Origin of the sequence: Agrobacterium sp. ICMP 6402 (genome assembly GCF_009498615.1) — a bacterium.
GTDB lineage: Bacteria > Pseudomonadota > Alphaproteobacteria > Rhizobiales > Rhizobiaceae > Agrobacterium > Agrobacterium burrii.
Window position 1 is genome coordinate 57672 of record NZ_QSNV01000007.1, and the last position, 216318, is coordinate 273989.

Consider the following 216318-nt stretch of genomic DNA (forward strand, 5'->3'; position numbering starts at 1 on the left):
GATCGAGGATATCCGCTCGCTGCTTTCGCCATGCTGCGCGGAACTCGACGTTCCGGAAAAACCATCCCTCATCAATACGGCCGCGCTCTGGCATCTTTCCACGCGCATAGAAGGCCGTCTTGCCGATCCCGAAACCAACGCGCTGCAACTGGCGTGCCTGCTGCACCCGACACCGGCCGTTTGCGGTTTCCCGACCGAGCGCGCCCATCGCCTCATCCGTTTCGTCGAACCTTTCGAGCGTGGCCTGTTCACCGGCATGGTCGGCTGGACGGATGCGCAGGGTAACGGCGAATGGGTAGTGACGATCCGCTGCGGCACCGTGCAGCGCCAGACCGTGCGGCTTTTCGCCGGTGCCGGCATCGTGGAGGCCTCGGAACCCGAATCCGAATGGGCAGAAGTGCAGACCAAGCTCAAAACCATGCTGAACGCCTGCGGTCTTTCCGCCTGAGCGCGACCGAATTTTTCCAGGGACAAACCATGACAATCGAATTTGAACGCTGGCCTGACGATCTGGCGCGCCGATACCGCGAGCGCGGCTATTGGATCGACAGGCCATTGAGCCGCATCCTCACCGAACAGGTGCAGCGCCAGCCGGATGCGACGGCGCTGATCTGCGGTGAGCGCCGCTTCACCTATGCCGAACTCGACCGGCAATCCTCCAATCTCGCCGGCCATCTTGCGGCGGCAGGCATCGGCAAGGGCGATACCGCGCTGGTGCAATTGCCTAACATCGCCGAGTTTTATCTCGTCTTTTTCGCATTGATGAAAATCGGCGCGGCACCCGTCAACGCACTCTTCAGCCACCGCCGGCTGGAAATGACCTCCTATGCCGAGCAGATCGCGCCGAAGCTGGTGATCGCCTCGCGCAGCCATGAGCTTTTCGCCAATGACGCGTTTCTGGACGGGCTTAAGGCTACCTCTCCGCAGCTCTCCCTGACCCTGTTGCTGGGCGAAAAGGAGCCGCAGCGCAGCCTTGAACGGATGCTTGCCGCGCCTGCGGATAATCCGCCGGCCTACGCCCCTTCGGCGGCAGACGAGGTTGCGCTGTTCCAACTCTCCGGCGGCAGCACCGGGACGCCGAAACTGATCCCCCGAACGCATAATGACTATGATTACAGCGCCAGGGCCAGTGCGGAGATTTGCGAACTCTCGCCGCAGACCCGTTTTCTTTGCGCCATTCCGGTGGCTCATAATTACCCGATGAGTTCACCCGGCGCGCTCGGCGTCTTTCACGCCGGCGGCACGGTGGTCATGGCGGCCAATCCGGAACCGCTTGCCTGCTTCGATCTCATCGAAAAACACGGCATCGACATGGTGCCGCTGGTACCGCCGGCCGTGGCGTTGTGGTTGCAGGCAGCACCCGCACATCGCCAAAGGCTGAAATCCCTCAGGCTGTTGCAGGTTGGCGGCGCAAGCTTCGCCGAAGCGCTGGCCCGCCAGGTGCCGGAAGTGCTGGGTTGCGCGCTGCAGCAAGTCTTCGGCATGGCGGAAGGTCTGGTGAACTATACCCGCGCCGGTGATCCCGACCATCTCGTCTTCACCACGCAAGGGCGGCCGATCAGCCCGGATGACGAAATCCGCATTGTCGACGAGGATGGCAACGATGTGCCCGAAGGCGAAGCCGGCATGCTGGCAACCCGCGGCCCCTATACGTTCCAGGGTTATTACCGCGCCGCCGAGCACAGTGCCCGGGTCTTCGACAAACAGGGCTTCTATTACTCCGGCGATGTCGTGCAGCGCACGCCCGAAGGTTATCTGCGGGTCGTCGGCCGGGTGAAGGACCAGATCAACCGCGGCGGCGAAAAAGTTGCCTCGGAAGAGGTGGAAAACCTGATCCTGCGGCACCCTGATGTGACGCATGCCGCGCTGGTGGCGATGCAGGACGAACTTCTCGGTGAGAAAAGCTGCGTCTTCGTCGTCTCGCGCAATCCCACGCTGAAAGCGCCGGCCATCCGCCAGCATCTCGCCGCTCTCGGCGTCGCGGATTACAAGCTGCCGGACCGGGTGCGTTTCATCGACGCGATGCCGCTCACCGCCGTCGGCAAGATCGACAAGAAACACCTGCGCGACCTGCTTGCGGCACCCGTCGCCGTCAGTGCCTGACACGCGCTCATATCGAAAGGGACGTTCAACAGGGCGTCCCCAAAACACGAGATTACGCGCCGCCCGGCGCGCCAAACCACCGAGGTCTTCATGACGATCCCTACTATTTCCGATTATCCGATGCCGGTTGCCACGAGCTTTCCGACCAACAAGACAAAATGGCAGCCCGATGCCAAGCGTGCCGTGCTGCTCATTCACGACATGCAGCGTTATTTCCTGCGGTTTTACGAGGCCGACGGCAAGCTGATGACGACCCTCATAGACAATCTCGCGAAGGTGAAGGCCTGGGCGGTTCAGAACGGCGTACCGGTCATCTACACGGCTCAACCGCATGACCAGCCGCCGGGCGACCGGGCGCTGCTGAACGACATGTGGGGACCGGGCCTCACCGTCGTTGACCCGGAACTGCAGAAGGTAGTGGATAAGCTCGCCCCGACACCTGATGACGTGGTGCTGACCAAGTGGCGCTACAGCGCCTTCCAGCGTTCCGATCTTACTGAGCGCATGAAAGGCTGGGGCCGCGACCAGATCATCGTCGGCGGCGTTTACGCCCATATCGGCTGCATGATGACGGCGGTGGAAGCTTTCATGAAGGATATCCAGCCCTTTATGATCGGCGACGGGGTTGCCGATTTTTCGGAAGCCGAACATCGCATGGCGCTGCAATATGTAGCGACACGTTGCGGCGTGGTGATCGACACCGCACGCCTCACCGGCACCGAGCAGGCCACAGACACCCGCGATTGGCTGAAAGCCCGCGTTCTGCAAATGGTGGAGGACGAAAGCGAGATCGACCCGGATGAGAACCTGATCTTCTACGGGCTGGACTCGCTGCAGGTCATGAAGCTTGCCGGCGAGTTGAAGGAACGCGGCGTCACCGTCGGCTTTGATGAGCTTGCGCGTGTGCCCACACTTTCCGCCTGGTGGGCGCTGATCGAAGAAAAGCGGCTTGCAGCCTGAGCGGACGGAAAAAATGACGCAACAGAGATTTACCGGGCGGCGTGTGCTGGTGACAGGCACGGCCCAAGGCATCGGCCGCCGCATCGCCGAACGTTTCATCGAGGAAGGGGCCGAGGTTATCGGCCTCGATCTTCTGGCCGACACAACGGAAGCCTCCTTCCGCCAGATTGTCCTCGATATCACCGACGCTGCGGCGGTGGAGAGAGTATGCAAGGCAATCGAAAGCGAATGGGGCGGTCTTGATATTCTCGTCAATGCCGCAGGCATTTTGCGGCTCGGCGACAGCGAAAGCCTGACGCCGGAAGACTGGAAAGCCTGCATGGATGTCAATGCCGCAGGCCCGTTCTATCTGCTGCGGCAATGGAGCGGTGTCTTTAAACGGCAGCGGCGTGGCGCGATCGTCAATGTCGGCTCCAATGCCGCCGTGGTACCGCGCATCGGCATGCTGGCCTATTGCGCTTCCAAAGCGGCGCTGGTCAGCCTGAGCCATTGCGCCGCCCTTGAGCTTGCACCCTATGGCGTGCGCTGCAACGTGGTCTCACCCGGCTCCACCGATACGCCGATGCTGGCCGGTATGCTGAACGATCCCGACGGCAAGGAGCGGCTGGTTGCCGGCTTGCCGAAGCAGTTCAAGCTTGGCATTCCACTCGGCAAGATCGCAAGGCCGGACGATATTGCCGATACGGTGCTGTTTCTCGCCTCCGATCAGGCTGGCCACGTGACGATGCAGCAGATCGTGGTCGACGGCGGCGCAACGCTCGCCGCCTGACCTCGGCCGCTGGATGAGGGTGACGGACATGGCCATCGCAACAGCGTTTCATCGCAAAGCCGCCTCCGGCGATCCACCCGAGGCCATCTGGCCTTGGCCGGGCGACAGATGCGATTGCCATTGCCTCACCCTTCGTTACAGCGACGGCGAAGGTTGCGGCGGCGAGGTCCCTCCCTTGCCGCCGCAGCTTTTGCTCGCTACGGCCCGACGCAGGGCGGAATTCATCGCCGGGCGCAGATGCGCGGCGGAAGCCATACGCCATCTCACCGGCCGGCCCATTTTTCCAGGCATGGGAGAGGACCGCGCGCCGATTTGGCCCGAAGGCGTGGTCGGCGCGATTTCCCACAGCCGCGACCGGGCGATTGCCCTTGCTGGCTCCGACAGCCGCTTCTGTGGCATCGGCATCGATATCGAAAAGCTTTTGACCGAAGAGGAAGCCCGCGATATTGCCCCACAGGCTTTGACGGCGAATGAGCGTCACAAGCTAGGAAAAGACATTGATCCCTTCATGACCGGGCTGATTTTTTCAGCCAAGGAAAGCCTGTTCAAGGCGCTTTATCCAACTGTGAAACGGCTTTTCTTTTTTGAGGCGGCCGAATTATCCGCTTACGATGCGGATGGCTCGGGCTCACTTCGACTAACCGCCGACCTCACCGGCAATTGGCGTGAGGGAACTGAGATTTCCTTCCGCTTTGGCCATTTCGACGGCCTCGTGCTTACGCGCGTCCTTCTCCCGCAATGAGGGAAAAATGGCAAATTCTGTTCTCATAATCTCATATTTAAAGCCACTCCTCCCGTCATCCGTGTGAAATACTCAAGCGGTACGCAGCTTGTTGGAATGATTCCAAACATGGTGGAGATACGACATGACCGACATCGATACGAGCAAGCTGTCCTGGGACGAATGGGATGAACTGCAAAACCCGCCGCCGGCCGAAACCGATTTCGACCGCGTGGTCGAGACCGCAATTTCCCGCCGCGGTTTCCTCGGTGGCGTGCTGGCCTTCGGCTCGGCCGCAGCTGCCATGGGCACGCTCGGCAACCTGATGACCAGCACTTCGGCCGAAGCGCAGGAAGCCGCCGCCGGCCGCTTCCCCTTCAAGCCGGTAGCCGCCGCCACCGACCACACCATTCACGTGCCGGAAGGCTATAGCTGGAAGCCGGTTGCCAAGTGGGGCCAGCCGCTGTTCTCCAACGTTCCCGATCTCGACCCGGCCAAGGCTGTCAGCGTTGAAAACTCCGACAAGGTTTTCGGTGAAAACACCGACGGCATGGAACTCTTCATGGTCGGCGCCCATCAGCTGATCGCCGTCAACCATGAATACGTAAACCCGGAAATCAACCTGCCGCACACGGACAAGGGCAACCCGAAGACGGCCGACGACGTGAAGATTCTGCAGAACATGCAGGGCGTCACCGTCATGGAAGTCGCGGAAGGCAACGAAGGCTGGGAAATCGTTCTCGACAGCCCGTTCAACCGCCGTATCCACCACAATACACCAATGAAGCTTTCCGGCCCGGCCGCCGGCTCCGATCTCGTCAAGACAGCAGCCGATCCTGATGGTATCGACTGTCTCGGGACCTTCAACAATTGCGGTGCCGGCCGCACGCCCTGGGGCACCTACCTCACCTGCGAGGAAAACTTCAACGGCTATTTCGGCACTGCCGATACCGCCTTCAAGTTGCCCGATGACTACAAGCGTTATGGCATCGTCGCCGAGACGCGCTACGCCTATGAGAAATTTGACGCACGTTTCGACGTTGCCAAGAACCCGAACGAACCACGCCGCGCCGGTTACGTGGTCGAGATCGATCCTTCGGACGCCTCCTCCACCCCGATCAAGCGCACCGCGCTTGGCCGCATCAAGCACGAAAACGCCGCCGTGGTGATTGCCCGTGACGGCCGCGTCGTCGTTTACATGGGTGACGACGAGCGTGGCGAATTCCTCTACAAATTCGTCTCCAACGGCATCTATGTTCCGGGCGGCGATACCTCCAAACTGCTCGACGAAGGCACGCTCTACGTCGCCAAGTTCTCCGACGACGGCGCTGGCGAGTGGATGGCTCTCACGCCTGAAACCACCGGCATGAAGATCGACGAAATCTGCGTCTTCACCCGTCAGGCCGCCTCCAAGGTGGGTGCGACCACCATGGACCGCCCGGAATGGGTCGCCATCAACCCGGTCGCCATCGAAGCCTATTGCGCGCTGACCAACAACAGCCGCCGCGGCGAAATGAAGGACGGCAAGCTGCGTGCGAATGCCGGCGGCGACGCCATGGCAATCAATGCCGCCAACCCGCGCGAGAAGAACGAATATGGCCAGATCGTGCGCTGGTATCCGGAAAATGACGACCATGCCGATGCAAAGTTCAAGTGGGACCTGTTCTGCATGGCCGGCAACCCTTCCGTTCACAAGGACGCCTTTGCCGGCTCCTCGAACATCAACGAAGGCAACATGTTCAACTCGCCCGACGGCATGATGTTCGACAGTACCGGCCTGCTCTGGATCCAGACAGACGGTGAAGACAGCAACGAAGGCAACTTCGCCGGCCAGGGCAACAACCAGATGCTGGCGGGCGACCCGGCCACCGGCCGCATCGAGCGCTTCCTGACCGCGCCAAAGGGTTCCGAAGTCACCGGCCAGACATGGTCCGGCGACAAGCGCACCCACTTCGTCGGCATCCAGCACCCCGACGCCCCCTTCCCGGACGGCGAAGGCAAGCTGCCGCGCTCTGCCGTCATCGCCATCAAGCGTGACGACAACGCGCAGATCGGCTGACGCATAAGCACAAAAGAACCGGCTGCCCGTACAATGGAAAGCCGGTTCTATGATAAAAAACGCCGTGCGCCTGAAGGATGCACGGCGTTTTTCTTGAGGGTAATATCGACGCTTCGTTTTTTCGGAATCCTGTGTGGCCGGCTTTTCGTCACAAGCCGCATCGTTTTCAGAAAGAAATGCCGGTTAGGTCGGCACTGAGCTTCTGCTCACCCTCATCCCAACCGTTTACGGGAAGGATGGGCAAGACCTCTGCTGGCCGCCTGTCCTTCCCGTCACGGCGCTTCTGCCGGCCGATAACCCGACGCACAAACCGTCAGACCTCGCGGAACGTCCGGTTAGCCTGATCGAGCAGAGGCTTGAGAAAATACGACAAAACGCTTCTCTCACCGGTAGTGATAAAGGCTTCCACCGGCATGCCGGGCATCAGGCTGAATTCCCCAAGCCGCTTTATCTGCTCCGGAGAGGTTGCGACACGCACCACGTAGTGGCTGGCACCTGTTCTCTGGTCCACCGTCACATCCGCGGAAATGCGCTCCACCGTTCCGGTGATTTCCGGCGTGGTCTTCTGGTTGAAGGCGGAGAAACGCAGGTTCGTCAGCTGACCATAATAGATCTGGTCGATATCCTGCGGCGCAACCTTGGCCTCAACCACCAGCTTGTCGACCTCCGGTACGATCATCATGATCGGCTCACCGGGCGCCACAACACCGCCGACGGTGTGCACCGAAAGCTGATGCACGACGCCATCCTGCGGCGCGATGATATCGACACGTTTCAACTGGTCTTCAGCCGCCACGCGCCGCTCGACATATTCGCCGATGCGGGCTTCCATTTCACGCAGGTCCGAGCCGACCTCTTCCGACCATTGCTCATCAACCTGAAGGATTTGCAGTGCCGTTTCACTGATCTTCGCCTCGACGCCGGCAATGCCCGCCATCAGCCGACCGATATCGCCTTCGATATCCGTCGCCTGACGCTCCAGCGTGCTGAGCCGGCTTCTTTCCATCAGGCCCCTTTCGTGCAGGGAGCGAAAGCGGTTCAATTCCTCATCGACCATCCCTTGCTCGCGGAAATTTGCTGCCCGCTCAGCCTCCATGCCGGTTATCTCATCACGAAGCTGCCGCACACGCTGTTCGAGCTGGCTTTTTTTGCTTTCACGGACGGCCTTGCGGGTTTCATAAAGACGCTGCTCCGCGTTCATCGCCGCGGCAATCTCGGCATCATCGGCCCGAACGAGCAAAGCCTGCGGAAACACCACGCTACCGGCTCGGTCGCGCTCAGTTTCAAGCCGCGCCTTGCGAGCGGTAAATTGATCGAGGCTTTTGACGACGATGGCCAGATTGGCCTTCGTCATTGTCGCATCAATGCGCATCACCACATCGCCAGCCTTTACCCGGTCGCCGTCGCGCACCATCAGCTCGCTGACGACGCCGCCCGCCGGATGCTGGACTTTCTTGAGGCTGGTTTCAACCACCAGCGATCCCTGTGCAATTACCGCGCCGACAATCTCCGTGCCAACCGCCCAACCGCCGAACAGGCCCGTCAGGGTCAGAAATCCGAGACCTCCGACAACAAGGTGATTGCGGATCGAGCGCCTGAGTGTCTGCCATTCATCCATTTTCAAGCCTTTCCTGTTTCCGCCGCCTGCACGACCTTGAGCGCGCCTGCCGTGCCGCCAACCGGGCGCAGCACCTTGGCAAGCACTTCCTCCTTCGGACCGAAAGCCTGCTGGCGGCCGTCGGCAAGCATCAACACCTTGTCCACGGCAAAAAGCGCGCTTGGACGATGGGCGATGATGACGGCCACGCCGCCACGTTCGCGAACCCCGAGAATGGCCGCGGTCAGCGCATCCTCACCCTCTGAATCGAGATTGGAATTCGGCTCGTCGAGCACGACCAGAAACGGTTCACCATAAAGCGCTCGCGCAAGGGCGATCCGTTGTTTCTGCCCCGCCGACAATTGCCGTCCGGTTTCTCCGACCTCGGTGGAATACCCATCCGGCAGGCTGACAACGAGATCGTGAATTCGCGCCGCACGCGCCGCCGTGATGATCTTTTCCGAACTCGCTTCCGGATCGAAGGAGGCGATATTTTCGGCGATTGTGCCGTCCAGCAGTTCGACAGATTGCGGCATGTAGCCGATATGGCGGGCCAACGCCTCGGCCGGCCACTGGTCCAGCGTCGCACCATCCAGCCGAATGGCGCCTTTGAGCGGCCGCCAGAGGCCGACGAGAAGCCGCGCCAGCGAACTCTTGCCGGAGCCGCTCGCACCGATCACACCGAGGCCGCTTCCGGCGGCGAGCGTAAAGACAATGTCCTGCAATACCGGCTCGGCCGCTTCCGGCGGAACTGCACCGACCCGCTCGACCGACAGAAGGGCGTGCGGCGCGGGCAGATCCATGCGCGCGTTCCCTTCCGGCAACAGCGCCAGCGTTTTTTCGAGACGTCGGCGGCTTTGCCGGGCGGCAATGAAACCTTTCCAGTTGGCGATGGCGAGATCGACCGGCGCCAGCGCCCTCGCCGACAGGATGGAACCGGCAATGATGATGCCCGGCGTCGCCTGCTCATTAATGACGAGCCAGGCACCGACCGCCAGGATGCCGGATTGCAGCAGCATACGCAGTACCTTGCTCGCCACGCCGAAACCGGATGCAACGTCGCTTGCCGATCTCTGCTCGCGGACATAGGCGCGGTTATCCGCCTGCCAGCGTTCGCGTAGTGGCGAAGCCATTCCCATGACAGAAATAATATCAGCATTGCGGCGGCTGGTTTCGGCCAGTCGGTTACGTTTGGCGGAGTGGCGCGCCGCCTCCTCCACCGGACGCCGTGACACCAGCTCCGTCATCAGCGTGAAAATCGTCAGAATGGCCGCACCGGCAAGTGCGGTGACACCGAGCCAGAAATGAAAAGCGAAACAGATGGCTATGTAAAATGGCAGCCAGGGCAGGTCGAACAACGCAAGCGGCCCGCTGCCAGACAGGAACGAGCGGATCGTATCAAGATCGCGAAGCGGCTGCGCCTGACGGCCGCTGACGGGCAGGCGCAGCTGAAGGCCGATAACCGCATCGTAGATCTTCGATGACAGCGCCTGATCGAGGCGATCGGAAAGCCGCACCAGCAAACGGCCACGCAGGGCATCAAACAGGCCTTGAAACGCGTAAAGAACCACGACGATGCCGAACAGGGCGACCAGCGTCGGCAGGCTGCGGCTCGGCAGGACGCGGTCATAGACCTCCATCATGAACAGCGAGCCGGTGAGATAAAGAATATTGACCAGAGCGCTCATCAGCCCAATGCCGATGAAAGCGCCGGCACAGCCGGCGAACACACCCTTGATCTGGCGAACATTATTATTGGCAGAGTGAAAACGCATTTTTACTATCCGTTGAGATCGCGATGGCGATATCAGCCGGCGATAACGTACCGGTGACAGGCGCCTGCGAGCGAAAAAAGGCGCATCCGATCGGATGCGCCTTTCATGGTTCAGGCGAAGCGGAAGTCGTCGATGGCGAATTGTTCTGTCTTCACATTGGCGAAGGTGATGGAAGAGCCATCGTTGAAGGCAATCTCAGCGCCGTTTTCCCCATTTGTGAAGGAACCGGACGCGATGAGCGTCTGGTAGTCCGCGAAGACATCCTTCGAGAGCTGAACGACATCCTTGCCCTCCGCACCGGCCTCGAAGTCGGTGACGACATCGCGACCATTAACGGCGGCGAAAACAAAGGTGTCGGCACCGCTGCCACCCGTCAGGGTATCATTGCCGGTGCCACCGCTCAGCGTATCATCACCTGCGCCGCCATTCAGCGTGTCGTTTCCAGCTCCACCGCTTATAACGTCATTACCGGATCCGCCCATCAGCACGTCATTGCCCGCGCCGCCGTCGATCACATCATTGCCCTCGCCGGCGAGAACACGGTCGTTACCGGCTCCGGCATCCACCATGTCGTTGCCTTCACCGGCAACCATCGTGTCGTCACCATCGCCGCCTTCGAGCATGTCCTTGCGGCTGGTCCCGATCAGCATGTCGTCGCCATTACCGCCTTCAACGATGTTGTATTCGGTATAGCCGTCCACGGTGACCGTCGTGGTGCCCTTGGCTTCGCCGCCATTTGCATCACGAACCGTGTAGCTGAGCGTCACGGTCGCCAGCTGCCCATCCTCCAGCGCCGCAAAGGCGGAGGAAGGATCGACAACCAGCTTGCCGTCCACCGTCGAGAAGGCGGCAGCCGCCTGCTGATTGGTTATGGCAAGGCCCGCAACCGCCGTCACGGCGATGCTGACGAGTGCAAGACGGTCGCCTTCCACGTCGGTGTCGTTGGCGACGAGATCGAAAGCGGCCTTGTCCCTTTCCGCCAGCGCAATCTTGTCCGCAACAGCAACAGGCGCATCGTTGACGGGAGCTATCGTCAGGGTCACCACGCTCTCGACGCTGCCGCCCTTGCCATCCGAAACGACAACCGTGAAACTGTCGGTTCCGTTGACATTTGTGTTCGGCGTATAGGCCCATTCACCGGTTGCGGCATCCATCGCGACAGTGCCCTTCGAGGCATTTGCGCCCGTCTTGATGGCATAGGAAAGTGTGTCGCCATCGACGTCGGAGGCGACGACATTGCCTTTAAGGGCGATATCCTCGTTGGTAGTCACGGCGATGGAGGCGGCGACAGGCGCGTCATTGACCGGCTTGATGGTGAAGGCGGCGGCAGCTTCATTGGAACCGCCGCGACCGTCGGCGATCTTGTAGCTGAAAGATGCCTTGCCGTTAAAATTGGCGACCGCGGTAAAGCGGATGCCGGTTTCTTCCAGAGCCGCCGTTCCGCCAACGACACGGAAAACGCTGGCCACTGTCAATATGTCCAGATCGGCGTCCTTGTCATTCGCAAGCAGGGCGCTGAACGGAATGAGGAAGGATGCGGCATCCTCATCGATCGCGGCAAGCGTTTCAGACACCGCGACCGGACGCCGGTTCACGAGACCCTTGGCGATGGCCTCGCGGCTGAGGTTTGTACCATCAGCGAAACGCAGCATTTCGATACTGCCATCCGCCAGCTGGTTGTGCAGCGACAGTTTTTCGCCGCCCGCCAGTTCGATTTCGACGGACTGGCCATATTTGCGCAGAACGGCTTCATTTCTGGCAATATCGTGCAGGTAAAGAATGTCGGTCGCCCGAGATGCCGGCGCAGCCTCGAAGATGGTGTCGGAACCATCGCCGCGTCCGTAACGATAGAGGTCCGATCCATCGCCACCGATCAGCAGGTCGTTGCCACGGCCACCCTCGATGAAATCATCGCCAAGACCACCCGAAATCATGTCGTCGCCGGCATCGCCCCAGAGCTTGTCATTGCCGGCACCGCCGGAAAGCGCATCGCGGCCCGCGCCGCCAATCAGCGCATCATCACCATTGCCACCGTCCAGACGATCATCGCCTGTTGAGCCGAGGAGCGTATCATTGCCGTCACGGCCGAGGATCGTCGTGTCGGCAGTTTTGGCTTCAAGGAAGTCGTGCCCATCGGTACCGTTGACGATATTGCCTGCATCAAGCCCGAGTTTCAGGTCGACGACAGTCAGATTGTCGAAGGTCAGACCGGCATTGCCCCAGGAATAAAGGCCGAAGGTACCAGCATCGAGTTCGCGGTCGCCGATCGGATAGGCGAACAGGGCCTCGTCATTGAGGAAGGCGGTGATCTTGTCGGCGACGACCTCGACGCGCAGTTTCATCGCCTGGCCGGGTTCGTATTTACCCGGAACCTGGGCCAGAATTTCCTCGATGCCGTTCTTCATGCGCACGAGGTTGAAGATGCTGCCGGCGCCGTTTCTTGGACTGCGGTCGAGAATGCCGTCAGCATCCAATTCCAGCTTGTAGTAATTCTTGCTGTCCTTGTAGCGGAACAGGAAGCCGAGACCGTCTTTGTCTGGCGTCTGGATTGTCGCCTCGATGGCGTAGTCGGTCCATGCAAGCGCCGCCGGGTCATTGAACAGGGCGTAGGTGCCGAGACGAAGGACGTTAACGCCATCGCCAAGCGGGCTCCAGCCGCGCTGCCAGTAGTCTGTCGCCGTTGCTCCAGTCCACGTCAGTTCGCGGCTGGCAAGTCCGGTCGTCTGAAGCAGTTTGCCATCGGAGACCAGCCATTCGGACGCTTTGCCGTCCGGTCCGATACCGCCGAGTTCGCCCTCGTCGACAACCTTGAAACGCGCCATTGCCTCGGCCGAGGAGAAATCCTCGGCGACCAGGATTTTCGTCCGGTCGACGATCGTGACATCGATGCGATCCGTCGAAACGGAACCATTGGCGGAGGTCACTTTCAGAAGCAGCTTGTTGACGCCCGCATCGAGGGCGACATCGGCCTTCTTGCCGGTTGCGACGACATTGCCCTTGAGGTCCGTCCAGACGAATCCGGTGAGTTGCTCAGGTCCAAAGGAACCCGACGCATCGAGCGTGACGGAAGCCTTGCCGTCGCCATCGATGTCATAGGCTCTTTGGTCGATACCCGCTTTTGCGGTCGTAACGGCCCTGGTGACAACGATATCGTCAAAGACCGAAGCGCGCTGGCCACTGGAATAGACGCCGATAGTGCCGCCGGAAAGCGGTGCGGTCGCGTCCATGAGGGGGCCGCCGAACACGTTCTTGTCACCGAGGAAAATGTTGATGGCACCGCCAACTACGGCAACCGTCAGCGGGATTTCCATGTTATAAGGCGTGCCTTCTTTGACCTCGGCAAGCAGGACCGCCTTGCCATCGGCGACCTTTACCAGCTGGCGACGGTTTGTTTCACCGTCCATGGCGAAGCGATAATAATTATTCGCATCCTTGTAGTAGAAATAGACGCCCATCGCATCGTTATCAAGCTGAGTGAGCGTCGCCTCCAGCACGTAGTCGCTCCAGCCAGCCGATTGAGCGCCGATATAAACGAGCTTGTTGCCCACCGCATCGCTCTGGTCGAAAAGCGCTGCCTCCGGCGCGGCGAGATTGGCGCTGCCGGTCGGCCGGGAAAATACCGTTCCCTTTAGCAGGAAAGCTCCGGTATTGCCGTCGGCGCCGCCGAAATCGGTGGCCCAGCCGTCGGCCTTGCCGTCGTTGAAGTTTTCAACAAGCAGAGTGCGGTCGCCGCGCACCAGAACATCGACCGTGTCTCTGGTCTTGACGCCGTTCACATCCGTTGCCGTCAGGGTCAGCTTGTGCTTGCCGAGAGCGAGATCGGCCACCGCTTCCTTGCCTTCGGCGACGATATCGCCATTTTTGTCGGTCCAGACGAAGCTCTGAACCTCACCCGCGAGCAGCGACTTTGCACCGGATAACGCGACGCTTGCGGAAGACGCGCCAGCAGTGGCGTTGGCGACGATGTCGTCCCCGGCCTCGGCCATGGCGCGCGCCGTGCCCTTGCCGACATAGACATTCTCAAACACTTCCTGATGGCCGCGATAATAACCGGTCAGGCCGTCGCGATCGAGTTCCGGCTTGGTGCGATAACCGTCGAGATAGTCGTCGAAGGCGGTGAAATAGGTTTCGGTGGTGATGCGGTTATTGTCGGGATCGATTGTGATCAGGCGCATCGCGCCGTTACCGCCATTATCACCCTTGTCCTGATCGCCATTGCCGGTAATTTCGCGCGACACGCCGTTCTGGTAGTTGACGAGGAACTGGAAGACCGGTTCGCCATACTGGTTGTAGGTGATGTCCGTTTCCGCGCCGTCGCCGAAAATATGGCCGGAGAAGGTCATGACGATGTTGGGATAACGCGACAGCAATATGCGGGCGACATATTCGCCGTCGTTTGCGCCGCGCTGGTCGGTGCGCATGCCATAGTCGTAACCGGCGCCTTCGTCATAAAGCGGCAGGGCCAGATTGTCCTGGCGCGTCGCATAGCTTGTCAGCGAATGCGTCGCCAGCATGACGCGATGGTCGGGATATTTCTCGATCACGTCGCCCGCCCAGCGGATCACGTCGTCGCGCGGGCCGAATTCGAGCGAGATCGACAGCCACTTGGTGCCGTCAGGCGCGGTGAAGGTGCTATAGGTATTGCGCCCGGCAGCCTGCTCCTGATCGTAAGCACCACCGAAGACGCCGGGATTGGCGGCGGCCTGCTTTTCCGCCGAGAAACGGCGATCCAGTTCGTTGGAAGAATGGTCGGCGGCACTTCCGCCATTCGCCTGATCGTGGTTTCCGGGCAGGATCGCGTAAGGAAGCTTGCCGTCGAGCTTGCGCAGCGCCGCCTCGGCGATGTCCCATTCGCCGCTCTGATTGTTCTGGGTGACGTCACCCACATGGCTCATGAAGACGATCTTGTGGTTCTGGCGGTTGTCGATCAGCCACTGTGTCATCTCGCCGAATACATGCTTGATGCCGTCATTGGACGTATAGTCCTGCGTATCGGGAAAAACGGCGATGGTGTAGGCATTGGGGCCTGCCACACGCACGCGGAAGTCGTCCGTCACGCTTGTGCCCGCGGCGTCGGTGGCCGTCACGCGGATGTCGGAGTGGCCGAGAGCCGAAAAGTCAAGCACCAGCTTGTTTCCGTCCGTCACCGCCGCGGTGAGGATCTCGTTCTTGCTGTTCTGCACGGTAAAGGTGAGGTTTTCACCGGAGAAATGCTTGGAAAGGTCAAGCGTGACATTCTGCGCATCGGGCGTCACCATCATGTCCTTGATGGCGGCGGTCTTGGCGGCGGCGGCCGGATCGACCGGCGCAGGCTGTTCGCCGACAGCCGGAATTCCAGCGTCCTTTGCCGTCGTGGTCGAAAGCTCTACATTCTTGCCGCCGATGGCGCCCTCGCCAATGGCCGGTGCGGTGGAACCCTCTGTAAACCGGAATTCAAGCGGGGCGGAGGCGAGAACCGCCTCTCTCATCGTATCCGGCAGAATACCGCCCGCCTTGACGCCGCCAAGGACCGCCATCTCGTCCTGCGTCAGCGGGCCTTTCAAGAAGAGAAGATTGCTGAGGTAACCGGCAGAGGTCTGCCCGTTATCATCGGAGAAGATCAGGAAGCCCTTGGCGAGGTCGATTGCGAAACGTCCCGCGCCGGAGGCGGCAATCTTCTGTTCCGAGATGAAATCGCCGTTAATGTATTTCTTCATCGATACGCCGCCGCTGGCGTCTTTTTCGATCGTAAGACCGATACGGTTCCAGGCGTCCAGCCTGGCCGTGCCGCGGAAATCGCCGCTTGTGCCGAGGCCGTAGCGTTCCATGCCGACGGTCTTGCCGAAAATATCGTTGTCGCTGGCATTGGTGGGATCTGTCTGTAGAAAGGGTATCCACTTGGCGCCGTTCGCCGCAAAACCGCCTGTCGGGAAGTAGGCGTCGTAAACGAGGCTGTAGGAGGTCGCGAGGCCAATGCCGTTCGGCGAAATGAGAATGCCCTGCTCGCGCGACAGGCGAGGAATGGCCAGCAGCCAATCAGAAGAGGATTCGATGGGATTGGCGATCGAGTTTTGAGGTGTCGTCATCTCATTGACCTTTTTGCGTGAAACGGGTTGGCCCTTTGGCCATGCCGGCACGATTAAGGACAGCGACTAACGCGCCGATGACGAATTCCTAACAAATCGTAAACGCGCCATAGCGATTTCCCATGCCCGCCATCGGTTTCGCAGTGAGGTTAATAAAGTCATCCCGCAGGCGTCATGGAGTTGTCAGCGTTTTCACCGATAATTACTCCGCATCAGCGCCAGTCGTGTCGACCGGCGGCAGAACAGGACCCCATGTCGACCACGCAGCTGAAGGCCTTTCATATCGTCGCGCAATCGGGCGGTTTTTCCCAGGCTGCACGGGACATGGCGATAAGCCAGTCCACCCTTTCGGCCCATGTGCGGGAACTGGAGGCGATCAGCGGCGTGAACCTTCTGGAGAGAAAACCGCGGGGGGTAAGCCTTAGCCCGCAGGGCGAACGCCTGTTCGAAATCACCGCGCGCCTGTTCCAGGCGGAAAATGAGGCGAAAGCCCTCCTTCGCGGTGGGGAAAGTGCCGCAGGCGGGCACTTACGCGTTGCAGCCGATGGCCCAATTCTGCCGCTTCCCATTCTTTCGCGGCTGAAGGCCGAGCGGCCGCAGCTGACCTTTTCCCTTTCGGTCGACAATTCGGCACGGGTGGTGGAGCAGATCATCGATTACCGGGCCGATGTCGCCATCACCGCCCGCGCGCCCGACGATCCGCGCCTTTACGGCGTCAAGTTTCTCAGCATGCGGCTTGGTCTATGCGTCCCCGTCTCGCATCCGCTGGCTGCGCGGCAGAACGTTCTTATGGCCGAACTGGAAGGCCTGTCCTTCGTCATGCGAGAGCGCGGATCGCGCACGCGTGAAATCTTCGAAAAAAACCTTGCCGATCACGGCATCACCATCCAGCCGGTGATCGAAATCTCCTCCAGAGAAGGCGTGCGGGAAGCGATTGCCAACGGGGTGGGATGCGGCGTGGTCGCCGATCTGGAATTCGGCCACGATGCGCGGCTTTCCTTCGTTCCTCTGGGCGATGCCCGCGAACTGATCGACGAATACGCCGTCTGCCTTGCCGAAAGACGGCATCTGCCGCTATTGCGCCGGTTCATCGAGGAAGCCGGACGGGCCTGACCCGGCTTCCCATGCCCGCATCTGATGCTCAGAAAACGTTCCTGTGCACATCGCTCATGGCGCGGCGCAGATCATCGACCGCAGACGCCGTCTGTCCCGGTTCATCGTTGAGCGCCGGCGGCATTTTCCAGCCGGGATCGATGCCTTCCATATTCGGCAATTCATGGGCGATGCCCTTGTGGCAATCGATGCAGGTTGCCTTGCCCGTCAGCAGATATTTAGAATGGATGTCTGCGGCACGCTGCGTCTGTTTGGTAAAGTCCATGGCGGCGGAGGAGTGGCAGTTGCGGCATTCAAGGCTGTCATTTGCTTTCAGGCGCGACCACTCATGCTGTGCAAGCTCCAGGCGATGGTCGAGAAACTTCTTGCGCGTATCGATGGTGCCAAAAATCTTGCCCCAGACCTCCTTGGAAGCCTGCATCTTGCGGGCAATCTTGTCGGTCCATTCATGCGGCACATGACAATCCGGGCAGGAGGCGCGCACGCCGGAACGGTTGGAGAAATGCACCGTCCGGGTCAGCTCCTCATAAACATTTGCTCTCATCTCATGACAGGAAATGCAGAAGGCTTCCTTGTTGGTCATTTCGAGCGCCGTGTTGAAGGCGCCCCAGAACATGACGCCGCCGACGAAACCGCCGAGCGTGAGGAAGGCGAGGCTGAGCGTGGCGGCCGGCGTCGTCAGGACCGCCCATAGCCAGGCGAGGAGCTTTTTCACTCGGGCGATCATCATTCGCTACCCGCCGGTTTGACGCCCATCGTGCTCATGTCTTCGAACGTGTTGGGCACGAGCGGCCGGGTATCGGCCTGCGGCACATGACAGGCGGTGCAGAAATAACGCCGTGGCGAAACATCCGCCAGCATCTGGCCTTCCCGCGTCATGTAATGGGTGACGCTGATCATCGGTGCGCCGGAATCCTGCGTAAATTCGCGCTTGTGACAGGACAGACAGCGATTGGCATTGACCGACAGCTGATAGCCGTCGATTGAATGCGGGATGACCGGCGGCTGTTCGGGATAGGCGCGCATGCGCCTGATATCGTCGATCACCCATTTCGGCAGGGGTTTGGCGGGTTCGGTGCGCATGGCGTCGCCACGCGGGCCAGACAATTCCGGCACCATCTGCGCAACAGCCCCCGTCGCCACGGCCACGACCAAAAGCGTGGCGGCGATCCATCCGTGCTTCCCGATCATGCGACTGGCTCTATCTTGACTGCGCATTTCTTGTAATCCGTCTGCTTGGAGATGGGATCGGTTGCGTCGAGCGTCACCTTGTTGATCAACTGGCTGGCATCGAACCAGGGAACGAAGATGACGCCGGGCGGCATGCGGTTGCGGCCGCGCGTTTCCACGCGGGAACGAATTTCGCCACGGCGCGAAACGATGCGGATTTCAGCGCCCTGATTGAGCCCGCGCTTGCGCGCATCATCGGCATTCATGAAACAACGCGCGCCGGGAAAGGCCTTGTAGAGCTCCGGCACGCGCATGGTCATGGAGCCGGAATGCCAATGCTCCAGCACGCGGCCCGTCACCAGCCAGGTATCGAATTCCTCATCGGGGGATTCGGCCGGCGGCTCGTAGGGCACGGCGATGATGACCGCCTTGCCGTCCTTGTTGCCGTAGAACTTCACGCCCTCGCCCGGCTTGACGTAGGGGTCGTAACCCTCGCGGTAACGCCACAGCGTTTCCTTGCCGTCCACCACCGGCCAACGCATGCCGCGCACTTCGTGATAAGCATCGTAAGGTGCCAGATCGTGGCCGTGACCGCGCCCGAAGGCGGCATATTCCTCAAACAGACCCTTTTGCAGGTAGAAGCCAAAATCCGTGGATTCCTGGTTCTTATAATCCGCATTGATTTCGCTCAGCGGGAATTTGCCGACATCGCTGTCCTTGTAGAGAACCTCAAACAGCGTCTTGCCGCGATAAGCGGGATTGGCGTCCAGCAGTTCCGCCGGCCAGACCTCATCCGTGGTGAAGCGTTTGGAAAACTCCACCAGCTGCCAGAGATCAGAGCGCGCCTCACCTGTCGCCTCCACCAGCTGGTGCCAGACATGGGTGCGCCGCTCCGCATTGCCGTAGGCTCCTTCCTTCTCCACCCACATGGCGGCGGGCAGGATAAGGTCGGCGCTCATGGCGGTGATGGTCGGATAGGCATCCGAGACCACGATGAAGTTTTCGGGATTGCGATAACCCAGATAGGTCTCGTTCTTGGTGTTGGGACCGGCCTGAACGTTGTTGTTGACCTGCACCCAGTAGAAATTCAGCTTGCCGTCATGCAGCATGCGATCCTGCTGCACGGCGTGGTAACCCGGCTTTTCCGGGATGATACCGTGCGGGATGCGCCAGATTTCCTCGGCATGTTTGCGGTGTTCCGGGTTGGTCACCGTCATGTCCGCCGGCAGGCGGTGGGCGAAGGTTCCCACCTCGCGCGCCGTGCCGCAGGCAGACGGCTGGCCAGTGAGTGAGAACGGGCTGTTGCCCGGCTCGGAGATTTTGCCCGTCAGAAGATGGATGTTATAGACCATCTGGTTGGCCCAGACGCCGCGGACATGCTGGTTGAAACCCATGGTCCAGAGCGACATGACCTTACGTTTCGGGTCGGCGTAAAGTTCGGCCAGTTCTTCCAGAAACCCGGCTTCCACTCCGGTCATGGCCGCGGCCTTTTCCAGCGTATAGTCCGACACGAAGGCCTTGAAGGTCTCGAAATCGATCGCTTCCGTCTTCGTCGGATCGGCGGAATTGGCGGCATTCACCTCCACCGGATTGTCGGGACGCAGGCCATAACCGATATCGGTGACGCCGCGCACGAATTTCGTGTGGTTCTTCACGAAGTCTTCGTTGACCCGCCCGGTCTTGATGATGTGGTTGGCGATGTAATTGAGGATGACGAGGTCCGTACCCGGTTTGAAGATGATCGGAACATCGGCCAAGTCCATGCTGCGATGAGTGAAGGTCGAAAGCACCGCCACCTTCACATGGTTGAAGCCCAGACGCCGGTCGGCGATGCGGGTCCACAGAATGGGATGCATCTCCGCCATGTTCGAACCCCAGAGCACGAAGGCATCGGCATGTTCGAAGTCGTCATAACAGCCCATCGGCTCGTCCATGCCGAAGGTGCGCATGAAGGCATAGGCCGCAGAGGCCATGCAGTGGCGGGCATTGGGATCAAGATTGTTGGAGCGGAAACCGGCCCGCATCAGCTTGGTCGCGGCATAACCTTCGAAGATCGTCCACTGGCCCGAGCCGAACATGCCGACGGCGGTCGGCCCCTTCTCCTTCAACACCCGCTTGCACTGCTGCGCCATCACGTCAAAGGCCTCGTCCCAGCTCACCGACTCGAACTCGCCGTCCTTGGCATAGACGCCGTTTCTCTTGCGCAAAAGCGGGGTCTGCAGCCGGTCCTTGCCGTACATGATCTTGGAGAGGAAATAGCCCTTGATGCAGTTGAGGCCGCGATTGACCTCCGCCTGCATGTCGCCATGGGTGGCGACAACCTTGCCTTCCTTGACACCAACCATGACGCCGCAGCCCGTGCCACAGAAGCGACAGGGCGCCTTCGACCATTTGATCTGCAATGCGGACACACCGCCCGGCACCGGCTGGGCGGCGGCCGGCAATGCAATGCCCGCCGTTGCCGCCGCAATGCCGGCGGCATGGGCCTTCAATAGATCACGCCGCGTCAGTTCGCTGCTCATCGCCGCCTGTCTCCTCTGTGTCGACGTGTTCGAAAACCATGTTGGCGGCAATCACACCGTCGAGTGTCGAAATATAAGTGAGCGTATCGCCCAGCATGCCGGTGCTCGTGCCGTCTATGACGATGACGATCTTGCCGTTGCCCTCGGCATGCACCTCGACATTGTCGAGGGTTAATAGCGTTGCGAACACGGCGTCCCGCATCTGCGGCATCACCGCCACGACAGCACTTGAAACATGATACCGGCCTGTATTTTCAGGCATATTGCATCTCCGTGGCTGTTTCCTTGATCTTGATCACACCCGTTGGGCAGACGGACACACAAGCCCCGCAGCCGGTGCAGGCATCCTCGACAAGCTCGGGCACGAAGGGGCCGCCACGGCGCGGACGAAACCGGATGGCTTCGGTCGGACAGGCATCGCGGCAGGCCTGACAATCAATATTACCGAAGGCGAGACACCCATCATCAATCGCCATGACATGATCGAAGCGCTGCGCCTGAGATATGCTAAAAACCGGCTCGGCACAGGCTTCCGCGCATTTGCCGCAAAAGGTGCACTCCCCGGCCGAGAAATCGACCGAGGGCAAGCCACCCGACATGGTGATGATGCCGGCGGGGCAGACTTCCGCGCATTTTGCGCAACCGCTGCAGGCGGCGAGGTCGCTCAACGCGACCCCGGGGGGACAGATACGTGTTTCCCGTTTTTGTCCGCCGCGCAGAAAGTCACGACGGCTGAGAGAGACTTCCATCGTCATTTCGCCCTCAATGGCCGGGTGGTCCCGGCGGCCCGTAAATGATCTGGAACATCCAGACGATAAAACCATAGGCTCCGACAAATCCGACCGCCAGCACAGGCCAAATCCCAAAAGCCAGAACGGCGAAGGTAATAAGCTCCCTCGTCCGGCTCGGCTTTCCATCTGCGTGCAGAGGCGCGACTATTTTGGGCATATTCGCGTTTCCCTGTTCGGTTCGAGTTATCATCGGCCAAAAGGCAGAAATATTCAACCACTTGATTTTATTGATTATTTATTAGAAATAACATTCATCAATAGGGCCGGCCTAAGTCACTGATTTCATATTGCGCTTTTGCCAAAAAAATAATCAGGCGACACGAAGGCGTGGAAGGTGAGAGGAACACGTTGCACCTCAGCCACAAGCTCCCCCTGCATCAACACCGGGCGCACGCATGAAGGGCAGGAAGCCCTGAAGCCAGACGCCGAAACTTGCCGCCCACAGGATAGCACTGAGGCCGTGATGATAGGGTGACACGAACGCTGCGAAATCGAATTCCGGCAGGATGCGGATCAGCCCGGCCGCCACCATCAGGGCGGCGGCCATATGCGCCTGCCACGGCAGATATATGAGGTTGCGTCCGGTATGCCGCAGCCCGGCGATGATGAACACAGCCATGATGGCGCAGCCAAGTGCGCCCACCGACAACAGGTGCAGGCCAGCGGCGGGCGTGACGGAAAAACCGAGCCGCCCCGCCCCGAGCGCCAGAAAACCCGCACCTGCAAAGGCATTGCCAAGACCGAGCAGCAGGACTTCGGTCATGAAAGTGGCACGCCCGATGAACCATTCCGCCAGCCGGTCAAAAAATGCCGCACCGGCCGCAAGCGCCAGCCAGGCGCAAACATCGCTTTCCGGAAAGAAGAGTTTTGCCACCATGTATAACGTCACCATGGCGCCCGCCATGTGCTGGCGGCCGGGATGTGGCCGGTAAGGCGTGGTCTCGCCGCTCGGATCGAGCGCCAGATTGATGACGACCACATTGATGCGGGCGGCCGAGAGCGAAAACAGCACGGTGAAGATGCACAGCGCCGCCTCCAGAAAGCGAGCTGCAAGTTCCAGATCACCGATCCACCAAGCGTAGCGCACGCCCGTCTCCATCGCCGCAAACAGAATGAGCCAGACGAGGAACGCCAGATGTTTCGTCGTTCGCCGCACCAGCATCGCCTTGCCGATAAGCACGGAGAGCGCGAGCAGAAATGCCAGATCAAAAAAGCCCGCCAGCAGGCTCCACGCATCGGCCCCGACGAAGCCGATCAGGCGACCCGGCAGCCAGAGGCCGGCGAGACAAAGCAGCGTACGGCCCGCTGCCGCTTTCGTATCGGTCCATTCAGGCACTGCCGAACCGAGAAAACCGGCGAGCGCCATGCCATAGGTGCCGAAAATCATTTCATGGGCATGCCATTGCGATGGGGGAACGACATTGGCGAAAGGCAGGGCATAGCCGCCGATGACGATCCACAAAAACGGCCAGACCGCGCCGTGCAGGGCGGCCAGAGGGAAAAACAGCCGTAGGGCTTCCGAAAGGATCGGTGGTTGCCTCATCGCATCCGCTCCTTTGCCGAAAACAATTCGGCGAAAGCCGGGCTCTCGGACAGGAATTCCACCTCGTCGAACACCGCGCGTGCCATACGCCGCCCCGGTGAACCGGCCGGAGTATGGGCGGCAACAATGCGGCCATCGACACCTGAGAGCACGATCAGCCTGTCGGCCACCAACAGCGCTTCATGAAGATCGTGAGTGACGAGAAGCGTGGAGAAACCACGCCTGCGAGCGGCATCCACCAGAAGCTCCTGCAAATGCCGGCGCAGGCCGACATCAACGGCACTGAAGGGTTCGTCCAGAAACAGCATGTCCGGTTCCACCGCAAGCGCCCGCGCCACCCCGGCACGCTGGCGCATGCCGCCGGAAAGCTCGACCGGATATTTGTGAAAATCCGTCTCTTCCAGACCGACTTCCAGGGCAAACTGCCCGGCGGTCTCCCGCCGTTGCCGTTTCGGCATGCCCGCCGCAGCGAGACCATAGGCGATATTGTCGATCAACGTCATCCATGGCAGCAACCGCGGCTCCTGAAAAACCAGACCTTGCCGGTGGTAATTGCGCCGCACACGGCCGCGAACGGGATCGATGATGCCGGCCGCGATCTGCAAAATCGTTGTCTTGCCGCTGCCGGAGGGACCAAGCAGGGCGACTGTTTCACCGGGCGCTATACGGAGATCGAAATTCTCGAACAGGCTGCGGCCGAGAAAGGCGTGGCCGACATGCTCGAAACTCAAGACGGAATGGTCGCTCATCGTTTGACACCCCATGGCAATCCGGCGGCACGCCAGCGTTCCAGCGCTTCGCGCAGCAGATGCAGCAGGCCGTAATCGGTGATGAGCGCCAGCGCGACGGTGATGGTGAGCCAGGCGCTGACCTGCGCGATATCGAACAGCGCCCGTGCTGTTGCCAATTCACCGCCGATGCCGCCGGAATTCGACAGAAGCTCGGCCATGACGGTCACTTTCCAGGCGCTTCCGGCCGTGGTCGTCCATGCCGGGAAGAGATAGGAAAGCACATGCGGCATGGTGACGGTGCGCAGCCGGTAAAACCACGGAGCGCCAAAGGCCTGCGCCATCACCTCCAGCTGACGGTCCCGCTTGGCCACCCCTTCCAGCGCGCCTGCGAAAGAAACGGGGGCCGAGGCGATGACAACGGTCATGACGGCAGTACCGCCCGACGAACCGAACCAGATGAGCGCCAGCACGATCCAGCCGATGGGCGGCACGCCGAGAAGGACGGTGACAACAGGCTTCATCAGCCGCATGGCAGCGAATGAATAGCCCGCCGCCACACCCGCCACCGTGCCGATGCCGGCGGCGATGGCAAAACCGGTCAACGCCCTGACAGCACTCTGCGACAGGATGGCGAAGAAATCCGGCCGCGCCGCCAGAAGCCCGATTGCCGCGAAAGTCTCACCCGGCGAGGGCAGGATGAAGGAGCCGTAAATCTCATGTCCGGCCTGCCAGGCGGCGAGAAAACAGAAAATGCCGGAAAGCCCGGCCCAGCCCGCCCAGAGATAGCGACCCGTCCAGCCAAGACTTTCAAGAATGCGGTCCATGCCTGCTACACCAGATAAAAGCCGTCATCCGGCCGCCGCCCCCCGATGATTGCCGGGTCGGCCTTGGCGAGCTCGTCGTAAAATGCCTCGAGATCGGCGCGCGCCGCACTCGCCTTCAGTGCCGACAAATGACTTGTGGGGAAGGAGGCAGCGATGATTTCCGGCGGGAAACCGAGAGCATCGGCCGCGGCGGCGGCCGCCGTTTGCGGGTCAGCGGCGGCACTGGCAAGTGCCGTTTCCATGCCGGCCTGCAAAGCCTCTATACCCGCCTTGCCGAGCTTTTGCTGAACCTGCGACGTCAGGGCGAGACCCGCCTGCGGGATTTCCGGCTTGCCCGCCACCTTTGCCCATTCCTTCTGGATATCGATGGTGCGGTGAACGGTCATGAAAAACGACTTTGCCTTGATCAACACAGCGGTCGCAGCCGGTTCACTGAGCAGGGCCGCATCCACCCGGCCCGTCAGCAGCAATTGCACGGCTTCCGGTGGCGAAGCCGCATATTCCAGCGTGATATCGCCGGGCTTCAAGCCGTTTTCGGCAACAAGGCGGCGCAGCACGAAATCGGGCATATCGTTCTTGAAAGGCAAAGCCAGCGTCTTGCCGGAAAGGCTTTCCAGCGACGTCAGCGTCTCGCCCTTCGACACGACGTAAAGCAGACCGGTGGTCAGCACGTTCAGAAGCCCAAGGTCAAGGCCGCGATTATGGAGATTGGCGGCACCATAACTTGGCATCACTACCGCCCCCATGGAGCCGGAGGCGACAGCGGCGCGCATTTCATCTGGGGTTTTCCAGGCCTTGAAGACGGCCCCAGGTGCGACATCCTTCAGGAACCCGCCTTTTACAGCATGGGCCAGCACGGCTGAGGGCGCGGCAGGAGGGCCATAGAAGGTGAGTGGCGTTTCCGCCTTCAGAAGATGCGGCGCGGCAAGTGTCGCCACCGTCAATCCCGAAAAGGCCGAAAGCGCCTGACGACGGGTGAGATAAGCCATGGTCCTGATCCTTGTTCGCGCCGAACGCGCCTTAATGCGTGTGACGCCCACTCGGGTCGATCTTCCGGCCACAGGTGCGTCACCCATCTGGAAGTGACATTTTGCAAGCGGTCGCTCTTTGCGCAGGATCAAACAGCGTCGGAAAGCAGGCCTATTCGCCTGTCTTGAGAGACAGGGCGTCACGCAGAATTCGCGATCCTTCCTGAGCGGAGGCGGCGATATCGAGAAACATCAGGCTCGCCGTTTCGACGACACCTTCATCGACCGTATCGTCCTCGGCAAAATCCGCCAGCATCTCGATCAGAAGCCCGATCTTGCGCCGCTCCTCGCGGGCGGCAGCCAGAAGCTTGACTATATTGCGCTGGCGCTCAAAATCCTCAAGTTCGCGCAGCGCCTCATGCACCTTGTCGCGGCAACCGCAATCGAGTGCGCTCTGCAAAACGACATTGCGCACCAGATGGATCGCCGCCGCAATATCCGCCCCGCCCGGTGCTACGGCCGCTTGCTGGTTTTGTCCGCTCATCATCATAGGTTCGCTCCATGCGCCGTGTTGCGGGCACGGGCGATCCAGGCCACCCCTTCCTGCCCGTGGTGAAAACCATTGGAAAAAGGCACGTCGGGATAGGCTTTTCGCAGAAGGTGGAGACCGTTTTCCACATCCACCCTGCCGGCGAGAACATCGTCGTGAATCTGCGCCACGGCCACCATGTCGCAATCCTGCGGCGACAGCCGGAAGCGGGCGATGCCGGCAACGGCCAGATCCTGCAATTCGCCAAGCAGCGACTGGCAGGTGTGCGACACCGTCTGCACGCCGTTCAGCGCCAGAAACGACTGCCGGTCGAGGGTGCGGACCGGTAGTCCGTCCGGATCGTCACCGCAGACGAACTGGCAATTATCCTTGATATTGCCCTTGGCGCGGGCATGGGCGCAGCGCGCCGAAATGGCGAGCGGCAGGCGGCCGAAAGCGAAGATTTCGAACTCCACATCAGGCGTTTCCGCTACGATACGTTCCACCGAAGTTACCGGCAGTTCCGGCGGCAGGCATATAGCGGTCGCGCCGCGAGACGAAAGCAGCCGCGCGGTGGCGGCATTATAGACATTCACCATTGGCCCGACGACATGAGGCGTGCCGTGCAACAGGCCGAGCGCCGAAAGGTCGTTCGCCTCGACGGGATAGGGACTGTCGGCGATCAGGCCGCGCAGCTGGCGGCTTTCCCGCTCCATAGTCACCAGTGAAAGCGTCGAGAGGATCACCTGTTTTCCGGCACTCTCCAGCCGCTCGATCACCTCGGCCAGATGCGGCTCGGTGAAATGAAACCGTTTGGAACAGACGGTTTCGCCGAGATAGACATGGCTGACAGGAGCCTCATCGGCGATGCGGAAATAGAAATCGCGCCATTTCTCGCCCTGCCAGAGATAAAGGACCGGGCCGAGCGCCAATGTGGCCTTTGCGGTTTTTGCCATCGCCATCACCTCCAGCGTTTCTCGTAAGCACCGACAGTTGTGCGCTGGCCTTCGCTTAAGAGCCGCAGGCGTGAGAGCAGCCGTCCCCGCTCTTCGGCGCTGGCGGCCAGCGCCCGGTGCAGGGTGGACACCACCTCCGCCACATAGGCCTTGCCGCGCTGGCGGCCCTCGATCTTCAGCGCGCTCACACCCGCGTCGCGCAAGGCATCGATCTGGTCCATCACGTCAAGCGATACCGGGTCCTCGAAGGCATAGGACTTGTCGTCGGCAATCTCGAAACGCCCCTTGCACAGCGTTGGGTAACCCGCCGCCTCTCCATCTGGAAAGCGGTTGATGGTGTAATCGCCGAGTTCCGACACCAGTTCCTGCCCATCCTGCCGGTAACGAACATGGCTCGCCGGCGAGCAGACGCCGTTAATGTTGGGTGATTTTCCGGTGGCGTAGGATGAAAGCGAGCAACGCCCCTCCGCCATGACGCAGAGGCCGCCAAACACGAAGATTTCGATCTCGCAGCGGATTTGCCGCGCCAGCCGGGCGATGTCGGCAATCGTCAGCGTGCGCGGCAGCACCACGCGTTTTGCGCCGAAGGCATCGACGAGAAAATTCACCGCATCGGCATTGGAGGCAGAAGCCTGCACGGAGACATGGATGCGCTGCTGCGGATGGTGTTCCGCCACATGCGCCATCAGGCCGAAATCGGCAAGGATCAACGCATCCGCTCCCGCCTTCACGGCATCGGCCGCGCCGCGATACCAGATATCCTCATTGCCAGCACGCATGAAGGTGTTGAGCGCCACGAAGGTCTGCACACCGCGTTTCTTCGCGTAAGCGATGGCTTGGGCAAGCTCCTCGCGGGAGAAATTGAGGCCGGGGAAATTGCGGGCATTGGTCTCATCGCGAAACCCGCAATAGACGGCGTCTGCGCCGGCATCCACGGCCTCGCGGAACGCGGCGGGCGTTCCCGCCGGACAGATCAGTTCCATGCCTCACCTCCCCGCGTTTCGGATAGAACATGGCCACGCAAGCGGTTCGCGAGGCCCGTTACCACCGGTGCAAAGGGTCCGGCAAATGAACCGAGATCACGCGGCAGGTCGATGCCGCTGTCATCGAGCGCATTGCGCAGCGCCAGCATCGCCTCCATGTCGCCGGTCACACTCAGATCACGCGAGAAGAATAGCGCATCGGCATCCTGCCGCCCCTCCATCAGTGCAAGCAGCATGAAGAGCGGCCCCTCGACCGCCGCATCCGCCTTCGGCAGACGGCCCTTGCGGCTGACGGTGATGGCGGGACGCGCCGGTTCCACCATGAAGGCGAAGGGCAGATCGACGGGAAGAAAGGTAAAACGCTTGTTGCAATGTTCTCCCAGCCGACCGAACAGATCGGGATGTCGTTTCATGATCTGCGCCAGCATCGCCGCCGTCGCTCGCTGCACCACGGCAAGGGGCAGAAAATTCATGGGGCGGGCGATGGCGGCGGGAAACGGTCTCATAGATGGTCCTGTCAGGTCAGTTGCGGGCAGGAACCTAACCGCAGCGCGCCAGCACCGGTTTGAGCGAACGCAAAGACAGGGAGATTTTCGGGTGCAGTTTCACAAAAGCCGCTATAAATCATTCACTTGCGAAGCGAAGGAGGCCGCCCATGTCCGAGATAAGGATCAAACGGATTTACGACGCCGCCAGCGATGATGACGGCGCACGCATTCTGGTGGACCGGCTGTGGCCACGCGGCATGCGCAAGGAAACCGCACAGCTTTCCCTGTGGATGAAGGAAATCGCGCCCAGCAACGAATTGCGCAAGAATTTCTCGCATATGCCGTCACGCTTCGCGGAATTCACCCGGCACTATCATGAGGAACTGGCGGCCAATCCCGAAGCCGTGGCACACATGAAGGAGCTGATGGCGAAGGGCCGCGTCACGCTGCTTTATGCCGCCCATGATACCGAACACAACCACGCCCTCGTTCTCGCCGACTATCTTCGTTCGCACTGAAGCCGCATTTGCGGCAGCGCAAGGACATGTCGCATCGCCGCCGGCAAACAGGCGGCATGAGAGACGAACCGACAGATAAAAAGACAGAAGCGAAACCTGCCCGCGCCGCCGATCTGCGCGGTTTCGTCCGGTTGCTGGAAGAACGCGGGCAGCTGCGGCGAATCCGCCAGCCGGTTTCGCTGGTGCACGAAATCACCGAAATCCACCGCCGTGTGCTCGCCGATGGTGGGCCGGCCCTGCTTTTCGAGCAACCCGTTGACCATGAGGGCAAGGTGCGGGACATGCCGCTGCTTGCCAATCTCTTCGGCACGCGGCAGCGCATCGAATGGGGGCTCGGGCTTGAGACCGGCGGGCTGCCCGCGCTTGGGAAAATGCTCGCCGAATTGCGCGAGCCACAACCGCCGAAATCCATGGCCGAGGTATGGGGTAAACTGCCTTTGCTGAAGGCCGCACTGTCCATGCGGCCAAGCAACGTCTCGCGCGCGCCGGTGCAGGAAAAGATACTGACGGGTGATGTGGTCGATCTTGCCCGCCTGCCGGTGCAATGGTGTTGGCCGGGCGAGCCGGCCCCGCTCATCACATGGCCGCTGGTCATCACCCGTTCGCCCGATGATCCCGACGATATCAATGTCGGCATCTATCGCATGCAGGTGCTGGGGCCGGACAGGGTGATCATGCGCTGGCTGGCGCATCGCGGCGGCGCGCAGCACCACCGGCTGTGGCAGGCACGCGGGCTGGATATGCCAGTTACCGTCGCCATCGGCACTGATCCCGCCACCATTCTTTCCGCCGTCATGCCGCTTCCCGAACATATCAGCGAGCTTGGTTTTTCTGGCCTGCTGCGCGGCTCGAAAAGTCGCATCGCGAAAGCTTTGACGGTGCCGATGCCGGTACCAGCCAACGCTGAGATTGTGCTGGAAGGTACTGTTTCGGCCACGGAAACGGCAATGGAAGGCCCCTATGGCGACCACACCGGCTATTATAATTCCGTCGAGCCTTTCCCGGTCATGACGCTGTCGGCGATCACCATGCGCCGCGATCCGATCTATCTTTCCACCTATACCGGCCGGCCGCCGGATGAACCCTCGGTTCTAGGGGAAGCCATGCTCGAGATCTTCCTGCCGCTCGTCAAAAGACAGTTTGCGGAAATCGTCGATCTGTGGATGCCACCGGAGGCCTGTTCCTATCGCGTCATGGTCGCGTCCATCGACAAGCGTTATCCCGGTCAGGCAAAGCGGGTGATGATGGGCCTGTGGTCGATGCTGCCGCAGTTCAGCTATGTGAAGCTCATCATTCTGGTCGATCCAGACATTGATGTGCGCAGCTGGGCGGATGTCATCTGGGCGGTCTCCACCCGTTTCGATGCCTCGCGCGATACGACGATCATCGACGAAACGCCGATCGATTATCTCGACTTCGCCTCTCCGAAAGCCGGCCTCGGCGGCAAGATGGGGCTGGACGCCACCCGCAAGCTGCCGCCGGAAACGGAGCGCGAATGGGGCCGCGTGCTGTCCATGACGCCTGACGTGATCGCGAAAGTCGATCTGATGTGGCGTGATCTCGGCCTTGGAGAACGGCCATGACCCCGTGCCGCGTCGTGGTCGGCGTTACCGGCGCCTCTGGTGCCGGCATTGCGCTGCGCATCATCGAGCGTCTCGCCGACATGAAAAACGTCGAAATCCATCTGGTCCTGTCGCAATCTGCCAAGCGTACGGTGTTGCATGAGGAAGGTGCTGAAGCCATGGGGCGGATGTTCTCGCTCGCCAGCGTCAATCATGCCGTCGATGATATCGGCGCGGCGATCGCCAGCGGTTCTTTCCCGACCACTGGCATGATCATTGCGCCCTGCTCGATGCGGACGCTCGCGGCCATCGCAACCGGGCTTTCGGACAATCTTCTCACCCGCGCCGCCGACGTGCATTTGAAGGAACGCCGGAAGCTGGTGCTGATGACCCGCGAAACACCGCTGCATCTCATCCATCTGCGCAATATGTGCGCGGTGACGGAAGCAGGCGCCGTCGTGATGCCGCCGGTACCGGCCTTTTACAACAGGCCGCAAAGCGTAGATGATATTGTCGATCAGCTCGCCGCCCGCGCCATTGATCAGCTTGGCATCGCTTCCGCACCGCAGGCGGCGATATGGCAGCCGCATGTGGTGAAGGCACCCTAAGCGATCAGAGATAGGCCATCGGGTCCGCGCCGAAGAGCGCGGCATGGCCACCTGCCAGCAGCCACCAGACCGTCAATCCCGTCAGCGCCGCGGCTAACAGCATCGGCTCATCCACGGCGATGCGGGTTTTACCGGTGAGAATCGCTGCGAAAGGAACCGTGGAGCTTTCGCCGGCCGTAGCGCTCCATGCACCGCCCAGTCTTTTGCGGGCGCGTTTTTCGGTCATCGCCATTCCGCCAAGCGAAAACAGCGCAAAGCCGCCGAAGAGGATAACGGAGCGCAGATCGCCATTCGGCACGACATGCCCCAGAGACCAAAACAGAAAACCGACAAGCACAGGGTGCCGCGTGATGTGCACGATTGCCCCCCGCTTCTCTCCCTGTCGCACGGAAATGGAGAGCGGATTGACACTGAGAAGACCGGCCAGCACGAAAAACAGCCCAATCGGCGCTGCCAGAAAGGTGACATGCGCCTGCCAGGGCGCGACATCCCAGAGCGGAACGTATTCGACTGAGAGCGCGGCATAAAACACCCAGCCCAGCGCCAGAAGCGAGACAACGGAATAGAGACCGAAATAGGTGGGCCTGCCGATGGCCGCAATCAGCCGGCCGCGCACGGCAGGTACGGCGGGAATGGAATGCAGCGCCACGAAAAGCGAAAGAGCGGCGACAAGTTCAAGCATCCGACTGCCTTCTCACTGGTTCAGGAACAGCACCGAAGCAATGGCCACGGAGGCAAGCACGGCGGAAACCGCGCCCATGCGCTGCAACACTCCCATACGGTACAACAGCACCGCAAAGCCAATGATAATAGGGGTTGCGACAATCAGCCCGACCTGCGCGTCGTTCATGGGAAGCTCCATTTTCCAGAGTTGCGCTTTGTCATGACAATAGGGCTTTGCGCGCTCCCTTCTTTGACCGACCGCAAAGAAGCGGGGTTTGAGGACGCCTAAGCGTGGCTTGCTGTTTTACAATTACGGGCGAGGCCATGGCGATAAATACGGAAGAGGAAAGCGGAAATCTGCTCCTGTGGATTCTGGTATGGAGCGAACTTGCAGCCTTCGGCGCGCTGACCGGGGCGTTCATCATCGCCTTCGCGCTCAACCCTGATGCGTTCGCCGCCGCTCGCCAGCATCTTCAGCCGCAGCTTGCCGGTCTCAACACGCTGATTTTGCTGGCAAGCGGCTGGCAGGCGGCCTTGGCGGCCAGCCGCCACACCGCGTTTCCTGCAAAAAGGCGGGCGCTGGTTCTCGCCGGCCTGCTGGGTTTCGCTTTCGTCGGTGTGAAACTCCATGAATATTCCACCGAAATCGCCTTCGCGTCCGATCCCGCCTATGGCGCGTTCTTCGAGCTCTATTTCCTGCTCACCGGCTTCCACCTGCTGCATGTCGTCTTCGTGGCGATCCTGCTGTTCATCGTCGCCTGCTGGCCCAAAAACGAGAATATCACGCTGGTGACGACGCTGTGGCATGTCATCGATCTGGTCTGGATCGTCATCTTTCCCGTCGTCTATCTGGTTTGACAATCATGATCCACCGCACCTCCCGCCAGCTTGCAAGAAGTTTTGCAGTGCTCGCCATTCTCGTTCTCGCGGGCACGGCCGTCGTCACCTCATGGAAGGCGGCGCTTCTGCCGCCGGTCGCCGCCGCCTGCCTGATGCTGCTTTTCGCGCTTATGAAATCCAGACGCGTCATCGACGATTTTCTGGGCTTTCGCGAAGAGCGCGGGCTGCTGCGCACAGCACTTCTGGCATGGCCCGCAATCTTCGCCGCCGCAGCCCTTTTGCGGGCGTTCCTGCAGGGCATTTTGTCGCTCTGAAAAGGCGGACCGCACCACCTCTCCCGTTGTTTGCCAAATGGCAAAGAACGCCGGCGGCCAGCCGCTAGAAAGGCTTCAGACCCCACCGCATTCCGCCAGCCTGCTGGCAAATCCCGGCAAGAGGGTTCGATCAAGCCAGTCCGCATAAGCGGTCTTCCGGATGGAAAGGACCATTGGCATGGCAGAACGCCTGACCAAAACAGGAGCGCGAAACGTCTTTTACGGCGGCTCCATCTTCTTCTTCGCCATATTCGTCGGGCTGACCGCCCATAGCCATTATTACATGCGCACCACCTCGACGGATGAAAGCACGCTGACGGAAAGCGTCGCGCGCGGCAAACACGTGTGGGAGAAAAATTCCTGCATCAACTGTCACACGCTGCTCGGCGAAGGCGCCTATTTCGCACCCGAACTCGGCAATGTCTGGAAGCGCTATGGCGGCGTGGAAGACAAGGAGACGGCGCGCGATTCCATCAAGGCCTGGATGGCCGCCCAGCCCACCGGCATCGAAGGCCGCCGCCAGATGCCGCAGTTCAATCTCACCGAACAGGAACTCGATGATCTCGTCGACTTCCTCGAATGGACGAGCCGGATCAAGACGCAGAACTGGCCGCCGAACGATGCGGGTTGAGGTTGACGGCAAGGAGATGACGAGATGAAATACCAGACGCAAAAAGTCGCCATGCTGTATTTTTACGGCGCAATCGGGCTGTTCGTGGCGCAGATCCTGTTCGGCGTCATCGCCGCAACGATCTACGTGCTGCCCAACACCCTTTCCGAGCTTCTGCCCTTCAACATCGTGCGCATGATCCACACCAATGCGCTGGTCGTGTGGCTGTTGATGGGCTTCATGGGCTCAACCTTCTATCTTCTGCCGGAAGAAACAGAAACGGAGCTTTACAGTCCCAAGCTCGCCATCGCGCAGTTCTGGATCTTCCTGGTGGCCGCCGCGGTTGCCGTGGTCGGTTATATGTTCCGCATCCATGAAGGCCGCGAATTCCTCGAACAGCCCTTCGCCATCAAGGTCGGCATCGTCCTTGTCGTGCTGATGTTCCTGTTCAACATCACCATGACAGCGCTGAAGGGCCGCAAAACCACCGTCATCAACATCCTGCTGTTCGGGCTGTGGGGTCTCGCGGTCTTCTTCCTCTTCGCCTTTTACAATCCCATCAATCTGGCACTCGACAAGATGTACTGGTGGTACGTCATCCATCTGTGGGTGGAAGGCGTGTGGGAACTGATCATGGCCTCGATCCTCGCCTTCCTGATGATCAAGCTCAACGGCATCGACCGCGAAGTGGTGGAAAAATGGCTCTATGTCATCGTCGGTCTTGCGCTCTTCTCGGGCATTCTCGGCACCGGCCACCATTATTACTGGATAGGCGCGCCGGGTTACTGGCAGTGGATCGGCTCGCTGTTCTCGACGCTGGAAGTGGCCCCCTTCTTCACCATGGTCATCTTCACCTTCGTGATGACCTGGAAGGCCGGCCGCAAGCATGAGAACCGCGCAGCCCTCCTCTGGTCGATCGGCTGCTCGGTCATGGCCTTCTTCGGCGCCGGCGTCTGGGGCTTCCTGCACACGCTGTCGTCGGTGAATTACTACACCCACGGCACGCAGCTCACCGCCGCCCACGGCCATCTCGCCTTCTTCGGCGCCTATGTGATGCTGAACCTTGCGATGATGGCCTATGCCATCCCCGAAATGAAGAAGCGTGCGCCCTACAATCAGTGGCTTTCGATGACGAGCTTCTGGGTCATGTGCACGGCCATGTCGGTCATGACCTTCGCGCTGACCTTTGCCGGTGTGGTGCAGATCCAGCTTCAGCGGGTCATGGGTGAAAGCTTCATGGATGTGCAGGACCAGCTGGCGATCTTCTACTGGATCCGTCTCGGTTCTGGTCTCGCGGTTCTCATTTCGGCGGTCATGTTCATCTGGGCAATCCTGGTACCGGGCAAGCAGAAACAGGGCGACGTTGCCCGCCTCGTGCAGCCCGCCGAATGAGAAACGGACCGGCTCTCCTTTTCCCCGGAGAGCCGGTTCCTTACCACCAACCATGGAGATGACCATGAATACGATTTTCCGCCCCGCGCCGCAGCCTTTGCCGGACGCACCTTTTTACACACCGCTCGGCAATGAATGCACGCTGTTCGAAAGCGCCTGGGTGCGGCAATTGCCGCTGCTGCTGAAAGGTCCGACCGGTTGCGGCAAGACCCGTTTCGTCAGCCATATGGCAGCGAAACTCGGCCTGCCGCTTTCCACCGTTTCGTGCCACGACGATCTTGCTGCCGCTGATCTGACCGGCCGTTACCTGCTGAAAGGCGGTGAAACCGTGTGGATGGACGGCCCGCTGACGCGATCCGTGCGGCAGGGCGGCATATGTTACCTCGACGAGATCGTCGAGGCGCGCAAGGATGTCGCGGTTGTTCTACATCCGCTCACCGATGACCGCCGCATCCTGCCGCTGGAGCGTACCGGCGAGGTGCTGGAAGCGCCCTCCGGCTTCATGCTCGTCGTTTCCTATAATCCCGGATACCAGAACCTTTTGAAGAGCCTGAAACCCAGCACCCGCCAGCGCTTCGTCGCCATCGAATTCGATTTTCTGCCGAAAGAACAGGAAATCGCCGTGGTCTCGCATGAGAGCGGGCTGGATGCGCGCGATGTCGAACCGCTTGTCGATCTCGCCCATCGGCTGCGCGGCCTGAAGGGCCACGATCTGGAAGAAGGCGTCTCCACCCGGCTGCTCGTTTATTGCGCCAGCCTCATCGATACCGGCCTTCCCGCCCGTCAGGCCGTGCGTGCGACCATGATCGAACCGCTGACCGACGAGCCTGATGTGAAGGCCGCGCTGCATGAAGTCGCGGATGCGATCATCCGATAGCGCGCTTTGATATCCACACCGGGTTGCGCGGTTGCCCCGCGCATTCCGGTCCGATGCCATGAAGGATAAACCATGCTGGACTTTCTGGAACTGGAAGAAACCGTCGGCCGCGCCTGGCACAGGCTGATCGGCGAAACCGGCACATGGCTGCGCTTCCCGGATCACGCCGTGAAGCTGGAGGATATGCAGGCCGTGCTGGCCATCTGTTTCCGCGGTTTTGGTGGTGAACATGCGGTGCAGATCGCGCCGGCCCGCGCCCGTACCTCCACGCACCGACTAAGGCTTCGTCAGCGCATGGGCCTTGGGGAAGAAAAGCTGGCCCAGCCGGGCCGCGATCACGCCACGCTGATGTTGCCGCCCGTACTCGATCTGTTTCCCGACCGCTGCCTCAACCGCGATCTCTATCTCTGGCTCGCCGCCGCCATGGCGATGATGCCGCTTGAACCAGTCATGGCCGCCGACCCGTTGGGCAACGATCTTGCCCGGCTCGACCGCGCCACAGAGCTGGCAAAAGCCGTCACCCATGCGTTTCCCGGCATGAAGACCCGTTATCGCCGGCTTTGCGCCGCGATGCTCGCGGTGCGCCAGAAGCGGCCGCTGCCCCAGACGGAGCAGCAGGTGGAACAACGGGTGCTTTCCATGCTGGCCGATGCAGCAGGGATCGAGGGCCATACGCCGCCCGCCGGCTTCCCGGAAAAGGCCCCGCCGCGTTATCTACCGATGCTGCCGGTGCCGCTGTGGCCGGATACGCTGCTGCGAGAAACATCCGAGGCCCGGCAAGGCGAGGACCAGCCGGCCTCCAATGCAGCGCCGCAGAGTGCGGAAGCGGCCCGCCATATCGCTGTGCGCGAAAAGGCCGAGAATCGCCAGACCGAACGCAGCCCCTTCATTCTCAACCGTTTCGAAAAAATCCTCGCCATGGCCGAGATGGTCAATGTCGACCGGCCGGGTGACGACAGCGACGATGCCGACGGCAGTGCGGCGGATGAGCTTGACGATATGACGCTGGGTGAAAGAAAGGGAAGGCCTTCCGCCCGCTTCCGTTTCGATCTCGACCTGCCGCCTGAAGCACTGAACCATACGCCGCTGACGGCAGAACTGACCTATCCAGAGTGGGATTATCGCAGCGGCGCCTATCTCGCCGATCATTGCCGGGTCATTGCCGGACCGGCGAAGGACGCCGAGACGGCACCGGAACCCGACCCGGACACCAAAAGCCTCATCCGCCGCGTCAGGCGGCAATTCGAGGTGCTGAGGCCACGCCACGAAATGCTGCGAGCCCAGCTCGACGGCAACGATCTCGATCTTGACGCCGTGGTTCGCGCCAGAAGCGATATCGCCGCCGGAGGACAGGGCAGCGACCGCATTCATATGGCAAGCCGCCCGCAGGCGCATGATCTTGCCGTAACGATCCTCGTCGATGTATCCCTGTCCACCGATGCCTGGTTCGACAATCGCCGGGTGCTCGATGTGGAGAAGGAAGCCCTGCTGGTGCTTGCCCACGGGCTTTCCGCCTGCGGCGACAGTCACTCGATCCTGACCTTCACCTCCCGCCGTCGTTCGTGGGTGCGGGTGGAAACGGTGAAGGATTTCGATGAGCCGATGGGCCACACTATCGAGCGTCGCATTGCGGCGCTAAAGCCCGGTTTCTACACCCGCATCGGCCCCGCCATCCGTCATGCCAGCGCCAAGCTGCGTGAAAGACCGGAACGCCGCAAGCTGCTTCTGCTGCTGACGGATGGCAAGCCGAACGATGTCGACCATTATGAGGGCCGCTTCGCCATCGAGGACAGCCGCCGCGCGGTTTCCGAGGCGCGACGCTCGGGCGTCAGCGTTTTCGGCGTGACTGTCGATAGCAAGGCGCAATCCTATATTCCGGCCATGTTCGGCCAGAACGGCTATGCCATCGTCAACAGAATAGCGAAGCTGCCATCGGCGCTGCCGGCGATCTATCGCAACCTCGCCGGCTGAGACCTTGAGCGTTTCCGCTTTTCTTTGAAACGCGAAAACGTTCTAACTCTTTGTTTTTACGCATTTTCCGGACGCAAAACCGCTCCGCACTTTTGCTGGAAATGCTCTAATCTGACGAATCTCAGGTTTATTTGCGCGGCAACAATGTCGCCAGACGGCACGGCGGATAGGTTTTTCCAGTCCGCCGGCCGGCCGCACCGCCGGACATCATTCCATCCGCGGCCATGGAGCCAGCCTATGTCCGAAGCCCAGACCGCAACCAATATAGATGTGCGCATCATTCCGCCTCGCGAACGCCATCCGCGCATTTTCGGCGCGCTTGGCGCATTGACCGAAGGTCAATCGCTGCAGATCACCAGCGATCATGATCCCCGTCCGCTGCTCTACCAGCTGGCCACCAATTTCCCCGGCCAGTTCGGTTGGGAATATCTCGAACAGGGTCCGGAAGTCTGGCGTCTCGATATCGGCCGGCTGGAAGAACAGGCCGAAGGTTCCGAGGACGATATGTCCGGCTGCGAATGCTGCTGCGGATCCGAACATTGACCCCTGCCCCGGCGATGTGGTGAAAAGACCTCTGGCGGACGGCCCTTGCCGCCGCCAGCCGACAGATGAGGTGAAGCAATGACGGAAATGATCAGGGAACTCGATGTCCGGCCGCTTTTGCGGAGCGGCGGCGAGCCCTTTCCGGCCATCATGGAAGCCGTGGCCGGGCTTGCTCCCGGTGAGGCGCTGCGCTTATACGCCACCTTCCGGCCCGTTCCGCTGTTCAAGGTAATGGCCGAGCGCGGTTTCGACCATCAGGTGAGAGAAATCGGCGGCGGTGACTGGGAAGTGCTGTTTACGCCGCAATCCACTGAGACCGAACAGATTTCCGTTTCGCCGGCGCTTGCTGGCAATGCCGAGGAGCCGCAGATATGGCCCGATCCGGCCATCTATCTCGATCTGAGCGATGAGACGGCGGAAGGCCAGGCGAGCCGCACGCTTGCCGCACTCGGCCGTCTTCCGCCGGGCGCCGTGATCTTCGTGTTGATGCCGCAGGAGCCGACCTTTCTTTATCCGGAACTTCTGGCCCGGGGCCATCAATGGGCCGGCAATTTCGACGAGGCGCGCACGGCGTTTCGCATCTTTATCCGTGCCGGTGTGGGCGCGCATTAGGCGGGATATCAAGTCCCTCGAAAACGAAACGCCCTGGAAATTGCTTCCGGGGCGTTTTGTTTTGGCGGTGTCGCGATAAAGCCTTCTATGCTTTCAGCGGTTTGCGTTCCCGCATCAGGATCGGCCCATATTCGATGCAGAAGAGACCGAAGCCCACGATCCAGAGAAGCGCGGAGCAGGCGTAAAGATGCATCATCGCACCGGGGAAGAACTCGGCTGCCGGTCTCAGCAGCGCGCAGGCGATCAGCGCCACATAAGCGGCAATGGTAACCCTGCTGGCCGCAAGCTTGCGCCCGGTATGACCAAGGCTTGCTCTCGTCATGACAGCAAGCATCATGCAGCCGATGACCCCGACGGTGAAGATATGCAGGACGGAGCGTGTGTCCATGACGTCAAGAGCCGCCAGCGCTATGGTGATGAAACCGACGGGAATGAAGGCATAGGCCACATGCAGCACCACCAGCACCTGCTCCGGCCATGTCGTCCAGCCGCGCCAGCGGATCAGACGCACGGCGTGCATGAATGCCGCCAGAAGTGCCGTGGGTACGGCCAAGATGCTCTCGGGTTCTATTGTCCAGACGGCCAGCGCTGCGATGCCAGTCAGAATGGCGGCGGTATCGAAACCGTTATAAGGAACGGGGAAATCCGTGCGACCGAAACGGTTCAGCCAGTTGCGGGTAAAACTCGGCACGATACGGCCGCCGACGATGATGACGAGCACGGTATAGGCCGAGACCGCCAGGCGGGTCGCGATCAGGCTATGATCGCCCCCAATCGCAGCAACGTGGAATATGATATTGGCGACGGAAAGCGCCAGAAGCCCGCCCAGCACCTTCAGGTCCTTCCATTTGCGCCCGGCAATGACCTCGCGCGCGCAGATCGTTAGAAGTGCCGGCAGGAAAAGCCCGTCCACGGCTGCGGCGGTGACCACGCCCACCGTGTCCGGCACGAGCAGGAAAAGCCGGCCGGCACACCAGAGCGCAAACAGCCACACCAAAGGTTTGCCCGATACCGGCAGCCGCCCCGTCCAGTTCGGCACAGCCGTCAGAAGAAAGCCCGCCAGCACCGCCGAAGCGAAACCGAACAGCATCTCATGGGCATGCCAGTTCGGTGCACCATAATCCCCGCCAAGGTCGACGAAGCCGGAAAGGGCTGCGATCCACAACACCATCGCCACGATCGCCCAGATGGCGCCGCCGAGGAAAAACGGCCGGAAGCCGTAAGAAAAGATAACCGGGCCGGTGCGCGCCAGCCCTCTTGGAATGCCGCCCTTGGGCCGGGGCCGCCCTTGGGTGAGAACGGTTTCGCTGCCACTCATTATAATGCTCCTTGCTTGGTCTTGACATATGTCTAGACCCAAGCCCGTCCAGCTTCTTTGCGAACAGGCAAAGAGGAGGTGCAACGCTTCCGCACCGGTCCTCAATCGACTGCCAAAATGTCGCAGGTCGCCGCCAGGGTAGTTTGTTCCATCTCAAATTGTATTTCTGCATCTCCGCTACAAATGTTGTGACAGAGCGAAAGATGCTCTGCCCTAAGAGGGACAGGAGAAATATGATGACGGACGGGTTCCACATCACACGGCGTAATATTCTCGCAGGCGCAGCATTTGCAGGGGCTGTAGCACCCATGATCATGCCTTCGGCAGCAAGCGCGGCAGAGGAAAAGAAGGCCGCAGCCAAGCCATTGACGAGCGCGGAGATTGCAGCGCTACCTCGCGTAAAGGTTGATCTCGTCAAACCGCCCTTCGTACACGCCCATACGCAAAAAGCCGAAGGCGGACCGAAGATCGTCGAGTTCACGCTGACGATCAAAGAGCAGAAGATGGTCCTCGACGACAAGGGTACCGAAGTTCACGCCATGACGTTCAACGGTTCGGTTCCCGGCCCCTTGATGGTCGTGCATCAGGACGACTATGTCGAACTGACCCTCATCAACCCCGATACCAACGAGCTACAGCACAATATAGATTTCCATTCGGCCACCGGGGCGCTCGGCGGCGGCGGGCTGACCATCGTCAACCCCGGTGAAAAAGCGATCCTGCGCTTCAAGGCGACCAAGGCCGGCGTCTTCGTCTATCACTGCGCACCTCCCGGCATGGTGCCGTGGCACGTCACCTCGGGCATGAACGGCGCGATCATGGTGCTGCCGCGTGAGGGCCTGACCGACGGCCACGGCAAGGAGCTTGTTTATGACAAGGTCTATTATGTCGGCGAGCAGGACTTCTACATCCCGCGCGACGAGAACGGCAATTTCAAGAAATATGAAAGCGCCGGCGACGCCATGGCGGATACGCTGGAGGTGATGCGCACGCTGACGCCAACCCACATCGTCTTTAACGGCGCAGTCGGCGCCCTGACCGGGGAACACGCCCTTCAGGCCGCAGTCGGTGAAAAGGTGCTGATCGTCCATTCGCAGGCCAACCGTGATACCCGCCCCCATCTTATCGGCGGCCATGGCGATTATGTCTGGGCGACAGGCAAGTTCCGCAACCCGCCTGATCTCGACCAGGAAACCTGGTTCATTCCCGGCGGCACGGCGGGTGCGGCCTTCTACACCTTCGAGCAGCCCGGCATCTATGCCTATGTCAACCACAACCTCATCGAGGCCTTCGAACTGGGCGCGGCCGGCCATTTCAAGGTAACGGGTGAGTGGAACAACAGCCTGATGCAGGCGGTGCTCGCCCCGTCGAGCATCTGACACGACCAGAGGCGCGCCGCCAGCATGAGGTGCGGTGCGCTTCCCCTCCGGCTTTATCCGGCCTGAACGCAGGCCTGAACTTTAGCGTTCCCGCAACGCAGGCAGGTTCCCATGGGCATTCCCGGCAACAGCCTTTTCCCAAATACAGTCTCGCTTCTTTTGCCGCTCTCGCTTGCCACGCTGCTGGCGGCGGCCATCGGCTTCCAGTCAGGGATCATCCACAGCGGCACCGATCCACGCGCAGTCATGACCCCGCCGCAGGTCGTCACCGTTCCGCCGGGCAGTTTCAGATACCGGGCGGAGGGCGAATATTTTCGCAATGGTTATGCCGTCGATGGCCCGATGGTCGAGGTGGCGATGCGGCAAAATTTGACGATCATGAAATATCAGGTGTCGAGCGCGGATTATGCCCGCTGCGTGGCGGAAGGCGGCTGCCAGCAGCCGGAACCCGGCTTTGCCGCTCCGGTCGGCGGCGAGATACCGGCAACCGGCATCAGCCAGGATGATGCCGGCGCTTATGCCAAATGGCTGAGCGAGCGGACAGGCGCTGTCTGGCGTCTGCCGAGCGACGCCGAACTTGCCTTTGCCGCCGGGTCGCTTTTCCCGGATGAGACGCTCGGTGTCGCCGCGGACAGTGAGAACCCGGCTTTGCGCTGGCTGGCCGATTACGAGCGGCAGACCAGCCGCAAGGCCTCCGGCAATCCTGTTCCGCAATCCTATGGCAGTTTCGGCGAAAACGAATATGGCCTTGCCGATTTTGGCGGCAATGTCTGGGAATGGACATCGAGCTGCAGCCACCGTGTGACGCTCGGCAAGGATGGTGAGGCGATCGATAGCGTCGCCTCCTGCGGTATCCCGGTCGCTTCGGGAAAACATCGGGCGGCGATGAGCGCCTTCGTCAAAAACCCGAAAAGCGGCGGCTGCGCCGTCGGCGTACCGCCTGATAATCTCGGTTTCCGGCTGGTAAAGGACACACGGTGGTATGCGCCGCTTCTCGAAAAGCTCCGTGCCACCACCCTGTTTTCTTGACATTCATCAATTAAAACAAGCGCTTGATTCATATCATTTGATCTTCTGCCGCCGGTGATAGTGCTGTATGCTGACAATACAGAAAAGGCCGATCTCCGATTGCCAATGCAATCATCCTGAGGATCGTCCAATCACCGGAGAGGGTGCAAGTGAAGATTGACCGAAGCGTCATCCGGTCGCTGGCCTTGTTTGCCAAGATGGCCGACGATGAGCTGGACGGACTGCTGACCCACGCCACATCCCGGCTGGTGCCGCCGGGCGAAGCCATTTTCGAGCAGGGCCAATCGGCAACACATTTCTTCCTGCTGATCCACGGCCGCCTGAAGGTGACGCAGGTGACGCATGACGGTCAGCAGATCATCGTGCGCATGGTGCATCCCGGTGATCTCTTCGGTTTCGCGCGAGCACTGCAACGGTCCGATTATCCCGGCACAGCCACGACAGCTGCCGAAAGCGTCATCCTGTCGTGGCAGACGGACCTCTGGCCGCAATTCGTCGAGCAGAACCCGCATCTCGCCGTCTCCGCCATGCAGACCATCGGTCAGCGTCTTGAAGAAGCCCATACGCGCATCCGCGAAATGTCGACACAGGAAGTGGAGCGCCGGGTGGCCCATGCCGTGCTGCGTCTTTCGCAGCAGGCGGGACGCAAGGAGGAGGACGGCATCCGTATCGATTTCCCGATCTCGCGTCAGGACATCGCCGAGATGACCGGCACGACCCTGCACACGGTCTCGCGCATCCTTTCCAGCTGGGAGTCCAAGGGACTGGTGCAGGGAGGGCGGCAGAAGCTGCTGGTCTGCAATCTGCCGGGCCTTGCTCAATTGGCAGAGGGCGAAACCAGCCAAGTGTAGGGCGTATCCCAGACCTCCGTACACTCCGCTTTTTCGCTGTCACTCAGCCGGTTTCGAAGCCGCGCTTTCGATATAGGCGATGAGGTTGTCCAGATCTTCCGGCTTGCTGACGCCGGCCAGCGCCATCTTGTTTCCAGGTATTTTCTTTTTCGGCGCGCTCAGGAAATCCCGCAATTCCTCCGGTGTCCAGACGAGACCGTCCTCGCCCGCTTTTTTCATCGCACTCGAATAATTATAGTCAGATACGCCACCGGCAGCGCGGCCAATGATGCCGTTAAGCTGTGGGCCAACCCGGTTTTTGGCGCCCTCGCCAATGGCGTGGCAGGCGGAACAGCGCTTGAACACCGCCTCCCCCTTGGCGACATCGCCTTCCGAAAGAGCGGGAATGGCGCTTGCAGTCAGCATTGCCGCCGCGATGATTGTTGTATTGCGCATCGTGTCATCCTTGTCTTGCCGCATAAATACGGCCCGCCCGCAAAAGCGGACGGGCCGGAGGTTGCTCTTTTCAGGTCGTGCCCCACGCGGGCGTGCCCTTGTTATAGGGAACGCGGTCTTCGAAACCGCCGGGGATCTCGTCGTAAACGAGAACTTCCGTCGCGCCGATCTTCGAGGTGAAGAAACCGAGCAGCGTCAATTGCTTGACGAGTGTGAAGGCGTGCGGAGCGGTCGGCGTCTGTTCCGCCTTGGCCTGTTTGTCCAGCGCCGCAAGCAGCGTCTGCCGCTGCTGATCCGTCAACTCCAGAAATGCCTTTTTGTGCTCGGCCTGACTGCGCTTCTCGATTTCGGGGATTGCCGAGAGGAAGAGTGTCCGCTGCTCCTCGGTATAACAATCGGCCGCGTAAACCGCCATGAATGCGCCGACAGCGGCATCCTTTGCACCCGGCGTGGACGTGCGGGGAATAATGGTCTCCGCAACCTCGTCCAGAAACCGGATATCCTCCGGGCTGAACACATGGCCGCCGGCGGGCTTGGCGGCGTTTTCCGCAGCGGTGAGGATATCCGCGCCGATCAGCGGAAGGCCGGTGGCAATGGCTATCAGTTTCAGCAGTTCGCGTCTGTTCATCACAGGTTCCCCTTCTTGCGTTCGGAAACGGCAAAATCGGCCGCACGCGCCGTCAACGCCATATAGGTGAGCGACGGGTTGACGCAGGACGCCGAGGTCATGCAGGCGCCGTCGGTCACGAAGACATTCGGCGCATCCCAGACCTGATTGTTGCCGTTGAGCACGGAGCTTTTCGGGTCGCGTCCCATGCGGGCCGTTCCCATTTCATGAATGCCCATGCCGGGGGCGTAGGTGCCCCGCGAGGGCTTGACGTTCTTGATGCCGACCGCCTCGAACATCTCGACGGCGTCATTGACCATGTCCTCGCGCATATCGAGTTCGTTCTGCTTCATCTCGACATTCATCGACAGGACGGGAAGGCCCCATTTGTCCTTCTTGTCCTGATCCAGCTTCACGCGGTTCTCATGATACGGCAGCATTTCGCCGAAGGCGGTCATGCCGATGGTCCAGCCGCCCGGCTCGGTCAGCGCCTCCTTGTAGTCGGCACCGATATTGAGTTCGGCGATTTCCCGCTCCCAGCGCGACCGGCTGGCGGATCCCTGATAACCGAACCCGCGCAGATATTTGCGCTTGTCGTCGCCGGTGTTGCGGAAGCGGGGAATATAGAAGCCCGCCGGGCGGCGGCCCTTGAAATAGAAATCATCGAAACCCTCAACCTGGCCGGTGGCCCCCATGCGGAAATGGTGGTCCATCACGTTATGGCCGAGTTCGCCGGAGCTGCTTCCAAGCCCGCCCTCCCAAACGTCGGTGGCGGAATTCATCAATACCCATGTCGAGTTCAGCGTCGAGGCGTTGAGGAAGATGATGTCGGCGGTATATTCATAGGTCAGGTTCGTCTCGGCATCGATGATCTCGACGCCACGCGCCTTCTTCTTGTCCTTGTCGTAGAGGATTTCCTTGACGATGGAAAAAGGCCGCAAAGTGAGATTGCCGGTAGCGACCGCCGCAGGCAGGGTCGATGCCTGCGTGCTGAAATAACCGCCGAAGGGACAGCCCAACCGACACTTGTTGCGGAACTGACAGCGGGTGCGTTCCTGATCAGGAAGTTCCTGGGTGATGTTGGCGCAACGCGAATTAATGAGGTGGCGCGTGCCCTTGAAAGCTTTCTTCAGCCGGCTGGCAACATCCTGCTCTACGAAGTTGAGCGGAATGGGCGGCAGGAATTCGCCATCGGGAAGAATATCCAGCCCTTCCCGGCTGCCGGAAATGCCGGCAAAACGCTCGACATAATCATACCACGGAGAGACGTCCTCATAGCGGATGGGCCAGTCGACGGCGATGCCGTCTTTCGCATTGGCCTCGAAATCGGTCTGCGACCAGCGATAAGTCTGGCGTCCCCAGAGCAGCGAACGACCACCGACGTGATAACCGCGGAACCAGTCGAAGCGTTTTTCTTCGACATAGGGCGTTTCCTGCTCATCGGCCCACATGCCGAGCGTGGCTTCTTCCAGCAGATAATCGCGGCTGAGAACGGGGTATTTCGCCTTCATCTCCTGCGTGGCGCGGTTGCGATGGGGATAATCCCAAGCTTCCTTGTCCGCATTCTGATAGTCGGTGATGTGCTCGATGTTCCGGCCGCGCTCCAGCATCAGGACCTTCAGGCCCTTTTGCGTGAGTTCCTTCGCGGCCCAGCCTCCACTGATGCCCGAGCCGACAACAATCGCGTCATAATGATTGTTCGCCATGATAACTCCTCCGATGTGACTTGGAAAAAACGACGAGACGAAGCGCTTCCCGTCGCGGTGCGGCGGAAACTGGTCATGCGTCTGTCGAACCTCATGCGCCCCGGCGAAACCGGCCGCCGGGGAGCGGTTCTGGTTTTACTGGCAGTGATTACTGAAGGGTCGGCAGGCGTTCGTTAAGGAACGCATTGCCCTTGGTCACGACAGCTTCGGCATCGAGCGGAAGGTCGTGTTCAAGGATGAACCACTTGACGCCGGCCTGCTTGGCCGCCGGCAGAATTGCCTTCCAGTCTAGAACGCCGGTGCCCAGCGTGGCAAAGCCGCGCTCATTTTCCGCCGTGCCCGCAGGCGCATTGTCCTTGGCATGGATGGCAAATACCCGGCCCTTCAACGTGCCGAGGAACTCAGCCGGATCATTGCCGCTGCGCGCCACCCAGGCGACGTCGAGTTCGCTCTGCAGCTTCGGGCCAGCGGCATTGAGCAGCAACTCAAGCGCTGTCTTGCCGTCGAACTTGACCATTTCAAAGTCGTGGTTGTGGTAAGCCATGGAGAGGCCTGCCGCAGACAGCTTGTCGGCATATCCACCAAGCTCCTTGCCGAAGGCGGTCCAGCCAGCGGCGTCCTTCGGGCGATCTTCGGGTTTCAGGAAAGGCACGGTCACGACCGGATTGCCGACGGCCTTCTGCTCGGTGATGACCTCATCGAGGTTGCCGCGCAGTTTGTCGATCGGTACATGCGAGGAAATGACCTTGATCTTGTGCTTTTCCAGAAGCGCGTTCAGCTCGCTGGCGCTGACCTTCTGCATGTCCACCGTTTCCACGGCGGAAACGCCGGCGCGGTTGAGGATGGCAAGCTGCTCCTCAAGTGTTCCCGCATTGCGCAATGTGTACATCTGCGCGGCGATCGGCAGTGTCTTGCTGTCTTCAGCAAAAACCGGGTTTGCGATACCGGCCGCCAATGCGACGACGACTGCCATGCTTGCGAATTTTGACTTGAACGTTTTCAAACGCGTAACTCCCTTTCCGTTTGATCAATGTGACGACACGTGTGCCCACGCCTTTCCCGGCCTTCTGACCGGGTCATGCCGGGCACCGCCTCCTGTGCCCTGCGTCGTCCGTTCTCGGTATGCGATGATCTAGATGTCTATCCCTACCCAGGACGAGGTCCGGCTGGACCGAACGGCCGCATCGATGAATGCGAGACCCGCAAGGCCGTCCTCTATGCCGGGATAAATCACATCCCCGGCGGCTGTCTTTCCCTCCCTTTTTGCGATGATTGCGTCTGCGGCTTCGCGGTAAATCGTCGCAAAACCCTCGAGATATCCCTCCGGGTGCCCGGATGGCACGCGGCTGACACGGTTGGCGGCAGCACCTGCCCCCGCGCCGTTACGGGTGATAAGCCGTTTCGGCTCTCCATAAGGCGTAAACCACAGCTCGTCTGGTATCCGGTGGTGCCACTCAAGTCCGCCCCTGTCGCCATAGACCCTGAGCGACAGCGCATTTTCATTGCCGACCGCGATCTGGCTCGCCCAGAGCATCCCCTTCGCGCCGCTGCCGTAACGCAACAGAATATTGCCGCTGTCATCCAGCTGCCGGCCCGGCACGAAGGAGGTCAGATCGGCATAAAGGCTCGTCGGGATTTCACCCGTCACGAAGGCGGCGGCATTGAAGGCATGGGTGCCGATATCGCCGATTGCCCCGCCCGCGCCGGAGCGGCTGGGGTCGGTGCGCCATTCCGCACCCTTTGCGCCGGTCTTTTCCACCGCTTCGGTCAGCCAGTCCTGCGCATATTCCGCCTGAACATGGCGCAGCTTGCCGATATCGCCATTCGCCACCATCTCCCGCATCTGCCGCAGCATGGCATAGCCGGTGTAATTATGCGTGAGAATGAACAGCCGGTCGGATGCGCCGACGATCTTGGCAAGCGCCCTCGCCTCTTCCATCGTCGCGGTGACGGGCTTATCGCAGATGACGTGGATGCCAGCTTCGAGAAACGCCTTGGCCGGGGCGAAATGCAGATGGTTCGGCGTGACGATGGCGACTGCCTCAATGCCGTCTTCACGTCCGGCTTCGGCCGCCGCCATGTCCTCAAACGACGCATAAGAGCGCTCCGGCCCAATGCCAAGCAGGGTCGCAGAAGCGCTAGCGCGGGCCGCATCAGAGGAAAGCGCGCCGGCCACCAGTTCATAACGGTCGTCCAGCCTTGCGGCGATGCGATGCACAGCGCCGATAAAAGCGCCCTGACCGCCACCCACCATACCGAGACGGATACGGCGGCTATCGAATTTTTTTGTGCCGGAAGACATGGCTATCCCTTTCAAAGTCCAAGAAGGCGACGATTGGCGGCGTCATCGACGCCGCTTTTGGCGAAATCGTCGAAAGCTCGCTCGGTCACGCGAATGATGTGGTTTTCAATGAAGCCCGCACCTTCACGCGCCCCGTCTTCCGGGTGTTTCAGCGCGCATTCCCATTCCAGCACCGCCCAGCCGTCGAAGTCATATTGGGTGAGTTTGGAGAACACCGCGCCGAAATCGACATGCCCGTCGCCGAGCGAACGGAAACGCCCCGGCCGGTCGACCCAGCTCTGATAGCCGCCATAAACGCCGGAACGGCCGGTCGGATTGAACTCCGCATCCTTGACGTGAAAGGCGCGGATGCGCTCGTGGTAGATATCGATGAACTCAAGATAATCCATCGCCTGAAGCACGAAATGCGACGGATCATAGAGAATGTTGGCGCGTGAATGATTGCCGGTGGCCTCGAGAAAACGCTCGAAGGTGACGCCGTCATGCAGGTCCTCACCCGGATGCAGCTCGTAGCAGAGATCGACACCATTCTCCTCGAAGACATCGAGAATCGGTGTCCAGCGCTTGCCCAATTCCGCAAAGGCCATTTCGACAAGACCAGCCGGACGCTGCGGCCACGGATAAACGAAAGGCCAGGCAAGCGCGCCAGAGAAAGTTGCGTGGCTTTTGAGGCCAAGATGCTGCGAGGCTTTCGCCGCACACTTCAGCTGGTTGACCGCCCATTCCTGCCGCGCCTGCGGTTTGCCGCGCAGCTCGGCCGGCGCAAAACCATCGAACATTTCATCATAGGTGGGATGAACAGCAACAAGCTGGCCCTGAATATGGGTGGAAAGCTCGGTGATCTCGACGCCTTTCTCGGCCAGACAACCCTTGATATCATCGCAGTACGTCTTGGAGGAGGCAGCTTTTTCGAGATCGAAGAGTTTTGGATCGGTCGGCAGCTGGATGCCCTTGTAACCGAGCGAAGCCGCCCATTGGCCGAGATTGTCGAGCGTGTCGAAGGGGGCTTCGTCCCCGACAAATTGCGCGAGGAAAATCGCGGGGCCTTTGATCGTCTTCATGTCCTTACACTCCTTGCATTCACAATTTCGGCGTAGCCGCTACCGATGCGGCGGGCGGCGGCAGGGCGCGACCGAGCCGCGCACCACCAATTCCGTATCCAGCACGATGGTTTCAGCCGTGCGCTTGCCGTTCAGCCGGTCAACCATCAGCGCCATGGCCCTGCGGCCCATTTCCTGCCGGGGCTGGCGTACCGTTGTCAGTGGCGGCTCAAAGGCGTTGGCAAAGATGATATCGTCGAAGCCAATGACCGAGACATCGGTCGGAACCGAAACGCCACGCGCCCGCAACTCACTGATCGCGCCAATCGCCATCTGGTCGCTCGATGCGAAGATCGCAGTAAAGGCAATGCCGTTTTCGAGAAGGCCGGTTATCGCCTGACGACCGGCTTCGATACTGTAATCGCCCGTCACCACCAGCTTGTCGGAGTAGCCAATACCGGCTTCAACCAGCCCATCCCGATAGCCTTCGAAACGCTCATTCGCCAGACTCTCCGGGAACGGACCGGTAAGATGCACGATCTCCCTATGCCCCGCCTCGATCAGATGCCGCACGGCGTTTCTGGAAGCGGCGCGGTTATCCACCTTGACCGTGGGCAGCGCGATGCCGGGCACAGTTTCCGACGCGATGACGATCGGCGGCAGCGTGTCGGCCTGATCGAGAAACTCTGAAGGAAACTGACCGGTCATCAGGATCAGGCCATCGGCATGTTTCTGGCGCACCATATCGATATGGGTCGCCACGCGGTTCTCGTCATTGCGGGCATCGCCCATCAGTACCTTGAAACCCGCTTCGCCGGCGGCCTCCTCCACACCCTTGTAGATTTCGAGATAAAACGGGTTGCCGATATCGCGAACGAGAAGGATGACGGTGTTGTTGGATTGACGCCTGAAGCTCGCGGCCTGGGCGTTGGGAACAAAATTCGCCAGCCGGACGGCGTCGAAAACCTTTTTCCGGGTTTCCGGGCGAACCTTGTCGGGTTGTTGCAGCGCCCTTGAAACGGTCGCGATGGAAACACCCGCGAGAGCTGCAACTTCCCTGATATTCGAACCTTGGTCTTTGCTCATCTGTCACACACGCAACTGCTTTTGGCGGCCATAAAGCAGCATCAGCGCTAGCAACGTGACACCGAATATGATCTGCCGTGCCCATACATCGAGGTTGAGCGTTATCAGTACGCTTTGCAGAATGGTGAGCGCAACCGCCCCGGCCATGGTTCCGACATATCCGCCCGCGCCGCCGGCAAGCGAGGTGCCGCCGATGACGACCGCGATGATCGACGGAAGGACATATTGGTCGCCGACGGAAATGAAGGAGGTGCCGGTGTAACCGATCACGCAGACCCCGGTCAGCCCGGCAAACAGGCCGGACAGGCCGTAAAGCAGCGTGCGGATCAGGGAAACGGGCAATCCGGTAAGCGTCGCCGCCCGCTCGTTCGAGCCGATGGCGTAAACCGCGAAACCGAAGGCCGTGCGGCGCAGCACGAACAACATGATTGCGGCAATGCCGAGCCAGACGAAGAGCACGCCGGGAATGCCGAAAACCAGCGGCCGGTTGATGAAGCCCGCGAGCAGCGGGGCAGCCGCACCCGATGGAACACCCTGCGAATAGACCACCAGCCCGCCCTGTATCACCGCCGTCATGCCCAGTGTCATGACAAGCGGCGGAATGCGCACGAAGGTGATGCCGAGGCCGTTGATGAGGCCGATGAGGAAGGGAACGCCGCCCGCGACGAGAATGGCGAGCGGAATGCCGGCATTCTGGCCGTTCATCATATTGCCGGCAAGGACCGCGCCGAGCGAAATCATCGCGCCGACGGAGAGATCGATGCCTTCGCGTCCGCCGAGGATCACGAGGTTCTGTCCCGCCGCGACGATGCCGAGAATGGCGGCGATCGTCAGCAGCCGCACGATCTGCGACCCCTGCGCAAAGCCGGGCGACAGCAATTCGCCGACCAGCAGCAGGAAGACCGACGCGCCAATGGCGATGGTCAGGGGATCGGTGATGATGGATTTGATTTGCAAGCCGGGATTGGTCATATCAACGCCTCGTCACCAGAACACCGCCGGCCAGCGCCGTCAGCACGATCAAACCCTGCACCAATGTCTGGTACTCGAAGGGTAAGCCCGCAAAGAAAATCACATTACCGATCATGCCGAGCACCAGTGCTCCCGCAATCGACCCTGTCGAGCTGCCGAAGCCACCGGAAAGCGCGGTGCCGCCCAAAACTACGGCCGAAATGGAGGACAACGCCAAGCTCGCACCGAGCAATGGATCGCCCGAGGCCGTCTCGCCCGTCAGGCACAGCGCCGCCAGCGCCGAAAACAGTCCAGAGATCATGTATGCGCCGATGCGGATGCCCGAAAGGCGCAGGCCCGTCTGGAAGGCGCCGGTACGATTGCCGCCAACCGCCAACAAATGGGCGTGAAACGGAATGCGCGACACGATCAGCGTGAAGGCGATGCCGGCCAGCAGCACCCACAACACGAAGGGCAGGCCGATGAAGCTGCCGGAATAGGTCTGCCAATAGGCTTCCGGCACCGGAAGGCCAGCCTGCGGCAGGACCCAGATCGCCAGTCCGGCGAAGATGATGCCCGTCGCGAAGGTGGTGACGATCGGCTGGAAGCGTAAGCCCGATATGAACAGGCCATTGACCAGACCACAAAGCAGCCCGACCGCAGCCCCTGCCGCCATGCCGGCGAAGACGGCACCCGTCGTGCCGCCAAGCGCAGCGATGACGCTGACGGTGACGACATTGGCCAGCGCAACAATGCTGCCGACCGACAGATCGATATCACCCGCCAGAATGACATAGGTCTGGCCGATGGCGACGAGGATCAGGGGCAGAAACGTCGTCAGGTTCGACTGCAGCACGGAAGGCTGCACGAAGGACGGCTGCAGAAACGTGTTCACAGCAATGAGAACCGTGAGAACGAAGAGGGTTATGATCCAGGGTTGCTTGCGCAGAAAACCGGAGGAACTCATGCGGCGTCTCCGTAGGCGGCGCGGGTCATGTTGACGGATGTCATGTCGGCTCCGGTCAGTTCGGCGGAAATTTGTCCGCCGTTGAACACGAGAATGCGGTCGGCATATTCGAGGATTTCCGCATCTTCCGAGGAATAGAGAAGAATGGTCGCGCCGGCATCGGCCTGCTGTCGCATCAGCGCGAACAGGTCGGCCTTTGCGCCAAGATCGATGCCCTTGGTCGGGTCATCGAGCAAAAGCAGTTTCGGCGATGTGGCAAGCCAGCGGGAGATGAAGATCTTCTGCTGGTTGCCGCCCGAAAGCGTGCCGATGGCCATATCCATGCCGGCAAACTTCGTCTTCATATCATCCGCGACCTTTTGCATACGCGGTTTCAGCGCCGCTGGCCGGATCAGCCGCATCTTTTCGCGCACCATCAGCGCCGCGACGAGATTTTCGAAGATCGACCGTCCCTGAAGGGAGGCGTCGCGCCCACGATCACCCGAGACATAGGCAAAACCGTTGTGAACCGCCTGCGAAGGCTTGCCGATGGTGATTACACGGCCCTCGAACCGGACTTGGCCGGCGGCAAAGGGGCTGGCGCCGAAAAGGCCCTTCAGCAAGGCCGACTGCCCCTGTCCCTGCAGGCCGGCGAGACCGATAATTTCACCCGGATAGGCTTCCAGACTGACGCCGCGAATGCCCTCGCCCGCAACATCCGTCACCTTCAGGCTGGGCGCTGCAGCAGCGCGTCCCTGCTGGCGGGCGGGTGCGGCGCGGACATCGCCGACCATATCGTGCACGACGGCTTCGCGGGTGGTGGCTGCCGTATCGAGTTCAGAAATCGTCGCGCCGTTGCGCATCACGGTGATGCGATCGCAGACGGCGAAAACTTCGTCGAGACGGTGGGAAATCATGATGGTGGAGATACCGTCCGCCTTCTTGGCCCTCAATATCTCGAAAAAGCGCTGCGACTGGCGGCCATCAAGCGCCGCTGTCGCCTCGTCCATGATCATCAGGCTGGCATTCTGGGCAAAAACCTTGAGGATTTCGACAAGCTGGCGCTGATCCGGCGGCAGGCTGCCGACGATGGCATCCGGCTCCAGCCCTTTGCCTGCAACCCCGTCGAACAGCGCGATCAGCCTGGCCGCTTCAGCTTTCAGGGCTTTGCCGTCGACAAAAACGCCGCGCTTCGGTTCGCGCCCGAGAAAAATATTGTCGGCGACGGAAAGTTGCGGAATGAGACTAAGCTCCTGATAAAACAGGGCGATACCGGCATTTTCGGCGTCACGCGGGCTTTTGAAGCGCACTTCCGCGCCGTTGAAGCTGATCGTGCCGCTGGTTGGCGAGACCGCGCCCGCAACGATCTTGCAGAGCGTGCTCTTGCCGCAACCATTGGCGCCCAGCAGCGCGTGAATTTCGCCGCGACCAACCGTCAGCCTGCCGTCAGAAAGCGCGCGCACGGCGCCAAAATTCTTCGTTATGCCGGCCGCTTCCAAAGCGTTCGCCATCGCATGTCCCCGAATTGTAACTGTCATTGTTCTTGTCATGGGCGGACACGGAAAAGAACACATGGTCCTGCACCTGAAGTCCGCACTCGAATTGGAAGATTCGGGCTGGCAATTGCCGCCAGCCCGAAGCCGTTCTTACTTGAAGAACTCGCCAGCCTGCTCCGGCGTTACGGTTGCCGTGACGGACCAGTAGCCAGGCTTGCCATCGGCGGCCTTGATATTGTCGGCAAGGTTGTCGTTGCTGACGAAGGGGATCGGAATATAGATGGCGTTACCATAGGTGCCGCCAAAAATACCGTCCTTGAATTCCTTGCCCTGCAGCTTCAGCACAGCGACGTTGAGCGCGCTTGCCATGACGCCGGGAGGATTGACCGACGCGCCGGAATTGAACTTTTCCTTCTCCCAGCGGGTCATGAAGTCCTTGCGGATTTCACCGGTGGCCGCAATGTCCTTGGTCTTGCCGGCAGCTTCGATTGCGCGCCATGCGCCATCGGCCATGCCGTCCTGCACCCACACGCCGCTGATATCGGGATAGGTAGCGAGCAGGTTCTGCATGGCCTGCTGGCCCTGCGCCTGATCCCAGCTGGCATTGGCTTCGTTCAGCACCTTGATGTCAGGATATTTCTTGAACACTTCGCGATAACCGGCAACGCGGGCTTCATTGGCGGGGTTGCCGGCGATGCCGTTGATGGCGACGACGCTTCCCTTGCCCTTCAGCGCATCCGCAAGCCATTGCGCGGACTGCGCCGCCCATGCCTTCTGGTCGATGCCGACATAGAGCGCGTCCTTCGAGGACACTTCGGCGTCGGTTGCGATGACGAGAATGTTGCGCGCCTTGGCCTGCGCGAAGATCGGATCGAAAGCCGTCGGGCTGCCGGGATTGATGAGGATCGCATCAACGCCCTGGTTCATGAAATTGCGGATATGACCGATCTGCCCCTGCACATCGACATTACCGCTCTGAACGACGACCTCTACCTTGACGCCCTTTTCCCCCCACGCCTTTGCGGCAGCCTGGGCTTCCTCGATCATCTGCGTGCGCCATTCGCTGCCGACGAACGAGTTGGAAAGGCCGATCTTGAAGCTCTGCTCCTGGGCGTACGCCGACGTGCCGGCCGCCAGCACCAAAGCGGCGGCAGCCATCAAATGTCTAAACATGAAATTTGCTCCTCCAAGCACGGTTTTTAACTAATGAAACCGTTTACATGAGCAAATGTAACCGTTTTCATAATTGAGTCAATCCCGAACGCGATTTTTCTCGCAGCGTCTGGAAGGAAGGCAAAATCAATGCTGACAGTGTCGCAAAATACGCGCAAAAGAGTGCGATAACCCATCAAGATGATCGAAGCCGGCGGCTTCAAAACTGTCTGCAGCCTCTCCGCCCGATCAGGTTTGAACGCCCCTGTGGACAACAGGGGAATTCCCGCCTCAAATCACCACACGATTCCAATCAGGAGAATGACCATGGAAATATTGCGCGCAGGAACCCGGGCATCCGCCAAGGGACCCGAGGACTGGTTCACCGGCACGGTCCGCATTGATCCGCTGTTCAATCCCTTCGATGCAGAGCGGGTTCAGGGTGCACAGGTCACCTTTGAGCCCGGCGCCCGCACAGCCTGGCACACCCATCCACTCGGCCAGACACTGATCGTCGTCTCCGGCTTTGGCCGCGTGCAGCGCGAGGGTGGCCCGGTGGAAGAAATCCGCCCCGGCGATATCGTCTGGTTCGCACCCGACGAAAGGCATTGGCACGGCGCTGCTCCCAATGTCGCCATGACCCACATTGCACTTCAGGAAGTCAAGGACGGCAAGGTGGTGGACTGGATGGAGAAGGTGACGAACGACCAATATGGCGGCTGACACCGCCGTTCCGGGGGGACAGTTGCCCACCTGAAACGGGTACGCCCGCATCATCCGCCGACCGATACGCGGTGATGGCCAAACCCGGAAAGACCGAAATATTTCAGGCGTGCAATTTAAACTTTGACTTGTATCCGCAATGGGTGAAACCTTCATTTCATTACGGATACAGGGTGGAGAATCGTGATCATACCGGGTGAAAGTTTTATCGCCTCCATCGGCGTCGAAACGGTTGCAACCCCATGTCCGTGACATTCGACCGGCGTGATGTGATTGCTGGATTGTCGATCGCCGGCCTGATGCTGCCGGAAGCGATCGCCTATTCTGGAATTGCCGGTGTTCCGGCCCAGCACGCCATTCTCGCAGCCATTATGGGCTGCATCGTTTATGCCATTTTCGGCCAGAGCCGGTTTGCGGTCGTTTCGCCCACATCTTCCTCCGCCGCAATATTGGCGGCGATGCTCGCCACGCTTTCCGTCACACCGGCGCAGAAGATGCTGCTTGTCGCTATTTCGGTCGCATTGGTGGGCATCCTGTTTCTTGTAGCAGCGGCCACGCGGCTCGGCGCGCTGTCGAGTGTGATTTCGCGCCCGGTGCTGCGCGGTTTCGCTTTCGGCCTCGCCATTCTGATCACGATCAAGCAATTGCCGAGCCTCTTTGGAATCACGGAGCAAACGGGCGAACCGCTGGCGATCCTGTTGCAGATACTCTCCCATCCGCGAGACTGGAGCTTCGAAAGCATCGTCGTCGGCCTCACGGCGCTTGCCGTACTGCTCCTCCTGCGTAAACGCCCGATCCTTCCCGGCAGCCTTGTGGTGATCGTGGCAGGCATTGCCGTCTCGATGCTGCTTGATCTGCAAAGCCGCGGCGTTGCCATTGTCGGCACCATCGATCTTGCCGGAATATGGGCTGGCCCGCTTTCAGTGTCGCTCGATGACGTCGCGCATGTCGCCCGCTTTGCGCCGCCGCTGGTCCTCATTCTCTTTGCGGAATCCTGGGGTACGATCCGCAGCTTTTCGCTGCGCCATGGCGAGAACGTCGATTCCAATCGCGAATTGCGGGCCTTTGGGCTTGCCAACATCGCCAGCGCCGCCGTGCAGGGCATGCCGGTCGGCGCCGGTTTTTCCGCCGGTGCGGCAAGCGAAGCGGTCGGGCCGCAGAGCCGGCTCGCCTCGGCCATCGCCGCAATCGGCCTTGCGATTTTCAGCCTGCTCGCTTCCGGCTGGTTTGCCTTCATCCCCCAGGCCGTGCTCGCCGCCATCATCGCAGTCGCCCTGCTGCACGCGCTTGATCCGACGCCGATCATCCGTTTGTGGCGACTTGGCAACGATGCCTATCTGGCGCTTGCAGCCGCCGCCGGCGTGCTGGCATTCGGCGTTCTGAACGGCATGCTCGTTGCCGTCGCGCTGTCCTTCGCCGTTTTCGTTCGTCGGCTTTCGCTGCCGCATGTGATGCATCTCGGAAGGCTGGGCGACAGCCACGATTTCGTCGACATGGAACGCCATCCGGATGCGAAGGACATAGCGGGCATGATTATCCTGCGCCCGGCGCAGCCGCTGTTTTTCGGCAATGCCGAACCGATCCTTGCCGCCGTCACCAAACGCCTCGCCGCAAGGCCGGAACTGCATGTCGCGATCATCAGTCTTGAGGAAAGCTTCGAACTGGATTCCACCGCGCTCGATGCGCTGCTGGAATTCGATGCAGCGATGCAGCGCGGCGGCACTGCGATCTATTATGCCCGCGTGCACGACCATGTACGGGATCTGCTGCTCGCCGGCGGCGGGAACGATCTGGTGGCGCGCAGCAGTTTCAGCGTCGATGATGCCGTAACGACGGCCATGGGCCGGGAGAACAGCCATGCCACAGCCTCTTGAACCGCACCTCAGCCCGGTTGAAATCACCGCGCTCAGACCGACACAAATGACGGTCGGCCTTCGCGAGGTGGAAAACAAGCGCAAACAATGGGCCGCGATACGCGAGGAAAAAGGGCCGGACTTTCTCGGCCATCACATGGTGCCTGTCGTCATTGGCTATAAACAGCGTCTCTATCTGGTCGACCATCATCACCTTGCTCTGGCGTTACACTACGAGGGCGTGAAACATGTGCTGACCAGCATCGTTGCCGATCTTTCTCATCTCGGCAGGCAGGAATTCTGGTCGGTGATGGATCATCGCAACCTGGTTTATCCTTTCGATGCCGAAGGTGCGCGCCGCCCTGTCGACGAACTGCCAAAGCGGATCATTGACCTTCAAGACGATCCGTTCCGCTCGCTGGCCGGCGCAGTTCGCGATGCGGGTGGTTTCGCCAAGATCGAAGCGCCCTTTACCGAATTTCTCTGGGCGGATTTTTTCCGCCGCCGGGTGAGCAGCAAAGACCTGCGGCATTCTTTCGATAAGACCATGGCAGGAGCAGTGGAACTGGCGCGCTCGCACGATGCACGACATCTGCCCGGCTGGTGCGGGAGAACCGAATGACACCCCTTCCCTCTCTTTTCAGATGGATTGCAGCGGCCGTCATCGCACTTTTCGTGCTGGGAGCAACCGGCCTTTCCGCGCAGGAGCCACCGCCGATAAAAGCGCCTTTCCCCCCACAGACGACGAAGCAGAAGGTCGACCAGTTGCTGCAACTGCTCGGGCAGGACGACGTTCGTGCCCTGCTTGCACAGAAACTCGCGACAACTGGCGCGGAGCCGCCGCCACAGATGGCATCACAAAGTCAGTTGAGCGATCTCGACCAATGGGCAAGCAAGCGCCGGGAGCATTTTGCCCGCATCGTGGGTGACCTGCCCGTCATGTTCTCGCAAATCGCTTCCGCGTGGGAAAGGCTTGGCGATGCGATCCGCGCCTACGGTCCCTTCATCTTTTTGCTGCATGTATTGGTCCTGTTCGGCGCAGGCCTTGCCGGCGGCATTGTTACGAACCGCATCATCGTCATGCACGCATCCCGCAAAAATGGCGGGGATATCGGCAAATATGCCTCGGCCGTCGTGTCGCGAAGCCTCCTGCCGCTCGTCGGTTACGGCCTTGTCGCGACCGCCATGTTTCTGACCATCCAGTGGCCACGTTTGTTAAGCGCCGTTCTGCTGCCCTGGCTCGTGATGAGCATTCTCCTGCCGATGCTTTTTGCAGTGTCCGGCCTGTTGCGGCAGGTCGTCGGTCGCGAAACCAGCGCCCGGCGCGATTTCTGGATCGTCCGCTGGACGTGGCTTGCAACGCTTGCCGGGCTTTTCTGGGCCGTGCTCAGGACGCTCGAAAATCTCGATCTCCCGCGCGATACGCTCGGGCTGCTGTCCACCGGGATGATCGGCATCCTGTTTCTGCTCGCCGGCCTCTGGATCTGGCGCAGACCCGGCGGCGATCCGGGGTCTGAGCGGACGCGCGCAATCGATGTGGCGCTGATCTTTGGCCTTGTCATCCTCTTCGGGCTGCGGCTCGCCGGTGCAGGCGTCCTATTCTGGATCGGGCTTTATGCACTGGTCCTGCCCAGCTTCGCCTCGACGCTCGGCATTGCGACGAGAAAACTGGCAATCGATATTGGCGGCTACGGCGAGAGCGATCTCCGCCCGGTTCTGGCCGAGCGCGGCGTGCGTCTCGCCATCGTCGGAACCGCCATAGTGTGGCTGATCTTTCTCGTGCGCGCCCATCCGGATTCTCTGCCAGACGGCGCTTTGCTCACGTCGATCGTCGTCGGCATCCTGCACGGGGCACTCATCCTGCTGCTTGCCGATCTCATATGGATCGCCATCAAATCGATGATCGCCCGGCGGCTGGAGCTGAGCGCTCCCGTTGGTGACCCCGTGAGCGGCCACTCCGGCGGCAAGCCACAGGATGATCGGCTTTTGACCATCCTGCCGATCCTGCGCAACATGCTCGGCATCATCATCGCCGCCGTCGCCGTCATGACAGCGCTTTCGGAACTCGGTGTCAATATCGGGCCGCTGCTGGCGAGCGCCGGCATTTTCGGCATCGCCATCGGTTTCGGCTCGCAGACGCTGGTCAAGGACATCATCAGCGGCGTGTTTTACATGATCGACGACGCTTTCCGTGTCGGCGAATATATTCAGAGCGGTTCCTACCGCGGCACGGTGGAATCCTTCAGCATCCGCTCGGTCAAACTACGCCACCATCGCGGCCCGATCTTCACCGTGCCGTTCGGATCGCTCGGCGCGGTCGAAAACATGAGCCGAGACTGGTCGATCGACAAATTCATGGTCACCGTCGCCTTCGATACCGACATCGCCAAGGTCAAGGCGATTACCAAGGAGATCGGCAAGGCCCTGCAAGAAGATCCGGAGTTTGGGCCGTTCCTCATCGAGACCGTCAAGCTGAAAGGCGTCGAGCACTTCGGCGAATATGGCATGACGCTCGGCTTCGGCATGATGCTGCGCGCTGGCGGACAATCCTCAGTGGTGCGACGCAAGGCCTATTCGATGTTGAAGGATGCCTTTGCTGAAAACGACATTCAGTTCGCCAGCATGACAGGCGCCTATCCCGCTGCGCGGTCCGCGAAGCGCCCGGAGGAGCAGCAGGGCGGCGAAATGGAGCCGCCGCCCGAAGAGTAAAGCGCCCGCTCCCGCGTTCCGGTGCACTTATCCCATGCGTTCGGACACATATTCCCCCGGCGAAGCGGGAAACACCACGGTTCGGTTGCCGTTCAGGAAGACCCGGTGATGAATATGGGCGTGGATGGCGCGGGCCAGTACCTGGCTTTCCACGTCGCGGCCAAGCGAGACGTAATCCATGCCGCTTTGGGCATGGGTCACGCGGATCGTATCCTGCTCGATGATCGGCCCCTCATCGAGATCGGCGGTAACGTAATGGGCAGTCGCGCCGATCAGCCGCACACCGCGTTCATAAGCCTGCTTGTAGGGGTTGGCGCCCTTGAACGACGGCAGGAAGGAATGATGGATGTTGATGATGCGGCCCGACATTTCCTGGCAAAGCCGGTCCGACAGAACCTGCATGTAACGCGCCAGAACCACGAGTTCCGCCCCCGCATCATGCACGACCTGCAAGATTTCCGCCTCGGCTTCCGGCTTCGTCTGCGGCGTGACGCGGATATGGTGGAAAGGAATATCCTCGTTCACCACCTGCTTCTGGTAATCGAGATGATTGGAGACTACCGCAACGATCTTCACCGGCAGGGCACCGATCCGGGAGCGATACAGCAGATCGTTGAGGCAATGGCCAAAGCGTGACACCATGATCACCACCTTGGTTTTGCGAGAGAGATCATGGAAATCGTAATCCATATCGAAATCGGCAGCGACAGGAGCGAAGCCGTCAAAGAGAGCGTCACGCCCCAGCCCCTGTTCCGAAACGAAGCTCAGCCGCATGAAAAAACGGCCGGTCTCCTGATCGGTGAATTGCGAACTGTCATTGATGTTGCAACCGGATCGCGCGAGATATCCGGAGACGGCGGCAACGATGCCGCTGCGTGCCGGGCACGAGACTTTCATGACATAGGTGGTCAAAATCCTGCTCCCCTTGATGGATCAGCACTCGGACAGTTTTGAAACCGTGGCGAGTTCAGGCGACTTCGGCGGCAAGTTCCCTGCAGCCGGTTTCAAGCAAATGGCCAAGATGCGGTACGAAACTGTTCCAGATATCCATGCGGAAACGGTCTTCCCCATCGCGCCACAGCACCACGGTCACGCCGTCGAAGATCGTGCGGCGCGCTTCGCCCACCGGAACGGTGTCGATATCGCGGGCGCAGCCGAGTGTCAGCAGTTCGGCGGCCTGCGGCCCCTCGATCAGCAGCGTGACTTCCCGCCCGCAAATATCCACGAGGCTGTGCGGGTGGCTGGCGTAAACGCTGGCGCAAGCCGCCTTCAGCCCGTCGAGTTCAGCCTCGGGAGCAAGGATCGTCCATTCATCGGGACCGAGGCGCACGGCCTGCTTTTCGCCGGCTGCGGCGCGGATGCCTATGCGGTCAGGCAAGGTCAGACCAAGCGCTGCATTGAGCAGCGTCAGATCGCCGCGCACCCGCAGCGACAGCCGCCCCTGCGTTGGCAGTATGCTGACCCGGGCCGCTTTGCTTTCGGCCAACGTGCCGGAAATGGGGGAGGAAACGCGCATGTTCATTGTCATCTCCGGGTCAGATTTTCAGGCGGATGTTTTCGGGATCGACAAACACCATCCCGGTGATTTTTGCGGCAATCGTGCGGTCCAGCATCGGAATGTAGACGGTCTCGCCCATCCGCTCGTGGCCACCCTCGACCAGAGCTAGCGCAATCGGCCGACCGGCCGCATCCGAATGGTATGATGAGGTGACATGCCCCACCATCTTCATCGGGATTGGCTGTTTCGGATCGAAGACGATCTGCGCGCCCTCTTCCAGCTTCGACCGGTCTTCGGTCAAGAGGCCGACGAGGTGACGGCGATCCTTGGCGACAAGATCGGGGCGGGCAAGGCCGCGCTTGCCGACGAAATCCGGCTTCGCCTTGCCCACGGCCCAGCCCATCGCGGCGTCATAGGGCGTCACCGTGCCGTCGGTATCCTGACCGACGATGATGTAACCCTTTTCGGCGCGCAGCACATGCATGGTTTCCGTGCCATAAGCGGTGATGCCGTATTGCTGGCCGGCTTCCCACAACGTTTCCCAAAGCTTGCGGCCGAGAGGGGCCGGCACATTGACCTCGAAGCCGATCTCGCCGGTGAAGGACACCCGGAACAGCCGCGCCGGTATTCCCGCCACGGTGCATTCCGCGCAAGACATATGCGGGAAAGCCTCTTCCGTCAGTTCGACGCCTTCAACGAGCGGAGCCAGCAGCTTTGCCGCATTCGGGCCGTTCAGCGCGATGGTGGACCATTGTTCGGTGGTCGACGTCAGCCAGACGTTGAGATCGGGCCATTCGGTCTGGAGGTAATCCTCCATCATGTTCAGCACCCGTGCCGCGCCGCCTGTCGTGGTGGTGACGTGGAAGCGGTCCTCGCCCATGCGGCCGATGACGCCGTCGTCGCGGATAAAGCCGTCATCGCCGAGCAGCAGGCCGTAACGGCAGCGACCGGGGGCGAGCTTCGACCATGGATTGGTATACATGCGGTTCATGAATTCGACCGCATCCGGCCCGACAACCTCGATCTTGCCGAGCGTCGAGGCGTCGAAAATGCCGAGGCTTTCCCGCACCGCCCGGCATTCGCGCCCGACCGCCGCATCCATATCTTCGCCGGCTTTCGGGAAATACCACGCGCGACGCCATTGGCCGACCGGCTCGTAGACAGCGCCGTGCTCTTGCGCCCAGCCGTCGATCTGCGTCTTGCGCGTCACTTCGAAATGCGCGCCGCGATGATAGCCCGCAAAGGCCCCGAAGGTCGTCGGCGTATAGGGCGGGCGGAAGGTGGTCAGCCCCACCTGCGGCTGGCGTTTTCCCAGCGCTTCCGCTGCAATATTCAAACCGTTGATGTTGGACATCTTGCCCTGATCGGTGGCCATGCCGTTGGTGGTGTAGCGCTTGACGTGCTCGATGGAGCGCATGCCCTCGCGCACGGCCAGCCGCAGATCCTTGGCGGTCACATCGTTCTGGTAATCGACGAAGGCCTTGGCCTTGCCGGCATCGCGGTCGCTTGGCAGTTCGGTGTGCGAGACACCGCTGCCGGTGCGGTCATGCTCCACCGCATAGTCGTGAGGTTCGCCCGCCTTGCCGAGCGCTACAGCGATCTTGCGGCCCTGCTCCGCGCCATCTTTCAGCACGGCCTCGATGCCCCAAAGCCCACGTCCGGCACCGGCAATGGCGCAATCCTCATTGGTCATGGCCGGCAGGAAGGTGGTCAGCCCGTCATCCCAGGCAAGCTTGCCCTGGGTGTGGGAAAACAGATGCAGCGACGGTGTCCAGCCGCCAGACATCAGCACCGTATCGCAGGCGATCTCCTGTCCGGCACCGACTATGGTTCCATTGACCGGATTAACGCGGACCGATTTAACGCGCAGCCGGCCGGAGGTCGCCGTCACTGTATGCGACAGCCGCACGGCAATGCCGAGCGCGCGGGCTTCGTTGACCAGTTCCTCGCGCACCGTGGCGCGGATATCGATGATGGCCTGAACGCGAGCACCCGCAGCTTGAAGATCAAAAGCCGCATACCAGGCGCTGTCATGGCTCGTCACCACCACAGGGCTGTTGCCGACCTTGACGCCGTAACGGTTGAGATAGGTCTGGGCAGAACCCGCCAGCATAACGCCCGGACGGTCGTTGCCGTTGAAGACCAGCGGCTTTTCCAACGCACCCTGGGCCAGCACCACGTGGCGCGCCCGGACACGCCACAGACGTTCGCGCGGCATGTCCTTCGGCAGGGCTTCGAGGTGGTCGGTCAGCTTTTCGCAGAGGCCGATCATGTTCTGGTGGTAATAGGCAATCGCCGTCGTGCGGGTCATGATCCTGACACCGCGCGCCTTCAGCGCCTCAAGCTCTTCCGCCAGCCAGTTCCATGCCGGCTGGCCGTCGATCTTCGCCTGCGGTTCGGACAGAAGCGTGCCACCGGCCTCGGCATTTTCATCGACCAGCACGACCTTAAGGCCATCCACCGCCGCCGCCCGCGCAGCGCCAAGACCCGCTGGGCCAGCGCCGACGATCAGCACGTCGCAATGCAGGTTGCGCGATGCATAGGTATCGGGGTCTTCTTCCGTCGGGGATACGCCAAGACCGGCCGCCGCGCGGATGAAAGGTTCATAAACCTTGTTCCAGAAGCTCTTCGGCCACATGAAGGTCTTGTAATAGAAGCCGGCCGAAAACAGCATATAGGCCATATCGTTGACCGCGCCGATATCGAATTTCAGGCTCGGATATTTGTTCTGCGAATTGGTTTGCAGCCCGTTCCAGATTTCCTGCACCGTGGCGCGGGTATTCGGCTCGAAGCGACCGGTGCCGCGACGGGTGCCGATCAGCGCATTCGGCTCCTCGGAACCCGCCGCAACAGGGCCGCGCGGGCGGTGGTATTTGAACGAGCGGCCCATGAGATGTACGCCGTTGGCCAAAAGTGCCGAGGCGACTGTGTCACCCTTGACGCCGCGATAGGTCTTGCCATCGAAAGTGAAGCTGACCGACCGGCTGGCATCCACCCGGCCACGGCCGGAAACGCGATAGGAATTCATTTCGACACCTCGGAAGAGACTGGTGCATCCGTCAGGGAAGCAAGATGAGGACGCGGTTCGCCGGCGGCGTAGGTCGTGAGGAACCGGTCGCTCACCGTGTCGCGCACGGCGTTGAAGAACCGGCCGCAGCCATGCAGGTGCCGCCAGCGTTCGAAATGCGGGCCTTTGACGTTTTCACGGATGAACAGGAATTCCTCCCATTGCTCATCCGTCTGCGACGAGGGATTGGCGGCGCGGACAACATGGGCCTGTCCGGCATAGGTGAATTCGGCCTCGGGCAGCGTTTCATTGCAATAGGGGCAGCGGATCAAAAGCATCGTTGTATCCTCAGTGCGCCACGGCGGCGGCAGCGGCCTCGTCGATCAGGCGGCCGGAGCGGAAACGTTCCAGCGTGAACGGCGCGTTGATCGGGTGCGGTTCGTTTTTGGCGATGGTCCAGGCGAAGGTGTGGGCCGCCCCCGGAGTGGCCTTGAAACCGCCCGTTCCCCAACCGCAATTGACGTAAAGCCCGTCAACCGGCGTCTTGCCGAGAATGGCCGAGCGATCGGGCGTGACATCAACGATGCCGCCCCATTTGCGCAGCATCCGCATGCGGTTGAAAATCGGGAAAATCTCGACGATCGCCGCAATCGTATGCTCGATCAGCGGCAGGCCGCCGCGCTGCGAATAGGAGGTGTATTGGTCCGTACCCGAACCGATCACCAGCTCGCCCTTGTCCGACTGGCTGATATAGGCATGGACCGCGTTCGACATGACGACGCAGGGGAAGATCGGCTTGATCGGCTCGGACACCAGCGCCTGCAACGGATAGCTTTCGAGCGGCAGGCGAACGCCTGCGGTATCCATGACAACGGATGTATGACCGGCGGCCGAAACCGCGACCTTTTTCGCCTTGATGAAACCCCTCGCCGTCTCGACACCGGCAACCGAGCCATCGGGATTGCGGCGAATGGCGGTGACCGGGCAGTTCTGGATGATATCGACGCCGCGGGCCGCAGCGCCGCGTGCATAACCCCAGGCGACGGCATCATGGCGCGCCGTGCCGGCTCGTTCCTGCAGCGCACCGCCCATGACCGGATAACGCGCATTGGGGGAAATGCTGAGCGGTGGACAATATTCCTTGCACTCCTCAGTCGTGAGCCAGCGATTGTCGACGCCGTTCAGACGGTTGGAATGGATATGGCGCTTGAAGCTCTGCACGTCGTGGACGTTATGGGCGAGCATCAGCACGCCGCGCCTTGAATACATGACGTTGTAGTTCAGTTCCTGGCTGAGGTTCTCCCACAGGTCGACGGAATGGTCGTAGAGACGGGCGCTTTCATCATAAAGGTAGTTGGAGCGGATGATCGTGGTGTTGCGGCCGGTATTGCCGCCGCCGAGCCAACCCTTGTCGATGACAGCAACATTGGTGATGCCGTGCTGGCTGGCAAGATAATAGGCAGCACCCAGACCGTGCCCGCCGGCGCCGACGATGACCACGTCATATTCGGCCTTCGGCTGGCTGTCGGGCCATTGCTCGTCCCAGTTCTTATGGCCGGTCACGGCGTTCTTCAAAAGATTGAAAGCATTAAAACGCGTCATGAGCGGACCCAATGGTTGGAAAATCTCGTGTCGCAAAAGCTATGAGCATTTGCCGCGCCCCGGCTGGACAATCACGTCTCTTTGCGTGAATATTTGCGCCATGACCTCTCATCGCGCCAAAAAACGCCTCAGCGTCGCCTTCCTGCTTGCCGACCGGTTCACGCTGTCGGCCTTTGCGAATTTCGTCGACGTGTTGCGCCTTGCCGCCGATGAGGCCGATCGCTCAAGGCCAATTCTCTGCGAATGGTCGGTGCTGTCCGCGAGCCTTGCCAATGTGCAATCGAGTTGCGGCGTCAAGGTGCAGCCCGACACGCGGCTGATCGACGCCGCACAATACGACTATATCGTCGTTGTCGGCGGATTGATCAGCGATCACAGCGCGCTGCCGCAGGAAGCGCTGCGGTTCCTGAAAGACCGGGCGGCGGCAGGCGTTCCGATCGTGGGGCTGTGCACCGGTGTTTTCATCCTGCATGAGGCGGGTCTGCTCGATGGTTATCGCTGCTGCGTCAGCTGGTTCCACCATCAGGATTTTCTCGACCGTTTCGACACGGTGCAGATGGTCTCCGACCAGATCTTCGTCATCGACCGCGACCGGCTGACCTGTTCGGGCGGCCATGGTGCCGCACATCTGGCGGCCTTCCTCGTGGAGCGCCATGTTGGCCACTCCGCCGCCATAAAGAGCCTCAACATCATGATGATCGACAGCGCGCTGAGCGGTGAAAAACCGCAACCAGGCCAGCAGAGCGCGCGCAGGGCCACCGACCCGCTGGTCAAAAAGGCGATCCTGCGCATGCAGCAGAATATTGAAGTGCCGCGAACCGTGCTGGAACTTGCCCGCGACCTTGGCCTTGGCCGACGCAGCCTCGAACGGCGTTTTCTTGGTGACCTGAAGGCGACGCCATCAAAGGTCTATCTAGAACTGCGGCTGGACCGCGCCTTGTCCCTGCTTCGCAAAACGGGAGACACGATCACCCAGATCGCGCTTGCCACCGGGTTTTGCGATGCCCCACATCTTTCGCGCACCTTGCGGGCCGAGCGCGGTTTCAGCCCCAGTGAATATCGCAAGACTCAGGTCGGCCACATAGCGACAGATGAGGAATTCGCCGTCGGCGTGCTCCTACCGCAATCCTGAAAATCGGCCAAATCCTCATGCCGAAAGCTGCTCCGGCTGGCCGGTTTCGACCCGCACCGATATGGCGTCATGGCGCCAATATTCGAGATCACAATCGATGATGCGGCCATGCTGGTCCTGATTGACACGCGTGATTTTCAGACCGTAAGCCCCTTCGCTGCAACCGAGATGATGAGCCGGATATCCCCGCAACGCGACCGGATTGATTTCGAAATAGGCCGGACCATAGGTGATGGCATAACTGTCCTGATAGATCGTCGTGAGTGACCGGGTGAGGTCGTGCTGCACGATATCAGGGAAAATCTCCATCGAAAGATAATGCTCGACGAAAAGCACCAGCCGGCCGTCGATGCTGCGCTTTCTGCGGATGCGCCAGAACGGCGTTCCCGGCGCACAGCGCATGAGGGGCGCAAGCTCCTCGGGCAGCGCTGCGGCCTCCGCCTCCACCAGAAGGGTTCCGGCGGAGCGCCCCTGTTCGGCGGCCATGCGATGGAAGTGGGAGCGGTGCAGCGGGCTGTAGATCAGGCGCGGTCCGGAAACGAACCAGCCGCGCCGGCTTTCGCGAAAGATCAGCCCGTCAATCTCAAGATGGAAAAGCGCCTCGCGCAGGGTGATGCGCGTGGTGGTGTATCTTTCGATCAATTGTCTCTCGGAGAGAAGCCGGCCATCCTTCACCACCTCGCCTGCAGCAATGGCCTCACGCAATTGCTGCTCCAGCCCGCCGCGCCGGCCGGCGTCGATATCCCGGTCACTCATCGTCTTTTTGCCCAACATCGTCGCCCTTCGTTGCGCGGCCGAAAAAATAATGGGCGCATTTGTGTCCGCGCCGAAAACGTCATTGGCCTGTCATAGCGAACCGATAATGAGCATGCAACTGGTCTAGACCAAGGAGCAAGCGCCGTGAAAAATTCCATCCTCTCCCTTTCCCTTCTCACCGTTTTTTCCCTTCCCCTCACCGCCCAGGCGCAGGACGTTCCTGCCCTCGAAGCCGCCGCCCGCAAAGAAGGCGCCATCTACAGCGTCGGCATGCCGGACGGCTGGGCGAACTGGAAGGACACCTGGAACCAGCTGACCGCGAAATACGGCCTGAAACATGCCGATACGGACATGAGCAGCGGCGAGGAAATCGCCAAATTCGCCAATGAAGGCGCCAATGCGACGGCTGACATCGGCGATGTCGGTCTCGAATTCGGTCCGATCGCTGTCGCCCGCGGCGTCACCCAGCCCTACAAGACCACGACCTGGGACCAGGTTCCCGACTGGGCCAAGGACAAGGACGGCCATTGGGTCATGGGTTACACCGGCACCATCGCCTTCCTGATCTCCGCCGATGTCAAGAACCCGCCCGCTTCCTGGGCCGATCTGCTGAAGGGCGACTACAAGGTCTCGCTCGGCAATGTCGGCTCCGGTGCGCAGGACAATGCCGCCGTACTGGCCGCCGCCATCGCCATGGGCGGCGGTGAGGAAAACCTCCAGCCGGGCGTCGACCTCTTCGCCAAGCTGGCAGAAAAAGGCCGTCTGCTGGCCAATGGCGCAAACCCCGCCACGATGGAAAAGGGCGAAATCCAGGTCGCGCCGATGTGGGACTTCAATGCCCTCAACTACCGCGATGTGGTTGGCCGCGAAAAGTTCAAGGTCGTCATTCCTTCTGACGGTTCTGTGACTAGTGGTTACGCCACCATCATCAACAAATTCGCCAAGCAGCCCAACGCCGCCAAGCTGGCGCGGGAATATATCCTCAGCGATGCTGGCCAGATCAACCTAGCCAATGGTTACGCCCGTCCGATCCGCGTCGACCGCATCACCCTGCCGGCCGAGGCGAAGGAACGCCTGCTGCCCTCGGAACAATATGCCAAGGCCCGCCCGATCAATGCCGCCGTCTGGACCCAGGCCGCCGGCAAGCTGGTCAATCTGTGGCGCGCCAGCGTCGCCCCGAAGATGTAATCGGGCAACCGGCCTGAAAACCGAACGACTGTTCCGCGGGCACCAAGCCCGCGGAACATGCTAAAAAGTGCTCGGTGCAAACCGAACCACAACCAGACGAGACAAAAGCGATGCACAAGACGATCTTCATCCTGCTGGATGGCCTTAGATATGCGACGGCAAGGGATTGCCTCGGATATATGGAAGGGCTGGTAACAGCCGGAAAGGCCGGCATCCACACCGTGCGCAGCGAATTACCGTCGATTTCGCGGCCGCTTTACGAAACGTTGATGACCGGGCTGCCGCCGGTGGTTCATGGCGTCACCAGCAATGGCGTTGTTCGCCGCTCCCGTTTTCCCAATGTCTTCTCGCTGGCAACTGCTGCCGGCCGCACCACCGCTGCCTCCGCCTATCACTGGTATTTCGAACTTTACAATCAGGCGCCCTTCTCCCCGGAGTTCCGCCATATCGAAAATTTCAACGGCGGCATCCATCACGGCTCGTTTTATTGGGCCGATCATTATCCGGATGACCATGTCTTTGCCGATGCGGATGTTCTGCTGCGCCGCCACAGCCCGGATTTCCTGCTGATCCACCCGATGAATATCGACAATGAAGGCCACAGGCACGGCGGCAGCTCGCGGGAATATCGCAATGCCGCCCGCAACGCCGGCGATCTCCTGGCGCGTTATCTGCCGGCTTGGGCGGCAGCGGGTTACAGCATCATCGTCACCAGCGATCACGGCATGAGCGATGACGGCAATCACGGCGGACCGCATGAGACCGAGGCGTTGGTGCCGTTTTATACATTCGGCGAGGCCTTTACGCCGACTGCTGATGCGAAGCTTGCGCAGACGGATATTGCCGGACTGCTCTGCACGCTTCTCGCAATCCCCAATCATGGCCTGCCCGTACCGCAAGGGCTGTTGTCCGCATGAGCGTGCAGAACCGCAAAATGCGGCTGCTGGCGGCGCCATTTCTGGGCGTGATCGCCATTCTCGTCATCTGGCCGCTGGCGAGCGTCGTCAAAGACAGTTTTTTTGCCGGCGGTGCGCTGTCGCTTGCCAATTACCGCACCATTCTCACCGATGCCTTTTACCTCCAGTCCTTTGCAACAACGACGATCATTTCGCTCATCAGCACGGGGACAGGTCTCCTGTTCGGCTTTCTGGTGGCAGTGGCGCTGCGGGCAAGATCGGGCGGTGCCCGCCGCACCGTCATGGCCTTCGCCAATATCGGCGCGAACTTCGCCGGCGTACCGCTCGCCATGGCGCTCATCTTCCTCTTCGGGCTGAACGGCATGTTCACGCTTTTGCTGAAGGAACTGGGGCTGATAGACGATTTCAACGTCTATTCTTTTACCGGGCTCATCATCGCCTATTGTTATTTTCAGGTGGCGCTGGCCACACTACTGATCACGCCGGCGCTCGCCGCCGTTGGGCAGGATATCGAAGAGGCGGCAGCGCTGATCGGCGTCGGCAAGCTGCGGTTCTGGCTCAGGGTCGGCCTTCCCACCGTCGCGCGGCAACTGGTGGCGATCGCCATTCTGCTCTTCGCCAATGCCATGGGCACTTTCGCGACGACCTTCGCTCTGACAGGCACGAGCATCAATGTCGTCACCATCCGCATCAGCGAACTGGTATCGGGCGATATTTTCTCCGATCCCAATCTCGCCAATGCCATCGCCATATGCCTTCTGGTCGTGCTTCTCGTGCCCATCACCGCAAGCCAGATATTGGCGGGAGAAAAGCGCCGATGACGCAGCATGGCTTCAAAGGCACCAGCCTGTTTCTATGGTTGATGGCGCTCGTCATGATATCGCCGCTACTGGCAACGATGTTGAATGCGGTGGCGACCGACTGGTCCGGAACCCTGCTGCCAGCCGGGCTGACCGCGGATAATTTCGTCACCATCCTGTCGGACCCGCGTTTCCCTGCGGCCCTGCTGCGTTCCACGCTGGTTGCCGCAGCCGCCCTGACGATCGCGACGATCATCATCGTCCCGGCCGTCGTTTCCGCCCATATCTACTGGCCTTCACTTGACCGCTGGTTCGCACGGCTGGTGATCTTGCCCTATGCCGCACCCGGCATCATTCTGGTGGTTGGTTATCTCAGGATATTTTCCGCCCCGCCGCTGCAGATCGGCGGCTCACCGCTGGTACTGGTGCTGACCTATGTGCCGCTCTGCTTTTCGATGTTTTACATCGCCGTGAAGAATGGCCTGCGCAACCTCGACATCAACGAGCTTCTGGATGCCGGCCGGCTGATCGGCGCCAGCGATCTTGCCATTTTGCGGCGCGTCGTCCTGCCCAGCATCCTGCCATCCATCGCGGTTGCCATCGTGCTGAATTTCGCGACGCTGTTCAGCGAATTCGTCTACGCCAAGATGCTGGTCGGCGGCAATTTCGAAACGCTGCAAATGTACATGTTCGCCCAGCGCAGCCTCAGCGGCCGCATCACCAGCGTCATCGTGATTCTCTATTTCCTGCTCATCCTTGCCTTTACCCTGGTCGCCTTTCGGATGGTCCGGGAAACGGAGCGTGCATCATGACCCATCTCGCGATCCATAATATCAGCGCCATTTATGGCAACGCCACCGTTCTCGACACCATAGAGCTTGGCATCGACAGGGGTGAGATGCATGTGCTGCTGGGGCCGTCCGGCTGCGGCAAGACGACATTGCTGCGCTCCATCGCCGGCCTCGTTTCGCCCTCGTCCGGATCTATCACGCTGGACGGCCGGCGCATCGACACCCTGCCGCCAAAGGATCGCGGCATCGGCATGGTGTTCCAGCATTATGCGCTTTTTCCCAATATGACGGTGCGGCAGAACCTCGCCTTCGGTCTGGAGCAGCGCCGGCTGGCAAAAAAGATCATCGACGACAAGGTCTCCGCCGCGCTCGAAACCGTCTCCCTCAGCGACCGCGCCGACCGGCGGCCGCATCAACTCTCCGGCGGCCAGAAACAGCGCGTGGCGCTTGCCCGCGCGCTTGTGCTCGAACCCAAGCTGCTTTTGCTGGACGAACCACTTTCCGCACTCGATGCCCAGATCCGCAAGCGTCTGCGCGATGAGTTGAAACGCATCCAGCGCGAAAGCGGCCTTACCAGCATCCTCGTCACCCATGATCAGGACGAGGCCCTGTCGCTGGGTGACCGCATATCGGTGATGAATGCCGGCCGCATCGCCCAGACAGCGTCACCGCAGGAGCTTTATTACCGGCCGGCCGACCTGTTCGTCGCCGGTTTCATCGGTGACGCCAACATCATCACCGCCGAAGACATGTCGCGCATCACCGGCAACCGCTTCGAGCGGACCTGCATCATCCCGCCACACGCCTTCACGATCGGCAACGCGCCGGACGGAACTGGCGTGGCCTTTACTGCCGAGGTGAAAGACATCAGCATCGTCGGCCCCACCGTCCGTTACCAGCTGGATGCGGCCGGCGTGGCGCTCAAGGTCGAACATGCAAGCGCCCAGGACGCGCTTTACCCGCCGCCCGGCCAGCACGTCACCCTCACCGTCGCCGAACGTCAGCTGCATTACATCTGACCAAAGCGGCATTGCATGGCGGCGCCCCCGCCGCCATGCATCAATCTTGAGGCGAGGTCAGTTGCCACTTTCCAGGGTGGCAAACCTCTCGAGGAGAGGACGCGGATGCGGGCAGTGGAGAGACCTAGAGAAGCTGCCGCCGTAACAGAGCTTCCAGCCAGTCCGCAAAGACCTGCAATCGCCGCGACAGATGCCGGCGATGCGGATAAAGCAGCGTCATCGGCATCGGTTCAGCCCGATGGGCAGACATGATCTCGACCAGTTCACCGCTATCAAGGTGCGGCCTGACATCATAAGCAGGTATCTGGATCAAGCCGAGACCGGCCAGACAGCAGGCGATGTAGGCCTCGGCATTGTTGACGGTGACGCGGCCGCGCATGGAAACCGAATGCAGCGCCTCGCCTTCGAGCCACTCCCAGTTTTCCACGCGCCCGCTGGAGGGCGACGCGTAATTGACGGCCCAGTGGCGGGAAAGATCATGGGGAAGCTGCGGCGTGCCGTGACGCTTCAGATAGACGGGGCTTGCGACATTGATCAGCGGCAGCTTGCCGATCGGCCTTGCGATGAGGCCGGAATCGCTGAGCGCACCGACGCGCAGCACGCAATCGATATTGTCCTCCACCAGATCGACGGCCCGGTCCGTCACGCCGAGACTGATGTCGATCTGCGGGTAAAGGTCGAGAAATTCCGGCAAAGCGGGTGCGATGACCAACCGACCGATCCGGCCCGGCACATCGATCCGCAGCCGCCCCGAGGGTTGCGCCGCGCTTTGCCGGAACAGGTTTTCCGCATCTTCGACATCGGCGATCAGCCGCTGGCACCGCTCGTAAAAAGCCGATCCATCCTCGGTTGGAGAGACCTTGCGCGTGGTGCGGTTGAGCAGGCGGGCGCCGACGCGTGCCTCCAGTTCCTGCACCGCCGCCGAAACCGAGGAGCGCGGAATGCCGAGCGTATCGGCGGCCCGCGTGAAACTCGCGCAGTCTACGACACGCGCAAAGATACGGAACAGGTCGATGCGATCCAATGGACACCCTTCACTGTGCGGATTTTCTGACAAGTCATGTCAGAATGACAGTCTTTATTGCGCAATTCTAGACGATATCTTTACGGCATGAAAGCGCAGCAAGCATGGCTGCGCACCGGCAGGAGGCCAACCCTATGACCGACCATTCCATCAAAGGTAAAACAGTCATCATCGCCGGCGGCGCGAAAAACCTCGGCGGGCTGATCGCACGCGATTTCGCCAGCCGGGGCGCAGGCGCAATCGCCATCCACTATAACAGCCCCGCCACAAAGCCCGATGCCGACGCAACCGTGGCGGCCGTGAAGGCAGCCGGCGCGCAGGCCGTTGCCCTCCAGGCCGATCTCACCACGGCAGGCGCGGTCGAAAAATTGTTTGCCGATGCCGTCGCCGCCATCGGCCGGCCGGATATCGCCATCAACACGGTCGGTAAGGTCCTGAAGAAACCGATCCTCGAAACATCGGAAGCCGAATATGACGAGATGACCGCGGTCAACGCCAAGTCGGCCTTCTTTTTCCTCCAGCAGGCCGGCCGCCACGTCAATGACAATGGCAAGATCTGCACCCTTGTTACCTCCCTGCTGGGGGCTTTCACGCCGTTTTATGCCAGTTACGCCGGCACAAAGGCGCCAGTGGAACACTTCACCCGTGCCGCCGCCAAGGAATTCGGCGAACGTGGCGTCTCGGTGACGGCGATCGGTCCCGGACCGATGGACACACCGTTTTTCTACGGTCAGGAGAAGCCGGATGCACAGGCCTATCACAAGAGCGCCGCGGCACTCTCCGGCTTCTCGAAGACCGGCCTTACCGATATCGAGGACATCGTTCCCTATATCCGCTTTCTCGTTACTGACGGCTGGTGGATGACGGGGCAGACCATTCTGGTCAATGGCGGTTACACCACCAAATAATCTCGATCGATCTTCTTCGATACTGTGGTGGCGAAACGCGCAGGCGTTTTCGCCACCTTTCTTTTGGCGAGTATGACCAATCTCGACAGCTGCGAGACGATAAAAAAGACGCCTGTCATATAGCCTGCATGAGTATACCGATATAAAACTCCCCCATCCTGTTGACGGAGCCATTTGGGGGTAGCGGATGAATTCAGGGCGTCGCGGTGTTCTCGCATTTTTGGGCGGTCTCGTTCTGGGGGCGCCATCCCTCGGCAAAGCAGCAAGCAAATCATCGGCCTTTGCCGAATCCCGGTCCGAATACAAACCCCGGCATGTTCTGTGTTTCCTCGGAGCGGAAAACGGTCTGGCGGCACTCCAACAGAACGCCCGCGCCGCAATCGGCACATTTGCCGCCGATTTCAGTCTCGATGAGGAATATTCGCAGGATGAAGCGGACGAGCGGATGGAGCGATCCTTCAATGTCTGCTGGGACCGTGTTGACCCGGACACCTATCAGGAGGCTGACGAAGAGGCTGTCGCTGGACATGGCTCGGTTCTTTATGTGCTCGGACCGTCAATGGACGCGAAAAACGCGGTCATGACATCCGCCACGGCCTTGCAGTTCGTGCAACATATGCTTGACCACGGCGCTGTCGCCGTCAAAGGCGAAAGCGCGGGCGTCGCGCATGGAGCACGGCGCTGGAAAGAGCTTTTCGAGCAGTCACGCCGTGAAGCCGCCGCCGGTGATCTGCTGTCGCTCGCCAGAACCTGCCGTCTCGCTTTCGCACGCCGCCCCATCGGCGACGATGCCAACGGCATGGCAAGCGTCGGATTTCATCTGGTCGGACTGCCTGATATTGAAGTGAGCTTTATCCGGAAAGACGAAAACCTGCCGTCAACCAATACGGAGCAATTAAAGATCGCCGCGCTGATGGACGATATTGCCGATCAGATGGCGCGCGATGGTGTGGAAACGACAATAACGGCTCATCATGCCGCCCTGTCCAATGACAGGCGGTATGAGGACGATAGTTACAAATTTAATCCGTTCGGCGTCGTGAGCATTCAAGACTACAAACTCTGACATAGAGGCGAGCCGCCGCTCCTGATGCTCGGGAGCTGGCGCCTAAGGCGCAAGGTCACTCTCTCCCGCCACAAGCAGCATCGGCCAGATGCAATGGCGGGCCTGATCGGGATAGAAGGGCGCAAAGGCCGGCATGGTCGATAAAAGCGTCTGGGCGACCGTTACGCCAAGCTCATGCAGGGACATGCGAAAACTGGTCAGGCGCGGTTCCAGAAACTGGCCGCGTGGACCATCACGAAAACCGATGACGGCCAGATCGCGCCCCGGTTTGAGGCCGACTTCGGCAAGCCGCCGGTAAAGACCGACCGCCATCAACTCATAGATCAGCACGATGGCCGTCGGCCGTGGGCGCATCTGAAGCCACTCGCTGGCGGCGTGATATCCACCCTGCTCGCTCGATTTTGTGCGGATAACCAGAGACGGATCGTATGTTATGCCGTTTTCCTCGAGGGCGCGTTTATAGGCTTCCAGAAAGACAAAACCGAGGTTGATGTCGTTATCGGCTGCCGCCACCGCAATGGTGCGATGACCTGCCGCCACCAGCCGGTTGACGGCGCTTTTCGCCACGCCTTCGAAATCGAGATCGATCCAGGCATGGTCCGTACTGGACGAGGTGCGGCCCAGAGCGACGAAGGGCAGACGCGTCTGTTTCAGGAAATCAACGCGCTTGTCGATCCGACGGGTCGAGGAAATGATCATCGCGTCAACCATGCGGCGCGCCACCATGCGCTTCAGATATTCGTCGGGATCTTCCTCCCCCGGACAGGGCAGGACGATGAGATCGAGATTATGGCCGGAAAACACACTTTGCAGGCCATCCGTAACGCCCATGAAGAAGTTGTCTGAATTCTCCACCGTCTGCGCGTCGCTACCGGTCATCAGGCCGATGACATTGGTGGTCCCTTGCCGCAGGCTGCGGCCCGATTGATTGGCGACATAACCAAGCTTTTCCGCCGCTTCCAGAACGCGGCGGCGCGTTTCCTCGTTCACATCGGGCTTACCGTTCAGGGCACGGGAAACGGTGCCTATCGATATCTCCAGATAATCGGCAAGCTGACGGATTCCTTTCATGCACTCCCCTCCCAAACCGGACGCGCCATCGGCGCGCCCCTTAACGGTCTTGACATATCTAACATCATCGTCATAGTCTCGTAAACGTTTACGACGCTCTGCGCAAAGAGGAGTTTGCGAAAGAGTCTGGGGAGATGAGATGACATTCAACGCCGTTTTATGCGGGTGCGGAGCCATGGCCAAGGGCTGGCTGCGCGCCATTCAATCCACGCCGGAAATCGCCGGCGCGATCAGGATCGCCGGACTGGTTGATCTGAACGAGACCACGGCCTGCGCGCTGGCAGAAGAATTCGGGCTGGCGGACGCGGTCACCGGCACCGATCTCCGTGCGGTGCTCGCGCAAACAAAAGCAGACATTCTATTTGACGTCGTCATCCCGCAGGCGCGCTTTGCGGTGGTCGCGGCAGGCCTTGAGGCGGGGTGCCATGTGCTCAGCGAAAAGCCGCTTGCGGCATCGATGGAAGAGGCCGCCACCCTTGTGGAATTGGCCAAAAAAGCGGGTAAAGTCCACGCGGTGGTGCAAAATCGGCGGTTCGTGGCGGGTATCCGGCGGCTACGACGCGCCGTGGAAGACGGCATCATTGGCGATTTGACGGCCATTCATTGTGATTTTTTCCTTGGCCCTCATTTCGGCGGCTTCCGTGAAGAGATGAAGAACGTCCTGCTTCTCGACATGGCGATCCATACCTTTGACGCAGCCCGTTTTGTCGCCAATGAAAAGCCGCTCTCCGTCTTTTGCGTGGAAAAGAACCCGGCCGGTTCCTGGTATGCCCACGGGGCAAGCGCCAATGCCATTTTCGAATTCTCCAACGATGTGGTCTTCACCTATCGAGGCTCCTGGTGCGCCGAGGGTGAAAGAACCAGCTGGGAAGCCCGTTGGCGGCTGATCGGCTCGAAGGGAATGATCCTCTGGGATGGAGAAGACGGTTTTTCGGCCTCCGTAGCGGGTGATGAACAGGGTTTGTTGCGAGGATCTGCGACCGTAAACGTTTCCGATGCAGTCTCTGAACGGGATACTCGCGGCCATGCCAGCGTCATTCTGTCATTCCTGGAGTCCATCCGCACCGGCCGGATGCCGGAGACAGCCTCTTTCGACAACATCAACAGCCTTGCCATGGTGATCGGCGCGATCGAAAGCGCCCGCCTCGGCCAGCGTGTTTCCATTGCAGCATAAGGACTGAAAGACGTGAGCAATCCGGCAAAATCCATCCGCATCGGCACCATGGTCAGCGCCACCAAGGGACAGGCGGCTGAGCGCATCGGCCAGATAGCCGATCTTGGCTTTGAAAGCTTCGAGCCGTTCTTCTGGCAGACGACCAACGGTCAGGACCTTGCCGAACTCGGCAAGCGCTGCCGTGACGCCATCGGTGAACGCGACATCACCATCAGCACGCTCGGCATGTTCGGCAATCCGCTGGAAGAAACCGACATCGACCTTCAGACAGTGCAGGGCTGGAAAGACTGCATCGACAATGCCCATCATTTCGGCGCCACCTGCGTTGCGGGTTTCACCGGCCGGCTGCGTGGCAAGCCCCTACCTGAAAGCCTGCCAAGATATAAGGAAATCTGGAGCGAGCTTGCAAAACGCGCCGCCGACAAGGGCGTGAAGATCGCCTTTGAAAACTGCGCCATGGACGGCAACTGGCAGACCGGCGACTGGAACATTGCCCATAACCCTGATGCCTGGGAACTGATCTTCAACGAAACCCCGGATGACAATATCGGCATCGAATGGGAACCCTGCCACCAGATGGTTTACCTCATCGATCCGCTGCCGCAGATTCGCAAATGGGCGGACAAGATTTTCCACGTGCACGGCAAGGACGCGACCATCCGCTGGGATGTCATTCGCGAGCACGGCATTTTCGGCAAGGAGAAGTTCGTCTTCATGCGCACGCCGGGCTTCGGCGACAGCAACTGGACGGATATCATTTCCGAGCTGCGCCTTGCCGGCTGGTCTGGCTCGATCGACATCGAAGGCTGGCATGACCCCGTCTATCGCGATGCGCTGGAAATGACGGGCCAGGTGCACGGCCTGAACTATCTGAGACATTGCCGCGGCGGCGATTTCGTCGTCGACCCGACATAACGGAAACCTTTGGGGAGAAGATTTCCGAAAACTGCAGCGACGATAACCAAAAGGAGGAGATTATGGGTATCGCGAAATGCATGATGGCCAGCGCGTTTTTGCTGGCGGGCGTATCCGCCGGCGCAATTGCCGCCCACGCGGAGGACGTGACGTTGACCTTGTGGTCGCTGGATCGTGATATCCAGCCGGCGCCGAACCTCATAAACGAGTTCAACAAGCTCAATAACGGTATCAAGATCGAATATCGGCAATTGCAGTTCGACGATGTGGTGAGCGAAGCGATGCGCGCCTATTCGACCGGCAATGCGCCCGACATCATCGCCATCGACAACCCCAACCACGCCATGTTCGCCGCCCGCGGCGCCTTTCTTGACGTGACGGACATGATCGCCAAGTCGGATGTCATCAAGACCGAAAACTATTTTCCCGGGCCGCTGAAATCGGTGATGTGGGACGGCAAATATTTCGGCGTTCCGAAGGCAACGAATACGATTGCGCTTTATTACAACAAGGACCTGTTCAAGGCCGCAGGGCTCGATGCGGCAAAACCGCCGCAGACCTGGGACGAGCTGGTTGAAGCGGCCCGCAAGCTGACCAACCCTTCAAAGAACGTCTATGGCATCAGCTTCAGCGCCAAGGCGAATGAGGAAGGCACCTTCCAGTTCCTGCCCTGGGCGCAGATGGCGGGCGCGACCTACAAGAACATCAATACCGAGGGTGCCGTGAAGGCGCTCGATACCTGGAAACTGATGCTGGATGAAAAGCTCGCGTCACCGGATACGCTGACGCGCAGCCAGTGGGATTCCACCGCCACCTTCAACGCCGGCAATGCCGCCATGGTCATTTCCGGCCCGTGGGAAATCGACCGCATGCTGAAGGACGCCAAGTTCGACTGGGGTGTCGCGTTATTGCCGGTGCCCACACCTGACGCCCCCCGGTCTTCGGCCATGGGCGACTATAACTGGGCGATCTTCTCCAAGACCAAACATCCTGAAGAAGCCTTCAAGGCCATCGAATTCTTCGCATCGCAGGACAAGGACATGTTCAAGAACTTCGGCCAATTGCCGGCGCGCTCGGATGTTCCCGTACCGCCAACCGGCAATGCGTTGAAGGATGAGGCGCTGAAGACCTTTGTCGAGCAGCTGAAATATGCGCAGCCGCGCGGCCTCTCACCCGAATGGCCGAAAATTTCCAAGGCCATTCAGGACGCGATCCAGGGCGCCCTGTCGGGACAGATGACGCCGAAAGCCGCGCTCGATCAGGCCGCTGAAAAGATAAAGCTGGTCGAAGGCTGATTGGATGGACGGGCGAGCGGAATATCCGACGCCCATCCGCAGGGTTCCTCCCGGTGGGGTCGCCTGTCGCAAAATGCGGCGGCGGCCCCAAGCGGAGCTTGCGAGGATGTTTCATGAAAAAACTGTTTTCCAGCGTCAGTGACGGTCGCGGTTTCGACATCGTCCTTGTCGCCCTGCCTTTAAGTTTCCTGTTCGTCATGGCGGGTCTGCCGCTCATCTACAACATTGTCATGAGCTTTCAGGAAGTTGACATGTTCAGCCTGGGCACCTTCGTGCGCCCATTCGTTGGCTTCAAGAATTACGTCGATCTGTTCCGGCAGCCGGAGACCCTGCCGATCCTGATGAACACCGTCACTTTCGTGGTCGCCTCGATTGCCGGACAATTCGCCATCGGCTTTGGGCTGGCGCTGTTCTTCTGGGTGAATTTTCCCGGCGCCACCTGGCTGCGCGGCCTGTTCCTCGTGTCCTGGGTCATGCCCGGCCTCGTCGTCGGCGCCATCTGGAACTGGATACTGTCCGGCGACTTCGGTGTGCTGAATTTCTTCCTACGGGAAAGCGGCCTGATTTCAGGCAATATCTTCTGGCGTTCGGATGCGAATTTTTCGCTCTGGGCCGTCGTCATCGCCAATGTCTGGCTCGGCACCTCCTTCAACATGATCCTGCTTTCCGTCGGCCTCGCCTCCATTCCGGGCGATCTTTACGAGGCGGCGGAATTGGATGGGGCGAACGCCTGGCAGCGCTTCTACACCATCACCCTGCCGATGATGCGCTCCACCATCGGCGCGATCGTCTCGCTCGGGCTGATCTTCACCCTGCAACAATTCGATCTTTTCGCCGCCATTACCGATGGCGGACCGAATAACAGCTCCAACGTCGCGCAATATTGGGCCTGGGATCTGTCGTTCCGGCAATATGATTTCGGCAAGGGCGCAACGATCTCCGTCATCATGATCGTCTTCGTCATGCTGGCTTCCATCGTTTATGTGCGCTCCACACGACATGAGGTGCGCGGATGAGCATCACCAACCGCAATCGCCTGATGCTGGCAATCGCCATCGTGCTCGCCATCATCTACCTCTTTCCGCTTTACTGGATGTATCTGACCTCGCTTAAAAGCGGCTCGGAGATGTTCGCCAACCCGCCCGGTTTCTGGCCGACAGACCCGCAATGGCAGACCTATGCTTATGTCTGGAACAGCCGCAACATGGGCCGATATCTCTGGAATTCGGTGCTGATCGCCTCCGGCGCCGTGCTGTTGATCACCATTCTCGGTGTCGGTTGCGCCTATGTGCTGGCGCGCTATCGCAATGTCTGGGTGGATATCGGTCTGTTCCTCATCCTCATGCTGCAGGTTCTGCCAGCATCGCTGATGATCACACCGATCTTCGTCGGCTTCTCGCAATTCGGGCTTCTGGATTATCCGCGCCTGTCGGTCATCCTCGCCATTGCGGCGAAAAGCATGCCGTTCTTCGTGGTCCTTGTGCGCGCCACCTTCATGGCCGTGCCGCAGGAGCTGGAAGAGGCGGCGCTGGTGGACGGCAATTCCCGGGTCGGCGCATTTTTCAACATCGTGCTGCCGCTTGCCAGAAACGGCATCCTCGTCAGCGCCATCCTCATTTTCATGCAGGCCTTCGGCGAATTCGTCTATTCGAAATCGATGATCCAGGCGGCCGAATTGCAACCGGCAAGCGTCGGCCTCAATTCCTTCATGGGACCCAACACCAGCGAATGGAACAACATCATGGCCTATGCGACCATGTATGTGACGCCCATTCTCGCCCTCTTCATTCTCTTGCAGCGCCGGATCGTATCCGGCCTGACCTCAGGAGCACTCAAATGACCCTTCAGATCGAACTTTCCGGCGTCAACAAATATTACGGCGCTTTTCATGCCCTGAAAAATATCGACCTTTCCATCAAGAAAGGCACCTTTGTCGCACTTGTCGGCCCCTCTGGCTGCGGCAAGTCCACCCTTTTGCGTTCGCTCGCCGGGCTGGAAACCATATCGGCCGGCGACATGCGCATTGCCGGCACGCTCATGAATGGCGTGCCGCCGCGCAAACGCGATGTTGCCATGGTGTTCCAGTCCTATGCGCTCTACCCGCATATGACGGTGGAGGAAAACCTCACCTATTCGCTGCGCATGCGCGGCGTCGCCAAGGCCGAGGCCCGCAAGGCGGCGGAAGAGGTTGCCGCCACGACCGGACTTTCCAAGCTGATGAAGCGTTATCCGCGTGAACTTTCCGGCGGCCAGCGCCAGCGCGTGGCCATGAGCCGGGCGATCATCCGCAACCCGCAGGCCTTCCTGTTCGATGAGCCACTTTCCAATCTCGATGCGGCGCTGCGCGTCCATATGCGCAAGGAAATCCGCGCGCTGCACGACCGCCTGCACGCAACCTCTGTCTATGTCACCCATGACCAGATCGAAGCGATGACCATGGCCGATCATGTCGTCGTCATGCGCGATGGCATCATCGAGCAGCAAGGCACGCCGCTGGAACTATACGATCGCCCCGTCAACCGCTTCGTGGCCGGCTTCATCGGCTCGCCGGCGATGAATTTCATTCCGGCCACCGTCAGCCCGGATGGCGCTTCGCTTCTGCTGCGGTTCGGCGAAGGTGAGCCGCAGCAGCCGATCAGCAATCCGGCGGCCCTGCCGCCGGGCAAACATGTGATCGTCGGCATCAGGCCGGAACATATAAAGCCCACAACGGCAAATGGAGCGGCATTGACACTGCCTGTTTCAGCCGTGGAAACCACCGGCTCAGCCACGTTCCTCACAACAGGAACATCCACAGAACTGGTCATCGCGCTGCAAGGACGCAGCGAAGTCAAGGCCGGCGAGGTCATAGGCCTCGATATCAACCCGTCCGATATGCACCTTTTCGATGAAGAAACGGGTATCGGTCTCGGAACTGGGGCATTGAAGGTGTGAAACCGCTTCAGCGGTTCCTGAACAGATCGATGATGTTGCGGCGGGTGGTGGTCGCGGGTATCGCGGTGCCACGGTCGACCTCCCGCGCAGCGACGGCCGGCGAACCGGAGCCATCAATATCCACCCAGCGACCGGCATGATCGGTCGATTGACGCTTGAGATAGCTATAGGGCGTTTCGTCCCAGCGAAGGATTGTCGGCTTCATATTATCGAGGATGAAATCACCGCGATCCGTCCTCACCGTGAGGACGGCATGGCCATCCCCCCGTTCATCGCGGACGACGGTGATCAGCAGGTTGGAGGCCGGCAGGCCGATATTCATCAGCCTCTTGCGTTTTTCCAGCACGAGATCGTCGCAATCGCCAGCGCCCTTATAGGGATATTCCCAATAGTCCTCGTAACCCCATACTTCCATATCGGAACGCTGGTCGATTTCGACATTGACGGCGCTGTTGACCGAAACCATGGTTTTCCAGTTGTCGGGCGTGAGATGAAGCGGGGGCATGGCCTTCACGGGCTGGCACTCGGCCGAATGCCGCTGGCAGAATTCGTAATGCCCCACCGGCTGCGAGGTGATTGCGCCCGTCGCCATCGACGGCGAAGCCTCTGCCGGTGAAAGCAGACCGGCAACGGTCAGAACAAAACATGCCTGCAGCAATTTGTTGAAATAGGTCATGTCCATCTCCTGTGGACATGACCTATCGCTGCCGGTTTGAGTTCAAATGAAACAAACCGCTCGACTTTTAACGATCCCGAAAATTGGCGCACCTGTTCCCGCCGGATCGTGCGACACCTTTCACAATCGCCAACAACGGGAATGTGAGCGGCGGCAAACTTGCCATGCGTGGATGGCCTGCCTAAGAAAGGCCCACAACCACGATGAATCCCCGTTACAGAGAATGTTGCATGAGCCTGTTTGCGAAGATCACCCGCACAGCCACCCTCATCATGACGCTGGCCTGCCTTCCTTCTTACGCCGTCGCGCAGCAGATAACCGTCGTTCCTCCTGGAAATCGCTCCGCCGAGCAGCCGGAAATACCACGAGCCTCGGCGATCCGGACCAAGGCTTTCTACACGACCTACGAGGAAAAGTTCGGCAAGACGATCGATCTTCTAAACAGTGAACCCGCCCTTCTCAGCAAGATCAAGAGGGCCGCCGCGGCCTATGGCATCGATCCGATCCACATTGTCGGCGCCATCGTCGGAGAACATACCTTCAACGTCTCGGCCGTGGATCGCCTGCAGACCTATTACGTCAAGGCCATTTCCTACGCCGAACTCGATATCAAGTTCAGCTATAATGGCGTTTCCCTGAAGACCTTCCTCCAAAGGCCTGAATTTCAGTCATGCGAGCCGCTTGCCACCACCTCCGAACAATGGAGCTGCCGCGACACCGTGTGGGACGAGGACTTCCGTGGCAAGGTCTTGGATGGTGCGAGCTATGAGGCCATCTCGTTCCAGCGTGCCTTCTTCCAGCCCTTTTATGCGGGGCAGACCTTCGGACTTGGCCAGATCAGCCCGCTGACGGCACTGCAGGTCACCGATCTCGTCAACAGGACGAGCGGCCTGCCGAAACTCTCCGCGGACAGGCCGAAGGAAATCTACCGCGACGTCATGGATCCCGACCGCAGCATCATCTACATCGCCGCCATCCTCAGGGATTCCATCGACGCCTACCGGGAAAAGGGCTTCGACATCTCAGGCAATCCCGGCATCACCTCCACACTCTACAATGTCGGCCAGCCAAGGCGTCGCGCCGAACGCCTGCGGGCAGCCGTGGATGCGGGCGCAAAGAACCGCCTGCCGGTCGAAAACTACTATGGATGGCTGATCAACGACCGCTTGGACACCCTGAAAAGCATTCTTGACGGCAAGGCCATCGACCAGCGGACGACTTCGGACATAGGCGAAAAAACGCGATAACGCTTTTTTGTTTTCGAATAGTAGTCAATCGCCTAGATTGTACAGGATCGGATGCTCTCGGGTAAAAACCTATAGATATACACGCAAAGATTGCCAAACCGTACCTTCACAATGTAACCTTAAGCAAAAAGCGCTTTTCCATCCGCCGGAAATCTGCTAATTCGGCTGGCACAAGAATTCACGGATAGCGGGATAAATTCGCCCTATGCCTGACGAAGGCGACAGTACCGACAGTAGTCGACACCGAACGAGGCTGGCTCGCGTGAAGCGCAGCCAGCCTCGGATTTTCTTGTTTTCATCAACGCGACAGCTTTCAGCCTCGGATGTTCAGTCCGGGGCTTTGCGTGTTCGCATCCATTCCCATAAAGGCTCCTGAACATGGAATTCCTAGCAGATCCGAACATCTGGATCGGCCTCGTCACCCTTATCGTTCTCGAAGTCGTCCTCGGCATCGACAATCTCGTTTTCATCGCGATCCTTGCCGACAAGCTACCACCACACCAGCGCCACAAGGCTCGGGTCATCGGCCTGTCGCTGGCGCTCATCATGCGCGTCCTGCTGCTGTTTTCGATCTCATGGATCGTCACGCTGACGCGCCCACTGTTTACAATCGCGGATTTCTCCTTCTCCGGACGCGATATCATCCTCATCATCGGCGGTGCGTTTCTGCTCGCCAAGGGAACCATGGAACTGCATGAGCGGCTGGAGGGTGACCACAAGCCGAAGCAGGGCAAGGTGGTCCATGCGGTCTTCTGGCAGGTCATCGTGCAGATCGTCGTGCTCGATGCCGTGTTCTCGCTCGACAGCGTCATCACCGCCGTCGGCATGGTCAACAATCTCTGGGTAATGATCACCGCCGTCTGCGTGGCCATGGCCGTGATGATGGCGGCCTCCAGGCCGCTGATGACATTCGTGTCGAAACACCCGACCGTCGTCATTCTCTGCCTTGGCTTCCTGTTGATGATCGGCTTCAGCCTCATCGTCGAAGGTTTCGGTTTCCATCTTCCGAAGGGTTATCTCTATGCGGCCATCGGCTTTTCCGTGCTCATTGAGGCGGCAAACCAGCTTGGCAGGCGCAACCGCGAAAGGCGCATCACCGCCGGTGATATGCGTGAGCGTACCTCCAACGCCATTCTGCGGCTTCTCGGCGGCCGGGTGGGTGAACAGCCGCTTGGCGAGACGGCCGATCTTATCGCCGAACAGGCCACCCTCAGCGACCTGTTCAAATCCGAAGAAAAGGACATGATCCGCGGCGTCCTGACACTTGCCGAACGCCCCGTCGTCTCGATCATGACGCCACGCACCGAGATCGACTGGCTGGATATCGACGCCGACCCGGAGACGCTGCGCCACCGTCTGCTCGAACTCGACCATTCCCGGTTGATGCTCGCGCAGGGCAAGCTGGACTCCTTCCTCGGCGTCGCGGCCACAAAGGACCTGCTGCGTGATCTTCTGCGTGATGGCAGCCTGAACCTCGAAAGCTCGCTGCGGCAGCCGCTTGTGGTGCATGAGAGCGCCACGGCCCTGCAGGTCATGGAACAGCTGCGCAAATCCCCGCTGCAGATGGCCGTCATCATCGACGAATACGGCACGCTGCAGGGGATCGCCACGCCAACGGATATTCTCGAGGCGATTGCCGGCGAATTCCCTGACGAAGGCGAAGAACTGCTGATTTCGGAAAAAGCGGAAGACGGCTCCTGGCTTATCGACGGCGCCGTCGATGTCAGAAGGGCGTCTTATCTTCTCGACATCGATCTGGTGGATGAAGCCGATCGTTATTCCACCGTCGCGGGCTACATCCTGTGGCGTCTAAATCGCCTTCCCGAGGTGGGTGAGCGTGTTTCCGGCGAAGGTTTTGCGTTCGAAATCGTTTCCTGCTCGGACAGGAACATCGAGAAGGTCCGGGCGTGGAACTATGCGGTGACCGAAGCTTAAACAAGAACGGCCGAGAGGATGCCATCTAGCAACCTCCCGGCATATAAATGGCGACGTCCTTTTGTGCCGAGGACGTCGCCATTACCGCACGAAAACAAATGACACCGGGGTAATCTCTCCTCAATGCGCGGCGTCGATCATCGCGATCCAGCCGGCGGCCCGGCGGGCGGCGTCCGCAAGCACGGGCTTCGGCGCCTTGAACCATTCGTTTTCCGGCAGTTCGCGCTTCACGCGAACGAAGCTGATGGCATCGTCAAGGGTCGGAAATTCCACCGGCAGCGTCAGGTGCAGAAAGAGCGCGACGACGGCGACGGAACGCGAACGGCCGCCGCGGCAATTGATGAGTACGCTGCCGCGTTCCCGCCGGGGATAGGACGGCTTGTCGGGCAATACCTGTTCCAGCGCCGCCCGCAGAATATAATGGGCCGCCACCATCTGGGTATCGGGATTTCCGGCACCATCGATCAGGCCGATCTTGTAATAGCGGATTTCGCCCGGCCCATAGATGCTGCCTTCATGATCGGAAACGACCTGCGGCTGCTCCACAAAATTGAAATCGAGATTGACGGCGCAATTGACGACGGTGGTGATGCCGTTCTGACGCAGGAGGTTGAGGTCGCTCGCGCCCTCCTTGCCCGAAATGAACAGATCGACGCCATAAAGTGGGTGCTGCTCATAGATGCGGCTGAGCTTCGGCAATTCGCCGCTTTCCTGCTCGTGGGACAGGTTTTTTTCCGGTTGTGGCATGTCATGTCTCCATCGGCGCCGATACGGCCACCGTCACGTCTCTTTTCTCAGGCATTCGCGGTCGTGAGGCTTTGTCCTATAGCTGCGATACGGCTTTCGGATATGGACCGCGCCACCCGCTCTAATGTCGGGTAATTCGCCCCCTCACCCGTGGCGATATAACCAGGGCAGAGGAAATCGGCAGAACCCTCCGCCACCTTTCCAAGGGTCAGCGGCTCATAGGTTCCGCCAGCATTTTTGAGAATGAGGATGGCTGCGGCCACATCCCAGGCATTAACACCGAAACCGGCGGCCGCATCCGTCCAGCCCGCCGCAACATGGGCGATGCTGAGCGCGGCGCTGCCAGGCCGGCGCAATGTCGAGAAGGTCTCGACAAGAGCGCCGAAACTGGCGAGCGCCGCTTCCCGCCCATCCAGCCGGAAATCACGCGAGACGGGATAACCGGTGATCAAGGTCGCCCGGGTCTCGTCTGCAACACTGCGGGAGCGCAGCTTGTCTCCGTTCAGATAGGAAGCTTCAAGATTGGCGGAAAACATCTGGTCCGCCACGGGATCATAGACCACGCCGGCAACCGCCTCGCCATCGATGACAGCTGCAATCGATACGCACCAGAAGGCAAGGCCACGGGCGAAATTTGCCGTACCGTCGATCGGATCGACATACCATTGCACCTCGCCGCTGCCGATCTGGCCGCCTTCTTCGCCCATGATCGCCGAATTGGGTTCGCTTGCGAGAATGACGGCACGAATGGAAGCTTCAGCCCGCTTGTCATGAATGGTGACGATGTCGTGGAGATCGACCTTATAGTCCACCGTCATGTCCGAGCGGAATGCCGCAAGCAGCGGATCGCGCACGGCACGCGCCGCCGCCTCGGCGATTGTCATCAGCCGCACCGAGCGGGAAAACGCCTCCTCATTTGCAAGGTTCCGTTCGGTCGAAGGTGAGGTCTGCATCGGCATATCCAGTCTGTTCGTTCACAAAGAAGGAGGAGGCGGCGCGGCATCAGCCGCGCCAGCCGGGATTATTTCTTGTAGTTGACGCGCCAAACGTCCTGCCATTCCTCGCGGCGGTCGAAATCATCAAGGCCGGTGGCGGAATCGTATCCCATCAGCCTGTCGGCAACCTTCATCAGCCCCGAGGGCTCGTCAGCCGGCATTTTGATGTCGATGTTGGTCGGTAGCTTGCCGTCCTTCATCTGCGGCGCGATGCCCTCTTCCGTCAGGATGTAATGAACAAAGAGCTTCGCCATGTTCGGGCTCTTGGTCTTGGACGCGATCAGCCCGAGCTTAATGTAGGTCCAGCCGACCCATGGATCGAGGCCCGTGCAGAGGCCGAGCTTGTAACCCTTGTCGGCATTGTCGCGGAACTTGGCGGAACTTAGCAGGCCGAAAAATGGCTGTTTCTGGCCGGGGGCACCGACAGCTTCCGCCACCGGGTCGTCACCTTCGGTGGCAAGCGGGCCGTTTGCAGCCATTGCCTTGATCCATGCGGCAGACACGCCTTTTTCCTCTATCTCTTTGCCGAAATGGGCCTTGTAGGCCGCCGCCACCTTTTCGTTGCCATGCGCTTCAAGCTGGTTGAACCAGTCCGTATAGGTGCTCTTGCTCAAGGGATCGACCATGGCGACCTTGCCTTTCCATTTCGGCTCGGTCAGTTCCCAGATGTTGCTCACCGGGCATTTGTCATGGGCTTCGGTATTGTAAGCCCAAACATTGGCGTTGGTGGAAATTGCCAGCGGGTTCTGAAATTGCGCCGGGATTTTAGACGCCATGTCGCCCGGCAGATAATTTTCGACAAACCCCGCCGGCAGAAGCTGCGCGAGCGCCGATGGCGCATCGGTGATCAGCACCACGTCGCCCTGCACATTGCCGGACTGGCTTTCACGGATGATCATCTCCAGCTGGCTGTTGGCCGAGACCTTCACCCCTGTCGCCTTCAGCCCATATTTGGCGCTGAACTTATCGGCCATTTCGACGATCTTGCCGGTGCTGTCATAGATATTGATCGGTTTTTCCTGCTTTGCCGCCGCCAGGATCGTATCCAGATCGAAGGCTTCTTCGGCCGCAGCAGCCATGGCAGACAATCCGATCATTGCCGCAGCAATGGCTGAGGCCGTTGTCAAATTTGTTCTTTTCATCGTCTCCCCTCCCAAGGAAAAGTAAGGCAGGCTCGCGCCCGCCTTGCCGTTATTTTTTGTAGTTCACACGCCAGAAATCCTGCCAGCCTTCGCGCTTGTCGAGGTCATCGGCAGCCGTTGTCGCATCGAAAGCCATCAGCTCGTCGAGGTGAGCTGCCACCTTCGAAGGCTCATCCGCAGGCAAGGCGATTTTCGTATTGCCGGAAATTTTGCCATCGGCGGTCTGTGGCGCGATGCCCTCTTCCGTCATCAGATAATGCAGGAAGAGCTTTGCCGCATTCGGACTTTTCGTCTGCCCGGCAATCAGGCCGAAGCCGGGATAAAGGAAGCCGGAAAAGGGTTTGACGCCGGTGCAAAGCCCGAGCTTCAGCCCCTTGGTCTCATTGTCACGGTATTTCGCCACCGAGGTGATGACGAAGAAAGGATCGGTCTGCCCCGGCGCACCGGCCGCATCCGCAACCGTGCTTGAATCAGAAAGCAGGGGCGCGTTTTCGGCAAAGGCCTTTACCCAGGCTGCCGTCGCGCTTTTTTCGCCCGTTTCAAGCTTCTTGCCGTAGAGGTCTTCGTAGGCCTTGGCGACATCGGCATCGTGATGGGTTTCGATCTGGTTGAACCAGTCGGCGTAAAGCGGCTTGTCGAAGAGATCGAGCATGGCCAGCTTGCCCTTCCACTTCGGCTCCGTCATCTGCCAGATATTGGTGACCGGGCATGTGTCGTATTTCTCGGTATTATAGGTAAACACATGCGGATCGGAGACGATCACGAGCGGATCGCGCAGCTTTTGCGGAATATCGCCTTCCATATCCGGCGGTGACCAGCTGGTGGCGATGCCTTCCGGCAAAAGCTCCCCCATGGCGGAGGCGACATCGGTTGCAACGCTGACATCGCCGACGACGTTGCCGGCCCGATGCTCGCGGATCATCAACTCGACCTGTGTTGCCTCGTTCACCTTCTTGCCGCTGGCCTGCACGCCGTATTTGGCTGTGAAGGCCTGCGCGGTGTCGACGATCTTGCCGGTCACCGCATAAACGGTGATCGGCTTTTCCTTCTTTGCGGCATCGATCAACGCATCGAGATTAAAGGCGTCCTGCGCCTGTGCCGCACCGCCAAGCGCCAGCGAGAAGATCAGCGAGAGCGCGGAGGCGGCCATTCGCCCCCCGCGCTGCCCACCATATCGGTTATGCTTCATTATAGTCACTGCGTCGGTCCCCCCGTTATTTTTTGTAGTTCACACGCCAGAAGTCCTGCCAGGTTTCGCGCGCATCCCAGTCGTCAAGGCTGGTGGCCATGCTGTAAGGCAGAATGTGATCGAGAACCGCGCCGATGCCAGAAGGCTCGTCGGCGGGCAGGCTCACCTCTTTGTTCGTTGACATCTTGCCGTCGATCGCCTGCGGCGCGATACCTTCAGCGGTCATGATGTAGTGAATGAAGAGCTTCGCTGCGTTCGGGCTGTCCGTACCCTTGGTAATCAGGCCGACGCCCGGATAAAGCCAGCCGGCCCAAGGCTTCAGCTCCTTGCAAAGACCAAGCTTCATGCCCTTGTCGGCATTGTCGCGGAACTTCGCCGAGCTGATGAGGCCCATGAACGCATCCTTCTGGCCGGGCGTACCAACGGCTTCGGCGGCCGCCGCATCGGCATCGGTCAGAAGCGGAGCGTTGGCGGCAAGCGCCTTCACCCAGGCGGCGGTCGCAGTCGTCTCTGCGGTTTCAAGGTCTTTGCCGTAGAGCGCCTTATAGGCCGCCTTTACCTCGCCATCGCCATGTTTGGCCATCTGATTGAACCAATCGACATAGGAGGCTTTGCCGAGCGGATCCTGCATCGCCACCTTGCCCTTCCACTTCGGGTCGGTCAGTTCCCAGATGTTGGAAACGGGGCATTTGTCGAAAAGCTCACTATTATAGGCCCAGACATTGGCGCTGGTGACGACGGTGAGCGGATCCTGATATTCCGGCGGAATATTGCCGGCCAGATCCGGCGGCAACCAGCTTTCGACAAAACCCATCGGAATAAGCTGCGCCATCGCTGCCGGCGCATCGCTGATGATCGAAACGTCGCCCTGGATATTGTTGGCGCGCGCCTCGCGGATGATCATTTCCAGCTGGGCTGTGGCCTTGACCTTCGCGCCCTCGGCGCCCACGCCATATTTCGCGGCGAAGTTCTTCGCCATTTCGACGATCTTGCCGGTGCTGTCATAAACGGTGATCGGCTTTTCCTTTTTGGCCGCCTCGATCAGGGCATTGAGGTCGAACGGCTCTTCCGCCTTCGCCGCGCCGCCAAACGTCGCAGCGATAGCCGTTGCGCATAACAGCCGGCTCAAACCCGTCATTGTCCGCTTCATACTGCTTCTCCTTCAGCCGTCTTTGCCGGCGTTTTCAGTTGTAGGTGCTATTGCGTAGAACGGCGTCCGCCTCGGTGACCCGCTGTCCCCTTGCGTCGAAAGCGTGCAGGGCCTCCGGCGGCACGTGGAAAAACACGCGGTCGCCGCTGTCGATACGCGGCAGGGAATGGGTGGTGAGGAACAGCGTGTGGTTTTCGCTTCTAAGTTCGAGAATCCAGCTGCCGCCGGTCGGCAGCACGCCCGTCACCGTCATTTCACCCGCGAAGCTGCCCTGCGGCACATCCTCCGGCTTCATCACGTAACCCATCGCCTCCGGCCGCATGCCGACCGAGGCGATGCCGCGCAGTTGCGGATAACGCGCTGCAAAATAGGCTTCGCCCTTATCGGCAACATCGGAGACGCCGGGCTGGCCGAAGGTCAGGATATTGATCGGCGGGCTGCCGACAAATTCGGCGACGAAGCGGTTGGCCGGACGATCATAGATATCGTTCGGCGTGCCCATCTGCTGCAACGTGCCCTCGTTCATGACGGCGATAGTGGTGGCAAGCGTCATGGCTTCCCACTGGTCATGCGTCACGAAGACGATGGTGGTCTTGAATTCCTTGTGCAGCCGCTTCAGTTCGGCGCGCATTTCCAGCCGCAGCCGCGCATCCAGATTGGACAGCGGCTCATCGAGAAGCAGAACGCCGGGATTGACGGCAAGCATGCGGGCAAGCGCCACGCGCTGCTGCTGGCCACCGGAAAGCTGCGACGGGTAACGATCGCGATATTTGGCAATGTCGAGCGCCTGCATGACGCGCTCGACACGGGCTTCACGTTCGGCCTTCGGCAGCTTGCGCAGGCGCAGGCCGAAATCCGTGTTGCGCTCGATCGTCAAATGCGGCCAAAGCGCATAGCTCTGGAAGACCAGGCCCATTTCACGCTTTTCCGGCGGCACGAAGATGCCGTCATTGACAGAGTCTATCACCCGGTCGCCGACGCGGATTTCCCCGCCGGAGAGGTTTTCGAGGCCGGCGATCATGCGCAGCGTCGTGGTTTTGCCGCAGCCGGAAGGGCCGAGCAGGCACATGAATTCGCCGTCACGGATTTCGAGATCGAGATCGGAAACCGCATTTGGGGAATTCACACCGTAGTTTTTCTGCGCACCGCGCAAGTTGATGGTAGGCATCAGCTTCCAAGTCCTTCTGCAAGATTTGTGCGGGTCAGTTTCTGGGCCAGCAGCGTGCCGAAATAGGCGATGCCGGCGATGATCAGCACCACGGCGTTGGCGGCCTGTGTGTAGTGGTAATCGACCAGTCGCAGCGAATAGGTGGTCAGCACGTCCGTGCTAGGCACCGCGAGGATGACGAAAAGGCTCAAGCCCTTGATGCCCGAAATGAAGGGCAGGAGAACCCCCGTCACCAGCGATCCCTTCTGGATCGGGATGACGATGGAGATCATGCGGCGGAACCAGCCGGCGCCGGCGATCTGCGCCGCCTCTTCCGGGTCCTTTCCAAGCTGCGTCATGGCCGAGATGCCGGCGCGTGAGGCATAGGGCATCTGGTCGGCAATCAGTGCGAGGATAAGGATCGTCACCGTGCCATAGAGCGCCGGCATCGGCCCGCGCGGAACGGCAAACAGCGACAGATAGGCGGCGGCAAAGGCGATGCCCGGCACGAGATAGGGCAGGAACGTTACCTGTCGCAGATAGACCGACAGCGCGCGCACCGGCGTGCGGATGACGACATAGCCGACCAAGAGACCGAGAACGCCTGATGTCAGCGAGGCAAGGCCGACGATCATCATCGTGTTTTTGGCGGCCGCCCAGAGATCGGGGCTCAAGAGAACACCGGTCTGCAAGGCCACCGTGTTGAGGTTGGTGCCGATCCAGTAATCGAGTGTGAAGTTATCGAGCGAGAATCTGGCCGGCATCTTCATGACGGTCGAGAGCGCCAGGGTCAGAAGCGGCAGGCCGACGCTGAGGATAAAGACGGCAGCGGCAAAGCCGGTTGCCGGAAACCGCATCTTGCCGAGACGGCTTAGACGGTTCATCGAACCCTTCGACCCGATCGTCACGAACCGGCGGGCTTCGCGAACGAGGCGGGCGTCAATCATCAGCGTGACGATGCCGATGAGCATGATCGCAGCCGCAACGACACCGGCAACGCCGGTCTGGCGCGAGGCGATGCTGCGGAACAGCGAAGTCGACAGGACTTCGAATTTCACGGGAAGCCCCAGAACATAAGGCACACCGAACTCGCCAAGGCACTTCGCAAAGATCAGCACCATGGAAGACAGCAGCGCCGGGCGCATCAGCGGCATGATGATCTGCAAGGCCACCTGATAACGGTGTGCGCCGAGAATGCGGGCGGAATCCTCAAGCTGCGAGTCGAAGCGGCGAAGCGCCGAGCCGAACAGCAGGATGACGAAAGGCGTGTAATGCAGCGCAAGGATGATGGTGATCGGGAAGCGTCCATAGGCCACCCAGTCCGGCGGTGTCAGGCCTATCGCCTCGAACCAGCCGGGCTGGCCGCCAACGGTGCGGTTTTTGAACAGGGTCGTCCATGCCAGCGCGAAGGTCCAGGCCGGCAGCATATAAGGCACGATCAGCGCGGTGGCGAACCAACGACGGCCGAACATATCCGTGCGGCTGATAAGCCAGGCAAGCACGGTGCCGATGACCAACGAAAGCGCAATCGCCCCGAAAGCTACCGTCAGGGTGTTGAAGAGCGGTCGCCAGAAAAGGTCTGTCGCGACAGGCGAGAAAAACGCCCTGTCGAGATAATAAAGCGTGAGGTCGCCAACATCTTTGCCAAGACGCCGTTCGTGGCCGAATTGCACGCGCACCGCATCGAAAACGATCGAAATGATCGGAATGACGATCAGATAGGTGAAAAGCAGAGCCGTCAGAACGCCGATCAGCGTCGTCGGCTCCCGGAGCGCGACCTTGAGGCGATATCGCCAGGCCTGCCATGCCGAAGGCGCGGCCGCCGGGGGACGCCCCAATGCCTCCGCCTTCGCTGATTCGCTTAAAAGAGCCATTATCTCTCCCCGTATGGCTACACCACTGCCCTGACACGCCGGCAAAAAACTGCCTTCGCACAGCCTGCAAAACAGGCGGCGCGTGCGTGACCTTCAGCAATGCATCAATGCTTCAGAAGCGGGTGTCCAAAACCCGCCAACAACGATGATCCCAGCTCCTCCCGAAAACATCGTCGGCAAAGCGAATATGGAATAAAAATTCCATATATCACTCGACCTTGGAATGCATGATCCGTCTTTAAAGGCGGTTTGTCAACGAAAAAATGCACACGTGATCACTAAGTTATTTATTTGTTTTAAAAGGTCTTTTTGTCACAAAACTGTAATTTTTTGAGCAGGATGAACGGAGGAATGTTTTTCCCGGCGGGACAGCAATGGAACGAATGAGACGTTTTCCCGGAGTGTACGTCATCTCCCTGCCCTCGCGCAGCGGCGGGCAGCTGAAAAATTTCGATTGGAATAGCCGACGCCACATCGCCTGTGGTATCAGGCATAGGATTTCGCAACCGGGGGAATTGAATGGCGAGAGGGTTCGTGACAGCCGAAGAGGTGGCGAAAAAGGCCGGGGTCTCGCGCTCCGCCGTCTCGCGTACCTTCACTCCCGGCGGCAGCGTTTCGAAGGTGGTGCGGCGCAAGGTGCTGAAAGCCGCGCAGGAACTTGGCTACCGCGTCAACCGTCTGGCGCAGGGCCTCAATAATGACCGCTCCAACCTCATCGGGGTTGTCGGCGCCAATCTGAGTTCCCCCTTCATTTCAAAGCAGCTCGATCTGCTCAGCATCGGCCTTCTGCGCCGCGGGCTGCAATGCCTGCTGCTGAATGCGGCGGATGCGCGCAAGGACATCGCGCCGCTGATCGAGCTTCTCTTCGAGTTCCGCGCCCAGGCAATCGTCGTTCTTTCCGGCGAACCGCCGGCTTCGATCGTCGATGAATGCATCGCCAATGGCGTGCGCCTCATCCTCATCAACCAGCGTCTCGACCGCACCGACACCAATATGGTGCTGAGCGACGATTCCCACGGTGCCGACCTTGCCGCCATGCGGCTCGTGGCGGCCAAATGCCGCAAGGTCGCGGTGATTTCCAGCGGCAGCCAGACCCCGGCGCAGCTGCGCCGCGCCGGCGCCTTCACCCAGCGCATGAGCATCGAAGGCATCGAGGTCGTTCCCTGGTCCGGCGGACCGACGAGCTATGACAGCGGTTATCAGGCCGGCTGCGAATTGCTGGCCGACAAGGCGATCGATGGCGCTTTCTGCGTGACCGATCTGCTGGCACTCGGTTTCATGGACGCCGCACGTCTGGAAATGGGTCGCCGGGTACCGGAAGATCTCTCGATCGTCGGTTTCGACGATATTCCACAGGCTGGCTGGAAAAGCTATCAACTGACCACCGTTGCCCAATCCTTCGACGCGCTGACCGAAAAAGTCCTGACCGCGCTCGACAGCGACCTGCCGGAAACCCGGCTTCAGGTCGTGCCCGTTTCCATGGTCGAGCGCATCACCGCGCGCTAACCCACCTGCTTGATGCGGCTTTCAATCAGGAGGCCGCTTTCATCGAGGATCGGATGAGCGACGGCGGCGATATGGGCGTTGATGCGTTTGAGATCGCGCAGCATGTCCAGATGCACGGAGCTGGTCTGGATGCTGTCGGCCCGGCCATCACGCAGGCGCTGCAGATGGCGCTCCGAAGACTGCTTTTCGAGACGCCGCACATCTTCCTTCACTTCCACCAGCCGGCGGGCAAGATCGGCATTGCGGGTTGCGAAAACCGATTGGGCCATGCGGATATTGTCGAGTGTGACGGCGAAAAGACGCTCCAGCTCACTCTTGCCGTCAGCGGAAAACTGGAGGCCAAGATCGATCTTCTTGGCGATTTCCGGGCGGATGCCTTTCTCGATAATATCGCCGATATGTTCGAGATTGATGGCATATTCGACGATATCCATCGCGCGGCGCTGGTCTTTCCGGCAAAGCCCATCCTGTCCCACCTTCGAGACATAGACCTTGATGTCATGCTGTATGCGGTCGACCCGGCCTTCCAGCCTGCTGATGTCGTTGAGTTTCGCGACGTCGCTATCGCGCATCGCCTCGCTTGCCTGCCGCAGCATGCGCTCGATCAGGTCGCCGACCAGCAGCACCTCGCGGCTTGCACCGGCAAGTGCTGCAACCGGCTGATCGAGATCGTGACTGTCGAGATAGCTGCGGCTGCTTTCGCTTCCCTCTTTTTCCGGCAGCATTGCCTTCGTTACCCGCAAAAGCAGCGGCGAGAGCGGCCACGCGATGGCAGCAACAGCCAGATTGAAGAAAAGATGCGCATCAACAGCGAGATTGGCGTGCGAAAAGGGCGACATATCCAGAAGCACCGCGCCATATCCGGCAAGAGGCAGGGCCAGAAGACAGCCGATGGCCCTGACGATGAGGTTGCCGACAGTCACCCGGCGCGCCGCAATCGGCGCTTTCAGCGTTGCCAGCACCGGCGGCACCGCACCGCCGAGATTGGCGCCGAGCACCAGCACGATGACGAGGCTCGTTTCGATGCCGCCGCTTGCCGCGAGCGACAGGATGAGAACGACAATCGCAAGGCTGGAAGATGCCAGCACCGCCAGGACGGCGGAGAAAATCAGCGCCACCGGCCAGGCATCGCCAAGCAATGAAATGAAGAGGCCAAGCGCCGGTGATTGTCTGATAGGATCGGTCGCGGCGGAAAGAAGATGCAGGGAAAGCAGCATCAGGCCGACACCGGCAAGGGCCGCACCCGCTCCCTGCCGCTGCGCCGATTTTCCCCGTAGCAGGATGACGCCCGCGAGGATGAGCATTGGCGACAGCCAGCCAAGCCCGAGCGCGACAATCCACGCAGTCATCGCGGTGCCAACATTGGCTCCCAGCAGCACGATCTGCGCCATGGCCGGGGCGATAAGGTCTTTTTCAACGAAAGAAGCGACCATCAGCGCGGTCGCAGTCGAACTCTGCAAGGCGATCGTCGCCACGAGACCGGCAACGAAGGAGCGAAAACCGCCCCGCGTGCCGGCGGCAAGACCGGTGCGAAGCCTGGCGCCAAATGCGCGCGACATGCCGTCCTTGATCTGCGCAAGGCCGAAAAGTAGCAGCGCCACCGCGCCGAACAGATTGATGCTGACAACGACCGATTCCATCGGATCACCTCGCTTGTCGTCCCCGCCGCCGGTCTGCACTCGGCTGCGATGCAGCAGCCCGTTGCAAAACCTTCAGATCAAACCGCTACGCGCTCATATTGTGGAGCGAGCTGAAGCGTGAGATCACGCGAACTGCCTTCAGCACGCTCCAGAAACAGGCCGAGCGCACCGAAGAAGATTTCGATAAAGCTTTGAACGGAACCGTCGTGGCGATCCGCCTCGCGGCCGAAGCGTTCCGCAAGTACCCGATAGAGGGAAAGCCGCTCTGGCTGGATATGCGGCAGGGCAAGACCCGCGCCCTGACGCAGGCAATACCAATCGGCAATCAGCTCGAACATCGGTAATTCAGAAGCCAGCACGAGGCCGTCCGATATGGATGCGCCCTTCTTCCCAATCAGGCCAATAACATCCTGCACGGTTTTATCCGCAATGGCCGCCACAACCTCGGCCGGCCATTCCTTGATGAAATAACGGTGCTTGATCAGCGCCCGTTTATGGCCAAGCAGAAAATCACCGTAGTTGCCCGCCGCAAACGCCCGGTCCTCGTCCTCGCCGGCCAGCGCCGTTTCCTGCGCATAGCCTCGGCAAATACGGCTGTTGATCGGCAGAGCGTCCATCTCCACCGTCTCCACAGTGATTTCCTGCCGCGACGGGTGGACAACCTTGAAGGCGGGCGGGAAGGCCACCAGCGACGGCACGGCGATATTGGTGAGCGAATTCTCCCCTTCCCCGCGCCTTGTCACACCTTCCACATGCAGGTGCCCGCTGAAATGGATGGCAAGCCCGGCGTGACGCAGCGCATCCTCCACCGCTTTGCGCGGCGTGCGGCGCACGACATTGGTTTCGCCGAACAGCGCGCCTTCGGCACCGCTTGCGCCATCAAAAGGATCGAGCGCCGGATAGTGAGAAAAGCCAAGCAACGTTTTGCCGAGCGCCTCTGCCCTATGACGCACATCGGCAATCCAGTCGATAATGAAGGGTTTGCAGCGCAAAAGCGCGTTCCAGCCGCCGGAGGTGCTGTCGGTGAAGGCCGCCTCTTCGCCTGTCTCGAAAGTACCATCGAGCGGTTCGAAAATATTGGCGTCAATCATCAGTAGCCAGAGACCCGGCTCCGGCTCGACGAGATAGGAGGCATCCATCAGCTGGTAGACATTTTGCCCATCGGGCGAGCGCACCTCGTACAGGCGGTCCTCCGCCAAGTCGGAGAGACCGAATGGCGTTTCCCAATGAATATAGTCGGGCTGGCGGAAGTATCCGAAAGCCGCCATGGGGCCGAGGCCGACTGGATAGCCCTCGCAATACATCCGGTCGCTGATGACAACCCGCTCCCCAGCGCGCCGTACATCGCTCGAAACGGAAAGGCATCGGCCATTTTCCGTCAGGAATTCCTTGGTATGGTGCCGGCCGCGCGGGCCAAAAATATCGTGGTTTCCGGGCAATGCATAAAAAGCGGTGCCATGGGCATCGCGATGACGCTCCAGAATGCCCTTCAGCGTTTCGGTGGTCGCCCGCTGGCCGTCATCGGTATAATCGCCAAGCAGCACCACATGGCGAATGCCCCGTTGCCGCACCTCTTCGAGTGCGGCATGCAGCGCATCGGCGCTCTCGTTGAAAACCCGGGTGGATTCGCGTGTATCCGACCAGCTGCGCATGGTGATGCGCTCACCATCGATCTCGATGCCTGGAAATCCGAAATCAGCGGTCGTGTCATGAAAATGCGCGTCAGCAATGACGGCGACGGAGGGAAGCGCACGTGTCAGCATGATTGGGTGGTCTTTCTGCCCTCAACCATGTCGATCCAGTCGGAGGCACGGCGGGCGGCGGCATAAAGCATGGGTTTCGGCGTCTCGAACCATTCATCGGGCCGCAATTCCCGCCTGGTGCGGATCACGGAAACCGCGTCGTCAAGTGTGGGGTAAAGATGCGGCTGCTGCTTGTGGAGGAAAAGCGCTACCAGCGAGACGGAGCGGCTGCGGCCGCTGCGGCAGTTGACCAGCACATTGCCGCCATCTGGAAACGGATAGGTTTCGCGTTTCGGCATCGTCTGGCGAAGCGCACCGTCAAGAATGTAATAGGCCCCCAGCATCATCGTGTCGGGGCTGCCCTCCCCGTCGATCAGGCCAAGCTTGTAATAGCGGATATCACCGTAACCTACAGGGCGTCTGTCGCCCTCTTCCGCCGCCGCCTGCACGAGATTGATATCGAGGTTGACGGCGCAATTGACGACAGTGGTGATGCCGTGCCGGCGCAGGAGCCCGAGATCACTCGCACCGTCGCTGCCGCCGATATAAAGCGCAGCATTGTGCGGGCCGAGCCCTTCCGAAATCAGGCTGATCGCAGGCCGGGCATAAACGGGTCCATCCATGTCATTCCTCCACATGCACGAAGCAGCCCTTCATCACGGGCTGAGCTTCGTCTAAAATCAGGCCGATGCGGCCCGCTGCCCACCGGACGGCTGCCGCTCGGCCAAAGGTATGTTCGATGCCTCACTGACACCTTTGGCAACACCGCCGGCTGCCGCCAGCACCGGCCCGCCATCTTCAAGACTACCGATTTCCAGGAAAGGGCAGACATCCCCGCCAGCTTCGCTGACGAGTAGCAGCCCCGCAAGACAATCCCATGAATTCATATGCAATTCGAGATAGGCATCTGAGCGGCCATCAGCCACATAGGCAAGCGCCATGGCCCCTGAGCCGGCGCGGCGGACATTGGTGCCCATATCGAGCAGGTTCTTGACGACGTCGAGATAGACGTCATTCGCCACGCGGGTCGACCAGCCCATTTCAATCGACGCCGCATCGAAACGCTCCGTCTCCGACACCCGGAGCGGCAAGCCGTTGCGCGTCGCCCCCTCCCCGCGACGGGCGAAATAAAGCTCGTCAAGCGCGGGATTATAGATCGCGCCAAGCTCTGTTCGCCCGTTTTCGACATAAGCGATGGAGATGCAGAAATGTGGAATGCCGCGGGCGAAATTCGCAGTGCCGTCGATGGGATCCACGACCCAGACGCGCTCGCCAATCTCCCCGCCGCCTTCTTCTCCGAAAAAACTGTCATCGGGAAAACAAGCCGCGATGGCCCCGCGAATATGCGCTTCGGAGGCAGCATCCGTGACGGTCAGAAAGTCCTGTGGCCCCTTCATCGAGAAGCTGCGTGTCGCTTCGCCCTGAAAACCTTTCAGCACCAGTTCCCCGGCGGAAAGAATAACGCTGCGGCAGAGTTCGGCGCGAGCCGTCAATGTATCCGGATAAGGCATCGAGTCCATGCGCAACAACCATTTCCTCTAGAGTGAACGCGTGTTCATATTGCACACGTGTTCAGTGTTTTCAAGCACGATTTTTGGAGGAATTGATTGTGGCGGATCGGACACGGCCAATCCCGCCCGTGCAGGACGGCCATCGCAATTGTTGGCGCTGAATTAAACGCTTGTTTTGGATCACTCAAGACGTAGCAGCGCACTTTGATCAATGCAAATGATGTGTTGCGACAGACAATTGTACACATCTCGAGGTTGATATGGTTCTCCATCGATTAACCCTGTGTATTTTCAATGATGTAACTGTATTTATGTTATGAACGCCGTTCTCTACTTGATGAGCGGCCAATGAAAATACTAACTGCCAAACAAAAATTTCAAAATTTCATGTCTGTTCGATCTGATAATCCGGACTTGCTGAAAGCACAGTATCGCGCCTTCACACGGCAGATGCCGATGATGTATTTCATACTGCTTTCAAGTACATGGGCGCTTGCCATTACGCACATGCAACTGGCGCCGTTTTGGCTCACCATTGGAGTTCCCACTCTTTTCACCCTTGGCTGCACCCTCAGGGTCGCATTCTGGTGGAAGACGCGCGGCATCGATCCGAAGCCGAAAATGGCCCATGCCGCACTCCAGCGCACAAACCGCCTGGCGGTCGGCATCGCCATGGCATTCACGCTCTGGTCTTTTTTGCTGGTGCCTTACGGTGACGCTTATATGCAGTCTCACGTTGCCTTCTACATGGCAATCACCGTGATTTCCTGCATCTTCTGTCTGATGTATGTGCGCTCTGCCGCCTTCATTGTCACCCTCATCGTCAACGGCGCATTCATCGTCTTCTTTCTGGCATCACGGCAACCGACATTCATCGCCATCGCCATCAATGTTCTGCTGGTCTGCGCCGGCATGATGTCCATCCTGTTGACCAACTACCGCAATTTCGAGCGTATGGTCGTCTCGCAGCAGCGTACGGAAGCGCTGAGCAACGAGAACCTGCTGCTCGCCAATATGGACAGCCTGACCGAGCTGCCCAATCGCCGCGCTTTTTTTTCCCATCTGGAAGTCGAGCTGGAAAAGGCCAGCGCCGCAGGAACACGGCTGGCGTTAGGCGTCATCGATCTCGACGGCTTCAAGCCGGTCAACGACCTCTATGGACACTCCGTGGGCGACAGACTGCTGGTCAATGTCAGCAAACGCCTTACCGCCAGTCTGAAAGCCAGCAAGGCGTTCCGGCTGGGCGGCGACGAATTTGCCATCGTTGCTCCGATCATACCTGATGATGCGCAACTCGTTGCCAATGCCAACGCAATTTCAGAGCAGTTGAGAGCGCCCTACCATATGCCGGAGGGAACGGTGCATGTTTCCGCCTCGATGGGGATAGCCGTCTTTCCAAATCTCGCCTCCACGCTGGAACAGCTTTTCGACAGGGCGGACTATGCCCTTTATCATGCCAAGAAGACCCGGCGCGGCGATGCCGTCCTGTTCGACGCGGAACACGAAAAGCAGATTAATATCGAAGCCCGCATCGAACATCTGCTCAAGCAACGCGATATGGAAAACGAGCTTTCAGTCGTGTTCCAGCCAATCGTGGATATACGCGATGGAGAAACCGACGGTTTTGAGGCGCTGGCGCGCTGGCATAGCCCGATCCTCGGGCATGTGCCACCCGCCCAATTCTTCTCCATCGCCGAGCGGGCCGGAATCGTCAGTTCACTGACGCGGCCGCTTCTCAGGATGGCCCTGGCTTCCGCCTCGAAGTGGGAGCCTTCTCTCAGGCTGTCCTTCAACCTCTCGGCCCATGATCTCAATTCCTGCGAAGGCGTGCTATCCCTGATCGGCATCATCGAAAACAGCGGCTTCGACGCACGCCGTCTTGACCTTGAAATTACCGAGACGGCCTTTGCGCATGATTTCGAACAGGTCAGACAGTCAGTCGAACTGTTGCGGCGTCTCGGCTGCGGGATTTCGCTGGATGATTTTGGCACGGGTTATTCCAGCCTGACGCGGCTGCATGCCCTGCCTCTTACCAAAATCAAGATCGACCGCAGTTTCGTGACCGACCTGCACGAAAAGCCGGCGAGCTACAAGATCGTGAAATCCCTTCTCACCCTCAGCCGGGATATGGGACTGGAATGTGTGGTGGAAGGGGTCGAAACATCAGGAGAGCTTGCAGCCCTTGAAGGCCTCGGTGCGACTCTGGTGCAGGGCTATGTTTATGCGCCGCCGCTGCGAGAAGAGGATGTCGATGAATTTCTTTCTGGACGCCGCGCAGCGACCCGCAACAATGCAGGAAAGTCACGACCTGCCACCGCAAGTTGACCGGACGGGGTAGAGGCAAATAGCCGTCCTTTTTCGGTCGACCGGGGGAGGAGGACCAAGCGCCTCCCACAGAAGGGCTGCCTGTTCCTCCAGTTCTTCTGACGGGCATCCGCCCGGGACCCAACAATGCACCGATGAGAAATAACCCGTCTCCACCAGCCGCAAAATTGGATGGAACAGTTTTGCGATGCGGGAGTTTGTTTTCTGCAAACCAAGACAGGAGGAAGAACAATGGATCACACCAATCACGTACGTCTGGTTGAAACGGAACTCACGCCTTCGGTGCTCGAAGAAGCGACCGTTTATGGTGCGGATGACCATAAGGTCGGCAAGGTTGACCACGTGCACGGCGTTGGAGCCGGCAGCACTGCGATCATTGATGTCGGTGGTTTTCTCGGCATCGGCGCAAAGCCTGTCGCCGTGCCACTCAGCGATCTCGATTTCATGCGGGATGAGGACGGCGATGTCCACGCGGTTACTTCATGGACGAAGGACCAGTTAAAGGACATGCCCGAGCATCGTCATTAATCTAGATGCGCCCGGCGGTTTGCCGGGCGTTCTCTTAACCTTCGGGCGCGCTTGCGCATCCGCTCATTATTCTCCGAGCCTGTTTGCCAAACGTCAAACGGCGAGGAAACCGCCGTCCACAGGCAACACGGCCCCGGAAATCATCTTGCTGTCATCAGAGAGCAGCAGCGCGATGCTCTGCGCGACCTCTTCGGCTTCGGCAAAACGGTTAAGCGGATGGCGAACCATCATCGGCTGGCTCTTGACGGGATCGTTCCAGGCTTCCGCCGCCAGTTCGGTGAGCGTGATCGTCGGGGCAACGGCGTTAACGCGAATACCGTGCGCGCCAAGCTCCTTGGCGAGAACACGGGTTGCGCCTTCAAGCCCGGCCTTCGACGCCGCATAGCAAAGATGATCCTGAAAACCGCGATGGCCGGCGATGGACGTGATGTTGACGATGGCGCCACCGCCACCCTGCGCGACGCGAGCGCGGGCAAATTCCTGGCAGGTGACGAGAGCGGCGCGCAGGTTGATGCCCAGCACGGCCTCATAGCCAGCATCGCTCATGTCTAGCACGCTTTCCAGCACGTTGATGCCGGCGCTGTTGATCAGGAAATCGCACGGACCAGCTTCGGCCATGGCAGCACGGGTGGCAGCGACGTCGGCAAGATCGACACGGATCGAACGGCCGCCAATTTCGCTTTTCAGGCTATCGAGATCGGACTGCGTGCGGCTGATCGCCACCACTTCCGCACCGCGTGCGGCCATCAGCTGCGCACAGGCGCGGCCGATGCCTTTGCCTGCGCCGGTGATGATGACGGACTTTCCGGAAAACTGCATGGAATCCTCGTTATTTTGCGGCCAATAGGGCCAGATGATCTAAGCTTTTGACGCGCTTCAGGAATGGCTGGCTGAGCGAATGGCGCGCGCCGCATTCTGGAGCGCCAGAAACGCGTCGTAACGCCACTGATGAACCTTTTGAAAAGCAGGATCAGGCGAAGCACAGCTGGCGATCCGCGACATGGCGGGCATCGCCGCCATAAGATCCGGATAGGTTTCCGCAGCAACGGCACCCAGCATGGCCGACCCCAGAAGCACCGGCTCTTCGCATTCGGTCAGTTCGACAGGAAGCCCCGTTGCGTCGGCCAGCAATTGCCGGGCAAGCGGATGAGCGCCTGCCCCGCCGCTGACGCTGATGGTTTCCACCGGCGCGCCATTGCGGGCCTGCGTTTCGATGATCTGGCGAAGCCCATAGCCAAGGCCGAGAAGCCCCGCGACGTAAAGTGCTACGAGCGAATCCACACCGGTCTCCATGCCATAACCGGCAATGACTGCGCGGGCATGCGGATCGGCAAAGGGAGCGCGGTTACCCAGAAACTCCGGCACCACATGAAAATCTTCGGCAATCTCAGCTGCGGCGGAAGTGGATGCGGCAAGGCTTAGAGCGCGGTCGGCAAGCCATACCGGCAAGGCTTTGCCTTCCTTCTCGGCAAGCGCGTTCGCCTCGGCAAAGGCCGGGTGCAATTGCACCAGATAGTCGATGGCCGCGCCGGCGGCAGACTGGCCGCCTTCGTTGAGCCATGCGCCGGGAACCATGGCGGAATAATAGGGACCCCAGACACCCGGCACGAAGGCGGGTTCGGCAGTAGTGGTCATGGTGCAGGAGGACGTGCCAAAGACATAACCAAGGCATCGCGATGCATCACCGCCGGCAGCCACCGTGCCAACGCCACCGGCATGGGCATCGATCAGGCCTGCGGCAACTGCGGTGCCTGCAACCAGCCCCATGGCTTTTGCCGCATCTTCGGTCAGGCCCGCGCCCAACGCTGTACCGGGATGGACGACGCTTTCACCGATGCGGCGGAAGCCCTGCTCGGCTAGATCGCCAAGCCCGATGTGGTTGAAATACTCCGCATCCCAGCGGTTTTCATGGGCGAGATAGGTCCACTTGCAAGTCACCGTGCAAGCGGAACGATCGAGCGCGCCGGAAGCCTTCCACGTCAGAAAATCCGTCAGGTCGAAGAAATGCTCGGCGCGCGCATAGATTTCCGGCCTGTTTTCGCTGAGCCACAGAAGCTTCGGCGTCTGCATTTCGGGAGAGATGCGACCGCCGACATATTTCAGGACCGCATGTTCGCCCGCATTGATGCGCTCCGCCTGTTCAACGGCGCGGTGGTCCATCCAGACGATGATATCGCGTTCGGGATGATCGGCAGCGCCAACCGGCAGCGTCTCATCGTCAGGCCCGCGGACAACGAGCGAGCAGGTGGCATCAAAACCGATGCCGGCGACCTCGGCCGGATCGATACCGGCGCGCGAAACGCTTTCGCGAACGCTATCACAAACCGCCTGCCACACCTCACCGCTCGACTGTTCGGCAATGCCGCCATCCTCGCGATGCATGCCGATCGGGCGTTTGGCGGTAGCGAGAAGCTTGCCTGCAACATCGAAGACACCGGCCCGCGCCGAGCCTGTCCCGACATCGACGCCAACAAGGTAGGAAGCCATTTGCGATACTCCTCGGAGCGGATCATCCGGTGCTTGAACGATATGGAGCGGCTGGACCGGTTCCGATTTCCCCAGCCGCCCCAGACATTTTTAAACGCGGTCGAAGTTGGTCGGGAGAACCAGCATGTCGCGGATGGTGACGGTGCGCTTGCGCGTCAGCATGTAGATAACCGCATCGGCCACTTCGCTCGCGTCGATAAGGCTACCCGATTCCTTGGCCTTGCGGAGGTTTTCCTCCGGCCAGTCCGCCAGAAGTGCGGAGACAACCGGGCCGGGAGAGACCTGCGCGACGCGCACGCCATGCGGGATCATCTGGCGGCGCATGCCCTGCACGAAGCTGGTGATCGCCCATTTCGAACCCGAATAGACAGGCTCCCAATAGGTCGGAAAATGGCCGGCGATCGAGCAGGTGACGATGATATCACCCGTCTTGCGCGCCGACATATGCGGCACGACGGCCTGAACATTCTTCATGACCGCGTTGACGTTGAGGTTCAGCATCTTGTCGATGGCTTCAGGCGTCGTTTCGGTCAGCTCACCGCCGATATAGGTGCCGGCATTGCAATAGAGAATGTCGATATGATCGACCTTCTCCAGGATTTCGGGAACCATGGCGTTGCAGCTGTCGGCATCCAAGAGGTTGGTAACCTGCGGAATGGCGCGCTCGCCGAGCTTGGCGGCCAGATCTTTCAAGGCTTTCTCGTTCCAGTCGACCATGACCACGGTTGCGCCCTGTTCCAGCAGCGCTTCTGTGGTTGCAAGCCCGATGCCGGATGCGGCGCCGGTGATGACCGCGATCTTGCCTTGCAGCGATTCAGACATTTAGTTCTCCTGCGTTTATGAAGGTGTTTCCGGGCCGGCTCAGCGCCATTCGCGCCCGATATAGATGGCCAGCAGGATGATGCCGCCCTTGATGACATCCTGCAGATAGGGGTTGATGCCCATGAGGTTGAGGCCGTTATTGAGGATGCCCAGCAGCACCGCACCGATGAGCGTACCGAGAATAAGCCCCCTGCCCCCGGCAATCGCCGTGCCGCCGAGAACGACAGCCGCGATGGCATCAAGCTCAAAACCGACACCGGCGTTGGGCTGACCGCTCATCAGGCGGCCGGTGAGGATAAGCGCGGCAAAAGCTGCCGTGACACCTGAAATGCCATAGACGGCAAGCTTGACGCGCCGGGTCTTCACGCCCGAAAGACGGGCCGCCAACTCGTTGCCACCAAGCGCATAGACGTGGCGGCCGAAGGCGGTGCGCTGCAACAGCACCCAGGCCACGGCATAAATCACCACCATTATGATGACAGGCACAGGAACGATGCCGATGCGGCCGACGCCGAACCAGGAAATCCAGCTCGGAATGCCGCTGACCGGATAACCGCCGGAATAGATGAGGCCAAGGCCACGCGCCATGCCCATGGTGGCGAGCGTGACGATGATGGCGGGCATCCTGCCCCAGGCGACAAGCGCCCCGTTAAAGATACCGATGCCCAGACCGATAAAGAGGCCAGCCGGCAGGGCAACCGCGGGCGACAGGCCGGTATTCACCATCAGGCCGGCCGATAATGTGCCGACAAGCGCCATGACCGCACCGACCGAGAGATCGATGCCGCCGGTGAGAATGACGAAGGTCATGCCGACGGCGAGAATGCCGACGACGGAGACCTGCCGCAGCACGTTCATGATGTTGTTGACGCTGAAGAAATTGTCGCTCGCAAGCCCCATCAGGATGGAGACGACAATCAGGCCCGCCAGAGGCAGGGCGAGCGGCGAACGCAGCATGGAGCTAAGACTGAAACCGCCCGTTTTCGCGGCAACGCCGGTGTTTGCATCAAGCGACATGTTCAACTCTCCCGGTGGTGGCGTTTGTCATTATTGTTTCTGAATTGATGTCTTCGCCCTCGACCGTGGCGACGATGCCGCCGGAACGGAAGACGCAGACCCTGTCGGACATGCCGATCACTTCTGGCAGCTCCGAGGAGATCATGATGATCGAATAGCCCTTGGCCGCGAATTCGCGCATCAGCGAGTAGATTTCCGCCTTCGCGCCGACATCGATGCCACGTGTCGGCTCGTCGAAGATCAGCACGCGCATGTCATGGTTCAGCCAGCGGGCGATAACGATCTTCTGCTGATTGCCGCCCGATAGCGTGTCGACGCGGGCATAGGGCCCCTGCGCCTTGACCTGCACCTGCGCCATGGCCTTTGTCGTGTACTCCAGTTCCTTTTTGAGATCGAGGAACCAGTGGGCCTTGCGGTATTTGCGATAATTGTTGAGCGAAATATTCTGCAGGATGGAGAAACTGGTGATCAGCCCCTCCTCCTTGCGGCTTTCCGGAAGCAAGCCGATGCCGCGCATCAGCGCTTCATCAGGCCCGGAAAAACGCGTGTCCACACCGTCGACCTTGATCTTGCGGCGCGAGGCGGAATGCGCCCCCAGCATGGCGAGAACCGTTTCCGTGCGCCCCGAGCCGACAAGTCCGGCAAAGCCGAGAATTTCGCCCTTTCGCAGCGCAAAGCGCGAAACGGGGCCGCCCTTCTTCAATTGCAGCTCTTCCACTTCGATCACCTTTGCGGCGGAAGGATCGAGCTGCGGCTTTGGCGGGAAGCTGGATTCGATGCGCCTGCCGACCATCATCTCCACCAGACGGTCATTATCGACCTCCGAAGTCAGGCAGGAACCGATCAGTTCACCATCACGCAGAACAGTGATGCGGTCGCAGATCTCGAATATTTCCTCAAGATGATGCGAAATGAAGATGATCGCCACGCCCTGACGCCGCAACTCCCGCATGACCTTGAACAGGTGTTCGGTCTCGGACGGGGTGAGCGTTGCGGTCGGCTCGTCGAGCACGAGAATGCGGGCATCCAGCGACAATGCCTTGGCGATTTCGACAAATTGCTGCTGCGCGACGGACAGGCGATGCACCGGCACGTCGAGCGGAACATCTACGGCCAGACGGCTCATGATCTCAGCCGCGCGCTTGCGCATGGCGCCCTTGTTCAAAAGGCGCAGCGGCCCGCGAATTTCGCGGGCAAGAAACATGTTTTCAACGGCATTGAGATAGGGGATCAGGCTGAATTCCTGAAACACGATGCCGACGCCAGCGGCAATCGCCTCGTCATAATTGGCGAAGCGGCGATCCTTGCCGTCGATGCGGATCGTTCCTTCCGAGGGCTGCAAAATGCCGCACAGGATCTTCATCAAAGTCGACTTGCCGGCACCGTTTTCGCCCAGAAGCGCATGCACCTCGCCGGCGCGCGCTTGCAGGTCGACGCCGCGCAGGACTTCGATCTTGCCAAAGCTTTTTCTTATTCCATTCAGTTCCAGCATTTCACCCTCCTCGATGGTCGGGATTTAACCCCGCCCCCATACTAGATGGGGACGGGGCCTGGGAGGAGTTCTTACCAGCTAAACTCGCCGGCGTTTTTGCTGTCGACGACCATGACGTCGATCGGGACTTCCTTCGGCACGACGCGAGCGCCCCACTTCTGGGCAAGCGCCATGGCAAGGCCGACACGCACCTGGTCACGCGGGAACTGCGCGGTGGTTTCGATGAAAGGACCACCCTCGGCAATCGCCTTCACAGCTTCAGGAGCACCGTCGACCGAGGTCAGCTTGATGTCCTTGCCGGAACCCTGAATAGCAGCCAGAGCGCCCATCGCACCGCCGTCATTCACCGAGAAGATACCGGCGAGGTTCGGACGCGACTGGATCATGTTTTCAACGACGCCGAGAGCGACCGAGCGGTCCTGACGGCCGTTCTGCGTATCGACCAGCTTGATGTCGGTGAATTCGGCGAGCGCTGCCTTGCAGCCTTCGACGCGCTGGAGGATCGGCACGACCGGGATACCGTCGAGGATCGCGACTTCACCCTTGCCGCCGAGCGCGTCACCGAGATGCTTGCACGACTTGTAGCCTGCGTCACGGTTCTTCGAGCCGACGAAGGTGTCGACCGGGCCGTTTGCGTTGGCGTCGACAGCAACGACAATCACGCCGGCAGCCTTGGCAGCATGCACGGCGGCTTCGATACCGGCGCTGTCCGTCGGGTTGAGGAGCAGGATGTCGATCTTCTGCTGAAGCATATCTTCAACGTCAGAAATCTGCTTTGCCACATCGTGGCCGGCATCGGTCACGACAACGTCTGCGCCGATGCTTGCTGCGGCTTCCTTCAGCGCTTCCTGCATCGACACGAAATAGGGGTTGTTAAGCTCCTGGAAGGTCATGCCGATCTTCAGCTTTTCCTGCGCCAGCGCCGGAGCGGCCATCATTGCAATTGCGGCTGTCGCCATCAGAAGCCTGGATTTCATTTTCATCTTACTATTCCTCCCGTTTGGAAAGTTGGGGCAACAAGTGCCCGTTTCCGGACAGCCCTCTGCCCGAATTGGTAAAAATCGGCGATGTGTCGCTGGTTTAATCCGCCATGACCGCTGCCTTCTGGGCTGCGAATATGGTTCGGAACCTTGACGGCGACATTCCCTTCAATTTCAGGAAATGCCGGTTGAAATTCGAAAGGTTGGAAAAGCCCACATCGTAGCAGACCTCCGCCACCTTCACATCCTGATCGGCCAGCAGCATCTGGCAGGCGAGATCGATGCGTAACTGATTGCGATACCGCACCAGCGTCGTGCCGGTATGGCGCTTGAAGGCACGGGAAAAGGCGCTCGGGCTCTGGCCCACCATGTCGGCCAGATCGATCTCCTCGACCTGTTCAGTCAGATGCTGGCGCAGATGTGACAAAGCGCGGTTGATGCCGCTATCGCCAATGCCGGTCAGATCAAGCTCGTAGCTCAGGCTCGCCAGCACCTCTGAAGAGGGCGCGTTGACCAGCAGATCGAGAATTTCCCAGAAAAGCGCCAGACGCGTCAGCCCCTGCGCCTCGATCAGCCGAAGCACCAGCGGGCGAACCCGGTCGCTCGTCTCGTCATCGAACAGAATGCCGCGGCGGCTGCGATCCAGCAGCGCACGCACCACATCCATCTCGGACATGGAGGTGCAGGCGTCTTCGATAAAGCTCTCCGGAAACTGGATCACGAGAGAGCGTGTCGGCACGATTTCGTCCGGCTCGATCTCGCTGATCCAGTTCTGGGGGAGATTGGGACCGGTCATGATGAGCTGACCGGGGCTGAAGCGACCGACGAAATCACCGATATAGAACGTGCCTGACGTGGCGACGACCAGATGGATTTCATATTCGGGATGGTAATGCCAGCGCACGGTGCGGAACGGATAGCCATGCCGCCAGGCAGCGAAAGATTCGCCCTTGCGGATGTGTACCAGTTCCAGATCGGGCTGCATCAATATTCCTCCCATCAGTCACGTCCGCCGCATTTGCGGAGCAAGGCCATTCCTCTTTATGGCTCGTCCCAGGCGTTAACGGGGAGCATATGGCCTGCCGCGCGTTTACTTCCACATCATACCGGGGAAATTACCGATACTTTTTTGACTCTTTTTTGTCGGAAATTGAATAGTTGCGTACAGACGCTGCCAATTAAGCTGGCAGTTGCGCGGATTTTTTCGCGCAATTTTGCGTGATACGCCGATAAAATATGCATGACGGGGAGAGATTTGATGAATTTTTGGAGCGCGAACGACCGATCACCGGCAGTTCGCGCTTATACTTTTCCGCAAGGCATCTGCCGCTCAGTCATCAGCGGGCAATTGGCCTGATCGTTTATTGCGGCATCAGAATTTGCAGCTTCACATCCGTATCTCGTGCTTCCACCGCACGATCAAAACCGGCGATGCTGTCTTCGAAGGGAATGGTTGCGGAAATCAGCGGCTTCAGGTCGACCTTGCCGGATGCAATGAGGGCAACCGCGCGGTCATAAACGTTAGCATAACGGAAAACCGTCTCCACCCGAAGCTCCTTGGCCTGCAGGCCAACAATATCGACCGGCACCGGATCGACCGGCATGCCGACAAGCACGATCGCACCGCCGGGCCGCGCCAGTTTCGCCATGCCGAGCACGGCGGGTGCAGCGCCCGAGCATTCAAAGACGATGTCGCAGCCCCAGCCATCCGTCGCGGCGGCCACGGCTTCGGCAAGATTACGCTCGCGGATGTTGACGGTCTCGATACCGTCATAAGCAGCGATGATATCAAGCTTCGGCTGGGCGAGATCGGCAACGATGACCTTGGCGCAACCGCCGGCAAGTGCTGCCAGCGCCACCATCATGCCGATCGGGCCGGCACCGGTGACGACGGCGACATCGCCCGGCTGGATGCGCGCTCTTAGCGCCGCCTGCATGCCGATGGCGAAGGGTTCAACCATGGCTCCTTCGGCAAAGGACACATTGTCCGGCAACTTGTAGGTGAAAGCGGCGGGGTGGATGACCTCAGGTGTCAGGCACCCATGGATCGGCGGTGTCGCCCAGAAGCGGACGGCGGGATCGACGTTATAGATGCCGAGCTTGGATGCGCGCGACGTCGGGTCGGGAATGCCCGGCTCCATGCAGACACGGTCACCGGCCTTCAGATGCGTCACCTCGGCACCGGTTTCGATGACCGTTCCCGACGCCTCATGGCCGAGCACCATGGGAGCATTGACGATGAAATGGCCGATCTTGCCGTGAGTATAATAATGGACATCCGAGCCGCAGATACCGACCGTATGGGTGCGGATGCGCACATCCTTCGGTCCGAGTTCACCCGAAATGTCAAAATCCCTGAGCGAGAGCTTGCCTTTTTCTTCCAGCACCAGTGCCTTCATCTCATCCTCCGTGGTTTGCGATACGCCTGGCAGCGAGTTCAATCAGCGTGATGGCGTGCAACTTCGGCAAAAGTAAACAGAAATCCGCCGGATCGTCCGGTTTTTCTTCACGAGGGAAAAACTGTATCGAGGTGCCCGCGATTTCTCATCACCGGCCGGGCGCCATGGCTTTTCCAGAGAGGAAAACAGGACGTGATTCGTCTGCCCATGCCGGGGAGTTGCCTTCCCTGCAAGGCCTGACGAACCGCCCCTCCCTAGAGCTTCTCACCCGGCAATTGGCTCGCCTGTTTCACCCACTCAGCAAACTGCGCCTCATCGAAAACGCCCTCGTGAATATCGAGGTAACGAACCTTCGGCTGCTTCGACGTGCCGGTCGGCAGCGGCTGAAGGGATGCCCCGTTGAAGAAGCTGACTTTGATATATCTGGCGAAACAGTGAAGGCCGAGGAACCAGACGCCATCCTCCATGCCGTAGAGGGGCGAGTTCCACTTCACGGCCTTGCGCACGCCTGGCACCAGGTTTTCAATCAGCGCGTCGATCCGCGCTCCAACCGGTCTCTTCCAGCCCGGCATGGCGGCAATATAGGCCTGCACCGGTGCATCGCCATACCCCTTGGCAATCTGTGGATTGCCGCCTGAAAGAAGCTTCGGCGCGTCAAAGGGCGGCTTGGCCTCCGCGATTTTGGCAGCTTTTTCCGTTTTCTTTTCAGCCATCGCGCCCCCCAATGTTACGCAGTTTCCTGACGATTTCGCAGGTGTCGGGGAGAGCCTGCCACAAAAAACGACCACAGTAAAAAAACTATATTTTATATGCATTCTTCGCTGCCCGGGCCGGTGGGCATGTGCAAAGCCGGATTACATGCCGACACAACCCGATCTACCGGCATGGCGATCCAAACAAGGGGGCACGACCGTGCCAATCATCCGGACTGGCACGCGTCAATAGATCCCCAAACGTAGCCTATGATACCCCTATGGGTGCTCTCAGGCGCGGAGCGCGGCTGCGGGAGACTGGCGATAGGCAAGCAGCGCGGGTATGGCCGCCAGAACGGCGGCAAAGCCCAGCAGGAAAAGCGCAAGACGCAGATCTTCGCGGGTGAAGCCGACCGGCAGGATCACACCACTTTTCGCGGTAAACAGCTGCGCGCCGATATGGGCAGCGCCTAATCCGAGCAGAAAACCGATACCGACACCAAGCGCCACCAGAAAGAAAAGCTCCAGCCAGACGATGGCGAATACCGAGCCGCGGGGCGCGCCGAATGCCCGCAATGCGCCGATCTGCCTGCGCCGTTGCCCGACATGGATCACCGTTACCAGCATCAATGCTGCCGCCACCAATCCCTGCGAGCCGGCCGCGACCGCACCCAACACCATTTTGGCATCACCAAGCGTGGCATAAAGACCGGTCAGCACCTCGCCCGGAAAAACGCCAAGCGTATTGCCGTTGCGATATTCCTGTCTCAGCCGATAGGCATCGGCAATCGTCTTCGGTTTGACGAGAATGGCCGGCAGGCCGGGCATGTTCTCACCAAAGGTCTCTACAATCGGCGCGTCGGGATCGATGCTGCCATGATGATCGGACTCGGCATGCCCTGAAGAGGCGTCCGGCGCGAGAGCCGCTTTGGGCTCCTGCGGCATGCCGATCTGAATAACGGCATCGGCGTGGCCGTCCTCACCTCCGACATGCGTGTCGCCATCCTCATGATGTGCCCCCTCTTCATGGGCGTGGTCATGGCCGTGCTCCTGATGCCCGTCATCATGCGCAGCCGCGTGACCTTCCCCATGCCCCTCACCCTGGCCCTCCCGCTGGCCCTCGTTGTGATCGTGGCCATGTTCCTGGCCAAGACCATGAACGTGCCATACGGCCTGAATCGGCACGAGAATGGCGCGATCCCAGGGTGTGCCGGTCGGCCGCAGCTTGCCGACGGCCTTGTAGGCGATCTCTGTATGGGTGCGACCACCGGTTTCGGCGGAACCATGCATCGGCTTGATCTCTGCCCCGACGGACAGGTTGACGGCAGCACCAAGAAGGGCTTCGCCTTCCAAAGCAAACATCCTGCCCTCGGCAAAGCCAGGCGTGGTGTTACTGACGAGGTTTGTCGTCGTACCGACAATGGGATAGCCGGCGAAAGAATCTCCAAAACCGACGGGGGCAGCCCAGGCAACGCGCGGGTCGGCGGCAAGCCTGGTGAGGACGGCGCCATCCACGAGCGGCAAGGGCGCCGCCTGCAGAAAGATGGATGAAAGGATCAACTGTGTTTCGCTGCCGGCAGCACCGACAACGAGGTCGAATTTATCGGCGGCGCGGGCGCTGCCGAGACGCAAAGACCGTTCCTGCAAGGTGACGGCCACACCGAGCGCGGTGGCCAGCGCCACCAGCAGAACCACGACCGCCCCGCCCAGCCACAAGCGACGCAGGTCGGCCAGGATGAAGCCGATCATGCTGCGATCTCCTTCGCGTCAGTATCGGCAACGACACGGCCGCCACTGAGGGTCAGACGCCGGTCAAGGCGACCGATCAGATGCAGATCGTGGCTGGCGACAATCAGCGTGCTGCCGGTGCTGGCGGCAACGGCAAGCAGCAGGTCGCCGACAGCCTCGCCGCTTTCGAGATCGAGGCTGGCGGTCGGTTCGTCGGCAATGATGACGCCGGGGCTGCGCAGCAGCGCCCGGGCGATGGCAACACGCTGCATTTCACCCCGCGACATGGTCTCGACATGCTGCCCGGGGCGCTTGAGGCCGACGGTCGCAAACAGGGATTCCGCACGCTTTATAAGCTCTGCATTTGCCACACGCGACAGGCGGGCGGGCAACAGGATGTTATCCAGCGCAGACAGGCCGGGAAAAAGATGAAATTCCTGCATGACGAGGCCGATATTGGCAGCCCGCCAATGGTCGCGACGGCCTTCGGACAGCTCCGCAATGTTCCCGTTCCCCCAAACGACGCGGCCGGTCTTAACACGCTCGAGGCCGGCGATGATGTTGATGAGGGTGCTCTTGCCCGAGCCGGAACCACCCGTCAGCGCCACGTGGCTTCCGGCAGTGATTTCCAGATGGTCGATAACGAGAACCGGGGCAGCCAGTCCGGGAAAGGACACGGCAAGATTTTCTATCTTCAGAGGCAGCATGGTCTCAAACCGTCGCGTATTCTGCCTGGCGAATGCGCAGCAGGCTGACGAAGCCGGTGTCCGGATCGGTCCAGGAACCCGTTTCCAGTGTGCCGCGCACTTCGATCGTCTGGCTGGGCTGGGTGAAAGTCTGCTTTTCGCCGAGATAGACGACGACAATATTGTCCGGCCAATCTGAATCCGTGGAGCAAAAAGGGCAGATCGACATGGGTATTTCGGTGAGCACGAAAAAATGCGCCTCGGCCTTCAGCGGCGGCGCCATGAAGCCGCGCATGGCGACCTCCTTGCCGTTCAGTTGCTTGACCTTTTCGGAAAATTCCAGCCCGAGAACGCTGACCTTGCCATAAAGCTCGTCGAAGGTGATGTCGCTTTTCGCCTGCGCCCGCGTGCCGGCGGCCAGCAGCGGCAGACCAGCAATGAGACCAAGGGTCTGGCGGCGATTGAACCGCGCCGGATCAGTCTTGCTCATGACCATTTTCCTTCTTGAAAGGTCTTTCATCGTCAACCGTCATGACCGGCAATGCAGGACCGTCAATGACGGCAAGGGCACGCCATGGTGGCGAGCCCCTGCCCTGCTCAGATATTAGTTGGTCTGCTTGGCGCCGAGAGCGAAAGCCTCTGCGAGACCCTTGTAGACATCGCTCTGCTCCATATAACCGCGGAAGCCTTCGGCACCGGGTCCTTCGGCCTGCAGCACGACGTCATCAACCGCGTGTACGCCGCTGTCGGAGCTCTTCGGAATGATGCCGGTGACCAGCACGGCACCGGGAACATCCTTGTACTGCTCGTTGGCGATGTATTCCTTCTTTTCGTTCTGGATAGCCGGCGCAAACGGGCCATCGAGCTTCGGACGGAAGGTTTCGTAATGATCCGGACCGTTATTGGCGTTCAGGAACAGACGACGCGAAACATCGACCTTGTCCGGATAGCCGTCGCCGTCCTTGTCTTCGTAGTTCGGGAAACCGGCTTCGGCATAGGTGCCGACCTTTTCACGCATGTCCGTACCGGGCTTGTCATCATCGACAGTACCGATGATGGAAACGCCGTGGGTATGGTCGCCGGTGACGATGATCAGCGTATCGGGGTTCTTGGCCGCAAATTCGCGGGCGACGCCGATGGCCTTGTCGAATTCGATCGTGTCGACGACGGCGCGATCCCAGTCGAGCGGATGCGACATCTTGTCGACGTTCGCCGCTTCGACCATCAGGAAGAAGCCTTCCGGGTTCTTCGACAGGCTGTCGAGCGCAACCTTGGTCATTTCAACCAGACCCGGCTGGTCCGGGAACTTGCCCGTGGTGCCCTTTTTCAGGAACTCGCGGTCAAGCGTGGTATCCATGTTGCCGGTGTGGAACAGGCCAAGGATCTTGCCGGTGTTGGTGCCGGCAGCCGTTGCGAGCTCAGCCTTGCTGGTTGCCAGCGTGTAGCCCGCTTCCTTGAACAGGGCGATATAGTCCTTGTCGTCCTTGCGCTTGGAACCGGCGGTCGCCTGCGGCAGGAAATAAGCGGAACCGCCGCCGAGAAGCACATCCGGCTTCACGTCGAACAGCATGCCGTTGATGTCGGCCTTGTCGCCACGCTTGCGGGTATGGGCAACAACGGCAGCCGGCGTCGCATCCTGAACTTCGGCGGTGGAGATGATGCCGATCGACTTCTTGGTCTGGCGGCGCAGGGCTTCAGCCAGCGTTTCGACCTTCGGATCGTCGAGCGAGGCCGGAGTGCGGTCGGCATAAACGCCGATGGCGTTCACGGCGGTCTTGTGACCGGTCATGTAGGCCGACATGGTGTTGGCGCTGTCGGTGGCGACGGCGTCGGTGGCGGAGGTGCCGATGAAGGCAACCGGCGGCACGTCATCCATGTTGAGACGGCCATTGGCCTTACCCTCGGTCATGCCCTTGGACATGATACGGGCGGCGGTGCGATGTGCGACCGACAGACCGTCGGCGATCAGGAAGATCACATTCTTGGCCTTCGCCTGGGCAGGCGTGCCATAAACCGTCCAGGTCACGTTCTTGGTTTCGGAACCGGCCGAAACTTCAACCTTGTAGTCACCGGCATTGGCGAGCGTGATGCCGCGCAGGATGACGGCCGAACCAAGAACCTTGTCCTTGTTCTTTTCTTCGGCAACGAACTCGACGTCCTTGCCGAGAATAGCCTTGTAATCCTGGCCGTTGATGGTGATCTTGACGTCTTCCGGCTTTACGATGGCGTCGAATTCCGCTTTGAAATCAAACGGCGAACCGGTCAGGATCGTAGCACGATCAAGCGGATAGACCTCGGCAGCCTGAGCGGCGCCGGCAAGAAAGGTCGTAGCGACCAAAGCAGCAACAATTTTGCGCATATTCCCCTCACGAGACATGTGAAAACCACAGCCTCTCCTAGACCCGCCATATGACAGTTGGATGACTTGTTGATTGCCATGTCGTGAAAGCTTGCGCTGACGGGGAAGCTATGAGGTGGGCGCTCAAGACGCCGCCCTCCCTTCAGTCCAGAGGTGCACGCCTGAACGGACGCGCATCAGCCTTTGTGAATGCGCAATCCTTCAAGCAAGGTGCGGAAGCTCTCAACCGCCCGTTTGGAAGTCGTCTCAGGATCGTCGGAATTGGCGATCCACTGGGCGGCGCTGCTGCTTGCTGCGTTGATGAAACGGGCACACGCCTCCGGGTCGATATCGGTGATTGTCCCTTCCTGCTTCAGCACATCAAGGCTTCGCGCAACGGCGGAGATACAGCCATTGGCATTTGGCCAGCGGGAGGGATCACCGAGCACGGCCGGTCCATCGCGAAACATGATCCGCTGGATTTCCGGTTCAAGCGCCATGCGGACATAACCGACATTCTCATCGATGAAACCGTCCCACCGGGTCGCGGCTTTCGACGAAATCTCACAGAGCCTTTTCGTCATCTCCGCGTCGATCTTAGCGACAACCGCCAGCAGCAAGCCCTTTTTATCACCGAAATGGTGATAGAGCGCGCCACGGGTCAGCCCCGCCTCGGCGGTGAAGTCGTCCATCGACGCTTCAGCATAACCGATGCTGCCAAATGCCTTGCGACCGGCGGACAGAAGCTTTGCCCGTGTCTCGGCAATCATTTCACTGCGGGGTTTGCGCATTTTTTCTCCGTAGTCCACATACATCACGTATATTAGTTGACATACGCGACGTATGCAATTATTTCATTCACATACGCCACGTATGTGTGTGGTGGATACTCCCTGAAGAAGGTGCATCCCGATGTCTAATCCATACAGAGAAATTTTTAAGGCTCCGGGCGCGAAGGGCTTTTCCGCCGCGGGCTTCTTCGCCCGCCTGCCAATTGCGATGGCGCCGATCGGTATCGTCGCCATGCTTTCGCAGACCCATGGCGAATATTGGCTTGCCGGCGCCGTCTCGGCAACCTTCGCACTCACCAATGCCGCAGCCGCACCGCAGATCTCCCGCCTAGTGGATCGCAAGGGCCAAAGCAAGGTCCTCATCCCGGCCACCATCATATCTGTCATCGCTTTTGTGGTTTTGATCCTCGCCACGAACCAGAAGTGGCCGGTCTGGACCCTGTTCCTTTCAGCCTTCCTCGCCGCCGCCATGCCCAGCATCCCCGCCATGATGCGTGCCCGCTGGACGGAAATCTTCCGCGACCGGCCAGAGCTGAACACGGCCTTTGCCTTTGAATCCGCCGCAGATGAGCTGGTTTATATTTCCGGCGCATCGCTTTCCGTCGGGCTTGCAGTCTCGCTTTTTCCGGAAGCGGGCATGATGATCAGCACGGCGTCGCTGGCGCTCGGCACCTTTGCCTTCCTGCTGCAGCGGTCGACGGAACCCAAGGTGCGCCCGGTTGAAGGCGACAAACGGCAGCAATCAGCTATACGGCTGCGGCCGGTCCAGATCATTACACTTGCTCTGATCTTCGTCGGCTCGACCTTCGCCACGGCCGAGGTGAGCGCTGTGGCCATCACCAAGCAACTCGGCCAGCCGGAGGCCGCCAGCCTCGTCATCGGTGTGTATGCCATCGGCTCCTTCGTAGTCGGCCTGCTGCTTGGCGCGATCAACCCGAAAATGCCGTTACATCGCCAGTTGCTGATCGCAGTCAGTGTCCTTGCGCTTACCGCCCTGCCGCTTCTCTTTGCCACCTCCACCGTTGCCCTGCTCGCCTTTGCGGTTTTCCTCAGCGGTGTTGCAATCTCACCCATCTTCATCACCGCCTTCGGCCTGATCGAGCGCCGCGTACCGGAATCGATGCTGACGGAAGGTGTGACCTGGGTGATGACCGGCATCGGTATCGGCATGGCGCTCGGCGCCTTCATCGCGGGCTGGGTAATCGACAATTTCGGCCCCACCAACGGCTTCTGGATGTCCGTTGTTGCCAGCCTTTCGACAGTCGCCATCATTGGCCTCGGTCAGCGCAGCCTTTCCGGAGAGCAGAGATCTTCCGATCCGGCATGTGCGGCACAGCCCGCGGAATAATAAAGGCGGCAAAACAGCTGGCATTATCATGCCCACAAGGCGCTTTTAGCCGCCGCTGAAACTCCCTTCAAAATCAAAACCCTTGCACCGGAGCGATCAAAAGATCGCTCCGGTTTTTTCGGTGTGGCGCTTCCCAACCGATCATTCGCGCTTGACTCTCAAAAACACAATAGATATGTCATTACATAATCTGATATCTCAGTTTGGTAATTGATATGTCTAACGCTCTTGAATTTCCATCGCTGCCATTATCCGAACTCGTCACCCCGCGAGACTTGCCGGCTGATGGAAACATGACAAACCGGATCCATGCCCTGCTTCGCAAACTGATTGTCGAAGTGAAGCTGCTTCCCGGGCGTGCACTGTCGGAAAAGGAAATCGCAGCGCTCCTGCATGTCAGCAAGACGCCCGTGCGCGAGGCGATCATTCGCCTTTCCGAAGAAGGTTTCGTGACTGTCGTGCCGCAGGGCGGCACCTATATTTCGCCGATCGACGTGCAGCGTTACATGGAAGCCTGCTTCATCCGGTTCAAGCTGGAAGAGGGCGCCGTCATCGAGGCAACCAAGCGGCACTCGCTGGAAGACATAGCCCGTCTGAAAACCTGCATTTCCCAGCAGCGCACCGCTGCCGAGGACGAGGAATTCACGGATTTCTTCCTACTGGATGAGGAATTTCACCGCACCATCTTCGCGGCAGCCCGCCTTCCCGGCGCCTGGAGCGTCGTCAATCAGGCGAAGGGCGAAATGGACCGGATGCGCCATCTGAAGCGTGTTTTTGCGGTTCGTCGCACTGAAAAGGTGATCGAGGAGCACGAAGCGATCGTCAGCGCCATCGAGTCAGGCGATACCGAGGCCGCACGCGAAGCCGTCCAGCGCCATCTCGGATCACTCGAAACCAAGATCGCAGAACTCTCCAAGAACCCGAAGATCTGGACGTTCATCGAACAGGTCAACACGCGCGTCACGAGGAAGCGCGCTTCACGGGGGTCGAAGACGCCTGACTGAACATTCAAGGCTTTTGAGGAGGGGCCTTTCATGTCCGCAGTTCAAATCAACGACGTCGTCAAGCGCTATGGCGCCCTCGAAGTCGTCCACGGTATCAATCTTTCCATACAGCCGCAGGAATTCGTTGTCCTCGTTGGTCCTTCGGGATGCGGAAAATCCACCACGCTGCGCATGCTCGCCGGACTGGAGGACATCTCGGACGGCACCGTTTCGATGGATGGCCGGGTGGTCAACAAGGTCGCCCCGAAAGACCGCGATGTCGCCATGGTATTTCAGAACTATGCGCTCTACCCCCATCTGAGCGTGGCCGAGAACATCGCGTTCGGCCTGCGTGTCAGGGGTGAGAAGCGGGCCGTCATCGACAAGGCCGTTGCAGAAGCCGCACAGATATTGGGACTTACCGAATATCTGGCCCGCAAGCCGGCCGATCTTTCCGGCGGCCAGCGTCAGCGCGTCGCCATGGGTCGCGCCATCGTGCGCCAGCCGAAAATCTTCCTGTTCGACGAACCCCTCTCCAATCTCGATGCCAAGCTGCGCACCCACATGCGCGCCGAGATCAAGCTGCTGCACAAGCGGATGCAGGCCACCAGCATCTATGTCACCCACGACCAGGTGGAGGCGATGACGCTTGCCGACCGCATCGTCATCATGAATGGCGGCCATATCGAACAGGTCGGCTCGCCGATGGAAGTTTTCCTCGAACCGGCGAACACATTTGTCGCAAGCTTCATCGGCTCGCCGCCGATGAACCTTCTGGACGGGACGATCGAAAGCCATGATGGCCGCGTCACCGTTGTCCTCGATGGCGGCTCCGGCCAGCGCTTCAACATTCCCGATGCCTTCGCGAAGAACGCAACGGAAGGACAGGCGGTCAAGCTCGGCCTGCGACCGGAAATCATGTCGGTGGAGGCTGAAGAGGGTCGTGAAACATTAAATTGCAGCATCGATCTCGTGGAACCGCTGGGCGCTGAAGCACTGCTGCATGGAAAGGCCGATGGCCAGCCATTTATCGCCAAAGCCGAAACGCTCTATGGCGACCATGCCCTCAACGGCGTCAACCGGCTTTCCATCGATACCGCACGCGTCCACGTCTTTGATGCAGCGACCGGAAGGTCGCTCAAAAACCGGGGTGGAGCGCGGCCATGAAACAGGATTTCCAAGGGCGCCTTCACGACCTTCAGGAAGACATGCGCCGCGACTGGCAGCTCTACCTCCTGCTCGCGCCGATGCTCATCTGGTTTGCGGTTTTCCTCTACAAACCGATGTATGGGTTGGTCATCGCATTTCAGGATTTCTCGATCTTTCGCGGCATCGAAAAAAGCCCCTGGGTCGGTTTTGCGAATTTTGTGGAGCTTTTCCAGAATGACATGTTCATTCGTTCCTTCTGGAACACCATCACCATCAGCGGCCTCGGCCTGATCTTCGCCTTTCCGGTGCCGATCATTCTGGCTCTGATGTTCAACGAAATTCAAAGCGGCATTGCCCGCAGTTGGGCGCAGACGGTCGTTTACCTGCCGCACTTCATTTCGGTGGTGATCGTCGCCGGCATCGTCATCAATTTCCTCTCGCCATCGATCGGCATCGTCAATCTTATGCTGAAAGGCCTTGGGTTTGAGCCGATCTACTTCCTGACCCAGCCGGAATGGTTCCGCCCCGTCTACATCGGCTCATCCGTCTGGAAAGAGGCAGGCTTCGAATCCATCGTCTATCTCGCCGCCATCGCCGGCGTGAGCCCGACGCTTTACGAATCCGCCCGGGTGGACGGCGCGTCGCGCTGGCAGATGATGTGGCGCATCACCCTGCCCTGCATCCTGCCGACAATCGTGATCATGCTGATCATCCGCATCGGCAATCTGGTCGAAGTCGGGTTCGAATATATCATCCTGCTTTACCGCCCATCCACCTATGAGACGGCGGACGTCGTTTCTACTTTCATCTACCGCACCGGCCTGCAGGGCACCCAATATGATCTGGCGACGGCCGCCGGCCTCTTCAACGCGGTCATCGCCTTCGTCCTCGTCTATTCGGCAAATCGCATCAGCCGAAAAGTCTCTTCGACATCGCTGTGGTGAGGAGCTGAAACATGGCAAACTTCAATCTCTATTCCCGCGGCGACAAGATTTTCGGCTGGGCAAACGCCATTCTTCTCGGCCTGTTCGTCCTGTCGACGCTCTATCCCTTCATCTACGTGCTGTCGGTCTCGCTCTCCTCGGGCGCTGCCGTCACGGCCGGCCGCGTCACGCTCTGGCCCGTCGATGTCACGCTTGCCGCCTATGACCGGGTGTTGTCCGACCGGATGTTCTGGGTCGCCTATGGCAACACCTTCATCTACACCTTCGGCGGCACGCTCATGAGCCTGCTGATCATGATCCCCGGAGCCTACGCCCTTTCTCGCAAACGCCTGCGTGGCCGCACCTTCTTCAACATCGCCATCGCATTTACGCTCTGGTTCAACGCCGGCATGATCCCCTTCTTCCTGAACATGCGCGATCTCGGGCTTCTTGACAGCCGCTTCGGCATCATCCTCGGGTTTGCCGCCAATGCGTTCAACGTCATTCTGCTGCGCAATTTTTTCGAAGCCGTGCCAAAATCCTTCGAAGAGGCCGCCAAGATGGATGGCGCCAGCGAATTGCAGCTGTTGTGGAAGGTATTCATTCCACTGTCGAAACCCGCAATTGTCACCGTCGCGCTGTTCTGCATCGTGTCGCGCTGGAACGGTTATTTCTGGGCCATGGTGCTGCTGCGCGGCGAGGAAAAAATCCCGCTTCAGGTCTATCTGAAGCGCGTCATCGTCGACCTCAACTCGAACGACGAATTCGCCTCTAGCCTGCTCACCGCTCACTATTCGTTCGAGACGGTGACATCAGCGATCATGATCGCATCGATCATTCCAGTCCTTATTATCTACCCCTACGCGCAGAAGTATTTCACCAAAGGAATTCTGCTGGGTGGGGTCAAAGAGTAGCAGCACAAGGGAGGAGAACCTGTGAGAGCACTACGAAAAGGCGCGCCCCTACTGGCGTTGATGACAGCCGCAACCCTGTCCTTGCCGGCATTGGCACAGGATACGGGCAAGATCACCGAAGACCCGCTGGAACTGACGATCCATTTCCACTTCCGCGACAAATACGTCTATTCGGAAAAGTGGCCGGTGGAACAGAAGGCCGCGGAAATCACCAATATTCATGTCCGCAACGTCGCATCGCTGGCGACTACGAGCAGCCGCGATGCATTCAATCTTCTGATCGCTTCGGGCAACCTTCCCGATATCGTCGGCGGCGACGCCACCGGCGGTTTGAAGGAGGACTTCATCCGTTACGGGCTGGAGGGCGCGTTCATTCCGCTCGATGAGCTGATCGAGGAAAACGCCCCCAACCTCAAGGCGTTCTTCGACAGCCACAAGGAAATCCGCAACGCCATCTCCGGACCGGACGGCAAGCTTTATTTCATTCCCTATGTGCCGGATGGCAAGTTCTCGCGCGGCTGGTTCATCCGCCAGGACTGGCTCGACAAGCTTGGCCTGAAGCAGCCGGAAACACCGGAAGAGGTCTACGAAGTTTTGAAAGCCTTCCGCGACAAGGACCCGAACGGCAACGGCCTCAAGGATGAGGTGCCTTATTTTGCCCGTGAGGAAATCGATGCCGTCCGCCTCATCAATCTGTGGGACGCACGCGTTTCGGGATCGGAGCGATATGGCGACTTTGCCGTTTATGACGGAAAGCTGCGTCACCCCTGGGCGGAAGAAAACTACAAGACCGGCATTTCCAATGTCGCCAAGTGGTACAAGGAAGGGCTGATCGACAAGGAAATATTCACCCGCGGCGCCCGCTCGCGCGAATATCTCTTGGGCAACAATCTCGGCGGCATGACACATGACTGGTTCGCCAGCACCTCGACTTACAATGACGCCCTGTCACCGAAGATCGAAGGCTTTGCACTGAAGCCCATGCTGCCGCCCAAGACGGTTTCAGGTCAGCGTTTCGAAGATTCCCGCCGCCTGCGTGTCCAGCCCGTCGGCTGGGCCATTTCGGCGACCAACGAACACCCCGTCGAAACCATCAAATATTTCGACTTCTGGTTCTCGCAACAGGGCCGCATCCTGTCGAATTTCGGCGTCGAAGGCCTCACTTACGAAATGGTCGACGGCAAGCCGCAGTTCAAGAAGGAAATCCTCGACAACAAGGATCCCGTCAATGCTCAGCTATGGGCAGTCGGTGCGGCGATCCCGCGCGGATACTGGATGGATTACGAATATGAGCGCCAGTGGACGAACAAGATCGCGCTTGAAGGCATCGACATGTACGAGCAGTGCAACTGCCTCAAGGACGAGTTCATGGGCGTTTCCCTGAACGCCGAGGAAAAGGCGACCTTCGACCGCTACTGGCCAAGCATCCTCACCTACATGACCGAAATGCAGCAGACCTGGATTCTCGGCGCGCAGGACGTCGATACCGGCTGGGACGCCTACAAAAAGCGCCTCAGTGCCCTTGGTTACGACGAGGTCATCAAGATGATGCAATCGGCCTATGACCGCCAGTACAAGGCGGCGCAATAAACCCTCCGACCATGATGGCGGCTTTATCGCCGCCATCCTTTCCCATCTGTTTTCATAGGAGTTAGAGCGCAATGCGTCCCTCTGCCCCGGCCATCTCCAGACAGACACTTCTCGATGAACCCCGCCCGGGCTCATTGACCATTGGCTACGAGCCGAGCGAAGAAGCACAGCCGACGGAGAACCCTCCGCGATTTTCATGGCTACCCGATATCGACGACGGCGCGCGTTACGTGCTGCGCATTTCGACCGATCCCGGCTTTGCGGACAAAAAAACGCTCGTCTTCGAAGATCTCGCCTGGAATTTCTTCACACCGGATGAAGCGCTGCCGGAGGGCCATTATCACTGGTGTTATGCGCTTTGGGATCAGAAATCCGCAACAGCGCATTCCAACTGGAGCGCCGTGCGCAGTTTCGAGATCGGTGCCGCACTGCCGGAAACGCCGCTGCCCGGCCGGTCTGCCCGCCACGCCGCCGCGCAAACCAGCCATCCCCGGCTGTGGCTTAACTCCGAGCAATTGAGCGCCTTCGCCGATGCTGTTTTGAAGGACCCCAACCATTGCGGCTGGACCGAATTTTACGAAAAATCGGTTGAACCATGGCTGCAGCGGCCGGTCATGCCGGAACCGCAGCCCTATCCCAACAACATGCGTGTCGCCACGCTCTGGCGGCAGATGTACATCGATTGCCAGGAAGTGATCTATGCGATCCGGCACCTGGCCATCGCCGGCCGTGTGCTCGGGCGTGACGATCTTCTCGATGCATCCCGCAAATGGCTGTTGGCCGTCGCCGCCTGGGACCCGAAAGGGGCGACCTCCCGCGCCTATAATGACGAGGCGGGGTTCCGTGTCGTCGTCGCACTCGCCTGGGGTTATGACTGGCTGTACGACCATCTCAGCGAAGACGAACGCAAGACCGTGCGGTCCGTTCTTCTTGAACGGACGCGGGAAGTTGCCGATCATGTCATCGCACACGCCCGCATTCACGTCTTTCCCTATGACAGCCATGCGGTACGTTCGCTATCAGCTGTCCTGACACCGGCCTGCATCGCGCTTCAGGGCGAAAGCGATGAGGCGGGCGAATGGCTCGACTATACCGTCGAATTCCTCGCCACGCTCTATTCTCCATGGGCCGGAACCGATGGCGGCTGGGCGGAAGGTCCGCATTACTGGATGACCGGCATGGCCTATCTCATCGAGGCCGCCAACCTGATCCGCTCCTATATCGGTTACGATCTTTATCAGCGGCCGTTTTTCCAGAATACCGGCCGCTTCCCGCTTTACACCAAGGCGCCCGGCACCCGTCGCGCCAACTTCGGCGACGACTCCACGCTCGGCGATTTTCCCGGCCTGAAGCTAGGATACAACGTCCGGCAATTCGCCGGCGTCACCGGCAACGGTCACTATCAGTGGTACTTCGATCACATCAAGGCCGATGCGACGGGCACGGAAATGGCCTTTTACAATTACGGCTGGTGGGATCTGAACTTCGACGATCTCGTCTATCGCCACGATTACCGGCAGGTGGAAGCCGTGTCGCCCGCCGACTTGCCGGCACTCGCCGTTTTCGATGATATCGGTTGGGCCACTATCCAGAAACATATGGAAGACCCGGACCGGCACCTGCAGTTCGTCTTCAAATCCAGCCCCTATGGCTCACTCAGCCATAGCCACGGCGACCAGAACGCCTTTGTGCTTTATGCCCATGGCGAAGATCTGGCGATCCAGTCCGGTTATTATGTGGCGTTCAATTCGCAGATGCATCTGAACTGGCGGCGTCAGACACGGTCGAAAAATGCCGTGCTGATCGGCGGCAAAGGCCAATATGCGGAAAAGGACAAGGCGCTTGCCCGCCGCGCCGCCGGCCGCATCGTCTCGGTGGAGGAAAAGCCCGGCCATGTTCGCATCGTCGGCGATGCAACCGCCGCCTACCAGGTTGCGAACCCGCTGGTTCAAAAGGTGCTGCGCGAAACCCATTTCGTCAATGACAGCTATTTCGTGATTGTCGACGAGGTGGAATGTTCCGAACCCCAGGAACTGCAATGGCTTTGCCATACGCTCGCAGCCCCGCAGACCGGCAGGTCGAGCTTCCGCTACAATGGCCAGAAAGCCGGCTTCTACGGACAGTTCGTCTATTCTTCGGCTGGCACGCCGCAAATCAGCGCCGTGGAAGGTTTTCCCGATATAGACCCGAAGGAATTCGAAGGGCTCGATATTCACCACCATGTCTGCGCCACGGTTCCGGCCGCCACCCGGCATCGCCTTGTCACCCTTCTCGTGCCTTACAGCCTGAAGGAGCCGAAGCGTATCTTCAGCTTCATCGACGACCAGGGTTTTTCCACCGACATCTACTTCAGCGATGTCGATGACGAGCGTTTCAAGCTCTCACTTCCCAAGCAGTTCTAACCATACGAGGTTTTCCAATGCAGCGTTTTACCAACAAGACCGTTGTTGTCGCCGGCGCCGGCCGGGATATCGGCCGGGCATGTGCCATCCGTTTTGCGCAGGAAGGCGCCAATGTCGTTCTTACCTATAATGGTGCTGCCGATGGTGCGGCTACAGCCGTTACCGAAATCGAAAAGCTTGGCCGATCGGCTCTGGCCATCAAGGCGGATCTCACCAATGCAAGCGACGTTGAGGCAGCCATATCCGCAGCTGCCGACAAATTCGGCGAGATCCATGGCCTCGTCCATGTTGCCGGCGGCCTGATCGCCCGCAAGACAATTGCAGAGATGGATGAAGCCTTCTGGCATCAGGTCCTCGACGTCAATCTGACATCGCTGTTCCTGACCACCAAGGCCGCATTGTCCAAAATGGCAAAGGGCGGGGCGATCGTCACCTTCTCGTCGCAGGCCGGCCGTGATGGCGGCGGCCCGGGCGCTCTTGCCTATGCGACCTCCAAGGGTGCCGTGATGACGTTCACCCGCGGGCTTGCCAAGGAAGTCGGCCCTGATATCCGTGTTAACGCCGTTTGCCCCGGAATGATCTCGACCACCTTCCACGATACCTTCACCAAGCCGGAGGTGCGCGAACGGGTGGCCGGCGCGACGTCGCTCAAGCGCGAAGGGTCGAGCGAAGACGTCGCCGGTCTGGTGGCCTTCCTCGCGTCCGACGATGCCGCCTATGTCACCGGCGCCTGCTACGACATTAATGGCGGCGTCCTGTTTTCCTGATATCCCGGTAAAAACCATGTCCGTATCGTTACCAAGGGCGAGCCGGGTTGCCATTCTCGGCACCTCGCTCGTCCAGCAGAACCATATTGGCGACGCCAGCTCGCTTGCCACATCGGCACGCGGCTGGATGAGCTGGGCCGAGGTGCTGTCACATGGCAGGCTTTGTTGCCCGGTTCACCACGATCCATCCGTGCCGCCCGCCTGGGAGCCGAGTAATAGGCCCGGTGTCAGCCGGTTCTTTTCCGGCCTCAATTTCGGGGTTTCCGGCCAGAAGGCAGTCGAGATCGAACGGCGGCTGCCGCGACTGCTGCAATCGGATTTCGATCTGATCATCGTCGATGCCGGTACCAATGACATGATGGTGGAAACACGCCAGACGATTGCCGACACGCGGGCAAGGATCGCCTCAGTCCTGCTCGCCGCCGGCAAGACCGTGATCCTGCTTCCCATTCTGGCGCGAAGCGTCGGGAAATGGCCCGCGGGCGGTACGGAGCGGGCAAAGGCGCACTGGATCAACCGGCGAAGCATCGAATTTGCTGCAAACAACGCCAATTGCCATGTCTTCGACTGGAACACGGCTTGGGTCGACCCTGACAGCGAATTCGGGGAGCCATTTCCCGGCTATTCCGATGACGGAACCCATTTTTCCGTGCCCGGCGCCTTTGCCGTCGGACAATTGCTGGCGGATTATCTCGAAACGATCGTGCCCCGAGCGACTGCCCGGCTGCTGTCAAAGGATGACCGCTTCGATCCGGTAAACAATCCCGCCGGCAATCTCGCATCGGATCTTTCGGCCCGGACCGTCACCGAAACGGGTGAGCAGAACCATCGTCTTGGCGGGCAGCTTGTCCACCCCGGCACCGGCGTGTGGGTGGAAGCGATCTGCGACGTGGAGGTGCCGGCCCATGATGGCGTTCTGGGCATATCGCTGCGACTGAAAGATGTCGCAGACGAAGGACAGTCAGTAACAGCGCTCGCACCGTTCCGTGCCAATGACGGCAGGCTCTTTTCCTTTCCGTCCGCACAGTGGCAAGGCGCGTTAAGGACCCCTCCCCTGAAACTGCGGCCGGGCAAAGCACGGCCTGAGCTTTTTCTCGATGTGATCCTGCAGCCCGGTTCGCAACCGATCGAGATCGATGTTTCCAAGATCGACATCCGCCCCATTTCAAACCCGGTGCGCGCATGAAACATTCTCAGACCAAACCACGCCTGCTGATCGCCATGCGCAACGAGCTTCCCGAAGGTTTCTTCGGTTCGCGCGAATGGGCGCGGCTGAATGCCATAACGGATATCATTCCGGGTTTTCCCTATACAGATTTCGACACGGCGGAAGGTGCCGAAGCTCTCGCCGAAGCGGATATTCTGCTCGCTGCCTGGGGTACGCCATCCCTCACACGCGAACGCCTTTCGCGCGCGCCACGGCTGAAAATGCTGGCCTATGCGGCATCATCAGTGCGGATGGTCGCACCCGCAGAATTCTGGGAGACGTCCGATATTCTCGTCACGACAGCCGCATCCGCCATGGCCGTGCCGGTTGCCGAATTCACCTATGCGGCGATCATCATGTGCGGCAAGGATGTCTTTCGGCTGCGGGATGAACACAGGGCAGAGCGCGGCACCGGCGTTTTTGGCAGCAGGCGTGGCAAAAGCCTGGCCCATCTCGGTAACCATGCCCGCAAGGTCGGCATTGTGGGTGCCTCACGCATCGGGCGTCTGGTGATGGAGATGCTGGCGCGCGGCACATTCGAGATTGCCGTTTACGATCCCTTTATCTCAGCAGAAGAAGCAACTTCCCTCGGCGCGAGGAAAACGGAGTTGGACGAGCTTCTCGCATGGTCCGATGTGGTCTCGCTGCACGCGCCGATCCTGCCGGAGACGCACCATATGATCGGCGCCCGGGAACTGGCGCTGATGGCCGATCATGCCATCTTCATCAACACCGCACGGGGTTGGCTCGTCGATCACGAGGCATTGCTGGCCGAGGCGCTTTCCGGGCGGCTGCGTATCCTGATCGACACGCCTGAACCCGAACCCCTGCCAACGGACAGCCCGTTTTATGACCTGCCCAATGTCGTGCTCACCCCTCATATAGCCGGGGCGCTGGGTAACGAACTACGTGCACTTTCCGATCTTGCCATTACCGAGATTGAACGCTTCGTGGCAGGGCAAGCGCCCCTCCACCCGGTCCACAAGCAGGATATGGAGCGTATGGCATGAGCGGCTCCAACTATTGTTTTTCGACCCTCGGCTGCTCCGAACTCAGCCTGCATGAGACCGCCGATCTGGCAGAGCGCCATGGTATAACAAGCGTGGAATTGCGCGCACTATCCGGCACCATAGATCTGATCGCCGCGCTCGTTGCCGAGTTCGGCACCCCTGCCCGATTTGCGGCCTTCCTGACCGAACGCAACCTCAGAATTGCCGCTCTCAACACATCCATGCGGCTGTTCGGCAGCAGCAGTCTCTCCGAGCTCGATCCCTTCATTGACTGGGCGGAAGCTGCCAACATCGCCTATCTGCGGATATTTGACGGTGGCAAAAAAATTGGGGCGGAGGAGCTGGATCGCGCAGCGGCGCTGCTGGACGAGTGGCAAGGTCTGCGGCAATCACGCGGGCTGAATGTCGAGCTGATGATCGAAACCCATGATGCGCTGGCCGATTTCGATCAGCTGCTCGCGTTTCTGGAATACGTGCCGACGGCCCGGATATTGTGGGATACCCATCATACATGGGCCAGGGGCACCGATCTCAAAACCCTTTGGCACCATATCGCGAAAAACGCCGTCCACCTGCACGTCAAGGACAGCACGGCGGATAAAGACGGAAAACGGCGCTACGTCTTGCCCGGAGAGGGCGACTTTCCCATCGCGGAACTGCTTTCGTTGCTCCAGCCGGACGAACGAAAATTTCCCCTCAGCCTCGAATGGGAGCGCCACTGGCACCCTCAACTGCCACCATTGGAAGACGCGCTGAAGGCTGCGCGCCACTGGTGGCGACAAGGAGTTTCTTGACATGCGCATAGCCGAAATCCACCTCACTCCGGTCGCCATTCCCGACCGGCCATTGCTGAACTGCAAAGGCGTCCACCAGCCCCATGCGCTGCGCACCATCATCGAAGTCATATGCGACGACGGCACGATCGGGCTTGGGGAAAGTTACGGCAGCATCAAGGCGCTGGACGGGTTGCGCCGCGCCGCGCCAGCCCTCATCGGCTTGGACCCGTTTCATCTTCACGAACTGAAATCGCGTGTCATCGCAGCCTTGCCGGGCGGTGGCGGCATCAATGCCAAATCGGCTGTCGCCGATCACAAGCTGACGGATGTGGTTGCCTCGGCCTTCGAAGTCCCCTGCCTCGACATTCAGGGCAAGCTGCTCGGGCGGCCGGTTTCAGACCTGCTCGGCGGCGCGGTTCGCACAAGCGTACCTTTCAGCGCCTATCTCTTTTTCAAATTTGCAGGCCATATCGGCGAAGCGGCGGATGAATGGGGGGAGGTTCTGACCCCTGACCAGATGGTAGGCGAAGCCCGCAGGATGGTCGACACGTACGGTTTTCAATCGTTGAAACTGAAGGGCGGCGTGCTGCATCCCGATCTCGAGATCGAGACAATGCTGAAGCTGCGACAAGCCTTTCCGCACCATCCCCTGAGGATCGATCCCAATGGCGGCTGGACGGTGGAAACGGCCATCTACATTGCCCGCAAGCTTGAAAATATTCTGGAATATCTTGAGGACCCGGTCATTGGCATGGACCAGATGGCGCAGGTGGCGGCCGCAACCTCAATCCCGCTCGCCACCAACATGATCGTTCTGGAATTCGACCAGATCGCCACCGCCTTCCGTAAAAATGCCGTGCAGATCGTGCTGTCAGATCACCATTATTGGGGCGGATTGCGCGCTTCGACCCATCTTGCAAAGACCTGCGAGACATTGGGGCTTGGTGTTTCCATGCATTCCAATTCCCACCTCGGCATCACCCTTGCGGCGATGGTGCATGTGGCCGCCGCAACGCCGAACCTTAGTTTCGATTGTGACACACATTACCCATGGACAGGCGTCGATGTGATCGAGGGTACCCCTTTCACATTCCGAAACGGTCGTCTGGATGTGCCGACAGCGCCCGGACTTGGCGTCAGCCTCAATCGGCAGAAGCTCACCGAACTTGCTGCTCTTTATGAGCAGACCGCGATGAAGGAGCGTGACGACACAGCCTACATGAAGCTCTTCGACCCCGCCTATGAAAGGCGTGTGCCGCGTTGGTAATCTTGCATGGCCAGAACTCGACTGGGCGATTTCTTCGCGCTTCCGGCCAGCCGCACGCCAGATCAGGATGATCTAAATGCCCCGGTGATGCGTCGAAGCACGGCGTTCGCACTGTCGCCGGTAACCGTCGAAATCATCACGACATCCAGTTTCGGAAGCTCCGGCAGCACTCGGCTCCTGACCTGCCGCACACCGGCGGGGGCTGCACTTTGCGCCAGAAGTGCTACGCCAATCCCGGCTTCGGCCGCGGCTCCGACCGCGGTTGCGCCGGTGCCGACAAACACTTCTCGCCAGGGGATATCCGCCGCCTCCAGCGCCCGAAGGGCCATGGCGCGCAAATTGCAGGGTTCGGGTTGAAGTACCAGCGGCAGCGGGGCGTTTGAAGGCAGATCAAAATCCGCGCTGCAATACCAGCCAAAGCTCTCCTGAAACAGAGGCTCGCCATCCCGGCGGATATCATCGTGCCGCAGCACGACGATCGCGTCGAGTTCTCCGGCGTCATAAAGGTCAAGCAGGGTTCTTGTGCCGGCCGTGCGAAGATGAAGCGTCACGCTCGTCTCGCGCTCGCTGACCACCCGAAGTATCCGAGGCAGGTCGGCCCCGATCAGATGATGGGTGACGCCGATCGCCAGACGCGTTGGCTCCTGCCCAAAGACATCAAGCGCACGACGACCGGCAGCGACATAGGCGCGTGCCGGCTCCAGAAAGCGTTCGCCTGCAGCCGTCAACCGCACCCGGCGTGGCGTCCGCTCGACGAGGCGATGCCCCAGCAGGTCTTCGAGCCGGCGCAAGCGCAGGGATATGGCCGCCTGCGTCGTATTCATAACGCCTGCAACCCGCGTGAACGACTGCAATTCGGCAACAAGAAGAAAAGCCTCGACGGCTTCAGGATCCAATGAGCGCATGCTTGCATAACAAACTGTTATCGCTGAAACTTGCAAGCGCGTAATTCTGTCGGCTGAACAGAAAGGTTACTGCACGAAAACCCTGATAGGAGCCTTTCGTGTCGTCACAGATTTCTTTCTCCTCGCCCCCACCCGCGTCCGCGACCGATCCCCGCATCTGGGCAGTCCTTGCCGTGGCGGTCGGAACGCAAACCGCAGGTTCATTCGTATCGCAGGGTATTTACATTCTCGTGCCCTTCTGGCGGGAAGCATTCGGGGTCTCCCTTGCATCCGCATCGCTTGCCGTGACCGTCATGAACGGTGTCCAGATCGCGACAATGTTCATGCTCGGCCGCGCCATTGATATTCACGGTGAACGTCGCATCGTCGGCATTGCCATGCTCGGCATGGCGATCGCCATGGCCTGTGCGGCGGCATTCGCAGACAGCCTGCCCGCGCTGCTTGTTTGCATCGCTTTTCTGGGCGGCACCTATGCGGCCGTTCAACCGGGCGGCACGCGGGCGATCATGCGCTGGTTCCCGCCTGCCAAACGCGGCATTGCCACAGGGTTTAGGCAAGCAGCGGTTCCCTTCGGAACAATGATCGCCGCCGCTCTCCTTCCTTTCATGGCGGTGAACTACGGCTGGCATGCCGCAGCATGGCTTTGCGCCGGGGTTTCCATCGTCGGCGCTGTGCTCTTCTGGGGGCTGTATCGCGAGGGCGGCGATTTGGCCGCAAAAACCGAGCGCCCGCTTCCTCTGGCAAAACTCGTCCGCATCGTCGGACAGGATCGCAGCTTCTGGCCCATATTGCGGCTCGGTATCGCCATGTCCGCTTTTCAATTCACCCTGACCGCACACATCATCGGCTTCATGGCGGATGGATTGGGGCTAGGCCTCTTCGTCGCTTCTTCGATGTTTGCCGCCACACAGCTTGCTGGCATTCCCGGCCGTATTCTCCTGCCATGGCTCAGCGACCGTTTCCGGCCCGGTCTTCGCGGCCAATCCTTTGGCCTGGTATCCGTCATTGCCGCCGGCGCGGCCACAATCCTTGCGCTTCTTCCCATCGGCACTCCGCCGCCGGTGATCCTCCTGGTGCTCGTCATATTGGGTATATTCGGGATCGGCTGGTTTCCGCTTTACCTTCTGCAGATTGCCGAGAGCGCACCGAAAGGTTCGATAGCATCGACAATCGCCTTCGCGTCCACGATCTGTTTGGGTGTGATGGCAATTGGTCCCTATCTCTTCGGGCTGCTGGTTGATGGTTTTGGCTATGGGGCGGCATGGGCGGTACTCATCTTGCCGGTGGTTGTGACGGCCCTGCCCCTGGCAATCTCGCTGCGCCCCTCGATAGCCCAAACCGGCTCCTCGTGAAAAGACTGAATAAAGACGCCGATCAAAACCTCTCTGAGACGCCGCAACAGGTGGAAGAGGCTTGCCGCGGCGATGGAAATCTACGCAGCCTGCATCAAACAAGCCACAGATCTAGATGTCGGCTCTGCACTGGGCGCTGGCGCATCGCGTGGGCTGGGAGCGGCTTTGCGGCAAGCTTCACCCCCGCTACGGCATTGTCATATGGGTCAAAACGAAAACCAAATATCCGGGAACGTACAGCATATCATTGCTTTTGGTCTCTATCGCGAATGGCGGGTTGAGATGGCGTCCGGCACAGGGTATCAGATGCCCGGCCCAAAGCGGGCCTTCCGCAAGCAACAAGGCGTATCCTGACATGATCCCGGACTTCCTCGTCACCCATTCCGGTGGCTTCCATGCTGACGAACTTCTGTCCAGCGTCGTGTTGACCCGGCTTTTCCCGCAGGCCCGCCTCGTTCGCAGCAGGGCAGCCGAATGGATCACACCCGGCGCGGACCGCATCATCTACGACGTCGGTGGTGCTTATGACCCAGCGGGCAGGATCTTCGACCACCACCAGCGCGGCGCACCGTTGCGGGATGACGGTCAGCCCTATAGTTCATTCGGCCTGATCTGGAAGCACTTCGGCCGGGACTATCTTGCCGCCTCTGGCGTTCCACAAGAACATGTCGAAACCGTCCATGCATCGTTCGATACCAGCTTTGTGCTGCCGGTCGACCTGGTCGACAATGGCGCGCTCAGCCCGTCCATCGCTGGGCCACTTGCCGGGCTAACGCTGCCTGTTTTACTGGAAACCCTGAAGCCCGTTTTTGACGAGACAGATCCCGACGCGGACAATCGCAGTTTCCATGCAGCGCTGGCCATTGCCCGCAGCTTCATCGAGGCGAGAATAGCCAACAGCGCTGCAAAATTGCGGGCTGAGGCGCTTGTGAAACAGGCTATCGTGGATGCCGGTGAAGGGCATATTCTGGAACTACCGGTGGGAATGCCGTTTCGGTCCGCCATCGTGAAGTCGGGTGCCGACCACCTACTTTTTGTCGTTCATCCCCGCAACAACGACTGGTGCCTGACCGGTATCCGCCGCGCGGATGAGGGCTTCGAGCTGCGGGCAGATTTGCCGGTGGCCTGGGCCGGCCTGACGGACAAAAATCTCGAAGCGGTTTGTGGCGTCGAAGGCGCGAGCTTCTGCCACAACGGCCGGTTTGTCGCGGCGGCCAAAACCCGCGATGCCGCGCTGGCCATGGCGGAGTTGGCGGTGAAAGAAGCACTCTCCCTCGGCAATGAAGCGACAGCGACAAAGCTGTGACATTAAGAGGATGAGCATCGTCATGTTCTGATGGTTTGGGAAAAGGCTCCTCGGATATCGACAAGTGGAAACTTTGGTGCTCCAAGCAAAGGTGATACCTGACGCATCTCGGCCAATAAACGACAGGCAAACTCTAAGGATCGCCTATGCTTGCTTTCACACACCTTCGTCACGGCGCGGCCGTAATGTGCGCCGCCTTCGCTGTGCTTCAAGTCGGGAGCGCTGCGGCGGCGGAAGCGGATCCCACATTTTATGACGCGGCGTTGTGCAATCCTCCTTACTCGATGACATCCGCGACCGAGATTTACGATGCAGCGGAAAAGCTTGCAAAACCCGATACATCGTCACTGGGCGCCGCAATCTACACGCTTCCGTTTCAGATTGGCCGCGATGGATTTGAAAGTGAGGAAGTGTTTTTCGCCAATGGCGCAGTCGGTGTTTTGATCAAGGGCCAGCGCGCCGACGATCTGGCGGCGAAATATAATCTGAAGCCAGAAACCTCCGACCTGATGGGCACATCCAGCAAAGGCTACGCCCGGGAACTTTCGCAGGACCTGCAGCCCCCGGAAGATCTGGCTGGCCCGGGGAAAGTTTCCATTGTGGCCCGGGAAGGTGACGCTCTAGGCGGTAAGACCCTGTTGGCTTGCGAATTCGCAGCGGACTGAATAACGCTTCCGTGGAAGGACCGCCACACAAGACTTTTGCGACCAGTTGCCTAGTTAGGCTTCAAGGCTTGGAGCCACGCAGCGGGTTGTCCGATACATTCACCGTTAGCCGGCAACTTTTCGGAGCGATTTTTCAATCTCTCCTCCGCAATAAGCCTCACCATAGTTTTCAAAACTCCGGCGGTTCAAGAGCGCCAGCGGAGCCGTATTCCCCACCCGCTTGGAAAGCCCCCAGATGACTGGCGAGGTGTCTTCGATGATGCCTTTAATGACCGGAAAGCGTTCAGCCACCGTCGTCCAAAGGAGGGCGGTGACTATATCTGCGACGCCGGGTTTTTCCGGTCCGAGCATAAATCCGGAATCAGCAGTCAGGCCGTTTCTTGCTCCGGTATCCTCGAAAATACGGATCCACTTCTTCAAACGAGGGCCGAACTCCGCCCATTTTTCTGGCGTCCACATCTCGCGCCCCCCACTGAGCGTCAGCTCATCAAGGACGTCGTTGGCGTCGTTTACGACTTTGGCACTAAGCGCGCGGCCCTCGGCAGCGGCCGGCAAAATATTCAGCCGCTCACCCAGATAGAGGGCGATTGCCGGCATCTGAGAGATTGCGAAATGGCGCTCGCGATCAATCAAAACCGGCGGCCCCATGAAAGCTATCGGCTGTCTCCCCACCTCACGATGCATCATATCGTCTATCGCATCGACACCATGTTCATCCCAGGAGCATCCGCCATGGGCCAGAATTCCCCTGATGAACTGACCTCTAAACGGAACTGGCCAGTAATAAAGGTCGAAGTCGCTCATGTCGTCCTCCTATATGTTACGTAAACCACTAACGGGGCTGGCGATTGCCAGTTCCCCCCCGCATTGCGCTGAAAGCAAACACGGGAATTCGACGACCTGCTGCAAGCAGCTGGTCGTTCAAATTTTGACGCATTACGGGTGATGACGACCGGGCGCGCTTGGGCTCAAGCTGTAAGCACCGCAGCACTTTCGGTTCATTGCATTTGCTACTTGCTCCACAGATGTCAGCCACGGCTTCAATCCGTTGGGTCGAAGATCAGGCGTATCAGAGTTCCGTCAGTCGCCGCGGCACTAATTGCTTTTGCAATCAACCGGAGCGGTCCGCGCGCGACGAGTGTCTCCGGCAAAGGTTTTTTTCCATGGCCCGGATCGATAAAGGCTGAACACTCGTCATCCGAATTCAACATTGCCATGAACGATGTTGCAACGACGTGTTGGCCGCAAGCGGCGCATCGCAGAATATACGAACCGAAATGGATGACAGGTTCAGTCTCGTCCAATCCGCACGAGGTGCAGACCAGCATCGTGTTCATGCTAAATATATCCCGAGCACAGCTGACGATGCCCCTATGACGCAGCGGTCAAAATGATCGCGATACCGATCAGCATCGGTCCCATCCACTTGAAATGACGATCCACCGGTAACTGCTGCGCGGGGTTTTTCGATAGGGGCAAATAGCCAAAACCCACTGCGGTCATCCACAGACCGGCGCAGAACATGATGAATTCGTCGATATAAGCTGCAATCATGACTGCTCCCAGCTACGAGTGGAGGTGAAACAATGTCCATCATCAGCCGCCATTGCTCAAATTAAAATCCCACCAGCGCGCAGGGTGAGGGTAACGCGCAGACGGCACGTATTTGTTGCAGGCGACCCGCCCCCACCAGCTAATTGTTCCCGATTGCTTCAAGCCAGATGCTGACGGCGACCGCGCCCGCGTCGGGGTGCCCGACAGCCCGTTCGCCGAGATAGCTCGCGCGCCCGAGGCGCGGCTTCATGGAAGTCGTCGCCTCCGCACCCGCAACGCCCGCCGCCACTGCGGACCACCAGGCCTCTTCGGTCGGAGCACCCGCTGCAAGTTTATCCCGAAACGTTTCTGCCGCCGGATGAAGCGCATCTATCATCGTGCGGTCCCCTGGCTTCGCACCGCCAAGTTCCGAGATCGCGATAACCGCCGCTACAAATGCTTCCGCCATCTGCTGAGCCGTCGGGCGTTCAATCCCGGCAAGATGGCGCGAGGCGCGCATCAGCGCCGTAGCGTAAAAGGGTCCGGAACTTCCGCCAATCGCCTTGCGCATCGCGTTTGCCATCGCCATCAGCCCATCGGAGACGTCTCCGAATTTTTCCTTTGGCAGTGCAAGTATCGCCTCGGCACCACGAACCATGCTTGCGCCAAGGTCACCGTCACCCGCAACACTGTCCAGCTGCGTCAGTTTGGGCTCTGCTGCAATCAAGGCTTTGGCAATCCGATCTGCGGTGGAGTGCAGTCGATCGCCGGCTGCGGTCATCCTGTTTCCGACAGGCAGGCTCTTCTCGGCACTTGCCGAGGGCAGGATCCGCTCGCGGTTCACCACACCGCCGCGTGGCCATGCGCTGGCATCGGTTGGCGCATCGATGAGGCTGAGCGCTGCGTCGTCGACATGCATGAGCGACAACGAAAAACCCGGCATGTCCAGAGCGGAAAGAAAGGTGCCGGCCCACGCCCGGTCAACCACGACACCCTTTTCTTCCAGTTGCGTGACCGCAGATCGCGCCACGATCGCGAGTTCCATTGGCGGCGTCGATCCCAGCCCGTTGACCAGCAACGCAACCCGGTCCCCGCTCTTTAGCCTGCTGTCGGCTTCGATCGTTTCGAGGACCAGTTTCACAAGCTCGTCCGCCGATGCAATAGGCATCCGCCGGACGCCCTGCTCGCCATGAATTCCGAGACCGACTTCGATTTCAGCTTCGCCAAGCACAAAGCCCGGCCTGCCTACGGCGGGCAGAGTGCAGGAACCCAGCGATACCCCCATGGAGGATATTCTTTCGGCAGCGTAGCGTGCAATCCGGGCCACCTCTTGCAGCGAAAGTCCCCGCTCCGCGGCCGCGCCGGCGAGCTTGTGAACAAACACCGTGCCCGCAATACCGCGGCGACGGTCAGCGGGAACCGTGTCCTTTAACGCGACATCATCGGCAACGACCACAATCTCGACCGGAATTCCTTCAGCCCTTGCCAATTCGGCCGCCAGTCCGAAATTCAGCCGGTCACCCGTGTAGTTCTTGACAATGACCAGAGCGCCAGCGGGTCCAGCCCCAGCCCTGATACCGGCAAGAACCGCATCGGTGCTTGGCGATGTGAAGACGTCGCCTGCCACGGCGACAGTCAGCATGCCCTCGCCGACATAACCTGCATGAGCCGGCTCATGTCCACTGCCCCCGCCCGACAGAACCGCCACCTTGCGCTTTTCCGTTTCCGGAAGGCCAGAGCGGATAACCACGTTCTCGTCTGCAAACAGGACTGTCGCAGGGCTGAGCGTCACCACACCTTCGAGCATGTCCCGCACAACGGTGGATGGGTCGTTGATGAGCTTCTTCATGCCGTATTCCTCTTTTCAGGTCGCCGTTTGCTGTTGAGGACGAGCCGTGCCCCCTGCTGGCCCTGAACAAGCACGATCTCCCGGCCGATTTCAAGCTCGGGCGTTCGTCACTTGCGAACCGCTGCCCAATAAAATGTCGTGAGAAAATACCCTGCATAAATGGGCTGCTGGTTTGCAAACCAATCAGCGCATCATGCGCAAAGTTTGAGTTGACCGTTTTAAGTGGTGAGGTGACACTTGCAGCAATGGACAGGGAGGAAGATGATGGACGACGCACAGCAATGGCGCCAAATGGCAAGTGCGCCGAAAAACGGCAACCGGATCCTCGTAACCATACGCTCGTCAGAACAGGGACCAGCCCAGGTAGATCTTGCGTATTGGGCGAAGAGCGACCGGTTCGGTGCAGAAGGCTGGCGCGCTTCAGACTCGTTACCAGGCCGGATTATCGAATACGCTGAGCCGGAATTGAAGTGTTGGATGCCCGTCCCCTCTGCCAATGCCGATGGTCTCGCAATGCCATCCCCCTGGAAAGGTGAGGACGATCGCGAACTCGATGGATCGGGGATATAACGGAGCGTACCGCCATATTTCGATCGTCGCACGCAGGCTCGATGGCAGCCATCTCCAGTATCGCGGCGAGCGGGATAAAGGGATAGCGCGTTGAGGAGTTAGGACGTGAACCACTCGGCCGCCGAGAGTATGCACCTTCAATATGGAACAACCTGGCGCGGGATAGACCCAAAACAAAGTATTTTATACGGAGTAGCTGGGTCCAGCGGGGGGGTGCCTCGCACATAAGTAAAACTTGTGGTTTCCTCATCAACTCACAATTTATTGTGGTTGCACTCCGGAGCAATTTGGCCTTGTTTGTGGACTCAAAATATTCACGGGGAAAGAAACAATGTCGATAAAAACAACAACACGCGCCACTCTGCTGGTAGGATCGCTTCTGTTTGGTGCCAGTTCCGCGTTTGCAGAAACAGTTCTGCATCGTGGCAATGCCGGCGAACCACAGACGCTCGATCAGGCACAGACTTCCATCAACATCGAAGCCTTTATCCTGAAAGACCTTTATGAAGGTCTCACCATTTACGATGCCGCCGGCAAGATCGTCCCCGGCACGGCCGAAAGCTGGACGCTGTCTGAGGATGGCACTGTCTACACGTTCAAACTGCGTGCGGATGCGAAGTGGTCGGATGGCACCCCGGTAACGGCCGGAGATTTTGTTTTCTCCTACCAGCGTGTCGAAGACCCAAAGACCGCCGCAAAATATGCAAATATTCTTTACCCGATCAAGAACGCCGAAAAGATCAACAAGGGCGAGGTTCCGGTTGACCAGCTTGGCGTCAAGGCGGTGGATGACAAGACCCTTGAGATCACACTCGAGCGCCCGACACCTTTCTTCCTTGAACTCCTTTCTCACCAGGCGGCTCTGCCGATCTCCAAGGCAAGCTACGAAAAGAATGGCACCGACTTTGTAAAGCCCGGCGTCATGGTCTCGAATGGTGCCTACAAGCTCGAAGCGCATGTTCCCAATGACAGTTTGACCGTCGTCAAGAACACCAGTTTCTGGGATGCATCCAACACCAAGATCGACAAGGTCATCTTCTACCCGATCGACGATCAGGCCGCATCCGTTCGTCGTTTCGAAGCAAAGGAAATGGACCTCGCCTACAACTTTTCCGCAGACCAGATCGACCGTCTGCGCAAGGCCTACGGCGAACAGGTTCACGTTTCGCCGACGCTTGCCACCTATTACTACACCTTCGACACCCGCGAAGCGCCTTATAACGATGTCCGTGTCCGCCAGGCGCTCTCCATGGCAATGGACCGTGATTTCCTCGCCAAGGAAATCTATAGCGGTTCTCAGATTCCGGCCTACTCCATGGTTCCTCCGGGCATGGATTCCTACAAAGAGCCGGCAAAGGCCGACTTTGCCACGCTGTCGCAGCTTGATCGTGAAGACGAAGCCCTCAAGCTCATGAAGGAGGCTGGTTACGGTGAAGGCGGCAAGCCGCTTTCCATCGAAATCCGTTACAATACCAACCCGAACCATGAACGTGTCGCAACAGCTATCGCGGATATGTGGAAGAACACCTTCGGCGCGAAGGTGTCGCTGGTGAACCTCGACGTCGCCTCGCACTATGGCTACCTTCAGGAAGGCGGCAAATTCAACGTGGCGCGTGCCGGTTGGGTTGCCGACTATGCCGACGCCGAAAACTTCCTGGCGCTTTCGGTATCTTCCAACAAGACCTTCAACTATTCCAAGTTCAACAACGCCGAATATGACGCGCTGATGCAGAAATCCTACGACGAGAAGGATCCCGCAGCTCGCTCCAAGCTGCTGCATGAGGCAGAAACCATCCTCATGAAGGAACAGCCGGTTGTTCCGCTTTTGACGCAGGCCGATCTTTGGCTGGTTTCCAACCGCGTCAAGGGTTGGGTCGACAATGCTGCTAACGCACACCTCAGCCGCTTCCTGAGCGTTTCCGAATAAGCAGCGTCGGCACGGTGGCTCATCCCACCGTGCCATGCCGGAGCCTGAAAAACCATGATCTCGTTTATCCTGCGCCGTTTGGCGAGTGCGGTGCCGACTTTGTTTATCGTCGTCACGATTTCGTTTTTCCTGATGCGTTTCGCGCCGGGCGGTCCGTTCAATCTTGAACGTCCCCTGCCGCCGCAGACGATGGAAAACCTGATGAGAACCTATCATCTGGATGAGCCGTTATGGCGCCAGTATCTCATCTACCTCGGCAATGCCGTCACCGGCGATTTCGGGCCGAGCTACGTCTACAAGGACAATACCGTCGCGCAGTTGATCGGCAAGGGTCTGCCTTATTCGCTGGAACTCGGCAGCTATGCTCTTTTGCTGGCGTTGGTGGGCGGCGTTCTTGCCGGCACCCTGGCCGCGCTCAGGCAGAATAGTGCCTTTGATTTTTCGATCATGTCCATTTCAACGGTCGGCGTTACCGTGCCGAACTTCGTTGTCGCCCCTGTTCTCACGCTCGTCTTTGCCGTTTTGCTCGGGCTTCTGCCCGCCGGCAGCTGGGGAGACGGATCACTGCGATATCTCATCCTTCCGATGATCGCGCTCGCTTTACCGCAGCTTGCGGTTATCGCGCGTCTGACACGCGGTGCAATGATCGAAGCTTTGCGGATGGACCATATCCGCACCGCCAAGGCTTACGGTCTTCCGGCGCGCAACGTGGTGGTGTTCCACGCCATGCGCGCGGCGATGCTTCCGGTCGTTTCCTATCTGGCTCCCTGCGCTGCAGCGCTGTTGACGGGTTCGGCTGTCATCGAGACGATCTTCACTATTCCGGGTGTCGGCCGCTACTTCGTTCTTGGCGCGATCAACCGTGACTATACCTTGGTGATGGGAACCGTCGTTCTCGTCGCCATTTTTGTCATCCTGTTCAATCTCGTGGTCGATATTCTCTACGGCCTGCTTGATCCGAGGGTCAGACATGACTGATATTTCCGGGAACATTGCCGATAAACCACCGGTGAAAAGCCGAAGCCTGTTCCAGCTGGCAGCCCTGCGTTTCAGACGAAACAAGGCCGCCATGGCGGGGTCCGTCATGCTGCTGCTGATCACGCTTTTCTCGTTCATTGGTCCGCATTTCCTGACACACACCTATGATCAGGTGTTTTCGTCCTATGTCTCCGTCCCGCCAAGCCTCGAGCCACGACCGGACGTAAACAACCTTCAGGGCGTCATGGAAGGTGTGGCAGGCCGCGCGCGCGTCGAACTGAAAGAATTTGCCGTCGAAGGGCAAAACTTCACCGCAACGGTTACCTCCAGCAGCCAGATCGACCCACGCACGACACGCTATTTCGACCGCGCCAACGAATTCGAAAACACGAAGGTCGTTGCAACGGAAGACGATGGTCGAACGCTGAAGCTGGAAGGCGACGTCAACCGCGAATACTTCCTCTTCGGTACAGACTCGAACGGTCGCGACATGCTGGCGCGGGTGATGCTGGGTGGGCAAATCTCGATCGCCGTCGGCGTTCTGGCCAGCCTCGTTTCGCTCGGGATCGGCGTTTTTTACGGCGCAACTGCGGGGTATATCGGCGGGCGCGTCGACAATGTGATGATGCGTTTCGTCGAAATCCTCTATTCGCTGCCCTTCGTTTTTCTGGTGGTCGTTCTGGTGGTCTTCTTCGGCCGCAGTTTCATCCTGATTTTCCTGGTCATCGGTGCAGTCGAATGGCTGGATATGGCGCGTATCGTCCGTGGCCAGACGCTTGCCTTGAAACGGCGGGAATTTGTGAGTGCCGCACAGGCTTTGGGTTTGAGCGACTGGCAGATCATCCGCCGTCACATCATTCCCAATACGATCGGGCCTGTCGTCGTGTTCGTCACGGTTGTCGTGCCCAAGGTCATTCTTCTGGAAAGCTTCCTCTCCTTCCTCGGCCTTGGCGTACAGGCGCCGCTGACGAGCTGGGGGGCGCTGATTTCCGAGGGTGCCAACAATATCCAGTCGGCCCCGTGGCTGCTGATATTTCCGGCGATCTTCTTCGTGCTGACCCTGTTTTCGCTCAATTTTGTGGGTGACGGGTTGCGTGATGCACTCGATCCCAAGGATCGTTGACATGAATACGACATCTGAAACCATCCTCACCGTCCGTGACCTCAAGGTTGAATTCACAACGCCCGATGGCACGGTGAATGCCGTCAAGGGCATCGAGCTCGATGTCAAACAGGGTGAAACGCTTGCCGTCGTCGGAGAATCCGGTTCCGGCAAAAGCCAGACCATGATGGGCATCATGGGACTGCTTGCATCCAACGGCATTGTCGAGGGTTCGGCAAAATATCGTGGACGCGAGTTGATCGGCCTGCCGGTCAGCGAGCTCAACAATATCCGGGGTGCGAAAATCACCATGATTTTCCAGGAGCCTATGACCTCGCTCGATCCTCTCTACAGGATCGGCGCGCAAATCGCCGAGCCGATCATTCACCACAGGGGCGGTAGCAAAAAGGAGGCCCGCGCACGCGTTCTCGAGCTCCTGAAGCTTGTGGGAATTCCCGATCCGGAGCGGCGTATAGACAGTTACCCGCATGAGCTTTCCGGTGGTCAACGCCAACGCGCCATGATTGCCATGGCTCTCGCAAACGAGCCGGACATTTTGATTGCGGATGAACCAACCACTGCGCTTGACGTGACGATCCAGGCACAGATCCTCGACCTTCTGAAATCATTGCAAAAACGCTTCGGCATGGCCGTCGTCCTCATCACGCATGATCTCGGTGTTGTCCGCCATTTCGCCGACCGCGTCGCAGTCATGCGCCGCGGGGAAATCGTCGAGGCCGGCACGACGGAAGATATCTTCGATCGCCCGCAGGCTGACTACACCCGGATGCTTCTCGATGCAGAACCCAGCGGACACAAGTTGCCAGTCGGTAAAGAGGCGCCTGTCGTTCTCTCCGGGAGTAACGTGACGGTCGATTATAAAATTGCGGGTGGCTTCCTGTCGAAATGGAGCAAGTTTCGGGCTGTCGATGACGTTAATCTCAGCCTTCGCCAGGGACAAACCATCGGCATCGTCGGCGAGTCCGGATCTGGTAAGTCCACCCTCGGTCGCGCGCTTCTGGGGCTTACCCATTCCAAGGGCCGCATTTTCTTCGGCGAGACGGAAATCAGTGGCCTTGACCGAAAGGCCATGCGGCCATTACGGCAGCATTTGCAGCTTGTATTCCAGGATCCCTATGGTTCGCTTTCGCCAAGACAGACGGTCGGAGAGATAATCACTGAAGGTCTGTTCGTGCATGAGCAACAACTGAGCCGCGCGGAGCGGGACAAGCGGGCAATAGAAGCACTGAAAGAAGTCGGTCTGGATCCAGCCACCCGCAACCGCTACCCGCACGAGTTTTCAGGCGGGCAACGTCAGCGCATCGCAATTGCCCGTGCGATCATCCTCAAGCCCGATGTCGTCATTCTCGATGAACCTACATCTGCGCTGGACCGGTCCGTTCAGGGACAGGTTATCGATCTGCTGCGTGATCTGCAGAAGACGCATGGCCTTTCCTACATCTTCATCAGCCACGACCTTTCTGTCATCAAGGCCATTTCGGACTACGTGATCGTCATGAGAAACGGGAAGATTGTGGAGGAGGGAGAAACAGACGCGATATTCAACAGGCCGACGGCTGAATATACCGAAACACTCATCAAATCAGCGTTTTCGGCGGAAGCAGCACCATAGATTATCGGCCAGCTGAGCAACAGCCTGTATACTTTACCCCTGATAAGGCATGCCCTTGGAAGAGTACTGCGAGGCCGAGCGGCATGTTGCCTCGCAGTCCCAACTCGAGCTTGACCCGATTTATGAAGACCTCACTTTTCCAAAACCGAAAGTCTTCCGCAGGCTTCCATCGACAGCCTTTGCCGGCATGAAGCTGCGCAGTCGACTGAGAAGGGTTGCCTGGCCGCCAACTGGCTGGCGCATTTTGTACGGCCCCTCAATGCCAGCCAGTATCTTTGCCGCAACCAATGTCGGCGCGGGAGCCGATTTGATTTGTGCCTGTACTGTCTGGATGGTCGCTTCGGCCTGCGGGGCATAGACACCCAGCGGCGCTTCCGTGTGTGCAGCATTCACATCGAGGTTCGTATTTGTGAACGTCGGCTCCATGAGGATGACACGAACGTTAAAATCTCGGATCTCGTGATCGAGAGATTCGGACATACCCTCGAGAGCGTGTTTGCTGCTCGCATAAATGCCCATGAATGGCGCCGGCAGAAAGCCCAGAACAGAGCTTATATTAATGATAAGTCCGCTGCGTGCCGCCCGCATTGACGGCAGGGCGGCCCGGATCATGCGAAGTGGACCAAGAAGGTTCACATCGAAAACCCGTCCTGCTTCAGCAGGCGTGGTATTTTCGACAGGCCCGACCAGCGAGACGCCCGCATTGTTGATGAGGACGTCAATCCTGCCCGCCTCGGACAATACCCAGTCGATAAAACTTGAAACCGATGCGTCGTCGGTCACATCTACGGCCCCGAATTTTACGCCGGGGATAGATTTAGCGCGGTTGGGGTCACGCGCACCGCCGAATACGCGGTAGCCTTTCTGCGCCAGAAGACGAGCGGTGGCTTCGCCTATGCCTGACGACGCCCCTGTTATCACGATCACTTTCTGTTCGGCCACCGTGGCCTCCTTCATTTTCTGGTTGTTTTGGTAAGGACTGCTGGCGTGTCCGGGCAGACCGAGGCGGCTGCACCAGGCACGATAGATGCGAGTTGAAATTCATCAGGTTTGGAGATGCCGGGTGAGATCACTCTGCCGCCATCGCGAGCACCGGATTGGGAACGTGTTCTTCCGATTGGAGCTGGTTCTCACCCTTGGGCGGCTTGATGCGGAACCATGCCGCGTAAAGTGCTGGAAGAAACAGCAGGATCATTACGGTCCCGACAGCCGTTCCGCCGATCAGCGTATAGGCCATCGATCCCCAGAAGACCGAATGCGTCAGCGGGATGAAGGCGAGGACGGCTGCGAGTGCTGTCAGGATAACGGGTCGCGTTCTCTGCACGGTCGCTTCGATGACGGCATGGTAGTCATCCAGACCAGCGGCCTGATTTTCCTTGATCTGCTCGGTCAGGATCAGCGTATTACGCATGAGGATACCGGCCAGACCAATCAAGCCGAGGATGGCGTTGAAGCCGAAGGGCTGGTTGAAAATCAGCAACATCGGCACCACGCCGGCAAGGCCGAGCGGTCCCGTCAGCATCACCATCGTCATCGTCGACAGGTTGCGGACCTGAAGGATGATGACGATGAGCATGGCGGCGACCATGGCCGGGAAAATCTTCACCAGCGCCCCATTCGCCTTGAGGGACTCCTCGATATTGCCGCCCATTTCGATGCGGTAGCCGACGGGAAGCGAGGCGATCAACGGCTGAAGGGCCTTGAAGACCTGCTGCGACACTTCCGGCGGCTGGGTTGCCTCGTTTATATCGGAGCGGATGGTGATGACCGGCGTGCGGTCACGGCGTTTCATGATCGGCTCCTCGAAACGGATTTCGGAATGACCGATCTGGTCGAGCGGAACCGGGCGACCGTTTCTGCTCATCAGCGAGAAATCCGAAAGCCTTGAAGGATCGAGCCGGTTTTCGCCGGCGCTGCGCGCCACCACGGGAACATTGCGGATATTTTCGCGAACCTGCGTGATCGGTACGCCACTCAGCAGCAACTGCATCTGCTGCGCAGCCTCGGCGGGAGAGAGGCCGATAAGGTTGAGCCGATCCTGATCCGGGATGAACCGCAGCACAGGCGTGCGGTTGCCCCAGTCGCGGTTGGGCTGGCGAACGTCGGGTACGGTCTTCATGATGGCGAGCGCTTGGTCGGAGATCTTGTACAATTCGTCCGGATCAGGCCCCATGATGCGGAACTCCACGGGAAATGGCGTATAGGGACCGAAGACGAGCTGTGTGACACGCACGTTCGCTTCCGGAGCTAGTCCGCTGGAAACCGCTTCCCGAAGACGATGCTTGAGCGCCTCACGCGTATGGGCGTCGGATGTCAGCACGACGATCTTGGCGAAAGCCGGATCCGGCAATTCGGGCGCCATGGCGAAGAAGAAGCGCGGCGCGCCCTGACCGACATAGCTTGTCGCGATCTTCGTTTCGGGTTGCTTTTTCAGCCAACCCTCGAGTTTCGCGACGGTCGCCGTCGTCGTCTCGATGCTGGTGCCTTCCGGCATACGCACTTCCACCAACACTTCGGGACGATCCGACGTCGGAAAGAACTGCTGCTTGACGGACCCCATGCCGACAACGGAGGCGGCCATGATGACGGCAACGAGACCGCAGGTCAGGAACTTGTGGCGTACGGCAAATTCTATGAGGCTGCGAAGTCGCCGGTAATTCGGGGTGTTGTAGATGGCGTGGTGACCGCCTTCCACCGGTTTGATCTCAGGCAGCATCTTGACGCCGAGATAGGGCGTGAAGATCACCGCAACGAACCAAGATACGATCAAAGCGAAGCCGACAATCCAGAAGATGTTGCCGGCATATTCACCGGCGGCGGATTTGGCAAACCCCACCGGCATCAACCCGATGATGGTGACGAGTGTGCCGGAGAGCATCGGGGCAGCCGTGTGGCTCCAGGCGTAGGCGGCCGCCTTGATGCGGTCCATGCCTTCTTCCATCTTCACCACCATCACCTCGATGGCGATGATGGCGTCGTCCACGAGCAGCCCGAGCGCCAGAATGAGCGCGCCGAGTGTGATGCGGTCGAAGAACCGCCCGGTTTCCAGCATGATCAGGAAGACGACGCCGAGCGTCAACGGAACCGCGAGTGCGACGACAATGCCGACGCGCCAGCCAAGGCTGACGAGGCTCACGAACAGGACGACGCCGAGCGCCATGGCGAATTTCAGCATGAATTCGCCGACGGCTTCCTGAATGTTGACCGCCTGATCGCTGACTTTGGCGAGTGTCATGCCGAGCGGCAGAGTTTGCGCAATCGTCGAAGACCGGTCTTCCAGCGCCTTGCCGAGTTCCAACCCGTTCCAGCCCTGCTGCATGACAACGCCAAGCATGATGGCGGGTTCGCCCTCGTGGCGGATGAGATAGGTGGCGGGGTCCTGATATCCACGCCGCACTTCGGCGAAATCCGACAGCTTCAGGACACGTCCGCCCGCAACGATGGGCGTCTCGGCGATCGATTCGACGCTGTCATAGGCGCCATCGAAGCGAATGAAGACCTGCGGACCCTGCGTATCGATCGAGCCCGCCGGGGTGACGGTATTACGCCGTTGCAGGGCGGAAGCGATGTCCTGCGCCGAAATCCCCAGCGTGGCCAGCTTGGAATAGGAGAATTCCACGAAAATCTGTTCCGGCTGCTCGCCTAGAATGTTGATCTTTTTCACGCCCGGAACGTGAAGCATGTCCTGACGGATCGTCTCGGCCTGCCGCACGAGATCGCGCATCGCCATGCCCTTGGCTTTCAGGGCATAAAGCGCGAAGCTGACATCGGAATATTCATCGTTGACGAAGGGGCCGACGACACCGGGAGGCAGATTGCGGGCTTCATCGCCAAGTTTCTTGCGCGCCTGATAAAATTCGCCTTCGACGGCGGACGCCGGCGTATCGTCTCTGAGCGTAACGGTCAGGAAAGCGTAGCCCGGCCGTGTGGTCGTCTCCACGCGATCGTACCAGGTCAGTTCCTGAAGGCGCTTTTCGAGCGGTTCGGCGACCAGATCCTGCATTTCGCGCGCAGTCGCCCCCGGCCAAACCGAGGTAACCGTAAGTGTCTTGATGGTGAATGACGGATCTTCGGCTCGTCCAAGCTTGACGAAGGCGTAGGCGCCAGCGGCAGCCAGCAGGACAATGAAGAACAGGGTGACGGCCCGCTCGCGAACGGCGAGCGCGGAAAGGTTGAAGCTCATCAGTTTGCCGCCTCTGCTTTTTCAACGCCGGTGCGCACGCTTGCGCCCTCCTGGAGCAGATGTGCTCCAAGGGCGACGACCGTCTCCCCTGCCCGAAGGCTCGAAACGATGGCCTTTTCCTCGCCGATCCGTTCGACCTTCACTTCGCGAAAACGAACGCTTGAGGATTGTTCATCGACGACCCACACGCCCGTGCGCGTGCCGTCATCCAGAAGCGCACCGATGGGAACTTCGGCGTGCGCCAGCGCGTCCTTATTTTCCACGTTTATCGTAACCGTTGCCCCAAGCGGCGCGGATGCCGCCGCCCCCTGCAATACCCAGCGCGTTTCATAGGTTCTGGTTTGAGGGTCGGCAGCATCGGATATCTGGCGGAGCACCGCTTTCTCCTGCCCGCCGCGGCCATAGACAGCGGCCTGCGCAACGGCACCAATTTCGGGCCTGAGATTTTCCGGCAACCAGACGAGTGCTTCGCGCGGCCCTGCTTTCGCAAGTCTTATGACCGGCTGGCCTGCCGAGACCACCTGCCCCGGTTCGCCGAGTGTTTCGACGATCGTACCATCTCCGCCCGCCACGAGCAGAGCATAGGTCGCCTCGTTTTCGGCCACGGCTGCGTCAGCCTTCGCTGCAGCAAGTTGCGCCGTGGCCGTATCCAGAGTGGCTTTCGCCCTTTCATACTGCTGGGTGGACGAAGCCTGAGATTTGACAAGAACGGCAAAGCGCTTCTCGTCGGCCTGAGCCTGTACGAACGTTGCCTGCGCGGCCGCAACCGCATTGCGTTTGGCGGTCAGAGCAAGCCGAAGATCGGTCTCGTCAATCCGCATCAATGGCTGTCCCGCTTTCACCTCTTCACCAAGTTCGGCGAACCGCTCGACGATCTTGCCCGGAACCCGAAAACCCAGATCGCTCTGTACCCGGGCTGCAACAGCTCCGGTAAAGCTGCGGTTTATCGTGTTCGGGGTCGTGGCCTTGGCCACACTGACGAGTGGAGCAAGACTGCGTGGATCTGCAGCCGCCGCCTGCCTTTCCGTCGGCACCATCAGGAAAATCACCGTGGCGACACCGAGGATGGCAGCCACTGCCACGGTTGAGAGGAGAATTTTTCGTTTCATGGGACTGGCCTTTTTCACAGTGGTGCCATAATTCTTAGATTGCTATCAAACTCTAAAACATATATAGATGTCAAATGAAATCTAATTGGAGGTCCACATGAGAGTGAGCCGCGCACAGGCCGAGGAAAATCGGGACAGGGTGATCACCGTCGCAAGCCGACTGTTTCGGGAACACGGGTTCGACGGAATCGGCCTGAAGGATTTGATGAAAGGCGCCGGCCTTACCCAGGGCGGCTTCTACAAACAGTTCACATCGAAGGACGATCTTGCTGCCCTTGCATCCAGACGCGCGCTGGAAAGCGCCACAAGACGATGGTCCGCCGCGGCCGCAGACACCTCAGATCCGCTCGAAGCTGTTATGGCGTTCTATCTTTCCAGAGATCACAGGGGAGAAAAGGCGGAAGGTTGCCCGCTCGTTGCACTGGGGGCGGACGCGGCCCGACAGAGTGTGGAAGTTCGGCGTCCGTTCGAGGATGGCATTCGCGCGCACTTCGAGGTGCTGGATGAGCTCATGGGAGACGCTGATAATTCTGGCCCCAGCGAAAAGGCCATGGCGATACTGTCCATGATGGTGGGTGCCGTCACGCTCTCCCGCATCATCGAGGACGAAAGCCTGTCGCAACGCGTCCTGGACGCAGCCGCTGGCGAAGCCAGACGTATTGCCCGCAGTGACTGAGGGCATTTCAGGCTCCGCATAAAGCGCATGTTTTTTGAGACTGGTCCTGAGCTTCATTCAGGTCGGGGGCCGAAGGCATGCCTATTTTTAAATTTCAAAGACAGGTGGAAAGCAGATGCGTCGTATAGTTGTCACAGGTATGGGAGCTGTCAGCCCCCTTGGAGCAAACGTCGATATTTCCTGGGCGCGCCTCGTTGCGGGCCAAAGCGGCATTCGCCGGCTGGGTGACGATGTTGTCGGGGATATTCCTTCGAAAGTAGGCGGCGTTATCCCCTCTATCAGCGAAGACGCGGAAGGCGGCTTCGATCCGGACAGGATCGTTGCGCCAAAGGATCAACGCAAGGTCGACCGCTTCATCATCTTGGCGCTGGCCGCCGCAGAGGAAGCGCTGGCGCAGGCAAATTGGAAGCCGGCCTCGAATGAAGAAAGGCTACGCACCGCGACGATCATCGCATCCGGCGTCGGCGGCTTCCCCGCGATTACAGAGGCGGTGCGGACCGTCGATCAGCGCGGTGTACGTCGTCTCTCTCCTTTCACCATTCCGTCGTTCCTCGTCAATCTCGCAGCCGGCCAGGTCTCGATCCGGCATGGCTTCAAAGGTCCGCTTGGAGCACCCGTGACGGCATGTGCTGCCGGCGTTCAGGCGATCGGCGATGCCGCAAGGCTGATCAAATCCAATGAAGCTGATATTGCGATCTGTGGCGGGACGGAAGCCTGCATGAACATCGTCAGCCTCGGCGGTTTTGCAGCAGCAAGATCGCTCTCGACAGGTTTTAACGACACCCCAGCCAAAGCATCGCGTCCCTTCGATACGTCGCGTGACGGCTTCGTCATGGGCGAAGGCGCCGGCATCCTCGTCATAGAGGCTCTGAGCCACGCTCTTGCCCGCGGGGCAACCCCGATTGCAGAACTCGTCGGTTACGGAACGACGGCCGACGCCCATCACATCACCTCCGGTCCCGAAGACGGAAGCGGGGCGCGCAGAGCCATGGAAATCGCCATCGCGCAGGCCGGCATTGCCCCATATGAAATTGGCCATCTAAATGCTCATGCAACATCGACACCAGTGGGAGACCTGGGAGAGATCAGAGCCATAAAAAGTCTATTCGGCCAGAAAAAATCTATTGCTGTCAGTGGCACCAAGTCAGCGACAGGACATCTGCTTGGCGCGGCCGGAGGACTTGAAGCCATCTTCACGATCATGGCGCTTAAAAACCAGATCGCACCTCCGACACTGAACCTGAACACGCCGGATCCCGAAGCCAGCGGCATCGATTTCGTCGCAAACGAAGCACGATCCCTGGACGCTAACTATGCGATATCCAATGGCTTCGGTTTTGGCGGCGTCAATGCCAGCGCGCTTTTTCGCCGCTGGCCAAAGGGAAACAACAGCCGGACATCGCCCTTGAGCTAACGCTCATCGTCACATCCGTAGAACCACCACGCTGCTCAAGCAATCGCGACACCCAAGAACCTCCTGAAAACTGGAGGGAAGATGAGGCTCAGGTCACACTAGCTGTGTGCCAGGACATTTTGAACGCAAAAAGGACTCCGAGTTTTCTCGAAGCCCTTTGATAAGTCTCATAAATTCTGGTTGCGGGGCCTGAACGCACGGAGGCTTGTAAATTCGCCGCTCTTGATGGAAACCGAACCGGCGTTCCTTGATACAGCTAAGCTAACCCGTTGGATTGATATGACTGAAGCGTTCGGACACTTGAACGGCGGCAGCATAGGCACCTCAAGGCTGGCAAATCGCCGCTTCGGGTCTCCTGCCATCTTCCGCTTCGCGCCAACAACGGACATTCGCGTCAGACGATGCACTGTCCGATTTAGGGCGACTCCTGTCGCAAGATTCGTCACTCATGTCCAAAACACAAAGCTGCCAAGCTAGGCCGGGAAGCCTTCACGCCACCTCAACGTCAGAGGATTCCATTCCTTGCGCGATCAGCGGCACAGGAGACTTCGACTGAAGGTGGGAAGCGTTAAGTCGCCGAGCCACAATATCATGGTTGAGCCATAGGACGGGACCGGAGGGTTCGGAAGATTCGCCGAAAATCAGCTGCCCGGTCGCCTTCACAACGAGGCCGCTGAGGAGGTCGCTGATCATCAACTTTCTATCGCGATGCATCTGGGTGATCTCATTGGACGTGCCGATGGTCAAATCGGCCTGTGCCTGGCTGTTTGCCATGGGCCAGGCCGAAAAATCATAGAATGGACGCATGACCTCGCTGGCCTGCATGGCGGCGATCTTGCCGAAGACGTCTTCCATAGTTAAGCCATCGACCAGCAACTGCTCGCAGGCCTGCCAATGTTCGTCTGCCCATTGGCCACCGTTTTCTTTCTTCAACGCAAGCAGCAGCGGTATCAGGGGCAACTCGATACCCGTGAACACATCGGAAGAATTGGTCCGGATTTCGGGACAATTATAGACAGTTGCCTTGACCCCTGCCGCCCAAGCTTCCTCTGCAATGCCTTCGAGCCGCATCTTTGCATAGCCCTGCGTGTAGTTGGTGTAGGTCTGCCAACGATAGCTTCCGTCAATGAGGACGGCTGATCCGTGGTAACCATAGGCTGTATATCGCACCTGTCCGCCCGAAGCCTCCACGCGCTCGCGGATCGCCGTGCTGAAATCAATGAGATGGCGAAAAGTGTTTGCGGAGACATCGTCAAAATTCTGCAGGATGAGTTTTCCCAGGTCACTGTCGAGCAAGGTCTGCGACGACATGTGGCGGGTTCCTGTCCCCTTGTAGATTCGATTGGCGACGACCAGGAATACCTTCGCCTTCGGGATGCCCCCGGCCATTGTGTGGGCGAAGAAAACATTGCGGCCAGCGGCGATCATGCCGTCGAGAACGGCCATGACCTTTGAAAGCGACTCCGTAAAACGCGCAGTGGCAATGTCGCGGCATTGCTCGACATAGTCCCAGTCGAGCTTGTCGTGTTCCCAGCTCTCAAGCGTCATCTTTGCCAGAAGATCGGTGGGCGTTGGGCCGCCTTCGGGCGCATCCAGATCAAAACCCGCCATAAGAGGGATGTTGATGATCCTGCCGCCCAGTTGGGCCTCCGCCGAAGACAGTTCCTCGGCGTCGAGCGGCCGCAGCCCGTTGTTCTCGTCGCGTCGCCCGACCGTGATCCCGACAATCTCCATTCCAGCCCGTCTGGCTTCATCGAGCAAGCCGGTGGCGTATCCGCGGCCGAACAGTTCGCCGAAGAGTACGAAAACATCGCCTTTACGGAAAACCGTGTTTTCGGAAAGATGATTCAGTGCAACCGGATTTTCCATGCTGTCAGCTCTTTGATTCGTGTGTCGTCGAGCAATGGCTCATACGAACTTCACAAACACATGACCGTATAGGCACGGAATGGAAACTCATTTTCGGTGACCGTTCATTTCAAAACGTGAAGTGGGTCCGGTGGGTACCTGCTAAATAATTAGACTAAAAACCGCTCGCAGCGATGCGTCAGATGGATTTGTCGAATAAATCTGCCTCACTTTGGGTAGTGAACGTGAAAGTGACCCGTTCACTGTCATCGTCCTGGCGGATGCCAATTGCAGTCACAATCAACCGAGCGATCTCATCTTTGGCTTCACTTCCCGACCGAGACGAATTCACCGCTTTCTCGATGGCCGGTGCGAATACTTCGCTGATTACACCGAGGCGCATATTGTGTTTCATGATGATATCCCGGTCTTCAATGATCGCTGCCTGTTCAGCTTCCGGGATTCCGGCATTGTCCATTGCAGTTATAGTGGCATTGGTCGCGAGCTTGATCGGACCCTCCTCAAGCCACCGATCAACCATCTGATGGAACTGGCGCATACGCACAGCGGGGATTATTTTCTCTACAGTGATCGACATCTGCGTTCCTTTGTCAGCTTCTATGCATACCGATACGCGCTCCCTAGATAAGGGCTTCGTAGGTGAGCCAAGAACTTGGCTGGCCTGAAATGACCAATTTTGCGGTCGGAATTGGACTGCCCGATTTTGGCGACCAAGGATGAAATAGCTGCTATGGAGCGCGGCGGGTCTCCATGGCAGCTTCTGACCCCAAAGCGGTCGTATCCAAGCGTTGCTACCCTGGACCGACATCTGACCTTCTCAGCCAATTCCGGGGATTTGGATTTACAACTCCCCCTGGTCGTAAGCGCGCCGGCGCGCCTTGATGGCGTTCAGATTGTCGTGGACCCAGAAGTTAAATCCCTCAAGGGCGCGCAAAGCTCCGTGGCCGATCTCTGTTAGCTCGTACTCAACACGTGGCGGCACTTCAGGGAAATAATGGCGTACAACGAATCCGTCACGCTCGAGATTGCGCAGGGTGAGCGTCAGCATGCGCTGGGTGATTTCGCCGACCTCTTTTCTCAAGGCTGAAAAGCGGAGCCGATGATCCGCAGCGAGCGAAAGACGCCAAAGAACCGGCACTGTCCATTTGTCACTCAGCAGGCCGCAGACCCCGTTTGACGGTATGGGTCTGAAGTGTCTGTCGTTTTCTGATCCGCGCGATGTGCCGGCATCGATCTGTTCATCCAAGGGTATCATCCTTGTGCCTGATGCTAAAGAATGTGCCGTCTTCCGGCAAGACTACATTCGTATATATAGACGGTCCTTGTTTAACGCGAGGGTTTCAAGTGACCAATAGCAAGCACCCCATTCTGGTTTTCGGCGCTACCGGAAGGCAGGGAGGATCTGTCGCCAAAGCCTTGTTGAAGGCGGGATGGCCTGTTCGCGCACTCGTTCAGGATTCCACCAAAGCTGCATCTCTGCAATTGCGGAATGCAGGCATCGAGCTTGTGCAGGGTTCATTCGAAGAGACCGATGTCATCCGCACCGCGATGAAAGGCGCTTACGGTGTCTTTAGCGTACTGCCAGCCAACCTGGCTGCCGAAGACGAAGTCCGTCATGGTATATCGATTGCGGATATCGCTGCCGAAACCGGCATCAACCATTTTGTTTATTCGTCGGGCGCCAGCGTGGGGAACGAACTGACAGGCGTTCCGCGTTTCGACGCCAAGCCTCGTATCGAAGCCCATATTCGACAGCTCGACATGACTACGACCATCATCCGGCCGATGATTTTCATGGAAATGCTGGTGCGACCCGGTTTCGGTCTGGATGAGGGCCGGTTGATATCCCTGATCCGGCCGGACCATTCCATTCAGCTCACAGCCGTGGAAGACATCGGCAGATTTGTTGCTGCCGTGTTTGCCGATAAGTCCCGCTTTGGCGGCACAACGTTTAAGGTCGCGAGCGACCGCCTGACCGGGCGTGAACTTGAGGTCGCCTTCAGCGAAGCAGCCGGCCGGCCGGTAACCTATGAACGGTTTCCGGACGATGTTCTGGCTGCAAACGCTGATCTCGCGCATATGGCGGAGAGCCTGATAGACGGGCCGCTCGCCGAGCAGGTCGATCTGAAACTCATGCGCGAAATCAACCCCGACCTGTTGACTTTCGCGTCCTGGCTTGCTGGCAACGGGCGCAGGTCGCTGGATGCAGTCTTGTCGGCATCAGTTTCATGACACTACTCGAGGCTCAATAATAACAACCGGGACGTAACGGCGACAGGATTGTCAGGCAGCTTTCGACCATTGCCGCCGTCACCTCCTCGTAGCGGCATGCCGCGCAGTCCACCCTTTGCGATCAAGTTATACTCCCTGTCCAAGTTGGACACGGATATCGTTGCTCGCAACCGAGCAGACGTTCGCGGGTCATCAGTCACGTGCCAAGGCTTCGATCGGGTCCAGCTTTGCCGCATTGCGGGCGGGAAGGAAGCCGAAGACTATTCCGATCAGGGTCGAGCAGGTGAAGGCCACCATGATGGAGCCCGAAGAGAAGATCATTTTGAAATCGGGGCTCAGCAAATTGAAAAGAGCGCTGATCCCGAGGGCGAGCATCACTCCCATGAAGCCGCCGACAAGGCAGACCATGATGGCCTCGATCAGGAACTGGGAGAGGATGTCGCTGCGGCGAGCGCCAACAGCCACACGAACCCCGATCTCCTTGGTGCGTTCAGTCACGGACACCAGCATGATATTCATCACACCGATGCCGCCGACAATCAGCGAGATCACGGCGACTGACGAAATCAGCAACGTCAGGGTTTGCGTGGTGGTCTCGATAGTCTCGCGAATGGTCGCCGAGTTGGTGAGGAAGAAGTCTTTCGCGCCATGCCGACGCTCGATAAGGCGCGAAACCGCGGCCTCGACATTGCCCGGATCGACATCGTCGCTGATACGGACCGTTATGCCGTCGACGTTCGGACGACCCAGCATGCGGCCCATGACCGTTGTGTAAGGCGCATAAACCGTCAATGTATCAACCGCCGGGCCGAAGGAGTTTTCCCGTTTCGTCACACCCACAACCCTCGCCGGCATTGTGCCCAGAAGGATGACCTGCCCCACCGGGTTTACCCGGTCTGGAAACAGGTCTCGCGCAGCGTTTGCATCGATCACCACATTCTGACTGTAGGCGGTAACGTCCTCTGCGTCGAACAATTGTCCATGCGCCAGCTCAAGGCCCCGTACACGAAAGAAGTCCGCGCCGACTCCGGAGACTGACGCATTGACGGCCACGGCGGCGCGCTTGACAGTTACGCTCGTCGCGACGGTTGGTGTCACGCTGTCGACATAGGGCTGGTTCACCAGCGCTTCGGCGTCGGCGGGAACCAGCGTCCGTATCCTGCCCGCTTCCAGATCGCCGAAGCCTTTACCGGCCCGCACCTCGATCGTGTTGGTGCCGAGCGAACTGATACTGCTCAGGATTTGTTGCTGCGAGCCGGCTCCCAGTGCCGAGATAGCCGCCACTGAGGCGATACCGATGATGATACCGAGCATGGTCAGAAGCGAGCGCATCTTGTGCGCCCATATTGCCGCGCCCGCCATACGAAAAGCTTCGGCCATCCGGTCAATTGCGCCACGCCAGCCAGCGCCCGGCGCGTGCTCGCGGATGGGACGGGCCGTCGCGGCGGATTTGGATATATTGCGCTCGTCGGAAATGATAACGCCGTCGCTGATCTCTACAACCCGATCCGCGTGTTCGGCGATCTTCTTGTCGTGAGTGACGAGGATGATGGTATGCCCTTCGGCATGAAGCTCCCGCAGGATCTTCATGACTTCGGCGCCACTGTGTGTATCCAGCGCTCCGGTTGGTTCGTCGGCCAGAATTATCTCGCCGCCATTCATCAGGGCGCGGGCGATCGACACCCGCTGCTGCTGGCCGCCCGAAAGCTTGCCCGGGATATTGCCCGTCCGCTCGGCGAGGCCCAGCCGGGTCAACAAGGAGATCGCTCGCTTGTGCCGGTCGGATCGGTTGCGTCCGGCATAGATGGCTGGCACCTCGACGTTGCTGGCCGCGCTGAGATCGCCAAGCAGATGATAGCGCTGGAAGATGAAACCAAACCGCTCACGGCGTAGCGCCGCCAGTTCGTCCACGGACATCTTCGACGTCTCGCGCCCTTCGATCCAGTAGCTGCCGGCCGTCGGACGATCGAGGCAGCCAAGGATATTCATCAGCGTCGACTTGCCGGAGCCCGAGGCGCCGATGATGGCCATCATCTCGCCGGCCTCTATGTCGATGTCGACGTCTTTCAGCACCCGCACCATCTCGTCGCCTGCGGGAAAAGCGCGGGATACCCCACGTACGCGGATCAGTGGTTCCGTCATAACGCGCCCTATCGCTTCGCCGCGGCCAGCTGAGCCTGGCCATCCGCGCGTTCGTCCGTGGATGCTCCCAGGACGATGGTCTCGCCTGCCTGAAGACCGATAAGGATCTGGATGTCCGCGCCGTTATCGATGCCGACCTGGACCTGCCGGATCTGGACCTCGCCCCCCGCGTCCAGTATGCGCACACGCGCCGTATCGCCGGCCCGGGGCGCCCCTTCCACTGCGCTGAGCGGGATAAGCACGGCGCCGCTGACGCGGCTCAAAACGATGGACACCTGCGCCGTCATGGAGGGCCGCAGGACCCCGTCCGCATTCGCCACGTCGATCAGCCCGGTGTAATAGACAGCGCCGTTGGTTGAGCCAATCCGGCTCGCGGCGGCGTTGCTCTCGTTGGCGATGGAGGCCGGGGCCGGTTCCACCTGTCGCAACTCCCCATCGAAACGACGCTTCGGATCGCCAAGAATGCTGAACCAGACCGGAAGGCCCCGCCGCACACGCACGACGTCAGCCTCAGAGATATCCGCGCGCACCGTCATTGTGTCCAATCGCGCGATCATGACGATGGTCGGCGCGGTCTGCAGGGCATTCACGGTTTGGCCCTCGTCAGTGACGATCGCAACCACAGTGCCGGCGATTGGGGCAGTGATGCGCGTGTAGTCCAGTTCTATACCCGCAGACTCCAGCGCGACCTGCGCTTGGGAGACCTGAGCGTCCAGCGATTGAACCTCAGCCCGCGCGGTGTCTCGCATCGCAACCGCGGCGTCATACTGGGCGCGCGGCGTGGAACCACCTGCCAGCAGGTCACGCTCGCGCTCGAAATCCTTCTCGGCTTTCACCAGACCGGCACTGCGCGCGGCGTGAACGGCGCGGATGTTGGCCAAAGCGGCCTCACGGTCCCGCAAGGTGTTGCGCCGGGTCTGGGAATCGATCTCGGCCACCAATTGGCCAGCCTCGACGATGTCACCGATCTTGACAGCCAGATGCTCAACGCGACCCGAGGCCTGGGCGCCGACACGCACCAGCTCGAGCGGCTCGAGAACCCCGGTCGCTAGCACCACCTCTTCAATGTCACCCGTTCGCGCCTGCGCGGTCACCAGTTCAAGCTTCGCCGGCGGACGCAGAAACAGGAGCCAGACGCCCAGCAGACCGACAAGGGTTGCCGCCGCCAGGATGAAACGCTTGCGGGTAATGTGTCGTGTCATTTAGTCGTGGCCCATGCTATTGAAATTTGCGGGCTTTCTCTGTCACGAGAGTTACCTGAAAATTACGGGGAGCCGTCGTGGCGCCTATCCGTTTAGTACGCGCTGTAAAATCAACCGATCGGCAAAGAGTGTTTGCAATGTGGATGGCGTGCCAGAGATTGCCCGCCAGACATCGAGCCATCGCGGCTATGCCCAGCCAACGCCGAAGGATGAAGATGCCTTGACCCGTTGGCGCAGACGGCGGGCCCTACCGCTGCTGGAAAACGCGCTTCTCGCGCCAGCGTACGGCAAATGTGCTGCCCTTGCCTGGAGCGGACGAAAGCTCAACATAGCCGCCGTGACGGGTGACAATCTCGTTGACCATGCTGAGCCCCAGCCCCGCACCTGAGCCGTGGGGGCTGACACGGTAGAACGGCTCGAATATGCGCGACTGCTTATCGCCGGCAATTCCGCAGCCCTGATCGGCGACAGTCACGCTGCCGTCAGCCTCGATACTGACCGATATCTGTCCTCTTCCGCCTCCGTACTGGACTGCATTACGGACCAGATTGACGAATGCACGCTCCAGAGCTTCGGCATCCCCGGGAACGAACAGATTTTCCGCATCGCTATCGAACGAAATCTCGTAACCTTCGGCGATCGCCAGTGGAGCAAGGTCGGCAACCACCTTCGACACAACGCTGTTGAGATCGACGGGTGCATTCTGCTGGGGCTTCTGCCGGTACTTCTCGGTGTCGAGAAGCTGGTTCGCGATCGCTGTAAGTCGCTTGATGGCCGTCTGCAGGTGTGTCTTGTCCGCACCTGGTGAAAGCGTATCTATCCTCACCTGCAGGACAGCGATCGGCGTTCGAAGTTCATGGGCCGCGTTGACGAAGAAGCGCTCTGTCGCTTCGAAGCCACTATCGAGACGACGCAGCGCCCTGTTGATGTCGCGCACCAGGCGAAGCACCTCATTGGGCAAGCCACGCTCTTCCACCAGGGCGCCACGCGTGTCGAGATCGATCCTGTCAAGACGCGTGGTCAGATCGCTGAAGGACCGCAAAGCCAGGCGTGTGACGAACGGGACGCCAATGAGGGACATGGCGACGAGGATCAGCGCCGGCACGCCGATGGCAAGGTTCCCCAACAGCACGGTCACACCATATTGGGACATCGAGACACCGCCAGCAAAAATCGTTGCCTCACCGGCCTCTGTGTCGAAACGCTCCATGCGGGCGACACTCAGCGGATCGTTCAGGTCACCATGGAGCTCGACACTTCTGAACGCCCGCAGGAATGGCATGTTGTCGGCAATTTTCCCGGGAGGCGCGCCGTGTGCAAGGACAATATCTTTTCCAAGGTCTGCCACGAACCACAGGTCAGGCGCTTCCTCCATAATCTCTTTAAGCTCGGCCGTCGGCACCAGATGGACCCGGCCATTCGGCTCGAGACGGACCGAGTCTGCGATTTCTTGAGACAGCCAGATGGACGTGATCGCCACATCGGGCTTGAGGCCAGAAAGGAGATAGAAAACCAGGCTGAGCGAGGCGATGACCGCGCAGAGCTGCAGGACAATAAAACCAAAAGTGAAGCGCCAGCGAAGGGATGTGCTGGTCATCCTATTTCTGCTCATGAAGGTAGTAGCCTATGCCACGAATGTTTTTGATAACAATGTCGGCCTCCGCTTCGCCAAGCTTTCGGCGCAGGCGAGACATATTGGATTCCAGTGAGTTCGACTGGATCTCATCGTCAAAGGAATAGACCTGACCCTCAAGTGACGAGCGCAACACGGTACGCCCACGGTTTCTCAGAAGAGTTTCGATGATGAGCAGTTCCCTGCGGGTAAGCGCAAGCCGGACGCCGTTAACATGCACATCGCATGAAACACGATCATAGGTGACGTTTCCTGCCGACAGGACGAATGGGCCGGTTGTCGGCACCCGCCTCAGCACAGCGCTCATTCTGGCAATCAGCTCGGGAATTTCGAACGGCTTCGGCAAATAGTCATCGGCGCCGTCATTGAGGCCGGAAATTCGCTCGTCGGTCGACCTCAGAGCGGAGATGATGATCGATCGCGTATTTGAACCCGCGCGGCGCAAATCGGCGAGAAAGGTACTGCCATCGCCATCCGGCAGTTGCCGGTCGATAAGGACAATATCGTAATCCGCCATGGCGATTGCTTCCCGCGCCGTCACCAGATCTCCAACAGCGTCCAGCACGATGCCATGCTGCGAGAGGGCCGTCCTCAAGGCATCCGTCATTTCCGGATCATCTTCGATAAGCAGAAGTTTCATAGTGGCCTGATCGTGCAAGTCCCGGACAGCTGTCTCAGGAATTCTAACAGCAAATTATATGTGTGGTTCAGATAAACTCGACTGTCATGACCGACTGGCCGCCAAGTTGATCGGCGGTCCAGATGTTCGGCAACGGGGAACCGAAATCTGCCCGGTATCCATTTGGCCTTTAGCCCCCGTCGCCCAAGGCCAGTTTTTTATCGGCAGCGACCGTAGTTATCCCGATATCTGCAATCGTAGCTGCGCCGGTCCCGATGTTCCCAGCGATCGCGGCGGTTCCTGTCGTTTCGTTCACTAATGTTCCCAATGACAGCCCCTCCTGCGCCACCCGCGGCGGCTCCCACTGCAGCACCTTCCCACGTGCCGCTTGCCAGCCCGCCGATGATCGCGCCACTGGCCGCACCAATGCCGGCACCCTTTTCCGTCTGGCTGCACGCCGTCAGCGTCAAACAAACGAATACGCCTGAAATGATCTTTTTCATGTCTGTCCTTTCGATCCATCGCCGCTACGGTCGCCCGTCGACCGTTGAGACGCACCAAGGCGGAGACGTATGGCCAGCGAAAATTACGTGGAAGTTACGCAGAACCGTCGGTATCGACACCGGTCGAAAGCGCAAATTCGTGTAGGATGCGCGGCTTCGCAGATTTACTCTGCCTTGAGCTAGCACCGAACGACACTCGTCGCTTAGCCGTCTCCTCTCGCACGGGCATATGCGGCGGCATCGACAAGCTGCGCGTTATATAATTCGGCATTGGCACTTTCTGCATCTCGGAAGATTGCCGCTTACCAGCGACCATATTCGCTTATCCATCGGGCAAGCGGCGGCGTCAGCGCCTCCGGCCGCCCCCCGGCTTTGCACCTGTCGCTTTTTAAATTTTTGTTTTTTGCCGAGGATTTAGCACCGATGATCGTAGTGTTTTAGCGTACTGGATCGTAGTTTGGGCTATTGGGGGATATTATGGAGTAGGAATTGGTTGCGGGGCCCTGCTTTCATCTTTACTTGCGATCATCGAAACCACGCCATTCTTTGCTAAAATCGCTCACGAACGGCGGTAAAAGCGGCCTATTTCGTACAGTTGCGTAGTAGCGTCGACGCCGAGCCTGAGCGAACGGCCGCATTCTCACGGATAACTGCCAAACGACAGGTGGCATGGCATCTGGATACTAACTGGTACCTGGTGTGCCGGAAGCGGCATGTAGGCCAGTTCCAGCGCTCCATACTGCAAGCCGACCATAGTCACTCAAGGAATAGACGACCCACAGACCTCAACGCATAACGATCTCGCCGGAGAACTGGAAGCCTGCGGCATGGATCACATGTACCGGAAGTTCAAGTCCTGCCTCACGCGCCTTCACGCGCAAGCGCCGTAAAACAGCATCGAGGCTCCTGGTCGCCGGGGTCATTTCCCCGTAGCCCATGGCGCGCACAAGCTCTGCGCGAGATACGATACGGCCGCCCTCTTCAGCCAGTCTTGAAACCAGCTTCGCCTCTCGCCCGGATAGCCTGATCGCTATCCCTTGCGGGGACACGAGGCGCCGGGCTGCGCTATCAAAACGCCAGCCTGTGGCCGGCTCAACCGGTGGCTTCGAGGTTTCGCCTGTCTGCACGATGCGATCTGCGAGATTTTTGATGGCCAGAACGAGTTCATCACCATCAACGGGCTTGGTCAGGTATAAATTCGCGCCTTCGGCATAGCCCCGGAGCTTGTCATCCCTCAATGTCCTGGCCGTGAGGATGATAATGCCCAGATTTGTGTTTTCCGTTATATAGCGTGCGATCTCGAAGCCGCTTACATCCGGAAGATTGAGGTCGAGGATGGCAATATCGAAGTTTTCGGTGGCAAATGCCCGATCAAACTCCGCACCATTCGCGACTGCCGTTACCGCAAGCGCGTTGAGACGAAGAAAATCTGTCAGCCCTTGCCGCAAGTCGAAATCATCTTCAACAAGGATTACGCGAATAGGTTGATTTCCGCCCGATTGTCTTGAAGAAGGGCGTGGCGTCGGTTCTCTGATCATCTGCCTTACGTCTGGATGCCATGCAATGCAGCCCTGAAGCAAACTGCATGACTATCTTACCCGTTCCTCCTCCCGGTCGCAAACGCATGAAAATCACGGGCAGGATTCTGCAAACGGAAAATCCGGACCATGAGCACTATGTCCCGGTGACTAACCGTCCGCTCCGCAGGTTCACCCCGGAAGGGGCAGGGCGATCGTTGCCTCGGTTCCACCCCCGCCCCTGCCTGCGAGCACGAAGCGCCCTCCGTGCGCATCCGTAGCCCGCTTGACCAGAGACAATCCCATACCGGTCCCCTCGATATGCGCCGAATTGGCTCCGCGAACGGAGTTCCTGACGAGATCTTCGGGTTGCTGTCCGGCGATCCCGATGCCTTTGTCACGGATCCGCAGGTGCACCTCATCCCCCTCGCAAAATACGTCCAGCCAAACCATTGATGATCCTGCGGGGGCAGAAAACTTGAAGGCATTTTCGAGAAGATTGATGACTGCTAGCCTGAGCATTTCGCGATCAGCACGAATTCGCGCACGTTCAGCCTCGCTCGTCACCGTAACGTTGATAGTGGCACCGTGGAGAAGATCGTGTGCACCCGGAATGATGATACCGATCAGATCGGCAACGCTAGTTTCTGAAAATGCTGGTTGATAGGCTGGTCCCTGAAGCTTGCTGCGTGTCAGGTTGACTTCAAGCACCTCGACCAGCCGTGAAATGCCGACACGCGCCCGATCCAGTCTGGCGCGATTGGCGTCATCGTTCTTCGGAAGCGTGAGCCTCACGCTTTCAAGGTTCGTGCGGATGACGCCAAGAGGGGTCCTATACTGGTGCGAAATAACTTCCATGAACCGGACCTGCTGCTCCTGTGCCTTTAACTCGGCATGCAATGCGTGTTCCGCAACGCCTTTCGCTTCCTCAAGTTCGCGCGTCCGTTTCAGCACCAGATCATTGGCATGCTGCTCGGCAGCATTTGCCGCAAGAACTGCACGGCGATCCGCTTCCCTTGCCGCCGCCTCGGCATTACGAAGCCGCACGGCAAGCGAACCTGTCAGCAGGGTAAAATGGATGATGCTCGTTGCCGCGTAGGAACCGGCGACCCATACCGGCAAGGGGAGAACGCCGTAGCGCTGGCCATTGGTTGCCATCAACCCGGCCCACAGCAGGCCGAATGCCGCAAGGTTGAGGCCATGTTGAGCATCGCGGGAGCGGATAAAATCCAGAAACGCAACGGTCATGGCCATTGTGGTAAGTACAAGAATGACGGGCCCGGCCACCAGCACGAAATAGCGGTTCACCCCATACAGCACACAGAATATGCCCACCACGCCAACCAGTGCGGCAAACCGGAAATAGAGATCGATAAGCGGATAGCGGGGGCGCAGATCAAGAATTGCGGCAATCGAGAGAGCACCGGCGATCAGGCCAAACCACGATGAGGTGCTGGTGAGATAGTCATTGCCCAGTCCGCCTTCATTGAAGAACAGCAGCCTGGCCAGGCCGAGGCTTCCAAAATATGTCGAGCTGACAGCCAGAATATCCATGGCGAGAATGATGTAAAACTTTTTTCGATCAAAATAAAAGAAGAAGAACTGGATGACGAGCAATATGCCCATGCCCCCGAACCACATGCCACGAACGATATTCTGGATGATCGACCCATATTCGTAATGGGCGGGAGACAGTATTTCCGCTGAAACGTTGAGACTTGCGTCATGATTCCGGGCGCGCAGATATATGATCGTCGTCTGGCCCGGCTGCAATTCAAGGGTAAGTATGTTCGCCGATGTGTTTACATTGGCGCGTGAGCGCGGCGAATGATCACCCATCTCGTAGACATCAAAATCCGCAGCACTCATTCCGGCTTTTTGCACGCCAACATATGCCTCCAGCTCATCCGTAAAATTCGGCGTGAGCGACAGGAGGAGATTCTGCGGATGTTCCGCCTGCGGCGACAAGGCCAGCGCAAATCTCATCCAGGCGGAGGTCCGGACGAAACCGAGATTGATATCATGCCCGGCAATCGGCGCGAATAACGAGTGCTGCGCGAGCAGATCATCCAGTGTCGCCTCTGCATTCTCGACAAGTGCGACATCGATAAAGCCATCAAGAGACAGGGAGCCGGAAAATACGCCCGGCACTTCCCGAATGCGAATTTCCGAAGCGCCGTCGCCAGCGCTTGTGGCTGTGGCACCAAGGAACAACGCGATCAGCATGGCCAGAAAAAGCTTCAATATCGACATATGCCACACCCGGAAGGTCAATGGCCAGAATGGCCGCAACAGTCTGAACGAGCCGGTTCTTGTCCTCCGCCGCGCGCACACCACCCGTTCCCACTGGCTCCCGAAGGTAATGTTGTCAAGCATGAAGCCTGATTCCCGATAGCAGGAACCGGCGACCCGTCGAACCGGTCTTACGACCTGTCGATATTTAGGGCGATTGTGGCCACGCAGACACGCTTTCCGTTCCAAACCGTTTCAAACCGTTCCAATTGCGTTCTGTCCGGGCAGGGCGAAGCAAACTAAACATGTTCATTGCTGCAAAAGGCATACCTTCGGAAACGCATGCACGACGGAAAACTTTGAAATGATTGGTGTCAAGGCCACGGGATTTCTTGCAAGAAAACTAGTGCTCAGGAAATTTTTGCAAGCGTCACTAATCCGGAGGATCCTTCTTTCAACCTTAACGATGACGGGCCTTGCAGTAGCGGCATCTCCCGCTCTGGCGTTGTCGAACGCCTGTACGACCCTGAATAGCAATAGTGGCACCACATCCTATTCGGCAACATTCAATGCGGCGGATTTTGTGACCGGGGAAACGGTTACGGTGTCATTTACCGATAATGGCGGCGACCCAAAAACCGTCCCCGAGATCAACTCCGCCCAGATCAGGCTGAATAACCAGAATAGCAGCACCGTATTTTATCGGTATTCGAGCTATACAGGTTCTGCTGGACCCCATTTTGGCAGCCACAACTCCCTAAGCACCAACGGGCTATCGATCCAGATCAATTCCAGAACATTCCTGAGCGGGGTTACGATTGTTTGCTCGGCCCCTATCTCGGCCCCGAATGTTACCTCGATTTCGCCTGCATCCGGCACAACAGCGGGCGGAACGGCTGTTACCATTACGGGCACCAATCTGACCGGGGCCACTGCGGTCAGCATCGGTGGTGTAGCCGCAACCGGCGTTACGGTCGTGTCGGCAAGCTCGATTACCGCGACAACGCCCGCTCATGCGGCAGGTGCCGTGAATGTGGTGGTGACCACGCCTGATGGAACAGGCACACTCACCAACAGCTACACTTTTGTGGCACCGGCACCGCCGGTCGCCAATGCTGTTTCCGAGACTGTTGCTGCCAATTCGACCGGCAATGCCATTGCGCTGAACATTACAGGTGGTGTGGCAACTTCGGTTGCAATAGGTACCCAGGCAGCAAACGGTACAGCGAACGCTTCCGGCACGTCGATCACCTATACACCGACAGCAGGCTTTTTCGGCCCCGACAGCTTCACCTATACCGCGAGTAATGCCGATGGCACCTCGGCGGCGGCAACGGTCAACATCACCGTCCGCCCGCCCGTGCCGGTCCTCAGCGGTATCTCGCCCGCATCCGGCACAATCGCCGGCGGGACGGCAGTTACCATTACCGGCACCAACCTGACTGGAGCAACCGGAGTGAGCATCGGTGGCGTTCCAGCAACCGGTTTCACCATCAATGGTGCGACATCGATCAGCGCGACAACGCCAGCAAACAGGGCAGGTGCTGTGGATATCGTGGTTACCGCTCCGGGTGGCTCGGGCACATTGGCCAATGGCTTCACCTATCAGCCCGAAACACTCGTCATCTTACCGGCAAGCGGAAGATTGCCTGACGGAACGACTGCCAATGACTACCGTCAGACACTTTCTCTGAGGGGAGGCACCGCACCATTCACCTTCAGCGCCTCCGGATCCTTGCCGTCAGGTCTGGGCGTCGATCCTGCAACGGGCGAAATTTCCGGAAGGCCGACAGTCGCCGGAAGCTACAGCTTCACCATCACGGTAATCGATGCAAACAATGTTACAGGTTCTGCGAGCTACGCCGTCAGTATCGTCTCTCCTGTAACCACACTTGTGTTTACGCCAGGTGGCGGAGCCCTTGCGGACGCCATGGTCGGCGAGGAATATAGCCAGACTACCACAGCCACCGGTGGCACCGGTTCACTGGTCTACAGTCTCGCCTCCGGAACTCTGCCCAAGGGAATAGTGCTCAATATCTCCACCGGCGAACTGACCGGGCCCACCGCCGCCGATGCTGAAGAGAAGGATTATGCCTTCAGCATTCAGGCGCGTGACGGCAATGGCTCCACAGGAACAGCAAGCTATTCGCTGACCGTCCGGCCCCGAGCCGTGACTGTCACTGACAAGGTGGTCAATATCGATACCGGCTCCTCGCCTGTCGATGTTTATCTGAACCGCGGCGCGACAGGCGGCCCATTCGTGCAGGCCGAAACGACCTTCGTGGAGCCGTCAAATGCGGGAACTGCAACGATTATCCAGGGCCAGCTGGCCCAGAGCGGACCGGTTAACACGCCTGTTGGCTGGTATCTTCAATTCACGCCGAACCCGGCCTATTCGGGTCAAGCCCGTGTCGGTTTCAGGCTTACCAGCGCACTGGGTATCTCCAATACCGGCACAGTGGTCTATAATATCGCCTATGACGCCGGGCAGGTGGAATCGGATATCGACCAGCTCGTCCATAGCTTCATCCGCACCCGCCAGAGCATGATCGCTTCCACGATACATGTTCCCGGACTTCTCGAACGCCGGCAGATGAGCGAGGCAACCGGGCCAGTTACTGCCCGCATGACGCCATCGCAAAACGGCATGACCTTAGACTTCTCCACCAGTCTCGCCCGGATTCAATCGGCAAGGGACAAGGCCGACGGCCAGGCTGGCGGCTATAGCTCACCATTCAATATATGGATCGATGGCGCCTTTCTGGCTCACACCGATACTTCGGACAACGGCGGCAAGTGGGGCAGCTTCGGCATGCTCAATGCCGGCGCGGACTACCTTCTGACAGAGAAGATCTTGTTCGGGCTGTCTTTCCACTATGATTACATGACCGACCCGACAGACGAGGACGCAGAATTGAGCGGCAACGGCTGGCTCGCTGGCCCCTATGCCTCTTTCGAAATCGGCAAGGGCGTGTTCTGGAATGCCAGCCTGCGCTATGGCGGATCTGTTAACGACATCGATACGCAAATCTGGGACGGCGAGTTCAGAACCAGCCGCTGGATGGCCGATACCGCAATCGAAGGCCAGTGGGATATCGGTAGTGATACAATGCTGAAGCCGAAGTTCAGGGCAGTCTATTTCTCGGAAAAAGTCGAGGATTACACCGTAGGCAACGGCACTGGCGACACTGTTATCATCAATGGCTTCAACGAGGAGCAGTTTCGCGTCAGTCTCGGTGCCGAGATCACGCGCTCCTTCACTCTCGATAACGGCTCGATGCTCAGGCCGAATATCGGTGTGACGGGAGGCTTATCCGGCCTCGATGGTCCCGGGGCCTTCGGCGCCCTCAAGGCGGGGCTGGCACTTCAGACGCCGGACCTGTGGATGGTTGATGCCAGTTTGCTGTTCAACTTCGAAGGGGATGGCGACAGGTCAATCGGCGGACGGATCGGATTGAACGGGCAGTTTTAACAGCCGTACGTACGCCACCTGCACGGGACCGTGCAGGTGGCAACATATTTCAGCTTTAACATTTCAGGAATCAGTGATGCCAGGTCCACAGCCCGCCGAACCGGATGAAGACGAGATCGAGCAGAAATACGAGGCGCTGAACCAGCGGACCCGTATCCACTGTCTGCAAGAGGCGGAACTGGAAGTCACAGAGGCTGAAAGACAGCTGAAGGTCCGGGCGGCACAAGTGCAGAAAGAAGCGGCAGACGACCGTGCCGCGATCCTCTCCGCCGTGCGGACCTCGACACCCGACATCACGAGCAAGCTCGTGGAAAAAATGGACGAGATGTCCATTGCAAATCATGAGTTTACGGCGCGCGATAAAACCACGCTGATGAATCTGGCCAATCTCCAGATCAACGACAGTCAGGACTTTTTCGATCTGACGCCGGCTCAGAGGGAAGACCTGCTGGATCGCGTCGGATTCTATCGCGGTGTGGCAATCGATCAGCGTGCTTCGAACCAGGTTCAGGTCGGTTTCAGGGATGTGCTGAGGCGACCCGGAGCAGAAGCGCTCTCTGCGCAGCCCGCGAATATCGTCGTCGCCAAGCCATTGTATCGAAAGCCGGCATTTGCAGGATATTTCGAGAATTATTTCGCTTTTTCGGAAGAGGTGCATCAGAACCAGAAGAATGGCGTCACTAACCTGAAGTTCTCGCTGGCGGTGAGTGCCGGTGTGGCTGTACGGGGCGGCCTGGGCGTTGCAGTCTCTTCGTCACGGCAAAGCCAGGAGGGGGCTGGCGGCCTGCAGAAGCAGGTTTTCATAACCTCGAACTTCTTTTTGCCCCGGATCGAATTGTCATTCGATGATCGAAAGCCCTGTGCCAGCCAGGAATTCATCGATGCGTGCCGCGAAGTGATGGACGATTACCAGACCATCGAAGGCCGGTTTTCAGCACTCCGGAAAGTGCTCGACGCTTTCGGCCACTTCGCCCCGACAATGATCCTTGTTGGCGGTCGCCTTTTCGCCACCGAAACCAGAACATACGAAGGTGCGCAGACGACGAGCGACGTTACAAAACGTTTCGCAGCCTCTGTAAAAGCAAACCTGAAAACGGTCTCCGCCAATGTCGAGGCATCTGTCGAGGGCGAAGATTCCTCGCAGGATCAGGCGAGTGAAAACTCACGGAAAGAAAACCAGTCGGCCACATTTCACGCTATGGGCGGAGAAGGCGGTCTTGTCCAGTATGCCGGCGGCTGGATCCGTTCATTATCTGATTACCGCCGCTGGAGCGTTGTGCAGCGTGAGGATCTCGTACCGAGCATCAATCTTCTTCCTACCGACCTGAGAGATGCGTGCTGGTCTATCCTCGGCGAATTCGCTGCAAGGAGTACCAAACGTGATCTGCTATACAGGGAGAACGCAGCATTTATTTTCTACGGGGAATATGGGGATCGTCTGGGCAATCTGGCCGCTGAAACATGGTTCCTTGCCGAGAATGCCGCGCACCTTTGCGGACTGACTATCAGCCAAGTACCGCCGACTGACGGAGGCAGCATTGGCCTGGTGGAAATCATCCCGTCGGATACGCAAGCCTGGAGAATGAGTCCCGAGGGACATCTCATCGCGTTTGTTACTCGCCCGGCCGGCCTCAAGGGTCGTGGAGCGACAGCCGAATTTGCTATCAGTATAGGAGAGGCTGAAGCAGGCTCGAAGCAGGCCGAACTTCCGGTTCTGTTGAAGCAGGTGGGCATGGCCGAGCATCAGCAATGGGCATATTCCGGTGCGGGAACCTTTACCAGCACCACCATGAAAGGGAATTATGTACTCGCCGTCAACCAGGCAAAAAGGCTGGTTGCGCGGCCGCAAGCAAAAAGCGCCAACACAACGGAGATCTGGAACCTCACCGAGATCACACCTTCGCTCGATCTGAAGACATTTGCGCAACTGCCTTCGACAAAGCCCGATGGACTGTTCAAGCTGGGCTCCCGCGACAACAAGATGGTGTTGTCTGTTCAGGATGCAGAATGCGTCAGCAAAATAGCACCTGATATCGGTTCCCGCGTGGTCATGCTGCCTGATCTTGGCGGTGCGCACCAGGTATGGACCATGGGCGGCGATGGCGTGATCACCAGCCGTATCAAGGCAGTTGATGGCGATGTGGAGAGCGAGCTTCTGCTGACCGCCGATAGCAACGGGCAATTATGCGCAAGGACTAGGACCGCGAGCGAACGCCAGCGGTGGGCCTTGACGAGTGAAGGTTATCTGAAGCCCATCACCGAAACCTCGAAGGTTGCAACATCCGGCACGGCGAACAATATGCACGGACAGTCTTATCCGGTCAGCCTCGAGGAACAGGCCGACACCGACCGTCAGCGATGGTCTGCGGTTATGACTGCCGATGCAGGCAGATCATTCACGCAGGACTTTCCCCAAGAAACGAGCGTTTTTCCATACTCCATCTATTCCTTTTGCAGCCTTCCCATCCCGGTCAGGGGCAAGGTCAGGGGCCTGAGATTCAAGGCATATAACCGTGGCCGGACCCGAGATGGCTGGGGTTTGAAATGCGAACTCTATGTCCAGAGAACCGGTTCATCCACATGTCAATGGGTATATGAGGAGCGGGAGCCGGATGAGGCCGATCCAGAGCAGTCTGCCTATATCTGGAGCGACAAGGCACAAGGTAAATGCTTTATCCAGAACAGCCTGCTCTATCTGCCGTCCCATCCCATAAGCGAAATGCGTTTTGCCTTCGTCCCGGGAACCACGATACTAAGCCCGATGTACAGATATGACGGCCATGCCGAATGGATCGCCCCGATGAGTTCGCGCTCCGACACTCTGCGGGATGCAGACCAACTCGTCGTTGCGCAGAAGGGCGTCATCGCGGATGCGGCAAAAGATGTTATCGGCATAGGTTTCTATCGCGAGGAAAAAGTCAATTTCCTCGCACCCCGGATTCTTCTTGCAGACCGGATCCCGTCCGATCGCTGATGCGTGAGAAGGAGCATTGCGCACTATGTAACCCGGGCATGTGTCCGGGTTCGGGCGCCTGATACAGGAAACTTGTTATAAATCTTTTCCAGCAGGTTGGTTGTCGCCAATGAATATTTCAGTCTTCACCTGGAATTTACAGAACTTTTCAGAAAGCAAGGCCCGTGAACTCTCCCGCGATGTGGCTGATCATATTGTGGCGGTCCTTGAGGATGGCGATAATAAGGACCGCAAATTTTTAGGGACCTTGCTGGAAATCAATGCTCCGCCAAGGACAAGGGCCCGTGGACTGAATTCGATAGACGTTATCGTGGACTTGATAAAACAGGCTTTCGATCCACACAGGGCGAAATATTCGCCCACCGTGGTTGCCTTTGATTGTGGCGGCCTTGCCTACACCCGTGAGTGGATAATTATAATTTACCAGGGCATCGAAGTTCTGGATGTCAAAAAGCTCGGCTTTCCGGCAAATCTGCGCCCCTATATCGATAAAGCCAATCAGGAGGCTATACAGGCAGCCCATGATGCACGGAAATTGCTCAGAAAGGCATATATCACGAACCCATACGCGACTGCGGTTCCAGTCATCGAGCAAACGTCGCTGAACAAGAAACGGTCGGCATCTGCTGTCGAGGGATCAGACGACATTGACAGCGATGAAGACGGAGGCATTATCGGGAAGAAAAAACTCCACTCGGATACCAGCCCCGTCTACTCCGTTAAGGGGCAGGACTATCATTTGAGGCTGGATTCCGTCAAACGATGGGGTGCCAAGGTCGCCAATCAGGAAACGGGTTGGTATCGGGATGGTTGCGTCATCACCGCAGCAGTGAAAATGCCCCGCAGTTACGCCAACATCACGATTACGTCCGCGCACTTGCCCGGGCCGAATTTCACAAGCATGGACAAGAATATCGTTCCCGTATTTGTCGACACAAGTGTCATTCACGGAGCGGACATTATGATCGGGGACCTGAACCACTGGGGTTCGATAAAACGGCGCTTTTACAAAGATCTGAGCGCCGGACTTGAAAAGGGCACAACTCTTCTGCAGACATTGCCCACGGCATTGTCGAATTTCAAGGCCGACCGCGCGATCCTTCGTAAGGGCGGGAGATGGAAAGATGCTGTTACAAGAGTTGACGCGGCAGACCCCTTGTTAAACAGAAGCTTCGAACGCATTTCTGATCATGCAATGCTCACGGTTGTCCTTGAGCGCTGACATACTTGTCTCCTGTCTCCGATCCGGTCGCGGCCAGGGTTTCAAAAGCACTACCCCGTTCTCCCGTCAGTTAGAAGCCAATGTTTCGCGAGGCGATGAAGGTTCGACGTCTGCAGCAAGGCTCATCTCACGATTTCGTTCGCCAACCGGTCAATGCAACGAGGTCGGCCAGTCGCTCCTTATAGGAAACAGACCTCTGATGATCACCTAGTCTAACCCGGAGAGCTACCTCGTCGCCTGCCGTTCAACCCAAAATCGAGCGTGTTTATAGTTGCGTACTTCAATTGAAGCCGCGACCTCGAACAATATGCGCTCTCCACGGCGACAAAAAATGTACGCAGCGGGTCTATTCTGGTTCTTCTAAGTGCCCTGCCTTCTCTTGCCGCAGATGACGTCGATGAACTGACCCGCAAGGTCTCCAACCCCGCCTCTTTATGTTAAGCGTCCTCGTCCATTCGGATTTCGATATCGGTCGCTGGGCATTACTAGGAGCTACGCACAGCTACCTCATTTCAGCTGATGCGTCCGCGCGGAAAGTTTGTTTCCGTCGGGGTCGCGAAGATATGCGACGAACGCGCCGTTCGGTCGTTCCGTAGGCGGGCTCTCGATTGACGTGCCGCCGTGTGCGACACCAGCGGCATGCCATGCCACGACATGGTCGGGGGTCGTCGCCGCAATACCGATCGTTCCGCCGTTGGCAGCGGTCGCCGGCTTCCCGTCGATCGGTTTCGTTATCATCAGCCGCCCTCCTTCATGTGCGTAGAGCAGTCGGCCTCGCGCATCCATCTCGCCGGGCTTGCCCCCTAGGGCAACAAAGGTGGCGTCGTAGAAATTTCTAGACCGCTCCAGGTCGTTACTGCCGATCATGATGTGGGTGAACATGCCTTATCTCCTCTCAGGTGATAACTGAATTTCATGATGCTACCGGTCAAAGTTACCTAAATATCTGGCTGGCGATGTGCCAAGCGCTTTCTTGAACATGGTGATAAACGCAGACACGGATTCATATCCAAGGTCGCCCGAAACCTGCTGAACTGTCGACCCGGCCGCAAGGCTGCGGATTGCGACGATCAATTGCAGCTGCTGTCGCCAACGACCGAATGTGAGGCCGGTCTGGTGCTGGACGAGACGTGCGAGCGAATTCTCACTCATCCCCACCCGCCTTGCCCATAGCGCCATCGTACTACGATCGGCAGGATGGTCGGCCAGCTCCGATGCAATCCGCACAAGCCGGGGCTCATCTGTAAGCGGGAGATGAAGATGCTCTATCGGCATCCGCGGCAACGCCGACAGAAGCAGTGTTGCCATGAGTTCTGAATCTGCGGTCACTGCTGCGGGCTGATTAGCCATCTCAATGATAAGTTCCCGGATGAGCGGGGATAGAGACAGTGTGCAGCACCGGTCTGGCAGATCGGCGGCGCCCGGCTCGATGAACAGAAAAAACAAACGGGCGTTGGCGGTTGCCACGTTGCTATGCGGCATGCCGCCGGGAACCCAGACGCCGCAATGGGGCGGCACCATCCACATCCCGCTTGGAACGCGACATGTCACGCCGCCCCGTGAGGCCATGACAAGCTGCCCTTTTTGGTGGCGGTGTTCAGGTGCCTCCCGTTCGTTCTGGGATACGTCGATCCTCACAGCGTGCACTCGCGCCGCGGACTTTTCTAGATCGTGGTCGCCCAGGGCTGCAGAAAGGGATAGGGGCGGATGGTGGAATTTAGTCATCATTTGAGAGGATATCTAAATTCATCAACAGGCTTTGTCGATAGAGTCATTCCAGATAATTCGGAGAACGACAATGCCGGTGCAAAATCATGAGCCTGGATACTGGTCTGATATCTTTCAGACAGAAATTCGATTGCCTCAGACGTGCTATTCCAAGCATTGCATCATGCTTCCAGACAGCGTGGGGCGCGGGGCCAGTCGCATAGCTATCGCGCGAATGGCCGTGAAAACCTTCCTTGAGAGAGTTGGCGTTTGGTTTGCCCGCCGATCACGGACACCGTCGGTCGTTTCACGCGCTGATCTGTCGGATGCTTATATGCATGCATGCTTAGCGACACCGTTTTTTTGCTACGTCTCGCCTGAACTCTATGGACTGACCACCTCCAGGGGTGACAGAGGCGCGACGCAGGTCGACGCTCACCCGGTGGATGACTTATGAGCGTTCGAACCTTTGTCGCCCCCGGGAACGTGATCTTTTCATTGAAGACATTCCTAGCGGCAATGCTTGCTTATTACATCGCAATAAGGTTCGATCTGCCGCGACCGTTTTGGGCGGTTTCAACCGTCTACATCGTTGCTCATCCCCTTTCGGGCGCCATCTCATCAAAATCGTTCTATCGACTGCTGGGAACGCTGATCGGGGGCGCCGCGACCATCATTATGGTCCCAAATCTCGTGAACTCACCCGCACTGCTTTCCGCAGCGATTATCTTGTGGGTGTCGGGATGCACGTTCATCAGCCTTCTTGACCGCACACCCCGCAGCTATGTTTCCCTGCTGGCCGGATACACCGTGCTTCTCGCAGGATTGCCACTTGTCACGGCGCCGGCAAGCACGTTTGACACTGTCGTTGCGCGGGTCGAGGAGATCGGACTTGCGATCCTGTGTGCCTCGATCGTCAGCCACGTTGTTTTTCCAGTCCATGTCGGCACAGCACTGCTCGGGCGGGTCGATGCTTGGATGGCAAGGGCGCAGGCGCTCCTTGCGGCAACTGCAACCGCCAGGGCGGATCAAGCCCGAAACAGAGCGGAACGATACGCCTTGGCGGCAGAAGCGGCGGACCTGCGGTCGTTCACAGTCCACCTTCGATATGACGGATCGAGATATCGATCTGCCGTTTCGCTTCTGAGGTCACTGCAGCACCGCATGGTCGCCATTCTTCCGTTGTTGAGCGAACTCGAGGATCAGCGAAGGGCATTGGCCAGGCTCGATACTCCGGGCACGGAGCAGGCCATGTCGATGATTGCGGCGATCGGATCGACATCGTTAAGCTCCCCGGAACTCTTCGGGATCAAAACCAATGCGCCAGCCTCTTTCGAAGCGCCTCGATCATGGGAAGTGCTTCTTCTTGCTAATGTTTCGCGGAACTTGCGGGATATTGCTCAAGTTTCTCGTGAGTATCAGTCGCTTCGAGACGCTTTGAAGGAAGAGAATGCAGCGAGGGCAGTTGGTCGCTTCGCGTCTCGGGAAAACATCCCAGCCCAGCACGCTGACATCGCCATGGCGTTGCTTTCGGCACTGGCGGTTGCGATCTGCCTCACAACATCAATCACCTTCTGGATCGCCAGCGCGTGGACCGACGGCATGACATTTGCCCAGATTTCAGGCGTACTTTGCTGCCTTCTGGCGACGATGGACGATCCGGTGCCAGCCATGCGCAAATTCGTGTACGTCACCATCGGGTCGGTCATCGCGGCGTCCGTCTATGCCTTCGCGATCCTTCCGCTGATCGATGGTTTTGTGCCGCTTGTCGCTGCACTAGGCCTCTTCCTGATACCTGCAGGGATTTGCCTTGCCGTGCCTTCGCTTGCGATCGTCGGCATGGGCCTTTGTATAAACTTTCCACTTCTTCTTACCCTTCAGGCACACCAGAGCAGCGACTTCATGACGTTTGCAAACTCGGGTACCGCGACTGTTCTTGGGATGGTCTGGGCGATCGTGGTGTGCGGCATCTTCCGATCTGTGAGGGCCGAGACGAATGCCAGGAGGCTTTTCTCAGTGACACAGACGCATATCGCCGGGATCGCGGCGGGCCAGCATGCCGACGCGCATGTCACGCGCCATCACGTCATCGACGTGGCAGGCATGTTTGCAGTCAGGGCGGCGAAACTACCCGCCACATCCGACGCCTCCGATGCCGACCTGATGAGGGACCTGCGCGCGGGGCTCCACATAACGGCAATGCAGGTGCGCTCGAACGAAGCCTCGATACCTGTTTGTGTCCGGGCCGAAGTCATCTTCTCAGCTTTGGAGCTCTTGTATCGGATGACGCCCGCCAAGCGTGGCGAGGCCATGGAGCGTGCACTTGGTATGCTGGACGCCTTTATTCTTTCGACCGCGGACCTCTCCGTAACGGACGCCGACACGGAACTCATGGTGCACGCGGCCGCTCTTCGTCTGTGCCTCGCACCGGAGACGGATCCTCCGGTTTCGACAACGTCTCCATCGAATAGGAATGCCAAGTGACCGGACAATTCGACCTCTATGGTGTCTTCCTGCCTTGGTTCTCCGCACTCGCGGTGTGTGCATACGGCCTGCTCCGGGTGCTCATGCCGGTGTTCGGCAGACTGAGGCTTTATTCAGCGGTGTGGCATCGCTCACTGTTCAACCTCGCACTTTATATCACTCTCCTTGGCGTGCTTTCCGCTGTTCTCAACTGGTTGCAGACATGACAAATTTTACCATCACCTTTGGCAGAGCCCTATTGACCTTATCCATGACATGTTGCGCAGCGGTTCTAAGCTGGCACCTGTGGTCTTTCTACATGGAAGCGCCGTGGACACGGGACGCTCACATCCGGGCAGATATCGTTCGTCTGGCACCAGATGTGTCGGGACCCGTCACAGAGGTTTTGGTATCCGACAACGCGCAAGTCGAGAAAGGGATGCCCCTGTTTCGGATCGAAGCAAACCGTTTCGAACTCTCTCTGCGCCAGGCAGAGGCCCAAGTGCAGAGCAGTAAGGCCGCAGCTGATCTGGCAAAGATCGAATTCGAACGATATCAACTGCTCGCCTCTAAAGAAGCAGCCAGCCTCAAGGAGCGGCAGCACGCAGAAAGCCTGCGGTACCAGGCAGACGCCACTTACCAATCGGCACTCGTCGCCCTTGATCTCGCGAAGCTGAACCTTGACCGGACAACCGTAAGAGCGCCAGTCTCGGGCAAAATCACGAACTTCCCTTTACGTCGAGGCAACTATGTCTCCGCCGGAAATGCGGTCGGGGTGCTAATAGAAAGTGACGCCATCTACGTTGCGGGGTACTTTGAAGAAACAAAACTCCCGCGGATCCATGTCGGAGATAGCGCGAAGATCGAGATAATGGGAGAACGGCAGCCGATTATCGGCCATGTCGCAGGTGTTGCCGCCGGGATTGAGGATCGCGAGCGAAGCGATTCTGCAGGCTCGCTGGCTAGCGTTGCTCCGACATTTTCATGGGTCCGCCTGGCCCAGAGGATTCCGGTGCGAATTGAGATCGACGACGTTCCGAAGTCGGTCAGCCTGATTGCGGGAAGGACCGCAACAGTCTCTGTTGAGCCGAGGAGCGACTGAGGCGTAAAGCCATCCTATGCGCCGGAATACGTAGATCGAGGTGCACGCGCGTCCCAACGTTTTCGTGACCCCAATCTGCAAGGGTAGACTTGAGGGTCCCTCGGCGATGAGCCCTGCATTTTGTCTGGTTTAAGGCATTCCGAAAGCATGGTGCCTAGGACCACGTTAGCCCGCAAAGCGGGCCACTCCAACCCATTCGCGTTGAACGGATACGAACCTGCGGCCTGGTTAAACACTGGTCTTCCCTGCCTTAAATTTAACAAATGGTCAAAGGCTTGTTTTCGCCCCAAAACCTGCGCCATGATCGCGTTCTCCTCGCGGCATATGCGAGGAGAACGGTGCAGATCGGAACTTATTCCGCGCGCATCTGAAAAATCATTCGGCCTTGCCCGCAAGCGCGTTTTTTTCCGCTTCGGCGGAAAGCGGTTCACCGGCGTCGATCGAGGCCAGATAGGCATCGATCGTTTCCTGGGAAGATGCCGGCACATACCCCTCCGCACGTGGCGACGACAGAGCAAGACGCGTGACCCAGTTTCCATCCGAGCGACAGGCAACGGTTGCCGTCGCCTCGTTCTGTCGTTTCACCTCGTATTCCCGGCAGAGTTCACCCTGGCCATCGATAAAACTCGAAACGATATGCAGCGCCTCGGATTTACCAAGCGCGACATCGCTGCCGGAGGGTTGCCGGTCGAGGGCGGCGGAAAGGGCGCTTTCGGGGGCGGCACCCGGTTCGACACTTCCACGCCCTGCCATATAACCGCCGACACCGGTGATGACGGCAAGAATGGAGGCTGCGATCGGCATCATCCACGGCTGCCCGCTGCGGACTGCTGTCCGCTTTCCGGCTCGTTGGAAAGCAAGGACATTGTTTTCGGCCTCACTCGCAGCCTTGGTTTCAGCGGCTTCGGCCATACGCCGCACGTTTGCGGCAAGCGCTTCAGGCACCGGCTCATCGATCAGCGGTTTCATGGCAGATCCAACCGCCATTCGTGTGTCGAGAAAGACGGCCAGACGTTCGGCCAGGGCATCGTCGGTCTCAAGCGCCGCTTCCAGACGCCGGCCGGTCGCGGCGTCAAGTTCGCCATCGGCGAACGCCATCAATGTCTCGTCGTCAAAATGTTCCATGGTCATGCAACGCCGCCTTTCGTATCGGACGAACGTTTCTCCCCGAAACTTATTCCCGTCAGTTCAGCCAGATTTTTACGCGCCCGCGCCAGACGGCTCATAACCGTGCCGATGGGGATGGAGAGCACATCGGCCGCGTCGCGATAGCTCAGTTCTTCCACGCAGACCAGAACCAGCACTTCGCGCTGTTCTTCCGGCAATTTCTGCATGGCGGTCGCCACTTCCATCAGTTCCATGCGTGCATGGGTTGCGGTCTCTCCAGAAGGAACCGACACGTCATAAGCTTTCTCGATCTCCTCCTGCGGGCCTGCAGTGCGGGCGCGGCGGAGATGATCGATCCAGAGATTGCGCAGGATGCGGAACATCCAGGCATCGAAGCGGGTGTCGGGCGCAAAACTTTCGGCCGCAACGATTGCCCTCTCGCAAGCAGCCTGCACGAGATCATCGGCCAATTCACGTGAATGGCAGAGCGAGATCGCAAACCGACGCAGGTTGGGCAGAAACTCAACCAACCGCTGCGGCACTGTGGGCGTGTCATTCGTCATGTATGTTGTTTGGCACGATACGGAATATTTTGTCGAGACAAACGTTTATCCAAGATAGCGTTCCCGTATATGTTAGGAATGCTTCGGCTGTTTTCCACCGGAGGTAGCGCCTTGTCGATGACTTCACCGATCCGCTTCAGGTTTTTTATCGCGATTCTCATCGCTGGCGGTGGCGTGACTGCGCCGCCAGTGCTTCAGTCCGTTGGTATCGCACCCGGAATCACCGCGGCGTTTGCTGATGATGACGACGGAGGCGATGACGATGGAGACGATGGTGGCAGCGGCAGCCACGGTGGCTCTTCCAATGGCGGAAACGGCTATGATGCTCGGCGGCCACGAGGTGATTTGCGTTCGCTGTTCGGCTGGCCATTCAAACGGGCGGAACGCCGCGCACCCCCAACACGCACCGTCTCCGTTCCCAATCGTGCCCCAAATGAAATCGTAGCGTTGGGACTCCAAGAGGCCACGATCGCAAACCTGATGCAGGACGGGTTCGTAGTCGACGAACGGACGCCTATCGCGCTTACCGGCAGCGAAATGGTCAAGCTGACGATACCGCGCGGCATGACGCTGGAGGCGGCCCGGCAGGCAGTCGGCACCGCGGCGCCTGCCGCTTCTGTGGATTTCAATCATTTTTATCAGCCCGAGCAGAAGGAAACGCCACCCTGCCCCGGCGGCAACTGCAAGCTGGCAAGGCATATCGTCGACTGGCCACAGGATGCCGGGTATGGACGGGCCACAAGCTGCGCCACGCCCCTGCCGATCGGCCTGATCGACACTGCCATCAACGCCGATCATGCCTCGCTTGCCGATGCGGCGATCGAAGTGCTGCGATTGGGAGACGGCGCGGAGCCGACATCTGCAGCGCAGCACGGCACTGCCGTTGCCGCCCTTCTGGTCGGGTCTGCCAGCAGCCGCGCTCCGGGTCTGCTGCCCGGCGGCAAACTGGTCGCGATTGATGCCTTTCAGCGTTATCGCAAGGCCGCCGATATCGCAGACATTTACGATCTCATCCGGGCTCTCGATATGCTCGCCGTCCGAAACATCCGGATCGTGAACTTGAGCCTGAGCGGGCCGCCGAACACGCTGTTCGAACAGGCTGTGCGTGCCACCATATCGAAGGGCACAATCCTGATCGCGGCCGCAGGCAACGACGGCCCGAACGCCAAGCCGGTCTATCCCGCAGCTTATGCGGATGTAATCGCCGTAACGGCCGTGGACAGAAATATGAAGCCTTACCGCCGTGCGATTCGTGGCGAGCATATTGACATTGCTGCCCCAGGCGTCGGTGTATGGACAGCCGCTTCCGTTTCCGGTGGAAGGCAAAAGAGCGGTACTTCTTTTGCAGCACCCTTCGTCGCGGCCGCCGCCGCGCTGCTACTCGGCGCCGCCCCCGAAATGAGACCGGATGAGGTTGCGGATGCCCTCACGCGTTCGGCAAACGACATGGGAGAGCCGGGCAAGGACGCGATTTTCGGCTGGGGTCTTCTGAACGCAAAGATTCTGTGCCAGAGTTGATGTCGCTAGTGCTGTGCCTGAAAACAAAATGCCCGGCGCATGGCCGGGCACGAAATGTCTGTTTTCGATGACGGAATATCAATCATCATCGTCGTCGTCCTCATCATCGTCATAGTCACGGGAACCGCCACGAAATCTCGGCCATCCGTCATCCCCGCCACGATACCGACGGTCATAACGGCGATCGTCGTCATCATCATCGTCCACCAGGATAACCTGCGAGGATGCGACTGTGTGCGGGTGCACCTGCGGCATGGCTTGGGCCTGATGTACTGACGCCGCCAGTGTGACGGTGGCAAGCAGGGCCATCGCGCTCGTGGCAAGAACTTGGCTCATGACTGTTCTCCTTCCATGTTTCATGTCGATACCAGTCGATGAACGCCGTTGAAGCCGGTTTATTCCGAGCGCCATACATTTTTTTCGGCATCTCTTCTTTTCTCGAAAAAGCATCACGGCCGGGAATATCAGCCGTCATCAAACGTTCACAACCAGACCCGGGGAGATCCAAGGCCGACTGACCGCCTCCCCACGATCTGAAACAGCCTTCTGATGACGGCGTAATCCAAAGGAGGCCAAGTGGTGGCGCACCTCATGTCCTTGCCCATGGCAAATCCGCAGAAAGACCAAACGGCGACTGTGGTATCCGAACCTGTTGTATCTTTGAAACATCTCAAGCAGGTGGTCGCAGCACTGCTCATCGGTTTTGCAGCCGTGCTGATCTTTCTGGCAATCGATGGCCTGACTATGTCGATGCGGGCAACGCTCTTCATCTTCTTCTCGGCGATCACCGCATGGACCATCCTTGAGTTGCCGGAGACTCCGGTCGCGCTGGCAGGTGCTGTCGCATTGGCTGTCGTCGGCGCCATACCGGAGGATCAGGTTTATCGCTCGCTGGGCAATGACATCATCTGGCTGCTTCTGTCAGCCTTCGTGATTGCCGGCGTGTTGCGGCATGTGGGCCTGATCGAGCAGGTGATGGATCGCCTGATGCCCAGGATGCGCAGTATCCGCTCGATGTTCTGGATGCTGACGCTTCTTACCTTCGCAACCGCTTTTATCATTCCCTCGACATCTGCCCGCGCCGCAATCCTGATGCCGGTCTATCTCGGCTTGTCATCCGCAATTGGCAATGCGCGGATTTCCCGTGCACTCGGCCTGCTTTTTCCCACCGTCATCCTGCTCTCGGCCGGTGCGTCACTGATCGGTGCCGGCGCACATCTCGTTGCTGCCGGTTTCCTGTCTCGCCTCACCGGGAGCCAACCGGATTTCATCGGCTGGCTGGTTCTGGCCGGCCCATTTTCACTGGCTACCTGCCTGATTGCCTGCATCATCCTTCTGCACGTGTTCCTGACGAGGGAGGAACGCGAAATGGCACCAGGTGGAAACGTCTCACCAAAACGCCCCACATCGCTTTCGCGCGAACAGATCGCCGTCGCCGCAGTGGTCTGCGCCACCGTGTTGATGTTTTCCACCCAATCCCTTCACGGCATCGGCATGGCGCTGGTCGGCGTGGTGGCAGCGCTTGTGTTGTGCATGCCCAATGTCTCCGGCATGACGCTGAAAGCCGCCCTGAAAACCGTCGAATGGAACCTGCTGCTGTTCATGGCAGGAACATTGGTCATCGGTGAAGCATTAATCGAAACGGGCACGGCCCAGATGCTGGCCGATCGGCTGGTGAGCCTCTTTCGCCAAAGCATGATCACCGCACCGATCGCAATCATCTCGTTTGCCGTCATCATCGCCACTTTTTCCCATCTGGTGATCACATCGCGCACGGCGCGGGCCACGGTGCTCATCCCCGCCTTCGCGCTGCCGCTCTCGGCCCTCGGCGTCGATCCCTCAATTCTTGTGATGGTCGTCACACTGGCCAGCGGCTTTTGCCAGATGACCATGGTATCGGCGAAACCAGTCGTGCTGTTCGGTGGCTTGGAGCCCCCGGCCTTTACACAGGCCGATCTGCGCAAGCTCGGTTACATCCTTGTCCCGCCTTTCATGTTTCTCCTTATTCTGGTGGCAACCATATTGTGGCCGATACAGGACTTCGCCACAGAAAAATAAGCAAAAACAACAATCTAAAAGCCTCAAGAGCCCGGCTATGAGGCTCTTTTTTTTATTTAGCCGAATAAATTTATTGGCGGCTGGAATAAGCACTCGGCCATCACGTTTTCCTCATGTCACAAACATGTCATGAAAGGATAATTCCCATGCCCTTCCGCGTCGTTGTCGCCCCTTCCGGTTTCAAGGAAAGCCTCTCTGCCGAACAGGCCGCTGACTGCATCGAAAAAGGCGTTCTGCGCGCATTTCCAGGCTCGGTCGTCAACAAGGTGCCGATGGCCGACGGCGGCGAAGGATTCACCCGAGCGCTGGTCGGCGCCACCCATGGCACGATCCATCCTGTCACCGTCACCGGACCGGTCGGAGAGCCGGTGCAGGCCTTTGTCGGTTTCCTTGGTGGTGGCGCCGAGCCAACAGCAGTGATCGAGATGGCTGCTGCTGCGGGCCTCAGCCTCGTCCCACGCGATCGTCGCAATCCTTGCCTGACCACAAGTTATGGTGTCGGCGAGCTTGTGCGCGCAGCGCTCGACCTGGGCGCCAAGCGGATTTTGCTCGGTTGCGGCGATAGCGGCATCAACGATGGCGGTGCCGGCATGGCACAGGCGCTCGGCATCCGCCTTCTGGATGCCAACGGCAACGAACTGGATCGTGGCGGTGCAGCTTTGACGCAGTTGAACCGTATAGACATCACCCCCCGCGACCCACGCCTCGCACATGTGCGCATTGATGCCGCCGTCAACTGGCACAACCAGCTTCTTGGCGAGCGTGGTGTCGCTCGCGTCTTTGGGCCACAGAAGGGTGCGACGCCGGAACAGGTGGAAAATCTTGCTGCGGCGATGGAAATCTACGCAGCCCGCATCAAAGACGCCACCGGTCTCGATGTCGGCTCAGCGCCGGGCGCTGGCGCATCGGGCGGACTGGGAGCAGCCGTTCTCGGTCTGCTTTGCGGCAGACTTCATCCCCGCTATGAGATTGTCATGCAATATCTGGAAATCGACGATTACATTCGTGATGCCGATCTGGTCATCACCGCGGAAGGAAGCCTCGATGGTCAGACGCCCTTTGGCAAGGTTCCTGCGGAGGTCGCGCGGCGCGCCAAGGAGGTCGGTGTTCCGGTGGTGGCGCTTGCAGGTACGATCGGCAAGGGCGTGAGGCTCAATCTGGATTGCGGTATCGATGCTTTCGCGTCAATCCTGACACGGCCATGCTCATTGGAAGACGCCATCTCGTCTGCTCCGAAGCTTCTTGCTCGTTCCGCGGAAGACGCGGTTCGGATGATCATGATCGGCACGACCTTGCGGCTACCATTGGCCAAAGTGGGATAAGGTTTTGCGGACTCGCTCACTTGTTATTAGCTGAAGTGAACGCCACCAGATCCGAAGGCTAACCAAGAACTTGGCTTGACTGTACGACTGATTTGGAGTCGGAACCGGAATGATCTTTTCTAATATCCAAACTGAGATAGCGGCCAATTCCGGTTTTATCTGGCTGAAGATGGTGAATACTGTCCCACCTTCGTGCTGAAGGCACCCGCCGATCGGGATGAAGAACTTCGTCTCGCCATGCGCCAATACCTCGGCGTCGCGTGAGCGATCATTTTCTTAAATTTTTCTCCAGACCGGAGTCCCAAGTCCAAACAGCCAATCGTCTAGATCACGAGTGAATGTGTAGCCATTCCTCGTGGTGAACTTGCGGCGCCTTGAACGCCGCACGATTGGGGGTTTCTATGACTAAGACTAAATCCGTCTCGCGCGGGGCTGGGGCGAGCCTCAAGGCGGTGTTTCTGGCGGGAACAGCACTCGTGATGCTGAGCCCCATGCTGCCGGCAATGGTGCAAGAAGCTGCAGCACAGGCGTCCGAGCGAGCGATCGCGGTGCGGCCCGGCCCGTTGACGCCGGCGCTGAACAACCTCGCCGCCCAGACCGGCCTGCAAATCCTGTTCGATGCATCGGTCGCCGAGGGGAAGACGACCCGTGGTGTGAATGGCACGCTGACGCCGGAACAGGCGTTGAGGACAGTGCTCGCCGGAACAGGCGTGGATGCCCGCTTTGCAGGAAGCAACCAGGTGACGCTGCAGACCGGTGCGGCCACTTCCGGCGCGACAGCTGACGGCACCACGCAGCTTGAGGCAATAACGATTTACGGCGCCCGCAATGCGTCGACGTTGGGTGCCACGACCACCAGCGTTGCCATCGTCAATGCCGAAACCCTTGTCGAAAGCCAGATTCGCACGACGCAGGACACCTATCGTCGCATGGCAAACGTACTGGACAGCGCCACGGTCAACGCCGGGTTCGTCATCCGTGGCATGAGTTCTGAAGGTCTCGTCCCGTCCGGCGGGCCGGCCGGCTCAGTCTATGTCGACGGTATCGTTCAGACGCGTTACAATGCCCGTTTCGGGGCACGTAACCTCTGGGACGTCGAGCAGGTTGAGGTCTATCGCGGCCCGCAATCGACGCTTTCAGGCCGTGCGGCCATGACCGGCGCCATCTATATCAAGTCGAAAGATCCGACCTTCGACAGGCAGGTCGAACTTTCCGGCACCGTTGGCAGCGACGACCTCGCGGGCACGGCCTTCATGGTGAATACGCCCGTCGTCGAGGACCAGATGGCGTTGCGCATCTCGGGCGCTTTCGAGCGTTCGCACGCCCAACCCAATTACTCAAATTTCAGTATTTTTGACAATTTCGATGACCTTACGACCGACATTAGCGGTGTCGTTCGCGCCAAGGTGCTGATTACGCCCTCGGAAATGCCGGACACCCGCGCACTGCTCACTTACTCCTACTCGAAGGACCGGCCCAACGACGCGCTTGTTGGCCTCGATACGGGCCGCGGCGACTTCAACGATTCCCCGGTTACCTATACGGAATATCGCTGGACGGAAGCGCACAATGTCGGCCTCGAGGTTACGCATGATTTCTCGAATACGCTGCGCTTCACCTCGCAGACCGGCTATCAATATGGCATCAACAACCGGCGCTCCATCGACTACGGCACGCCAGGAACCATCTATGGAAGCACTGGCGAAGATGACAACTCCATCTTCACGCAGGAGTTCCGCCTCAACTACGAAGGCGATCGCTGGAAATGGGTTGCCGGCGTGTACGGCAGCCACGAGGTCTGGGATGGCGCGACAGACTTCATCGTAGACTATCCCGGCTTCGGGCCGGTGCAACTCAGCGACACGCAGAATCGCAGAACATCGAACTTCGCCGTCTTTGGTGAAGCTACCTATGAATTTGCACCCACGTGGTTCGCAACCGTTGGCGGCCGTCTCGATTATCTGAAAGACAGGGACTACCAGCGAAACTACTTTGGCCTGATCGATCCGTCTGCCGTCCTGGCGGGTACCCCGTCATCCCTGAACGAATTGAATTTCGTGCCGAAGGTGGGCATTTCCAAGGAGCTCAGCGATACCCAGACGGTCGCCTTGACTTATACGCAGGGATTCCGCTCGGGCGGTTCCTATATCGACCGGCTGGATCCGACCAATTTCAAGGTCGCCACATACGATCCGGAGTTTTCCCAGAACGTCGAATTATCTTACAAGGGTATGCATCTCGACGACCGGCTGACACTCAATGCGAACCTGTTTTATACGAAATACGACGACCAGCAGATAGAAATCCGCCCGAACCCCGCTATCCCGGGCTATCGCATCACCTCGAATGCTGCAACGTCGAGAGCCTGGGGATTCGAAATCGAGCCGACCTACGAGGTTACGGATCAATTCACGGCCTTCACCTCGATCGGTTATCTCAATACGAAGTTCCTGGAATTCAACCATGCTTCCATCGGCGACCAGTCAGGAAAGGCTTTTCCTGAAGCCCCGGAATTAAGCTGGGCTTTCGGCGGACGTTATGAGTTCGATAACGGTGTCTTCGTTGGCGCCGATGCCAAGTACACGACAAGCTACAATTCGCGCTTCGGCACGAAGGGTATGTACGATATCGACCCGCGCTTCATCGTAAATGCGCAGACGGGCTTCAAGAAGGACAATTGGGAAGTGACCGCCTTCGTGGAAAACCTCACGGACGAGAAATATTTCACGATCGTGGATCGCGACGCGGCAAAGCCCTTTGGCCAGCAGGGCAAGGGTCGCTCCTACGGCCTGAACGTCCGCGTGAAGTTCTGACGAACCAGGCTGTGGGGCGTCTTGCCGCACAGCCTTTTCCACCTTGCAGGATTTCCGCCCTTCCTCGAAAGGCAGGAATCCTGCAATTCTTTGTTTTTACGCATTTTCCGGACGTAGAACCGCTACGCACCTCTTCCTGGAAATGCTCTAACGACGAAATGATACCTGCCTTGCGCTTCTGTCTCGCTCTTCTCGCCTTTCTCCTTCCCGCCTCGTTTTCGCAGGCTGCCTGCGAGGGAAAGGCCATAACCGAGGGTGTCTACAATCCACCCTTCTGTATTCCGGCGGACGTAAAACGAATCGTGACGCTGGATCCGCTCATCACCCTTGGACTGCTGATCGAACTTAAGGCGCCCGTCGTTGCGACGCCCTATATGGCGATCACCGAGGATGAGGTTCTCGACGCGGTGAAGGCCCAGAAGATGGTCGACCTCGGCAATCCCAGGGAACCGAGCCTCGAGCGCGTGGCGGCGCTGAAGCCGGATCTCATCATCGGATCGGCAGAGGTTCACTCGGCGATTTACGAGCAGGCTGCACAGATCGCGCCAACCGTCCTCTTCAAGCATATGGACTGGAAGGCATATCTTCAGCGCCTTTCCGAAGTGACCGGCAGGGAAGGCGTGGCAAACGACGCACTCAAGGCTTACGACAGCCGCGTCGCCGGGATCCGCGCGCGGATGAAGGACCAGAACCTGACGGTCTCGACCGTCCGTTTCGCGCCAGACCGTTTCGTTGTCTTTGTGGATGGGCCTAACGCCTATGCCCCCTTTGCCGTGCTGCGCGAGGCAGGTGTGAAGCGCGCCGCTTACGAGACTGTCACCGATGGAACGATCGTCAAACGGCCAGATTGGGAGGAACTCGCCAATCTCGATGGTAACGTGCTGCTCTACGTTTCTGCCAGCGGTTTCGAAAGCGGCCCGGACGATGCGCTCGAAAAGCAGGTGACCGAGAACCCTCTCTGGCAATTGCTGCCAGCCGTGCAGGCCGGACGCGCCCATCGGGTCGATCGCGGTCCCTGGCAGAGTTTCCACGGTATCGGTTCGGCAAATCGCATTCTCGACGATGTCGAGCGATATGTACTGGCTGATCAATGATCGACCGAAAGGCCGCTCGGCCCGTCACTGCCTGTAGCGTGCGGTCGCTTGCGCTCGCAGTGCTCCTCTGTCTGCTCATTCTTGCCGCCATGAACGCCGTTGCACTCGGTACATCTGCCATGTCGTTTTCCACCATAACGGCCGCTATTTTCCAGTTCGATGGCTCGCGCGACCATCTTCTCGTCACGACCATTCGCCTGCCCCGCGTCATTGCCGCACTGCTGTCCGGCAGTGCACTCGCTGTTTCCGGCGCCATCATGCAGGCGGTCACCAACAACCCGCTCGCCTCTCCCGGCCTGCTCGGCATCAACGCCGGCGCATCATTTGCCGTCGTTTTGGTGATGACACTCTTTGGCACGGGCATCGGCGACATCTATGTCTGGTTTGCCTTCATCGGCGCCGGTATCGCCGCCATCGTCGTCTATGCACTCGGTTCAATTGGCGCTGTCGGACACTCCCCGCTCGGGCTCGTGCTGGCGGGCGCCATCGTCGCAACCTTCCTGACCTCGCTGACCGCCGCGATCCTGATCTTCGACCAGAGCACGCTCGATGCAGTTCGCCTGTGGACCGCAGGTTCGGTGACGGGGAGAACCATGGCGCAGGCGAAAACCGTTGCGCCCTATATCCTCACCGGCCTCATCGCCGCTCTCTTTCTTGGCCGGCATCTCACGACGCTCAGCCTCGGCGCGGATGCCTCGCGTGCACTCGGACAGAACCCGGTCATTTGGCGCGGTGCATCTGTCGTCGTCGTCATCCTGCTTGCGGGCGGTGCCGTGGCACTTGCCGGACCGATTGGTTTCGTCGGCCTCGTCGTTCCGCATATGGTGCGCATGATTGCCGGTGTTGACTATCGCTGGGTTATCCCTTTTTCGGCGCTCGGCGGCGCACTGCTGGTTGTCGTCTCCGATACCGTCGGGCGACTTGTCTTTGGAAGTCAAAGTTTCCCCGTCGGCGTGACGATCGCGCTCATCGGCGCGCCGTTCTTCCTGTATCTCGCCCGAACGCGCCTTAGAGGCTCGGCATGATCCGGCTTCTCACCATCCTCGCCCTCCTGCTCGCCATCCTCGTCGCAGCAAGCCTCGCTTTTGGCGATGTTCCTCTGACCTGGCAGGAACTCTACAATGTCATCGTCGGGATGGGGGAGCCTGCTCCACAGAGCACGATGATCGTCTTCGATTTGCGTTTGCCGCGAGCGCTTCTCGCCCTTCTCGTCGGCGTGGCGCTTGCGACCGCAGGCACGATCACGCTTGCGATCATGCGCAATCCATTGGCCGAGCCCGGTGTTCTCGGAATCAACAGTGGCGCTGTGGCGGCAGCCATGGCCGTCATCGTTCTGATGCAGAACCCGTCGATCGCGCTTTTGCAGGCAGCCAGCTTCCTGGGCGCCGCCATCATGGCGCTGGCGGTCTATGCCCTTTCCTGGCGCGGCGGCACGTCCTCGCTCCGCATCATCCTCATCGGCATCGGCCTCTCCTCCCTCGCAACGGCTGGAACGACCTTTCTCTCCGCATTCGGCGACATTGGCGATGTACAGCGCGCCATGATCTGGCTTGCGGGCAGCGTTTACGACGCGAATATGGGCAAGGTCCAACTTCTCGCCCTATCACTCATTGTTCCGGTAGTGTTTGCCTTTCTCGCCGCGCGCGAACTCGATCTGATCCGCTTCGGCGATCATTCCGCCAAGAGCCTCGGTCAGCCAGTCGATCGCGCCCGTGGCCTGATGATCGTGCTCGTCACGGTGCTTTCGGGCGCTGCCGTAGCGGCCTCCGGCCTCATCGGCTTCGTCGGTCTCGTCGCGCCGCACATAGCCCGGCGGCTCACCGGGGCATCGCATGCCCGGATGCTGCCTGTCGCCGCACTTGTCGGCGCCTGCCTCGTCGTCGCTGCCGATCTCATCGGTCGCATCCTCCTGCCGCCCGTGCAGCTTCCGGCCGGCATTGTCACCAGCCTCATTGGTGCACCTTTCTTTGCCTATCTTCTCTGGGGACGCCGCCATGGCCAAGGATAAGCAACTCCCTGCCAAGATTGCCGGCAAGGGCATCTACATCGCCTACGGCCAGCGCCGCATCGTCGAGCGGCTCGACCTCGCTGTCCCGGAACGGCGCTTCACGGCGCTGATCGGGCCGAACGGCAGCGGCAAATCCACGCTTCTGCGCAGTTTCGCGGGGCTTATGAAGCCTTCCGGCGGCAGCGTTCTTCTCGATGGGCAGGACTTGAACGACCTCTCGACCCGTGAGGTCGCTCGCAAGGTGGGCGTTCTGCTCCAGGGGCCTGTCGCACCGGAGGGGCTTACGGTCAGCGATCTTGTGCGGCAGGGACGGTATCCACATCGCTCGCTTTTCAGCCGCTGGTCGGCGCAGGATCAGGAAGCATGCGATGAGGCACTCATGCTGACTGGCACAGCGGATCTTTCCGACCGTGCGCTGGACAGCCTTTCCGGTGGTCAGCGCCAGCGCGCGTGGATCGCAATGACGCTGGCGCAGCAAAGCGAAGCGATCCTGCTTGACGAACCCACGACGTATCTCGATCTCGAACATCAGATCGAGCTGATGAACCTCATTACGGCGCTGGTCGCCAAGCACGGAAAGACGGTTGTCGCAGTTCTCCATGACATCAACCAGGCGGCCCGCTACGCCCAGCATATCGTTATACTCCACGACGGCAGGGTCACGGCGGCAGGAACGCCCGATGCGGTCATCTCATCGGAGACGATCTTGGATGTCTTCAAGGTGAAGACAGTCGTGATCCGCGATCCCGTTGCGGGAACGCCGCTCTGCATTGCGCTGTGAGCACCACAGCCGTTACCGAAATATCACACCGCCGCCTGTTTTGAACATTCGGCCTGTCTAATGCGCAACCCCGAGCCAAAACGTGGGAGATGGAATCGAGCAACGAAATCAGGCATAAAGATGAGTTTTTAACTCTTGATTTATCCAGAGGCCGCCCGTTGGTTTTGAATGTTTCTAACCTATTGCACTTGCATGGGTTTTATAGATTAGCTAGCCATCGGTCTTCGAGATTCAGCAGTACTTATGCTGAACTGGCTGTTGGTTGGGAACTGTTTGCCAATGTCGAGCTCTTCGCCCTCACCCCTTGTCTGGGACAGTGTTGACAGCAACGATTTGCTGAACCGGGCTATGGAAGCTTACTATGCCGACATTACGAACGCTGTTCGCAGACGCGGCCATCCATCATCCACTGCCCGGGATGTGGTGCACGATCTCTATGTGAAACTTGCCGCCAAGCCAGACCTGCTGCAACAAACACGCTCGATCAAATCCTTTCTTTGCCGGGCAGCTATCAATCTCGGCATTGACCGCCAGCGTCGCGAGACGAAAGAAGCCCGGCTGTTCTCCGGTTCGGAGCGTGAAGCCCTTTCGGTCGCGAGCAGTGGTCCCGCGCCTGATCAGTCGCTGGAAATCGAGGCGCGGCTTGCCACGCTCCGCGAGGCAATCGCCGAACTGCCGGAACGGCGACGCCTCGTTTTCATCCTGCACCGGCTCCATCATCTGACACCCGACCAGATCTCCGTCAGGCTCAACATTTCCAAAAACATGGTGGACCGACATTTGCGCCGCGCCTTCGCCCACTGCCTTGATCGTCTTCTCCAGTAAAACAAGAGATTCTCGCGTTCCGTGCGGAAAACCACTACGGATTATTGCCTGAATTGATCTAAGAGATCCCCCAATGGCGACGTCGAACGTCTAGAGGTCGAGGTTTAAAGCTGGAGATGCCTATGCCGGCCAAAGGAGCGACGAAAGTTCAAAAAAAACGCAACCGTGAAGCGGCCGACTGGATCCTGCGCAATAGCGATGCCAACCAGTCGCCAACCGACAAGGCGCGCTTCAAGGACTGGCTTGATCGCGACCCGGAAAATTGTCGGACTTACAGCGCTGCTGAACGCCTGATGGGTGATGCCCGCCGGGCAATACAGTCGGATTCTGCGCTCGCCAACATCAAGGTGAAGCCCCGCAGTGCGGGAAAACCGGTCATCGCAGCGCTCTTGGCCATAGGCCTCGCGACGGGCGGCTTTTTCGCGTTCGATGGACCGATGCGCCTGGAAGCGGACATTATTGCCGGCACAGACGAAATGCCTGTCATCACGCTCGAAGACGGGTCTGAGGTTCAGCTTAATGCCTCCTCAACGATCGCGTTGGATTATACCAGGACCCGCCGTACCGTCCGCCTTCTTCAAGGCCAGGCCTTTTTTCGGGTCGCCCATGCTGTCGAAAGACCCTTTACAGTTGTTGCGGGGATGGCGACGGTTACTGCGCTCGGGACCGCTTTCGATGTCCGCTACGGCAACAACGACACCGAGGTGACCGTCACGGAAAATGCGGTCCAGATCGAAATCGACGGAGATGACGCCGTCCGCGTCGGCCAGGGCGAGCAAGCGACTTTCGACCACGCGAAAAAGAAGATGGCCATTTTACCGGTGGACAGCCTTGCTGCACTCGCCTGGAGGCGCGGCCAGATAGTACTCGACAATGCTCCACTTTCCTACATCGTGGAGGAGATGAACCGGCACTTCTACGGTCGAATCGTCGTTGCCGACTCGGCCCTGGCTAATCGCCGCGTCAGCGGCACAATGAAGATTGCGGATACCAATGATGCGCTCGCTTTCGTAACGGAGGCTCTTCACGTGAAATCGACGCGCCTAGGCCCTCTCATCGTCATTAGACAGTAAAAACACTAGTCTCGCCGTACTGACGTTCGATATTCGGATCGATCTGGCTCGGTGCTGCAGCTGCCCTATGGTCAGAAAGCCGCCCGGCTCGATCAATCTAACCTCGATCCCGAAAGCCGCCACTTCCTGATCAAGGCAATCTGTAAAACCTTTCAGAGCCCATTTTGCGGCATGATATGCTCCCAGATTGGGGAAAGCCACAACGACGCGCCGTCATCATACGGCATTGGCTCAAAGCTTACGTGTGCCAAGCCACTTCACCTTTTCCGGATCGCGATGGTCGAAGAAGCTGCTGGCCTTCTGGTCAAGCGAGGAGATGGCTGCGACGTCGTTCTGGTCGAGCTCGAAATCGAAGACCTGGAAGTTCTCAGCCATGCGCTCCTTGCGCACCGACTTCGGGATCGCGACGATCTCGCGCTGGATCAGCCAGCGGAGGACAACCTGTGCGGTGCTCTTGCCATACTTCTGGCCGATCGACTGCAACAGTTCGTTCGTGAACAGCCCGTTCTTTCCTTCCGCAAAAGGTCCCCAGGCTTCCGGTTGAACCTTGTATTCCCGGAGGACTGCTTGAGCGTCGTCCTGTTGGTGGAATGGGTGGATTTCGATCTGATTGACCGCGGGCACGATTTCGTTGTGAAGTGCAAAGTCCACCAGTCGATCGGGATAGAAGTTGCTGACGCCGATGGCGCGAATGCGACCGGCCTTGTGCAGCTCCTCCATCGCACGCCACGCGCCATAGACATCGCCATAGGGCTGATGAATGAGCCAGAGGTCGAGATAGTCGAGCTGGAGCTTGTTCAGCGAGCGTTCGAAGGCGGCCTTGGCACCTTCATAGGACGCATCTTCGATCCACAGCTTGGTCGTGACAAACAGCTCGCTTCGATCGATGCCGTGACTGCGGATCGCGTTGCCCACCGCCTCTTCATTGCCATATGACGTCGCGGTGTCGAGGAGACGGTAGCCGACATCGATCGCGTCACGCACGCTGCGTTCGCACTCTGCTGGATCGGGCACCTGAAAGACACCAAAGCCGAGGATTGGCATCTCGACGCCGTTGTTCAAGGTCACTGTGGGTATTGAGCTGGTCATGTTGATTTCCTTCGATAGTTACGGGAGCACAAAGCCCAAAAATGTCGTTACTTGCCCACTCGGGCTTGAAGATGCGCGGGATACCGGTCGCCGACAATCTCGATTTTCGCGAGTGCGTCCGAGATGGCTGCGACGTCCTTGACCGACAGCTCCACAGTCGACGCACCGAGATTTTCCTCAAGGCGATGGAGCTTCGTCGTGCCGGGGATAGGCACGATCCAAGGCTTCTGAGCGAGCAACCACGCGAGCGCGATCTGCGCAGGGGTTACGCCTTTGCTCTCCGCGATATGGGTGAGTGCGGAGACGAGCGCCTTGTTGGCTTTCAGGTTTTCCGCCTGGAAACGCGGAACGACGCTGCGGAAGTCCCCCGGTCCGAACGTCGCCGTCTCGTCGATCTTACCTGTCAGAAAACCTTTGCCCAACGGGCTGAACGGAACGAAGCCGATCCCCAGCTCCTCGAGAGTTGGAATGATTTCCTTTTCAGGTTCGCGCCAGAACAACGAGTATTCGCTCTGGAGCGCTGTGACGGGCTGGACTTCGTGGGCCTTGCGGATCGTCTGCGCTCCCGCTTCGGAGAGACCAAAGTGTTTAACCTTGCCCTCCGCAATCAGGTCCTTGACCGTCCCAGCGACGTCTTCGATTGGAACGTTCGGATCAACGCGATGCTGGTAGAGCAGATCGATCACATCCGTGCGCAGTCGCTTCAAAGATGCGTCGACCGATTGGCGGATGTAGTCCGGACGGCTGTTCAAGTGCTGACCGCCGTCCGGGCTTGGAAGCTCGAAACCAAACTTGGTAGCGATGACGACGCCGTTGCGGATCGGCTGAAGCGCCTCGCCGACCACGTCCTCATTGGTGAACGGTCCGTAGACCTGTGCTGTGTCGAAGAAGGTGACACCGCGATCGTGGGCCGCGCGAATAAGTGTGACAGCATCCTTGGTTGCGGTTGCAGCACCGTATCCGTGGCTCAGGCCCATGCAGCCGAGGCCGAGAGCAGAGACTTTTAGATTGCCGATTTTACGTGTTTGCATGTCTGTCTTCCTTGATTACGCCGCGCTTTCCACAAGCGCGGCCTCTTCCTGGTTTTCTTTTGTCCGCCAGGCGGCGGGAACGATGGTCACGGCGGCGATTATCAGGGCAAGCACAAGCATGGCTGTTCCTGCGTCGAACGCATGCGAGACCCGGAATGCCGTAAGGTCGGCTCCTGCCAGGCCCGCCGATCCAAGAGCGGCGACTGCGATCAGAATGCCGAGGCCGACCGAGCTCCCCATCTGATGGGCCACGTTGACCGCACCTGATGCAGCGCCTGCGTCTTCCTTGGAAATCCGCGCGACGCCCGACGACGTAAGGGGGCTCAGGGTCAGTCCCTGGCTGATCCCGATCAACACCATGGGTAACGCCACCGCGGTCCAATAGTTCGAGCCGATGCCTGCGCGACTCAACCAGCCCATCGCGATTATACCAGTGGCCATGCCTGCGATGAGAACGGCGTTGCGCCCGAAACGAGCGATAAGTCTTGGGACAAGTATCGCGAAGGGAACATGCAGCATGGTCGCGGGAACGAAGGCGAGGCCTGTGACGGCCGGGCGGAAGCCCGCGACGTCCTGAAGAAAGAGCGTGGTGAAGAAGAAGAAGCCGACCATGGCACCAAGATAGAGAACCCTCGCGGCGTAAGCTCCGGATCGCTCTATGTCCGAGAACAGTCGAAGGGGAAGAATCGGCTGTGCCGCGCGACGCTCGATCTGGATGAAGGCTGCGAGCAGGCAAACGGAGGACGCCAAGGTGGCGAGCGTCATTCCGTCCCATCCCGATTGCGCCGAGCGGATGAAGCCGTACACCAGCGCTCCCATGCCCAAGGTGGAGGTGATCGCGCCTGGAATATCTAGCGCACCCGGTTGCTTGGAGGACTCTGGAACGTAGACCCGAGCGGCGAGGATCATCGCGATGCCGATCGGCAGATTGATGAAGAAGCCGACACGCCACGACAGCCAATCCGCCAGAAGACCGCCGACAATCAGTCCGACGGTCGCGGATACTCCCGCGGCAGCGCTGTAGAGCGACACCGCCCGGACACGCTCGTCGCCCTCGTCGAAGTTTGTCTGGAGAAGAGCAAGTGTTGATGGAGCCAGGATTGCGGACCCCAACCCCTGAATGGCGCGCCAGGACAGCATCCACGTCGACGAGTGCGAGGCACCGATCGCCATCGAGGCGATCGTAAAGATCGCCATTCCCATAATGAACATCCGTTGTCGGCCGAGGATGTCGCCGGCGCGGGCTCCCAGAAGGAGGAACCCGCCGAATGTCAGCGTGTAGGCACTCTGTACCCACGCCAGGCCAGCGTCGGTGAAGCGCAGTTCCTGATGTATCTTGGGCAGCCCGGTCAAGATGACGGAGATGTCGAGCACGATCATCACGTAGCTGATCAGGATGATCGCCAGAATGGCGGATTTGTTCGGCAATGGTCTCGTTGGATTGCTGCTCGACATCATGTCTTCCATTTTCTGGTCGGCCACGTCGTCCTCCACGACCAGGCGTCTGTTTTGATGAATGCAAGATATGCCTTGCCGACCATTTAGATTAGAGGCACTAATCGGGATGTAGCTATAAGGATGTCTAATGAATGCCGCAGGAGAACTTCAACGATCTGGTCGCCTTCGTCATGGTGGCGCGCGAGGAGAGCTTTACAAAGGCCGCCGTCAAACTGGGCGTCTCGCAATCGGCGCTCAGCCAGACCGTTCGCGGACTTGAAGAGAGGCTGGGGCTTCGTCTGCTGACCAGAACGACGCGCCGCGTATCTCCGACGGTGGCTGGCGAGCGGCTTCTTCAGCTCGCCGCTCCGAGATTCGAGGAGATACAGGCGGAACTCGCGGCGCTCACCGAGATGCGGGATAAGCCGGCGGGGACCATAAGGATCACGGCAGGCGAACATGCCGCGATCTCGGTCCTCGCTCCGGCGCTCGACAAGTTCTTACCCGACAATCCTGATGTGAAGGTCGAGATCACCGTCGATTACGGGCTCACCGATATCGTAGCGGAGCGCTACGACGCCGGGGTGCGGCTGGGTGAGCAGGTCGCCAAGGACATGATCGCGGTGAAGATCGGTCCTGACATGTCCATGGCTGTCGTCGGTGCCCCGTCGTATTTCCGCCAGAACCCGTGGCCGGAAACGCCTCAGGACCTGACGGGGCACAACTGCATCCAGATCAGAATGCCGACCCACGGGAATATCCTTGCCTGGGAATTCGAGAAGGAAGGCCACGAGCTGAAGGTGAAGGTGGAGGGACAACTGGTCTTCAATAACATCGCAATGCGGCTCGACGCCGTCAAACGGGGGCTCGGACTTGCTTATATGCCGGAAGACCAGGTCGCGCAGCAGATAGCGAGCGGCGAATTGGTGCGCGTGTTGGAAGACTGGTGTGCTCCATTTCCAGGATATCACCTCTACTACCCTAACCGCAGGCATACATCTCCGGCGTTCGCGCTGATGATCAACGCACTGCGCTACCGCCAGTAACGAATTAATCAACCGTTTGTGATTGATAAGTCAGGCTAATGGCCTCAATCAGAAATAGCTATCTAATCATCTGGGTGATGCTCAAGTAGCGTTCCTCCAACTTAATGTTGTGAGATCGCTATGCCCCAGACATTCGCCAAGACCCTCGCTGTCCTACTGTTCTCGAGCGCGCTGCTGACATCCGGTGTCACCAGCGCTCAGTCTCCGGAAAAGCCTCAGCCCCTCGTCATTCAGGATCAGGGCAGCTTTGCCGTTGGCGGTACCGTCTCGAAGACGGCAGGAACGTACAACAACAATGCTCCAACACCAGAAGGCCAGTCGCTTCACGGCGATCATGCCTACGTCTTCTATCAGGTGCCGCAGAACCCGAAGCCATTGCCGATTATCATGCTGCATGGAGCGTTCCAATCCGCCCGTAGCTGGGAGACCACCCCCGACGGTCGCGAGGGCTTCCAGAACATCTTCCTTCGCAAAGGGTTCTCCACCTATCTTGTCGATCAGCCGCGCCGTGGCCGCGCGGGCAATAGCACCGTGGCTGCTACAATTGAACCGACGCCCTACGATCAGCTTTTCTTCGACCAGTTCCGTCTTGGAAAATGGCCTGACTATTTCCAGAATGTTCAGTTCGACCGCAGTCCAGCAGCACTCGACCAATTCTTCCGCTCCGTAACCCCGAACACCGGTCCATACGACGTCAAGGTGATCTCAGACGCGATGTCGGCCCTGTTCCAGAAGACAGGACCCGGCATTCTGTTTACCCACTCACAGGCGGGAGGCCCAGGCTGGATGACAGCGATCAAGAGCTCGAACGTCAAGGGCATCGTAGCGCTTGAACCTGGCAGTGGCTTCATCTTCCCGCAGGGCGAGGTGCCCGCCGACATGCCAAGCGCCGCTGGCACGCTGAAGGGCGAGGCAGTTCCGCTCGCCGACTTCGAGAAGCTGACCAAGCTGACCATCATCATCTATTACGGCGACAACTTCCCGGTCGAGCCGACAAGTGAGAGAGGTCAGGATAACTGGCGCGTTCGTCTCGCTATGGCCAAGCTCTGGGTCGAGACCGTGAACAGGCACGGCGGTGATGCGACCCTGGTCCATCTGCCGGAAATCGGCATCAAGGGCGGCACACACTTCCTGATGTCGGACCTGAACAACGTCGAGATCGCCGACCAGATATCCAAATTCCTCACCGACAAGAAGCTCGATTGAACCATCGGCGCTAGCCCTGAAAAAGGAGCCAGACGATGACTGACGAAATCATCAATAAGAGAAGACGCGAGTTCCTCGGAGCCTCCGCGCTCATCGTTACCGGTGCAATCCTGGGAGTGCCAACAATGCCGACCAATGCCATGGCTCTTGACTACAAGCAGAACCCGTTCACTCTCGTCTATGACGGTGCGATTACCCGAAACGAGCCCGGCAAGGTCAACATCCATCCGGTCAAGTACAAGCTGAACGGCCTCGACATCGTCGCCAACGTCTACACGCCGCCCGATTACGATCCTGCGCAAAAGTACCCCACGATCGTTCTTGCCCACCCGAACGGCGGTGTGAAGGAACAGACCACGGGTCTTTACGCGCAGCGGCTTGCGGAGCGCGGGTTCATCACCATCACGGCCGACGCCGCGTATCAGGGCGGAAGCGGCGGCACGCCGCGCAGCACCGACAAGCCCCAGCACCGCATCGAAGACATCCATGGAATGGCTGACTTCATCAGCACCTTCCCCGGTGTCGATATGACGCGTCTTGGCCTGTTTGGCATCTGTGGCGGCGGGGGGTACTCCCTGGCCGCAGCCAAGACCGACAAGCGTTTCAAGGCGGTGGCGACGCTCAGCATGTTCAATTCAGGGCGGGTCCGTCGCAACGGATTCCAGGATAGTCAGATGGACACGATCCAGAGTCGCCTTCAGCAGGCCTCAGCGGCCCGAGCTCAGGAAGCGGCTGGCGGCGAAATCCTCTACTCCGGCGACGCCGATATGACGGACGCCCAGATCGCCGCATTGCCGTTCGATCTCTATCGGCAGGGATACGAATACTATTGGCGCACCAACGCCCACCCCGGTTCGACCTTCAGATACACGACCAGCAGCCTGATGGATCTGATGCGCTGGGACGCGGTCGACGAGATCGCGCTCATCGACGTACCCCTTCTGATGATTGCCGGCAGTGCCGCCGACACGCTGTACATGACGGAGGAAGCGTTCCCGAAGGCCACCGGCACAGCGGATAAGGAGCTCTTCAAGATCGAGGGCGCCAAGCACATCGAGACCTACTGGGTACCCGAATACGTCGAGGCCGCTCTGTCCAGGCTAAAGCCTTTCTTCGATCGCCACCTCGCTTCGACGTGATGACGGGACCGATGGGCACCTCATTCACCCCCTTACGAATAAACCCCACAGTCTCAGGACGAAAGGACTTGGACGTGAAGAAACTAATCACAGGAATTCTTGCCGCAGGAATCGTCTGCGGAACAGGAGTGGAGGCCGGTATGGCACAGCAACCAGCATCTAATCTTGATTCCGCACGGTCGCGCACCCAGCAATTGATGGGAGACATCGCTCCGAAGCTGGCGGAACTGACGGATGATGTCCTTTACGCCGACGTCTGGGAGCGGCCGCAGCTCTCCCAGCGCGACCGAAGCCTCGTGACAGTCACTGCCTTGATTGCCCTCAACCGTCCAGACCAGCTTCGCTCGCATCTCGTTCGCGCCAAGGCGAACGGTCTGACGGAGGAGCAGCTCGTCGAAACAATCACCCACATGGCGTTCTATTCCGGTTGGCCGAGCGCGGTTTCGGCCGTGGCGATCGCGAAGGAAGTGTTTGCCGAGTAGTACGAACAGCTTGACTAAAACTCCTCGATCACAGGTGACCGATGAACATGAAAACCGTAATGACCGTTGCTCTCTCCCTTGGAGCGTCCGCCGCGTTTGCACAACCTGACAAGCCCGTATCGATCACCAGGGCAGGAACGCATCCCTCGACGGTTGGCCCGTCAAGCAACTTCACCGGGGCCGTTCGCGTCGATTCCCGTTTTTCGGCAACTGCACCGGCGACCGTCGGCGGCGGGACGGTAACCTTCGAACCCGGCGCACGGACCGCGTGGCACACCCATCCGCTGGGTCAAATGCTGATCATCACGGCTGGCGTCGGCCTCGTCCAGCACTGGCAGGGCGAAATCCAGGAACTCCGGCCGGGCGACATCGCATGGATACCGCCAGGCGTGAAGCACTGGCACGGAGCGACCGAGACGACCGGCATGTCCCACATCGCCATTTCCGAAACGCTGGATGGCAAGTCGGTCAATTGGATGGAGCACGTCTCCGATGAGCAATACACGCGGTGACGTCGGATCACGCGCACATTACGAGGTGCCCATGCGAAGTTTGATTGGTGGTGTAGGCGGGGCGGTTCTCTCCGGGCTGGCTGTCATCCTGGTGGGGATGCAGGTGCAGGCCGAGCCGTCACGCGCAACGATGCCCGACATCGACAAACTCATCCACTACACGACAGTGACGCGCGGCGAAGTTACCGAGCACATCATGACGACACGCGAGGCGATCGAAGCCGTGAAGCGCGGCGAGCCGATCCCCAACGGCACCCACGTGGCCCTCGTCGACTACCGTGACGGAAAGGTGTTCCGGACCTTCATCATGGAAAAGGGCGAGAACTGGGGTCAGGACTATCCGGAGAACCGACGGACCGCCGATTGGCAATTCCAGTGGTTCAAGCCGGATGGTACCATCAACGAGGCCGAGAACACGGCGCGCTGTCAGAGCTGTCACATGTCCCGCGCGGACCGGGACTTCCTCTACACGTTCAACGAGATGCGGCGGTTCGAATTCAAATGACTGTGTTTCGCGCTCGTCTCGTGCTGGATTTCCTGGCCATCGCGCTGATCATCGCCTGCCTTGCATATTGGTGGCTGGACAATCTGTCTCACGAACTGTTCGGCACGGCTCTCTTCACGCTGGTCATCGTGCACAACGTCTTCAATAGGCTGTGGTACCCGAGGGTCAGGAACGGTGGGCGCGACGCCGTTCGGATATTCAACATCGTCACGATCGTCTGTCTGGCAGTAGCTATGCTTATTATGCTGGGCACCAGTCTGCTCATCTCGCGCGACCTCTTCTGGTTTACGTCGATCGACGGCGGGTTCACAGTTCGCGAGCTTCACATGTTCGCCGGTTACTGGACCCTGCTGATCGTCGCCGTCCATTTGGGAACACGCTGGACCGTCGTGATGAACACCATCCGATCGACGCTGGGGCTGACATCGACGAACGCCGTTCGCACCCTGGTTCTACGGATCATCGCCTTCACCACTGCGGTTTGGGGTGTGAAGAGTTCTTTCGACATGACGTTCGGTTCGAAGCTCATGCTCAGCTATTCGCTCGACATGTGGGACTTCAACGAGAGCAGCCTGGGATTCTTTCTTAACTACCTGGCAATCGTCGGCCTCTATGCCGTCGTGACCCACTATGTCCTCGCGTTCATCAAAACGAGCGCCTCCAAAAGACTTGCAGCCTGATAGGAGCAAGCCGCGTTCGCTTCTCGATCTCTTCCTGAGCGGCACGCACCGCGGGCGGCTGCTCGGCCTGATGACGGAGCAGGAAGCACATGCGCGGGCGCCCGAGACCGTCGAGCAGGCCGTTGCCATCGTCTTTTGCGAGACGTAACCCTTTTGCCGAACGACAATCGAGGCTTGCCAGCATCCAACAACCCGTTCTTCCGATCATCGCCTATCATTGCGGTGCCGGAAACAAACGGGAGAACAGGAATGAAGCTCTATTACGCGCCGGGAGTCTGCTCAATGGCTGCCCATATCGTCGCCGCCGAGGCCGAAATTTCACTGACTTTGACGAGGGTGGACATTCGCAGCGAGCCGCACCGGATTGAGGACGGCCGCATTCTGAATCAAGTTAACGCGAAGGGCGTGGTGCCGATATTGGAGCTCGATGATGGCCGCGTGCTGACGGAAGGCGTCGCCATCCTGCATTTCCTTGCCGATCTGAAGCCGGAGGCGATGCTGAAGCCCGCGCCTGACAGTTTCGAGCACTATCGCCTGCATGAATGGATGACCTTCGTCAGCTCCGAGTTGCACAAGACCTTCAGCCCGTGGCTGTTCCACCCGGAATATGGCGTGCAGGCCGCCGAGGTCGCAAGGGAGAGGCTGCGCGCGCGTTTCGACTTTCTGGACAAACATTTCGCCTCCGAAAGTTATCTTGTCGGAGGCCGGTTCAGCATCGCCGACGCCTATTGCTTCACTATCATGAACTGGTCGAGCGGACGCGAGCTCGATCTTGCCGCATGGGTCAACCTCTCGCATTACCTGTCGACGATCGCCCAAAGGCCGGCGGTACGCAGGACGATGGCCACCGAGGGCCTGCGCAACTAGCGCCAGCGGGTGAGCGACGGGACCTCTCAGCCCGCGGACCGAGCTGCATCATGCCTTTCTTCGTCCGGACTCGGGGCCCCGCCGCGCTTTCCCTCCAGCAGCGCGCGGCGCGCGAGAAGGCCACCGCCGACGTGATCGAAGAAAGCGCGAACGCGTGCAGTGTTGCGCAGATCCTTATGCGTGATCAGCCAGAGTTCGCGGGTGAGTTCGGGCAGTGGTTCCTGAACACGTTCGATATCGGGTTCGGGATCGCCAAGATAGCAGGGAAGCAGCGCCAGCCCCAAGCCCGCCTTCACCGCCATCAGCTGGTTGACGAGGCTGCTCGAACGATAGGCAAAGGCGCGTGGAGAGATGTTTTCGGTCAACCACATCGATGCCGCCGCAACGGCGGCGCTGTCCCACCCGACAACGACGTGGCTGGAGAGCGAGGCAATATCCGCGGGACGCCCTCGCTCGGCAAGGTAAGTGCTCCTCCCGTAAAAGGTCCAGGGTGTCGATGCGATCTTGCGGCCGAACAGTTCGCCTTCATGCGGGCGCGTCGCCCGAATGGCGACGTCGGCCTCCCGACGCAACAGATCGAGCTGCCTGTTGTCGACCAGCAATTCCAGTTCAATACCATCATGCTCGCGACGAAAATCGGCGAGTACCTCGTTGAGGATACGATAGGCGAGCGTCTCCGACGAAGTAATCTTGAGTTTGCCCAGAAGCCTGTTGTCCTGGCCGGCGATGGATCGATCGAGCGTCATGATTTCTGCTTCAAGCCGCTCAGCGGCCATGATCATCTGGACGCCGGCGTCAGTGGGGACATAGCGGTTCATCGTCCGGTCGAAGAGCTTGACGCCCCTTCTTTTCTCGAGGGCGTTCAGCCAGCGGAAGATGGTCGAATGGTCGTGGCCAAGATCCCTGGCGGCGCCCACCAGCGATCCGGCACGCCCGATCGCCAGCACAATTCTGAACTCGTTCCAGTCCTTCACGTCTTTCCACCTCGCAAATATGCACAGCCTTCCGGATTGAGGAATTGCAAAACGGAAAGGCGGATTTCGCATGACAGGCCCATGACCTGCCTTCGGACAGTAACGCCATCGACCGGACGCGTCCTCTTGCAAAAATGCAAATCCGCCTTTCAGAAAGGAAAGCGCGCCGCTGCTCCGCAATTGCCCGATGGCAACGCCCGCTTGCCAAACCACAACGAGCTTTGTGGGCCGAGCATTCCTATCATCCTGCCACTGCCGGGGTGCAAGCGCCGCCGGCCGAAACGGCGGAAAACAAGACGATGAAGGAATACGGCGGGCATGGCTTGGATATTGCTGGTCATATCGGGGTTTCTCGATGTCGGCTGGGCCATCAGCGTAAAGATGGCCGCAGGCTACAGCCGTCCGGGCTGGTCCGTCCTTTCCCTGGCTCTGCTCGCCGCCTTCATTTTCTGTCTCGGCAAAGCCCTGCAGACCCTGCCGCTCGGGACAGCATACGCCGTCTGGACCGGCATCGGCGCCATCGGATCTATCGTTGTCGGCATCGTGGTCTTCCGTGAGCCGGCAACGGCGGTCCGTCTTTTCTGGCTCGCCCTCACCCTCGGCGGGATCGTCGGCCTCAAGCTTTCAAGCAGTTGAGCCCCGTGCCGTCGTTTATGTTATTTAAAAAGGAATGAAGATGCCCAAGCTTAATGCCGACCCGAACTTCGTCTTTTCCAGGCAGGAAGAGTTGAAGGCCTTCAGAGACATGCTGCTCATCCGCCGCTTCGAGGAGCGATGCGGCCAGATGTATGGCGAAGGCCTGATTGCCGGCTTCTGCCACCTCTATATCGGCCAGGAGGCCGTGGTCGTCGGAATGCAGATGACGATAGGCGAAGGCGATCAGGTAATCACCGCCTATCGCGACCACGGCCACGCGCTGATGTCGGGCATGGATCCCAAGGTGGTGCTGGCGGAACTGACCGGCCGCATGGCGGGCGCCTCTAAGGGCAAGGGCGGCTCGATGCACATCTTCGATCCCAAGAGGGGTTTTTACGGCGGGCACGGCATCGTGGGCGCACAAGCCTCGATCGGCACAGGGCTGGCATTCGCCAACAAGTATCGCGGCAATGATCGCGTCTGCCTGACCTATTTCGGCGACGGAGCCTCCAATCAGGGGCAGGTCTACGAAAGCTTCAACATAGCGAAGGTCTGGGGCCTGCCGGTGGTCTACATCATCGAAAACAATCATTACGGCATGGGCACCAGCGTCGAGCGCGCCTCGGCCAATCTCAACCTGTCGCAACGCGGCCTCTCCTTCAACATTCCCGGCGAGCAGGTGGACGCCATGGACGTGCGCGCAGTCCGCGCGGCGGGAGCGAAGGCGGTCGAACATGCGCGGGCAGGCAACGGGCCGATCATCCTGGAAATGCTGACCTATCGCTATCGCGGGCATTCGATGTCCGACCCGGCGAAGTACCGATCCCGCGAAGAGGTCGAAAAGGTCAAGAACGACAACGACCCGATCAACCGCTCGCGCACCCGCATTCTAGAGGAGGGGCATGCGACCGAAAGCGACATCAGGCTGATCGAAAAGGAGATCAAGGACATCGTCGCCGAAGCGGTCGATTTCGCCAAGACCAGCCCGATGCCGGATCCGCTGGAGCTCTATAGCGACGTCTATTCTTGACTTCGGACAGCGCGGCCACCAATCGGCATGAGAAGGGTAAAGCCATGACGTACCAGGACAGAAGCTTGACCGTGCGGAATGTGACATGACGCTCAATCAACGGCTTTTGGCGAGCGCCAGACAATTCCGCGAGCGGCCCGCAATAACGGCGGCCGGCGTTCGGGCCTCCTACGAGGAGTTGTTTTCCGCCGCCGTTGGTGTTTGCAGGCGCCTGGATGCGGAGGGCGTCAAACCCTGTCAGCTCATCGCGGTCTACGGGGAGCGATCCTTCGCGACCTACGCCTCGATTCTCGGAATCCTGCTGGCCGGCTGCGGTTATGTTCCCCTCAATGTCGCCTTCCCGGGGGCCAGAAACAGCCAGATTCTGTCATCCTCGGCAGCAGCGGCGCTTCTCGTCGACCGCAATGTCGCGGACGAGGCGATCCGCCAGATCGGCCCCGCCACTGCCGCCCTGCCCGTCCTGGACATTGATCCCCTGCCGCAACCAAATACAGGCGGATACGCATTCGATACCTTCGTTTCGCGCCGCGCCCTGACAACCGAAGCCATTGCCTATCTTCTCTTCACCTCGGGAACCACAGGCGTTCCAAAAGGCGTACCGATCAGCGTCGGCAATCTGACATCCTATATCGACGCGGTTCACCGGCTGATTCCGATCGATTGCAGCGATCGCGTCCTGCAGGCGGCCGACCTGACATTCGATCTTTCGGTGCACGACATGATGCTGTGCTGGCTGCATGGCGCCGAGCTCGTCGTCGCCCCTCAGAACGGGGCAATCCTCGCGCCACGGCTGATCAGAACCCATGAAATAACTGCTTGCCTGATCGTCCCCTCCGCGGCGGCGAAGGCGATCGAACTCGGTCTCGTTTCGCCGCATTCGATGCCATCGCTGAAATATAGTCTTTTCGCCGGCGAAGCATTGCCGGTGTCCCTCAGCAGCAAGTGGCACGCGGCAGCGCCCGGCGCAGCGCTCTACAATATGTATGGCCCGACCGAAGGCACCATCCACACCTCCCATTACCGCGTTGATCCGCAGAACTTCTATCAGGGATCGGTAACGCCCATCGGTTACCCGCTCGGCGTCCAACGGATGTCGATTAGAGATGCGGATGGTATGGAGGTGTTCGCTGGCGACACCGGCGAAATATGGCTTTCAGGTCCCCAGATGACGGAGGGGTATTGGAACGCGCCCGCGCTAACCGCAGAGAAATTCCCGTTTCGGGATGGCCAGCGTTGGTATCGAACCGGCGATCTGGGACGATGGGACCCTCAACATGGCATCATTTTCGCCGGCCGCGTTGATCGCCAGGTGAAGATACTCGGTTATCGCATCGAGCTGCAGGATGTCGAAGCCGCGTTGGCGAAGGCTGCCGGGGCGGAGCAGGTCGCAGTGATTGTCCGGCCGAAACAGGAGGGTGGTTCAGACGCGATCATCGTCGGATTTATCGCTGGCTGCCAAGGGTCCTCCGATGAGATCAAAGTCGCGCTCCGGGGCGTGCTGCCATATTACATGCTGCCGTGCGAAATCCATTTCATTGCCGATCTGCCCGTCAACGCGAATGGCAAGATCGACTACCGCGGGTTGGAAAAGCTACATGGCAGCCTTCGTGTGGCTGCGGTCCGTTGAGCATCCGCAGACCCATCCCGGCGGCTTTGGCTGTGGTGATCCGGGAGCGATCGGTTCTGCTGGTCCGCCGCGGGTGAACGATCGGGAAAAGGCCTCGGCCGCTAGTCGAATCGCGAGTTTTTGACGTTCATCTATAGCTTGGTGTCCACCTCTTTTAAGTGGACACCACATGCCAAAGCTCACTCAATTGTAGAAGGTGCGGAGAAATTCGCGCTTACGACTGACCTTCTTCGATCTTGCAGACGCCAACATCGTTTCGACGGCAACCGAAAGGGTGTCGGGGATCGAATGCTTGCGAGGACGGCCATGGTCGGAGACGGGAAAGATCATTCTGGCATCATCGGGATAAACCTTCTGATGCTTGGGGATACCGACCGCCCAGGTAAAGCCACGCTCACGTAGCCCCTTTCGGCACACATCACGACATTGCACTGCCGCGAAGTGTTGATCTGCCAGCCTCATGCGCCTTCGTCCCCTCATGAGAGCTGTCCTGATAAAAATCCAGATGCGCCAGGCCGTTTTTCACTTCCGGCGCATTCATGAACAGATCCCAGATGAGACCGGTGCGATGGTTTTCCATCATTGCGACCACCGGGCCCTGATTGATTGCAAGATGCGTTCGGGAGACCCAGCCCGTTGAAGGCTGAAAGGCATCCATCAGGCCGAAGCGGCCGATGAGCGCGCCGTCACGCCATTGCAGGAAGCGTAGCGCCGCCTGTTGTGACCGCAGCGGCATAAAAGGTATGCTGGAGAGGGCTGCCGTCGTCGCGATAATACCGTGATCGTTGGTCGGAGAGTTGACGACGTAACCCTTTGGCCCATCACAGGCGGACAGTCCCCATCCGTCTTCGATTGCGTAGCGCGTTCGGCAGTAGCGGTAATTGATCTGGCAATGCGCGTGAACCTGCTCCAGATAATCACGGCAGTAAGCATCGCCCAAGCCTTGCGGGTTGAGTGTACAAAAAGAGTAATGCGACAGAAAGAGCGGCCCTCCATATGGCTCGCCGAGCGGCAGCCGCACAGCGAGATACTTCGATTCATTCCGGATTGCGCCACGGCGCGCCCACCCGGAATGATAACACTCCGGGCTTATCGGATGCGCAACTGAACCTGCCGCCAGCACATAGCAGACCAAAGCCTCGTTCCAGCCCACAATCGGCAGATTTTTCGCCCAGGCATATCGAGGGCTCCAATGCCAGAAAAGCGGCCCTGTTTCTCCCCTGGTAAACCAGTTCCATTCGACAGCCTCGACTATTTCAGTGATAGACCGGCGCAAACCAATCTCTTCGGATGTCTCTCCGCTGAAGAACTCCCGCACGCAGATAAGCGCCTGAACGAGAAGCGCGGTTTCGACAAGATCACCGCCGTCATCGTATTTCGCAAAGGGTATTGTTTTTCCGCTCGACGTATTGACGAAGTGAGGAAAGGCGCCGTGAAAACGCTTCACTCCAGCCAGCGATTCCAGCATACGGCACGCGCGCGCAATGGCGTCCCGGTTGCTTATCCACGTACGATGAACGCCAACGATGAGCGAGAGGAAACCAAACCCGACACCCGAGATTGAGGTGATCTCATGGATCGGCGAACCGTCGGATCGCATCCGATCCCTGGGCAGCCCGCTCTCAGGATGGCTTCCGGACCAGAAATAGTCAAAGGTGGCGCGGTGCAGGCTATCAAGTTGACCGGGTAATTCGTCTGTCACTTCCAACCTCAAAAGATCCGCGGCAGTTGGGAGCAGACCCGTGCCAAGCCTTATCCGACTCGGTTACTATTTCCAAATGCGCAGGGATTCTTCGCCGGGAACGGAGGCCCACATTCGAAAACAGGCTCCGCGACGCCGATGTGGATTTAACATGTCTTTCTACCAAAGCTGAGACCTTGAGAAAGACCAATCTTGCTTCACTAGGGTTTTGCGATACCGTCATGAACAGAGGTTTCGCAACGGAGGGAAGATGGGATGTGCAATCACTGCGTGATAGAAGACGTGAAGAAGAACATGCTGTCGCGTCGTATGCTGTTTAAAGGGGCGGCCTTTGCGGGTGTGGCGATGACCGCGGGAAATCTGGCGACACCGGTCCTTGCTCAGGCGGCTCACAAAGTCGTCGATCTCACTCATGTGTACGATTCAACCTTTCCAACATTTGATGGCAAGCCCGGAATAGAATTCGAATGGGCTGCAGATATCGCCAAGGACGGATACCAACTCCATAAATTGACGGTTTTCGAGCACACTGGAACCCATATCGATGCGCCTTTCCACTTCAGCGCCGATGGCGCCAGCGTTGATCAGTTGGAACCCCAAAAACTGGTCGCGCCGCTGGTCATCATCGACATCGCCGATCGCGCCAAGGAGGATGCCAATTCGACCATTGAGGCGGCGGATATAGAACGCTGGATCAGCGCAAATGGCGATATTCCCGCAGGTGCCGTCGTGGCTTTGCGTTCTGGCTGGGCAACAAAGGTTAAAAGCCCCTCCTTCCGTAATGACGACGCTGGAAAATTCGCCTTTCCCGGCTTCGGCAAGTCGGCGACCGATTTACTGCTCGAGCGCGACACCGTTGCAATTGGCGTCGACACGCTCTCACTGGATCCGGGCAACTCTGCCGATTTCGCTGTGCATAATTCGTGGCTTCCAGCCGGCCGCTACGGTATCGAAGGTCTGAACAACCTTGAGGCGTTGCCGATCAAGGGAGCGACAATCGTCGTTGGCGCGCCAACCCACCGAGGCGGGACAGGCGGACCGGCTCGTATTCTCGCGCTTGTTTAATCGTAACTGGTCTCCTGGCGATGAACGACGACTTCCGGAAATAACGCCGCAGAAGCAGGTGCTTGCTTTTGCGGTGGGCTGCCAGTGAACTGCTCGCCAGCCATGATACTTTCCAGAACGCTTTTGAACCGTGTTTTACGACCGCCCTCGCATGCTGTCTGCACAGAACGCCGTGGCAATGATTAGTGTAAACCCTCCGGAAAATCCGTCGCGTGAAGAACTTGCCGATAACTGGCTGAACTACAGATCAAGAGGAATGTGCCTGGCGCCACTGCGTCAGCCGCGGGCTCTCTTTACGCCGCCCATACCGGTTCATCGATTCACTGAAAATCCGACAAGCGCTCAAAGCCGCGATTATGGATGACGATGTGCGATCTCTTCCGGATTGCGGGACGGCTGACCAGTTTATCAGCGGCAAGGACGCTCTTTCGGCTGCCGACTACACGCGGGTTGCGACAGCCGCTATGTTGGATATACATCCCGGAAACAAAGGCTGACCGGTGGAGCTGTTCAAGCGCACGACAAGAGAGGATATGATCATGGCTACGAAACCCCGACGACCGTCCAATCCAAAAGACGCGGCCGAGGCATTGTTCAAACCGGCAAAGAAGGTCGCAGCGCCGGTCGTTGAACGGCCTGCAATCCCCAACACCAGGGAGCTTGTGTCATTGAAGATCGACAGCGATGTCCTCGCGCATTTTCAGGCGGACGGACCCGGCTGGCAAGAGCGCATCAACGATACCTTGCGAGCCGCAATGAATGCGTCCAATTAACATGCTCTCGATGAAAATCGAACCTTCGGCCTTACCGGTTGCGAGCTGGTCGTGAACGAAATCCATCGCCCAGACATCATTCGGGCCGGCAGCCGTTTGCCGATCTTCCCGAAGCTTTGCCTTCACCCGCCGCTTGGGTGTCTTGTTGCGCAACTGCAGACCCAAGTCTCTGTAAATGCTGTAGGTTCGCTTGATGTTGGTGCCCCACCCGCAAAATAGAACCCCGCCGTCAGCCCGAACAACCATTGGATGGCATTGCCCGGCGGCAAACCGATTTCGTCCAGT

General features: G+C 59.3%; 192 protein-coding genes and 2 pseudogenes (1 of these 194 cut by a window edge). 97 read left to right on the plus strand and 97 right to left on the minus strand.

What is annotated here, in order from left to right; all coding sequences use genetic code 11:
- From DXT96_RS18240 to DXT96_RS18265, 6 genes are all read left to right on the plus strand, one after another.
- On the plus strand, positions 1-448 hold the end of the coding sequence (locus DXT96_RS18240; RefSeq protein ID WP_153515844.1) for an isochorismate synthase MenF. Its footprint begins 728 nt before the window's first position; the window shows 448 of its 1176 coding nt (coding positions 729-1176); the start codon falls outside the window, past its left edge; its stop codon occupies positions 446-448.
- A 29-nt stretch (positions 449-477) separates the two neighbouring features.
- Positions 478-2103: a (2,3-dihydroxybenzoyl)adenylate synthase gene (locus DXT96_RS18245; RefSeq protein ID WP_153515845.1), complete on the plus strand. Its 1626-nt coding sequence runs from the start codon at positions 478-480 to the stop codon at positions 2101-2103.
- Between the two features lie 90 nt (positions 2104-2193).
- Positions 2194-3063 carry an isochorismatase gene (locus DXT96_RS18250; RefSeq protein ID WP_153515846.1) on the plus strand — a complete coding sequence of 290 codons (870 nt, stop codon included), beginning with the start codon at positions 2194-2196 and terminating at the stop codon, positions 3061-3063.
- A 13-nt stretch (positions 3064-3076) separates the two neighbouring features.
- Entirely contained in the window at positions 3077-3832 is a 756-nt protein-coding gene (dhbA, locus tag DXT96_RS18255) for a 2,3-dihydro-2,3-dihydroxybenzoate dehydrogenase (RefSeq protein WP_153515847.1), read from the plus strand.
- A gap of 28 nt (positions 3833-3860) precedes the next feature.
- The gene (locus DXT96_RS18260) at positions 3861-4574 is read left to right on the plus strand and encodes a 4'-phosphopantetheinyl transferase (protein ID WP_153515848.1); all 714 of its coding nucleotides are present in this window, start codon (positions 3861-3863) and stop codon (positions 4572-4574) included.
- Between the two features lie 124 nt (positions 4575-4698).
- Positions 4699-6612, plus strand: a complete 1914-nt coding sequence (locus DXT96_RS18265; protein ID WP_153515849.1) for a PhoX family phosphatase — start codon at positions 4699-4701, stop codon at positions 6610-6612.
- A 313-nt stretch (positions 6613-6925) separates the two neighbouring features.
- On the opposite strand, the gene DXT96_RS18270 is transcribed toward DXT96_RS18265, so the two are convergent.
- The 3 genes from DXT96_RS18270 to DXT96_RS18280 all read right to left on the minus strand — a co-directional run bounded on the left by DXT96_RS18270 (position 6926) and on the right by DXT96_RS18280 (position 16049).
- Positions 6926-8230 (minus strand): HlyD family type I secretion periplasmic adaptor subunit, encoded by a 1305-nt coding sequence (locus tag DXT96_RS18270; RefSeq protein ID WP_153515850.1) that lies wholly within the window; start codon positions 8228-8230, stop codon positions 6926-6928.
- A 2-nt stretch (positions 8231-8232) separates the two neighbouring features.
- On the minus strand, positions 8233-9984 hold the full coding sequence (locus tag DXT96_RS18275; protein WP_153515851.1) for a type I secretion system permease/ATPase: 1752 nt from the start codon (positions 9982-9984) through the stop codon (positions 8233-8235).
- A 110-nt stretch (positions 9985-10094) separates the two neighbouring features.
- A complete protein-coding gene (locus DXT96_RS18280) occupies positions 10095-16049 on the minus strand; it encodes an Ig-like domain-containing protein (protein WP_153515852.1) in 5955 nt (1984 codons plus the stop codon).
- Positions 16050-16301: 252 nt separating this feature from the next.
- Between DXT96_RS18280 and DXT96_RS18285 the strand changes: the two genes are divergently transcribed.
- Positions 16302-17162 carry a LysR substrate-binding domain-containing protein gene (locus tag DXT96_RS18285; RefSeq protein WP_153515853.1) on the plus strand — a complete coding sequence of 287 codons (861 nt, stop codon included), beginning with the start codon at positions 16302-16304 and terminating at the stop codon, positions 17160-17162.
- Positions 17163-17190: 28 nt separating this feature from the next.
- On the opposite strand, the gene DXT96_RS18290 is transcribed toward DXT96_RS18285, so the two are convergent.
- From DXT96_RS18290 to DXT96_RS18355, 14 genes are all read right to left on the minus strand, one after another.
- The gene (locus DXT96_RS18290) at positions 17191-17886 is read right to left on the minus strand and encodes a cytochrome c3 family protein (RefSeq protein ID WP_309574415.1); all 696 of its coding nucleotides are present in this window, start codon (positions 17884-17886) and stop codon (positions 17191-17193) included.
- 2 nt (positions 17887-17888) lie between these two features.
- On the minus strand, positions 17889-18380 hold the full coding sequence (locus tag DXT96_RS18295; RefSeq protein WP_153515854.1) for a nitrate reductase cytochrome c-type subunit: 492 nt from the start codon (positions 18378-18380) through the stop codon (positions 17889-17891).
- A complete protein-coding gene (gene napA / locus DXT96_RS18300) occupies positions 18350-20854 on the minus strand; it encodes a periplasmic nitrate reductase subunit alpha (protein WP_153515855.1) in 2505 nt (834 codons plus the stop codon). Before napA ends, DXT96_RS18295 begins: the two co-directional genes overlap by 31 nt.
- Complete coding sequence (locus DXT96_RS18305) at positions 20829-21116, minus strand: chaperone NapD (protein ID WP_149900841.1); 288 nt, start codon at positions 21114-21116, stop codon at positions 20829-20831. Before DXT96_RS18305 ends, napA begins: the two co-directional genes overlap by 26 nt.
- Positions 21109-21609: a ferredoxin-type protein NapF gene (locus DXT96_RS18310; RefSeq protein WP_153515856.1), complete on the minus strand. Its 501-nt coding sequence runs from the start codon at positions 21607-21609 to the stop codon at positions 21109-21111. The genes DXT96_RS18305 and DXT96_RS18310 overlap by 8 nt, the downstream gene beginning before the upstream one ends.
- Before the next feature lie 7 nt (positions 21610-21616).
- Positions 21617-21802, minus strand: a complete 186-nt coding sequence (gene napE / locus DXT96_RS18315; RefSeq protein ID WP_046800942.1) for a periplasmic nitrate reductase, NapE protein — start codon at positions 21800-21802, stop codon at positions 21617-21619.
- Between the two features lie 198 nt (positions 21803-22000).
- Positions 22001-23188, minus strand: a complete 1188-nt coding sequence (locus DXT96_RS18320; RefSeq protein WP_153515857.1) for an NnrS family protein — start codon at positions 23186-23188, stop codon at positions 22001-22003.
- Positions 23185-23937 (minus strand): ATP-binding cassette domain-containing protein, encoded by a 753-nt coding sequence (locus tag DXT96_RS18325; RefSeq protein WP_153515858.1) that lies wholly within the window; start codon positions 23935-23937, stop codon positions 23185-23187. The genes DXT96_RS18320 and DXT96_RS18325 overlap by 4 nt, the downstream gene beginning before the upstream one ends.
- Positions 23934-24743, minus strand: coding sequence for an ABC transporter permease (locus DXT96_RS18330; RefSeq protein ID WP_153515859.1), 810 nt, complete (start codon positions 24741-24743; stop codon positions 23934-23936). The genes DXT96_RS18325 and DXT96_RS18330 overlap by 4 nt, the downstream gene beginning before the upstream one ends.
- A 5-nt stretch (positions 24744-24748) precedes the next feature.
- Complete coding sequence (locus DXT96_RS18335; protein ID WP_153515860.1) at positions 24749-25732, minus strand: ABC transporter substrate-binding protein; 984 nt, start codon at positions 25730-25732, stop codon at positions 24749-24751.
- A 151-nt stretch (positions 25733-25883) separates the two neighbouring features.
- Entirely contained in the window at positions 25884-26261 is a 378-nt protein-coding gene (locus tag DXT96_RS18340) for a hypothetical protein (RefSeq protein ID WP_153515861.1), read from the minus strand.
- The gene (locus DXT96_RS18345; protein ID WP_153515862.1) at positions 26258-27196 is read right to left on the minus strand and encodes a U32 family peptidase; all 939 of its coding nucleotides are present in this window, start codon (positions 27194-27196) and stop codon (positions 26258-26260) included. The genes DXT96_RS18340 and DXT96_RS18345 overlap by 4 nt, the downstream gene beginning before the upstream one ends.
- A gap of 5 nt (positions 27197-27201) precedes the next feature.
- Complete coding sequence (locus DXT96_RS18350) at positions 27202-28179, minus strand: peptidase U32 family protein (RefSeq protein WP_153515863.1); 978 nt, start codon at positions 28177-28179, stop codon at positions 27202-27204.
- Positions 28170-28685, minus strand: coding sequence for an SCP2 domain-containing protein (locus tag DXT96_RS18355; protein WP_153515864.1), 516 nt, complete (start codon positions 28683-28685; stop codon positions 28170-28172). Before DXT96_RS18355 ends, DXT96_RS18350 begins: the two co-directional genes overlap by 10 nt.
- 149 nt (positions 28686-28834) lie before the next feature.
- On the opposite strand from DXT96_RS18355, the gene DXT96_RS18360 reads away from it, so the two are divergent.
- Genes DXT96_RS18360 through DXT96_RS18370 form a run of 3 tightly spaced genes read left to right on the plus strand, consistent with a single transcriptional unit; the run spans position 28835 to position 31355 of the window.
- Positions 28835-29185 (plus strand): DUF488 domain-containing protein, encoded by a 351-nt coding sequence (locus DXT96_RS18360; RefSeq protein WP_149900831.1) that lies wholly within the window; start codon positions 28835-28837, stop codon positions 29183-29185.
- Positions 29186-29241: 56 nt separating this feature from the next.
- Positions 29242-30768, plus strand: coding sequence for a UbiD family decarboxylase (locus tag DXT96_RS18365; RefSeq protein ID WP_194287674.1), 1527 nt, complete (start codon positions 29242-29244; stop codon positions 30766-30768).
- Entirely contained in the window at positions 30765-31355 is a 591-nt protein-coding gene (locus DXT96_RS18370; protein ID WP_153515866.1) for a UbiX family flavin prenyltransferase, read from the plus strand. The genes DXT96_RS18365 and DXT96_RS18370 overlap by 4 nt, the downstream gene beginning before the upstream one ends.
- A 4-nt stretch (positions 31356-31359) precedes the next feature.
- On the opposite strand, the gene DXT96_RS18375 is transcribed toward DXT96_RS18370, so the two are convergent.
- Both DXT96_RS18375 and DXT96_RS18380 read right to left on the minus strand, forming a co-directional pair.
- Complete coding sequence (locus DXT96_RS18375; RefSeq protein WP_153515867.1) at positions 31360-32037, minus strand: NnrU family protein; 678 nt, start codon at positions 32035-32037, stop codon at positions 31360-31362.
- A gap of 12 nt (positions 32038-32049) precedes the next feature.
- Positions 32050-32205: a hypothetical protein gene (locus tag DXT96_RS18380; protein ID WP_003520964.1), complete on the minus strand. Its 156-nt coding sequence runs from the start codon at positions 32203-32205 to the stop codon at positions 32050-32052.
- A gap of 137 nt (positions 32206-32342) precedes the next feature.
- On the opposite strand from DXT96_RS18380, the gene DXT96_RS18385 reads away from it, so the two are divergent.
- The 8 genes from DXT96_RS18385 to DXT96_RS18420 all read left to right on the plus strand — a co-directional run bounded on the left by DXT96_RS18385 (position 32343) and on the right by DXT96_RS18420 (position 39177).
- Positions 32343-32876, plus strand: a complete 534-nt coding sequence (locus DXT96_RS18385; protein WP_153515868.1) for a cytochrome c oxidase subunit 3 — start codon at positions 32343-32345, stop codon at positions 32874-32876.
- A 5-nt stretch (positions 32877-32881) separates the two neighbouring features.
- On the plus strand, positions 32882-33172 hold the full coding sequence (locus tag DXT96_RS18390; protein ID WP_194287675.1) for a hypothetical protein: 291 nt from the start codon (positions 32882-32884) through the stop codon (positions 33170-33172).
- A 178-nt stretch (positions 33173-33350) separates the two neighbouring features.
- Positions 33351-33803 (plus strand): cytochrome c, encoded by a 453-nt coding sequence (locus DXT96_RS18395; RefSeq protein ID WP_046800955.1) that lies wholly within the window; start codon positions 33351-33353, stop codon positions 33801-33803.
- 24 nt (positions 33804-33827) lie between these two features.
- Positions 33828-35174 carry a nitric-oxide reductase large subunit gene (locus DXT96_RS18400; protein WP_153515870.1) on the plus strand — a complete coding sequence of 449 codons (1347 nt, stop codon included), beginning with the start codon at positions 33828-33830 and terminating at the stop codon, positions 35172-35174.
- 64 nt (positions 35175-35238) lie between these two features.
- Entirely contained in the window at positions 35239-36051 is an 813-nt protein-coding gene (locus DXT96_RS18405) for a MoxR family ATPase (RefSeq protein ID WP_153515871.1), read from the plus strand.
- 72 nt (positions 36052-36123) lie between these two features.
- Complete coding sequence (locus tag DXT96_RS18410) at positions 36124-38022, plus strand: nitric oxide reductase activation protein NorD (RefSeq protein ID WP_153515872.1); 1899 nt, start codon at positions 36124-36126, stop codon at positions 38020-38022.
- A 237-nt stretch (positions 38023-38259) separates the two neighbouring features.
- The gene (locus tag DXT96_RS18415) at positions 38260-38565 is read left to right on the plus strand and encodes a DUF2249 domain-containing protein (RefSeq protein WP_149900822.1); all 306 of its coding nucleotides are present in this window, start codon (positions 38260-38262) and stop codon (positions 38563-38565) included.
- Between the two features lie 78 nt (positions 38566-38643).
- A complete protein-coding gene (locus DXT96_RS18420) occupies positions 38644-39177 on the plus strand; it encodes a DUF2249 domain-containing protein (protein ID WP_153515874.1) in 534 nt (177 codons plus the stop codon).
- Between the two features lie 85 nt (positions 39178-39262).
- On the opposite strand, the gene DXT96_RS18425 is transcribed toward DXT96_RS18420, so the two are convergent.
- Complete coding sequence (locus DXT96_RS18425; RefSeq protein ID WP_153515875.1) at positions 39263-40495, minus strand: NnrS family protein; 1233 nt, start codon at positions 40493-40495, stop codon at positions 39263-39265.
- 236 nt (positions 40496-40731) lie between these two features.
- Here DXT96_RS18425 and nirK point away from each other — a divergent pair, with 236 nt between their 5' ends.
- The 3 genes from nirK to DXT96_RS18440 all read left to right on the plus strand — a co-directional run bounded on the left by nirK (position 40732) and on the right by DXT96_RS18440 (position 43754).
- Positions 40732-41874 (plus strand): copper-containing nitrite reductase, encoded by a 1143-nt coding sequence (gene nirK / locus DXT96_RS18430; RefSeq protein ID WP_153515876.1) that lies wholly within the window; start codon positions 40732-40734, stop codon positions 41872-41874.
- Between the two features lie 111 nt (positions 41875-41985).
- Positions 41986-42903, plus strand: a complete 918-nt coding sequence (locus tag DXT96_RS18435) for an SUMF1/EgtB/PvdO family nonheme iron enzyme (protein WP_153515877.1) — start codon at positions 41986-41988, stop codon at positions 42901-42903.
- A 149-nt stretch (positions 42904-43052) separates the two neighbouring features.
- Positions 43053-43754 carry a Crp/Fnr family transcriptional regulator gene (locus tag DXT96_RS18440; RefSeq protein WP_137454302.1) on the plus strand — a complete coding sequence of 234 codons (702 nt, stop codon included), beginning with the start codon at positions 43053-43055 and terminating at the stop codon, positions 43752-43754.
- Between the two features lie 39 nt (positions 43755-43793).
- On the opposite strand, the gene DXT96_RS18445 is transcribed toward DXT96_RS18440, so the two are convergent.
- The 11 genes from DXT96_RS18445 to DXT96_RS18495 form a co-directional block, all read right to left on the minus strand.
- Positions 43794-44189, minus strand: a complete 396-nt coding sequence (locus DXT96_RS18445; protein WP_153515878.1) for a cytochrome c family protein — start codon at positions 44187-44189, stop codon at positions 43794-43796.
- A gap of 70 nt (positions 44190-44259) precedes the next feature.
- Positions 44260-44817, minus strand: a complete 558-nt coding sequence (locus tag DXT96_RS18450) for a gluconate 2-dehydrogenase subunit 3 family protein (protein WP_153515879.1) — start codon at positions 44815-44817, stop codon at positions 44260-44262.
- Positions 44817-46502, minus strand: a complete 1686-nt coding sequence (locus tag DXT96_RS18455) for a GMC oxidoreductase (RefSeq protein ID WP_153515880.1) — start codon at positions 46500-46502, stop codon at positions 44817-44819. Before DXT96_RS18455 ends, DXT96_RS18450 begins: the two co-directional genes overlap by 1 nt.
- 148 nt (positions 46503-46650) lie before the next feature.
- Positions 46651-47505, minus strand: a complete 855-nt coding sequence (locus DXT96_RS18460) for a sugar phosphate isomerase/epimerase (RefSeq protein ID WP_194287676.1) — start codon at positions 47503-47505, stop codon at positions 46651-46653.
- Between the two features lie 129 nt (positions 47506-47634).
- A complete protein-coding gene (locus DXT96_RS18465; RefSeq protein WP_153515881.1) occupies positions 47635-48804 on the minus strand; it encodes a Gfo/Idh/MocA family protein in 1170 nt (389 codons plus the stop codon).
- A gap of 11 nt (positions 48805-48815) precedes the next feature.
- Positions 48816-49865: a sugar phosphate isomerase/epimerase gene (locus tag DXT96_RS18470; protein WP_153515882.1), complete on the minus strand. Its 1050-nt coding sequence runs from the start codon at positions 49863-49865 to the stop codon at positions 48816-48818.
- 39 nt (positions 49866-49904) lie between these two features.
- Positions 49905-50930 (minus strand): LacI family DNA-binding transcriptional regulator, encoded by a 1026-nt coding sequence (locus DXT96_RS18475; protein ID WP_153515883.1) that lies wholly within the window; start codon positions 50928-50930, stop codon positions 49905-49907.
- A 3-nt stretch (positions 50931-50933) separates the two neighbouring features.
- Complete coding sequence (locus DXT96_RS18480) at positions 50934-51902, minus strand: ABC transporter permease (protein ID WP_153515884.1); 969 nt, start codon at positions 51900-51902, stop codon at positions 50934-50936.
- A gap of 1 nt (position 51903) precedes the next feature.
- Positions 51904-52848, minus strand: coding sequence for an ABC transporter permease (locus tag DXT96_RS18485; protein WP_153515885.1), 945 nt, complete (start codon positions 52846-52848; stop codon positions 51904-51906).
- Positions 52845-54338: a sugar ABC transporter ATP-binding protein gene (locus DXT96_RS18490; RefSeq protein ID WP_153515886.1), complete on the minus strand. Its 1494-nt coding sequence runs from the start codon at positions 54336-54338 to the stop codon at positions 52845-52847. Before DXT96_RS18490 ends, DXT96_RS18485 begins: the two co-directional genes overlap by 4 nt.
- 135 nt (positions 54339-54473) lie before the next feature.
- On the minus strand, positions 54474-55496 hold the full coding sequence (locus DXT96_RS18495) for a substrate-binding domain-containing protein (RefSeq protein WP_149900807.1): 1023 nt from the start codon (positions 55494-55496) through the stop codon (positions 54474-54476).
- A 306-nt stretch (positions 55497-55802) separates the two neighbouring features.
- Between DXT96_RS18495 and DXT96_RS18500 the strand changes: the two genes are divergently transcribed.
- The 4 genes from DXT96_RS18500 (at position 55803) to DXT96_RS18515 (ending at position 60760) form a co-directional block, all read left to right on the plus strand.
- Positions 55803-56198 (plus strand): cupin domain-containing protein, encoded by a 396-nt coding sequence (locus tag DXT96_RS18500; RefSeq protein WP_149900806.1) that lies wholly within the window; start codon positions 55803-55805, stop codon positions 56196-56198.
- A 242-nt stretch (positions 56199-56440) separates the two neighbouring features.
- Positions 56441-58072, plus strand: coding sequence for a SulP family inorganic anion transporter (locus DXT96_RS18505; protein WP_153515887.1), 1632 nt, complete (start codon positions 56441-56443; stop codon positions 58070-58072).
- A complete protein-coding gene (locus DXT96_RS18510) occupies positions 58056-58673 on the plus strand; it encodes a ParB-like protein (protein WP_153515888.1) in 618 nt (205 codons plus the stop codon). Before DXT96_RS18505 ends, DXT96_RS18510 begins: the two co-directional genes overlap by 17 nt.
- Entirely contained in the window at positions 58670-60760 is a 2091-nt protein-coding gene (locus tag DXT96_RS18515; protein ID WP_153515889.1) for a mechanosensitive ion channel domain-containing protein, read from the plus strand. The genes DXT96_RS18510 and DXT96_RS18515 overlap by 4 nt, the downstream gene beginning before the upstream one ends.
- A 27-nt stretch (positions 60761-60787) precedes the next feature.
- Here DXT96_RS18515 and purU read toward each other — a convergent pair whose 3' ends face one another.
- From purU to DXT96_RS18540, 5 genes are read right to left on the minus strand one after another with little or no spacing between them, the layout of a single operon-like run.
- Positions 60788-61672, minus strand: coding sequence for a formyltetrahydrofolate deformylase (gene purU / locus DXT96_RS18520; RefSeq protein ID WP_153515890.1), 885 nt, complete (start codon positions 61670-61672; stop codon positions 60788-60790).
- A 55-nt stretch (positions 61673-61727) separates the two neighbouring features.
- Positions 61728-62282: a sarcosine oxidase subunit gamma family protein gene (soxG, locus tag DXT96_RS18525; RefSeq protein WP_194287677.1), complete on the minus strand. Its 555-nt coding sequence runs from the start codon at positions 62280-62282 to the stop codon at positions 61728-61730.
- Between the two features lie 13 nt (positions 62283-62295).
- Complete coding sequence (locus DXT96_RS18530) at positions 62296-65286, minus strand: sarcosine oxidase subunit alpha (RefSeq protein ID WP_153515892.1); 2991 nt, start codon at positions 65284-65286, stop codon at positions 62296-62298.
- Positions 65283-65603, minus strand: a complete 321-nt coding sequence (locus DXT96_RS18535) for a sarcosine oxidase subunit delta (protein WP_149900799.1) — start codon at positions 65601-65603, stop codon at positions 65283-65285. Before DXT96_RS18535 ends, DXT96_RS18530 begins: the two co-directional genes overlap by 4 nt.
- Before the next feature lie 10 nt (positions 65604-65613).
- Complete coding sequence (locus DXT96_RS18540; RefSeq protein ID WP_153515893.1) at positions 65614-66867, minus strand: sarcosine oxidase subunit beta family protein; 1254 nt, start codon at positions 66865-66867, stop codon at positions 65614-65616.
- Between the two features lie 100 nt (positions 66868-66967).
- Here DXT96_RS18540 and DXT96_RS18545 point away from each other — a divergent pair, with 100 nt between their 5' ends.
- Positions 66968-67999, plus strand: a complete 1032-nt coding sequence (locus tag DXT96_RS18545; RefSeq protein ID WP_153515894.1) for a GlxA family transcriptional regulator — start codon at positions 66968-66970, stop codon at positions 67997-67999.
- A 15-nt stretch (positions 68000-68014) separates the two neighbouring features.
- Here DXT96_RS18545 and DXT96_RS18550 read toward each other — a convergent pair whose 3' ends face one another.
- Positions 68015-68773, minus strand: coding sequence for a UTRA domain-containing protein (locus DXT96_RS18550; RefSeq protein ID WP_246670587.1), 759 nt, complete (start codon positions 68771-68773; stop codon positions 68015-68017).
- Between the two features lie 126 nt (positions 68774-68899).
- Here DXT96_RS18550 and DXT96_RS18555 point away from each other — a divergent pair, with 126 nt between their 5' ends.
- From DXT96_RS18555 to DXT96_RS18575, 5 genes are all read left to right on the plus strand, one after another.
- Positions 68900-69943: an ABC transporter substrate-binding protein gene (locus tag DXT96_RS18555; protein WP_371418915.1), complete on the plus strand. Its 1044-nt coding sequence runs from the start codon at positions 68900-68902 to the stop codon at positions 69941-69943.
- A gap of 110 nt (positions 69944-70053) precedes the next feature.
- Entirely contained in the window at positions 70054-70860 is an 807-nt protein-coding gene (locus DXT96_RS18560; protein ID WP_153515895.1) for an alkaline phosphatase family protein, read from the plus strand.
- A complete protein-coding gene (locus DXT96_RS18565) occupies positions 70857-71681 on the plus strand; it encodes an ABC transporter permease subunit (RefSeq protein ID WP_153515896.1) in 825 nt (274 codons plus the stop codon). Before DXT96_RS18560 ends, DXT96_RS18565 begins: the two co-directional genes overlap by 4 nt.
- Complete coding sequence (locus tag DXT96_RS18570; RefSeq protein ID WP_153515897.1) at positions 71678-72472, plus strand: ABC transporter permease; 795 nt, start codon at positions 71678-71680, stop codon at positions 72470-72472. Before DXT96_RS18565 ends, DXT96_RS18570 begins: the two co-directional genes overlap by 4 nt.
- Positions 72469-73470 (plus strand): ABC transporter ATP-binding protein, encoded by a 1002-nt coding sequence (locus DXT96_RS18575; RefSeq protein ID WP_153515898.1) that lies wholly within the window; start codon positions 72469-72471, stop codon positions 73468-73470. The genes DXT96_RS18570 and DXT96_RS18575 overlap by 4 nt, the downstream gene beginning before the upstream one ends.
- A 124-nt stretch (positions 73471-73594) precedes the next feature.
- On the opposite strand, the gene DXT96_RS18580 is transcribed toward DXT96_RS18575, so the two are convergent.
- Positions 73595-74494 (minus strand): LysR family transcriptional regulator, encoded by a 900-nt coding sequence (locus tag DXT96_RS18580; protein WP_153515899.1) that lies wholly within the window; start codon positions 74492-74494, stop codon positions 73595-73597.
- Between the two features lie 134 nt (positions 74495-74628).
- Here DXT96_RS18580 and DXT96_RS18585 point away from each other — a divergent pair, with 134 nt between their 5' ends.
- Both DXT96_RS18585 and DXT96_RS18590 read left to right on the plus strand, forming a co-directional pair.
- On the plus strand, positions 74629-75402 hold the full coding sequence (locus tag DXT96_RS18585; RefSeq protein WP_153515900.1) for an SDR family oxidoreductase: 774 nt from the start codon (positions 74629-74631) through the stop codon (positions 75400-75402).
- A gap of 187 nt (positions 75403-75589) precedes the next feature.
- Entirely contained in the window at positions 75590-76468 is an 879-nt protein-coding gene (locus DXT96_RS18590) for a hypothetical protein (protein WP_153515901.1), read from the plus strand.
- A gap of 42 nt (positions 76469-76510) precedes the next feature.
- Here DXT96_RS18590 and DXT96_RS18595 read toward each other — a convergent pair whose 3' ends face one another.
- Positions 76511-77539, minus strand: coding sequence for a LacI family DNA-binding transcriptional regulator (locus DXT96_RS18595; protein WP_153515902.1), 1029 nt, complete (start codon positions 77537-77539; stop codon positions 76511-76513).
- A 139-nt stretch (positions 77540-77678) separates the two neighbouring features.
- Here DXT96_RS18595 and DXT96_RS18600 point away from each other — a divergent pair, with 139 nt between their 5' ends.
- From DXT96_RS18600 to DXT96_RS18625, 6 genes are all read left to right on the plus strand, one after another.
- Positions 77679-78713, plus strand: coding sequence for a Gfo/Idh/MocA family protein (locus DXT96_RS18600; RefSeq protein ID WP_153515903.1), 1035 nt, complete (start codon positions 77679-77681; stop codon positions 78711-78713).
- 12 nt (positions 78714-78725) lie between these two features.
- Positions 78726-79628, plus strand: coding sequence for a sugar phosphate isomerase/epimerase family protein (locus DXT96_RS18605; protein WP_371418916.1), 903 nt, complete (start codon positions 78726-78728; stop codon positions 79626-79628).
- 62 nt (positions 79629-79690) lie between these two features.
- Positions 79691-80923 carry a sugar ABC transporter substrate-binding protein gene (locus DXT96_RS18610; RefSeq protein WP_153515904.1) on the plus strand — a complete coding sequence of 411 codons (1233 nt, stop codon included), beginning with the start codon at positions 79691-79693 and terminating at the stop codon, positions 80921-80923.
- A gap of 113 nt (positions 80924-81036) precedes the next feature.
- Positions 81037-81939 carry a carbohydrate ABC transporter permease gene (locus DXT96_RS18615; RefSeq protein WP_142858903.1) on the plus strand — a complete coding sequence of 301 codons (903 nt, stop codon included), beginning with the start codon at positions 81037-81039 and terminating at the stop codon, positions 81937-81939.
- Complete coding sequence (locus tag DXT96_RS18620) at positions 81936-82763, plus strand: carbohydrate ABC transporter permease (RefSeq protein ID WP_153515905.1); 828 nt, start codon at positions 81936-81938, stop codon at positions 82761-82763. Before DXT96_RS18615 ends, DXT96_RS18620 begins: the two co-directional genes overlap by 4 nt.
- A complete protein-coding gene (locus DXT96_RS18625; RefSeq protein ID WP_153515906.1) occupies positions 82760-83857 on the plus strand; it encodes an ABC transporter ATP-binding protein in 1098 nt (365 codons plus the stop codon). The genes DXT96_RS18620 and DXT96_RS18625 overlap by 4 nt, the downstream gene beginning before the upstream one ends.
- Before the next feature lie 7 nt (positions 83858-83864).
- Here DXT96_RS18625 and DXT96_RS18630 read toward each other — a convergent pair whose 3' ends face one another.
- On the minus strand, positions 83865-84533 hold the full coding sequence (locus tag DXT96_RS18630) for a transglutaminase-like cysteine peptidase (protein WP_153515907.1): 669 nt from the start codon (positions 84531-84533) through the stop codon (positions 83865-83867).
- Between the two features lie 230 nt (positions 84534-84763).
- Between DXT96_RS18630 and DXT96_RS18635 the strand changes: the two genes are divergently transcribed.
- Together DXT96_RS18635 and DXT96_RS18640 are read left to right on the plus strand one after the other, a co-directional pair.
- Positions 84764-85780 (plus strand): DUF1402 family protein, encoded by a 1017-nt coding sequence (locus tag DXT96_RS18635; protein WP_153515908.1) that lies wholly within the window; start codon positions 84764-84766, stop codon positions 85778-85780.
- 378 nt (positions 85781-86158) lie between these two features.
- Positions 86159-87715, plus strand: a complete 1557-nt coding sequence (locus DXT96_RS18640) for a TerC family protein (RefSeq protein ID WP_153515909.1) — start codon at positions 86159-86161, stop codon at positions 87713-87715.
- A gap of 120 nt (positions 87716-87835) precedes the next feature.
- Here DXT96_RS18640 and DXT96_RS18645 read toward each other — a convergent pair whose 3' ends face one another.
- The 7 genes from DXT96_RS18645 to DXT96_RS18675 all read right to left on the minus strand — a co-directional run bounded on the left by DXT96_RS18645 (position 87836) and on the right by DXT96_RS18675 (position 95959).
- Complete coding sequence (locus DXT96_RS18645) at positions 87836-88462, minus strand: dual specificity protein phosphatase (protein ID WP_153515910.1); 627 nt, start codon at positions 88460-88462, stop codon at positions 87836-87838.
- 47 nt (positions 88463-88509) lie between these two features.
- On the minus strand, positions 88510-89415 hold the full coding sequence (locus DXT96_RS18650) for an inositol monophosphatase (protein ID WP_153515911.1): 906 nt from the start codon (positions 89413-89415) through the stop codon (positions 88510-88512).
- Positions 89416-89483: 68 nt separating this feature from the next.
- Positions 89484-90554: an ABC transporter substrate-binding protein gene (locus DXT96_RS18655; RefSeq protein WP_246670597.1), complete on the minus strand. Its 1071-nt coding sequence runs from the start codon at positions 90552-90554 to the stop codon at positions 89484-89486.
- A gap of 94 nt (positions 90555-90648) precedes the next feature.
- The gene (locus tag DXT96_RS18660; protein WP_153515913.1) at positions 90649-91749 is read right to left on the minus strand and encodes an ABC transporter substrate-binding protein; all 1101 of its coding nucleotides are present in this window, start codon (positions 91747-91749) and stop codon (positions 90649-90651) included.
- A gap of 64 nt (positions 91750-91813) precedes the next feature.
- Complete coding sequence (locus DXT96_RS18665; protein ID WP_153515914.1) at positions 91814-92938, minus strand: ABC transporter substrate-binding protein; 1125 nt, start codon at positions 92936-92938, stop codon at positions 91814-91816.
- A 34-nt stretch (positions 92939-92972) separates the two neighbouring features.
- Positions 92973-94106, minus strand: coding sequence for an ABC transporter ATP-binding protein (locus DXT96_RS18670; protein ID WP_149900774.1), 1134 nt, complete (start codon positions 94104-94106; stop codon positions 92973-92975).
- Positions 94106-95959, minus strand: coding sequence for an iron ABC transporter permease (locus DXT96_RS18675; RefSeq protein ID WP_153515915.1), 1854 nt, complete (start codon positions 95957-95959; stop codon positions 94106-94108). Before DXT96_RS18675 ends, DXT96_RS18670 begins: the two co-directional genes overlap by 1 nt.
- A 519-nt stretch (positions 95960-96478) precedes the next feature.
- Between DXT96_RS18675 and DXT96_RS18680 the strand changes: the two genes are divergently transcribed.
- Complete coding sequence (locus DXT96_RS18680) at positions 96479-97465, plus strand: LacI family DNA-binding transcriptional regulator (protein ID WP_149900772.1); 987 nt, start codon at positions 96479-96481, stop codon at positions 97463-97465.
- Here the strand turns inward: DXT96_RS18680 and DXT96_RS18685 are convergent.
- The 4 genes from DXT96_RS18685 to DXT96_RS18700 all read right to left on the minus strand — a co-directional run bounded on the left by DXT96_RS18685 (position 97462) and on the right by DXT96_RS18700 (position 102367).
- Positions 97462-99105 (minus strand): Na/Pi cotransporter family protein, encoded by a 1644-nt coding sequence (locus DXT96_RS18685; RefSeq protein WP_153515916.1) that lies wholly within the window; start codon positions 99103-99105, stop codon positions 97462-97464. The two genes, DXT96_RS18680 and DXT96_RS18685, sit on opposite strands and share 4 nt — an antisense overlap.
- A 77-nt stretch (positions 99106-99182) precedes the next feature.
- The gene (locus tag DXT96_RS18690) at positions 99183-100868 is read right to left on the minus strand and encodes a metallophosphoesterase (RefSeq protein WP_153515917.1); all 1686 of its coding nucleotides are present in this window, start codon (positions 100866-100868) and stop codon (positions 99183-99185) included.
- Positions 100862-101470 (minus strand): dual specificity protein phosphatase, encoded by a 609-nt coding sequence (locus DXT96_RS18695; RefSeq protein ID WP_153515918.1) that lies wholly within the window; start codon positions 101468-101470, stop codon positions 100862-100864. The genes DXT96_RS18690 and DXT96_RS18695 overlap by 7 nt, the downstream gene beginning before the upstream one ends.
- Positions 101471-101527: 57 nt before the next feature.
- Positions 101528-102367 (minus strand): inositol monophosphatase family protein, encoded by an 840-nt coding sequence (locus DXT96_RS18700; RefSeq protein WP_153515919.1) that lies wholly within the window; start codon positions 102365-102367, stop codon positions 101528-101530.
- Positions 102368-102706: 339 nt separating this feature from the next.
- Here DXT96_RS18700 and DXT96_RS18705 point away from each other — a divergent pair, with 339 nt between their 5' ends.
- Together DXT96_RS18705 and DXT96_RS18710 are read left to right on the plus strand one after the other, a co-directional pair.
- Positions 102707-104683, plus strand: a complete 1977-nt coding sequence (locus DXT96_RS18705) for a bifunctional diguanylate cyclase/phosphodiesterase (protein ID WP_174374485.1) — start codon at positions 102707-102709, stop codon at positions 104681-104683.
- 231 nt (positions 104684-104914) lie between these two features.
- Complete coding sequence (locus DXT96_RS18710) at positions 104915-105211, plus strand: PRC-barrel domain-containing protein (RefSeq protein ID WP_153515920.1); 297 nt, start codon at positions 104915-104917, stop codon at positions 105209-105211.
- 93 nt (positions 105212-105304) lie between these two features.
- Here DXT96_RS18710 and DXT96_RS18715 read toward each other — a convergent pair whose 3' ends face one another.
- From DXT96_RS18715 to DXT96_RS18780, 14 genes are all read right to left on the minus strand, one after another.
- Positions 105305-106030 (minus strand): SDR family oxidoreductase, encoded by a 726-nt coding sequence (locus tag DXT96_RS18715; protein ID WP_149900767.1) that lies wholly within the window; start codon positions 106028-106030, stop codon positions 105305-105307.
- Positions 106031-106087: 57 nt separating this feature from the next.
- The gene (locus tag DXT96_RS18720) at positions 106088-107698 is read right to left on the minus strand and encodes an FGGY-family carbohydrate kinase (protein WP_153515921.1); all 1611 of its coding nucleotides are present in this window, start codon (positions 107696-107698) and stop codon (positions 106088-106090) included.
- A 90-nt stretch (positions 107699-107788) separates the two neighbouring features.
- Positions 107789-108520 carry an SDR family oxidoreductase gene (locus tag DXT96_RS18725; RefSeq protein WP_149900765.1) on the minus strand — a complete coding sequence of 244 codons (732 nt, stop codon included), beginning with the start codon at positions 108518-108520 and terminating at the stop codon, positions 107789-107791.
- A gap of 39 nt (positions 108521-108559) precedes the next feature.
- A complete protein-coding gene (locus DXT96_RS18730) occupies positions 108560-109537 on the minus strand; it encodes an ABC transporter permease (RefSeq protein WP_153515922.1) in 978 nt (325 codons plus the stop codon).
- Positions 109527-111029: a sugar ABC transporter ATP-binding protein gene (locus DXT96_RS18735; RefSeq protein WP_153515923.1), complete on the minus strand. Its 1503-nt coding sequence runs from the start codon at positions 111027-111029 to the stop codon at positions 109527-109529. The genes DXT96_RS18730 and DXT96_RS18735 overlap by 11 nt, the downstream gene beginning before the upstream one ends.
- Before the next feature lie 71 nt (positions 111030-111100).
- Positions 111101-112012, minus strand: a complete 912-nt coding sequence (locus DXT96_RS18740) for an ABC transporter substrate-binding protein (protein WP_153515924.1) — start codon at positions 112010-112012, stop codon at positions 111101-111103.
- Positions 112013-112109: 97 nt separating this feature from the next.
- Entirely contained in the window at positions 112110-112994 is an 885-nt protein-coding gene (locus DXT96_RS18745) for a helix-turn-helix domain-containing protein (RefSeq protein ID WP_149900761.1), read from the minus strand.
- A gap of 376 nt (positions 112995-113370) precedes the next feature.
- Complete coding sequence (locus DXT96_RS18750; RefSeq protein WP_153515925.1) at positions 113371-114408, minus strand: NAD(P)-dependent alcohol dehydrogenase; 1038 nt, start codon at positions 114406-114408, stop codon at positions 113371-113373.
- A 254-nt stretch (positions 114409-114662) separates the two neighbouring features.
- Positions 114663-115121 carry a DUF1801 domain-containing protein gene (locus tag DXT96_RS18755; protein ID WP_153515926.1) on the minus strand — a complete coding sequence of 153 codons (459 nt, stop codon included), beginning with the start codon at positions 115119-115121 and terminating at the stop codon, positions 114663-114665.
- 270 nt (positions 115122-115391) lie between these two features.
- Positions 115392-116849, minus strand: coding sequence for an ABC transporter permease (locus DXT96_RS18760; RefSeq protein ID WP_153515927.1), 1458 nt, complete (start codon positions 116847-116849; stop codon positions 115392-115394).
- On the minus strand, positions 116846-117535 hold the full coding sequence (locus DXT96_RS18765) for an ABC transporter ATP-binding protein (RefSeq protein ID WP_153515928.1): 690 nt from the start codon (positions 117533-117535) through the stop codon (positions 116846-116848). Before DXT96_RS18765 ends, DXT96_RS18760 begins: the two co-directional genes overlap by 4 nt.
- Before the next feature lie 4 nt (positions 117536-117539).
- Positions 117540-118004: a hypothetical protein gene (locus DXT96_RS18770; protein WP_149900756.1), complete on the minus strand. Its 465-nt coding sequence runs from the start codon at positions 118002-118004 to the stop codon at positions 117540-117542.
- A gap of 114 nt (positions 118005-118118) precedes the next feature.
- Positions 118119-119873 carry an alkaline phosphatase gene (locus DXT96_RS18775; protein WP_153515929.1) on the minus strand — a complete coding sequence of 585 codons (1755 nt, stop codon included), beginning with the start codon at positions 119871-119873 and terminating at the stop codon, positions 118119-118121.
- Between the two features lie 176 nt (positions 119874-120049).
- Entirely contained in the window at positions 120050-120643 is a 594-nt protein-coding gene (locus DXT96_RS18780; RefSeq protein ID WP_194287679.1) for a TetR/AcrR family transcriptional regulator, read from the minus strand.
- A 121-nt stretch (positions 120644-120764) separates the two neighbouring features.
- Between DXT96_RS18780 and DXT96_RS18785 the strand changes: the two genes are divergently transcribed.
- The 12 genes from DXT96_RS18785 to DXT96_RS18840 all read left to right on the plus strand — a co-directional run bounded on the left by DXT96_RS18785 (position 120765) and on the right by DXT96_RS18840 (position 134979).
- Positions 120765-121991 (plus strand): MFS transporter, encoded by a 1227-nt coding sequence (locus tag DXT96_RS18785; protein WP_153515930.1) that lies wholly within the window; start codon positions 120765-120767, stop codon positions 121989-121991.
- Positions 121992-122284: 293 nt separating this feature from the next.
- Complete coding sequence (locus DXT96_RS18790) at positions 122285-122995, plus strand: GntR family transcriptional regulator (protein ID WP_153515931.1); 711 nt, start codon at positions 122285-122287, stop codon at positions 122993-122995.
- 30 nt (positions 122996-123025) lie between these two features.
- A complete protein-coding gene (locus tag DXT96_RS18795) occupies positions 123026-124141 on the plus strand; it encodes an ABC transporter ATP-binding protein (RefSeq protein WP_149900753.1) in 1116 nt (371 codons plus the stop codon).
- Positions 124138-125067 (plus strand): sugar ABC transporter permease, encoded by a 930-nt coding sequence (locus DXT96_RS18800; RefSeq protein ID WP_142842962.1) that lies wholly within the window; start codon positions 124138-124140, stop codon positions 125065-125067. The genes DXT96_RS18795 and DXT96_RS18800 overlap by 4 nt, the downstream gene beginning before the upstream one ends.
- Positions 125068-125078: 11 nt before the next feature.
- A complete protein-coding gene (locus DXT96_RS18805; protein WP_035223884.1) occupies positions 125079-125960 on the plus strand; it encodes a carbohydrate ABC transporter permease in 882 nt (293 codons plus the stop codon).
- A gap of 60 nt (positions 125961-126020) precedes the next feature.
- Positions 126021-127550: an extracellular solute-binding protein gene (locus tag DXT96_RS18810; protein ID WP_153515997.1), complete on the plus strand. Its 1530-nt coding sequence runs from the start codon at positions 126021-126023 to the stop codon at positions 127548-127550.
- A gap of 71 nt (positions 127551-127621) precedes the next feature.
- Positions 127622-129952: an alginate lyase gene (locus DXT96_RS18815; protein WP_153515932.1), complete on the plus strand. Its 2331-nt coding sequence runs from the start codon at positions 127622-127624 to the stop codon at positions 129950-129952.
- A 17-nt stretch (positions 129953-129969) separates the two neighbouring features.
- Positions 129970-130719 (plus strand): SDR family NAD(P)-dependent oxidoreductase, encoded by a 750-nt coding sequence (locus DXT96_RS18820; RefSeq protein ID WP_153515933.1) that lies wholly within the window; start codon positions 129970-129972, stop codon positions 130717-130719.
- A 16-nt stretch (positions 130720-130735) separates the two neighbouring features.
- A complete protein-coding gene (locus DXT96_RS18825; protein WP_153515934.1) occupies positions 130736-131905 on the plus strand; it encodes an SGNH/GDSL hydrolase family protein in 1170 nt (389 codons plus the stop codon).
- Entirely contained in the window at positions 131902-132936 is a 1035-nt protein-coding gene (locus tag DXT96_RS18830) for a hydroxyacid dehydrogenase (protein ID WP_194287680.1), read from the plus strand. Before DXT96_RS18825 ends, DXT96_RS18830 begins: the two co-directional genes overlap by 4 nt.
- The gene (locus DXT96_RS18835; protein WP_153515935.1) at positions 132933-133730 is read left to right on the plus strand and encodes a sugar phosphate isomerase/epimerase; all 798 of its coding nucleotides are present in this window, start codon (positions 132933-132935) and stop codon (positions 133728-133730) included. Before DXT96_RS18830 ends, DXT96_RS18835 begins: the two co-directional genes overlap by 4 nt.
- A 1-nt stretch (position 133731) precedes the next feature.
- Complete coding sequence (locus DXT96_RS18840; RefSeq protein ID WP_153515936.1) at positions 133732-134979, plus strand: glucarate dehydratase family protein; 1248 nt, start codon at positions 133732-133734, stop codon at positions 134977-134979.
- 62 nt (positions 134980-135041) lie between these two features.
- On the opposite strand, the gene DXT96_RS18845 is transcribed toward DXT96_RS18840, so the two are convergent.
- Positions 135042-135884, minus strand: a complete 843-nt coding sequence (locus DXT96_RS18845) for a LysR family transcriptional regulator (protein WP_153515937.1) — start codon at positions 135882-135884, stop codon at positions 135042-135044.
- Between the two features lie 98 nt (positions 135885-135982).
- Here DXT96_RS18845 and DXT96_RS18850 point away from each other — a divergent pair, with 98 nt between their 5' ends.
- The 3 genes from DXT96_RS18850 to DXT96_RS18860 all read left to right on the plus strand — a co-directional run bounded on the left by DXT96_RS18850 (position 135983) and on the right by DXT96_RS18860 (position 139207).
- Positions 135983-137236, plus strand: coding sequence for an MFS transporter (locus DXT96_RS18850; protein WP_371418919.1), 1254 nt, complete (start codon positions 135983-135985; stop codon positions 137234-137236).
- 355 nt (positions 137237-137591) lie between these two features.
- Positions 137592-138542: an MYG1 family protein gene (locus tag DXT96_RS18855; RefSeq protein WP_153515938.1), complete on the plus strand. Its 951-nt coding sequence runs from the start codon at positions 137592-137594 to the stop codon at positions 138540-138542.
- 146 nt (positions 138543-138688) lie between these two features.
- Positions 138689-139207 carry a hypothetical protein gene (locus tag DXT96_RS18860; RefSeq protein WP_210251592.1) on the plus strand — a complete coding sequence of 173 codons (519 nt, stop codon included), beginning with the start codon at positions 138689-138691 and terminating at the stop codon, positions 139205-139207.
- A 105-nt stretch (positions 139208-139312) separates the two neighbouring features.
- Here the strand turns inward: DXT96_RS18860 and gst are convergent, their stop codons facing one another.
- From gst to DXT96_RS18880, 4 genes are all read right to left on the minus strand, one after another.
- Entirely contained in the window at positions 139313-140011 is a 699-nt protein-coding gene (gene gst / locus DXT96_RS18865) for a glutathione S-transferase (protein WP_153515940.1), read from the minus strand.
- A 236-nt stretch (positions 140012-140247) separates the two neighbouring features.
- Positions 140248-140544, minus strand: a complete 297-nt coding sequence (locus DXT96_RS18870) for a hypothetical protein (protein ID WP_153515941.1) — start codon at positions 140542-140544, stop codon at positions 140248-140250.
- A gap of 34 nt (positions 140545-140578) precedes the next feature.
- Positions 140579-140761, minus strand: coding sequence for a hypothetical protein (locus DXT96_RS18875; protein ID WP_153515942.1), 183 nt, complete (start codon positions 140759-140761; stop codon positions 140579-140581).
- Between the two features lie 139 nt (positions 140762-140900).
- Positions 140901-142589, minus strand: coding sequence for a dihydroxyacetone kinase family protein (locus DXT96_RS18880; protein WP_153515943.1), 1689 nt, complete (start codon positions 142587-142589; stop codon positions 140901-140903).
- Between the two features lie 264 nt (positions 142590-142853).
- Between DXT96_RS18880 and DXT96_RS18885 the strand changes: the two genes are divergently transcribed.
- The 5 genes from DXT96_RS18885 (at position 142854) to DXT96_RS18905 (ending at position 148799) form a co-directional block, all read left to right on the plus strand.
- Positions 142854-143159, plus strand: coding sequence for a hypothetical protein (locus tag DXT96_RS18885; RefSeq protein ID WP_153515999.1), 306 nt, complete (start codon positions 142854-142856; stop codon positions 143157-143159).
- Positions 143160-143490: 331 nt separating this feature from the next.
- On the plus strand, positions 143491-145086 hold the full coding sequence (locus tag DXT96_RS18890) for a peptide ABC transporter substrate-binding protein (RefSeq protein ID WP_153515944.1): 1596 nt from the start codon (positions 143491-143493) through the stop codon (positions 145084-145086).
- Between the two features lie 54 nt (positions 145087-145140).
- Entirely contained in the window at positions 145141-146064 is a 924-nt protein-coding gene (gene oppB / locus DXT96_RS18895) for an oligopeptide ABC transporter permease OppB (protein WP_149900736.1), read from the plus strand.
- Positions 146057-147187: an ABC transporter permease gene (locus DXT96_RS18900; protein WP_149900735.1), complete on the plus strand. Its 1131-nt coding sequence runs from the start codon at positions 146057-146059 to the stop codon at positions 147185-147187. Before oppB ends, DXT96_RS18900 begins: the two co-directional genes overlap by 8 nt.
- Position 147188: 1 nt before the next feature.
- Positions 147189-148799: an ABC transporter ATP-binding protein gene (locus DXT96_RS18905; protein WP_153515945.1), complete on the plus strand. Its 1611-nt coding sequence runs from the start codon at positions 147189-147191 to the stop codon at positions 148797-148799.
- 120 nt (positions 148800-148919) lie between these two features.
- On the opposite strand, the gene DXT96_RS18910 is transcribed toward DXT96_RS18905, so the two are convergent.
- The 3 genes from DXT96_RS18910 to DXT96_RS18920 all read right to left on the minus strand — a co-directional run bounded on the left by DXT96_RS18910 (position 148920) and on the right by DXT96_RS18920 (position 154091).
- Positions 148920-149741 carry an oxidoreductase gene (locus DXT96_RS18910; RefSeq protein ID WP_371418920.1) on the minus strand — a complete coding sequence of 274 codons (822 nt, stop codon included), beginning with the start codon at positions 149739-149741 and terminating at the stop codon, positions 148920-148922.
- A 127-nt stretch (positions 149742-149868) separates the two neighbouring features.
- Complete coding sequence (locus tag DXT96_RS18915) at positions 149869-152982, minus strand: efflux RND transporter permease subunit (RefSeq protein ID WP_153515947.1); 3114 nt, start codon at positions 152980-152982, stop codon at positions 149869-149871.
- Positions 152982-154091, minus strand: a complete 1110-nt coding sequence (locus DXT96_RS18920; RefSeq protein WP_153515948.1) for an efflux RND transporter periplasmic adaptor subunit — start codon at positions 154089-154091, stop codon at positions 152982-152984. The genes DXT96_RS18915 and DXT96_RS18920 overlap by 1 nt, the downstream gene beginning before the upstream one ends.
- 97 nt (positions 154092-154188) lie before the next feature.
- On the opposite strand from DXT96_RS18920, the gene DXT96_RS18925 reads away from it, so the two are divergent.
- The gene (locus tag DXT96_RS18925; protein WP_149900720.1) at positions 154189-154767 is read left to right on the plus strand and encodes a TetR/AcrR family transcriptional regulator; all 579 of its coding nucleotides are present in this window, start codon (positions 154189-154191) and stop codon (positions 154765-154767) included.
- A 115-nt stretch (positions 154768-154882) separates the two neighbouring features.
- Positions 154883-156181, plus strand: a complete 1299-nt coding sequence (gene fabF / locus DXT96_RS18930; protein WP_153515949.1) for a beta-ketoacyl-ACP synthase II — start codon at positions 154883-154885, stop codon at positions 156179-156181.
- Between the two features lie 489 nt (positions 156182-156670).
- Here the strand turns inward: fabF and DXT96_RS18935 are convergent, their stop codons facing one another.
- The 3 genes from DXT96_RS18935 to DXT96_RS18945 all read right to left on the minus strand — a co-directional run bounded on the left by DXT96_RS18935 (position 156671) and on the right by DXT96_RS18945 (position 159305).
- Positions 156671-158050 (minus strand): hypothetical protein, encoded by a 1380-nt coding sequence (locus DXT96_RS18935; RefSeq protein WP_153515950.1) that lies wholly within the window; start codon positions 158048-158050, stop codon positions 156671-156673.
- Positions 158051-158228: 178 nt separating this feature from the next.
- A complete protein-coding gene (locus tag DXT96_RS18940) occupies positions 158229-158627 on the minus strand; it encodes a hypothetical protein (RefSeq protein WP_153515951.1) in 399 nt (132 codons plus the stop codon).
- 264 nt (positions 158628-158891) lie between these two features.
- Positions 158892-159305, minus strand: coding sequence for a helix-turn-helix domain-containing protein (locus DXT96_RS18945; RefSeq protein WP_153515952.1), 414 nt, complete (start codon positions 159303-159305; stop codon positions 158892-158894).
- 23 nt (positions 159306-159328) lie between these two features.
- Between DXT96_RS18945 and DXT96_RS18950 the strand changes: the two genes are divergently transcribed.
- Entirely contained in the window at positions 159329-160282 is a 954-nt protein-coding gene (locus DXT96_RS18950; protein ID WP_371418921.1) for an NmrA/HSCARG family protein, read from the plus strand.
- 192 nt (positions 160283-160474) lie between these two features.
- Here the strand turns inward: DXT96_RS18950 and DXT96_RS18955 are convergent, their stop codons facing one another.
- The 7 genes from DXT96_RS18955 to DXT96_RS18985 all read right to left on the minus strand — a co-directional run bounded on the left by DXT96_RS18955 (position 160475) and on the right by DXT96_RS18985 (position 170274).
- Positions 160475-162424 carry a MacB family efflux pump subunit gene (locus DXT96_RS18955; protein ID WP_153515953.1) on the minus strand — a complete coding sequence of 650 codons (1950 nt, stop codon included), beginning with the start codon at positions 162422-162424 and terminating at the stop codon, positions 160475-160477.
- 8 nt (positions 162425-162432) lie between these two features.
- Positions 162433-163626 (minus strand): efflux RND transporter periplasmic adaptor subunit, encoded by a 1194-nt coding sequence (locus DXT96_RS18960; protein WP_153515954.1) that lies wholly within the window; start codon positions 163624-163626, stop codon positions 162433-162435.
- Between the two features lie 247 nt (positions 163627-163873).
- Positions 163874-165223: a HAMP domain-containing sensor histidine kinase gene (locus DXT96_RS18965; protein ID WP_153515955.1), complete on the minus strand. Its 1350-nt coding sequence runs from the start codon at positions 165221-165223 to the stop codon at positions 163874-163876.
- 1 nt (position 165224) lies between these two features.
- Positions 165225-165899 carry a response regulator transcription factor gene (locus tag DXT96_RS18970; protein ID WP_153515956.1) on the minus strand — a complete coding sequence of 225 codons (675 nt, stop codon included), beginning with the start codon at positions 165897-165899 and terminating at the stop codon, positions 165225-165227.
- Positions 165900-166096: 197 nt separating this feature from the next.
- Positions 166097-166381, minus strand: coding sequence for a YMGG-like glycine zipper-containing protein (locus tag DXT96_RS18975; protein ID WP_149900712.1), 285 nt, complete (start codon positions 166379-166381; stop codon positions 166097-166099).
- A gap of 785 nt (positions 166382-167166) precedes the next feature.
- Positions 167167-167919 carry a response regulator transcription factor gene (locus tag DXT96_RS18980; protein ID WP_153515957.1) on the minus strand — a complete coding sequence of 251 codons (753 nt, stop codon included), beginning with the start codon at positions 167917-167919 and terminating at the stop codon, positions 167167-167169.
- Between the two features lie 171 nt (positions 167920-168090).
- Positions 168091-170274: a sensor histidine kinase gene (locus tag DXT96_RS18985; RefSeq protein WP_153515958.1), complete on the minus strand. Its 2184-nt coding sequence runs from the start codon at positions 170272-170274 to the stop codon at positions 168091-168093.
- A gap of 460 nt (positions 170275-170734) precedes the next feature.
- Here DXT96_RS18985 and DXT96_RS18990 point away from each other — a divergent pair, with 460 nt between their 5' ends.
- The 3 genes from DXT96_RS18990 to DXT96_RS19000 all read left to right on the plus strand — a co-directional run bounded on the left by DXT96_RS18990 (position 170735) and on the right by DXT96_RS19000 (position 177798).
- Entirely contained in the window at positions 170735-173602 is a 2868-nt protein-coding gene (locus DXT96_RS18990; RefSeq protein ID WP_194287682.1) for an IPT/TIG domain-containing protein, read from the plus strand.
- Between the two features lie 76 nt (positions 173603-173678).
- On the plus strand, positions 173679-176576 hold the full coding sequence (locus DXT96_RS18995; RefSeq protein ID WP_153515960.1) for an RICIN domain-containing protein: 2898 nt from the start codon (positions 173679-173681) through the stop codon (positions 176574-176576).
- A gap of 109 nt (positions 176577-176685) precedes the next feature.
- Positions 176686-177798 (plus strand): hypothetical protein, encoded by a 1113-nt coding sequence (locus DXT96_RS19000; RefSeq protein WP_153515961.1) that lies wholly within the window; start codon positions 176686-176688, stop codon positions 177796-177798.
- A 507-nt stretch (positions 177799-178305) separates the two neighbouring features.
- Here DXT96_RS19000 and DXT96_RS19005 read toward each other — a convergent pair.
- Together DXT96_RS19005 and DXT96_RS19010 are read right to left on the minus strand one after the other, a co-directional pair.
- Complete coding sequence (locus DXT96_RS19005) at positions 178306-178680, minus strand: VOC family protein (protein ID WP_149900706.1); 375 nt, start codon at positions 178678-178680, stop codon at positions 178306-178308.
- 39 nt (positions 178681-178719) lie between these two features.
- Positions 178720-179526, minus strand: a complete 807-nt coding sequence (locus DXT96_RS19010; protein WP_153515962.1) for a helix-turn-helix domain-containing protein — start codon at positions 179524-179526, stop codon at positions 178720-178722.
- Between the two features lie 432 nt (positions 179527-179958).
- Here DXT96_RS19010 and DXT96_RS19015 point away from each other — a divergent pair, with 432 nt between their 5' ends.
- From DXT96_RS19015 to DXT96_RS19025, 3 genes are read left to right on the plus strand one after another with little or no spacing between them, the layout of a single operon-like run.
- The gene (locus DXT96_RS19015) at positions 179959-181989 is read left to right on the plus strand and encodes an FUSC family protein (RefSeq protein WP_153515963.1); all 2031 of its coding nucleotides are present in this window, start codon (positions 179959-179961) and stop codon (positions 181987-181989) included.
- Entirely contained in the window at positions 181986-182195 is a 210-nt protein-coding gene (locus DXT96_RS19020; protein WP_149900703.1) for a DUF1656 domain-containing protein, read from the plus strand. Before DXT96_RS19015 ends, DXT96_RS19020 begins: the two co-directional genes overlap by 4 nt.
- Positions 182192-183070, plus strand: a complete 879-nt coding sequence (locus DXT96_RS19025; RefSeq protein WP_153515964.1) for an HlyD family secretion protein — start codon at positions 182192-182194, stop codon at positions 183068-183070. Before DXT96_RS19020 ends, DXT96_RS19025 begins: the two co-directional genes overlap by 4 nt.
- A 375-nt stretch (positions 183071-183445) precedes the next feature.
- Here the strand turns inward: DXT96_RS19025 and DXT96_RS19030 are convergent, their stop codons facing one another.
- The 3 genes from DXT96_RS19030 to DXT96_RS27210 all read right to left on the minus strand — a co-directional run bounded on the left by DXT96_RS19030 (position 183446) and on the right by DXT96_RS27210 (position 185031).
- On the minus strand, positions 183446-184201 hold the full coding sequence (locus DXT96_RS19030; protein ID WP_153515965.1) for an anti-sigma factor: 756 nt from the start codon (positions 184199-184201) through the stop codon (positions 183446-183448).
- Positions 184198-184740 (minus strand): RNA polymerase sigma factor, encoded by a 543-nt coding sequence (locus DXT96_RS19035; protein ID WP_153515966.1) that lies wholly within the window; start codon positions 184738-184740, stop codon positions 184198-184200. Before DXT96_RS19035 ends, DXT96_RS19030 begins: the two co-directional genes overlap by 4 nt.
- Positions 184741-184863: 123 nt before the next feature.
- On the minus strand, positions 184864-185031 hold the full coding sequence (locus tag DXT96_RS27210) for a hypothetical protein (protein ID WP_246670589.1): 168 nt from the start codon (positions 185029-185031) through the stop codon (positions 184864-184866).
- A 189-nt stretch (positions 185032-185220) separates the two neighbouring features.
- Here DXT96_RS27210 and DXT96_RS19040 point away from each other — a divergent pair, with 189 nt between their 5' ends.
- Positions 185221-186258 (plus strand): S8 family serine peptidase, encoded by a 1038-nt coding sequence (locus DXT96_RS19040; RefSeq protein WP_246670590.1) that lies wholly within the window; start codon positions 185221-185223, stop codon positions 186256-186258.
- A gap of 78 nt (positions 186259-186336) precedes the next feature.
- On the opposite strand, the gene DXT96_RS19045 is transcribed toward DXT96_RS19040, so the two are convergent.
- On the minus strand, positions 186337-186594 hold the full coding sequence (locus DXT96_RS19045; protein WP_153515967.1) for a hypothetical protein: 258 nt from the start codon (positions 186592-186594) through the stop codon (positions 186337-186339).
- A 240-nt stretch (positions 186595-186834) separates the two neighbouring features.
- On the opposite strand from DXT96_RS19045, the gene DXT96_RS19050 reads away from it, so the two are divergent.
- The 9 genes from DXT96_RS19050 to DXT96_RS19090 all read left to right on the plus strand — a co-directional run bounded on the left by DXT96_RS19050 (position 186835) and on the right by DXT96_RS19090 (position 198232).
- The gene (locus tag DXT96_RS19050; protein WP_371418922.1) at positions 186835-188316 is read left to right on the plus strand and encodes an SLC13 family permease; all 1482 of its coding nucleotides are present in this window, start codon (positions 186835-186837) and stop codon (positions 188314-188316) included.
- A gap of 146 nt (positions 188317-188462) precedes the next feature.
- On the plus strand, positions 188463-189638 hold the full coding sequence (locus DXT96_RS19055; RefSeq protein WP_153515968.1) for a glycerate kinase: 1176 nt from the start codon (positions 188463-188465) through the stop codon (positions 189636-189638).
- 401 nt (positions 189639-190039) lie between these two features.
- Entirely contained in the window at positions 190040-192451 is a 2412-nt protein-coding gene (locus tag DXT96_RS19060; RefSeq protein WP_153515969.1) for a TonB-dependent receptor, read from the plus strand.
- Between the two features lie 170 nt (positions 192452-192621).
- Positions 192622-193545 carry an iron-siderophore ABC transporter substrate-binding protein gene (locus DXT96_RS19065; protein ID WP_246670591.1) on the plus strand — a complete coding sequence of 308 codons (924 nt, stop codon included), beginning with the start codon at positions 192622-192624 and terminating at the stop codon, positions 193543-193545.
- Positions 193542-194570, plus strand: coding sequence for an iron ABC transporter permease (locus DXT96_RS19070; protein ID WP_153515971.1), 1029 nt, complete (start codon positions 193542-193544; stop codon positions 194568-194570). The genes DXT96_RS19065 and DXT96_RS19070 overlap by 4 nt, the downstream gene beginning before the upstream one ends.
- On the plus strand, positions 194567-195553 hold the full coding sequence (locus DXT96_RS19075) for an iron ABC transporter permease (protein ID WP_153515972.1): 987 nt from the start codon (positions 194567-194569) through the stop codon (positions 195551-195553). Before DXT96_RS19070 ends, DXT96_RS19075 begins: the two co-directional genes overlap by 4 nt.
- Positions 195540-196334: an ABC transporter ATP-binding protein gene (locus DXT96_RS19080; protein ID WP_153515973.1), complete on the plus strand. Its 795-nt coding sequence runs from the start codon at positions 195540-195542 to the stop codon at positions 196332-196334. Before DXT96_RS19075 ends, DXT96_RS19080 begins: the two co-directional genes overlap by 14 nt.
- 279 nt (positions 196335-196613) lie before the next feature.
- Positions 196614-197159: an RNA polymerase sigma factor gene (locus DXT96_RS19085; RefSeq protein WP_153516004.1), complete on the plus strand. Its 546-nt coding sequence runs from the start codon at positions 196614-196616 to the stop codon at positions 197157-197159.
- 122 nt (positions 197160-197281) lie between these two features.
- The gene (locus DXT96_RS19090) at positions 197282-198232 is read left to right on the plus strand and encodes a FecR family protein (protein ID WP_153515974.1); all 951 of its coding nucleotides are present in this window, start codon (positions 197282-197284) and stop codon (positions 198230-198232) included.
- Here the strand turns inward: DXT96_RS19090 and DXT96_RS19095 are convergent.
- The 4 genes from DXT96_RS19095 to DXT96_RS19110 are packed head-to-tail and all read right to left on the minus strand — an operon-like array spanning position 198203 to position 201834.
- Positions 198203-198433 carry an SDR family NAD(P)-dependent oxidoreductase gene (locus DXT96_RS19095; RefSeq protein ID WP_371418923.1) on the minus strand — a complete coding sequence of 77 codons (231 nt, stop codon included), beginning with the start codon at positions 198431-198433 and terminating at the stop codon, positions 198203-198205. The genes DXT96_RS19090 and DXT96_RS19095 overlap by 30 nt on opposite strands.
- 30 nt (positions 198434-198463) lie before the next feature.
- Entirely contained in the window at positions 198464-199321 is an 858-nt protein-coding gene (locus DXT96_RS19100) for an aldo/keto reductase (protein ID WP_153515975.1), read from the minus strand.
- A 47-nt stretch (positions 199322-199368) separates the two neighbouring features.
- Entirely contained in the window at positions 199369-200352 is a 984-nt protein-coding gene (locus tag DXT96_RS19105) for an aldo/keto reductase (protein ID WP_153515976.1), read from the minus strand.
- A 15-nt stretch (positions 200353-200367) separates the two neighbouring features.
- Complete coding sequence (locus tag DXT96_RS19110) at positions 200368-201834, minus strand: MFS transporter (protein WP_371418924.1); 1467 nt, start codon at positions 201832-201834, stop codon at positions 200368-200370.
- Positions 201835-201941: 107 nt separating this feature from the next.
- Between DXT96_RS19110 and DXT96_RS19115 the strand changes: the two genes are divergently transcribed.
- The 9 genes from DXT96_RS19115 (at position 201942) to gstA (ending at position 208226) form a co-directional block, all read left to right on the plus strand.
- On the plus strand, positions 201942-202835 hold the full coding sequence (locus DXT96_RS19115) for a LysR family transcriptional regulator (protein ID WP_153515977.1): 894 nt from the start codon (positions 201942-201944) through the stop codon (positions 202833-202835).
- 120 nt (positions 202836-202955) lie between these two features.
- Positions 202956-204041 (plus strand): alpha/beta fold hydrolase, encoded by a 1086-nt coding sequence (locus DXT96_RS19120; RefSeq protein WP_153515978.1) that lies wholly within the window; start codon positions 202956-202958, stop codon positions 204039-204041.
- A 35-nt stretch (positions 204042-204076) separates the two neighbouring features.
- Positions 204077-205180, plus strand: a complete 1104-nt coding sequence (locus DXT96_RS19125) for an alpha/beta hydrolase (protein ID WP_153515979.1) — start codon at positions 204077-204079, stop codon at positions 205178-205180.
- Between the two features lie 140 nt (positions 205181-205320).
- On the plus strand, positions 205321-205662 hold the full coding sequence (locus tag DXT96_RS19130; protein WP_153515980.1) for a carboxymuconolactone decarboxylase family protein: 342 nt from the start codon (positions 205321-205323) through the stop codon (positions 205660-205662).
- Positions 205663-205703: 41 nt separating this feature from the next.
- Entirely contained in the window at positions 205704-206174 is a 471-nt protein-coding gene (locus DXT96_RS19135; protein ID WP_153515981.1) for a cupin domain-containing protein, read from the plus strand.
- 31 nt (positions 206175-206205) lie between these two features.
- Positions 206206-206679 (plus strand): cytochrome P460 family protein, encoded by a 474-nt coding sequence (locus DXT96_RS19140; protein WP_153516007.1) that lies wholly within the window; start codon positions 206206-206208, stop codon positions 206677-206679.
- Complete coding sequence (locus DXT96_RS19145; protein ID WP_153515982.1) at positions 206676-207359, plus strand: DUF4405 domain-containing protein; 684 nt, start codon at positions 206676-206678, stop codon at positions 207357-207359. Before DXT96_RS19140 ends, DXT96_RS19145 begins: the two co-directional genes overlap by 4 nt.
- Positions 207349-207507: a hypothetical protein gene (locus DXT96_RS19150; protein ID WP_153515983.1), complete on the plus strand. Its 159-nt coding sequence runs from the start codon at positions 207349-207351 to the stop codon at positions 207505-207507. Before DXT96_RS19145 ends, DXT96_RS19150 begins: the two co-directional genes overlap by 11 nt.
- Positions 207508-207608: 101 nt before the next feature.
- Positions 207609-208226, plus strand: coding sequence for a glutathione transferase GstA (gene gstA / locus DXT96_RS19155; protein WP_153515984.1), 618 nt, complete (start codon positions 207609-207611; stop codon positions 208224-208226).
- 26 nt (positions 208227-208252) lie between these two features.
- Here the strand turns inward: gstA and DXT96_RS19160 are convergent, their stop codons facing one another.
- Positions 208253-209200 carry a LysR family transcriptional regulator gene (locus DXT96_RS19160; RefSeq protein WP_371418925.1) on the minus strand — a complete coding sequence of 316 codons (948 nt, stop codon included), beginning with the start codon at positions 209198-209200 and terminating at the stop codon, positions 208253-208255.
- A 318-nt stretch (positions 209201-209518) separates the two neighbouring features.
- Here DXT96_RS19160 and DXT96_RS19165 point away from each other — a divergent pair, with 318 nt between their 5' ends.
- The 3 genes from DXT96_RS19165 (at position 209519) to DXT96_RS19175 (ending at position 212493) form a co-directional block, all read left to right on the plus strand.
- Positions 209519-209836 (plus strand): multidrug efflux SMR transporter, encoded by a 318-nt coding sequence (locus DXT96_RS19165; protein ID WP_149900681.1) that lies wholly within the window; start codon positions 209519-209521, stop codon positions 209834-209836.
- 34 nt (positions 209837-209870) lie between these two features.
- Entirely contained in the window at positions 209871-210866 is a 996-nt protein-coding gene (gene pdhA, locus DXT96_RS19170) for a pyruvate dehydrogenase (acetyl-transferring) E1 component subunit alpha (protein WP_149900680.1), read from the plus strand.
- 85 nt (positions 210867-210951) lie between these two features.
- Positions 210952-212493: an amino acid adenylation domain-containing protein gene (locus DXT96_RS19175; protein ID WP_153515985.1), complete on the plus strand. Its 1542-nt coding sequence runs from the start codon at positions 210952-210954 to the stop codon at positions 212491-212493.
- Between the two features lie 219 nt (positions 212494-212712).
- Here DXT96_RS19175 and DXT96_RS19180 read toward each other — a convergent pair.
- Positions 212713-212904, minus strand: a pseudogene (locus DXT96_RS19180) (transposase); the annotation flags it as partial.
- Positions 212905-212911: 7 nt separating this feature from the next.
- The gene (locus DXT96_RS19185) at positions 212912-214093 is read right to left on the minus strand and encodes a glucoamylase family protein (RefSeq protein WP_153516009.1); all 1182 of its coding nucleotides are present in this window, start codon (positions 214091-214093) and stop codon (positions 212912-212914) included.
- A 357-nt stretch (positions 214094-214450) separates the two neighbouring features.
- Here DXT96_RS19185 and DXT96_RS19190 point away from each other — a divergent pair, with 357 nt between their 5' ends.
- Positions 214451-215260, plus strand: a complete 810-nt coding sequence (locus DXT96_RS19190; RefSeq protein ID WP_153515986.1) for a cyclase family protein — start codon at positions 214451-214453, stop codon at positions 215258-215260.
- A gap of 539 nt (positions 215261-215799) precedes the next feature.
- Entirely contained in the window at positions 215800-216033 is a 234-nt protein-coding gene (locus tag DXT96_RS19195; RefSeq protein WP_153515987.1) for a BrnA antitoxin family protein, read from the plus strand.
- Positions 216034-216063: 30 nt separating this feature from the next.
- On the opposite strand, the pseudogene DXT96_RS19200 reads toward DXT96_RS19195, so the two are convergent.
- Positions 216064-216318: pseudogene (locus tag DXT96_RS19200) on the minus strand (hypothetical protein); the annotation flags it as partial.

Coding starts and splice junctions, on each gene's coding strand:
- DXT96_RS18245 (WP_153515845.1), top strand. CDS start 478: ATGACAATCGAATTTGAACGCTGGCCTGACGATCTGGCGCGCCGATAC.
- DXT96_RS18250 (WP_153515846.1), top strand. CDS start 2,194: ATGACGATCCCTACTATTTCCGATTATCCGATGCCGGTTGCCACGAGC.
- dhbA (WP_153515847.1), top strand. CDS start 3,077: ATGACGCAACAGAGATTTACCGGGCGGCGTGTGCTGGTGACAGGCACG.
- DXT96_RS18260 (WP_153515848.1), top strand. CDS start 3,861: ATGGCCATCGCAACAGCGTTTCATCGCAAAGCCGCCTCCGGCGATCCA.
- DXT96_RS18265 (WP_153515849.1), top strand. CDS start 4,699: ATGACCGACATCGATACGAGCAAGCTGTCCTGGGACGAATGGGATGAA.
- DXT96_RS18270 (WP_153515850.1), bottom strand. CDS start 8,230: ATGGATGAATGGCAGACACTCAGGCGCTCGATCCGCAATCACCTTGTT.
- DXT96_RS18275 (WP_153515851.1), bottom strand. CDS start 9,984: ATGCGTTTTCACTCTGCCAATAATAATGTTCGCCAGATCAAGGGTGTG.
- DXT96_RS18280 (WP_153515852.1), bottom strand. CDS start 16,049: ATGACGACACCTCAAAACTCGATCGCCAATCCCATCGAATCCTCTTCT.
- DXT96_RS18285 (WP_153515853.1), top strand. CDS start 16,302: ATGTCGACCACGCAGCTGAAGGCCTTTCATATCGTCGCGCAATCGGGC.
- DXT96_RS18295 (WP_153515854.1), bottom strand. CDS start 18,380: ATGCGCAGTCAAGATAGAGCCAGTCGCATGATCGGGAAGCACGGATGG.
- napA (WP_153515855.1), bottom strand. CDS start 20,854: ATGAGCAGCGAACTGACGCGGCGTGATCTATTGAAGGCCCATGCCGCC.
- DXT96_RS18305 (WP_149900841.1), bottom strand. CDS start 21,116: ATGCCTGAAAATACAGGCCGGTATCATGTTTCAAGTGCTGTCGTGGCG.
- DXT96_RS18310 (WP_153515856.1), bottom strand. CDS start 21,609: ATGACGATGGAAGTCTCTCTCAGCCGTCGTGACTTTCTGCGCGGCGGA.
- napE (WP_046800942.1), bottom strand. CDS start 21,802: ATGCCCAAAATAGTCGCGCCTCTGCACGCAGATGGAAAGCCGAGCCGG.
- DXT96_RS18320 (WP_153515857.1), bottom strand. CDS start 23,188: ATGAGGCAACCACCGATCCTTTCGGAAGCCCTACGGCTGTTTTTCCCT.
- DXT96_RS18325 (WP_153515858.1), bottom strand. CDS start 23,937: ATGAGCGACCATTCCGTCTTGAGTTTCGAGCATGTCGGCCACGCCTTT.
- DXT96_RS18330 (WP_153515859.1), bottom strand. CDS start 24,743: ATGGACCGCATTCTTGAAAGTCTTGGCTGGACGGGTCGCTATCTCTGG.
- DXT96_RS18335 (WP_153515860.1), bottom strand. CDS start 25,732: ATGGCTTATCTCACCCGTCGTCAGGCGCTTTCGGCCTTTTCGGGATTG.
- DXT96_RS18340 (WP_153515861.1), bottom strand. CDS start 26,261: ATGATGATGAGCGGACAAAACCAGCAAGCGGCCGTAGCACCGGGCGGG.
- DXT96_RS18345 (WP_153515862.1), bottom strand. CDS start 27,196: ATGGCAAAAACCGCAAAGGCCACATTGGCGCTCGGCCCGGTCCTTTAT.
- DXT96_RS18350 (WP_153515863.1), bottom strand. CDS start 28,179: ATGGAACTGATCTGTCCGGCGGGAACGCCCGCCGCGTTCCGCGAGGCC.
- DXT96_RS18355 (WP_153515864.1), bottom strand. CDS start 28,685: ATGAGACCGTTTCCCGCCGCCATCGCCCGCCCCATGAATTTTCTGCCC.
- DXT96_RS18360 (WP_149900831.1), top strand. CDS start 28,835: ATGTCCGAGATAAGGATCAAACGGATTTACGACGCCGCCAGCGATGAT.
- DXT96_RS18365 (WP_194287674.1), top strand. CDS start 29,242: ATGAGAGACGAACCGACAGATAAAAAGACAGAAGCGAAACCTGCCCGC.
- DXT96_RS18370 (WP_153515866.1), top strand. CDS start 30,765: ATGACCCCGTGCCGCGTCGTGGTCGGCGTTACCGGCGCCTCTGGTGCC.
- DXT96_RS18375 (WP_153515867.1), bottom strand. CDS start 32,037: ATGCTTGAACTTGTCGCCGCTCTTTCGCTTTTCGTGGCGCTGCATTCC.
- DXT96_RS18380 (WP_003520964.1), bottom strand. CDS start 32,205: ATGAACGACGCGCAGGTCGGGCTGATTGTCGCAACCCCTATTATCATT.
- DXT96_RS18385 (WP_153515868.1), top strand. CDS start 32,343: ATGGCGATAAATACGGAAGAGGAAAGCGGAAATCTGCTCCTGTGGATT.
- DXT96_RS18390 (WP_194287675.1), top strand. CDS start 32,882: ATGATCCACCGCACCTCCCGCCAGCTTGCAAGAAGTTTTGCAGTGCTC.
- DXT96_RS18395 (WP_046800955.1), top strand. CDS start 33,351: ATGGCAGAACGCCTGACCAAAACAGGAGCGCGAAACGTCTTTTACGGC.
- DXT96_RS18400 (WP_153515870.1), top strand. CDS start 33,828: ATGAAATACCAGACGCAAAAAGTCGCCATGCTGTATTTTTACGGCGCA.
- DXT96_RS18405 (WP_153515871.1), top strand. CDS start 35,239: ATGAATACGATTTTCCGCCCCGCGCCGCAGCCTTTGCCGGACGCACCT.
- DXT96_RS18410 (WP_153515872.1), top strand. CDS start 36,124: ATGCTGGACTTTCTGGAACTGGAAGAAACCGTCGGCCGCGCCTGGCAC.
- DXT96_RS18415 (WP_149900822.1), top strand. CDS start 38,260: ATGTCCGAAGCCCAGACCGCAACCAATATAGATGTGCGCATCATTCCG.
- DXT96_RS18420 (WP_153515874.1), top strand. CDS start 38,644: ATGACGGAAATGATCAGGGAACTCGATGTCCGGCCGCTTTTGCGGAGC.
- DXT96_RS18425 (WP_153515875.1), bottom strand. CDS start 40,495: ATGAGTGGCAGCGAAACCGTTCTCACCCAAGGGCGGCCCCGGCCCAAG.
- nirK (WP_153515876.1), top strand. CDS start 40,732: ATGACGGACGGGTTCCACATCACACGGCGTAATATTCTCGCAGGCGCA.
- DXT96_RS18435 (WP_153515877.1), top strand. CDS start 41,986: ATGGGCATTCCCGGCAACAGCCTTTTCCCAAATACAGTCTCGCTTCTT.
- DXT96_RS18445 (WP_153515878.1), bottom strand. CDS start 44,189: ATGCGCAATACAACAATCATCGCGGCGGCAATGCTGACTGCAAGCGCC.
- DXT96_RS18450 (WP_153515879.1), bottom strand. CDS start 44,817: ATGAACAGACGCGAACTGCTGAAACTGATAGCCATTGCCACCGGCCTT.
- DXT96_RS18455 (WP_153515880.1), bottom strand. CDS start 46,502: ATGGCGAACAATCATTATGACGCGATTGTTGTCGGCTCGGGCATCAGT.
- DXT96_RS18465 (WP_153515881.1), bottom strand. CDS start 48,804: ATGTCTTCCGGCACAAAAAAATTCGATAGCCGCCGTATCCGTCTCGGT.
- DXT96_RS18470 (WP_153515882.1), bottom strand. CDS start 49,865: ATGAAGACGATCAAAGGCCCCGCGATTTTCCTCGCGCAATTTGTCGGG.
- DXT96_RS18475 (WP_153515883.1), bottom strand. CDS start 50,930: ATGAGCAAAGACCAAGGTTCGAATATCAGGGAAGTTGCAGCTCTCGCG.
- DXT96_RS18480 (WP_153515884.1), bottom strand. CDS start 51,902: ATGACCAATCCCGGCTTGCAAATCAAATCCATCATCACCGATCCCCTG.
- DXT96_RS18485 (WP_153515885.1), bottom strand. CDS start 52,848: ATGAGTTCCTCCGGTTTTCTGCGCAAGCAACCCTGGATCATAACCCTC.
- DXT96_RS18490 (WP_153515886.1), bottom strand. CDS start 54,338: ATGGCGAACGCTTTGGAAGCGGCCGGCATAACGAAGAATTTTGGCGCC.
- DXT96_RS18495 (WP_149900807.1), bottom strand. CDS start 55,496: ATGTTTAGACATTTGATGGCTGCCGCCGCTTTGGTGCTGGCGGCCGGC.
- DXT96_RS18500 (WP_149900806.1), top strand. CDS start 55,803: ATGGAAATATTGCGCGCAGGAACCCGGGCATCCGCCAAGGGACCCGAG.
- DXT96_RS18505 (WP_153515887.1), top strand. CDS start 56,441: ATGTCCGTGACATTCGACCGGCGTGATGTGATTGCTGGATTGTCGATC.
- DXT96_RS18510 (WP_153515888.1), top strand. CDS start 58,056: ATGCCACAGCCTCTTGAACCGCACCTCAGCCCGGTTGAAATCACCGCG.
- DXT96_RS18515 (WP_153515889.1), top strand. CDS start 58,670: ATGACACCCCTTCCCTCTCTTTTCAGATGGATTGCAGCGGCCGTCATC.
- soxG (WP_194287677.1), bottom strand. CDS start 62,282: ATGAACATGCGCGTTTCCTCCCCCATTTCCGGCACGTTGGCCGAAAGC.
- DXT96_RS18530 (WP_153515892.1), bottom strand. CDS start 65,286: ATGAATTCCTATCGCGTTTCCGGCCGTGGCCGGGTGGATGCCAGCCGG.
- DXT96_RS18535 (WP_149900799.1), bottom strand. CDS start 65,603: ATGCTTTTGATCCGCTGCCCCTATTGCAATGAAACGCTGCCCGAGGCC.
- DXT96_RS18540 (WP_153515893.1), bottom strand. CDS start 66,867: ATGACGCGTTTTAATGCTTTCAATCTTTTGAAGAACGCCGTGACCGGC.
- DXT96_RS18545 (WP_153515894.1), top strand. CDS start 66,968: ATGACCTCTCATCGCGCCAAAAAACGCCTCAGCGTCGCCTTCCTGCTT.
- DXT96_RS18550 (WP_246670587.1), bottom strand. CDS start 68,773: ATGTTGGGCAAAAAGACGATGAGTGACCGGGATATCGACGCCGGCCGG.
- DXT96_RS18560 (WP_153515895.1), top strand. CDS start 70,054: ATGCACAAGACGATCTTCATCCTGCTGGATGGCCTTAGATATGCGACG.
- DXT96_RS18565 (WP_153515896.1), top strand. CDS start 70,857: ATGAGCGTGCAGAACCGCAAAATGCGGCTGCTGGCGGCGCCATTTCTG.
- DXT96_RS18570 (WP_153515897.1), top strand. CDS start 71,678: ATGACGCAGCATGGCTTCAAAGGCACCAGCCTGTTTCTATGGTTGATG.
- DXT96_RS18575 (WP_153515898.1), top strand. CDS start 72,469: ATGACCCATCTCGCGATCCATAATATCAGCGCCATTTATGGCAACGCC.
- DXT96_RS18585 (WP_153515900.1), top strand. CDS start 74,629: ATGACCGACCATTCCATCAAAGGTAAAACAGTCATCATCGCCGGCGGC.
- DXT96_RS18590 (WP_153515901.1), top strand. CDS start 75,590: ATGAATTCAGGGCGTCGCGGTGTTCTCGCATTTTTGGGCGGTCTCGTT.
- DXT96_RS18595 (WP_153515902.1), bottom strand. CDS start 77,539: ATGAAAGGAATCCGTCAGCTTGCCGATTATCTGGAGATATCGATAGGC.
- DXT96_RS18600 (WP_153515903.1), top strand. CDS start 77,679: ATGACATTCAACGCCGTTTTATGCGGGTGCGGAGCCATGGCCAAGGGC.
- DXT96_RS18610 (WP_153515904.1), top strand. CDS start 79,691: ATGGGTATCGCGAAATGCATGATGGCCAGCGCGTTTTTGCTGGCGGGC.
- DXT96_RS18615 (WP_142858903.1), top strand. CDS start 81,037: ATGAAAAAACTGTTTTCCAGCGTCAGTGACGGTCGCGGTTTCGACATC.
- DXT96_RS18620 (WP_153515905.1), top strand. CDS start 81,936: ATGAGCATCACCAACCGCAATCGCCTGATGCTGGCAATCGCCATCGTG.
- DXT96_RS18625 (WP_153515906.1), top strand. CDS start 82,760: ATGACCCTTCAGATCGAACTTTCCGGCGTCAACAAATATTACGGCGCT.
- DXT96_RS18630 (WP_153515907.1), bottom strand. CDS start 84,533: ATGACCTATTTCAACAAATTGCTGCAGGCATGTTTTGTTCTGACCGTT.
- DXT96_RS18635 (WP_153515908.1), top strand. CDS start 84,764: ATGAGCCTGTTTGCGAAGATCACCCGCACAGCCACCCTCATCATGACG.
- DXT96_RS18640 (WP_153515909.1), top strand. CDS start 86,159: ATGGAATTCCTAGCAGATCCGAACATCTGGATCGGCCTCGTCACCCTT.
- DXT96_RS18645 (WP_153515910.1), bottom strand. CDS start 88,462: ATGCCACAACCGGAAAAAAACCTGTCCCACGAGCAGGAAAGCGGCGAA.
- DXT96_RS18650 (WP_153515911.1), bottom strand. CDS start 89,415: ATGCAGACCTCACCTTCGACCGAACGGAACCTTGCAAATGAGGAGGCG.
- DXT96_RS18655 (WP_246670597.1), bottom strand. CDS start 90,554: ATGATCGGATTGTCTGCCATGGCTGCTGCGGCCGAAGAAGCCTTCGAT.
- DXT96_RS18660 (WP_153515913.1), bottom strand. CDS start 91,749: ATGGCCGCCTCCGCGCTCTCGCTGATCTTCTCGCTGGCGCTTGGCGGT.
- DXT96_RS18665 (WP_153515914.1), bottom strand. CDS start 92,938: ATGAAGCGGACAATGACGGGTTTGAGCCGGCTGTTATGCGCAACGGCT.
- DXT96_RS18670 (WP_149900774.1), bottom strand. CDS start 94,106: ATGCCTACCATCAACTTGCGCGGTGCGCAGAAAAACTACGGTGTGAAT.
- DXT96_RS18675 (WP_153515915.1), bottom strand. CDS start 95,959: ATGGCTCTTTTAAGCGAATCAGCGAAGGCGGAGGCATTGGGGCGTCCC.
- DXT96_RS18680 (WP_149900772.1), top strand. CDS start 96,479: ATGGCGAGAGGGTTCGTGACAGCCGAAGAGGTGGCGAAAAAGGCCGGG.
- DXT96_RS18685 (WP_153515916.1), bottom strand. CDS start 99,105: ATGGAATCGGTCGTTGTCAGCATCAATCTGTTCGGCGCGGTGGCGCTG.
- DXT96_RS18690 (WP_153515917.1), bottom strand. CDS start 100,868: ATGCTGACACGTGCGCTTCCCTCCGTCGCCGTCATTGCTGACGCGCAT.
- DXT96_RS18695 (WP_153515918.1), bottom strand. CDS start 101,470: ATGGATGGACCCGTTTATGCCCGGCCTGCGATCAGCCTGATTTCGGAA.
- DXT96_RS18700 (WP_153515919.1), bottom strand. CDS start 102,367: ATGGACTCGATGCCTTATCCGGATACATTGACGGCTCGCGCCGAACTC.
- DXT96_RS18705 (WP_174374485.1), top strand. CDS start 102,707: ATGAAAATACTAACTGCCAAACAAAAATTTCAAAATTTCATGTCTGTT.
- DXT96_RS18710 (WP_153515920.1), top strand. CDS start 104,915: ATGGATCACACCAATCACGTACGTCTGGTTGAAACGGAACTCACGCCT.
- DXT96_RS18715 (WP_149900767.1), bottom strand. CDS start 106,030: ATGCAGTTTTCCGGAAAGTCCGTCATCATCACCGGCGCAGGCAAAGGC.
- DXT96_RS18720 (WP_153515921.1), bottom strand. CDS start 107,698: ATGGCTTCCTACCTTGTTGGCGTCGATGTCGGGACAGGCTCGGCGCGG.
- DXT96_RS18725 (WP_149900765.1), bottom strand. CDS start 108,520: ATGTCTGAATCGCTGCAAGGCAAGATCGCGGTCATCACCGGCGCCGCA.
- DXT96_RS18730 (WP_153515922.1), bottom strand. CDS start 109,537: ATGTCGCTTGATGCAAACACCGGCGTTGCCGCGAAAACGGGCGGTTTC.
- DXT96_RS18735 (WP_153515923.1), bottom strand. CDS start 111,029: ATGCTGGAACTGAATGGAATAAGAAAAAGCTTTGGCAAGATCGAAGTC.
- DXT96_RS18740 (WP_153515924.1), bottom strand. CDS start 112,012: ATGAAAATGAAATCCAGGCTTCTGATGGCGACAGCCGCAATTGCAATG.
- DXT96_RS18745 (WP_149900761.1), bottom strand. CDS start 112,994: ATGCAGCCCGATCTGGAACTGGTACACATCCGCAAGGGCGAATCTTTC.
- DXT96_RS18750 (WP_153515925.1), bottom strand. CDS start 114,408: ATGAAGGCACTGGTGCTGGAAGAAAAAGGCAAGCTCTCGCTCAGGGAT.
- DXT96_RS18755 (WP_153515926.1), bottom strand. CDS start 115,121: ATGGCTGAAAAGAAAACGGAAAAAGCTGCCAAAATCGCGGAGGCCAAG.
- DXT96_RS18760 (WP_153515927.1), bottom strand. CDS start 116,849: ATGATCGGCTTCATCCTGGCCGACCTGCGTCGCTTGTGGCTGGGCGGG.
- DXT96_RS18765 (WP_153515928.1), bottom strand. CDS start 117,535: ATGCTGCCTCTGAAGATAGAAAATCTTGCCGTGTCCTTTCCCGGACTG.
- DXT96_RS18770 (WP_149900756.1), bottom strand. CDS start 118,004: ATGAGCAAGACTGATCCGGCGCGGTTCAATCGCCGCCAGACCCTTGGT.
- DXT96_RS18775 (WP_153515929.1), bottom strand. CDS start 119,873: ATGCGCAAAATTGTTGCTGCTTTGGTCGCTACGACCTTTCTTGCCGGC.
- DXT96_RS18780 (WP_194287679.1), bottom strand. CDS start 120,643: ATGCGCAAACCCCGCAGTGAAATGATTGCCGAGACACGGGCAAAGCTT.
- DXT96_RS18785 (WP_153515930.1), top strand. CDS start 120,765: ATGTCTAATCCATACAGAGAAATTTTTAAGGCTCCGGGCGCGAAGGGC.
- DXT96_RS18790 (WP_153515931.1), top strand. CDS start 122,285: ATGACAAACCGGATCCATGCCCTGCTTCGCAAACTGATTGTCGAAGTG.
- DXT96_RS18795 (WP_149900753.1), top strand. CDS start 123,026: ATGTCCGCAGTTCAAATCAACGACGTCGTCAAGCGCTATGGCGCCCTC.
- DXT96_RS18800 (WP_142842962.1), top strand. CDS start 124,138: ATGAAACAGGATTTCCAAGGGCGCCTTCACGACCTTCAGGAAGACATG.
- DXT96_RS18805 (WP_035223884.1), top strand. CDS start 125,079: ATGGCAAACTTCAATCTCTATTCCCGCGGCGACAAGATTTTCGGCTGG.
- DXT96_RS18810 (WP_153515997.1), top strand. CDS start 126,021: ATGACAGCCGCAACCCTGTCCTTGCCGGCATTGGCACAGGATACGGGC.
- DXT96_RS18815 (WP_153515932.1), top strand. CDS start 127,622: ATGCGTCCCTCTGCCCCGGCCATCTCCAGACAGACACTTCTCGATGAA.
- DXT96_RS18820 (WP_153515933.1), top strand. CDS start 129,970: ATGCAGCGTTTTACCAACAAGACCGTTGTTGTCGCCGGCGCCGGCCGG.
- DXT96_RS18825 (WP_153515934.1), top strand. CDS start 130,736: ATGTCCGTATCGTTACCAAGGGCGAGCCGGGTTGCCATTCTCGGCACC.
- DXT96_RS18830 (WP_194287680.1), top strand. CDS start 131,902: ATGAAACATTCTCAGACCAAACCACGCCTGCTGATCGCCATGCGCAAC.
- DXT96_RS18835 (WP_153515935.1), top strand. CDS start 132,933: ATGAGCGGCTCCAACTATTGTTTTTCGACCCTCGGCTGCTCCGAACTC.
- DXT96_RS18840 (WP_153515936.1), top strand. CDS start 133,732: ATGCGCATAGCCGAAATCCACCTCACTCCGGTCGCCATTCCCGACCGG.
- DXT96_RS18845 (WP_153515937.1), bottom strand. CDS start 135,884: ATGCGCTCATTGGATCCTGAAGCCGTCGAGGCTTTTCTTCTTGTTGCC.
- DXT96_RS18855 (WP_153515938.1), top strand. CDS start 137,592: ATGATCCCGGACTTCCTCGTCACCCATTCCGGTGGCTTCCATGCTGAC.
- DXT96_RS18860 (WP_210251592.1), top strand. CDS start 138,689: ATGCTTGCTTTCACACACCTTCGTCACGGCGCGGCCGTAATGTGCGCC.
- gst (WP_153515940.1), bottom strand. CDS start 140,011: ATGAGCGACTTCGACCTTTATTACTGGCCAGTTCCGTTTAGAGGTCAG.
- DXT96_RS18870 (WP_153515941.1), bottom strand. CDS start 140,544: ATGAACACGATGCTGGTCTGCACCTCGTGCGGATTGGACGAGACTGAA.
- DXT96_RS18875 (WP_153515942.1), bottom strand. CDS start 140,761: ATGATTGCAGCTTATATCGACGAATTCATCATGTTCTGCGCCGGTCTG.
- DXT96_RS18880 (WP_153515943.1), bottom strand. CDS start 142,589: ATGAAGAAGCTCATCAACGACCCATCCACCGTTGTGCGGGACATGCTC.
- DXT96_RS18885 (WP_153515999.1), top strand. CDS start 142,854: ATGGACGACGCACAGCAATGGCGCCAAATGGCAAGTGCGCCGAAAAAC.
- DXT96_RS18890 (WP_153515944.1), top strand. CDS start 143,491: ATGTCGATAAAAACAACAACACGCGCCACTCTGCTGGTAGGATCGCTT.
- oppB (WP_149900736.1), top strand. CDS start 145,141: ATGATCTCGTTTATCCTGCGCCGTTTGGCGAGTGCGGTGCCGACTTTG.
- DXT96_RS18900 (WP_149900735.1), top strand. CDS start 146,057: ATGACTGATATTTCCGGGAACATTGCCGATAAACCACCGGTGAAAAGC.
- DXT96_RS18905 (WP_153515945.1), top strand. CDS start 147,189: ATGAATACGACATCTGAAACCATCCTCACCGTCCGTGACCTCAAGGTT.
- DXT96_RS18915 (WP_153515947.1), bottom strand. CDS start 152,982: ATGAGCTTCAACCTTTCCGCGCTCGCCGTTCGCGAGCGGGCCGTCACC.
- DXT96_RS18920 (WP_153515948.1), bottom strand. CDS start 154,091: ATGAAACGAAAAATTCTCCTCTCAACCGTGGCAGTGGCTGCCATCCTC.
- DXT96_RS18925 (WP_149900720.1), top strand. CDS start 154,189: ATGAGAGTGAGCCGCGCACAGGCCGAGGAAAATCGGGACAGGGTGATC.
- fabF (WP_153515949.1), top strand. CDS start 154,883: ATGCGTCGTATAGTTGTCACAGGTATGGGAGCTGTCAGCCCCCTTGGA.
- DXT96_RS18935 (WP_153515950.1), bottom strand. CDS start 158,050: ATGGAAAATCCGGTTGCACTGAATCATCTTTCCGAAAACACGGTTTTC.
- DXT96_RS18940 (WP_153515951.1), bottom strand. CDS start 158,627: ATGTCGATCACTGTAGAGAAAATAATCCCCGCTGTGCGTATGCGCCAG.
- DXT96_RS18945 (WP_153515952.1), bottom strand. CDS start 159,305: ATGATACCCTTGGATGAACAGATCGATGCCGGCACATCGCGCGGATCA.
- DXT96_RS18955 (WP_153515953.1), bottom strand. CDS start 162,424: ATGACGGAACCACTGATCCGCGTACGTGGGGTATCCCGCGCTTTTCCC.
- DXT96_RS18960 (WP_153515954.1), bottom strand. CDS start 163,626: ATGACACGACACATTACCCGCAAGCGTTTCATCCTGGCGGCGGCAACC.
- DXT96_RS18965 (WP_153515955.1), bottom strand. CDS start 165,223: ATGACCAGCACATCCCTTCGCTGGCGCTTCACTTTTGGTTTTATTGTC.
- DXT96_RS18970 (WP_153515956.1), bottom strand. CDS start 165,899: ATGAAACTTCTGCTTATCGAAGATGATCCGGAAATGACGGATGCCTTG.
- DXT96_RS18975 (WP_149900712.1), bottom strand. CDS start 166,381: ATGAAAAAGATCATTTCAGGCGTATTCGTTTGTTTGACGCTGACGGCG.
- DXT96_RS18980 (WP_153515957.1), bottom strand. CDS start 167,919: ATGATCAGAGAACCGACGCCACGCCCTTCTTCAAGACAATCGGGCGGA.
- DXT96_RS18985 (WP_153515958.1), bottom strand. CDS start 170,274: ATGCTTGACAACATTACCTTCGGGAGCCAGTGGGAACGGGTGGTGTGC.
- DXT96_RS18995 (WP_153515960.1), top strand. CDS start 173,679: ATGCCAGGTCCACAGCCCGCCGAACCGGATGAAGACGAGATCGAGCAG.
- DXT96_RS19000 (WP_153515961.1), top strand. CDS start 176,686: ATGAATATTTCAGTCTTCACCTGGAATTTACAGAACTTTTCAGAAAGC.
- DXT96_RS19005 (WP_149900706.1), bottom strand. CDS start 178,680: ATGTTCACCCACATCATGATCGGCAGTAACGACCTGGAGCGGTCTAGA.
- DXT96_RS19010 (WP_153515962.1), bottom strand. CDS start 179,526: ATGATGACTAAATTCCACCATCCGCCCCTATCCCTTTCTGCAGCCCTG.
- DXT96_RS19015 (WP_153515963.1), top strand. CDS start 179,959: ATGAGCGTTCGAACCTTTGTCGCCCCCGGGAACGTGATCTTTTCATTG.
- DXT96_RS19025 (WP_153515964.1), top strand. CDS start 182,192: ATGACAAATTTTACCATCACCTTTGGCAGAGCCCTATTGACCTTATCC.
- DXT96_RS19030 (WP_153515965.1), bottom strand. CDS start 184,201: ATGACCATGGAACATTTTGACGACGAGACATTGATGGCGTTCGCCGAT.
- DXT96_RS19035 (WP_153515966.1), bottom strand. CDS start 184,740: ATGACGAATGACACGCCCACAGTGCCGCAGCGGTTGGTTGAGTTTCTG.
- DXT96_RS19040 (WP_246670590.1), top strand. CDS start 185,221: ATGCAGGACGGGTTCGTAGTCGACGAACGGACGCCTATCGCGCTTACC.
- DXT96_RS19045 (WP_153515967.1), bottom strand. CDS start 186,594: ATGAGCCAAGTTCTTGCCACGAGCGCGATGGCCCTGCTTGCCACCGTC.
- DXT96_RS19055 (WP_153515968.1), top strand. CDS start 188,463: ATGCCCTTCCGCGTCGTTGTCGCCCCTTCCGGTTTCAAGGAAAGCCTC.
- DXT96_RS19060 (WP_153515969.1), top strand. CDS start 190,040: ATGACTAAGACTAAATCCGTCTCGCGCGGGGCTGGGGCGAGCCTCAAG.
- DXT96_RS19070 (WP_153515971.1), top strand. CDS start 193,542: ATGATCGACCGAAAGGCCGCTCGGCCCGTCACTGCCTGTAGCGTGCGG.
- DXT96_RS19075 (WP_153515972.1), top strand. CDS start 194,567: ATGATCCGGCTTCTCACCATCCTCGCCCTCCTGCTCGCCATCCTCGTC.
- DXT96_RS19080 (WP_153515973.1), top strand. CDS start 195,540: ATGGCCAAGGATAAGCAACTCCCTGCCAAGATTGCCGGCAAGGGCATC.
- DXT96_RS19085 (WP_153516004.1), top strand. CDS start 196,614: ATGTCGAGCTCTTCGCCCTCACCCCTTGTCTGGGACAGTGTTGACAGC.
- DXT96_RS19090 (WP_153515974.1), top strand. CDS start 197,282: ATGCCGGCCAAAGGAGCGACGAAAGTTCAAAAAAAACGCAACCGTGAA.
- DXT96_RS19100 (WP_153515975.1), bottom strand. CDS start 199,321: ATGACCAGCTCAATACCCACAGTGACCTTGAACAACGGCGTCGAGATG.
- DXT96_RS19105 (WP_153515976.1), bottom strand. CDS start 200,352: ATGCAAACACGTAAAATCGGCAATCTAAAAGTCTCTGCTCTCGGCCTC.
- DXT96_RS19115 (WP_153515977.1), top strand. CDS start 201,942: ATGCCGCAGGAGAACTTCAACGATCTGGTCGCCTTCGTCATGGTGGCG.
- DXT96_RS19120 (WP_153515978.1), top strand. CDS start 202,956: ATGCCCCAGACATTCGCCAAGACCCTCGCTGTCCTACTGTTCTCGAGC.
- DXT96_RS19125 (WP_153515979.1), top strand. CDS start 204,077: ATGACTGACGAAATCATCAATAAGAGAAGACGCGAGTTCCTCGGAGCC.
- DXT96_RS19130 (WP_153515980.1), top strand. CDS start 205,321: ATGGCACAGCAACCAGCATCTAATCTTGATTCCGCACGGTCGCGCACC.
- DXT96_RS19135 (WP_153515981.1), top strand. CDS start 205,704: ATGAACATGAAAACCGTAATGACCGTTGCTCTCTCCCTTGGAGCGTCC.
- DXT96_RS19140 (WP_153516007.1), top strand. CDS start 206,206: ATGCGAAGTTTGATTGGTGGTGTAGGCGGGGCGGTTCTCTCCGGGCTG.
- DXT96_RS19145 (WP_153515982.1), top strand. CDS start 206,676: ATGACTGTGTTTCGCGCTCGTCTCGTGCTGGATTTCCTGGCCATCGCG.
- gstA (WP_153515984.1), top strand. CDS start 207,609: ATGAAGCTCTATTACGCGCCGGGAGTCTGCTCAATGGCTGCCCATATC.
- DXT96_RS19165 (WP_149900681.1), top strand. CDS start 209,519: ATGGCTTGGATATTGCTGGTCATATCGGGGTTTCTCGATGTCGGCTGG.
- pdhA (WP_149900680.1), top strand. CDS start 209,871: ATGAAGATGCCCAAGCTTAATGCCGACCCGAACTTCGTCTTTTCCAGG.
- DXT96_RS19175 (WP_153515985.1), top strand. CDS start 210,952: ATGACGCTCAATCAACGGCTTTTGGCGAGCGCCAGACAATTCCGCGAG.
- DXT96_RS19185 (WP_153516009.1), bottom strand. CDS start 214,093: ATGCGATCCGACGGTTCGCCGATCCATGAGATCACCTCAATCTCGGGT.
- DXT96_RS19190 (WP_153515986.1), top strand. CDS start 214,451: ATGTGCAATCACTGCGTGATAGAAGACGTGAAGAAGAACATGCTGTCG.
- DXT96_RS19195 (WP_153515987.1), top strand. CDS start 215,800: ATGGCTACGAAACCCCGACGACCGTCCAATCCAAAAGACGCGGCCGAG.